Origin of the sequence: Psychrosphaera sp. 1_MG-2023, assembly GCF_030548245.1 — a bacterium.
GTDB classification, from domain to species: Bacteria; Pseudomonadota; Gammaproteobacteria; order Enterobacterales; family Alteromonadaceae; genus Psychrosphaera; species Psychrosphaera algicola.
In genome coordinates this window covers 1-166,928 of sequence record NZ_JAUORW010000012.1, presented here as the reverse complement: position 1 = coordinate 166,928, position 166,928 = coordinate 1, and the positions used below count along the sequence as shown (strand labels likewise).

The window sequence follows — 166,928 nt, the reverse complement described above, 5'->3', positions numbered from 1 at the left end:
CTGTATAGTTGTTAAGTTTTATTCCCTGAAAGTTGTTGTTTTATTCGCGAGCATTTTTTAATGCTCGCTTTTTTTTGTTCAAAATTCGTAGATTACACAAGGTATTGGTAAATGCCGATAGACGATGGATTGAAAAATTAATTTGGGTTTATTTGAACTAAATTGAATTAGCCTGTCTAACTTTATAGTTGTTAAGTTTTATTCCCTGAAAGTTGTTGTTTTATTCGCGAGCGTTTTTTAATGCTCGCTTTTTTTTGTTCAAAATTTGTAGATCACACAGAGGTTATTGGTAAATGCCGATAGACGATGGATTGAAAAATTAATTTGGGTTTATGTGAACTAAATAGAATTAGCCTGTCTAACTTTATAGTTATTAAGTTTTATTCCCTGAAAGTTGTTGTTTTATTCGCGAGCATTTTTTAATGCTCGCTTTTTTTTGTCTAAATTTAACTTCCATCGTTTTGTAGGTTAATACGTTCAGCTAATTTTTGAGCTAACATTTTTACACGGCCTGGTTCAAAAAAGCCATTGTGCGGCGTATCAATTTTAAACGACACCAGATCCGCATTTACTTCTTTATACCAACCGCCTAATAACCACTTTTGTAAGTATCGGTAAGCCGTTGATTTTAATAGAACTAACGAACCTTCATACTTAGACAATCGATAACCCTTCATCGCTTTAACTTGCATAAACAATCCCTTATCTCTAAGTGTATTGCCCAATTGAGTCGAAATAAATCGTCGATGCCGCCCTCCGTTTTCACCCAACATCTTCATTATAAGACGCCACGCCATGAGTCCGAGTTTTGGCATACGGAGCAATATTGTATCGACAATAAATAACTCATTTACTTTAATATTGTCTTTTTGAAGTAACTTTGCTGTTTCTAGCGCTGCGAGTCCCCCGACCGAAAACCCTGCAATATAGACTTCAGATTCGCCACGTTGCTTTATTTTATTTGCATAAAGTGTCGCTAATTCTTTTATTTCAATGCTTGTTTGATTTCCTGGAGGTTGCAACATATGCAGATCGCAGACACCATACATCTCCTTGGCAAGCGCTTTAAATCGCAGCATATCGCCGTTACCGGACGCACAAATATACATACTCACTTTACGAGTTGTATCACCAAGGCTGACCAACAACTGCGGTAAATTTAATTCGGCTTCGACGCACTCGGCTAATGACGATACGGTTGCGTTTTCAACCAACTGATGCAAAGACAGCCTTTTTCCTAGTAGCTTTTCTATTTCGTGGAGGGTAATTACAGCAGATAATGAATCGCCGCCACTTTCAAAGAAGTTATCAAGTACCGTTAAATTAGGTTGTTCTAGCGCGTTTTTCCAGATTTTTAATATCGACTTTTCCAACCGACCTACCGGCTCTCGGGCAGCTGACTTTTCGATCACATGACCGCTATTTATTAATTTAGGGTAGTCAATTTTACCGTTTGGTGTGTACGGCATTTGATCTAAAATGTGGATCCGATTTGGTAACATGTAGTCTGGTAAGATCCCAGATAACTTAGACCGATACGCTTCAGGTTGTGCTTCTGATCCTATAACGACCCAACTGTGAATTTGAGATTTAGATCCTTGCCCTACCAATTTTGCGGCTGCGGCCTTCACACCAGGCAAATGCAGCAGGCTATTCTCGATCTCATTTAACTCGATACGATAACCGCGAAGTTTTATCTGTCTGTCATTGCGACCACTAAAATGCAGTACCCCATCGGTATCTAACCAGCCGCTGTCACCTGTATCATAAAGCGGATGGCTCGAAATAGAATCAACTGTAATGAACTTATCCGCGTTACTGTCATCTTGACGAAGATAACCATCGCTCAGTGTCAGTCCACCAATAAACACTCGCCCCACGACACCATAGGGCATTAAAGCATGTTGTTCATCTAGTATATAAAGCTGAACGTCAGTAAGTGCGGCGCCGACTGGCATCGCTTTATGATTGTCATCGTTTAACTTAACTTGCCAACTCGAGGCAAAAATAGTTGCCTCGGTCGGGCCGTAGACATTATATAAAATGGCATTTGTTTGTTTGATAAAACGAACTGCAATTTCCTTTGACAAAATTTCGCCACCACAACAACAAACTCGTAATTTCAGTTTATCTGGCTGTTTAATGCCATCTAAGAAACGCGTTAATGTAGAGGGAACAAACGCCATCATTGTCGCGTTAAATTGAACCAAATATGCTGGTAAAGCTTCAGGTAATAGCCTGCCCGGCGGTGGAAAGGCTACACTGCCGCCCCGTATTATTGGCGTTAACAATTCGATTAATGCAGGATCAAAATTAACTTGAGTCGCATTGAGAGACCTATCAGTGGAAGTTATGCTCCATTTTTCGCATATCCACGACAATCGTAGCGATAATGCTCTATGACTTACGGCTACCCCTTTCGGTTTTCCTGTTGTACCAGATGTAAACAACACATAAGCGCATAAATCCGGTTCAACGGTTATATCGGCCAGTTGAGCTGTGGATGTTTTTTCTTTTAAAAGTGAACCAACATTTATTGTAATTTGTGTACCGTCTAACGCCTTAAAACGACTATCAATATTGTTGTTTACCAATAAGCATTTAGACTGGCTTTCACTTAATATCAATTCCAAACGGGTGATGGGTATTTCAACGTCATTAGGCAAAAACGCTGCGCCAATTTGAGTAATGGCTAACTGCGCGATGAGAACCTCTGCGCCTTTGTCCAGAACAAAAGCGACGATATCGCCTTTGCCGACCCCATTTGCCAATAGTTGCAGCGCTAACTGATTAGAGCAATGCAGTAGTTCTGAGTAAGTCAGTTTTACCTCTGCTGAAATACAGGCGTTGGATTTTGGATGTAATAATGCACGTTGTTCAAATTGCTTCACAAAAGGCAATACTGCCTGAGGGTTTTCAGCCAGACTTATACCTGCCGTCAATTGTCTGGTGCGCTCGGCTGATGAACAAATATCAAGTGAACTCACTGGCATATTAAAGTCATTAATGACTTGCTCAGCCAAGTAGATAAGTCGATTGCCAATCAAATTGGTTTCAGGTGCTGTGAAGTACTGCTCGTTACCCTCTAAAACAATTTCAGCATCGTCTCCATCCAGAAAGTCACATACCGAGATTGCTAATGGATAGCGACTAAACCCGGCGAATGTTTGATTTGTCGCACCGACTTTAGCATCACCGTATTGACTCGCAAACTCAAATTCTTCGTATGAAAATATGACGTCAAATAAACGATCTCGCCCCTGCTTTATCGCTTTTAATCGTTTAAATTGCTCACTCAAAGGATATTTTGCATGCCGGTAAGCTTGCTTTAGAAATTTCGATATTTTTTCTACGACGGTTGCTAGTGTATCGTCCTGCTCTAGCGTGACCTTTATCGGTATAACCCCAACAAACATACCGAGGGTATTCTTAAACTTGTTTCCCCCACGATTGAGACTTGGAACGCCAATTATAAACTCACTACGGTTTTGACTTTTAAATATATAAATCGCCAACAGCGCCAAAAACCCATGAAAAATAGTATGTTTATTGGCAGTACATAAGGTTTTTAACTGGTCTATTAGTGCTCGTTGAATTTTGCAGTTTTCGACATAGGCCCGAGACACTCCGGAAATGATAGGCGCATTGTACCGTGCTTCAAATACCGGCTCAGGAAGTTGCGGTATTGCTAAGTTCCAATAATCGACATCTTTTTGAAATTGCTTACCTGACTTATAACTATTCGAGTCAACTATAAAGTCTTGATAGTCTCGGCTTTCCGCAATCAATGAGGGGTCATTTGTTAATAATGAAGTGTAATGTTGCCCAAGCTTTTGCACTGCATTAGATAAACTCCAGCCATCCATAGCAATGTGCAAACTCTGAATTACCACATAATGTAATTGAGGGGTGGCAGTCACCAAAGCAAAACGTATTGTTGGCTGCTTGCCTATTTCAAACGGCTCCGACATCCATCGTTGTTGCCATAACGTTGCTAAATCTTCACCATTTGGTTGATCTGTAAAATTTTTAATGACTAGCGGATAACGGTAGGTATCGAGTAATATTTGATTGCCTTCACTTGTCGGCACTAGCCTCAATGCATCTTCCGCTGCCGTTAAATTGTCTAACGCTTGCTGAAATAAAGCGGCATCAATTTCTCCTACAATCCGAGAGAAACCACCAATATTTAGATGACAACTATTTGACCAAGCTAAAATCTCAGTCCATATGTCTTTTTGACTTAGTGATAAGGGAATAGTTGCCATTGCCGTCCTTGCTATATGTTTACTGAATACTCGATTTAATCACGTTTATTTGTTGCATCGCATATTCATACCCAACTTCAATTATCTCTTCAGCTTTTTTATAGTCCATTATGCTGAAGTTACTTAACGGCGGCTCAAAATAAATGTCCGCTGCATGTTTTGTCTGCTGACGCTGAGCCAACCCACCGATATGTGCGACTTGCATGAGAATGTCGACTATGCCCGGTAAGTTATCATGGGCTTTTTCAAAATGAGATTTAAGCTTATTCCATGAGGATAAATCCGTGACATTTTTATTAACTTCAAACGCATCTTTAACATCAACATCAATAGCAATTACCGCACCATTGCCTCGACGACGCTCAAGTGGCGTCGATAGACGTTGACGCATTGCTTGCACTGGTACATTTTCAAGTATTGCACCGTCCACCAATAATTGCCCATCAACCACTACTGGCGGAAACAACCCGGCTGGTGAATTACTTGCCAATACCGCTTGCCAAAGTGGCCCTTCTTCAAGTACCAAGGTTTCTGCTGTTGTTAAATTACACGCGGCTGCAAAATAAGGCGTCCAAATTCTTTGAATATCTAAATTGCCTAGGGCTTCTTGAAACGCACCTTTTAGGTTTTTATTCGACATAAGTGCGACAAGTGGGAAAGTAAGTTTCATTCCCCCCTTTGAATACCTCAATATTTCTTTATGGATAGACTCTCGAGGCATTCCCGAAACATAACAAGCACCAATAAGTGCTCCCATACTGTTGCCGCCAATGAGATCAATGGGGATATTTGACTCTTCAAATGCTCGTAATACACCTAAATGAGCAAAACCACGTGCGCCCCCGCCACCTAAAACAACACCGATGGCTTTGCCAAGTAAAAATCGAACTAACCGCCCAAAGTCATCACTACTTGCCAATTTAATTGGGTAGACACGCTCGGTTTTTCGTTCTTTATTCCACTCAGCCCGGTCACCACAACTCACTTCAGATTCTGGATAAACTAGCGCTAAATGACTACGGATCAGGGCTATATCAAAACGTGATCGAAGTGACTCTTCTAATTTTGTTAATGACGAACTTTTGGTGCCGTCAGCGACAAATATTACCTGATCAGCATGTTCAAACGTTTCATTTAATTGTTCATCAAGATTTAATTCACCCTGATAAATTATATAATCGAAATCCGCTTCTAATTTATCAAGATTAAGGTAACCGTCATCCCCAACTGTGCGTTCAGCATCAATTAAACTAACGGGCACAACCTCGGTTGAACCATACTTGGTCAAGTTCAACTTCATTTGAGAAGTGAATACCGACATATCTATCGTTTCGTGGATTGGGATTAAGAAAAAGCTTTGTGCTCTGCGACGTTCTGCGACTCTACGGTCATGTCTGAGATGACGATAAATAGCCTGAGAAAACGCTCTGTTTAACTCCGATGGATGTTTCGCTATAAGTTCTTCATAGGCTTTATCAGAAAGGACAGCAAGTTGCGACTCCCGCATAGACGTAATGTCTGCCGTTCTCGCTTGGCGTAAAATCATTCCCGTTTCGCCAACACAATCACCTGGCAAAACTTCGTTGTATAACAAACGTTGGCCATTTTTATCGGTTCGAGAAACCCTAAGACGACCACTAACCAAAATAAACATTGAATCAGATTCAGCGCCTTCCCGAATAACTTCTGCACCGCCGGCAACCGTAATAACTTCAAGCGCTTCCGCAAGTCCGATCATGGCACCTTCTGACAGTTGATTAAAGTCAGAGCTCGCTTTTAGCAACTCAATTAAATATTCCGTTGATACGTTCATTTTCTGTTCAAATTATTACTTTAAGTTCCAATCTATAAGTTAAGAATCATACCAGTAAAAGTAAAAACAAACACAATGTAAAATAAAGTTAAAACAACTTTTAGATAATTTAAGCGGATATTATGACAAAAATGTGAGGTTTAGCGACGATATAAGAGCAAATGTAGAAGGTTTGGATAAAAAAGTTAGGGCGCCCTTAATCAGAGTGCCCTAAATAGAATGCCTAATATTTATTGAGGCTCTACATTTTGGTTTATTTGCCCAAAAATAGATTGACCCGATCTATCGAACATTTCAATTTGGATGTTATCGCCAAACTGCATAAATGGAGTTGTTGGTGCACCATTTTGGATTGTTTCAATCATTCGAATCTCAGCAATACAACTATAACCAACACCACCTTCAGCAACTGGTTTACCAGGGCCGTCATTTAATTTATTAGAAACCGTACCCGAACCGATTACCGTACCGGCGCACAGCGGTCTTGTTTTAGCGGCGTGCGCCACTAACTGTCCAAAATGGAATGTCATATCTATTCCAGCTTCAGGCTTGCCAAATAGTGTGCCGTTGTAATGTGACATTAAAGGCAATGATAACTTTCCACCTTGCCACGCGTCACCTAACATATCAGGCGTTACACACACAGGGCTAAATGCGCTGCTTGGTTTAGACTGGAAAAAACCAAACCCTTTTGCAAGCTCTCCTGGAATAAGTCCACGTAATGAAACGTCATTTACAATCATAATAAGTTTAATATGTTGTAATGCATCTTCTGGGTTGACCCCCATAGGTACGTCATTTGTTATTACTGCGACTTCTGCTTCAAAATCAACACCAAACCCGTCAGTTTGAGGCATTACAATATTGTCACGCGGTGCTAAAAAGCTATCAGATCCGCCTTGATACATCAGTGGATCAGTCCAAAACGTGGCTGGCATTTCAGCATTTCGAGCCTTGCGAACTAACTCCACATGATTGACATAAGCACTGCCATCGGCCCATTGATAAGCCCGAGGAAGTGGCGATTCGCATTTTGTTTGATCAAAATCTTCTGCCTCTACTTGGCCGTTTTCCAGTTGCTGAAAACGAACTTTAAGTTGTGGTTCAATTTCTTGCCATTGGTCTAGTGCTGCTTGCATGGTCGGCGCGATGTCTGTTACACGCGTCATTTTAGTGAGTGCCGAATTAACAACAACTAATTGACCATCACGACCTGACTTTAAACTTGCTAATTTCATCTTATTTCCCCGGAAAATCTTCACCCGAATGCAGCCAAGCTGCATGCTGAGGTGCTTTTTTTGTTTTGTCCCACTCGTCTAACATCGCAGGCGCTACGCGCTTTAACTCTTCCAGCATACCTGGTTTAGCAGTATTTGCTGCAAGTTCAATTCGATGCCCGTTAGGATCAAAAAAGTATATTGATTTAAAAATAGTATGATCTGTTGGACCTAAAACACTGATCCCCGCATCTTCTAAACGAGTTTTCGCTTCAGTTAATTCATCTATTGTATCGACTTCAAATGCAATGTGTTGAACCCAAAGTGGCGTATTATTATCGCGGTCCATATCAGGAGCATTAGGTATTTCAAAAAATGCCAATACGTTGCCCTGTCCTGCGTCAAGAAAGACATGCATGTACGGATCTGGCTCTTTAGTTGACGGCACTTCATCTTCAGCAATCGCTAACATGAATTCCATGTCCAAAAGGTCACGGTAAAACGCTACCGTTTCTTTCGCATTTTTACAGCGATATGCAACGTGATGTATTCGATTAATTTTCATAACCACTCCTAACGACGACTATTTGTCGTCGCCTATAATGCCACGGGCCATTTGATCACGTTCGATTGATTCAAACAATGCTTTGAAGTTTCCTTCACCAAATCCATCATCTTCTTTACGCTGTATAAACTCAAAAAATACCGGACCAAGCGTTGCTTCAGAGAATATTTGTAACAATAAACGAGGTGTTTCACCTTCGGTTGTTCCGTCTAACAAAATACCACGAGCTTGTAATTCATCTACAGGTTCGCCGTGTCCGGTTAAACGCTCTTCCAACATGTCGTAATAGGTGCTTGGTGGTGCGGTCATAAACTTAACACCGTTAGCTTTTAAGCGATCCCAACATGCCAATAAATCATCGCAGGAGAAGGCAATATGCTGAATACCTTCACCATTATATTGCATCAAAAACTCTTCGATTTGACCGCCGCCACCAGCCGCTTCCTCATTTAACGGAATACGAATTTTGCCGTCTGGTGCCGTCATTGCTTTTGACAACAATCCGGTATATTCGCCTTTAATGTCAAAATAACGAATTTCACGAAAGTTAAATAGGCTTTCATAATATTTAGCCCAATAATCCATACGGCCACGGTAAACATTATGGGTTAAATGGTCCAACGTGTGGAAGCCGCATCCTTCAGGATGACGGTCAACGCCTTCAATCCAATTGAAGTCGATGTCATAAATTGTATTACTGCCTTGATAACGGTCTATTAGATATAAGTTCGCACCTCCGATGCCTTTAATCGCTGGTAAACGCAATTCCATAGGACCCGTTTCAACTTTAACGGGTTGGGCACCACGTTTTTGAACTTCAGCATAAGCTAGCTGTGCATCTTTAACTCGAAACGCTAGGCCACAAGCAGATGGACCATGTTCTTCAGCATAATAAAAGGCGTGGCTGTTTTTTTCGTAGTTAGTAATAAAATTAATATCACCTTGACGCCACAGTTCAACGTCTTTTGATTTATGTCGCGCAACTAAGGTAAAGCCCATCACTTCAAAAGCAGCTTCTAATATACCTTTTTCAGGGGCACAGAATTCTACATATTCAAAGCCATCTAACCCAATTGGATTTTCAAATAAATCTGCCACCGCATTTTCCTCATTTCAGCTTACGCTATTGATTATTAACTATAGTAAGAATTACTACTTTATTTTGCGCCATCATACCCAGCTAACACTTCTTTCCAAAGCCTTTAAAAATAAGGGCTACAGCGAATTGGGAAAGTATTGTTTACATCAATGAAGTGGCGGTTTGATTGGCTTACAGGGGATGTTTTACGGGGTGTATAGAATTAGATACAGCAATAAAACAAGAGCTTGTGTTTTTATCGTGAAGTGAGCAGAACCTAAAGTGCGGATACAAAAAAGCCAGCTTACGCTGGCTAAATTTTAATATGAGAATAACTTAGGCAAATTGCGGTACAATGTCGCCAATTGCTTCTGGCTTTTTATCACCAAAGGTTACGTATTCCCAACAATCTTGATTTTTCATCAATTCTACTAAGACCTTGTTGTTCAAGTCATGTCCTGACTTAAATGCCACAAATTCTGCCAACAATGGTTTGCTTCCCATATATAGGTCGCCAACAGCGTCTAGAATTTTGTGCTTAACAAATTCATCTTCGTAACGTAATCCATCTGGGTTTAATACCCTAAACTCGTCCAATACAATTGCATTGTCCATGTTGCCGCCAAGGGCTAAATTATTGTTACGTAAATATTCGATGTCACGCATAAAACCAAATGTACGTGCACGACTTATTTGTTTTAAAAACGATTCAGCAGTGATATCTAAAGAGACACGTTGTTTAGACTGAGAAATAATTGGGTGGTTAAACTCAATTTCAAAATCAATTTTAAACCCGTCATATGGACGTAATTCAGCCCATTTGTCGTCAATCTCTACGCGAACCGGTTTCGTGATCTTTATATAGCGACGTAATGCGTCTTGCTCGATTATTTCAGCTTGCTGTAACAAATAGATAAATGGTAGCGAGCTGCCATCCATAATTGGGATCTCAGCTGCGTCCACCTCTACAATCAAGTTATCGATTGCTAAGCTAGCAAGCGCCGCCATCAAATGTTCTGTCGTAGACAAACGTTGACCGTCGGCATTAATCAAACACGTACACATCTGTGTATCGCCAACAAGCTCTGGGCTTGACGGAAATTCAGCAATAGGCGACAAGTCCACACGTCGAAATACAATACCTGTATTTTCGGCTGCTGGACGAAGAGTAAGGGTGACCTTCTCGCCTTTGTGCAATCCAATCCCAGTAGTTGTAATCTGTGATTTGATAGTGCGTTGTTTAATCATTTAAGCTGTTTTCTCTCTATTTGTATATCAATCATAAAAAGCGGCAGACATTTTACTACATATCAGACCAGCTAACAAGTGGTTATTTTTTAGTCAGCCTGTTTTCTCAAAAATGCAGGAATATCAAAGTAGTTTTCTTCTTCCTTTTTCTCTTCAGCTTCAATCAACGGTTGTTGTTCTGGCTGAGCATGAGAACGTGGTTGCCTTGCCGCAGAAGAACCGCCCATTGACCCCATAGTCCCCGTCGCAGTCGCTGCTGATGGCGTTGCTGGTACAAGAGAAATATCCGCACGTTTGTCACCGCCGATGCCTGTAGCAACTACAGTAACTCGCAATTCGTCCTGCATATCCATATCAATAACAGTACCAATTACTACCGTCGCATTTTCAGATGCAAATGCTTTAACTGTGTTACCGATGGTATCGAACTCTTCAATTGTTAAGTCCATACCTGCAGTAACATTAACCAAAATACCTTTAGCGCCTGCCAAGTCGATGTCTTCTAATAGTGGAGAAGAAATCGCAGCTTCCGCCGCTTCTTGTGCACGGTCAGAACCAGACGATGCGCCAGTTCCCATCATTGCATTGCCCATTTCAGACATCACCGTTTTTACGTCGGCGAAGTCAACGTTAATCAAACCAGATCGGGTGATTAACTCAGCAATACCTTGAACCGCACCAAGTAATACATTATTTGCTTCTTTAAAAGCGTCAAGTAAGCTGGTTTTAGGACCAAGTACTTTTAATAATTTATCGTTTGGAACTGTAATCAAAGAATCAACAGAATTCGCTAATTGTGCAATACCTTGTTCGGCATAGCTCAAACGCTTTTTGCCTTCAAAGTTAAACGGTTTAGTTACAACAGCAACCGTTAAAATGCCTAGCTCTTTTGCAATTTCAGCAACAACTGGAGCCGCACCTGTACCTGTACCGCCGCCCATTCCGGCTGCGATAAAGATCATGTCTGCACCTTGCATTGCGGCAGAAATTGTTTCTCTGTCTTCGATAGCTGCCTGACGTCCAATTTCTGGATTCGCCCCAGCACCTAACCCTTTAGTTACTTCTGAACCTAATTGTAAAGTCGTACCCGCTTCTGATTTACGTAATGCTTGAGCATCCGTATTCGCAGCAATAAACTCTACACCTTCAATCGAAGCGCTCACCATGTGATCAACAGCGTTACCGCCACCACCACCTACACCAAATACCTTGATGACAGCTTCTTCGTTATGATCGTCCATCAACTCAAACATTGTCATACTCTCCGTCTAAAAACCTTTTAAAATTCACCTTTGAACCAACTTGCAATTCTCTGCCACCAATTCTGTTGTTTTTCTTCATCATTGCCTTGCTGTTTTTCCATACCGTATAACAACAAACCAACTGCTGTGGCGTAACTGGGGTCTTGCACGTATTCTGTTAGTCCTTTTACACCGACTGGGGTGCCAACTCGAACAGGCATTTGAAATACCAGCTCTGCATATTCTACGGCGCCCGTCATTTTTGCGGTGCCACCTGTTAGTACTATGCCAGCTGCAATTTGATCTTCCAAACCTGATTTTCGAATTTCATCTAAAATCAATTCATATATCTCTTGATAGCGAGGCTCAATTACCTCAGCTAACGTGTGTCGTGACATAATTCGCGCAGGGCGGCCTCCGACACTCGGTACTTCTATATTGTCTTCGGCACTGGCTAAATTACTGTAAGCCGCACCATATTTAACTTTTATATCTTCCGCATGACTTATAGGCGTACGGAAAATTTTAGCTATGTCGTTGGTTACCTGATTACCTGCAATAGGTAATACAGCTGAGTGACGGATGGCCCCATTTGCATAAATAGCAATGTCCAACGTACCGCCGCCCATATCAACAACACATACACCAAGCTCCTTTTCGTCTTCTGTTAAAACAGAATAACTGGAGGCCAGTGCACTAAAAATCAATTGGTCTTCTTTAAGTTCGCAACGTTCTACACATTTAACGATGTTTTTTGCCATGTCATTGGCACACGTCACTATGTGAACTTTTGCTTCCATTCGAACGCCTGACATACCCACTGGGCTTTTAATTCCCTCTTGCATATCAACCGAAAACTCTTGAGGTAAAACATGTAACATTTTACGCTCTGCGGCCATTGGTACTGCTTTGGCTGCATGAATAACATTTTCTACATCTTCGTTTGTCACTTCAGCGTCGTGAATTGGCACCATGCCACTCTCATTCTGACATGAAATATGTTTACCGCTTATCGCTAAGTAAACCGAAGAAATACGGCAATCCGCCATTAATTCTGCTTCGTTAATCGCGCTTTGTACCGAACCAATGACTAGATTTAAATCGTTTACGCCGCCTTTATCCATTCCATGACTGGTATGGTGACCAACACCAACAATACTAATTTGTTGGTCTGGTGTAATTTCGCCGACGACCGCCACCACTTTAGATGTGCCAACATCAAGTCCAACGATTAGATTTCTTTCAACGGCTTTTGCACCTGGGTTCATATTTTATATTACGCACTTAACTTTCATTATTATGTTTATCTCGCCACGCTACCGCTAGACCTATGTCGTAACGTAAATCAACGCGCGCGATGTCCTTGTCGCCATACTCAGATAAAATAGGGTACAAATCAACAAATCGTTGTACTCTTTTCATCTTATCTGAGCGGCCTAAATTTAAATGTATGCCGACTTCTAGCCAGAGTTGCCAAGCATATCGCTCCGACAACACAGCTTCTTTAATTTTAAACTTATGCAGGTCAAGTAAATGCTGCATTTTAACGTACCCTTTAAGTACGTCCTTTTCATTTCCTTCCGGTCCAAATAGGCGCGGTAGAGACTCATCCACTGCAACTCCGTCGGCATAAAACACATCGCCAAACTTATTGAGTAATAAGTCGTTATTCCAAACACCAAATACATCTTGTTCTACAACAAAGACATGTATTTTTTGCGGCCATTCTTTACGAATTGATGCGGCATAAACCCAAGGGTTTTCTTCTATTTGGCCACGTAACCAATCAACATCAAGCGTGAAAAAGCTACCATCTAATTTTTGCTGAATTCCAGACGTTAACTCGTCTCTATCAATATAAATAAAGTCGCCGTGAATAACGACTTCATTAATCGGCGCATCGTTTTTATCCTGAGCCCAATTCAGCAGTCCATTATACCCCCATATCAGTAATAAAATAACCGTTAAAAAGAAAACAATTCCAACTATAAAACTGGATTGTTTGATCTTTTGTACGGCTTCACTACTCATGCAAGTGTTCCACGCAAAATATTGACTACTAATTGTTCAAAACTAATGCCTTCGGCTTTTGCCGCTTTTGGCACTAGAGACGTAGTTGTCATCCCTGGGACGGTATTTACCTCTAACAATTTAGGCTGTTCATTAGCGTCAATTAACAAATCAACTCGCCCCCACCCCTTACAGCCAAGTAACGCAAATGCTTCAACGGCAAGATGCTTTATTTTATCGGTTAATTCTTGAGCTAGTGGTGCTGGACATAAGTATACCGTTGAATCACTTTTATATTTAGCGTCGTAATCATAAAACTGGTGTGGAGTTCTCATTTCAATAATGGGTAAGGCCTCGCCATTTAATATCGAAACAGTGACTTCTTGGCCCGTGATCCATTGTTCTATGAGCACTTCATGATCGTATTGGTACGCATTTTCCAAAGCTTTTTCTAATTCTTCCGCCGAGTTAGCCTGAGACATGCCGATACTCGACCCTTCATTAGCGGGTTTTACCATTACTTTGTCACCGAGTGACTTCATAATGGCCTCAGCATCAAAAGGTTTGCCTTCAGTGGCGACAGCAAACGGGGCAGTAGATAAATTGGCACCAACAAATAAATATTTACTTCTAACTTTATCCATCGCCAATGCGGAGCCTTGCTGGCCACTACCGGTATACGGTATGCCAAACAAATCGAGTGCGCCTTGCAAACTGCCGTCTTCGCCTCCGCGACCATGTAAAACGATAAATACTCGGTCGAATTCACCGGCAATTAAATCGGTTATAGGCTGATCTTTTGGATCAAACTTATGGGCATCTATCCCTTGAGAAACCAACGCATTTAGTACCGCTTGACCAGAGTTCAACGACACTTCACGCTCTGCTGATTTGCCGCCAAACATGACGGCGACTTTACCAAATTGTTGAGATAACGTACTGCTCATCTTAATTTGCCTCCGCCATTAAGGAGATATCCATCTTATAATCGGTCAACGTTTTAATAATCGAGTTAATGTTGCCAGCACCTTGTGTAATAACAATATCACCGTCTTGGATGATGTTTGCCAATTCAGCTGGAATATCTTCAGGCAGCGCCACATAAATCGGATCGACTAGGTTTCGTTGGCGAATTGAATGCGCCAAACTGCGTCCGTCGGCACCGTTAATCGGCTTTTCACCCGCCGGGTAAACTTCTAACAATAATAAACAGTCTACCTGCGACAATACTCTTGTGAAATCGTCATATAAATCACGCGTACGACTGTATCTATGTGGTTGATAACACATTACGATCCGCTGTTCAGGCCATGCGGCACGAACCGCTTTAATGGTCGCCAAAACTTCAGTTGGATGATGGCCATAGTCATCCATCAATCTCACTTTGCCATTACCGGTTTCAAATTCACCATATTGTTGAAAACGACGGCCAATGCCTTCAAATTTTTCCAAGGCTTGAATAATATGTTGATTATCTATGCCTTCTTCATGTGCAACTGCAATCGCGGCTGTCGCATTTAACGCGTTATGAACCCCGGGTAAGTTCAGGGTTAACTCAAACGATGTTTGATTGTGGCTTACAGTAAAATGGCTCTGCGTGCCCTTTTGAACAAAGTTAGTGATCACATAATCATTCGAATCTTCAAAACCATAGGTCACAACTCGGCGACCTAAGGTCGGAATAAGCTCACGAATAACAGGGTCATCACCACACATTGTCGCTAAACCATAAAACGGTAAATTATGTAAAAATTCAACGTAGGTTTTTTTCATTACCTCAAAGTCACCGTCATAGGTTTCCATATGATCGGCTTCGATGTTAGTTACAACCGATATCATTGGCTGTAAATGCAAAAATGACGCGTCACTCTCGTCCGCTTCCGCAATTAAATAACGACTTTTTCCTAGTCGTGCATTGGTCCCTGCACTATTTAACAAACCACCGATGATAAACGTTGGATCTAATTCCGCTTCGGCAAAAATACTGGCGACTAAACTTGTTGTGGTCGTTTTACCATGTGTGCCCGCGACTGCGATACCAAAGCGAAATCGCATAAGTTCAGCTAACATTTCTGCTCGGCGAACAATAGGAATACGGTGCTCTCGTGCAGACATGATTTCGACATTGTTTTCATCTATCGCACTAGAAACAACGACAACACTAGCGTCTAATACATTTTCAGCACGGTGCCCGATGTATATTTTTGCACCTAATCGAGTCAATCGCTCGCATACGACATTTTGATTTATATCTGAACCAGTGACTTGGTAACCATCATTTAATAATACTTCCGCAATGCCACCCATACCCGCACCACCGATGCCGATAAAATGAATTGCCTGTAACTTTCTCATCGCTGGATTTACGATATTATCTTGAATACTCAATTGCTTATTTCCAATTTTTGACACAAAGAATACAACTCTTGCGTTGCGTCATTACGTGCAACCTTGTTTGCACGACTTTGCATTTCATTAATTTTATTTGGGTTAAGGGCAAGTTCAGTCAACACAGAAGTTAACTTGCCTAAATTTGCCTGAGGCACTAGTAACCCTGCGCTCTGCTCTACTAACCACATTGCATTAGCGGTCTGATGATCGTCTACCGCATGTGGCAATGGCACAAAAATTCCGGCATTTCCCGACGCCGCGAGTTCCGACACAGTCAATGCGCCTGCTCTGCATACTACCAAATCACACCAACTAAGTGCACTAGTCATATCGTGAATAAATTCATCTACCTCGACAAGTAATTGACCATCGTCCATTGCCAACTGCGTATAGCCGGCTAGCACTGCAGTTTTGTTGTCTTTACCGCACTGATGTCGAATTTCGACACTATGCGCTTGCGCAAATTTGCCAAATAGTGCGGGCAATTCCTCGTTAAATACTTTTGCGCCTAAGCTACCGCCTATCACTAAGATCCTAAAATGACTTTCCGGCGTTAGGGTCCGCTTTGGTAATTTACCTAACTCAACGATTTCGTGTCGAACAGGATTACCAATCACTTCTGCATTAGGTAATTTAGTCCCGCCTGAAAGTTCAAACGCCAGACAGGTATGGGCAGAAAATTTACTTAGCCATTTATTGGTCATGCCCAAAACCGCATTTTGTTCATGCACAATTAGCGGGATATTTAAGGCTTTCACCGCCAATCCACCGGGGCCTGAAGCATAACCCCCAAAACCAATCACAACATCTGGCTTCATGTTACTAATGATCTTTTTAGCTTGTAAAAACGCTTTTAAAATCGAAAAAGGAAAACCTAATTTTCGCAGCAAACCATTGCCACGCAGGCCCTTAATTTCGATAAAATGGATAGGAATATTATGTTTCGGAACTAGGTCGGCTTCCAGTCTGTCTGCCGTTCCCATCCATTCCACATTCCAACCATGTTGAATTAACTTTTCAGCTAACGCCAGTCCAGGGAAAATATGGCCACCGGTACCACCAGCCATTATCAAAGCGGTTTTAGACTTCATTAGCCGCACCTTTTTCTGTCGAACTGGAGTTCCGTTCGTGTATGCGTAATTCGTAATCAATTCGCACGACAACTGCCGTGGCGACGGCAAACACAATAAGGCTACTACCACCGTAGGAGATAAATGGTAAAGTCAGTCCCTTAGTAGGCAACATACCCGCGCTTGCGCCGATATTTACAAACACTTGAAACGCAATCCAAATACCTATTGCATAGGCAAAAAATCCTTCAAAGTGATGTTCTTTTTCCATCGCGATTTGACCAATTTTTAGAATTCTTAAAACCAATAAGCCCATAACTAAGACGACAATGCTCAGACCAATAAAACCAAGTTCTTCAGCGATAACGGCCGCAATAAAGTCTGTATGTGCCTCTGGTAGGTAATCTAATTTTTGAATACTGTTACCTAAGCCCAAACCAAACCAATTGCCTCGACCATATGCCATTAAAGACTGTGTTAGCTGATAGCCGCTGCCGAATGGGTCGTCCCAAGGTGCGAGAAACGACGTGACTCTGCGCATCCGATAGGGCTCTAGAATAATTAAGCTTATAACGGCAAATGCGCCAACACCTATCAAGGCAAAAAATTGCCAAAGTTTTGCGCCTGCTAAAAATAACAAAGCAACTGTCGTGACAAACATCACGATTACTGTGCCTAAATCAGGCTGCATTAATAACAATACTGCGAGAACAAAAAAGATGACTAAGGGTTTAGCAAAACCAAATACATTTTCTCTAAGTTGTTCATGTTGTCTTACCAAATAACCCGCTAAAAAACTGAAGAAAAACAACTTCGCGACTTCCGCGGCTTGTAGGTTAAATATGCCCAATGGCAACCAACGCCGACTACCATTAACGGTTGAACCTACAGCTAATACGGCTATCAACAACACTAGAGCAACAAACAGCAATGCCATATTGTATTTTTTCCACCAACTCATTGGGAAAAACATCACGGCCAACATCGCAACAGACGCGATAACAATAAATACTGCATGTTTAATGGAAATATAAAATTCGTTTACATAAAGCTTTTCCGAAACAGGCATTGACGCTGAGGTCACCATTACCCAACCAAAACACATCAAACTCAAAACCAAAAATAGCAAATGGCGGTCGTACATAGGTTCAACCATTGCTTCAGGTTCTTTATTTCGTGCAGTTAAGCTAACTAAGCCAAATCCGATACGACTCATTTTACTGTCTCAATTCCTTTACTAGAGATTGAAACATCAAACCGCGTTGCTGATAATTTTTAAACATATCAATACTGGCACACGCGGGTGACAATAAAACGCAATCACCACTAACAGAGACTTTACCTGCTTGTTCCACCGCCTGTTTAAGATCATCTACAATACTCAATTTTTCGGCTGGTACAAATGATTCAAATTGCTGTTTGTCCTTGCCTAACGCCACCACAAATTTCACATCACGGTCTATTGCATCAGCAAGTTCAGCTAAGTCTGCACCTTTCGCATCGCCGCCTGCGATTAAGATAATATTTTTGTCATTCGCTAAACCATTTAATGCAGCTAAGGTAGACGCTACATTTGTCGCTTTGGAATCATCAATATAACGAACACCATTAGCGTCAAGGGCCAACTGGCATCTATGAGGTAATCCTGCAAAAGATTTAAATACCGCTAAGGTAGAATCTAGTTCAACATCGACCCCAATTGCCTGTGCCATCGCCAGTACCACTAAACCATTCAGGCCATTGTGATTCCCACTAATATTAAAATCGTCTAAACATGCGATCTCGCGACCATTTTTAAGTAACAATTTATTTATAACATCATACTGCCAACAAGTTTGTTCACAGCATTCATCAAAAGAACCAAATGAAACGACATTATCATGGCTGATAAGGGGTTTTGTTTGAAAGTCATCTTGATTGTAAATACAAAGATCGGCATGTCGATAGATCTTGTTTTTGGCTTTACTGTAGTCTTCAAAGGAATCATATCTGTCCATATGATCCTCTGACACATTAAGCACAACGGCTGCCGCGCATTCTAAGCTTTGCACCGACTCTAACTGAAAACTTGACAGTTCAATAACAAAAACATCGACGTCTTTATCAATGACATCGAGTACCGGAACGCCATAATTTCCGCAGGCAGCGGCTTTAATTCCCAACCCGTTTAACGCATGTTCCAACCAACCAACCGCAGTGGATTTACCGTTAGAACCGGTAATCGCTAAAACAGGTTTAGTATTAATTCGCGCAAACAACTCAACATCACAAAATACGTTCTCGTTGTGTCTTAAAGCATTAGCTAATGCTGGTGTTTTTAGCGTGATCCCTGGGCTAACAATGACATAAGTGTAATCTAAAAATTCGTTGTCACTGAATACGCCAAAAGACTGTTTTAATGATTTGTACTTTTCTTCAATTGCATCTTTATTTGGTGGTGTAATTCGCGAATCGAATAGGTCTGGTGAGATCCCATTACGAAGCAAGTAGTCCACAGTAGAAATGCCAGACAAACCAAGTCCAACAACGGCAACTTTACCGTTTTTCATATCTTTAAGCGTATCGAACATTGAATTCATGGTTTGGCCTTAACGGATCTTTAAGGTCGCAATACCGACCAAAACTAACACGAGAGAAATGATCCAAAAACGAACAATAACCCTAGGTTCAGGCCAACCACTTAGTTCGTAATGATGATGAATAGGAGCCATTTTAAACACCCGTTCACCACGTAATTTGTAAGAACCCACTTGTAAAATCACCGACAACGTTTCAACTACAAAGACACCACCCATAATGATTAGAACAAGTTCTTGTCGAACCAAAATAGCAATAATCCCCAGCGCGCCACCCAATGCCAACGACCCAACATCGCCCATAAAGACTTGAGCTGGATACGTATTAAACCAAAGAAAGCCTAGTCCTGCGCCGACGATAGCGGTACATACCACAGTTAATTCGTCAGCTAATGGCAGGTATGGAATATGTAAATAGGCTGAAAAGTTCACATTACTCGTTACATACGCAAACAAGGCTAATGCCCCCGCAACCATAATAGTAGGCACAATTGCCAACCCATCCAAACCGTCAGTGAGGTTAACCGCATTACTTGTACCAACAACCGTAAAGTAAACAACGGCTAAATACATCAAACCTAATTGCGGCATAACGTCTTTGAAAAATGGCACTAACAATTGAGTTTCTTCAGGTTGTTGCGCTGTACTATAGAGATAAACTGCAACTCCAATCGCAATCACCGACTGCCAAAAATATTTCCATTTGGCGATAAGGCCAGCACTGTCTTTGCGGATCACTTTTCGGTAATCGTCTATAAACCCTATGGTGCCGTAACCTGCAACGACTGCCATAACAACCCACACGTATTTGTTGGTGAGATCTGCCCACAATAAAGTAGAGACAATAATGGACGCCAGAATTAGAATCCCGCCCATAGTCGGTGTTCCGGCTTTGGAAAAATGGCTCTCAGGGCCGTCATTGCGAACGGTTTGACCAATCTGCATTTGTTGTAATTTTCTGATCAATTTAGGACCAAAATAAAGTGACAAACACATTGCTGTCAAAACACTAAGAATTGCCCGTAACGTAAGATACGAAAAGACATTAAAGCCACTATGAAATTGAGTTAAATACTCTGCCAGCCAAACTAACATGATGCTGTACCTTTACTGTTTTTGTTATTATTTTTATCGTTGTCATCATTAACGCTGAATTCGATTTGCTTGATTAACTCCTCAACCACCAATTCCATTTTGGCACTGCGTGAACCTTTAACTAATACGACTACTGGCTGTTTATTGACTTCGTTACCCGCGCTGGCTATAACCAAGTGAATATCTTTAATCAACTGTGCCTGGGAAGAATAATGTGCTCCATTACGTTCAAACTCAGTCGATGTGTTTTGGCTTAACACACCAAAACTAAACAGTTTATCTATGCCTTGTTGAACGCCATAAACCCCAACTTCTTGATGCAGTCGCCTTGCATCTGCACCAAGTTCTGCCATATCACCTAGGACTAAAATTCGTAAACCTTGATAACTTTGCAACAGATCTATTGCTGCTTTAACCGATTGCACATTGGCATTATACGTATCGTCTATGATCAAAACTTGGTCATTTACCGGGTGTAAATTGACACGCCCCTTAACCGACTTTGCTGCATTTAATCCAGCGGCGATCTGCTGCAATGTCGCCCCAATTTGATAACAAGCGGCGGCAGCGGCTAGTGCATTCGCCACATTATGTTTACCCGGTACATTGAGGGTTATCGCTAACTTGTGTTGTTCGAAATGCATGACAAATTTGGCACAGCCACGTTCATCTAATGTAATATCCGACGCAGAAAATTGATTTTCCTCGGCCGTTTCGTCATTCGCATTAAATTCAACCACTTGCCCTGAAGTTTCAGCAAACTGCTGTTCTAACTTGCTTAACCATTGTGAACGATAATCTGAATGACGATCAAAAACAGCAGTTCCGCCTGATTTAAGCCCCTCAAATATTTCACTTTTAGCGGTTGCAACCCCGTTCAAATCTCCAAAGCCTTCTAGGTGAGCTTCAGCAACATTATTGAGTATTGCGACATCTGGCGAGGCCAATCTTGTGGTATATGCGATTTCACCTAAATGATTCGCGCCTAATTCAACAACTGCAAATTGGTGCTTTGGCTCAAGTCTAAGCAAAGTCAATGGCACGCCAATTTCATTGTTAAAATTACCGGCGGTCGCGAGTACTTCACCTTTTTGCTTTAGAATCTCTGCGCACATTTCCTTCACAGAGGTTTTACCCACACTACCTGTAATCGCAATAGTTTTTGCGTTAACGGTTTTGGCGACAGCGGCCCCCAAAAGACCTAATGCACGTAGCGTATTTGGGACCACAATTTGAGGTAAATCCACTGTAGTATCTGCTTGTTCAACAACCGCGGCAATCGCCCCTTTAGTTTTAACTTCAGCAATAAACTTATGGGCATCAAAATTAGGGCCTTTCAGCGCCAAAAATACTTCGCCACTTACAATGTTGCGGCTATCCGTGGTGATACCAACCACCTGTTGTTCCATATCAACAGTTCGTCCTGCTGATCCGTGGTTCTCAAATGGGCGATTTAATACGTCAGAAACCCATTTCAACGTTGCGGCTATCATAAACCCGCCTTTATTTTTTCTAATTCCAAACGAATATCTTTACCATCCGCAAGTGCTTGCAATATTTGATTGGTAAATGCTCTTTCATCGTATTCATGGGACACAGGTCCAATGATTTGATAAGTCTCGTGGCCTTTGCCTGCGATTAAAATTGTGTCTTCTGCTTTGGCCCGCAATAACGTATCGACGATGGCTTCTTTTCGATCGTAGATCACTTTATGTTGGCCGGTTAAACCGGTAAGTATGTCAGCGACAATACGTTCCTGCGATTCAGTTCTTGGATTGTCATTGGTAATTATGACATGGTCAGATAAACGTTCCGCAATTTCGGCCATGACCCGTCGTTTGCTTCGATCTCTGTCTCCACCACAACCAAATATCGTGTATATTTCGCCAGAACAATGTTGCCTTAACGACTGAATAGACTGCTCTAAAGCGTCTGGTGTATGGGCGTAATCTACGACCGCAATAGGAAGCTTTGGTTGCACATACATTTCCAATCGCCCTGGAACCGACTTGAGAAAACTAAAATGGGTCGCTTGAACTGACCAACCCAATAGAATCGAAGTGGCAAATACTGCTGCGATATTAAAACCATTAAATTCACCAAAGATTGGTAATTGCAGTTCGATAAAATCTCGATGCCCACCAATTTGCCAATCGAGCGACAAAATGATGCCCTGAGCATGACATTCAGAATCAACAATATGAACATAATCTGAATATGCTTTAACTTGTTTTGAGCGACCTACAGCCACTGCTAACGCATACTCAGGTAACATATCCAACAATCGCTGACCAAACTCATCATCAATATTAATCACAGCACGTTTAGTGGCATATTCAGTGAATAACTTAGCTTTAGCAGCAAAGTATTGTTCCATTGAACCGTGATAGTCCAAATGATCTAATGTTAGATTGGTAAAGATCCCGACATCAAAGGAAATGCCTTTTACGCGACTTTGGTGTAGCGCGTGAGAAGAAACTTCCATCGCGACGCCACTATAATTTGTCTTAGAGTCTCGACTAAACTGTTGAATAAGTTGATAAACTTCCGTCACACCCGGTGTGGTATTTTCTGCTGGAACCAATTGATCAATACGGCCTGTGCCCATTGTCCCTATTACCGCTAGGTGCTGGGAGTTGGCCAGTTCACTTAATTGCGCGAGGAAATGACTAATTGACGTTTTGCCGTTTGTGCCGGTAATGCCAACGATCGGCATTCTGTTTTGTTCAAACTCATAAAACTCTCTGGCGATTGATGGCAGATTAGTTTCCAAATCTTCAATAACCAACAAAGGTGCCCCTTGAGCACCTCTGTTTTGATAATGAACTTCGTCACAATTGGACGATACCAAAATCAAGCTCGCACCACTGTGAATGGCTTTATCAACGAACCGAGAGCCGTCTGTTAAATAGCCAACTAAGGCAACAAATACGTCACCCGGCTTTAACTTCCGGCTATCTTGCACCATTTGTGCTGTTGCCGGTAATTTGAAGTTGCTTCTGAGCAACTGTTCTTTAATCTGTGCCCAATTAGTTAACATTGCTCGAGCCTCGTTTTATTTCGGCTAACTGGATTTGTTGGTCGGCAGCATCTGGTGGCACATTAAGTAACCTGAGGGTTTGCTGCATGATTTTACCAAACGTTGGTGCTGCGGTTTCGCCACCGTAATAATAATCCCCTTTTGGATCATTAATAACGACAACGGTGACAATACGAGGATTTGAAACAGGTCCAATTCCGGCAAATGTATTGACATAATCGTGGCCATAACCACCCGCGGTCGCCTTTTGACTTGTGCCAGTTTTACCGGCTAGTCGATAACCTTTAACAATCGCATTTTTACCCGAACCTTCTGTGCTTATCACGCTTTCCATCATACTCAGTACGTCACGGGCAACGTCTTCTGACACGACTTTATCTGCTGGTTTTTCGAAGTCAGTTTTAACAATCGACAATGGTCTACTTATACCACCAGCGCCAATCGTGGTATACATCCTAGCGAGTTGCGCCGCAGTTACCGATATTCCGTAGCCAAACGACAAACTTGCGATTTCTGAATCAGACCAACGTCGTTGTTCATTAAACAAACCAGCGCTTTCACCTACTAAATCAACTCCGCTTGAGTCCACTAATCCCATTCTGTAAAACAAACTTAAAAATGAATCTTTTGGCGTCGACAACGCAAGTTTGGTTGAACCCACATTTGATGAATATTTCAAAACATCGGCCAAACTTAACATGCCACGGTTTTTAGGATCAGGGATCCGACGGCCACCAATACGCACAAAACCAGGTGAAGTATCGACTAAATCTAACGTCCCGTATGAGCCGTAATCCAAGGCGTTCATTACCGCCAAAGGTTTCATTGTCGACCCCGGTTCAAACGTATCGGTAATGGCTCGATTTCGGTATCGATGAATGGGCACATTAACGCGATTATTAGGATTGAACGATGGGCTGTTCACCATAGCAAGAACTTCCGCTGTTTCGATATCTACAACAATTGCACTGCCTGAGGCCGCTTCGTAAGTTTGTACCGCTTTTTTTAATTCTTGATAGACAACAGATTGAATACGCTGATCAATAGTTAAACGAATGTTTTGTGGCAACGAGCCCTTTTCTTCTTCGAGGACTTCAATTTCACGGCCTTTGGCATCTTTAATGACCGTACGTTTGCCCGGTGTGCCAACCATTCTGTCGTTATGTCGTAACTCAATGCCTTCAATACCTTTACCGTCAATATTAGTAAAACCGACAACATGGGCTGTAATTTCGCCCGCAGGATAATAACGTTTGGATTCTTCTCTTAGACGTACACCTGGGATCTGCAGTTGTTCAACATAATCGGCAACGGCGGGATTTGTTTTACGCTTTAGATAGATAAACCGTTTGGTGTGATTTGTCGTAATCTTTGAAATTAATTCTTGTTCTTCAACCTGTAATACTTTTGCCAGCGCTTTCCAACGAACGTCGGTTTCAAATTCAGGATATTCAAGAACACGTTTTGGGTCAGCCCAAATGGTTTGTACCGGCACACTTACCGCCAGTTCAACACCATTACGGTCAGTGATCATGCCACGTTGAACCGTAGAACGTTTAATCCGTACCGTGCGGTTGTCGCCCTCTTTGATCAGTCTTTCGGGTTGAATGATTTGCAGAAATGCCGCGCGAAACACAACCGTACTAAAAATCACAACCAAACTGACAACCACAAACTGAAATCGCCATCGGTTAAACGATGGCTTCGCGATTTGTTTTGCTTGTTTGCCTTTAGGCAATGATGAACTCGAGCGTGTTGAACGCCTTGCTTTTGACTTCTTTGTCAGCTTCGAGTTTAACCAGTCATTCACGGCAAGGTTACCACCACTTCAGCTTCAGTAGTTGGTCTGTCCATAGCCAGTCGCTCTCTTGCGATTTGTTCGACTCGGCTGTGTTCGGCTAATGCTCGTTGTTCCAACAACAAATGGCGCCATCGCAAGTCTATGTCATCACGTTGTTGTAATAACACATCTTGTTGGATAACCATTTGCCTATTTAACTGAGCCCAATGCACCACAGCTAACGCCAGGATAACATTGAGTAACAGAAGCCCCATTGTAAGTTTGTACTTACTTAAGTCTTGAAAAATATACTTCGCAAGATCGGCTTCAATGTTTATTTTAGTTATCATTGTTGAGCCTTTCTGCAATTCTCAAAACAGAGCTGCGCGCACGACTATTAATCGTTATTTCCTCGTCAGTAGGCTTTATCGCCTTACCAACGGATTTTAATTTGATCCCTAGGTTCAATTCCGCTTCGGTAATTGGCAACCCTCTTGGGACTTGCTTACCTTGGCTTTCTTTACGAATAAACTGTTTTACAATTCTATCTTCCAACGAATGAAAACTGATCACCGACAATCGTCCATTTGGAGCAAGAACCTCTAATGAACTTTCAAGGGCTTTTTCAATTTCAACCAATTCACTATTGATGTAAATTCGAATACCTTGGAATGTGCGAGTTGCTGGATGTTTTTTCTCCGCCTTACTTTTAGGCACACAGCTCGCCACTAATTTTGCGAGTTCGTCCGTTGTGGTAAACGGCGTTTCATCACGCTGTTCTAGAATTTTTCTGGCAATGCGTTTGGCAAATTTTTCTTCACCGTAGGTTTTTAACGCAAAAACGATGTCCGCTTCTTCAGCTTTAGCCAACCAATCGGCAGCAGAAATGCCGCGCGTATAGTCCATACGCATATCCAAAGGGCCTGGTTTCATAAAACTAAAACCACGGTCTGCTTCATCTAATTGTGGTGAAGACACACCTAAGTCCATTAAAATACCGTCTACTTTACCGACAACACCGTGCTTTTTAGCAACGTCGAGAATTTCAGAAAATGGGCTATGTTCAATAATAAATGAAGGGTTATCTTCGAATTTTTTAGCGGCTTCTATTGCGCTAGGATCGCGGTCAATTGCGATTAATCGACCGTCAGAATTTAATAATTTTAGTATCTCGCCAGAATGCCCGCCGCGACCAAAGGTGCAGTCGATGTAAATGCCATCTGGCTTAATAGCCAAGGCATCAATTGACTCCTTGAGTAACACTGAAACGTGCGCTTGCGTCATGATTCTACCGTTTAGTTATTTTGTTAAAACGAAAAGTCTTTCAGTCTTTCGGTTAACTCAAAGTCACCCGTCAGCTCTGTTTCGATATCTTCAGCCATCTGTTCAATCCATCGAGACTCAGACCAAATTTCAAATTTGTTTAATTGCCCCACAAGCCGGATCTCTTTTTCCAATCCAGCATGCTGACGTAATTGATTAGGCAACAACACACGACCGCTTTTATCCATATCGATTTCATGTGCGTTACCAAGTAATACACGTTGTACTCGACGTTCTTGCGGGTTCATCGACGACAACCCGCGCAATTTATATTCAACGTCTTCCCATTCGATAAGTGGATACAACAATAAACACGGCTGATGTAAATCCACAGTGCAAACTAATCGTCCTTCAGATTCAGACAGCAAAATATCCCGGTGACGTGTCGGGATCGACAACCGGCCTTTGCTATCTATTGAAAGAGGATTCGCACCGCGAAACATGTTTACTCCATTTTATGGTTATTATTTCCACTAAAAACGTAAATATGGGAACAAGATCCAAAAAATTCCACTTTTTCCCACAAATTAGAGTTTAGGCTCTCACTGTCAACAATGTCAAGAGGTAGGATCATCCAATTTAACTTATAAGATCCTTTAAAAAATAAGGTCTTTGATTAGAAAAGAGATTTGGTGGTAATTTGTGGGAAATTAATTTTTATTTACCTGAAAATAGGTTGACTTTGTGTCGGATCCAGTTCCATTGTGTTGTTTTTAGTTCAGCTTTGAACTTTGTCCGGTTATATTGAACTGGATGGATTGTATTCTTAATTTTGGGTGGTGGAGAAAATTAGTTATCGCCTCTTAAGCGATATGCCACTACAAACCAAGTGATTCGAACCCTCTTTGATTCTTAAAGAAATCTAACATTTTCCTTAGCTTTGTCGAACTACTCATTTGGGACATTAGTAAACAAGCTTCCTGAGGGCCGACAAACATCAAATCAAGCAACTCATTGGCTCCAACTAACCAACTTTCAGCAGGGCCTAGCCCGTTAACAAGTTCCTTGTGGCTTTTCGCATTTGAAATGTTAGAGAATAATGATAAAACTAGAACTAACAGAACAAATTTAGGTCTATGAAAAACAAAACATTTTTGGTTCATTCTATCTTCCCACTTTCTCTTTCCATTCTTCAAAAAGCTTAATGAAGTTCTGATCTGCGCTTGATTCAATCTGTTCCAAATCAGCGGTAGCATCTACCTCATAGTGCTCTCCAACTACACCACTGTTTATTGTCACAAAATGTCCTATCTCAGCTTTGAAGGATTTGTAGCCGTACTCTTCGACCATGCTGCCCTCTTCCAATAAATAAATACCATCAACCCAATTAGCAAATACTGCCTGGTTACTTTTATTGTCAGGGACTGACTCGCTTAAAGGTAATTCAGTCGCTTCGGCTTTATAGATGTTTGAGCCTGTTAGGATTTGTACCTTTTCAATATAAAGGCGATTGTCTTTGTCTATGTACCAGCGACAGTTAGGTGCACCATTTTTAGCTTCATTATTCCAATTGAAAGGCCAGTTTAAGTGGTCATTTTCGTACAATTCAAGAAGTGGACTCATGCCTGAAGTAGAGTTTAATTTTAACGTTTTGCCATTCCAATTGACTTCATCTTTAGTGCTCAAGCGAAAATAATAGTCGGTATAACGTTGATAAAGCTCTGTTATTGCTAAGCTTTGTAGTGATGCTCCTTTAGCCTCTCCACTATATTTATGTTCTAGGTCATCTCTTGTTAGACGAACAGATTCCAAAACCTTCCCATGTTTAACATTAAAATAATACTGAGCCACAAAGATTCGTTCGCTATCGGTATACTTCAATTCCGTAGCTTGCAATACTCCACTAAACCAATCCGCGGAAAGCGAACCATTTGAAGAATGCTTTTGACCTAACCCCGTGCCTATTTCAGTTGGGGCAATTACCTCTCCTTTGGCCTCAATTTGATTTAGATAGAAGTAATCATTTTCGATGAGCCAAGTTGCAATATGTCCACGATAAAGACCTGTACTTGTGCCTTTAAATGGTGAAACCTTTCCTGACTGCTTATAGTAAGTTTCTAGGGGAGATGGATAGGCCCAACTAGCCTCAAGTCTTAGCTCTTTTCCATTGTGTAGTAAGATATCAGGCGCTTGTTGAGTAGCAAGGGCCTTCATTGGCATTAATAGCAATAATATAATTTGTAAGATACGCACTGATACTTCCTTGAATTTCTAAAACCAGTTCTAACGGCTTTTTTCCATTGGGATTTTTTTTAGATATAGCTGCAATTTTCCCCTTTCAAGAGGCGGGTTTTCATTCTCGCTATCTCGATCGTAATAATATTCAGAGCCTTCATAGCTTAAATCTGCCAGATTAAACCTAAGCTCAAACTTCTCATAATCACAGCAGCTACTATATGACTTGCCTTCGTATATCAGCGTATCCCCGTCAATTGAAAGGCTATTTGAGTCATTGGATGTGAACGTCGGTAATTGATAAACAACCAACTCTTTTTCCGTAGGGAAAGCTAAGTATGGCGTGTAATAAGTCCGGTTTCCTGAATCATGGCCTGTCGCCAAATATACATCGCGTTTGTCGTAATCGACTTTGTATAAGTAACTGCCTATCGCCGCATATCCACTGCCATCAATTGGGCCAAAGGTCGCAATGCCATATTTGTTGCTCTGATAACTCAAAAAATAGCTGCCTGGTAAATACGAATAATGCCAACCCGACATTGCGAAAACCGTACTGTTGTTGCTATTCATTTCATAATTAATGTCAGCTTTGTAGACCTGCTTTATCAATGCAGACTTATGAACATAAGCATCTTGGCTTGCATAACTGCCATCTCCGCGAAAATTAATTCTTGCCCAATCAGAGTCAGTTAGAAATTCCGCACGAATTGATTTTCCACCTTGCAACAAGCCTAGTTTCTTGCCATCGGTAGAAGGCTTAGACCGAATATTTACATTAGATTGGACTATGGCAGGTAAGAAACCACTCGCCTCTTTGATTTCAATGAGAGCATCAGATTTTAGATCTTCCCAAGAAGCCACAGTATTCGGCGCAAAAGAGAAAAGTAGTAATGAACAAACGCCCACAAAAGCAGAGCAGTTAAAACGCGACATCAACAATCCTTATTAAATTCTTGGCAGTAAAGCAGACGCAATAATTTTCGCTGTCAGTTTTAACACATTCCAGTTTAAAACGCACCGTAACCACATGTTTTAGTGAACAATTTCAACATTACCGCATCATTGCAAATAGCTACTCCCCTTATTTTGCTGAATATCCGTTAAACCCGACTAAGATTTACCTCAGGAAGGTATATTTTGCTTTGCCTAGATCTACTTATAACTATCGATTCATCATGCGAAAAAGTAGAATTCATAGTTTATCTGGACTTTATGGGCATAATTCAGGATTTAACTGGAACAGCCCAGATCATCGAATTGGATTCTGCTTCTCACTTCAAATCGTTAGATAAAAATTTTTCAAACTTGAACTGGAAACAACAATTGTGTAGTTGATAAATTCAGAGCAATAAATCCAATTTTGAGCAGCGATGAAATGAACTTGCTGATACCTACAAATTTGGCTGATAACATTGAGGTGAGCGCGTAAAAAAAGATAGGACTTCATTTACGCTAGGCTCAACTAAAAGTTGACCTAAATAGTATTATCGGAGAAGTTCTAATAGCTTAAGTTATGGTTTATATAGGCTAATAAAGACAGGTAGAGGGTAAATGAATGGGATGTCAAACTTCTTAGTAGAATGCAGAGGAAGCCGTTCGTCTGAGAATAACTTTGTAAGGGAAGTTTACCGCTAGCAATCGGCTTTGATTATTGCTTTTAATGTACGCTTTATATTTTCTGGTAATGGTTCATCCATCACCTGTACCGCAGCGGCTGATGGATGATATTCTGAACTTTGTCCCTGCATAACGAGTGCCGCGTTAAGCGTATCATCAAGATAAGGTTGAACTAACAGCACAACGTCGTTCCAAGTTACATCTTCACATGACACAACAGGGATACGATTAGGTACAACGCTGTAAGTTAAAATCACAATGAATATGATAAACAAAGCACCAAAAAAATTTCTCTTCGTTTTATCTGAAACCGTCAAAATAAACCCCAGCTTGCCCGTCTAATAACACATATTGTGCGTTACGTTCCCAGATTAAATGAGTTGTGTTAACCAAATCAAACTTTGTTTTCAACGACACTCTCTGGGGCTTCTTTATTTTTAATTGCTAGAACAAACAAATACACTAAGTTTAAAGGTGGCGTAATGCATAATAAAACTCCCACTAATGTTACAATTTTAGGATTGTTTGTTTTTCGTTTGCCTAAGTAATAACTCAATCCACCTACGATAAACATCGAATAGAAAATGAGTTCGCCATAAAACGTTACGTTAATATTCAATTTTAGGTCTCCTTATATAAAACAAGACATGAAGCAGCTAAGACCGCATTTCTCTGATAAATCGGAACGAAACAGCACTAAACAGGATATCCGCAATTTCTTGCCTATTTGAATGTTTTGCTAGTTGCTGGCCACCAGTTTGGCGTTTCTCGCGCGGTGTAGTTAAATTTAGCGGCTAAAGCTTCAACATCACTTGCTTTGCCCGATATTTCACCTTCACGCCAATTATCCCACTCAAACTTAAGTTTACGACCTTCATTTGACAACTTAACTTTGCCGTAATCGATCCAAGCATCAAAACCATCGTATTCGTAAGTTTTGATCCAGCCATTTTTAAGATGAAATTCCAATATACGATTAAAGTTGTCAGTTGGAATATCCTGAATTATTTTTAAACCAAATGCTTTAAACTTTAAATCGACAGATTTTCTACCTAATGTGACGACTGGATTCATAGAGCACCTAAGGCCACATAAAAATGCGGCTATCTAGTTGATTGAGTAGTAGCGGCACAGGAGTCACAACCAACTGATATTTTTCCTGATTAATTGCTTGTATGGATGATACGGTAAGCAATTATTTATTTGAGTTTTTGGCAGAAGCCCAGAAAGCAACTGCCATAGCAATTCCAATACTAATACCGAAAGTAGCACTGTTTAATGCAACACCTATACTTGCGCCAATAGCAACTCCCATTGCTATACCAAAAAGCACAGGTTTCTTTAATTTGTTAGAATTATTCCACTTATTCATAGTTATTCCTTTACCTGCTAACAACCTAATGACAGGAAACCGACTCTCTTTTTTACGATAACCATATTTGTATCAAAATTATTGGACCTTTACTACTAACTCTCTGTTGCAAACAATTGGTCTTTGATTTAGCTAAAAGGCGAAACCTGCAATGCAAATCATGAACTTCCTCTGCACTCGGTTGGAGATCCTGAATATCGCTAAGGCTCTTTTAGGATGACGTTTTTTGTTCTGAAATTACGAGCCAATTTGGGGCAAATTATGAACTTCCTCTGCACTTGGTTGGAGGTTCCAAATATCGCTAATGCTCTTTTGGAATGACGTTTTTTCTGTTGATTTTGAATGACGGAATGTTGAGTTTAGTTGTGCTTAATTCTGCTTAGTTCTGCTTAGTTCTGCTTAACTGGGACTTCTCTATTTGCCAACTGTTCGGCTTTTGACAAAGCCCACCAGCCAATAATAATACTCATAACAATTCGTGTCGGAAAATATAATAAGGCGGGTAAATTAAACAACCACAAAACGATGTTTTCAGGCAGCACATAAAACGCGATACTTTTAACCCAATATATAAAAGGCACGTAGTCTTTTAAAAATTCATTAATTGAAAAATCTAATAGCGTCCAATCGTTCAAAAAATTAATCCACAGCGCGTAAAGGCCAAGTGCACCATCGCCAAAGCTACCAACAACCGAGGACCAGCCTATAAAAAGTAAAAAATATCTCACAACCGCGCCATAGTGCAAACTCTCTATTTTTATCGCCCTAAAATAAACGTTTTTAAACCGTAATTTCTCGTTCGTAAATCTGAAAGTAAGAAAATAAAATATATTTCAACCTTAGGTGACTCTAATACGATTTACCGGAGTAAGCTAGAAGATCGTTAGATCAGCCTAAAGTCAATTTTCGATAATTCTTGGTCATCTAAAAGTGACTTAATATGAGATTCAATATCTTGCCGTGAGCCGCATAATTGAAAGTCAAATCCATTGCCATTACCGTCGATGATTATTGAAAGCCAGTTTTTACCTATGCTTGCAACCGATATACGGTTAACGTCAATATTCTCAACGCGAGACGGATTAACAAATAGCAACGTTTTAACAGAAGAAAATTGAATGCTTTCGCCATTTCTCGTTATTAATTGTTCCACTGCGTTCTTAGTTCTATAGTGGCTTGAAAATTTATACGAATAAAACGCTGAAAATATTGCGAACACAATAAAGAAACTGTTCGCGTCACCTTTTGTAAATAACTCGCCTAAATAAAAAGCAAATAACCCTGTCGATAACGCGGCAAATAAATATTTCACAAAATTGTCTGAAAACTGCATTCCTAACTCATCCTTACTGCATTTTTATGAGAATACGACCGAGTGAGGTTTCTAGTAGAAATAACCAACTCAAGTTTATATTAATCAAAAAGGTTTTAACCTTTATCTTTCATGATGTTAGCCTTTATATTATATATTTACCACTGATTACTTTTGTATTTCTTGGCCAAAACAAGGGCTTTTTGATAATAACTTAACGCAGATTTAACAGCACTTTCAGTGCCGATTGTTGCGAAAGTAAATGACCTTATTCGTCATGAGGTCCAATATTCCAGACTCTCCGTGGTAAACATAATCGCCACCTAACTGATAAACAACCGGGTAAGTTGCCGCAGAATTGGCGTCATATCGCACTAATAAGCGAGTTTAATTTTTACATTCCATTGCGAATTATATATTCTGCAAATACAACAATATGGAAATTGATAATTGTAAAATTGTTATCTGGATAATGAAGTTTGGATCAGTTAGGCAACGTTTCATAGGTGCGGCTTTATCACGTTTTATTGATCTCTTAAAAAGCCACCTCAACTGCCCAAACTTGCATCAGCACATATTCTAAGGAATCTTAGTGGTACAAAAATACGTAATCGGTATCGACGGTGGTGGCACAAAAACCATAGGTCGAATTGAAAAGCTTTCTACCGGTGAAAGTCACACCTTGCAAGCTGGCGCTTCGTCATTAAGCAACGACTTTGCAAATGCCCAAATTGTTTTAAAAGAATTAATCGAGAAACTGCTACTTAAATTTCAAGCCTCCGCGTTAAACGTGCACGTTCTTATCGGTGTTGCAGGCGGCGGAGTGGCAAATCAAGCGAATCAACTAAAAGATGAACTCCCCTTTGCTTTTGCCTCATTAGACGTTGTTAATGATGCAAAAACATCGCTATATGGTGCAAACAATGGCGAGCCTATCGCTGTGGTTGCACTGGGCACAGGATCGGTTGGTGCTCGGTTAGATAAAAATGGCAAAGAGCATTATGTTGGTGGTTGGGGATTTCCAATCGGTGACGAAGCCAGTGGCGCAAAACTTGGTTTTAACGCGGTTCAAAAGCTACTAGCTGACATTAACTGGCATAACCAAGCTGTCTCAGTCACCACAAAAAAACTCGCCGAAAAACTAGGTACAGATAAACAGCAAATCGCAAATTGGTTGGCGCAATCTCAAGCTAAAGATTATGCAACATTAAGCACCGATGTATTTTCTCTTCACAATGCTTGTCCTGTGGCCAACAGTTTAATTGAACAACATGTGTTAGACACAGAACAACTTATTCAACAAACTCGATTAGACAGCAAAGTCGATGTGGTAATTATGGGCGGCCTAGCCGAAGTCACATTACCTTTGCTAAACGACCGAATTAAGTCTTATTGCAAACTCACCGGCGGCAGTTCGTTAGATGGCGCGTGCTTCTTAGCAAAAATTCAACTAGGCAGTAACTCAAGCGATGTGATAGATCGCAGTAAAAGCAGTAAATACGATAACAATGAACGCGATAGTCTGCTCGCACAGCTAGACAATATGGTTTCGGAGACTCGAAACCCAGATACTTTAGATCTTGATTTAGTTGATACCGAACAACTATTAACCAAAATAAATCAAGCGGATGCCATTGTTCCCAACGCAATAAAAGCCTGTATTCCAGAAATAGGGAAAGCGGTTGAAGAGATTGTGAACGCGTTTAATAAAGGTGGTCGACTTATCTATATTGGTGCTGGTACCAGTGGCCGTTTAGGTGTTCTCGACGCCGTTGAATGTCCGCCAACCTTTAGCGTTTCGAGTAAACAAGTTGTTGGCATTATTGCCGGAGGCAGCCAGGCGATTTATAAGGCCGTTGAAGGTGCTGAAGACTCGTTTGAACTCGGTAAAAATGATCTTATCAATATCAATTATGGTGAAAACGACATCCTTGTGGGGATTGCTGCAAGTGGTCGTACACCCTACGTAATTGGCGCAATTGATTATGCCAAAAGCATAGGTACAAAAACCATTTCCATCAGCTGTAACCCGAGCAGTCTGTTAGCCAGTTATTGTGACATTAATATTTGCGCTGTAGTTGGCCCGGAAGTATTAACAGGTTCGACAAGAATGAAGTCGGGAACGGCACAAAAGCTCATTCTAAATATGTTGAGTACTGCCAGTATGATCCGCATTGGTAAGGTTTATGAAAATCTTATGGTTGACGTAAACGCCAGCAACAAGAAGCTGTATGTCAGAGCAATCCGAATTGTGATACAGGCTACAGGATGCGACGCCCATACGGCGCAAGTCGCCCTCGACTTAACGCACTACAATGCCAAACTGGCGATTGTTCATATTTTGACGAATGAAAATATCCAAGATATCCAACAAGAATTGGTTCGTAATGGTGGTTTTTTACGGCATGCCTTACAAAGCGTAAAACAGGCAACAGAGTAAAATGATAAAACAAATAATTAGGTAACTAACCGGCTATTAACGTAGCCACAATGCCGTACATAAAGAGTAAATCATGTGGATTAGAATATTTTTGACAGTGTTGATATTACTCGCCGCTTCAACGTTTTCTGTTATTGCTCAACATGCTCAACCACCAACTAATAATGATGTGGTGGTTGGCGCCGCTCAATTAAAAAAATACTTACCATTACTAAAAAACAAATCCGTTGGGTTAGTCGTTAATCAAACCTCTATGGTGGGCGACCAACACCTTGTTGATATTTTATTAAGCCATGATGTCAACATTACATATATCTTTGCCCCGGAACATGGATTTAGAGGCGATCATGGCGCAGGTGAAAAGGTCAGTTCAGGCAAAGATCCTGTCACTGGCCTAGACATCGTTTCGATATATGGCAAAAACAAAAAGCCTTCAGCGCAGATAATGGACTCGATTGATGTCATGCTTTTTGATATTCAAGATGTCGGCACGCGTTTTTACACCTATATCAGCTCTATGCATTATGTAATGCAAGCCGCCGCTGAATCTAGTGTTACGTTTATCGTCTTAGATCGACCTAATCCCAATATTATGCATGTAGATGGACCTGTGCTGGAACCAGCGTTTCGCTCTTTTGTTGGTATACACCCTATTCCGCTATTACATGGTTTAACGGTAGGAGAATTGGCCCAAATGATTATTGGTGAAAACTGGTTGTCGATTGAGCACTCAAATACATCAAGCACAACTACCCAAAGTGAGTTGCCCACATTAGATCTAAGGGTTATTCCGGTAGCGAACTACAACAGAACAACACCTTATATTTTGCCCATACCACCAAGCCCCAACTTGCCTAATGAGATTGCGGTCCGCTTATATCCATCACTATGTTTTTTTGAAGCAACACCCGCGAGCATTGGTCGGGGCACCCCATTTCCATTTCAAGTTGTCGGTCATGACCTTGTAAGTAATAACTTTTTGGCCAAGGTTAAATTCCAGTTCACGCCACAACCCATTGCTCATGCCGCTCCTTTTCCTAAGCTCAAAGGCAAACTATTAACCGGTGAGTCGTTATCCTCATCAAAGATCCAAGGATTAGATCTGGCCATTTTTATAAAATGGTACCAAATGTTTAAAGAAAATGATCTTGAGTTTTTTGAACGGCCAGAGTTTATGGACAAATTAGCGGGGACTGACAAAGTAAGAAAAAGCATATTGGCGGGCCATAGCATTGAGCAAATTAAACAACAATGGCAACCGGGTTTACAAAAGTTTCTAGCAGATAGAAAACCCTACCTTATCTATCTATAACGGAACGAGTTTTCACTGGCAGATCTCCGCAAATTTTCCAGATGTCAGCTTCGCCAAATCATTTGGGCACAACTCTATTTCTAGTCCTCTCCGCCCAGCGCTGACAAAGATGGTTTCATAATCTAGGGCAGCACTATGGATTATGGTTTTGAGTCGTTTTTTTTGACCTAGCGGACTGACGCCACCTAATACATAGCCCGTAGAACGTTCTACATCAGACTTATCCGCCATCACTGCTTTTTTCACACCAACAGCCTTAGCTATCAGCTTCATGCTCAATTTGCTTGATACAGGAATAATTGAGACGACCAATTCTTTATTATCAGTTGCGACCACTAAGGTCTTAAATACCTGCCCCTGTGGTATGCCAAGCTTTTCAGACGCCTCTAAACCATATGAACTGGCCGATTCATCATGTGTGTATTCGTGTATCGTATGTGCAATTTTGTTCTTCTTTGCGACATTAATTCCAGGCGTCATCTAAACCTCCTTTTCCGACTTAGGCGACGTGGTATTTTCGCCAAAGCCGACAATAGCCTTATTTTTTTGTGCAAAATAAAATATTACAACAACGCTAATAAGTAGAACAATAATATTAATAATTGAATCTTCTGGTCCAAATTCACCGCCAGTTAACAGTAGAGGTCCATTATAAATACTTTCAAAAGGGGCAACTGCACGCCAATCTTCATTTCCAGACAAGGGGATACCCGTAGAGAAAATTGAGAAGTTCCAAGCCGCATGGTTAAGCCCCACAACCCATATATTGCGCGTTAATACATAAATCCCTCCCCAAAAAACACCGAGTAGGGTTACAGAAAATGCGGTTACAACGGTCGTATTTTCATTAAAGAGGTGAAGCAGACCAAACAGGGTTGCAACAAAAGACAACGAGAAAAGTGTCCCAACATGCGCTTCAATTACACGGAATAGTACACCTCTAAACAAAAACTCTTCTAACATTGCAGCGACTAATATCGTACTCCCTACAATCGGTATGCCCTCTAATCCCTGAAACGACACAACTTCATAATAGCCCAAATAAAAGAGCAATAAGCTAGTTACCGAGATCAAAGCCGCACCGGAAACTGCGCCGTAAAAGAGGTGACTCGCTCTAAACGTTAGCTCGTCAGGCCTGCGCTTTTCATAATATTTAACATATAAGTAATATCCCAAGCCGATAAACATGAGCGTTGTAAACTGCTCTACTACTTTCAACTGACCACTTTGCATGTTAAAAATAAAATAGACGGCTGGAAACAACAAAAACTTAACCGCGAATATCCCTGCAAATATCGCCAGACAAGCTAATACAATTTTAATCATTATTGTCATTAAAGTGCGGAGTATTATCATTAGCTTGCCTTGTTTTGCAATTGCATAATATTTCTATTTCAACCTAACTATATTACTAAAACTAAAAATCGATATGGGTCTAAACAGAAAAAAGAATTAAACACTTTACACGCTACAAAATATGGATTGTCATATTTTATTGGCGAAATATTCCATAATTTCAGCCTTTGTCATTTCTTTGGTTTGGTTAGAAAAACAATAATAAGCTGGCCGTTGGTCGCTAAAATATTGCATATCCATGGTTAAGTCAGTCAAATCTTGGAAGAGGCCGACTGGCATATTATATTCACCGCTTGTTTTAAGTTTATAAAACAGATGCGTACCGCATTGTGCACAAAAACCACGCGACGCCCAACTCGATGAATCAAACATAGTGATGTTATTCTCACCCTCAAATTCGACATTTGTGCCACACTGCACCGCGAAAAATGGCGCACCGCCCCACACTCGACAGGAATCACAATGACAAACCGTGAATTTAGGATTTATTTCATTGGCGGTAATCTTAACGTTACCGCACAGACAACTCGCTTTCGCATTTAACATTTCTAATTTCCATTTACCGTTATCAATACAAGTAATCACTTTCCTTCAATATATCCATCAAATTTAAGTTGATGTTACTTACACCAAATTCTAATGTACTGAAGATATAGATTTAAGCAAGGCGTTGCATAACAACCTTTGATTATATTAATCGCTGCTTTCAAGGTAAGTCGTCACCACTTGGCTAATAAATTTAATTCGATTTGCCATTATGGAATGTCGATTAGTGCACAGGAATAAACTTTCGGCTACAGGCTTGGCGAGTTGATGAATGTAAATCTTGTCTTGTTGATAAAATGCCTTGGCTGCATAAAGTGGTAAAATGGTAAAGCCGAATCCTTTGCTAACCGGTTCTAAAATAAGACTTATTTGATTAGAAAACCCCTTGATTTGAAACTGTTCTATGGTTTCGAATTGTTCAAAATTTTTACTGAGGAGAAGTCGGCCATGATGCGCTGCATCTGGATGTGATATAAACCCAAGCTCGATTAATACCCCCCAATCTATTGATTTGACATCACTTGCTGTTACTAAAACCAACGGTTCATTTGCGATTTTTTTACTCACTAACCGTCTTGAATCGCTGAGTTCGGTCAGCAGGCCTAAATCGATTTTTCGCTCTAATAAGTTTTGCTCAATGTTTTTATTCGGCGCAAACGTATAGTCCATTACCAACTTTGGATGTACTTGCTGAATGTTGAGCAAATGGGGGTATAGCTTTAGACCAATGCTACCCGGCGATGAAATTTTAACTTTACCTTCGTATTGCTCGTCAAATTTGATCACCCCCTCTAATTCTTGGAAAGAATTAAGTAATTCTCTTCCGCGTTTATGAAGTTGCTCTCCGGCATTCGTTAGCGAAAATGACTTGCCATGCCTAATTAACAAAGCTACACCAAGTTGGTTTTCTAATTTTTTTATATGCTGGCTAACACCAGACTGGGTCATAAAAAGATTCTCTGCCGTTTTGGTAAAGTGCCCTACCTCAACCAATGTGCAAAACGTATTTAACCAAGTTTGATTAATCATTACAAAGTGTACTCATAAATATAACAATCGATAATTTTTTATACTTTAACACTGGCGGTATAGTTTAACCATCAAATGAATAAAGGAAAAAAACATGACTAAACCTTATCCAAGAACGTTTTCACACATTGGAATTTCAGTACCTAATTTAGAGCAAGCCGTTAAATTTTATACCGACGTTTTAGGTTGGTATCTCATTATGGAGCCGACTGAAATAACGGAAGACAAAAGTCCAATTGGTGAAATGTGTACTGATGTATTTGGTGCCAATTGGCAAAAATTTAAAATAGCGCACCTATCTACTGGCGACCGCATTGGCGTAGAATTGTTTGAGTTTGTTAATCAACAACAACCAGAAGACAATTTTGAGTATTGGAAAACAGGCGTATTCCATTTTTGTGTGCAAGATCCTAATTTAGAAGAACTTGTTGAAAAAATTGTCGACGCTGGCGGAAAAAAACGAATGGCAGCGCCGCGCTATTATTACCCAGATGAAAAGCCATACCGAATGATCTATATGGAAGACCCGTTTGGCAATATTCTTGAAATATATAGCCACAGTTATGAGTTGACATACGCAGCTGGCGCTTATTAAACCCTCGACGTATTGAGCTGTTGAGACAGTTTGGTTGCCTTGAATAATGTTAGTTTGATCAATAAATCCAATGCTGAATTTGATTCTCAGTTAAAAAAGCTTTCGCAGAATTCCCCTTCAGCATTGCTATCGTAGCCGCGATGCCGGCTTCGATACATGTTGGCGCGGCGACCGTTACTGAACTCGGTCCCCCAGCAACCGGCCAGCCAGTCTTTGGATTTAATATATGACAGTAACGTTGACCATCTTTTACTAGATATCGATTGGCATCACCACTTGTGGCGATTGCTCCTGTAGTTAGTTCAATTGTCGTTAAATCTGATGTTTGTTTATCGCCCAGTTCAATAGCGATATGCCAAGGGTGAGCCGTTTTTACCCTATTTATTGTTTTATTTTGATATAATTGCTGTTGCGGTGCTGGGTCAAACTTCGGTTGATTTGTAACGGCAATATCACCACCAAAATTAACTAAAGCAGAGTACGGTGTTTCGGCTCTGAGTAACTGAACGGCTACATCTACAGCGTATTCTTTGCCAATGCCACCTAAATCTATTTCCATATTGTTAGGCAAAGTAATCGACGACTCATCCCACTTTACATGCTGCCAACCAATACTTTTTAGCAACCGATTAACGTCCGATTTTTTAGGGATTCTATCACTGCCATCAAAAGTCCAAACTTGTCGTAAAATTCCGGAAGTGATGTCAAACAAACCACCACTTATCTGAAAACATGAATGGGAAAACTGTAATAACCTGTAGGTTTCAGGGTCTATTGCTACAGGTTTGTTGTTTGAGTTATTAATCTTGCTAACAATACTTAATGGGTTATATCGACTGAATTTATCTTCAATTTGCCACGTACGTTCGCATATTAATTTAGCAATACGGCCTGTTTCATTAAAATCGTCAGTTTCTATTAACACCTCGCAGGGGCTAGCCATTGCGTTGAACAATATGGCTAAACCGTTTGGCCGCTGGCTTATTTTAAATGTACGTTTATCGATTTTTTGGTCTTTCATGTTGCTTGTAAATATGGCTTTTAACCATTCGCTCAAAACGAATAATTGGTTTGAAAAATGACCGCGTCTACATCCGGAAAAATATCAAGTTGATTAATGACGCCAATGTTATTCACTCCTGGATCTGTTACTTTTTGGCGATATAACTCTGCACGAAAAGAGATCTCATGACCGTTATTTAACGGAAATCCATAGCTGAGCCCTAATGTTAGACCTGTCAGTTTGCCAATGCGATAATCGGCACTGACATTAGAATCAACCTCAGGTTGCCGTGTCACAAAAGGTTGATAGAAATCAGCTTCGTCTTGTTGATAATAACGAATGTGTGGCTCTAAATACCCCTTGCCCATAGGCATCCAATATTTAGCGTCGATTGAATTTGATTTTATTCCCCAGTCATCCCAAAAATAACGATAAGACACGTCAACAACTGACTTACTTAGGTGATATTTTCCTTGAGCATACACACTGTTTTTTTGACGTTTATCAGGTCGAGATTCGTAGATATTATTGAGGGCTACACCGTTTTCGTCGACGACACTCACGACTTTAAATGGGTCCGTTTGGTAACCATCAACATTAGAATAAGAGTAATTAAATTGGGTAATAAATCGTCTATTTATCACCTGAGTTACCCCAAACAATAGATCGACAATTTGCTTAGAATCTGAACTACGATCGCGACTCGCGTCAAAGTCACTACTCGAGCCCTCGGTATTATTTGGCTGACCATTTGGCGAGTTAATATAATGAGGCATTTCATAAAGTGGAATTGGCAACCCACCTTCCGGCGTTATCGTGTCTTGACCTAAAGACAGGCCTGCCGATACCGTCGTATTTTTTTGATTAAATTCTCGTGCTAATCCAGCATTTATCCCCAATGACAAATAATCATATTCTTTTGATAAATGAGCGCCAGTGCTTAATGTATACTCTCCTTTAAGTGGCTGTGTCCACTGAGCATTAAGTTGCACACGTGTATCTTTGAACGTATCGTCCAGAGGCGTTTCATTTGCCGAAACTGTGTATCTTCCATTACCGGATGGCCGCGTAAAGGACTGAATATTGGGTTGCGCCACCGCGCCGGTTGCCGATGCGCCAGTTAGCGTATCGAAGGTAAATTTCAGATCCAAAAAGTGACCGTCTTCAAATTCTTTTTTACCACCAACAATAACTTCGACCGCTTGAACTCGGTCGGTTTCTCCGTAATACATTACAGCTGAGTCGAGTTTCCAAGCATTGCTTTCTTCTGCCTTAACTGACGTTACTGGCGCAACTAATAATGCGCTAGCCGCCGCTGATAAAGCGGCAGAAAAACTTAAGGATTTATTCAATTGCATCCGCAACCACCACCGGCAAATCCACGACCGCCACTCGATGCCTCTTTACTAAAATAAATATGATCATCCAGAGCCGCATTAATCGGTGACGATGTTAACGCCATTTGCTTTTTAGCTAATAGGTTTCGCTCCCAAGGTTTAACACCTAACGAACTGCACGCAGAAACATGCAATACCACTATAACCAGTAGTAATTTACGAACTTGAAACGACAATGTGTTCACTCCTTTCGATTCTTTTTCTCAAACCACGGTTGAGTTTTCTAATTTATTGCTAGGCGTTCTATTCAGTTAACAATTGCTTAATTTGCAATTCATATTGGTCTTGTTTATTGCTAAAAAAACCAGTGTGAGCAAAACGAAATTGACCCGTTTTGTCGATAATGAAACTGCTTGGCATGCCTAAAATTTTATACTGCTCTGCGATGCTGCCCGTTGGATTAAAAACTACAGCAAAGTTAGCGGTGTTTTGAAGTAGAAACTCGTCGGCAAGTTGACGTTCTTCGTCGAGGTTAACACTGATAACTGTAAATGACTCAGCACCAAAATCTGATTTAATTTGATTCATCCAAGGAAAAGAGCGTCGACAAGGAATACACCACGACGCCCAGAAGTCGAGATAAATAACTTTCCCTTTATTTTGCTCTAACAGTTGTTGCAGTTGAGCCTGCGGATCATTCAACGCTTTAGGTTGCTCCAAAGCAGTTACTGCTAAACTAAATATCAATAAAAATAACGTGGAACAACTTAGTAAAGATTTAGTCATAACGGTCCAAAACATAAACGTCTAATTTAACTCTAGCGGGTTTTATCAGTTTAGGGTGCTTAATTATTAAATTAATACTATTACTTTCGCATTTCCCTAGACACATACTACTCCTGACTTCATCTAATGGCTTCAAAAAATAACTTGCAATATACTTGATTTATCAAGTATATTGCAATTAAATACAAACACACATTGCTAAGAGGTTAAAATATGAACTCTAAAAAAATCGTTACCTTAATGTTAGAACAAGGCTATGTAAGCACGCTGCTAAATAAACGGCTCGATGGTGGATTAAGCGTTCATGGTATAAGTACGACAGAATTTGTTATCATGCATAAGCTTGCATCCTCAGCAACGGGTAACATGAGCAGAATCGCCCTCGCTGATGCGGTAGGCCTTACGGCTTCCGGTGTCACTCGCCTACTCGCGCCAATGGAAAAAAATAATATAACGGAAAAGTTGGCAAATCCACGTGATGCTCGTCAAAGTTTAGTTGGACTTTCCGATGTCGGTCGCACCTTATATAACGACGCTTATGTTACTTTTGTCCACAGTTGTACATCGGCTTTTTCGTTACTTGATGAGTCAGAAATAGATATGTTGTTACATTTATTAAACAAAATTAAATGTTAGTTTTCATCAAAGGGGCGCACTATTCGATTCTGTTGGTAAAAATCAGTTTATAAAAATAACCTACTGAATTACGGTTACGAAGAAACCAACAAAAAATAGAATGTGGTAATAAAAACAAGCACAGTAACTTTGTTAAAGTCATTGCCCCTTTTTAATAAGAACTATTTATCATTGATCACTACGTTAAAGCAGGAATATGTGAAAAATTCAGTTGAACAAATTAAGCGGGAATTCGGTGCAAAGTTATTGTATTGGAATAATCTAAAAAGCCGCAGAGTTAAATTCTTAATCATTATTTCCACAATTGGACTTATCGCGCTTAAAGTATTTACAACCGTTTTAACTTTCGACTGGCTCGTAGCGCTCTTTTAAGTGCCCAATTTAGAAACACAACCTAGTAGCAACACAAACCATGTCTGCTTTATTACCGGCTAAGTGTATGCTCGCTTTCCTGCGGCCAGAGCATTTTATATTTGCAATTAAATGAACCCAGATCTTATCTTTCAACTTTCAACTTTCAACTTTCAACTTTCAACTTTCAACTTTCAACTTTCAAAAGATCGCCCCTTAACGACCACGAAATTCCATAACACTTTAATATTTAAATGTTTTAATAAATTAAAACCACCTCAGTTTGTATAAATATAAATGAACACTATTTTTGTATTATTGCGTAGTTTTTTAAGACATTACCCCAAAGATATTTAGGGTAAGAGCATATTTTTGGCTTTTAAAAGTAATCATCTGCGTAATCGTTTGAAAAATATCGTATTCTAAAGGTACTGCTATTCAAGTAATGAGAGAACGATACCATGGCTAAGCAAAACTACGCTTACGAAAAGCGCCAAAAAGAACTCGCTAAAAAGAAAAAGAAAGAAGAAAAACGTCTACTAAAAGCAAAGGCAAAAGAAGAACCTCAAGATGAAATTAGTCAAGATGATACAACACCAGGTGGCAATGTAGAGAGCGAATAGCTGTTTGGCTTGAGTTAAAACAACGTTAACATTTTAATTGGTATAGCTGTGCTATTCACTTATCGATATTTAATGCAATTGTTGTGTTGCTTGCGCTTTTTCAACTGCGTCGGTGATCACGAATTATTTTTATAACCTCCATCACTCAGGAGTATGTCTGTGATTTTAGTCGCATCAATTATTTTGATTTTAATTGCTTTTGTACATTCATACCTTGGTGAAAAATACATTCTAATGAGGTTGTTTAAACGCGATAATATCCCACACCTTTTTGGCAGTGATCAATTCACAAAAGGTACGCTACGTTTTTGTTGGCATATTATGTCGGTCGCCGCACTGGGATTTGCGGCTATTTTACATAACGCTTCTACAAGTGACGTTTTTACCCTCAAGGTCATTGGTGTTGTGTTTCTACTCAGTGCCTTACTCGCAATTTGGTTCACGAAAGGCAAACATTTATCTTGGATCGCTTTTTTAATAGTGAGTACAATATGTTTTATCAAAGCGTATTTAGCATAGCCTTATCAACCAAGAGATCACTTATTACTCTTTTCAAACCATCTACATGGTTGAAATGATGACCCTTAAATCGATGCCGGTAATGACATCGACTACTTCTCAATTCTCTTAAATTGGAGCAACTTTAAATGATAGATTTTATTGCCGTATTTATTACATTTTTTGCTGTTATCGACCCCATCGGAACCATCCCAGTATTTATTGCGGTCACCGAACAATACGATCAAAAGACCAGACGCCGTGTCGCTTTGCTTGCCACTATCGTTTCCGCCTGTGTCCTTATGTTCTTTCTAATGGTGGGTGAAATTGTACTAACCGCCTTAGCCATACCACTTCCTGCTTTTCAAATCTCAGGGGGAATTGTTTTGTTTTTATTCGCATTAAATATGATCTTTGGCGACAGCAAACCCGATGAAGAAATAAAACTACTACAGGACTCCCACAAAGAAACGGCAATATTCCCATTAGCTGTGCCATCGATAGCCAGTCCAGGGGCAATGTTAGCAGCTGTGTTACTAACTAAAAATTCGGTTTATTCGATTTGGGAACAAACGCAAACTGCAATGGTTATGTTGTCGGTTTTACTTATCACTTACATTTTTATGTTACTTGCAGGGTTTATAAACAAGGTTGTTGGCAAGAGTGGCGCAAGCGTTATTAGCCGAGTTATGGGGCTAATATTATCTTCGATTGCAACAACTAACATCCTCGCGGGCCTCGGCGAATATTATTAATACTTCTCAATTACTAATCATAAAAAACAGCGGCGATTGGTTTAAAACCAAGGCTGTCGCTGTTCACACTAAACGCATTTAGCCAGTTGTAATTTTTGCCGTAACCGCTTTGAATTTGTTTGAATTGGTTAGAAAGGAAAGTTGGCGTCCCCACCGCGACTCGAACGCAGATCTAAAACTTAGGAGGTTCTTGTTTTATCCAGTTAAACTATGGGGACGTTGTGGGGAATTATATCCAAATATGACTTGAGTAAAAGGCTTTTGTTAAAAATATAAGTTGATGTTTTAGTTTGCTTTATCATTCACGTTGCAAAATTGTCGGATATTGGTTTATCGGTAACCAATCTGCAGAAAAAAGGAGATGACACGCTATTGGTTTACCATTCCCATGTAATAAACTTGGGAGAATAATTTGTCATCACTCTTATTCTAAAAAGTAGCATCACGCTTCGTATAACTCTAAAGGCAGTTTGTCTGGATCTTGGAAGAAGGTAAACCTTTTGCCCGTAAACTCGTCAACCCGTATTGCTTCAACTGGTATGCCTTTGTCTTCCAGTTCTTGTACAACAGCATCTAAATCATCAACAACAAAAGCCAGATGACGCAAACCTTGAGCCTCTGGAAAACTTGGACGTTCAGGTCGATTTGGAAACGAAAACAATTCAATTTGCCCCCCATCTGGCAACGCTAAATCTAGTTTGTAAGATTGTCGTTCTTCTCGATAGTTTTCAGCAATGATATCCAATCCTAAAACTTTATTATAAAAGGTCTTGGACTTGTCGTAGTCACTGCAAATAATGGCAACATGGTGGATACGCTTTAACATTTTTAAACTCTTTGATATTTAGATTTACGAAATAAACATTAATATTTACTATCGTAGTAGGTGAGTGGGTGCTAACTATCTCAAATTGTTTTAAAGTCCATCTAAGACCATTTTTTTTATGATCCGAGCTTTCACAAAGTGATCAAGTTTATGGGTTTGGATCCACCAAGTTGCAGCTTCCATTAACAATTCTGGGTTGTCATTTTTATTAGCAAAAAACGCGTAGAATGATAACCCCACGTTGTCGCCCTTTTGGCTAATTTTAGTATCACAAACATCGATTATTTTGGCTCTTAGGGTTTCGTTCATATACTGCTTTGGCCCTTTTATTAATTGTTTTATTTTTATGTTCAGACGAATTGAGAATAATTGCAATTACCTATTTGTGATAATACTTATCGCGTAATACGACTCAATAGCGTCATTGGCATGCAATTCTATTTTGCATATTTACTTTTGAATAACCAAGTTACTTTTATTAGGTAAATCATCCCGGCCGTCAAATATAGACTGATTTGGGCTATATCCCTTAGTTAAATAGACTACCCAATATTCCACGTGCGGCGAGTGCCATTCGCGAATAAAGCCAACACCAATCTCGTCTTGCTCTAGATAAAACTCATGTTCACCTAATAAATGACTTCGGTGGGCCGATGAATTTTTAAATGCTTCCCAAACTTGCGCCGCGGTTTCGTATCCACCGGCTACAGCCTCTACCTGATTTGCATGGAACTGCACGCCGTAATAGTCCGGCAGTTGATAACCGCCATTGGATAAATGTGCGTTTGGGCTGCCACCAAGATTATGCTGAACAAGTCCAAATTCCTGCATCTTTTTCGCTTTTTCCATCGCCAATCTGGTAAGAAGTGGATTACAACGAATACGAGTTCTGTTTTGATCCTTGTCATTTACAATCAGGGTATAGAGTTGTTGCGCTTTTTCATTGTTACCACAATCTTCAACCGGTTTAGATTGAAGTTGAAGACTAGTAATAAACGTCAAGAAAAGTAAAACTTGAGTTATTAACCGAACGGGCTTGGACAATGCGGTGAGCCAGCTTAGGATTGCTCTATTAAAACGATTAGTTGTATTAAATAATTGACCTAAAAACACGGTTCTTCACCCGATAACCTAGACGCCAACCACTTGTTATTTATCATTTGAATGTATTCCATCTTCAGCAGGCTTTGTTGGCAAGTCATTACACAATTCACAGTGCACACCTTTTCGCGTGTAATACAGCCGAGTTCCAATAAAAATTGCCGTGGAGACCGCCCCCCATGTTAACGCAAAAAGTATTGCCTGCTCAAAAACATGCCCTTTAGCTAGTTCGACCAATAACAGCAACATCGACACAATACTAAAAACCATTGCCGCACGTTTAAACCAAAATTTTATTCCCATAATATATTCTTTAATCACTTAATTTATTTAATATGAACTCGTCGTAAACGACTTAGCTGACACGGTTTGATACATCACCAATTGGTAATCCACTCGCCCAGCCTTTAGCCATCCCTTGAGCTACTGCGTTATAATCAGTTTGTTTACTCACAAGGTTACGTTGCTGACAATAAGCCTCATTAGGGTTAAATATAGACCTAGCGAGTTGACGACCGGTTTCAATTATCCCCGCCGTTTTTGTTCTACGAATATCGTTATACTGCCTAAACGCAAAAGTTATGTCGTTTGGGGAAGCCTTCAAGCATTGAGTTAAATGCCAAACGTCTTCTAAAGCCTGGCAAGCACCTTGTCCAGATGTTGGTAAAGGTGCATGAGCCGCATCACCTAACAGTACCACATTTGTTTTGTACCAAGTCGATATAGGATCGTGATCATGCACATAAATTTTGTTAATACTTGTTACAGACGTTTCGTTTATCAAGGTTAAAATTGGCTTCGGCCAATCACTAAAATGATTGGTAAGCTCTTGCTTGAATAACTCTGGCTCTGTTTTTATATTTCTAAGGTCACTTACAAATGCGCCACCAGCCCAATAGGCGGACTTATCATTAATAGGCACGATACCAAAGCGCTGGCCGCAGCCCCAAAAATCAAGAACCTGCATTTGGTCAAATAGAGGCTGACTTCCCCTATAAACGCCAATCCAATTGATAAACTTTTGAAATACCGGCGTATTGTTTCCTGTCACAAATTGCCTAGCCGGAGAGTTCATTCGCCCTTCAGCGCCTATAATAAGGTCGGGCTTTATGACCATGCCATTATCAAAGGTAATTTGAGTTTTAAAGCCACTGGGCTGACTTGCAATTGCTGTAACTTGGTGGGCATATCGAATTGATATGTTAAGTTCTTGCGCACGCTCGGTGAGAATTAACATTAAATCACGACGCAAAATTGAATAACTTGGCAATGTCATGTGTTTATTAAGCTGGCTAACATCCAAGCTACCAAGCGGTTCGCCTGATGAAGAAAAACGAGACATTGCGGTTATCTTGCCGCCAAACATTTCAATCTTTTGTAAAACTCCCAGTGTTTCTAAAACAAAGATCGCGTTTGGCCAACAGACTATGCCAGCCCCCATTTCAGAAATGCTTTGGTGACGTTCATATATTGTCGGATTAAACCCGGCTTGTTTGAGCGAAATTGCAGCACTAATTCCACCGATACCTCCGCCTAAAATTGCGATATCCATTTCATTCCTCGGCATAAATTATTCTACTGAAATTGAGAGCAAACAACGCGCTTATTTGTATTGTTTATCCCCGTCATAATAGCTGTCATTCGGGGTATAACAAGCCTTAGCAATAAATCGTTACAAGTTAAGTTTTTGACATTGTCTTAATTGCGGGAATAGTTGGATTTGTGGGACTTTTAAGTATGGATACTTTAGACAAATGGCAATTGTGCGGAAACCTAAAATACAAAAGCCCAATCAAATAAGATTGGGCTAGTCACAACAGCATACGAAGAATGTGTTTAACAAGGCTCTGTTGCCACCTTAGGCTTATTCGACTGGCTTAGGTGATATGACAGTTGCTTCATCGTTTTGAGCACAGCGGCTTCCATAGCGTCATGTAAAGAATCACCAATGTTTTGTTCTTCTATCACATTAAGCGCTTCTCGAGTTGTCCCTCCTGGCGAGGCAACCATATCCTTTAGATAACTTGCATCAAATGCTTGTTCTGCCAATAAGGTAAGCGTGCCGCGTGTCGTTTGCCTCACGACTTCACTTACGTTTACATTAGTTAAGGCGTAGTGTTTAGCGGCCTGCTCTATTGCCTCCACCATAGCGTAATAATAAGCAGGTGCACTGCCTGCAATCCCAACCATATAAGCGAGTTCAACTTCACTTTCGACTTGATAAACTTTTCCAAGTTTTGACAACAACTGGGTTACTTCGGTCAAAAAATGTTGTTTTATCTTGCTGCCATAAAGTGCTATAGCCCCTTCATTAACAGAGACAGGGAGGTTTGGCATCATAGTAAATGTCGTTGGAAGGTTTTGTAGCCAATCACTAACTAAAACCCTAGGTACACCAGCGGCAGCAGAAATCACGATTTTGGTCTGTAGCTCTTGATACGTTAATCCCGCAACAATGTCATCACATGCGTTTTGTACGTTCGTTGGTTTTACGCAAATAAAGATAACATCAGATAGGCTCGCTACTTCGTTATTACACGTGGTAGCAGCTATCCCAAATTCTTTTTCGACTCGCACTTTAGACTCAACCGTGCGGGTCGAAGCAATAATTTGATTGGCAACGACACCTGACTTTAGAAAGCCTTGGATCATTGCTTTTGCCATTTTTCCGGCTCCGATAAACCCTATGCGTTTGGTCGCGAAGTTTCTATCAAATACCATACTAAACGCCAGTACCTCGCACTTGACCTTCGCCAGAAACAACAAACTTTTGGGTCACTAGAGATTCTATCCCCATCGGGCCATAAGCATGGAGTTTAGTGGTTGCAATACCAATTTCTGCACCTAAACCTAACTGACTGCCATCGGAAAAACGCGATGACGCATTAACCATACAGACTGACGCATCTACTGTTTTAATAAACGTATTAGCGCGGTCTTTATCTTCGGTAATGATCACTTCTGTGTGGTTACTGCCGAATTGGTCAATGTGCGTGATAGCTTCAATTAACGACGGTACGGTACGTATGGCGATTTCTTTACGCAAGTATTCTTGGCCAAAGCTGTCTGGCGTTAACAAAGTTGGGCTCAAAAAGAACTTATGAGCACTTTCACAGGTATTTACTTTTACGCCATGTGATTCTAAAACTCGGGCTGCAACAGGTAAAAAGTCGTCTGCAATGTCTTTATGAACCAATAAACATTCAAGGGCATTACACACCCCTGTGCGCTGGGTTTTACCATTAATCAGAATGTTAATCGCTTTATCAAAGTCAGCATATTTGTCGACATATAAATGGCACACACCTTTGAAATGTTGAATAACAGGGATTAGGCTATGTTCGGACACAAACTTAACTAAGCCTTCGCCACCACGAGGGATAACCAAATCGATTGAATCTTTTTGTTTCATCAATGTTAACAGGTCTTCGCGGTCCGTGGACTCAACCAAAGTAACAAGGTTCTCTGGTAGTGCAAACTCAGCGAGTGTTAAACGAATGATCCCAGCAAATGCTAAATTGGTGTTCTTGGCTTCTTTGCCACCTTTCAAGATAGCGGCATTACCCGCTTTTAAACACATTAACGCGGCTTCTACGGTAACATTAGGACGTGCTTCGTAAATCATACAGATCACACCAAGCGGCACGCTCATCTTTGTCACTTCAAGCCCGTTTGGACGAGTAGAAAAGTGTTCAGTTTTACCGACTGGATCGTCCAGTTTAGTTAGCGTAACTAGATTACTGCATAGCTCATCTAGGCGATCTTCGGTTAGTGTCAGCCGGTCGATAAATGCATCATCAACGCCTTTTTCTTTAGCGCCAATAACATCGACAAAGTTGGCTTGTAAAATCATGTCTTTATTACTGCTAATTCTTGCCGCCACTTCCAAAATAAGACGATTTTTTACGTCTTCTGGCGTCAACATTAATACTTTTGATGCGCGTTTAGCGTTTCGAGCCATAGTCTCTATATTGTTCATTAAACTTCCTTAAGCAGTGTCATTTGGTCGCTTTCATATACAGAATCTAAATGGTTTAGCGACGACGAATCCTCCTGTTCTGTTAGGTAGGACATTAAACAACTACTGCAATTTGTGATTGCTTTCGCGAGAGATTTTCCATCTTCAGATTTAATAACAACAGTATCACCGGTATTAAAGTCACCATTTACTTCAAGCAATTGCTCGCTTGATAAACTAAGTAAACCGTCGATTACTGTTTTTTCACCAGCCTTATTTACAACAAGCTCGCCCTGGGCGCGTGTGGTGTATCTGAGCCAATGATCTTTGTCGTTGATTGGACTTTTTGATGGAAAGAAGATTGTTCCAGGGTTTTCGTTCCGTAACAGTGCAGGAAATGAATCCGCTTGTTCACCGTGAATAATGTAAGTCGCAATGCCGTTTGCAATGGCTTTCTCTGCCGCTTGAACTTTTGTTGCCATACCACCAGTACCAACTGAGTTAGTCGTACGCATATCTAAATTGCGTAAACTGTCAGTGATAGAACGGACCTCTGGGATGTGTTTGGCATCTGGGTTGTCTTTTGGATTTGCGGAATATAAACCGTCAACGTCGGTACATAAGATTAGTGCATCTGCGCCAACCGCCGCTGAAACCATAGCCGCTAAGTTATCGTTGTCGCCAACTTTTAGCTTATCAGTGGTAATAGTATCGTTCTCATTTACGATTGGTAAAATACCGTGTTTTAGGGTTTCGTCGATGGTTGACGACACACTTGCATAACGTTCAGGGTCTCGTAAGTCACCATGCGTCAGCAGAATTTGACAAGTCGCAAAATCAAACAACTTATCCCACGTTGAAACCATTTCAGCTTGACCCGCTGCGGCCATTGCTTTTTTCATTGTGATAGACACATCAGCACTATCAATTTTAGGAAAATGTCGTTTTCCTGCCGCAATAGACCCAGAGGAAACTAAAACAACCTCTATGCCTCGTTGGCGACAATCAATTATAAACTGAGCGATAGGAAATAATTTGTGAGGGCTACATCCACTTCCACTCGGCGCTATCAATGCACTACCCACTTTCAATACAACTCGTTTAAAACTAGAAAACAAAACAAAACTCCAAAAATATATTTAGTGAACTTATGTTTAGTATACTAACTATTAATTTTTAATCAACCTGAAATTACTTTTAGCACCTTGTCTATAGCCCCCTAAAAGCTCCGAAAACAAGGCTATATAATGTTATGGCGGTTTATTTTCATTCGATATATATATTTCGTAAACTAATATTATAAACAAGAAACACTGGTGTTTACGCTTTTACAGGAAACATTTTATCTTCCACTACAACCCTGATGAGCCAATCCATTTCGTTTTTGCAGTTTGGACGTATTAAACAACAGAATATGTTTTAGGTAAGGTCGCGATATTTAAGCTTAGGATAAAGATGATAGCTACTGGGCATTGCAGTCAGCGGAAAGAGTATTGCTAAAACCATGCTGGTTTCTTGCGCTTAGCAAAACTAATTGATTGTAGTAAAATTATGTGCCTAACCCCGCCTCAACTAATATTGAGTACAGTTGCTGTGACGACTCGAGTAACCGACATTAATGGGTAAATACAAAAAAACCGCTCTAGTTAGAGCGGTTTTGTTCTTTAATACTGCAATGCAATCAATCTTTAGGTGCGTGAATTTCACCTAGATTAAGAATTGGTGCTGCATCGAGTTCACCTGCGTTCATCATACTTGCAACTCGCTGAACGCTTGATAACAACAATGTCTGCTCCCAAGGCTCAATGTTTTCAAACTTTTCAATAAACGTATCTTCCATTGCACGTGGCGCATCTTTTAATGTTTCCACGCCCAGGTCGGTCAAATATAAAGAAACTTTTCGGCGGTCTTCACTATCGCGTTTACGCACCAATAACTCCTTTGACTCTAAACGGTCTAAAATACTCGTTACCGTTGCTTGAGATAAGTTAATGCTGTCCGATACCTGCTTTGATGTCAGTCCTGGTAAAGCCGAAACTTCCTGCAAAACCAACAGTTGTGGGCCGGTGATCCCAACTGCTTTACTTAACTTCTTAGAACGCAAATCAATTGCGCGGATAATTTGCCGAATTGCGACTAACAACTCTTCATATTTTTCCAATGTACACCCGCCGTAATCTTAAAAATGCCGAACTCTACTCTGCTTCACAAATGTTGGCAACATAGAATCCACTAGCAATTATTTATTATTCAAATTATTTGACCACTAACTTAATGAATTTTTAGTTAGCTCAAATAACTCAGTTGTCTTTTCACATGGTACTTGTGTGCGTTTACTTACAATCACAATAACCAAGGAACTTATTAAAAATGCTGGTAACAGTTCATAAAACTCAGAGCTCAATGTTAGTCCATTTGGTAACAATGGAATATAACCCCAAATAAATACAGTAATAGCACCTGCTAATACGCCTGCAATTGCGCCTTGTTCAGTTAATTGCTTCCACCATAAACTGAATAGAATAACTGGACCAAATGCGGCACCAAAACCTGCCCAAGCACTAGAGACCAATTTAAGTACACCGCCTAATTCAGCAAGTGCAATAAGTGACGCTAAAGCAGCAACAACCACTACACAAGCACGGCTGATAATTAGTGATTTTTCAGGACTTACGTTTTCTGAAAAGTAAACTTTATAAAGATCTTCAACAAGCGAACTGGATGACACTAAAAGCTGTGAGGAAATCGTACTCATAATCGCCGCTAAAATTGCTGCTAATAACCAGCCAGCAACTAAAGGATGAAACAAAATTTGCGACAAATGAATGAATATCGTTTCAGGGTCACTCAATTGTGTACCAACAGATTTAATATACGCAGCACCGACAATACCGGTTAATAACGCCCCGATAATAGATACGATCATCCAATTTATACCAACTCTTCGAGCCTGTGGTAATTTTTTGTGACTGCTTATCGCCATAAATCGAACGATAATGTGTGGTTGCCCAAAGTAACCAAGCCCCCAGGTAAATAAACTAATGGAGGCAACAATTTCGAAATTGGCCTCTTTGGTTAACAACTCCCAAAACTGAGAACCAAAACTCGTTGACTGTGCCACTGTATCAATTGAGATAAATGCAACGTATGGCACTGCAATGAGGGCAATGAGCATAATAACCCCCTGTACAAAGTCGGTTAAGCTCACAGCCAAAAATCCGCCCATAACAGTATATGCGACTACAATTCCTACCGTTGCAAAAACCCCAAATGAATAAGATGTCGCAAATGCTGAGGAGAATAACTTGCCGCCGGCAACAAGGCCAGACGCCGTATATACGGTAAAGAATAGGATGATAACAACGCTCGCGATAAGTCGCAGGTGACTTTTGTCTTTCATAAATCGACGAGACATAAATTCAGGAATGGTTAAAGAATCATTAGCAAGCTCAGTGTAAACCCGCAGTTTTGGTGCAACAATGAGATAATTAACATAAGCACCTATCACCAAACCAATAGCCAACCAAATACTGCCAATGCCAGTGGTGTAAGCTGCGCCAGGTAATCCTAACAACATCCAGCCACTCATATCAGACGCACCTGCGGACAAAGCAGTGACGTTCGGGCCAACTTGTCTGCCCCCTAATAAATATTCACTGTTATTAGATGTGGATTGACGCATGGCATAAAAGCCTATTGCGATTAATAATACAAAATATAAAACTATAGAAACAACTGAATAATCTATCGACATAATCAACTTCATCGTGTGTTAAATACAAAGAAAGAATGTATAAACATTCTCTCTGGCGCAATCAATAATTAATTCGTCTACGAATTAATTTAACCATATAACCACTTTTGTGTAAGCCTGTCCAAATAATTGACAGCACTGCACAAACCTCTAAAAGCCATAGTGGGCACCACATAAACACCTATAATCAACCAAAAACAAAGATACCCAATATAATCCGGTGCTCTACTTAATCGCTTACCAGTAAACATGATTCCACCTCTAACTATTAGAACACTAAGTATTCTGGGCGAAATTAGTAATTATTTCAAGGTTACATAGACATTTAGTTAATTAGTAAGCTAATCAGTTCGGAAAAAACATATGAAAAAGGCAACAAAGATAAGGGTATTTAAGAGAACCAAGCGATGAGTTCGGTAGGGAATAGTAGAAAACAAATTATGATGAAGAGAGGTGTAGCACGATGAATTGTAAAATAATGCTTACTAAACGAAAGGTTTTCGAGGGGACAATCTCACGAACGACAATTCTATTCCAAATAAAATTGTCGAACGTGATGCTATGACTATAAAGATAAATTAAGCTGATTCAGCGGCTTTTTCTTGCTCACATAACTTACGCTGCTTTTCAACTTGTGGGCATTGCCAATCGTCTCCTGGATTAGGAACCCGCATCCATTTTGCAAATACCCAAATTGTCCAGTAGACCATAAACCCAGCCAAGATGGAGTCACTTAAGAAGTGACCTCCCTGCACAACTCGTATCATGCCAACGGCCGCGCCTATACCTAAACCGATGTAGAACCACTTACGTGAACCTAGTAACCACCCTAAGATCATAAAGTAGAAGCCCATTGCAGCATGACCACTGACAAATGAACAATTACGTTCACATTGGTCCGAGATTACCCACGCAGGAGAAAACGTCTTGTCACCACCAAACTCGACAACCGTTCTTGGACGAGCTCGGTCCCAATGATCTTTAAATACATTGTGGACAATTATACCTGGGCCAACTAATAAAGTGACTAAAGCAAATAAACACAAATGCCGACGGATTTTGCAATACACGTTTTTAATACTTAAAAGTAAAAATATAAACATGACTGGTAGCAATAACTTAGGCATATGCTTAAAGATATCGTAGGTTATTTGAACTAATTGGGTTTCATTCCAATAAAATCCATTTTGTTCATCGTAAAATTTACTTGAAACCCACAAGTCTACTTGCGGGAATAAATAGAAAAACAACGAAACTAAAACAAACGCCGCAAGTCCAAACCATGTTGATTTTGTTATTGTTTTTCTCGGTTCAACACATTCAGTTGCCGATTCCATCTGTTCACTCATAATGCACCTTTAGACAAAAAATCGCCTCTATTCTAAGGCGGAATTGCAAAGCTTCAAGTTATATATTTATGAAAAGTTCGAATATAGGGAAAACCCTTTTCCACTTCTGATCAAATTTCTGTATAATCCCGCGTCTTCATTTCTTGTACAAAATTTGTTCAAGTTGATATTTAATTGCAAAGCTCGGGTACATCTATTTATGCAATCTCAATCTACTGTTGCGACAAAAGCAGTCAAACCACCACAGGCCACCGTCCATAGTGACCAAATGTTGTGGGACTACCCAAAATTTTGGGCGGAATGTTTTGGTCCAGCGCCATTTTTACCAACAACTCGTGAAGAAATGGATTTACTAGGATGGGATTCCTGCGATGTAATTATTGTTACGGGTGACGCGTATGTCGACCATCCAAGTTTTGGTATGGCGGTTATCGGCCGAATGCTGGAATCTCAAGGGTTTCGCGTTGGGATCATCGACCAGCCAGACTGGACAAGTAAAAATGATTTCCAACGACTCGGTAAACCAAATCTGTATTTTGGGGTTACCGCCGGTAACATGGACTCAATGATCAACCGATATACATCGGACCGTAAATTACGCCATGATGATGCTTACACGCCAGACAATATAGGTGGTAAACGCCCAGACCGTGCAGTAACGGTTTATTCACAACGTTGTCGCGAAGCCTTCAAAGGTGTCCCGGTCATTGTTGGTGGAATAGAAGCAAGCTTACGCCGCATTAGTCACTACGATTATTGGTCAGACAAAGTACGCCGAAGTGTCATTTTTGATTCCAAAGCCGACATGTTGGTTTTTGGTAATGCTGAACGCCCGCTTGTTGAAGTCACGCATCGTTTATCTCGTGGTGAAGATATAAAAGATATTAGAGACGTTCGTGGCACCGCAATTATAACTAAAGATGCGTTACCAGATTGGCAAGGCATTGATTCGACACAAATCGACAAACCAGGGATCATCGACCCTCTCTATAGCCCTTATCAAGATTACGAGCCAAATACTTGTGGCAATAAAGATCAAGCCATAGAAGAAAGCGCAGTAGATAAAGACGCCAGCCAAGCGATTGTTGTACAACCATACGACAAGAAAAAAACCAAAGCGCAGTTAAGACGTCCATGGGATCGTGTTTACATTAAACTGCCAGCGTTTGAAGTTGTGTCACAAAATCAAACTCTATATGCACATACCAACCGAATTTTGCATCAGGAAACCAATCCTGGTTGTGCTAAAGCGTTATTCCAACGTCACGGTGACCGGAGTGTTTGGATCAATCCACCAGCGTTTCCTTTAGAAACGGAAGAGATGGATTATGTTTTTGGAATGCCATTTGCGCGTATCCCTCATCCAAAGTATGAAGGTAAAAAAATTCCAGCCTACGAAATGATAAAAACCTCAGTTAATATCATGCGTGGTTGTTACGGTGGTTGTACTTTCTGTTCAATTACCGAACATGAAGGTCGTATTATTCAAAGTCGTTCAGAAGATTCAATCATCAATGAAATTGAACAAATTCGAGATACGGTTCCAGGCTTTACTGGTGTCATCTCTGATTTAGGAGGCCCAACGGCCAACATGTATATGTTGCGTTGTAAAAGCGCTAAAGCCGAAGCAACATGTCGCCGTGCATCCTGTGTCTACCCCGATATTTGTAAGCACATGGACACCGACCACGAACCTACGATTAAATTGTATCAGCGAGCGCGTGAATTGCCGGGTGTGAAGAAAATTCTTATCGCCTCTGGTGTGCGTTATGACTTAGCGATCCAAGACCCACGTTACGTCAAGGAACTCGTTACTCATCACGTTGGTGGTTATCTAAAAATTGCGCCTGAACATACCGAAGAAGGTCCATTGTCTAAGATGATGAAACCGGGTATGGGCACCTACGACAAATTTAAAGAGTTGTTTGAAAAGTACTCGAAAGAGGCAGGAAAAGAGCAGTACCTTATTCCTTACTTTATCGCTGCGCATCCTGGTACAACTATTGACGATATGATCAACTTAGCCCTTTGGTTAAAAGAAAACAGATTCAGACTCGATCAAGTGCAAAACTTCTACCCATCGCCAATGGCGACGGCGACAACTATGTATCACACTGAAATTGATACACTGCATAAAGTTAAACGTCAAAACGATCTTGTTGCGATCCCTCGTGGCGAAAAAGAACGTCGTTTACATAAGGCTATTTTGCGTTATCACGATCCAAAAAACTGGAAAATGATCCGCCATGCCTTAAAAGACATGGGCCTGACTAAGTTAATCGGTCACGGTAAACAACACTTAGTGCCACCAGCATCCGCAGATGAAGAACGTATGTCTGCTAGCAAAGGTGGTCGTGGACAAAAAGCATTGTCTCGTCATACAGGGCTTGGCCAATTTAAACATGGCAAAAAACCAGCTCCTGCGTCATCGAGCCGCAATAATAGTGGTTCAACATCGACGTCGACAAAAAAAACAAAATCAAATACTAAAAACCGTACCCGGTAAGGAATCAATATGTCTGACGTAACTGCAGAATTTTTTAAAGAAGTAAAAGCCACCCAAATGTTATGGGGTTTACACGACAAAGCGAATGACGGATGGGTTGTTGCCGATTCTTCAAATTTTGAAAACGCAGAAACAATGCCGTTATGGTCTACAGAGTCTATGGCACAAAAATGTTGTGTTGATGAATGGTCTGATTTTGTCCCAACTCAAATTTCTGTTGCTGAATGGTTAGAGTTTTGGTTTGAGGAACTAAAAGAAGACGACATTTTAATCGGCTTAGACTGGGAAGATAATGGCCCATGCGAAGAATTAGAAGTTGTCGACTTTACGCAGGAAGTTGCTGAAATTGAAGCGCTATAAAATTGTTTAATATTTAAACAGTTAACACATTTGGTTTGGGTTAAATTTTCGTTTAACCCTGCCAAATTATCGCTTGTTTACTGCTGCTGATTTATTCAGCCACTCCTGTGCAAAACCTCTACAACCCTAGTCAAAATTAGCCATTGCCTCCACATTTTTAGCATTAACTATTTACTTTTTTCAAAAAATCTCTACAATGCGCGACTGTTTAAAAAATGTTCTTTAGTAATCTGTTCTGATGTTTGATGTAGAGCTCAAAGCGAAAGCTTGTATAAGACTCTGCGGCGTTGCCGTGTCTTCGAATATTCAGAATACTTACGTTCTTTCTACAAATAGGTGATTGTAAATGCAACCGATGTTAAACATCGCAGTCCGTGCTGCGCGTAATGCTGGTAAAATTATCGCTCGTGCGTTCGAGCAACTTGATATGGTTAAAGCTGAACTAAAAGGCTCTAATGACTTTGTAACTAATGTTGACAAGGAAGCAGAAGAAGCAATCATCCAAACTATCAAAGCCTCTTTCCCAGATCACTCATTCATTGCTGAAGAGAGTGGAATTACTGCAGGCGACGAAAAATATCAGTGGATCATCGACCCATTAGATGGCACAACAAACTTCATTAAAGGCATCCCTCACTTTGCCGTTTCTATTGCCCTTAAGGTTGATGGAAAATTAGAACAGGCCGTAATTTTAGATCCTATTCGTGGTGAAATGTTCACTGCATCGAAAGGTGCTGGCGCTCAATTAGACGGCAAACGCATTCGTGTTTCTAAAGCACGTGACCTTTCAGGTACGTTAATTGGAACAGGCTTTCCGTTCAAACAAAAACACCAACTTGATGCTTATCAAAACATCTTTGCTGACCTATTCCCACAAGTAGCGGATATGCGTCGTGCCGGTTCAGCTGCATTAGATTTGGCTTATGTCGCTGCAGGTCGTATGGAAGGTTTTTGGGAAATGGGCTTAAAGCCTTGGGATACAGCTGCCGGCCAATTAATCGCCATTGAAGCGGGTGCGGTAGTATCTGACTTTGAAGGTGGTAACAACTTCGACAAATCTGGCAATATCGTTGTCGCAACACCAAAAGTATTGGGCTCAATTTTAAAAACGATTCGTCCACACTTAAACGACGGTTTACGTTCTAAGTAATTACCGCTAATCCAAAACTCAAACGTTTTGGTTTAACTTATCAAGCCCGTTCAATGTAACGGGCTTTTTTATATCTGCATTTCGCTATCTTATACCAATCCTCCAACACAGATAAATCTCGCTAAAATTCGATACTAAAGAAAAAAACCTATATGGTTAAATTTTTTGTAACCTTTTGAACGATCCCATTGTCTTTAGATAAAACTCGAAATTTATGGATGTTATGCCTTTAAATACGGAATTTAACCAACTTGTCTCAAACGAGATACTAGAGCGCGCAAAAGTTGGTGATGAAGCTGCATTTAAAGCAATTTACGAACAATACAGCGGTATAGGTTATGGTATTGCACTGCGAATGGTAAAGCATCACGAGTTGGCTCAGGATGTTTTACAGGATGCATTTATCAATGTATTTCGCCATATAAAGCAATACCAAGGTGAACAGGTTTTTGTTGCATGGTTAAAAAGAATTGTGATTAACCAAGCAATTAACAAGCTTAAAGTACAAAACAAATTTAATTGCGAACTCCCCGAAGAGGATATTATCGAAACGACAAGTCTGTTTAACGAGAATTGGCTTAGTGCGGTTCGAGATATAAATTCTCTGTTAATGCGGGTTAATGACGAATACAGAACCGTTTTTATCCTTCACGAAATTGAAGGGTATAAACATAAAGAGATTGCTGAGTTATTGGATAAGTCAGTGAGTTACTCAAAAGTTGTCTTGATGCGTTGTTATCAGCAACTAAAAGTATTGGCAGAACAATGAAACATTTAACCGATTTACAACTTTTAGGATCCACAGGTGACGAGCCACATATTATGCAATGTGAGGAGTGTCTGTCTCGATTCAATAATTTGACTGCAATACGAAGTTCGTTTGCCAATTTGAACATGCAAACCGAGTTAACAACAAATATCGAAAATAAGCGCGCACCTAGTTGGGACGATTTTCAACGGGCCCAAAATCCAACTTCAAATGTCACTAAATTAAAATTACAACCCAAATGGTTTGCCATGGCCGCGAGCATTTTATTTGCAACTTCAGTATATTTTTTGATGCCCGAAAATAACACGATAGACAGAGAGACAAGCCTTTTGATAGATCAAAATACTGAATTACAAAAGCAAATGGCAAGGCAGTATGATTATAGTGAAACCGCTCAGATTAATCATAATTTGATGTTATTAGACAGTCAGATCCAAAACGCATATTTAAGTCAAAGTAATAAAGTTGTTATTCACGATTTGTGGCGTCAACGAAAATCTGAAATCGAAAGGATTTTAGCTAAAACCACTTCGCCTGCCACAATGAAGATATAGGGATTGTTATGTCTTATGTAAAAGTTATTTTATTTATCTCAGCACTTATCTCAAGTGGCTCGCTACTAGCGAATAAAAATGTTGAAGGACAGCCATTCAGTGATGACGAAACAAATTCATTATCACCTGAGTCAGCAAAATTATTAGCGCAATTAAAGCAAACCACAACTGAAACTATTTTACGGGTTAAAAACATTGAGGCGCAAAGAGGTAATTCATTAAGTGATTTTGAACAGTTATTGTCTTCAGAACCCACACGTATTAGTGATCTAGGCTTAGTGCTCGATGTTCAAAGTAACGACAACTACTTTCATATAGTCGGTATCACCCCAGGTAGCGTAGCGGAAAAATTGGGACTCAATTCCGGCGATAAACTATTTTTCCTCGATGATATTCCAGCCCATAGAAGCCAACTTACTGCCTTCTCTTCTTTTGTTCGTAGTTTCACCGACAAACAAAGTATCAAATTAGACGTACAGCAAGGTGGCGAGCGAAAAACCTTAACAGCCGTGTTAAGTGTCACTGATATTCCTGGCTTCACCCTAAAATTAGACAACTTAGAAGATCAATGTGGGCGTATATACACGATCCCAAAAGCCAGAAGCGACAGAACGTTTTTTCCGTTAGAACTGCGCCGTATCGATGGTAAAACGACCCAAAACTTCAGCGGTCAAATCGTTTCCACTATGGGTATTATTTCAAAGCAAAACGGGGCCCTAAACTCTGTAAGACTAAAAGCTGGCCGTCATAAACTTCTATTTAAATCTGAACCCGCAGCAAGATATACAAAAAAGCGTCCGATGTTTAAAACCCTTCATGAAAAAAAGGAATTCACGCTTGATGTTCTACCAAACAAAAATTATCTGCTCGCGGCTGAAATGATTAACGATAATAAAGAATGGCAAATTAGTGTATTAGAAGTCTCGGATGCAAATTGCGAACTAAAGTGGCATGACGATTAACAGAACTGACACATCGTATTTAACGTAATGAATGCAAGTAAATAAACAAGGAGCTTGAAATGAAAAAATTATTTATCGTTTTTTTGATTTTTTTTAATCCAACAATCTTTGCCAATCAAATGGAAGAATGTCTTGATGCTGAGTGTGTGACTTACTTTAAAGAGTTTAGGCAGTATGCTAAACGTGGTTACGCTGATGCAATGTACGCCTTAGGAGATATGTATTGGGTAGGATACGGCACGAAAAAAGATCCCTCCAGCGCGATAAAAACTTATCGTCGGGCTGCAAAATTTGGTTCGTCCTTAGCGCAGTTCAAACTTGGTTATATCTACCTTACCGACAAAGAAAATTTTGATTACGATGAGTCTTTAAAATACTTTAAAAAGGCAGCCCGCAATGGCAGTGGGCAATCTTCATTTATCCTCGGTGTTATTTACTATCGTGGCCAATTAGGTGAAAAATCACTTTCAGATGCTGACAAATGGCTAACTAAAGCCTATGAACAGAATAACAAGCAGGTTAGGGAATTTATCGAGCATATCTATTTAAAAGGGGAAGTTAATGCCGACAACTTACCTGATGTATACGAGATCATCACAAATTTAGCTAAGGAAACAGAAGCCAATACGGAGCAACAAGTCGTTGCGAAAAAATCGAATGGCGCCATTCAAAATAAGACATCTGACAGCATCGAAACTCAGCAGGCTCCAAACTCAAAAGCCAAGAGAAAATCTACGTTTCGTTGGCCTGAAGACGATGGCACAGAGGTCATAACCGTTCGCGCACCATCGTTAATTGAAATATTTGATTATGAGATTCAGCGCTTTTCTCATATCTCACCTGAAAAATATCGAGTTAATACCGGCTCTAAAATATTTAGCCAAACCTGTGAACGAAATTTAACTTGCACAGGTATGAGTATTAGCCAATACCAAATATTGGCAGGCGAACTCAATGATATCGCTTTGTCCGCTATTATGGGCAGCGGTGGATAACCTTTTATCATATTTATTTGTAACCAATAACCGTCGAGTATTGTCTTTAATAATGAAGTTAACAATAAACATTGGCTGTTAGGGAAAGTGTTGACAGCCCTTATTTGAAAATTCTAGTTCGTCATTTTTATGAATAAGAGGAATACACATGAAACACATCATAATCGCAACATGCCTAATAGCAGCTGGAGCGTCTTTCTCTGGCACAGTTTTGGCTGACCAACAATGTGGTCAAATTACGGTAAAAAACATTACGAAAGAATCACAATCCATCTACCCTGCTTTTATTTACAAAGTCGATGGTAAAAATATTATGGGCCAAAGACAAACAATGAACTTACCTGTCGGGACTCATGAAATCGAACTGAAGGAAATGATAGATGATCAAACGGTTCGACGTTTTAGACAACTCAATGGCACGAGCGAAGCGAAAACATTAACCTTAAATGTGAGCGCGGATAAAAAATATGCCTTAGCCTCAAAGTTTAACCGGGATGCAAAATCACAGATAAGAACGGGACAACACTGGACACCTGTTGTTTGGAAGGAATATGACAAGTCATGTGAATTTAGTTGGCATGACAGTAAAGCTTAACCCATAGCTTGATCACTTCTTACCCTAACAAAGCGACAATACAAAAGGGCTGTATTAATAATACAGCCCTTTTAAATTTATAATGGAGCGCTAAAACGCTGTTCAATTATCTAGATCAATCTGCAATACGTCTGGTGAAACAAGGTTCATTTGGCTTAGACAAGTCCGCGTTATATTCATAACCATCCATGTCAAACTTAAGTAAATTTTCAAGGTCTTTAATTTGGTTTTTAATCAAATACTGAACCATCATGCCCCGGGCTTTTTTAGCAAAAAAGCTGATCATTTTATACTGACCATTTTTCCAATCTTTAAACATTGGCGTTACTAATGGCACACTTAGTTGTTTCTTTTTCACCGATTTGAAGTATTCGGTAGACGCCAGGTTCACCACAAAATTAGAATCAGTTACCGCAATTTGTTCATTAATTTTGTTGGTGATTATCTCGCCCCAAAATTCATACAAGTTTTTACCGCGAGGATTTGCTAAGCGGGTCCCCATTTCAAGTCGGTAAGGTTGCATTAGGTCAAGCGGTCTTAAGATCCCGTAAAGGCCAGATAAGATGCGTAAATGCGACTGGGCATAGTCAAATTCTTGTTGATTAAATTTAGTTGCCTCAAGGCCACTATAAACGTCACCGTTAAACGCTAAAACGGCTTGTTTCGCATTCTCAGTGGTAAAATCTGGGTGCCATTGTGTAAACCGAGCTGCATTTAACCCAGCCAATTTGTCACTGATGTGCATAAGCGAGCTCAAATCCTGTGGCGTTAATTTAACACAGACTTTTGCTAACTCTTGAGCGTCATCCATCAACTCGGGTAAAGTGAACTCTGCAATAGCAGGTGGTGTTTCATAATCTAAATTTTTAGCGGGGGAAATTAAATACAACATATCTCAACATCAATTACTGCAATAAACTGCAACTAGTTTACCAAATTAACGCCCACGCACTAACATAAAAAAGCGATGACGTTGATTTGTCCCTACGATGACATTGTTAACCCACTTTGAGGACCTTTAAATATGCTTAGGCAATTGTCATCCAAACGGACATATGTGTTATCGCGACAACCATAGTTACACCAGCCCGGAGACTTGCATACCACTGTGGATAACTTTTCACTAATTGGGTTTTATTTTCTATTTGCCAAATGACTAAAAACAGCAACGCTGAAACAAAAATTGCCACTTTAGGCAGTAAAAACAAAGTTCCCCAACCGGCAAGTGCAATCATTATGCTGCCCCATAACAGTCCAGATCTAACCACTTGCCGTTTATCAGTCGAAAGATCTGCGATAAAACCCAAAGGCCATAATGCCCCAGCCATAAAACTTAAAATAACGATGCTATAAAAGCGGAAAATAACCAAGGCATCAATTTTAAATGGATTCAGTTGTGGAAACCAAACACAAAAGGTAAAGAAAACAAAAGGGAGTACCCCTGCAAAGGTGATAATGCGCACTTGAGAGTTCAGGCTATTTTGACTATTTTGTTGTAATGATTCGGTCATATTTGTTCAATATTCTAATTGCAAGGAATTTCAGCGGTTACCTTAATAGAATTCCGTTATTTCACAAGAAAAATCATAATAACAGAATTACCTGTTGTACTTGTACAATAGCGTCACAGTTTGTAATTTACCTACAGGTAAATGTGAATTCCACTTGATGAAAGACTGTTTTTTGTAATAAAGTTACAGAACTACAAAATCCAATCTGCAATTAGATAAACACCAAATATTCAGTTAATTTTAGGAGCCAAAAATGGCAAGTGTATTACAGCAATTAAGAGAAATGACAACTGTCGTCGCAGATACGGGTGAAATCGAAGCGATAAAAAAATTCCAACCAGTCGACGCCACGACAAACCCTTCTTTATTGTTAAAAGCGGCTCAGATCCCAGAGTACGTGAGTTATTTAGATGAAGCAGTAAGCTATGCAAAAAGCCAATCTAATGATCCTAAGCAACAGTTAGATGATGCGGGTGACAAGCTAGCCGTATTAATCGGTAAAGAAATCAGTGCCGTTATCCCAGGTCGTATATCAACTGAAGTAGATGCTCGTCTTTCATTTGACACTGCAGCGACTATTGCTAAAGCACACAAGTTAATTAAATTATACGAAGAGTCTGGCATTTCTAAAGACCGCGTACTAATTAAAGTAGCGTCAACATGGGAAGGTATTAAAGCTGCTGAGCAATTAGAGCAGGAAGGCATTCAATGTAACCTAACATTATTGTTTAGTTTTGCCCAAGCTCGTGCGTGTGCAGAAGCTGGCGTTTACTTAATTTCACCATTTGTTGGCCGTATCTTAGATTGGTATAAAGCCAACACGGACCAAAAAGAATACACCGGTGAAACTGATCCAGGTGTTATTTCAGTTCGTTCAATTTATCAATATTACAAACAACACGGTTATCAAACTGTCGTTATGGGCGCGAGTTTCCGTAACACCGATGAAATCAAAGCACTTGCTGGTTGTGACCGTCTAACAATCGCACCTGCATTACTTGACGAACTTGAACAAGAAATTCAACCATTAGAAAGAAAACTAACGTTTTCTGGTGAAGTTCAAGCTAAACCTGAAAAACTAACAGAGGCGCAATTCCGTTGGGATCATAACGAAGATCCAATGGCTACGCTAAAATTAGCTGAAGGCATAAGCAACTTCGCCAAAGACCAAGTTAAGCTTGAAGCATTATTACAAGCTAAACTATAAAATTAAACGCGACCTTTTAGGTCGCGTTTCTACTACACTTTACGTTTAATAAATTCGATGATATTGAGTTAATGTTGTGGGAGACGTTAATGCTATAAATCGATTTGTTTTATTTTCGTAAATATCGTTGTAATACTTATTACAACGTCAATCAAAGAGCTTTTAGAGGACCAATTAATGAGCAATCAAGCATGGCAAAATGTCGAGCAAGAATATAACCGCATGAAACCGAGCCATATGCGTGATTTGTTTGCAGCCGATCAAAATCGAGCAGCAACATTCACCACAAAAGCGTGCGGATTTACATTAGATTACTCAAAAAACCGAATAGACCAGCAAAGTTTGAACGCCCTGCTTTCACTTGCCCGTGACTCAGGTGTTGAATCAAAACGTGACGCTATGTTTGCCGGAGAAGTTATCAACTTATCTGAACAACGCGCAGTTTTACATACCGCATTGCGCAGAGCCAAAGGCGATTCGGTATTAGTAGATGGCGAAAACGTAGTTGATGAAGTTCACGCTACGCTTGCCAAGATCAAACAATTTGTCGCAGAAGTTCACAACGGCACTCGCCAAGGGTACACCGGAAAAACATTTACTGACGTTGTTGCCATTGGGATAGGCGGTTCATTTTTAGGTCCTAAAATTGTTACTGAGGCGTTAAAACCTTATCAACAAAAAGCAATCAAAGTACATTTTGTTGCTAATGTTGATGGTCATCATATAACTGACGTTTTGGCTAAATTAAACGCTGAAACAACGCTAATTGTAATGAGTTCTAAGTCCTTCACGACCCAAGAAACCTTGCAAAATACGTTAACAACCCGTGAGTGGTTTTTGGCGTCTGGTGCGAAATTTACTGATATCGCAAAACATTTTATGTGTGTTTCGAGCAATATTGCCAAAGCAACAGAATTTGGCATTGCTGAAGAAAATATCTTCCCAATGTGGGATTGGGTTGGTGGTCGTTATTCACTTTGGTCAGCGATTGGCCTACCTATTGCCCTTGCCGTTGGTTACGACAATTTTTCCGCGGTACTTGACGGTGCTCGTGATATGGATGATCATTTCCAAAATACACCTTTAGCCGAAAATTTACCTGTAATCTTGGGCGTACTTGGTGTTTGGTATAGCAACTTTTTTGGCTGCCAAAGCCACGTATTGTTACCATACTCGCATTATCTGCGCGGATTCCCAGCATACGTCCAACAACTGGATATGGAATCAAACGGTAAACGTACGAGCCACGAGGATGAAGAAATTGAATACTCAACTGGTCCTATTATTTGGGGCGGCGAAGGCACAAATGGCCAACATGCCTTCCACCAACTAATGCATCAAGGCAATACCGTTGTTCCAGCGGATTTCATTTTGCCAGTAAAACCGGCACATGACGAAATTGAACATCACCAAATGTTAGCGTCAAACTGTTTTGCGCAGACTCAAGCGTTAATGCAAGGTGAAACAAGAGAAGAAATCAAGGCTGCCTTACTTGCAAAAGGCGTTGATGCTGACGAAGCGGAAAAACTGGCTAAACATAAGTTTATGCCTGGTAACCGCCCGTCAAATACCCTGTTGATGGATGAATTATCTCCAAAACAACTCGGTTCTCTAATCGCCTTGTATGAGCATAAAGTATTTGTTCAAGGTGTTATTTGGAATATCAATAGCTTTGACCAATGGGGTGTTGAACTAGGGAAAGTGTTAGGTAACCGAGTGCTAGACGCATTACAAGATAAAGCGCAACCGGAACTCGACTCGTCTACTCAGCAGTTAGTTGACATGTTTAGAGCGGTCATCAAGTAACTCATTGTCAAATATAGTGTTATAATTCGCCTCCTTAGTGAGGCGTTTTTTTTGCCTGACAGTTAATTTTTATAGTTGAGTACAACGTGGCCGCGAAACATTTTGTCGAATTACTTATTTTATCCGCTCTTTGGGGGGCGTCGTTTTTATTCATGCGTGTTGCGGCTCCTGAGTTAGGCGCAACAAATTTAGCGTCCCTTAGGATCATCATTGCGGCGCTCACACTCAGTCCCTTGCTGTACTTAACGGCCACAAAATTTAGCAAACAGAAATCAATTAAACCTTTCATTAAACCCATAATATTCGTTGGAATAGGCAACTCAGTTCTGCCATTTATGTTGTTTGGCTATGCAGCAATGAATATCGATGCGGGTTTGTCCTCGATAATTAATGGGGTCACCCCTTTATGGGGCGCAGTGTTTAGCTTTATAATTTTGTCGGTAACGTTAAGTAAAAGCGCTTGGTTTGGTTTGTTTGTTGGCTTTGCGGGGGTTGTTGTACTGTCATCTCATAAGCTCACTCACGGTGTTAATGCCGAAGTCTTTGCAATATTAGCCGTTGTTACAGCAACGTGTTTATACGGTATATCTGCAAACTACTCTAAACGCTTTCTACAAGGCGTACCGCCACTTTTAGTTGCATCGAGTACAATGGCATGCAGCGCTATCATTATGCTCCCAGTGCTCCTCAGCAGCTCTTTAGAATGGTCTTCAGTCTCAAGCAACGCTTGGCTTGCTATAACTTGTCTTGGTGTTTTCAGTACGGGTATTGCTTATGTGTTATTTTATCGATTGATTGAAAATACCGGCCCAACAAAAGCCATGATGGTAACCTACCTTATTCCGATATTTGGTGTGGTATTTGGCAACGTCTTCTTAGATGAGCAACTATTTATCAATATGTTGTTTGGTGGTCTGCTTATTTTATTAGGCGTTATGTTGACTACAGGCCTTATAAAACCTAGGAAATAGCTTACTTTCCCGACAAATTGTTCAAATTAGTTTCATAAACTGGTCATATTTTTTTCACAAAAGTATTTTACTTTTAACGGCGTTATGGTAAATGTTGCGTTAAGCATTATTCAGGCATCGAAAAATGTACTGAGTATTCCTTATAACAATAAAAATTTTAATACGACGTTAAGGGGGCCATTATGGAAGGTCTAGCTGAGTTATTCGAAAGTGCTGTACAAAATAACAAACCGTCTTCAAAACGAGCATCAAAGCGTAAGTGGCGCGAAATAGAGTCGATAAAAGAAAAGTATCGTCTTCGCGACGAACTTAAAGATATCGACCCATCAATGGAATATGATTTAGCAGAATTAGATTTTTAAAAAAAGCCCAACTTTAACCAGTTGGGCTTTTTTGCTTTAAGTCGACTATACCGTTCAGCTTAAGCTTAATGGCGGTTGCCAGTTTATGGCAACCATATTCTGCTTTACTAAAATATCATTGGTTTTGATGAAATGATCACAACCAAAAAATCCTCTTCTGGCCGACAGCGGAGATGGGTGTGGCGCGGTTAAAATATGATGACGTTCTGGGTCGATTAGGTTTTGCTTTTTCTGTGCAAACGCGCCCCACAATAAAAACACGATGCCACTTCTGTGTTGATTTAATGCCGCTATCATATTGTCAGTGAAGATATCCCAACCCCATTTTTGATGAGAATTAGGTTCACCTGCTCGAACCGTCAAGACACTGTTGATCAACAACACACCTTGGTCCGCCCAAGATTGCAAAAAACCGTGCGTCGGGATCTCAAAATTTGGATACTCTAACGCCAATTCTTTATACATGTTACGTAATGAGGGGGGAATTTTGATACCTGGCAAAACGGAAAAACTCATACCATGTGCCTGATTGGGTCCATGGTATGGGTCTTGGCCTAGAATTACGACTTTGACTTGGTCAAACTGGGTATTATCAAACGCAGAAAAAATGTCTTTCTGAGGCGGATAAACGGTTGCACCACTTTCCACCTCGGCAGCTAATTTAGCTTCAATCTGTTGAAAATACGTTAGCTGCTTTTGTTGCTCAATTAAGGTTTGCCAATTCAAAGATAACCTTGCCTATTGATTTGTTAAGTAGGCTCGTAGTTTAGCAAATTCAGGCGCCATCTCACTAGACAATAGTGTTTTCCCAGCGACGTCTGCTAGTTCTTTAGGCAATGAAATTAATTCACCCAAAATGTTTTCAACGCTTTCTTTAAATTTAGCTGGATGAGCGGTACCTAAAAAGATCCCAACTTCGCCTTCTTTAATTTCGTGTTTTAACGCTTTATACGCTATCGCACCATGGGGCTCTGACAAGTAGTCCATTTGATAAAGTTCTTTAACACCCATTTGCGTTAAGTCTTCGTCAATCATGTAGCTTGATAACAAGCTTTTATCAAACCAACCTTGCTCAATCATAAATTCTACGCGTGGCCAGTTGTTTGGTTGGCTCACATCCATAGCGTTTGATAAGGTCGCGACTGTCGTTTTTGGTTTCCATTCGCCCGTAGCTAGGTAACGTGGAACGGTATCATTGGCGTTAGTAGCGGCAATAAAGCGTTTAATTGGTAAGCCTAATACTTTAGCGATAATACCAGCTGTTAAGTTACCGAAATTACCACTTGGTACTGAAATTACCGCTTTATCTTGTTGCTCTGCTGGCAATTGTGAAATTGCTTCAAAGTAGTAACAAACCTGTGCAAATAGACGGCTGATATTAATTGAATTTGCCGAGTTCAACCCAATTTCTTGGCGTAATTCTTGGTCTTCAAAAGACGCTTTAACTAATGCTTGGCAATCATCAAAGTCGCCTTCAACTGCGATTGTTTCAATGTTACCACCCAATGTGCAGAACATCTTTTCCTGCAACAAGCTTATCTTGCCTTTAGGGTACAAAATAACAACACGAATGTTGTCAATGCCGTGAAAAGCATGTGCCACCGCCGCACCAGTATCACCTGATGTTGCTGTAAGAATCGTTAGCTTGCCATCCTGGGAAAAACGACTTAGACACTGAGCCATAAATCGCGCGCCAAAGTCTTTAAATGCTAACGTTGGACCATGAAACAACTCTAAGTTATAGATATTACCAGTAACATTGGCTAAAGGTGCTGGGAACTCAAAGGCATTTTTAATCATAGCTGTTGCATCAGCTACATTGATTTCACCGTTTAATAAATGAGAAATAATTATTCCACTACGTTCAACAAACGGCATTGCCAGTAGTTCACTCAAGTTTTCAAGCGGAGTAATTTTTTGTGGGAAAAATAGACCTTGATCACGACCTAAGCCAATTTTTACTGCTTGCTCAAACGTTACCTGTTGGTCGTTATGTTTTATATTGGCTAACAACATTGAAATCCTCGTTACTTCTTACTTTATTCCAGTATTTACTGGGTTAATCTAGATGTTTTGCACCCTGCGGGGCAATTCTACATATATGGGCAAAACCATTCTCCGATTGAAGGTAATGCTCATTCAAATATTGTTCGTAGTTTTTGGCTTCTGCTAACTCAGTGGTTACAGCAAACAATGTTGGTCCTGCCCCACTAATTCCAACCGCTAAAGCCCCTTGTTCCACTAATGCGTTACGCGCACTAACAAAACCTTTGATTAATTCGCCTCTAAAAGGTTCAGCCACGACATCTTTAATTGCCTGGGCCGCTTTAACTTGTTGCCCCTTAAATAACTGCGTAATAAACACAGATAGATTTTGAGCATTGGCAATAACATCATGTTTGTCGTACTGTTTTGGCAATACTTCTCGAGCTTGTTTGGTCGGGAAAGCAAAGCCAGGAAACGCGACAACAACATACCATTGATCTGGTATTGGTAAATCTAGCACCGGCTCATCCGTTGACGGTGACATTAATTGTAGTCCGCCAAAATAACTAGGCGCGACATTGTCATAATGCAAGTCACCGCTAGCTGCGGCTTCAATTTCACCCATCATCAGTAACATGTCATTGTCGCTAAAATAATGACCAAACAATCGATTCAAGGCGGTTAAACTTGCAACCACAGAGCAGGCACTAGAACCTAATCCACTGCCCACTGGCAACGATTTTACCAGTTCCATTTTTACTTTTGGAAAACTATCATTTGCTAATTTACTGCGAAACAGGCGGTAAGCTTGCCACGCTAGATTTTGCTCAGCATCATCTGGACACACATGGGCATATTCACCCGAATTTGTCAGCTCGTCCTGCTCTGCAAATTCAACATTAACACGGTCACCAAGTTCGCCACCATCAATACGAAGAAGCGCAGCGCCAAGCAAATCAAACCCGACGCTAACGTTGCCAGAACTTGCTGGCGCAAACGCTGAAGCGCGTTGTCCTATCTGACTCACAGCATCACCTCTTGTTGCCAACTCAATGTACGCATTACATCGCCAAACACACCCGCTGCTGTGACAGCGGCACCAGCGCCATATCCGCGTAAAACAAACGGAATTGGTTGATAATAACGACTATGAATCGCTAATGCATTTTCGCCATTTTTAACGGCAAATAATGGATTGTCAGCGCCGACTGAAACGATCTTAACTTTACATTTTCCGTCTTTAATTTCACCAACATATCGTAGTACTTCGTCGCTTGATTTGGCGTTATCAATCAAGGCAGCAAACGTTGGATCTAAACTCGGTAATTTTGCGATAAATTCATCAACACTGCCAGTGGCGTCAAAGTCGTTGCCCAATACAGATTCAACTTCGATGTCTGATAATTCAAGGTTTAATCCAGCTTCACGCGCCATGATTAATAACTTACGCGCCACGTCCATACCACTTAAGTCATCACGTGGGTCTGGTTCGGTATAACCTAAATTACGCGCTTCGATTGTTGCTTCAGAAATGGTTTTTCCTTCGTCTAATTTGCCAAAGATATAAGACAAAGAACCCGACAAGATCCCTTCAAATGCAACTAATTCATCACCGGCATTGAACAACCCCTGCAATGTATCGATAACTGGTAAGCCAGCACCAACGGTGGTTTCATATAAGAATCGACGCATTGTTGACTGTGCGGTATCACGTAACTCGTTGTAATACGCCATGCTGCCCGTATTAGCCTTTTTATTTGGCGTAACGATATGGAAACCTGCAGCTAAAAATTCTACGTATTGACTTGCAACACTTTCAGAAGACGTACAGTCGACAAGTACGGGGTTTACTAAATGATTGTCTTGAACAAACTGCGTCACGTTTAACAGGCTGAAATTGTTTTCAGAGTCCGCTAGTGTCGATTGCCAGTCAGACGCCAAGTCGATACCTTCTGCGTCAAGCAACAATTTACGACTATTTGCGATGCCATAAACATTGAGTTTAATATTGCGTTGATGTAGCCACGTTTGCTGACGTTTAATTTGTTCTACCAACTCACCACCAACAACGCCACATCCTAAGATGAACACATCGATTGACGGAACTTTAGTAAAGAAGTTTTCGTGACAGACTTTAATCGCATCGGCGCATTTTTTAGACTCAAGTACTGCAGAGATTGACGATTCTGTACTGTCCTGAGCAATCGCAAGAATATTCACACGGGCTTGTGCTAAAGACGTAAAGAATTTGGCAGCAATCCCTTTGTGTTGTCTCATTCCTTCGCCAATCATCGACACAATAGCGACTTCGTTATCTACTTTAGGGTGAGCCAATAAACCGGCTTTAATTTCTAATTCAAATTCACGTAACAACGCAGCAACAGCGTCTTTTTCACGTTCTGTTGGGATACAAAAGCTGATGCTAAATTCAGAGGAAGACTGAGTAATAAGTACAACCGATATTTCACGGTCGGCCATTGCCTTAAACGTGCGACTCGCCATACCAACAACACCTTTCATGCCTGGGCCTGAAACGGTTAGCATGCTTACATCTTCTAAAGATGAAATTGCCTTAATCGGCGACGTATTTGCGGCGGCTTCTTCAGCAATCAACGTGCCTTCTGCATTTGGATTTAACGTATTTTTAATAACACATGGAATTTGGTGCTGCGCCAAAGGGCCGATTGTTTTTGGATGTAAAACACTGGCGCCAAAATAAGACAACTCCATTGCTTCACCATATGACAGCTTTTCAACTAACATAGCACCGCGAACTTGACGTGGGTCTGCGCTATAAACACCATCAACGTCTGTCCATATTTCACAAACAGCAGCATGTAAACACGCTGCAACAATTGCCGCAGAATAATCTGAACCATTGCGACCTAACGTTGTTAACTCACCATTTTCGTTGGCGGCGGTAAATCCTGGTAATAAGTAAACTTTTTTACCGTTTTCCATATGTGACAATAACGCCGCGCGTGATAATTCGATATCCGCAACGCCATTTAAATAATCGTCAGAACTAACAATCGATTTGGTAGGGTCTAATACCTGCGATTCAAACCCTTTTACTTTTAGATATTGCTGCATTAAATGCACACTAAACACTTCGCCACGACAAATAATGAACGCACGGATATGATCAGGGCAATGTTGTAATAACTTCACGCCTTGAAGTCTTTGACTTAGTTCAGAAATAGTTTGTTCTATTTTTGATACTAATTCAGCTGTTTGACTAAAACCGGCTTGCTCGGCGATATTAAGAAAATGTTTCTCTAAACCATCAAGTTCGCCTTGGTAGTCTTCACCTGCTTCACTGATATCACACAACTTCACCAATCTATTGGTAACGCCTTTTGGCGCTGAAAGTACCGCGGTAATTGTGCTAGAGGTCGCCTGCTCGCTAATAATAGCCGCAACCGATTGAAATCTAAAATCATCGGCCAAAGAACTTCCACCAAACTTAACTACTCTCATACTAAACTACCTTTCCAAGTCTAAAGACAAAAAAACCCGTGATTTTGGTCACGGGTTTAACAAAATTTTGTTGCACTCGTTCGACCACTAGCCCGTATGGGTAATGTTGGTGGTCGTAATAATAGTGCGGATTATGCGTAAATTCATAGGTGCTAAATTTGACGGAATGGGCCAAAAAGTCAAGTGCTAATTATTACAGCTAATGTTGCATTAATTGCAACTAAACATAATCCGGTTACAATTCTACGCAATTTATTGTTAATGTTACCAATAAATTTATTGTAGATTTAGATTTTAGATAACCACTAACATTAAGAAATTAAATTGAATAACGTCATTTTTGGGTTATCCTCACTATAATACTGGATTTTCACAGAAAAATAGCCAAACTGTAAGTCTACAGCTATTGATTCTTTAAACCGATTAGGAATATGTTGGAATGCTGGCAACCAAGAGTATCTCGCGTCGACTACTTGTAAGTGTATTATCTGTCTACTTTGTCCTAACATTTGCAGTGACTTGTATTCAAGTTGTGGCCGAATATACCACGACCAAAAATTACATTAGTGACGAGCTAAGGACATTAGAAAATACATTCAGTGCCAGTTTAACCCGCGCTATTTGGGAACTTAATACCCCACAAGTTGTATCCATTTCTGAAGGTTTATTGGCGATCCCAATGATTGAAGGTGTATTGATCCGAGATGATCAAAGCGAATTGCTGACCCAAATGGGTCAAGTCTCAGAATTTGAGAACTCTAGAAGCAACACCTCAACAGGACATGGCAATGTCATCCATGGTGCCGATGGTTTATTTGGCTATACCTTTCCTCTCGTTTTCGAATTTTCTGGCCGTTCGACCCATGTAGGCGATGTCACCCTTTTCTCAAGTCACCATGTTGTCATCGATAGAATCATTGTCAGTATTTACTTTATGCTCGGCAGCGCAGCGACAAAAACGGCATTTCTAATTGGTCTATTTTTACTCGCATTTAGAAAACATCTTACCAAGCCACTTGGCGATTTGGTTGACCAAATTGAACGAATTGATCTCGATAACTTAGGAACAGCACAACTGCAAGTGACCGAACTTGAAGAAAGCGAATTGAGCGTTATCCAACTGTCCTTTAATAATCTCATTGGAAAAGTCTCGAGTTCCCAAGACGAATTGAAGCAAGCTCAAAAACAATTGCTAAAAACCAACGATATGCTCGACCAACAAAATTTGATGTTGGAGCAAGAAGTCGCGAAAAAAACCGCCAATCTCAGCCAAGCTATGATGGATTTGCAAAAACAGAAATATCAATTGGAAACTCAGCAAAAAAATCTTAAAGAAGAAATTGAAACTCGACGCGAAACGGAAAAAGAACTGGTTGAAAAAACCAATCAACTTGAAAACACCATCGAAAACTTAAGCCTTGCGCACGGTAAACTAGTTGAATCTGAAAAACTCGCTGCACTTGGTGGTCTCGTGGCCGGCATTACTCACGATGTAAACACACCAATTGGTGTAGGTGTAACTGCAACTAGCTTTTTAGCTGACCGCCTGAATCACATAAGCAAAAAATTTGACGACAAATCTTTAAGTGCATCTGACATGAAATGCTTTGTATCTGAAAGCAGACAGAGCATAGACTTACTCAACAACAACTTGTCACGCGCCAGCGAACTTATTGCAAGCTTCAAGCAAATTGCAGTAGACCAAACAAGTGAAGCTGTTCGTACGATCAATATTAAACAATACCTCAATGAAGTGATCACATCGTTAAAACCAAAACTGAAAAAGTCAAAACACGATATTTTTATTAATTGCCCAGACGACTTGGATATGAAAGTTCCTGCTGGTGCGGTTTCTCAAATTTTTACCAACTTCTTATTGAATAGTGTGATCCATGGCTTTGACGGTCGAGATGAAGGCCGTATCGATATCGACGTAAAGCTCGATGGCGAATATGTAGACATTATATATAAAGATAATGGCAATGGTGTCTCAGAAGAACAACTTGCGATGTTATTTGACCCATTTTATACCACCAAGCGAGAAGCTGGCGGGTCTGGGCTGGGTACAAATATCGCTTATAACTTAGTGAAGCAGACCCTCGAGGGCGACATTGAAGCCAGTTCTAAAGAAGGTGAAGGCCTAACCTATCATTTGCGAATTCCAAAATCATTGGAAAACGCCTTACCTCAGACTCACAGATAAAATGTCGATAAATTGGCTGTGATTTGAACAGCCAATTTAACATTACTCTGGTATTATCTTTGGCTCATCAAAGTTAGGGTCAAGATCATGTGGTTTAACAACGCTCATATTTACAAATTTACAAAACCGTTTACGACTAGCGAAGCAGAGTTAGTTGATTCATTTCAAGCGCACCTATTTCGCCCGTGTGGAAGCCAAGATCAACAAACTCAAGGTTGGGTTTCACCAATTCCTGGAACTGAAGGTTTAAGCCACAGCGCCAATAACAACATTTTAGTTTGTCTTAAAACCGAAGAAAAAATTCTTCCTTCGTCTGTCATTAAAGAAGCATTAGATGAAAAAGTTCAGCTGATTGAAGCAGAACGTGGACAGAAAGTCGGTAAAAAAGAAAAACAAACAATCAAAGAAGAGATCACTCAGCAATTATTGCCAAAAGCGTTTTCTCGCAATAGTCGTCTTTACGCCTATATCAATGTGACTGACCAGTTTATTGTGGTCAATTCTTCAAGCGCAAATAAAGCTGAAAACCTATTATCTTTCATGCGCCAATGTTTAGGGACTTTACCTGTTTTGCCATTCAAACCAGAGGGTGATCTAATGGCAACCATGACGTTGTGGGTTCAAAAAGATCAATTACCTGCTCCTTTCGAATTTGCCCAGGATATTGAACTAAAAGCATTAGACGAAGAAGCCGCTGTCGCAAAACTAAAAAATCACAATGTCACCGAAGAAGAAGTGCAACTGCATATTTCAAACGGTAAATTTGTCACAAAATTAGGTTTAGTTTGGTCTGAAAAATCTAAGTTTGTATTAAATGAAGAAGCCGTCATTAAACAAATTAAGTTTTTGGATATCGTAAAAGAGCAAACTGAAGATGTGCCAAATGAAGACAAATTGGCGAAGTTTGACGCCGATTACGCCATCATGACAGGCGAATTGAACCAGCTCATTTTAGAACTGGAAAAAGTCATCGTATAACAAAACATGGTCAACATACTGGGTCTATTACTGACCCTTATATGTTGACCATGCATCCCCTTAAGAAAGCGGGTAGTCCTCACCGTTTTTATCAGTAAACGCTTTTGGTACGTCAACACAACGACACAATTGTTTGCCCTTTGCGTCATAAACCATTTCATCGTCATTTCTAATCATACTGAACCAATGACGTGTTTTTTGTTCTGTTGTTTCGTCATTAGCCGCATTTTCGCCACCAAAGTTTAGCTTGTTGGTTTCTACTTGAATGTCATCGATACCGGCAATATCTTTTATTCCACGAGTCCCATTTTTATTGAAAATAAGCTCAACATGAAAACCGTCATTTTTTAACACAATCGAGGTTGGTTCGCTTTTGTGACCTGATAAAGCGACAAACTGTTTGGGATGGCTTAAGCCACTTTTGCTGCCGTCTGGGAAGAACGCCAATAAATGCGTGTAATAAATTACATAGCTACTCACATCACGATGTGAACCCGACTCCAAAGGGAAAACCTTATCTAAGAAACTTTTAGAGTACGTCATAATTTCAAGTACGCGTTTCTCGTTTAATTCAGCCAAAATGGATACTTCTTCATTTATGAACTGATCAAAACCAGACGTAGCATTAAATTCATTTTGTGAAGTGTTTGTCATATTCATTGTTCAATCCTCGTTATATGTCGGGTATTTTTAGTGCAATTCTTTTTTGTGTAGTATTTGTCCGAATTGCTTGATAAGCAGTCTAGATGAATTTACACTAAAATTTCACAATAAAAATTTCACACTGTAAATTTTACAAAATAGGAACCAAAATGCGACCGAATAAAAGCCTGTTACGTAAGTCCCATTTCCTTGGCACAAAGATACGAAATTTACGAAAGAGAAATAATTTAACCATTGAAGATTTGTCCGCACGTTGTATTCGGATTGACCCTGAATATGCACCCTCAGTTTCATATTTATCGATGATTGAACGTGGTAAAAGAGTGCCAAGTATTGATATGTTAGAGGTGGTGGCCAGTGTTTTTCAAAAGCCCACAGAGTGGTTTTTAGATGATACCCCAGAACATCAGGATATTGTGCCAGACAAAGGTAATCGAGGCGGCATAAACGGCATGCCACTTGAGCCTAGTTTTTTGTTTTCGCAAGATATTTTACAAATCGCAATACCCGAAATGCTGTCACAAACAGGTATATCCGGACGTCAATTTGCTCATTTGCTAATTCGAGCGCATCAAGAAAACAACCAAAACCATTTTCCCGATTTAGAACGCGCAGCTGAAGAAGTAGGATTAAAACGCATGCCGCTGACCATCGATGAATTATTTGCCATCGTTAAACAGGTTGGGCTTAAAATATTTTGGTTTGACGAAGCACCAAAAGAAGCGCGTGATGAATTAGGGGTCACGTCAAAAAACCTAATCACATCCTATTTTGAACCCGCCAATAAACTGTACTTAAACCGACGCCTAAAACAATACCCTCGCCGTTTGAAATATGAACTCGCGGTTTACATTGGCCATTGCATTTTACATAACAAAGAAAGTCTACGCAGTGCTCAGTCCGTTGGCAGTCAAAACAATACATCTAGTAACAGACCAACCGCGCACTCAGGCGTCGACCCACAGGATATCCTCCATGCATGGCATGACTTCGAGTCGAGCTTTTTTGCCGGCGCTCTGTTGTGCCCCAAAGTGCCTTTTAGGCAACTACTCGATCGAAACGGGTATGAAATTTCGAGTCACCAGATGGCTGATGTATCGGCCTCAGTCGCGATGCGTCGCATGACCGCGGTATCACCATATCGTCACTGGCATTATTTCGATGCATACTCTCCTGGTAAGCTTAAAGCTGTTTATCGAGGTAATGGCATCCCGCTTCCCTGGGGAAATATGACAAAAGTAGACGATCCTTGTCAGCATTGGGCTGTTTTTAATATGATTTCAGAACCAACTGAAGGCACGTCAGCGCAACTTTCAATAATGAACGTCGATGGCCAATCGAGATTGTATATTTGTGAATCCATCAAGGTTCAAGATATGGCGACTAACCACCACGTACTTTGCGCGGGTATCGATTTAACACCAGCCATTCAAGCGCAGGGAAAAGACGCAGATTCTATCACTTATGAAATCCAACAAAGTTGTGTTAAAAATGGCGGCAGTGCCGTGCTCACGCCAAAACTAAAATCCAACCTGTTGAGCGTTGCAAAAATATTAAATATTAACTGGATAGAACGGGCGATGGATAAGCAAGCTAAACTCATTTGTTCGAGGGGTAATGTGTGCCCTCGCCAACCGAGTTGCTACAACCCATGTTCGTCATAACTTTAGCGGGACTTAAATGAGTACATTATATATCACGGGCGCCGGTGTCAGTGCTGAAAGTGGCATTCCTACATTTCGAGGAGAAGATGGATTTTGGACCATAGGCAGTCAAAATTACACTCCCCAGCAAATGGCTACTCGTGAGATGTATAAAACAAATCCGAGTGAGTTTTTGACCTGGTATTACAAGCGTTTTGTTACATATCGGAACTGTGGGCCGAATGACGTCCACCATTGGTTGGCAAACAAGGATGTTGTAACTCAAAACATTGATGGCTTAGATGGTAAGGCAGGGAATACCGATTATATTCCAATTCACGGTCGTATCGACCACGTTACTTTGTTTCATACTCAAGGCCAAGATATTGATTGTTTAGCCGCGCCTTGGGATCAGGTAGACGAATCAAATTTAACCGAGTCGTTGTTATCCATTTTCAAAATTCCAGCAACCGGCCCCGAGAAATATGTATCGTTAAAGCCGTTTGTATTGCTATTTGATGAATTTTATACCGACTTGTACCGGGTATCAGCGGCTCAGAATAAAATGAAAAACGCGGCGAAAATAGTCTTTATGGGGACGTCTTTTAGCGTCAATATCACTCAAATGGCACTCGATATCGCGCGCCAGAATAGAATCCCAATTGAAGTTGTAGACCCATCACCAAGTCATGTATTACATCCGGATGTCACTTACCACGCGATGACGGCACTAGAGTACATTTCCAAGCAGGATTAGTACTCCTCTTCTGGCAATTTGTATTTCTGCAGTATTTCTATACGTTTGGTTTCAAGTGAGTCTAGCGTCTGCTGAAATTTATTTATGATCAGGTCTGGGGTTTCTTTACTAAACGCAAAATAATTACCAATTTTATTAACTTGCCAGACTATTTTATAGCGGTTTCTCAACTCGTGAAGTTCCATCAATACGTGATGTAAGCCGTGAATAGACAGCATAACCAAATCAACTCTTTCATTTTTAAGCATTAAAAAGGCTTGTTTTACATTCGACAACTTTGCTAATTTTTGATCTGGAAAGCCAATTTTGCGCAGTGACTTTTCGGAAATATCCGCTCTAACTGTGGCGACACTATATTTAAAGATGTCTTTAGTTTCTTTTATATCGATGACTGTTTTTTGTTTTGCAACTAGCACATGAGTCGATGAAAATACCGGACCAACCCACTTAAATAAGTCTTCTCTCTCCTTGGTCCGCGACATAGTAAACAGTACAGTATTAGGTGTATTTTCTAGCTGTCGATAGCCTCGCACCCATGGCACGACCAAAACGTCTTTTTTGGGTAAGGAGAGTGTCGACCAAATTTCGTGAAGCAAGTCGATGGAAACGCCCTGCAGTAAATTATCTTTATAAAAGTTTGCCGGTGGATAATTTTCTGCCACATAGTTCGTTTGATTGTGAAGTTTGAAGAGTTCAACCCACTCATCATCAGCGACCGCGGCCTGACTGAACGTAAATGACAATATCACCAATACAAGTTTAACTAAGTAACTAAATAATTTAGACATTTCCCAATATCAATCCCTGTAACTATGGATACTTTAAGTGTAACCTTCGATTACGGTTTAGCCAGTTTATTTACGATAAAATTACTGTCGCCATCGCATAATTTTGCTCATCTGAAATCGAAAGCAAAGCGCTTTTTACACCGAGGTCATCTGCTCTTTGTTTTGCAGCTAATGTTAAAGTCAATTTTGGGGCTCCCAGATCATTGTTTCGAATTTCAAAATGTTGAAATGAAATTCCACGTCCAATGCCTGTTCCCAGGGCCTTTGCGGCTGCTTCTTTAGCAGCCCAACGCTTGGCTAAATATCGGCTTGGTTCATTATCTTGCTGGAATAAGCCCATTTCATAATCTGTTAACACTCGACGAGCCAGTCTATCTGACCCTGCACACGCTTGCGTTATCCGAGCAATTTCAACAATATCTGTTCCCAAACCAATGACTGACATGGCTATATTCCCTGCCGAGCTTCATTCATTAATATTTTCATGTCACGTACCGCTTTGTCTAAACCGTCCATCGCCGCTCGGGCAATAATTGCGTGACCAATATTTAATTCATAAATTTCGGAAATTTCCGCGATAGGTTTTACATTATGATAATGTAAGCCGTGCCCAGCGTTAACAATTAATCCTTTGCTAGTCGCGTATTTAACGCCTTCAATGATTTTTTGGAGTTCTGCTAATTGCGCTTGTTCTGTTGTTGCATCAGCATAGTGACCTGTATGGATCTCAATATAAGGCGCTTTAGTCGCAACAGCTGCGTCTATCTGCGCTTGGTCGGCATCAATAAACAAAGAAACTTTTGTACCAATAGCATCAAGTCGAGTCACCGCATCGGTAATTTTGGTTAATTGACCGCAAACATCCAAACCGCCTTCGGTGGTCAACTCTTCACGTTTTTCAGGCACTAAACACACAAACTCAGGATTGACTTCCTCTGCAATACGGATCATTTCATCCGTTACCGCCATTTCTAAATTCATGCGTGTTTGTAGCGTTTTTGCCAAAACATATACGTCTCTATCTTGAATATGGCGACGGTCTTCACGAAGGTGAATAGTAATACCACTCGCCCCAGCATGCTCGGCTACAGCAGCAGCATGAACGGGATCCGGATACGTTGTACCACGGGCTTGTCTAAGTGTTGCGATGTGGTCAATATTGACGCCTAAGTGGATTTCGCTCATACAGTCTCCAAAAAAGAATTAAGCGGTTCTAAATAATTCACGGGATTTTAACGGTTTATCCCCTAAATGGCGATGCAAACATGTTTGCATAATCAATTTTAATTGTCGAAACAGTGGCTGGTGCTGACGAAATTGGTCAATTGTGATGTCTTCAAAAGGGATTTCTAATAAACTCGACATTAAACTAAGATCTTCTCCGATAAATGTATCAGGCGCAGAAATCGACCGGTTAGACAACACAAATCCACTGGCGTCAAATAACTCATATACATCGTTAAATACAATGTCATCCCCTGTCATCATGTCAGTTTCAAAGTTTAGTCCATAGCCAAGTTGCAGCAATAACTGCAATTCAAACCGGCGCAACAATAACGCCATCTGCACTGAAAAATGCGCTGCGGTGTTATCCAGTTTTGACAATGAAATAAGGGTGGATTGATATATTGAAAAAAGTTCGGGGAAAAACGCATCTGATGCACACAGACGGCAAATGATTTCATTTAAATAGAAGCCACAAAAAAGGCTTTTACCCTTTAGTGCTAACAAATGTTTAGATTGTTCTAAGTCGGCATCAATTTGTTTTAACTTTCTGAGGCCTGAAGTCCCTTGAATACCGACATTCAAGGGTCTAAAAGGTTGGAGCAGTGCAGAGCGCTGAGAGTTTTTCTTGCTCCCTTTATAGGTCACAATAGACACTCTTCCTTCATCTTCGAGTAGAACCTCTACAATAGCTTGGTTCTCTTTATAACTTCGAGAATGAAGGATAAAAGCAGATTTTATCTCTACATCAGGTGTCATTAATTAATCTTCGCCATACCCCAATGAACGCAGTGCACGTTCGTCGTCAGCCCAGCCACTTTTGACTTTAACCCAAAGCTCAAGGAAGACTTTTTCGTCGAGTAACAATTCAAGATCTTGACGTGCGTCACGGCCGATAATTTTTAGCTTTTCGCCTTTTTTACCGATAACCATTTTCTTCTGACCTTCACGTTCAACTAAGATCAAGGCATTGATGCGCCAGATTTTTTCATCCCATTTAAACTGTTCAATCTCAACAGTTACACTGTAAGGTAATTCTTCACCTAAAAATCGCATTAGCTTTTCACGAACAATTTCCGCGGCCATAAAACGAGAAGTTCTATCTGTGACATTATCTTCTGGAAAAAAGAATGGGTTCTCAGGTAAAAATTTAAGTACAGTTTCTTTTATCGGCTCAATGTTTGTCGACTTTTCTGCTGAAATTGGAATGATTTCTTCAAACTTATGTTTGGCACCTATTTCTTGCAAAAATGGCATCAATTCTTCTTTGTTTTTGATGTTGTCGACTTTATTAATAAGAAGAATACATGGCTGTTTTGAACGTTTTATTTTGTTCAATACCATTTCATCGTCTTCATGCCATTTCATGGCTTCAACAACAAACAACACCATTTCAACATCACCAAGAGCACTTGACGCGGCTTTGTTCATTAGCTTATTAATCGCGCGCTTTTCTTCTTTATGCAGACCCGGCGTGTCAACGTAAATGACCTGATCATTACCTTCCGTATGAATACCTAAAATACGGTGACGTGTCGTTTGTGGTTTTTTAGACGTGATCGAAATCTTTTGCCCTAAAATTTGGTTCATCAAGGTTGATTTACCTACATTTGGACGCCCAACAATCGCAATTAATCCGCACCGTTTAGGGTCAGATAAATCTGCACGATTGTTAAGGTTTGCCAACAAGGCGTCTAATTCTTGTTGATTATTTTCTGAATTACTCACTTTTAATTACCTCTAAAGCTAGTCGTGCTGCACCCTGTTCCGCTTTCCTGCGACTCGTGCCTGATGCCAAAACGACTTCACCATTGTCTAAAGTACATGAGACTTTAAACTTTTGATTATGTGCTTGCCCTAATACTTCTTCAACTTCATATATAGGTAAAGCGCGTTTTCTTGATTGCAGCCACTCTTGTAACTGCGTTTTTGGATCTTTTAATGCTGAATTTGGATCAACATTTTTTAATTGTTTGTCGACTAAATTAAGGACAAATGTTTTACATTCTTCCAGACCCGAATCTAAATAGACCGCACCTATAATCGCCTCAATTGCATCTTCTAGTATTGACTCGCGGCGACAACCGCCGCTTTTCATTTCGCCTGGACCTAAACGCAACCACTCGCTTAACTCGAGGTCTTTACCTACAATTGCCAAGGTTTGACCTTTAACGACTTGTGAACGCATTCGAGTCAATTCACCTTCTGTTGCTTTAGGAAAGGAAAAATACAGTTTTTCCGCAACAAACATTCCTAATAACGAATCGCCAATAAACTCTAAACGTTCATTGTGACTGCCTTTAAAACTTCGATGCGTTAGCGCCTGTACCAATAGCGACTCATCGTTAAATTGGTAACCAAGTTTTTTACATAATTGCTTATAATCTTTTTTGATCAATTTTTTTCGCCCAAAAAACAATAAGGCCAACTCGAATTAACTCTAGCAGAGCAAATTCGAGTTGGCCTGTCTTTCTTAAAGTTACTGTACTGTGCCGAGACGTGAGAAACGGATATCTACTGGAACCCAATTTGGTAACCAACTCACTTGGCCATCGTTGTAAACAAAACTCATCCAAATGAATACCGCTTTACCTACTAACTGCTCTTCGTCAACAAAACCCCAAAAACGACTGTCTGTACTATTATCTCTATTATCGCCCATCATGAAGTATTTGCCGTCAGGGACAATCCATTCACTGGCACGCGTTCCAGGTTGTTGATAAAAGCGATCTGCCATGTCTGGAATAGCTGGGTTAACTAATATTTCATGATTTACGTCACCTAATTGCTCAATGGCCGTAATCAATGGCATGCCCATATGAACAAAGGCCCCCTGCTCTTTAGCTTCCAATTCAACCGGCATCAGTTTTTTACAATTTTCTGGTTCACGGTCACAACTTGGTTGAATCGCCAATTGTTTATTACGATAAACAATGCGGTCACCTGGTAACCCAATAACACGTTTTATGTAATCAAGACGTTCATCTAAAGGGTACTTGAATACCGCAATATCTCCGCGTTTTGGTTCACCCGTAGCAACCAGTTCAGAGCGCCAAACAGGATCGTGGACACCATACGAGTATTTTTGAACCAAAATAAAATCACCCACCAACATCGTTGGCATCATCGAACCCGACGGGATTTGAAACGGTTCAAACAAAAACGAACGGAAAATAGTAATCGCCGCCAAAATTGGAAAAATGGACTGTGCTGTTTCTGCAATTGCTGGTTGCGGTGCAATTTTATCTAGCTCTTCCTGAGGAAGTTCAACACCAGAAGCTACAGCGGTTGCAACTCTTTCTCTTCTAGAAGGCGCAAACACCTTTGCATCAATGAGCCAGATCAGGCCACTCAACAAAGTGATAACCACCAGAAATACTGCGAAATATCCTGCCATACCAATAATTTCCTATTTTAGATTTACTTGCCAATTTTCAAAATGGCTAAGAATGCATCTTGTGGTAATTCAACATTACCCACTTGCTTCATTCGTTTTTTACCGTCTTTTTGCTTCTGCAATAGCTTTTTCTTACGAGAGATGTCGCCACCGTAACATTTCGCTATTACGTTTTTACGAAGCTGTTTAACCGTTGTACGCGCAATAATATGTGCACCAATTACCGCTTGAATCGCAATATCAAACATTTGGCGTGGAATAAGCTCACGTAACTTGTCAGCTAATTCTCTGCCACGACTTTGTGAAAAGTCACGGTGACAAATCATTGATAACGCGTCGACGCGTTCACCGTTAAGTAAAATATCAACACGTACCATGTCCGCAGGAGCAAAACGAGTAAAGTTATAATCTAGCGACGCAAACCCACGACTAGTCGATTTTAATCTGTCGAAGAAATCCATCACAACTTCCGCCATTGGTAAGTCATAACTTACTGCAACTTGCTTACCATGGTAGCTCATGGCGGTTTGCGTTCCGCGTTTCTCAATACACAAAGTAATCACATTTCCGAGATACTCTTGTGGTACTAAGATGTCGGCTTTACAAATTGGTTCCCGAACTTCTTCAATTTCACCTACAGAAGGAAGTTCAGACGGGCTGTCGATTTTAATTATTCCGCCGTCTTTTTTAAGAATTTCGTAGTTTACCGTTGGTGCTGTGGTGATCAAATCCAAGTCATATTCACGCTCTAAACGCTCTTGGATAATTTCCATATGCAACATACCAAGGAAACCAATACGGAATCCAAGTCCAAGTGCTGTCGAACTTTCTGGCTCATAGAACAAAGAAGCATCATTTAGGCTTAGCTTTGACAAAGCATCACGAAACGCTTCGTAATCGTCAGAGCTCACCGGAAATAAACCAGCATATACTTGTGGCTTTATTTTTTGAAAACCAGGTAACGGCTCTGGCGATGGGTTGTCTTTTAACGTTAACGTATCACCTACTGGTGCGCCCAAAATATCTTTAATACCTGCGATAATAAAGCCAACTTCACCGGTCCCTAACGTACCAGTGTCTGTTTGTTTAGGCGTGAAAATACCAACTTTATCAACGATATGAGAAGCGCCAGTCGACATGACTTTAATTTTATCGCCTTTTTTCAATTTGCCGTGTTTAATTCGAACTAACGACACAACACCTTGATAAGCATCAAACCACGAATCAATTATAAGCGCTTGAAGCGGGGCTTCAGGATCACCGACCGGTGGCGGGATATTTAATACTATATCTTCAAGTACATCTTCAATACCGATACCCGTTTTAGCAGAACATTGCACGGCGTCGAGAGCATCAATACCAACAATGTCTTCAATTTCTTCAGAAACTCGGTCAGGATCAGCTTGCGGTAAATCGATTTTATTCAAGATAGGACGTACTTCTAGGTCCATCTCAATGGCGGTATAACAGTTGGCAACCGTTTGCGCTTCAACACCCTGACCGGCGTCAACAACGAGCAAGGCACCTTCACAGGCCGCTAACGAACGAGAAACTTCATAAGTAAAATCAACGTGTCCAGGCGTGTCGATGAAGTTCAATTGATAACTTTCACCATTTTTAGCGTTATAATTTAGCGTTACGCTTTGTGCTTTTATCGTAATCCCACGCTCACGTTCAATATCCATCGAATCTAGTACTTGCGCTTTCATTTCACGATTGGTTAGTCCTTCGCAATGCTGAATTAGGCGATCTGATAATGTGGATTTACCGTGGTCTATGTGGGCAATTATTGAGAAATTCCGGATGTTCTTCATATATTTAGTGATATACCTTCGCCATGATACTGACGTAATAACAAAAACTGATCTACGCTCGACATTTTCAAGCGTATAAAAAGGGCGCAATTTTACACTGAAATGACGTTGTACTCCACTGTTAAATAACTCAGCGGGTTTTTAAACCAATAACTTCTGAGATAAAATTGTGACATAAAAAAACCAGCTCAATGCTGGTTTTTGGTAACAAAATATTTAAACCGCTTAAGTACGACTGTTTTCCGTTTTATCTAACGTCGAATTATTCGCTACAACCTCCGCCTGGACGCTGTTTGGTTTATTTTCACTATGCTGGCTCTGATTTACTTGGATCTGCTCAGCCCCTTGATTTACCGAGTTTTGTAGCAATGGCGAATTACCTGAAACTAAGTCATTTAATGTTCCACTTTCACCATCAACCATATTTAGCTCTCTTAACATGGCATCAACAAGCGGCGCATTTGCTCGATAATTAAGTGCTGCACTTGTTACCTGCTCTGAAAAACCACCACCATTGGTGCCATTGCTTTCAGTTCCCCCCTGGCTTTGACCTGCGCCATAACCCTGTAAAATCTTAATACCATCAATGTTTTGTAGAGGTTTAACGGCTTCTGCAACCACTTGAGGTAAGGCTTGTAGCATTGCCAACGCTTTTTGCAGCTCGACTTGTTCGGCGCTCAATACGTTATCAGCCTCATGCAAGGCACGTTTACCGGCGGCTTCGACTTCGAATTTTTTCTCGTCAGCTTTAGCCAATAACACAGCTGACTCTGCTTCAGCATGTGCTTTAATCTGAATAGATTCAGCATAGTCTGTTGCGGCTTGTTTTTCTGCTTCGGCTTTAACTGTGACACCGACAGCTTCACGTTCAGCTATTTTCTTCGCATCGATAACTTCAATTTGTTTTTGTCTTTCTGCTGTGGCGACTTGCTTTGCTGTTACAACCGCCTCTTCCTTTTCTACTTTCAGCTTCTCAGATTCAGCCGCTTTAGCACGTGCCGCCGACTCTTCTTCCGATTTCACAGCTACAGCAATTTGCTTTTCTTGTTGAGCGACTTCGATATCCCGCTGCTGTTGAATTTTAGCTTGTTCAATCGCATTGTTTTTTTCAATATTCCGACGTTCAATTTCTTTTTGTTTTTCGATTTCTGACGATTCAATCGCTTGTTCTTTTTCAATTTCAGCTTGTCGTTCTTCACGCATTTTTGATTCACGTGTTTTTACGATTTCTGCATTTTGCTCTGCTCGTAAAAATGCCAGCGATTTTTCTTGCTCAAGTTTAGCTTGTTGTTCATCTTTACTAATATCTAGTGATTCACGCGACGCGTCTAAATTACGGCGTTCAACTGCAATCCGGTTGGTTTGCTCAACGTCATTTGTTTCTTTTTTCTTTTCTTCAATAATACGTGCCAGTTTTGCACGACCTTCTGCATCAAACGCGTTGTTTTCATTGAAATATTGCAAATCGGTTTGGTCAAAGCCGGTGAGAGAAACCGTCTCCAGTTCAAGACCATTTTTTTCTAAGTCGTTAGCGACATTCACTTGCACTTTCTGTACAAATTCAGAACGTTGTTCATGCATTTCTGTCATTGACATTTCAGCGGCCACTGCACGTAAAACGTCAACAAACTTAGATTCCATTAACGCTTTAAGTTCCTCAACACGTGTCGTACGAATGCCGAGAGTTTGTGCTGCCATAGCGATCGATTCTTGATTTGGCGCAACGCGTAAATAAAAGTCGGCTTTAACGTCGACCCGCAATCGATCTTTGGTGATAAGGGCTTCAGATTTCGTTTTTTCCACTTCAATTCGTAGCGTGTTCATGTTTACTGGGATTGTATCGTGCAAAACTGGCAACACTAATGCGCCACCATCTTTTACGACTTTCTCACCACCAAAGCCGGTACGAACAAAGGAAACTTCTTTTGTTGCTCTGACATACAATTTAGCGAAAATCAGCCCTATTGTAAGTAAACCGACCACCACTGCTACTGCAATAATTAATATAAGTTTCATATCCGTTGTAATACTTTCCATATCCATCTCCATTTTGTAAGAGTTAACTTTTGTTGATTTATTTGACTTACTTTTTGTATTTGGGAGGCGCTGACACGCCATCCATTTAGAATAAACTTATTGAGTTAAACAAGATTAATCAAACCGTGTTACCAACCACCGAGAACCTTCTTTAACTACAAGAACAACGTTTTCGCCTTGGCTAAATTCGTCTTCTTCAATAGGTTCTACTAACACATAGTGTTTTTGATTAAATTCGTCTCTAATCATGGCTTCTGCAGGTTGACCTAGCTTCGCCGTGCCAACTGTGATGTTTGCAAGTAAACCGGCAAAGGATTCTTTCGATACTGCTGAGGATTCTTCTTTTGGCATAATCTCTGCCAATTTAGTACAGACTTTGCTATTTAAGAAGAGCGAGATAACAAGTGTAATGCCACCAGCTAAAAGTTTTGCTATTGAAACATCGAGTACAAAAAAGACAATATAACTCAAGCAATAGCCAACAATGGCAAAGACTGTTAAAAAGCTCACGAGCCAAATTAACAAGGGTAATTTTTTTAGACCTAACCAGCCCAAAATATCCAATGACACTGATGCGCTGCCAGAAAGACTCGCTGTCGTGTCAATATCTGCACCACTGTCGAATAGATGAGAAAAGGAAAAGCCAACCAGTTGACCGGCAAGTTCGATAAACAACAATATTAATACGATTGATAAAGCGATGGTGTAGTAACTGTTAAATGATGCAAATAGAAATTCACTCATTGGTTATTCTCCCTATAACGTGCGCTTATAAATTACAAACGTAACCTATGAGACACAAAAAATCCATTATTAATTAGTTTTTTCTTTTAGTTCAGTTGTTTAATTTCAATTGATTGTGGAATAATTTTCAATAATTGCGGTAGCAGAGCAGTGTCCGACAAATTACTCAGTTTTAACTTGGCCAAATAGAAACCCAATGCGCCACCTGCAAAGGTAAAAAGTATTACCATAGGTTCGGTCACTTCAATCAAATTTGCCAACCAATACTGTGCCGAAAAGGCAAAAAACATTGCAGTTATAAGTGGCAGAATATACATATAAAACGCACCACTAACTATCGTATCTTCTGCAATACCAATTTCAACAACGGCTCCGTTTTCAGCATTTAAATGATTTACCACTTTATTGACAACTGACTTACCGGCTACAGCGCTTGCAATAGCACTTGTGCCACAATTCGACTTGGCCGCACAACTTGAGCAGGTTGACTTGATTGACGTTTCAACCCATGCAAATTCACCTTCGAGTTGGACAACAACCCCCTGCTCTTTAATCATTATGGTTGTTGAACCGCTTTCACTGAGCTGGCAATTTTTACGGCGATTTCTTCTGGCACTTTACCAACAACGGTCACGTCAAACCCATTAGCGTGCACCATTGCAAACGATGTTGCACCATCTCGTAACACTAAAGGTCCATTAAAACTCTCCAGTGGTCTTTGAACGTAGATAGATACTTCAACCAAGCCATCGCTATATAGATAATAATCAGAAACTTCACGACTTATAGAGACATGATGACGGTCACTTTTGATCAACTTAAAGCCGTTTGGTAACCATGACATATTCCAATTATTCGTTTCCTGACGCTGGGCGATCAATGCCTCTGTAGCCGGTGGTGTTGAGAATTCAAAAAGTTTTGTAATCTCTGGTGCCGGCTCTTTGTGCAACGTTAAGTGAGTCATAAGAACTTGTTCTTTAACATCGCCTACTTCGTCGACAAAGGCTAAACGTAGCGGTAAACCGCTTAATACGTCGATCCAAATCCAGTAGTTATAGGCATGTTTGCTTACCGATTCAATACGGATAAGTTGCGCAGAACGGCCTGCGATTTGACTTTTACTCACCAACACAAACTGATAGCTATTAATGAGTTGTGCTGCATTTTTATAAAAAACTGGCGGGATAAAACTTCGAATGCTTGTACTTTTAACAGAATACGGTTCTTTGTTAGGCTCCACAAATGTCACAGTATCGCCTTTACGAATCGTCATAACGCCGCCACCAATAAGGGGGGATACTCGCTCTACTTCTGTACCAGTGCTTTCTTCAACACCATGGACCCATTGAAAAGATTCGGTTTTTTCACCTTTTAAAGTGACAATGCCCGCCTCAAAGTTGGTTTGAGTTAATGCCATTCGTAATTTAGATAACCAGAAGGCCGCATTAACTTTTTCAGTCGTCGCTGCAATATCGGTAGGAATAGCGGGAGAGGCAAATGCTGTGCTGGTAAACAGCAAAAACAAACAAATAATGGAAGACTTAGCTGCCACAAAAATACGATTAAAATAAGTAGTGAAGCTAAACGAAAACAAAGGGACCACGGGATTTCCTTATAAACAAGAACGCCCGTAATTCTATCGAGTTACAGGCGTTTTTACACTAATTGATTTTAACTTTACATCATTAGACAAATTGAATTTAGTTATCGTTCTCTTCTTTGTCTTTATCTAGCTCTTCATCTTCAGCAACTCGAAGTTGTTGATTATGGTCAGCCATCAACGCATTAATGCGAGTTTGGGTCACTTGGTTGGCTGAAGGTTTAGCTTTTAAGCCATCCGTCGACACCGGTGAAATACCATCAATAAGCGGTGTTGTATTTAATACCGGAGAAGGCATTAGATTATTTTGTGGTGCCATGTTGCTCACCCCAAATACCGCAACAAGTGCAACTGACGCGGCAATTGCCATTTGGCCCATGCCTTTACCAGTAGAGCTAGACGTGAAACTCTTAACCTTACCAGTAATACGCTGATGCCATTTAGGATGCGTATTTATTGCAACAACAGAATCTGAAGCAACGCTCGATTCTAATCCGGCATCCTGTTCCAAACCTTCTATTGCGGCTTGAATACTCATGGAAAACGCATTGTCTGTAACCAACTGTTGTTCGTTACGTAATACATCGCCAATCAATCCATAACGCCCAAACGTTGCCGTTTGCTCATCACCTAGAACATCCATTGTCTGTTCTATTTCAGATTGATTTACTTCATCATCCAGTAATGCGGAAAGAGATTCTAAATTATTGTTAGTCATAAATACGACCGACTCCAGTTATTACTGTATTGCTTTTAGTAAAACCTAAATGCTCACCAAAACAAAACAATTATCAAATAATTAGGTGCTAGTTAAAACACCTAGCAATTTTTAAACCTGTTTTAACGATTATCTAACAACGGTTGCAATTTAATATCAATTGCATCCCTTGCTCGAAATATCCTAGACCTTACGGTCCCAATCGGACATCCCATCGCTGCTGCTATATCTTCGTAACTCATGCCATCTATTTCCCTTAATTGAATCGCTACTCTCAGCTCTTCAGGGAGGCTTTCCATGGTGTCAAAAATTACATGTTTAATTTCTTCTGTTAATGCCAACCGTTCAGGTGATGCGTTTTCTCTAAGGGCATCACTTGTTTCGTAATATTCGGCGTCTTCTGCATCAACGTCTACGTTTGTGGGTCTGCGCCCCTTGGCCATTAAATAGTTTTTTGCACTATTTACAGCGATTCTGTACAACCAAGTGTAAAAAGCCGCTTCTCCACGAAATCCAGGTAATGCGGTATATGCCTTGATAAATGCGTCCTGCGCAACATCTTGTACATCCCCGTTATGCCCCAAATATCTAGAAACTAAGCTAATGATTTTGTTCTGGTATTTTCTAACCAATAAATCAAAGGCCTTTTTATCACCAGCTTGCGCTCGCCTTACCAGTCCTAAATCTTTGCTTTGCTCGCTCATTCGAGCTACTACTCCCAGTTTATTAGAGTTGATAATCTGATATCATCCCTATCTGTTACAACTATGACCTGCTGAATTTAAAAAAGTTCGAATATATTTACTTTTTTTTGTAAAAAACTCGAAATCTCTTATTTTTCAAGATCTCATAGCGGGATTATAGTGGTTTGAGCCATGCCATTCCATTTAATTATACGGTTACTAAGTGACTAAATAGTAATATGGGATAACACTCCACCACTTATGAATTTTAATTTAACTGGCCAATTACAGATGAATGACAAAATCCAACATAAAATAGATTGTTTAATTATCGGCAGTGGTGCCGCTGGATTGACTTTAGCGCTAAGTATAGCCGATAAAGCATCAGTCATTATATTGAGTAAGTCCGAACTGAAAGAAGGTTCGACGCTATATGCCCAAGGTGGTATAGCCGCCGTTTTTGACGAGAATGACAGTATTGAATCTCATGTTCAAGATACATTAATTGCCGGTGCAGGCTTATGTAATGAAGAAGCAGTGCGATTTACAGCAACCAATGCAAAAACGTCAATGCAATGGCTAATTGACCAAGGCGTACCATTTGATCAAATTATTGCCCAGGATGGTTCAACTCGATTTCATCTAACCCGCGAGGGCGGTCATAGTCATCGCAGAATATTGCATGCCGCAGATGCGACAGGTAAAGCAGTACAAACCACTTTGCTTGACCGAGTACGAGCCCACCCAAACATTTTTCTATTTGAACGTTTCAATGCGCTTGATTTGGTCACAAGCAAAAAACTTGGTAAAAAAGACAAGCGGGTGCACGGCGCTTATGTTTGGAATAGATCAAAAGAGCGGGTCGAAACCATTGAAGCTAAGTTCGTTGCGGTTGCGACAGGTGGTGCCAGTAAAGTTTATCAATATACGTCAAACCCCGATATTGCCAGCGGCGATGGTATTGCAATGGCATGGCGTGCCGGTTGTCGTGTCGCCAATATGGAGTTTAATCAATTTCATCCAACAAGTTTATACAATGATAAAGCACAAAATTTCCTTATTACTGAGGCAATGCGTGGTGAAGGGGCCTATCTAAAACGTCCTGATGGCACTCGTTTTATGCCTGACTTTGACGAACGTGAAGAACTCGCACCTCGAGATATCGTGGCACGGGCAATCGACTTTGAAATGAAACGCCTTGGTGCTGACTGCATGTACCTTGATATAAGTCATAAAGATGAAACTTTTATCTTGGAACATTTTCCTACGATTTACGCCACATGCCTAAAAGTAGGTATTGATATTACTAAAGAACAAATTCCAATTGTCCCTGCAGCACATTATACCTGTGGCGGTGTTGTTACTGACTTAAACGGCAAAACAGACTTAGACAACTTGTTTGCTATCGGTGAAGTGGCCTACACAGGGTTGCACGGCGCAAATCGCATGGCCAGCAACAGCTTGCTGGAATGTATTGTATTTGCCCATGGCGCGGCGAGTTCAATTCTGGCTGAAATAAACAATATCAGTGAACCCGATCCAATTTCGATGTGGGATGAAAGTCGCGTAACCATCTCAGAAGAAAACATTTTTATCAGTCACAACTGGCACGAACTCAGATTACTAATGTGGGATTTTGTCGGTATTGTCCGTTCCAATCGCCGCTTACATAAAGCGATTACTCGGATCGAATTGATAAAACAGGAAGTAGACGAGTTTTACGCTAATTTCAAAGTGAGTAATAACTTGCTTGAGTTACGTAATTTGGCACAAGTAGCGCAACTTATTGTGCTGTGTGCTTTGGAACGAAAAGAAAGTCGTGGGTTACATTTTAACAAGGATTATCCTGATACCTTAGACATCGCAACTCCAACGTTTTTATCACCGGACAAAGATGCCTAGTTTAACCAAACGATTTATGTCGTAATTAAACTTACTAAAATATTGACCACTAAACGCGCCAATTTAGGTTAGCTTATTGGCGCTGGTCGATTACATCTAAGGCAAATCCGCCTTAACCGACACCAATCACTTGCCATTATTTGATCAGAATAAAGCGTTAGCCAAGTAATTTGAGCCGACAATCTATTTTGTAATTTGATATGCAAACAACCAAATAACACCCAACTCCCCGACTGTATTTGCATGTCTTGCGACAATTCATAAGTGCTAGGCATAGAATCAATTTTCAATGGTTTGGCGGCAGTTGTCATTGCTGGCCTATTGCTATGTCGCGCAATAAATACAAGGTTTACTTGGCCTTTTTCAGTTAGTAGGAGAAGATGTGGTGTCGGACGTTTTGAAAACACCAAAAAGATGAATAGGCCAGATAGCGCAATCAGCAAACTACTTAGTGATAACAATAGAGTATTTAAATGCGGTGTTATTAAGACACTAACTACAACTAAGAAATAAAGCGCAAAATACAACCTGTGTCGCACTTTATTGGTTGTTGCAACGGCTACCCTAAAGTAAGACGAATCATCCATGATCCTATTCTCGTTAACTCACTTTAACTCTATTTAATATGAGCTCAACCATGCCGCGTAATTCCTCGTCTGGACAAATTTCATGTCCCATAAACCAGGCAAACAACTCTGGATCTTCACTCGCCAATAACCGCTGAAAAGTATATCGCTGCTTTTCGTTTAACGCGTCATATGCATCGTCAACAAACGGTTCAAACAATACATCGAGTTCTAACATACCGCGTCGGCATGCCCATTTAAGTTTTGGCTTGGAATCTAATTGAAATTTTGTGCCGCTCTCATCTACATATACGACTTGTGCTTTTTTTTCCGTCATCAACCGTCTCGATTATCATTTTGAAGGCCTATGATACCAAAAGTTTGAGTTTAAAATATAGCTGGACTTCAGCTTATATTCTTTTTGTCCAAATCAACTTGGCATTTAATCATGTTTTACGACAACCCCCATTTCTCAGCTCTGATAGACTAATTAACAAAATCAATTGGAATTTGTAAATTCATCCCCATAGAAGTAGGCAATTCGTAAAAATTGGACTAAACCATGTCAATGACCGTTTCCTTAACTCAATACAGTGTGATTAAACTCTCTGGGGTGGACGCCACCTCGTTTTTACAAGGTCAAGTTTCTTGTGACGTCACAAAGTTGACGGACGCAAATTGGCTTGCCGGTAGTCACTGCAATGCCAAAGGCAAAATGTGGTCGACCTTTATCGCTAAAAAAATTGACGATGCACTTTATCTAATCGCGACCAAAGACAGTGCTGCAGCATCATTAGCTGAACTAAACAAATACGGTGTTTTTGCAAAAGCGGATATCGTAGACGACACCGCTAACTGGCACGTTTATGGTTCAGACCACGTCAATGCCCAAGGTTTTAACTTTGAATTGGCACCTGGACATGTCTTAATTTTAAGTAAAGATGAAATCGAAACCAGCGGTGATGCCGCCCAATGGTGGCATCAAGAAGTCCTAAGCGGACGCGCACATCTGTACGCCAAGACAATTGGTGAATACGTACCTCAAATGCTGAACCTCCAAGCGTTAGACTATATTTCGTTTAACAAAGGTTGCTATATGGGACAAGAAACTGTCGCCAGAATGCGCTACTTGGGCAAAAACAAACGTGCATTATTTGTCGCTTCAATTGACCAACCTGTTGAATTTGAAATTGGCCAAGACGTGTACGTTGCGTTAAATGGCAATCGCAGAGCGCAGGGTAAAGTGATAAACTTCTCTAACTATCAAGGTGAAACCGCCGTGCAACTCGTGTTGCCAAAGGACATCGAACAGCAACCTATTTATATAAACCAAGATGATGATACGGCACTAAGTTTACTTGAATTGCCCTACTCTCTTGCAGAAAACTAAGGCTAAAAATGAAAATTACAAATAACTCCGTTGTTAAAATGCATTACGCGGTAAAAGATAGCGAAGATACTCTAATTGACAGTTCTTATGACTCACAACCAATCGAGTTTATTTTAGGGACAAAATTTTTAATCGAAGGATTAGAAAAAGAGTTAATTGACCATGTTGTCGGCGATACATTTGAAGTTAAAGTTGCCGCTGAAGATGCATATGGCGAACGTTTTGACGGTCTAGTACAAAAACTTGGTAAAGAGTTGTTTGCAGACTTTGAAGTTGAAGTTGGCATGCAATTGCGCGCTGGGACAGACAATGGTGAGCAAACGGTTATCGTTGTCGCAAAAGACGACGAGAGTGTAACTGTTGACGGTAACCACCCTCTTGCGGGAATCGACTTAGCATTTGACGTTGAAATACTAGAGGTGCGTGAAGCAACTCAAGATGAACTTGCCCACGGTCATGTTCATAGTGCAGGCGGATGTGGCCACTCTCACTAGGCGCATCAACTGTTTGGGTTAATGTTGCAAAGTGTGACATTAGCTCAAAATTTACAGTTAGTATTTATCTGTTCATTCTTGTCTTCAAAATAATATCTCCAATAACAATAGTTGATTCGCATAACTGTTAATCACCATAGGCTAGGCCATTATTAACGTGCAGCTGATTTTCCTTATTTTATTTGCGCTCTTTGCTTTTGCTGGCAATTCTATTTTTGGCCGTTTAGCGTTAGGTGATAACCACATCGACCCCATAACGTTCACCAACATTAGACTAATATCTGGTGCTATTGCATTAGCTATTTTCCTTTTTGCAAAGAGACAAAAATTGGCATTGAATCGGAAGTCGAATTGGCTTTCTTCATTATGGTTAATGGTTTATGCCTTTTGCTTTTCACTTGCCTATGTCTCACTAGATACTGGCACAGGGGCACTAATATTATTTGGCGCTGTACAGATAACCATGTTTATTGCTTCTGCATTGCAGGGAAAATCGACATTAGCCATTGAGAAGTTTGGCGTAGGATTAGCCTTTTTGGGGCTCGTAGTTTTGGTGTTTCCGGAGTTAACATCACCGAGTATTGTTGGGTTTATCCTAATGGCCCTGTCAGGTATGGCCTGGGCAGTTTATACGATTCGTGGAAAAGCTGGCTCTGATCCAAGCATTGATACTAGCTTTAACTTTATTTACGCCGTACCAATCTGCCTGCTTGTTGCGCTTTTTAATTTAGACACAACTATTATCAATCAGACAGGGGTTTTGCTTGCGATCGCATCTGGTGTATTAGCAAGTGCGGCTGGCTACACGGTCTGGTACATCATATTAAAACATATCAACGTACTACAGGCCGGCGTTATACAACTTGCCGTTCCGATTATTGCAGCGGTTGGTGGCTTAATATGGGCTGATGAAGCAATAACGTTGCGGCTCGTTGGTGCATCCGTATTGGTTATTGGCGGTATTTTTCTTGTATTAGCGAAACCATTTAGCCAAAAAAGTTCGAGTGTAAGAAACAACTAAAGTCGAATATGGCTGTACCTGTGCGGAATATTCTCCGCTTAACGTCTTGCTATTTATGTTTGGAATGACGAACAACTTCAGCTAAACATTCATACAATTTTTCGACATCAATTGGCTTCGAAAGATGTGCGGAAAAGCCAAAATCCTGTGCCTTGGACTTACTTAATACGTCCACATCAGCAGTTAAGGCAATTATTCGCATATTGTTTAAATCTGGTGTCATTAAAATCTGTTTTGTCGCCTCATAACCATCCAGCACAGGCATCTGGCAATCCATGAGTATTGCATCAAAGGGTTCGCGTTTTGCTGCCTCAACAGCCAATGCACCGTTTTCTACAACAGTTGGTGTAATAGCAAATTCTTCAAGTACCTTAGTCACAAGCAGTTGGTTAATTTTATTGTCTTCTGCAACCAATATTTTTAAATGGCTAATATCTACCGTTGGTACAGATTGCTGTGTTTTAAGTTTCTCATGTCCATGTTTAGTTGATATTTTCAACGGGCACGATAGTTCAAAATACGTCCCTTTTGATATTTGACTTTTAGCAGTAAGCTGTCCTCCCATCAATTCACTCAATTGTTTAGATATGGCTAATCCCAATCCTGTGCCACCGTATTTTCTTGAGGTTGTATCGTCTGCCTGAGTGAATGGCGTGAAAATGTGCCTAAGTTGGCTCGGGGTCATGCCTATTCCTGTGTCCGTTATGCCAATCTTTACTTCCGCAACCCCGTTCCTTTGCATTTTAGCATCGGCACTTAAGGTAATACTGCCGCTATCGGTAAATTTAATAGCATTACTGCACAAATTCATAATAATTTGTTGCAACCTTGTTTTGTCAGCTTTATACAACACCCCGTCGGGTAAGTTGTCATTAATCAACCAGTTTATGGATTTTTGCTCTGCTTGAGCTTTAAATATCACAGATACCTTTTGCAAAATTATTTTTAAATCAAAATCCTCTTCGCTTAGTTTCAATTTCTCGGATTCAATTTTGGCAATATCTAAGATATCGTCGACGACATTCATCATAATATCTGACGAAATTTCGATTTTATTAACAAACGACTTAATCTCATCGATATCATCAGATTTATTCGCAAGTCGAGAAAAACCAACAACAGAGTTCATTGGTGTTCGAATTTCATGACTCATATTCGCCAAAAACCGGCTTTTGGCTTCATTTGCATGTTTGGCTTCCTTCACCGCCAAACTGAGCGACTTGGTCTTTTGTAAAACGAGGCGGTCTAATACAACTTGTCGATTATTCATCATTAAAATTAAGCTTATAAAAATAACCACTAAAGTAAATTGCAGGATAAACAACACTAAATACGAACGATTTTTAAATAGTATGAGATTTGCTTCATTGACAAATATTTTCATCTTCCAAATCTGGTTCAACATATTTAGATTTAAAATTGCGCTAGTCTTTAGTGTATTAACGTCCTGAAAATTTTTGCTGGTTAAAAATGGGTGTTCTTCGCCAAATTCAAATAACTCGTACTCAAATAAATGTCGTTGCTCTTTAGTTAAGGCCATTTCGATTATTTTAGAAACCGAAAAAACACCTGTAGCAAATCCAGTGATGTGATTTTTGGTGGGGTCATCGATGTCGTGACCAGGCTTTAGAACTGGATAAAACACCAAAAAAGATGGATCAAAAAAGTCGTTTTGAACCAACTGTAAAATTTGCGTCGCTGCGGGTTGATAGGTATTTAAAATTGAATCAATAGTAAGCTTTCTCAAAGGATTTGAATAGACGTTAAAGCCAACGGCTTGCTTATTACCTTCAATTGGATTGATATATTGCACATAAACAATAGGGTCATCCTCACTTAAAGGGTCACCTTTAATATGCTCACCATCACTATATTCTCTTGCCAGAAGTTGTTGTGCAGCATCCAGTTTGTCTTGTGAAATTAAGGGGTTCCAGGACAATGCCTTAATCGAATTATCAATGGCCAAAAAATCATCAGACAACATTAAAAAATCAGATTTTTTTAAGTCATCCTGCAATTGAATTGAATGACTCAATTGCTGAAGTTTAGCGACATTGGTTGTTATTTTTCTGTAAATCGCATTTTCAATGGTTTTAATATTTGAATCAATATGCGAATCCGCATTTTGATTAGAGTCCTCTACGAATAACCAAGTCATCATAACAATTGCTACAAACAAGATACTAACCGAATTCACAACCATATATTTCGGTTGACTTGAGTCCTGCTGTTCATCATTAACTGTGTAAAGACTGAGTAAAAATGGTGTCATGATCAATACACCCGATGAGTCTCCCAACCACCAGTACATCATATTAAGTAGGTAAGCGTCCCAGCTAAAAAGATCATTCAGTAAAGTCAGTGACAAAGTACCAATATTTGACGAAATTAAATTAACAAATAGGCCCACAAAAAAAATGAAACTGATGGTTTTTTTACTTTCTGCTTGTTTTATAGGATTACCAATCCAACGATTAAGAATGTATGCACCGACAAAGGTCTGCAACGTCGCACCGGAGGCGATTAGGATATTTTGAAAGCCGAGTTCAGACAATATTTGAGAAACTTCAAAATTGGGCAAAACTGAAAAATTGAAAATGATTGATGCGACAAATACCGCGGGTAATAGCTTGTATCCCCATAGGTATACAGCGCTAAGCGCGATACCCGCAGGTAACCAAACTGGCACAATTTGACTGTTAAAAGAAATATTAGAAAGGATATAACCGGTACCAAAATAGCCAAGTAACAAAAATGCATACCGCTGCGCTAGAAGCGAGTTATTAGTCAATTCAAATACCCTTTTTAAAATATGTAACCTTAGTATAAGTCCAATTAAAGATTCTGCATTTCCAAATAAAGCTATTGATTTATTTATTAATAATTTAGGCTTGAATCAGTCCAACTCGAATTGCAAAACGAACCAACCCAGGGATATCACGTATAGCGAGTCTATCCATTATATTAGAACGATGAGCTTCAATGGTTTTTACACTCAGGAAAAGTTTTTCCGCTATATCTTTAGTAGAATGACCTTCTGCAATTAATTGTAGAATATTACGCTGCCGTGCAGTTAACAATTCTAATGCGTCATTCAGTCCATTAGGGCTATTATTCAACTTTGCGATAATATTCTGATCGATATCCGGACTGATATACAATTTGTCATGTAGCACATTTAATAAACCTTGCTCCAATTCGCTTACCGCAGCGTCTTTTAACATATAACCATCGGCACCAGCTTTTAAGGCTCTTAACACGTAAGGTTCGTTATTGTAATGAGACAATATAAGCACCTTCACTTCCGGAAACTGACTTTTAATGAGTTGGGTCGCTTCAAGTCCGTTCATCTGTGGCATAGAAACGTCCATAACAACAACATCAGGATGCGCACGTTTAACGATAGCGATGGCCTCTAGGCCATTACTTGCCTGTAATATGTTGTCACTATCAATAAAGGCAAAGTGTCTGACTAAGCTGATGATCCCCTGTCTTATCAAGGTATGATCATCTGCAAATAATATGGTGTATTTCTCCATTAACTATCACCTATTTTAGTTTTTGTTTGCCTGCTCTTGCACTTTAATCGCTGCAATCTTCTTTTCCAGAGCATGATTAATTCTAACCAGATTATTTTGCTCACGTCGCAACTCACTTTCATCTCGCAAATTCGTTACTATTCGTTTTGCTTCTCCGTTAGACGCACGTTCGATGACGCACCCCCTTTCAACAATCCATCGCCAATCGCCATTGTTATCAGAAAATCGGTACATCAATTGAAATCGATTGTGGCCAGCTGCCAATATAGCTTGATATTGCGTTTGAAACATTGATTTATCGTCGGGGTGGATCTGATTTAAGTAGCTGTCAGATAAAAATGTAATTCCATCCAGATCAAAAAACAGCTTACTGTCTGTGATTTTTTCGACAAAATTTTGTTCTAAATCACAATCTAATACAATGTCACCTGTCACCCAGAAACACAAATCCATTAATCGTTTCTGTTGCCTCAACGTAGTCATATATTGTTTATCTTTAAGGCTTGAATCGCGCTGCAAAATAAATAGTGCAATACAAAGTAATATCCCTACGATAACAATAAAAATGCCATGCCAGCTTGGGTTTTCTGAAACATGGTTAAACGATAAAACAGGTTTTGGAAAATCAAAATTAGCAAGTTTAAGTTTTTCAACTGTTACAGAGTCAACTCTAACAATATATTGCCCGTCTACTTTCCATGTCCCATTATCGGTAACTAAAAATAGCTGATTATCGGCGCTGGTAATGACCTTATAAACCACATTAAAATTGGCCTGTTCGTTAGCATTTGCACTAAATGCCAATACCAGCAACACAACGACTATATATTTAATACATTTCAAACTACGTTACCTCTGCCAACAAAAGGCACCACCAGTTTAATCGATGTCCCAGTTTCAGGACTGGAATTTAACTGCAATTTTCCATTAATAGTAAAAGCACGCTCTCTAATACTTACCAGTCCTAAACTTTGACTCTTGATTGCAAAATTTAACTTAGAGCCTACATCAAAACCAATGCCGTCGTCGATTACTGATAATGTAATTGTATTATCAACAAAGGTGAACTCGAGCTTAACTTTTGTCGCTTTAGCGTATTTATGAATATTGGTAAACGCTTCCTGTGCAATCCGAAAAATAGAAATCTCCAATTTTTCGGACATCCTCGGAACATCAGTTTGGATCTTAGTCTCAACATTTAATGTACTGAATTTAACCTGTCGTTCTGCTAGCCAGCCTAATGCAACAGATACCCCCATATCGTCCAAAATCGAAGGTCTTAAATTAAGTGATAGATTACGAACCGATTCCAATAACTCGTTTAGCACATGATTAATTAGTTCAATATCCGGTTCAGGTAATTGATGCTGAATTTTAAGAAGCGTCAAACCTTGGCCAATTTCGTCGTGAAGTTCTTTAGCAAAATATCGTCTTTCTTCTTCCTGCTTTTCCATCAAGTTTTTTGACAATTGAGCGAGTTTTTCAAGTGCATCATCACGATTTTTTTGGATTTCGATTCGAGATTCCAAATCGGTAAAAGACGCTTGGTACCAATCGTTTTCTGGATGCAATGGTTTAATATGTAACGACACCGTATGCGGGGCTAAGTTATTTCGATTGATTACTGTTTCCGCTTTATAAAAACCTTTTGTACAAAATTTTTCTTTAATTTCTGGCCAAAGGGGGTGTTCCAACAAAACATTATGTAACTCTTTGGTGTTGCTATCAATTTTCTCGCCAACAAGGCGTTTGTATGCTTGATTAGCAAACAAGATACGGCCATTTAGGCTACCACAAAAGTAGGGAGTTAAATTCGTATCTAAGCCTTGTTGATACATATTCATCACGCGAGCTACTGACTGATTTATTCTAACAATTGTGACAACCAACAAATAAAATAGAAATACATGGACTATTACCGCTCCCCACCAGACAACGAACCCTTCCCGACCAAATATTTCAAATAAAGAAATAATAGCCATGACCAAAGGTACAGAATGCATTTCACGTTGCGAACTATGGGGATGACTCAACAGCAGTAATGAAGACAAAATTAAACACGAGGCTGAAAACGTAACCAGTATGACAAGCAACAAACTGAATTCATCAATATGATTAAAATTCACATTTAATGTAAATGCATAAACACAGCTAAAAATTAACCCCGTACCAATTAGAATATTAATCAGCCATTCTTTTTTGATTTTTTTTATCTGAGATACAACATAAAATAGCGTAACAACGGCGGAAATAATTAATGTAATACAGCTAATGACAACCCAGTATGCGGGATTATCAACATACCCATAAAATGTTGATTCAATGCCGTGTGCTACCAATATAGTCGGTATATGCCATTTAAAACGATCCCAACGTAATACACTGCCCAAATAACTTTTTGTTAAAAATGAAAGATAAAATAGCGCAGACAAACACAGTACTGCCTTGAAGCTTTTAACTTTTACAAAAAAATCATAGTTTAGAAACATGGCTGTTTGCATTTGCGACATAAAAATAATCACAACAAACGAAGCAAAAAATGCCAACGTGGCCACGACAAAATGACGAGGTGAATTTGTACTATTTAACATTCGTTATTCATTCCTGAATAAAATCAATCCATTTATCAATTAGATAAATAAGATCGTCTTTACCGCACCTCAAAATATGGTCACCTAGAAATACATCGTATTCGCTTTCATCTTCTGTTTTTTCCTGACTCATATCCTCATCTTCGTCACGTTCAGTAACCAGATTTTCTAAATGCTCAGCATAATTATTGTGATAAATAGTGAGTTCTTCTGCTTCAATATTGACCGACCACTCTTGCCCGAGCAATACCCCAGAATTTTTTAGCAATTGCTCGCGTAAAGTTTGCAGCACTGAAATACTCATACCAGCTGGCGCTAACTCGTCGTTAAATAAATTAGCGACAACAGTGTACTCACCGCCAAGTTCTAAAAAATGTCGTTTTAGACGTCGATCGTAAACAAACTGAAAGTCCAAGTTAAGTCCTTTGTTGTAATTGCGTATACCGCTCGCATTACGCTAGTGTCATATTAACTTATAGTAGTTGTTTTAAACAAAAAGCCTTAATGAATAATCTGCGGATATTAAAAATAAGTGGGAATTCTTGTTAAGTAGCTTAAGCGCTGCAACTAGATTAGGAATAACCAATTGAAGCATTTCCGTAAAATTCGCGTCAAAATTCGCGTTAGAAGTTGTTTAGAAACGATAAATAATTCACTAAAAGTACCTAAAGACTTTCCTTTCATCATATCCAAACAAATTCTTACTACAAGAAAATAACTAACCGTTACGCTTTAATAATAAGTCATCCTCTTGCTTATTGATAATTATCGACCACATTGATCCTAGGACATTGGCAACAGGAGTTTTAAATAAGCTAGCATTTCCGTAATTACTATCAACCTGCATTGCTTGAGTGTCGTTATTAAAAGAAAATATTGGACTAAACTCACCATCACGTAAAGTACTCTAGTATATAAAGGGTTGACCCGGCAGACCATTACAGTTAACTAAAAATTCATTTTGAATGGCGGATACCAAGTTACGTTATGGGCAAAAGCGTATACCGCCTGAAAACTTGTAAGATATATCTCACAGTACCCTAAGACCTTTCTGAATATAGACGACTAAACCATAGAACAAAACACCATAAACACTTGTTTAATAAGGAAAATAACAATAAAAACACAATGTGACTACTTTTATATTTAGAAACCATAATATTTTCATAGTTCCCCATTTTTCGTTTGTCTCTAATATGAACTCAACGAAACGACGAGAGTGTTAAATGAATTAACACACAGGGATAGGAAACGCTGGAAGCGAATAAGGAAATATTGTAGGAAAGCAGGAGCTTAAACACAAGGAAATGGATAGGGATAGATGGGAAGCTAATTGGACTATTAGGGATGGAAACGTAGGATGCGTTAACGGACTAATATGGACGCACGGAGCGAACAATACGGAAATCAGTCGGTATGGAAATTGGAATCATAAGGACATGAACGCAAGGTAGCGCAAAGGAATATGGGACCAAATGGATGGGAACTCAATGGAATTGAGGGCAAGGAGCAAACAGGGAAGACGATACTAACGGAATTAGTTGAGCAGGACGCTTAAAGAGTCTATGAAAAAAGCAGCTTAGCGCTGCTTTTTTTATGACTGTAGATCACCGCTTATCGACATTCTATTGTGTAATTACGTCATTTTAAGTTATTCATACGACTAACATTCAAACTGAACTTCGCACCTAGAGCTTTTATCATCAAGCTTTGTCAAATAAACCCAGACATGCACACACAGCTACTGAATCATATGGATTTCAGCTTTTTATTCTACTATTTCTCACCTATTTTTTACTCCATTAAAAGTGATCAAAATTAGTCCCTCAACATTTTATTTACTGTCTATAATCTAATTAAGAGTCGATTTTAATTTTTACCGCTAGAGCATTTCTTGCGTAATTGAAGGTACATGTATAAACGAAGCGGTGGGGATATTTACAACTTACTTGGGTAAAAACATATTGTTAATAAGCAATATCAATAAACTTGCGATGTAACTTGCTCGCTTATAACAGACAACTGCAATGAGTAAAATTGATGCTGACGGTTCGCAAGCTATTTTTACACGATAGGCGGAAATAAATGGACGTAATCAATTACTCGGTACACTTATTATGAAAATTGCTGATTTACCTAAAAATGAAAAAGAACGTCTGAAGACCTTATTTTCCTATGGGATACTTGATACAGAACATGAAAAAGCTTTTGATGACTTAACAATATTGGCGTCTGAAATATGTGAATGCCCAATTGCAATGATTAGCTTAGTAGATGCAAAGCGACAATGGTATAAATCTCGGATTGGTGTCGATATAGACTGCACAAGTCGTGACGTAGCGTTTTGTGCCCATGCAATTTTACAAGATGAAATATTTGAAGTTCGTGACACTATGTTAGACGAACGGTTTGCTGACAACCCACTCGTGACCAATTCTCCACACATTCGATTTTATGCAGGAGCGCCCCTTAAATCCCCATCAGGTCTAAATATAGGCACGATTTGCGTTGCCAGTGACCGACCTAAAACATTGAGTTCAAAGCAAAGTAAATCATTGCTTACTTTGGCAACGTCCGTGATGTCTCAACTAGAATTAAAATTACAAAGTACCAAGCTCATTTTAGCAAACAGCTACAAAGAATCGTTTTTGTCTAATATTTCCCATGACGTGCGAACCCCTCTGAATGCAATCATTGGCCTTTCCGACTTGTTGACGAAAAATGTCGAACTCGCAGTGCAATTTCCCGCCGTCACTGAAAACTTGTCGCAAATAGACTCAAGCGGCAAGCAAATGTTAAAAACACTTAATGCCTTATTGGAGGTCGGTAAAATTGATGCTGGTGTGTTAAATCTAGAAATTACGCATTCTGACCCTTCTGACTATATCAAATTTGTCGTAAATAACTTAATGATCAAGGCCAACGAAAAAAGCATTAAAGTTGATGTCCAAATAGCCAATGATATTCCTAAAACAGTGGCAATTGATGAAGCTAAATTTGGTTGTGTTTTATCTAATATAATAAACAATGCCATCAAGTTTAGTCATTCAAACTCCAAGGTCATTGTGAGTGCATCAGTGCTTAATGAGACACTGATATTAAAAGTCGTCGATAGCGGTATTGGAATTCAAACTGAAAAGATCCCTTACCTATTTAATCAGTTTGCGCAAATTACGGGGCAATCACAAAACAATGAAGGTTCGGGCTTAGGGCTATCGATTACTAAGGGCTTAGTCGAACTCATGCATGGTCATATCGATGTACAAAGTAAAAACAAAGTCGGCACAACAGTAACGGTGTCTCTGCCTTATAAGAATGTACCGACGCCCTCGTCCAGCAATATACAAACAAAGAACATCCCAGACACGACAAACATACTTGTTGTTGAAGATAATAAAGTCAATCAAATGGTTATTGCAGCCTTGTTAGGCGCAATACCGGTGCAGTTTAAAATCGTAGGGACTGGCGAAGAGGCTGTAACCTTTGGTACAAATGCTGATTTTGACTTAGTTTTGATGGATATTCATTTACCGGGAATAAGTGGGATAGAAGCCACTCGCCGACTGAGAGCGAACAAAGTCAAAATTCCGATCCTAGCACTTACCGCAGATGTGTATAGGTCAAGTAGAGAGAAAGCCTTATTTGATAGCTTTCTCACTAAACCAATTGCTCTTGACCAATTAGTCGACGCGATTAGTCAAAATTTACTAATCCAAGCGACTACCTAAAACGTAGATCGTAAAATATCGACTAGTCTCTGAAATTGTTAAATTGTAGCGGTTGCCCCAGCTCTGCGCTTCGTAGCACTTGCATAGCTTGTTGCAGATCGTCACGCTTTTTACCCGTCACTCTGACTTTATCACCTTGGATAGACGCCTGAACTTTAAGTTTGTCTTCTTTGATCAACTTAACGATCTTTTTAGCCATGTCTTGTTCAATGCCCTCTTTAAAACCAATAACTCGTGTATAGGTTTTACCTGTGATATCGACTTTCCCTTCGGTGTCCATCGATGCCGGATCTAATCCGCGCTTGGTGCATTTATTTCTCAAAATATCTAACATTTGCTTTAACTGAAAATCGCCTTCACCAACCATTTTCACGGTGCCGTCTTTATATTCAAAGCTGGCCTCAACCCCACGAAAATCGAATCGTGTTGACACTTCTCGAGTTGCATTTTCAGTAGCGTGACGCACTTCATTTACATCAATTTCTGACACAATATCGAAACTAGGCATAATAATCTCCAAAAAAGAACGGTAAGCCTAAGCTTACCGTTTATCAAAATACAAATTTACGCGGACTTTGTTAAGGCATTAACTGGTCTTGATCAGCACCTTCTTTTTCAACTTCTGTTGGCATCATGTCTTCTTTACTGATCCCTAAAGCAAGCGCGATAGAGCTCGCAACATAAATTGATGAATATGTACCAATTACAACACCAAACAATAACGCAGTGGCAAAGCCTTTAATTAGCTCACCGCCAACAAACAACAAGGCCAACAACACTAGAGCTGTCGTAAATGATGTAACCATAGTACGGTTAAGCGTTTGCGTTAACGAGATATTGATAATTTCTTCTGCTTCACCTTGACGTATCTTTCGAAAGTTTTCTCGGATTCGATCGGATACAACAATAGTATCGTTAAGTGAATAACCGATAACGGCCAACACAGCAGCTAATACCGTTAGGTCAAATTCAATACCTAGGGCACTAAATAAACCAACCGTAATAATAACGTCATGTCCTAACGCGGATACCGAGCCTAACGCAAATCGCCATTCAAAACGAAGAGCAACATAGATTAGGATACATAATAACGCCGTTAACATGGCTAAACCGCCCTGTTCTCTAAGTTCACCGCCCACGCTCGGGCCAACAAACTCGATTCGACGCATTGTCGCTGTATCGTCCATAGCAGTTAACGCTGACATGATCGTATCTCCGATCATTTTAGAGTCAATTTTTTCACCTACTGATTCGCCCTCAGCATGTAATCTTGGTGCAATTCGGATTAATACATCACGACTTGAGCCAAAGTTTTGTACCGTAGCGTCACCAAAGCCGTTTTCATCCATAACTTGACGGACTTTTGTTAAGTCAGCACTTTGCTCAAAAGAAACTTCGATTAAGCTACCACCGGTGAAATCAAGTCCCCAGTTTAAACCTTTTGTTGCAAATGACGCGATTGAAGCGACAATTAATAAGATTGAAAACGCCGACGTTATGCGGCGAAGCGACATAAAATTAACTGTTTCTGATAAATTTAAAAGTTGCATATTAATAATCTCGCCGAGTTATATCGAAAGTTTTTCGATTCGTTTACCACCCCATGTTGCGTTCACGATTGCACGTGTCCCAACAATGGCAGTAAACATGGAAGTAGCAATACCAATGGCTAACGTAATCGCAAAGCCTTTAATTGGTCCAGTACCTATAGCAAACAATATAACCGCAGCAATAAACGTTGTGATATTGGCATCGGCAATTGTCGAGAAAGCACTGTCATAACCATGATGAATCGCCTGTTGAGGGCTACGGTTATCTTTCAACTCTTCTCTTATTCTTTCAAATATAAGTACATTGGCGTCAACTGCCATACCAACGGTTAATACGATACCCGCAATACCAGGAAGGGTTAGTGTTGCGCCTGGGATCATAGACATTACACCGATGATCATAACTAAGTTTGCAGCTAGTGCGACGTTTGCAACAAGACCAAACTTTTTGTAATAAACCAGCATAAACAGTAAAACTAAGCCAAAGCCTAACATTACGGCATTAAAACCAGCATCGATATTTTCTTGACCTAAACTTGGACCAACCGTACGTTCTTCAACAATTTGAATTGGCGCAATTAGCGCACCCGCACGTAACATCAAGGCAAGGTTATGTGCTTCTGATGACGAATCCAAACCGGTAATAACGAAGTTACGACCTAAACGCGCTTGAATCGTTGCAACACTAATAACTTCTTCATATTTTTTAAGAATCGAAACGCCATTTTTGTCTTTTACTTCAGTTGGCTTGTATTCGATGAACACAACAGCCATTGGGTTACCAATGTTGTCTTTTGTCATCGCCGACATTTTATTGCCGCCTTTTGTATCTAATGAAATACTTACCTGCGGCATTCCGTATTGATCAAATGAACTTTGTGCGTCAACTATGTGGTCACCCGTAAGTCTTACTTTTTTCTCAAGTAAAACAGGTCCCTGTTTCTTACTGTCATATAGTTTAGCTTTTGGTGGAACACGGCCGTTCATAGCAGCGCCAATATCACCGTCTTGATAAACCATTTTAAATTCTAATGTCGCAGTGGCGCCTAAAATTTCTTTCGCACGTGCAGTGTCTTGTACACCTGGTAATTGCACAACAATTCGTTCTTGCCCTTGACGTTGAACTAAAGGTTCAGCTACGCCGAGTTCGTTTACACGATTACGAATAATAGTAATGTTTTGGTCAACCGCGTAATTACGCGTTTCTTTGATTTTTTGTTCCGTCATTGAAACTAACAAGTCAGGTTCACTTGTTTTGCTATCTTCAATAACGACAAGATCCGGATATTTTTTCTCGATAAAGCGACGGGCGTCGTCTAATTCTTCAGCTTTTCGAATTTGAACTCGGACAGCTTCACCAGAACCGGTTTGCGCTATACGACGATAATAAATTTTCTCTTCACGAAGGTCAGCTTTAAAGTCTTCTTCCATTTCAGTGAATTTTTTATTCATGGCTTCTTTCATGTCCACTTCCATAAGGAAATGCACACCACCACGTAAGTCAAGACCAAGCTTAAGTGGACCAGCACCAAAGGCCTGTAACCATCCAGGTGTTGCAGGAGCAAGGTTTAACGCTACTACAAAGCCGTCGCCTAAACTATCGCCAATCGCTTCTTTTGCTTTTAATTGATCATCTTCACGCTTAAGTCGAACTAAAATACGACCTTCAGCCAATTCTGATTTTTTATATTCTATTTTGGCTTCATCTAACTTAGCCACAACAGTGTCTAATACTAACGCATTAACTTCAGCGCCACGGACGCCAGATACTTGGATGGCGGGATCTTCGCCGTAGAGATTTGGTGCAGAATACAACCCGCCGATAAGCAGTACCAACACCACCATGACGTATTTCCAGAGTGGATACTTATTTAACACGTTAAGACCCTTTTATAATTATTATCGTTAAATGAAAAAGCCCGGCTAAGCCGGACTTAACAACTACTAAATTGATTTTATTGTGCCTTTAGGCAAAACAGAATTAATTGAGCCTTTTTGAACCATTACTTCAATACCTTCCGCAAGTTCAACACGAACGAAGTCTTTATCGTCAGCAACTTTAGTGATTTTACCAATCATGCCGCCAGCCGTTAAAACTTCATCGCCTTTTGCAAGTGACGATACTAGGTTTTTATGTTCTTTTACGCGTTTAGCCTGTGGACGGTAGATCATGAAATAAAAGATCACACCGAAAATTAACAACATGATCAACATGTCAGGTCCTGCAGCTGCAGCTGGAGCGCCGCCTTCGGCATATGCGTTAGAAATGAATAAACTCATGGATTTCCCTTAATCTCTTTAATAATTTTTACAATGAAATTCTATATAAGGACGAAACAGCGTTTATACAATGCCTCGTCCACTAATTTTAAGCTATTTGTTTAACCCTTCATCCGACATTGGCGGAACAGGTAAATCACGTAATGCGTAAAACTCAGCAACATATTCATCTAGTCGATCGTTTTGAATTGCATCACGTAAGCCTTGCATTAATCGTTGGTAATAACGAAGGTTGTGGATCGTATTTAAACGAGCGCCCAAAATTTCGTTACATTTGTCTAAGTGATGTAAATAAGCACGGGAATAATTACCACAGGTATAACAATCACATCCAGCATCAAGTGTGCCCGTATCGTCTTTATGACGTGCATTACGGATCTTAACAACACCGTCAGTAACAAATAAATGACCATTGCGAGCATTTCGAGTTGGCATTACGCAGTCGAACATATCAATACCACGTCTTACCGCTTCAACGATATCTTCAGGCTTTCCAACCCCCATTAAATAACGAGGCTTTTGTTCTGGTAATTTGTAAGCCGTAGTATCTAAGATATTTATCATATCTTCTTTAGGCTCACCAACCGACAATCCACCAATGGCGTAACCGTCAAAACCTATTTCTTCTAGACCCGCTAGTGAAACTTCACGTAAGTCTGGGTACATGCCACCTTGCACGATACCAAACAATGCCGCTTTGCTGTCACCGTGTTCTTCTTTAGAACGTTGTGCCCATCGTAATGACAATTCCATTGACGTTTTAGCTTCTTCAACTGTCGCTGGATATGGCGTACATTCGTCAAAAATCATCACAACGTCAGCGCCTAAATCGCGTTGAACTTCAATTGAACGTTCTGGCGTTAACATAATCTTTTCACCGTTAATTGGTGAACGGAATTCCACACCGGCTTCAGTTATCTTGCGCAAATCGCCTAAACTAAATACCTGAAAACCACCCGAGTCTGTCAGAATTGGTTTTTGCCAATTCATGAAGTCGTGTAAATCGCCGTGTTTACGAATAATTTCAGTGCCTGGACGTAACATCAAATGGAACGTATTGCCTAAACAAATATGAGCACCGGTTTCTAATAATTCGTCGGGTGTCATCCCTTTAACCGTACCGTAAGTACCGACCGGCATAAACGCAGGAGTTTCTACCTCTCCGCGATCAAACTTTAATTTACCACGGCGAGCTTTGCCGTCGGTGTTGATCAATTCAAATTTCATCGTTGGTCTCTAAAATGACAAGCACTATTTAGCTTGATTAAGTCTTCTAAAATTGCGCGCATTATATCTGAGTTCTTAGTAAAAATCCCTATTGAATAATCAACTAGGTGAATTACAATGGCAACTTCTGCCAAATGGAAGTCAGCGCACGCTGCATGGGCATGTCTCCAAGGAACCGCGCCAGGTTATTTTAATCTGTATAGAGATTTAGGAGTCATAATGTCTACCTCAATAATTGCCGACATCATTGGTATGTGCGGCACTTTTTCGATTGTTCTTGCCTATTTCATGATCCAATTGGATAAAATGGATCCCAAAGGCGTGATCTACAATATGCTTAATTTGGTTGGCGCAATCTTGCTGCTGATTAGCCTTTGCATTAATTTTAACTTAGCGAGTTTTGTCATTGAACTGTTTTGGATAGCAGCGTCTTTGGTTGGATTGTATAAATATTTTAGAAAAGGCCGAGTGCAAGTCTAAATGGTAAAGCGGTTTTCCGCTCTACCATTTTCTTTCATCAGCTATGGAACCGTTTTTTTAGTTAAGAACATCGCGTCACCGTAACTAAAAAATCGGTATTCATTTTCAACCGCTAAGTTATAGCCATTCAAAATATGTTGTTGACCAGCAAAAGCAGACACCAACATGATCAAGGTTGACTCAGGTAAATGAAAATTAGTGACCATCGCATCAACTATTTTAAATTCATATCCAGGATAAATAAAAATATCGGTTTCGCCAGTTAGAGGTTTTAATTGCGAATATTGACCCGTTTGCATCTCTGACTTCCAAGCCGCCGATTCAATTGATCTCACCGACGTTGTCCCGACCGCAATGACTCGTTTTCCATTCGCTTTAGTTTTTTGAATTGCTTCAACAACCTCTGCCGACACATCTGCATATTCAGCATGCATTTTATGGTCGGTCACCGTATCAACACGAATCGACTGGAACGTTCCAGCGCCTACATGTAAAGTAACAAACTCAGTTTGCACACCTTTTGCGGCTAATTCCGCTAATAACCCTTCAGTAAAATGCAAACCAGCCGTTGGTGCAGCAACCGCACCTGGCTTTTCGTTATAAACCGTCTGATAACGTTCTCTATCAGATTCTGTGTCCGGACGGTCAATATATGGTGGCAGTGGCATATGCCCTTTTTGTTCTAAAACCTCAAGAACTGTGGAGTCTGTAAGAAACCGCAATTCAAATAAATCATCGTGGCGCTGGATCATTTCTGCCCGAACGTCCTCTTCTAGAATAAGAATCGTCCCGGGCTTTGGCGCTTTACTGGCTCTGACATGCGCTAAGACAGAAGCTTCGTCAATCAATCGTTCAACTAAAATTTCAACTTTTCCGCCAGATTCTTTTTTGCCATACATCCGGGCTGGAATAACACGAGTATTGTTAAAGATAAGTAAATCACCAGGTTCTACCAACGACACGATATCAGAAAATACCCTGTGGTTAACCTCCCCCGTATTGCCATCTAACACCATTAGTTTGCTACTACTGCGTTCACTTTTAGGTGCTTTGGCAATTAACTGCTCGGGTAAATCAAAATGGAAATCGGCGACTTGCACATCTAACCTCAAATAGTTGGTAAAATTCGCGATATTCTACCAGTCTTTAATAGAAATCCCCAACTTGTGGTACTTATCTTATTCACGACTTGTTTAAATTCTCGTTTCTTTATAGAGTAAAGGTCTTTTTAGGCACAGATGCGTTAAATGAACGCGTAATATAAAGGTTGTAATTTCGTGGATCGCAAACTTCCCCTACTACTCATTACATCTGATCCTAAGAATCGTGTACAACTAAGTAATCGAATTAGAAGTTTACAACTGTTTGATATCCATACTGTTGAAAACAGCAGAAGTGCAATTGAAAAGTTAAAAAATAATAATTTTCACTTTATCATTTCAGATATTGATATCGGTGATGTTGATGGTTGGTGTCTATCAAGTTTAATTCGATCGGACATTTATGTATGCGACCGTAAAATTCCTATCGTATTGTTGACCGACACTCACAGTGAACGTATTGCCGAAGCCACAGCTAAAGCATTTGGTATAAACGCGGTATTAACTAAAAGTGAAACATCTAAAGTAAACGAAATCTTAGCCGACGCGTTTTCTCTCTCATTACCGATCAGTAGTAAAATGACCGCCTTAAATGTTATGGCGGACAAAAGCTTAGCGTCGGAAATCGAATTACTTATTGATTCAAAATTTGAGACCTTCACCGTTCCAAATGCCAAAGATGGCTTGGCTATTCTCCGCCAACAAAACATTGACTTTCTAATCGTTGATAATGCACTGCCGGACAACACAGCGTCAGAATTAATCAAAGCTGTACATCAAGAACTGCCCGAAATCCCATGTGTCGTTATCGTTCCTAGGAACGATATTGAAGTTGCCGAATATTACATGATCCATGGCGCAAGTGACTTTATCTACCGCCCTTTAAATCCTTCCCGAGTTCTTAATATTTGTGAACGGGCTGCGCGACGCAATGACTTTATGATCAGCAATAATCAATTTGCGCAAAAAGTATCGCAGCTAGAACAAAGTGAACGGAAATTTCGCGACCTTTTTGACGAGCATACAACCCTTCTAGAGAACTTGAGTTCTGTTGTCATTGAATTAGATAAAGACGGTAAAATAAAATTCCTGAACAAAACCTGGCGCAGTTTAACTGGGTTTTCGATTGAACGATGTATTGGCAAAAACTTACTCGAGTTTATTGAAGTTGATGAATTAGGCGCTGTCAGATTCACCGCCAAAATCAACAGCATGTTGAAGTTGAATCAAACATCCTCTACCGAAGAGGTCAAAATTAGAACGGCTTACAATTACGATTTGTGGGTTGAGATTAAGCTGCATAAAATAATTAAAAATGGCGTAACGTCAGGTTTAAGTGCGACAGTTGATAATATTCATGATCGTAAAAAAGCAGAAGAAAAATTAAGTCACCTTGCATTACACGACACGTTAACTGGTCTCTATAATCGATATTACTTTGATACGCAACTGAGTCGGTTGACACTCCTTGCGTCACGCGGAGATGACAGCCACTGTTTGCTCTACATCGACCTTGACCACTTTAAAGTAATTAATGATACAGAAGGTCATCAAACGGGTGATATGGTCCTTCGAGAAGTGTCTCAGATACTTTCGCAACGCCTTAGACAGTCAGATATTTTATGCCGAGTTGGTGGTGATGAATTTGTTATCCTGTTGTCCAGTACAACAATGGAAAACGCAAAAACGATTGGCAATAATATTTGTAAGCAAATATCCGATACCCATTTTCAATTTTCCAACAACACCTATAAAATCAGCGCCAGTATTGGTCTGTCAGAAATAGACGGCCACAGCACAGCGCCTGAATACCTCCGACAAGCTGATATCGCTTTGTATGTGGCCAAGAATAAAGGCCGAAATCAAATTCATTGTTTTGCAGAAGATGACGTTGAATCGACAATGCAATTCGACAATATGAAATGGGTACACCGGCTACAAGATGCTGTTATTAATGACAATTTAATACTGCACTTCCAGCCAGTTTGGGATCTTGAAGAAAACAAAGTGGCCTACTTTGAAGCGTTGGTCAGACTGCAACATGGCGATACGTTAACTTATCCAAACGAGTTTATTCCTGCGCTTGAACGTGCAGAGGACATTAGTTTTCTCGATCATCAAGTGATTAACCAAGCATTAAAATCCCTGAGTAGTAACCCTGAATTACACCGTGTGGCCATTAACCTTTCTGCACATGCTTTTTCAGATGAACGCTTAGCGCCACTTATTGAATCAAAACTAAAAAAATACAATGTCGATGGTCATCGAATTATATTCGAACTCACTGAATCAGCCAGCTTAACTAATGTAAGTGGCACAAGGCGGATGATTGAGACCATAAGCGCACTAGGTTGTGAGTTTTCCATAGACGATTTTGGTACGGGCTTTAGTACCTTTGCTTATTTGAAAGAACTGCCGGCACACTCTGTTAAAATTGACGGTAGTTTTGTTAAAGACATGAACAATAATTCGGTTGATAAAACTCTTGTAAGTGCTATTGCAGAAGTCGCAACCGCGTTAGGTAAGACATCCGTCGCGGAGTTTGTTGAAAACGCCGATATCTTTGACGAGTTGTTGAAAATGGGGGTTCGATATGCACAAGGATATTACATCGGCCGACCATTACAACTTGATGACGTTAAAGACTTTCAATTCGCACACAATAAAAAAGCCACTTAATAAAGTGGCTTTTTTTATCCAAATAATTTTTAAATTATCTGTCTTTAATTGCTTTGGCTATCTCTGAATCTCCGTGACCATTGGCATTTGCCCAATCTAAATCACCTGAATCAGCAAAATGTGATGCTGGCATACGTTTAACGATAAACTCGCCCGCGCCTTGAGCATTTTTTGTCATTGCGTAACGAACCAAGTTCTCTCCGCCACAAGTTATGCCGTCATAGATATGGCGTAGTTTTACGCCGGCTTCTTTTAACTTCTTACGGACACGTGATTTGTTATCAGTTGCAACGTTATCGCAAAATCCTGCAAGCACTGAAGCCATATCTGCAGACTTGGCTGGAGTTGAAAACGCAATTCCACCTAAAATCAAAGAAACAGACAATAGTGTTGTTACAAACTTCATAAACATTCTCGCTTTTTTATTATTATTAAGGACATTACCACAGAATTATTGTTATTCAAGTCTATGTTTTGTCAATTTAAGGAAAACCCCTAATCCTTTACAAGAGTAACAAACTGATAAGGATAGCTATTCTTCTCGTCAGGGAGGTGGCTTTCTTTGTCCACTTCCGTCCAACTACCGACGGTTTCCCAATCTGGGAATTGTGTATCACCATCATTAATCGTTATATCGATCAAAGTTAGATACAAGGTCGACGCTAATAATAAATAGTGTTGGTATATTTTACCACCCCCAATGATCATTACTTCAGCTTCTTTTTCAACCAAAGTGAGCGCATCTTCAGGTGAATGTACAACATCGACCCCTTCATGCGTCCAATCTTTATTACTAGTGACGACAATATTTTGTCTACCCGGCAGTGGTCGGCCAATTGAATCAAATGTCCGACGCCCCATAATGACCGGTTTACCAAGCGTTACCGATTTAAAATGCTTTAAATCGGCAGGCATATGCCAAGGCATGTCATTATCTCTGCCTATTACCCTATCGTGGGCCATCGCGGCAATTAATGAAATCTTAGTCACGCGGCTTTCCTAATCTCAATTATGGCTTGTAGATGACTTCAACATCGTAGTCATCTTCGTTCCAATCTTCATCGTCTTCGTCATCTGCATCACCTGCAGCCGCTTCCAACGCTTCTTCATGGTAACTATGCCACTGGAATTCAACTTTCTCATCTTCATCCGTAACAATTTCTCTCGGCATATCTTCTAACGCGTCTGACAAATCGTTGCATAAATCTTTTGTATTTTGACCGGTGGAAGCTGAAATCTGGTAAACAGGCCCATCCCACTCCAAGCGTTCAACGATAGATTTACAAAGCTCGTTTGCTTCTTCTTCTGACATCAAGTCAATCTTGTTAAAGACTAACCAACGCGGTTTGCCTGCAAGTTTTTCGCTGTACTGTTCTAATTCACCAACGATAACTCGTGCATTGTCGACTGGATCAGAACCATCAACAGGTAAAATATCGACTAAATGCAACAGTACGCGACAACGTTCTAAATGGCGGAGGAATCGGATCCCTAAGCCAGCGCCATCTGCAGCACCTTCAATTAGGCCAGGTATATCCGCAACAACAAACGAGTTACCCGCACGGACAACACCTAAATTTGGAATAAGTGTGGTAAATGGATAATCAGCGACTTTCGGTTTAGCTGCTGAAACTGACCGGATGAAAGTCGATTTACCAGCGTTTGGTAAACCTAACATACCTACGTCAGCTAATAACAACAGTTCCATTTGTAGGTTTCTAACTTCACCTGGCGTACCATTGGTTTTTTGTCGAGGTGCACGATTAACGCTACTTTTAAAGCGCGTATTACCTAATCCGTGGAATCCACCTTTGGCCACCAATAACTTTTGACCGTGTTTGGTCAAGTCACCAATGATTTCGTCTGTGTCTAAGTCTCGAGCGCGAGTACCGATTGGTACTGACAATATGCAATCTTCACCACGTGAACCTGTGCAATTTCTACCCATGCCATTTTGGCCACGCTGGGCTTTATGAAAACGCTCAAAACGATAATCTACAAGGGTATTGAGTCCTTCATCTGCGAGTAAAAACACATCGCCACCATCGCCACCATCGCCGCCGTCTGGACCACCATTAGGTACATATTTTTCACGACGGAACGAGATCGCGCCGTTACCGCCATCACCAGCGTCGACTTTGATTTCTACTTCATCTACAAATTTCATTTCGCAATTAACTCTTGTTGTTCTAAAGCGCCTACCTATCACTATATCTCGGGATGGGTAAAGCTGCCACTATTCTAGTATGTATGCATTAGAAATAAAAAACCCCGCATAAGCGGGGTTTTAAAATACTTTACAGTTACTGATATTATTCAGCAACAATGCTCACGTATTTACGGTTAAGTGGACCTTTAACGTCAAACTTAACTTTACCTTCTGCAGTAGCAAACAATGTGTGGTCGCGGCCCATACTAACGTTTGTGCCAGCGTGGAATTTAGTACCACGTTGACGAACGATAATATTACCGGCTAATACTGTTTCTCCACCAAAACGCTTAACACCTAAACGTTTGCTTTCTGAATCACGACCGTTACGAGTACTACCACCAGCCTTTTTATGTGCCATTTTATAGTTCCTCTACTAATTAAGCGTTAATGCTTGTAATTTTCACTTCTGTAAACCACTGACGATGGCCAGCTTGTTTACGTGAATGTTTACGACGCTTAAATTTAACAATTTTTATTTTCTCACCACGACCGTGAGAGACAACTTCAGCTGTGATTTTACCACCAGATACTAATGGCGCACCAACCTTTACATCGTCGCCGTTAGCAACTAACAACACTTGATCAAACTCGACTGCAGAACCAGTTTCTACGTCTAGTTTCTCAAGACGAATGGTTTGGCCTTCAGCAACACGGTGTTGTTTACCACCACTTTGGAATACCGCGTACATATTACTCCGTCTCCTGTGCGTTCTTCGCACAATTTTAATCTGTAAAACAGGGCGCGAATTCTAAATGAGATGCAAAATAGACGCAAGCACTAATTACGTTTAAATGAATAAAAAACGACATTTAATTACTAAATCAGATAAAAGCGGTAGATTGCCCATTTAAGTTTACTTATTTTATGATGATTTAGATTTCTTAATCTATTTTGTATTTAGATAATGTGTGTACTCAGGTACACTTTGCCGCAAGTTGAATTAAAATTTTAAAGCAGTTGATGGAAATTCAGAAAATCATCGAACTTGCCAGTCCCGACATGCAAGCCGTAAATCAGTGTATCGCGTCTCAATTAAAGTCAGATGTCGCGTTAGTTAACCAATTAGGTGTTTATATCGTTAATAGTGGCGGTAAACGCATTCGCCCTATGTTAACCGTATTAGCCTCGCGAGCGCTGGGTTATGAAGGTGATAACCATTCTACTTTAGCGGCCATAATTGAATTCATCCATACCGCAACATTACTCCATGATGATGTTGTCGATGAATCTACGATGCGCCGTGGCAAAGAGACCGCCAATGAAGTGTTTGGTAACCAAGCAAGTGTACTTGTGGGTGACTTTCTTTATACCCGCTCGTTTCAAATGATGGTTAGCTTAAAATCCATGCGTATTATGGATATTTTAGCCAATGCGACCAATGAAATTTCAGAGGGCGAGGTTTTGCAGTTAATGAACTGTAATGATCCAGACACCACTGAACAAAGTTATTTTGAGGTCATTTATGGTAAAACCGCACGATTATTTGAAGCGGCAACGCAACTCTCGGCTATTATTGCAGGTGCAGATGAGGCAACTGAACAAGCGATGCAAAAATATGGCATGCATTTAGGTACGGCATTTCAGCTAATTGACGATGTAATGGATTACACTTCAGAAGCCGGCGACATGGGTAAAAATACCGGTGATGACCTAGCAGAAGGGAAACCGACTTTGCCTCTGCTATACGCCATGTGGAATAGCACAGGTGCACAGTCTGAACAAATTCGTCTTGCGATTCAAAACGGTGATGGCCTTCCCCACCTCTCAGACATCATAGCAACGATGGAACAAACCGGTGCCTTAGAATATACGAGAATAAAAGCCGAGAAAGAAGCAGACAAAGCGATAGAGCAATTAACCTGTTTAGAAGAGTCTGAATTTAAGCAAGCGCTTGTTTCTTTAGCACATATCTCCGTTCATCGAACGAATTAACTTCTTACCATTAGTTCCACTTTAAGTTTACGTGGCCAATTTATTTAGTAAATTGGTCACGTAGTAATAAAGCAATATCACATAAATAAACTTTGCTTAGGTATGACTTAGGCATAAACGGTGGACTGAACCCGTATCAAAGCAGTAATTTTACCGCCTACTGAATAATAAAAAACCGCTTAAGGGCTAAGCCCCAAAGCGGTTTTTTGACGATATTTTAAGTTTAATTACGCGTTAACGAAATCTTCACCTAGTTTAATATCACCACGTAAGCCTTCAATCATTTCAGCTTTACATTTTTCTTCATATTCACTTAATTCGCCATAATGAAGAATTTCTTGAACACCGTTTTTACCAATTAATACTGGCTGTGCGAAGAAACGAGCATCAGAACCGTCACCTTCAACATATGTGTATTCAAATACGTCTTCTTCGCCGTTAAGCGCGTCTACTAAGCTTAGTGCAAAACGTGCTGCTGCTAGACCCATAGACAAAGTAGCAGAACCGCCACCCGCTTTGGCTTCAACAACTTCTGTTCCTGCATTTTGAATACGGTGAGTTAATTGCTCAATTTCTTCTTGAGAGAACTCTACGCCTTCAACTTGAGAAAGAAGAGGTAAAATTGTTGTACCAGAGTGACCACCAATAACAGGCACTACAATATCTTCACAATCCAAACCTTTAACTGCAGCAACAAACGTTTCTGCACGAATAACGTCTAGTGTCGTAACACCAAACAATTTCGCTGGGTTGTATTTACCTTTTGCTTTTAACGTTTCAGCAGCAATTGCAACTGTCGTATTAACAGGGTTAGTGATAATTCCGATACATGCTTCTGGTGCATGGTCAGCAATACCTTCAACCAAGTTTTTAACGATACCTGCATTGATGTTGAACAAGTCAGAACGATCCATACCCGGTTTACGTGGAACACCAGCTGGGATCAATACAATGTCTGCACCCGTTAACGCCTTATCAAGGTCGTCTGCCCCAAACCCTTCAACTTTTACAGAAGTTGGGATGTGGCTCAAGTCAACAGCAACACCTGGAACAACCGGTGCTACGTCGTACAATGCTAATTCAGAACCTTGTGGTAACTGAGTTTTTAGTAATAAAGATAGAGCCTGACCGATACCACCAGCGGCACCTAAAACTGCAACTTTCATGTATTTCTCCAGTTTAATTGGTTATAGAGTACGATTTCCGGCAAACCATACTTAAATATGAGTAAAAACTCAAATAGCAATTAGTATTATAGCGACAAATGAATTATTATTTATTTGTTAAATGTGGGGGAAAATATTTACATGAGTCAAACCAAACAAGAAGAGCTAATAAAAGCGTTCAAAGCATTACTAAAAGAAGAACGTTTCGGATCGCAAGGCGATATCGTTGACGCCCTAAAAGCTCAAGGATTTGACAATGTAAGTCAATCTAAAGTCTCAAGGATGCTGACTCGATTTGGCGCTGTTAGAACCCGTAATGCCAAACAAGAAATGGTCTACTGCTTGCCTGCAGAGCTTGGTATGCCTACCGCTAAGAGCCCTCTTAGACAATTAGTGCTCGATGTAGAACACAACGAGTCTATGGTTATAATCCGAACCAGTCCTGGCGCTGCGCAGCTCATTGCTCGCTTACTCGATTCAGTTGGAAAAGCCGAAGGTGTGCTTGGAACAATCGCCGGCGACGATACTATTTTCATCGCACCATTGAAGGTAAGTGAGATTGAACATACCCTAACAAACGTGAAACAATTGTTTGAAACTGTCTAGATAACTAGCCAAAAATAAAAAAATCCGCATATTTTCATGCGGATTTTTTATAAGTAATTACTTTAAACTAATCTTCGTTTATAGATCCGATCTTATGAATCGAAAGATCTGCACCAACAAATTCGTCTTCATCTGTCATTCTTAGAGCAGAGAATTTGTTAACCAAACCGTAAACAATTCCACCACCGACTAACGCAATTGTAATACCAGCAAGTGTCCCGATAATTTGAGCTGTCAATGATACGCCACCTAAACCACCGAGCGCTTCACTACCAAATATGCCACAGGCAATACCGCCCCATGCACCGCAAACGCCATGCAATGGCCACACACCTAATACATCATCAAACTTAAACTTGTTCTGTACATAGGTAAACAACCAAACAAATAAGCCACCAGCAATCAAACCGACAAACAATGAACCGATTGGATGCATGACATCAGAGCCTGCACAAACCGCCACCAAGCCCGCTAATGGACCATTGTGAATAAAACCAGGGTCATTTTTACCAAAATACAAAGCAGCTAAAATACCACCGACCATCGCCATTAATGAGTTAACCGCCACAAGGCCTGAAATACCATCCAGTGTTTGTGCTGACATCACGTTGAAGCCAAACCAGCCGATACTTAATATCCAAGCACCTAACGCTAAAAATGGAATGTTAGATGGTGCAAATGCCACAAGTTTACCGCCACGTATTCGGCCTTGTCGCATTCCCAACATTATAACAGCGACAAAGGCTAACCAACCACCTACACCATGGACGACCACAGAACCTGCAAAGTCATGAAACTGAGCGCCGGTTAACGCTTCTAACCAAGCCTGAAAGCCCCAATTGCCATTCCAAATAATCCCTTCAAACGTTGGATATACCACACCAACTATCAACGCGGATGCGATTAAAAATGGATAAAAACGACCACGTTCCGCAATACCGCCCGACACGATAGCTGGAATTGCTGCCGCAAACGTCATTAAAAAGAAGAACTTAACTAAATCATAACCATGGTTTTCTGATAACGTCTGAGCACTCGCAAAAAAGGTCGTATCGTACGCTAACCAATAACCAACAAAAAAGTAAGCTACGCATGATACGCCAAAATCAGCCATGATCTTAACCAACGCATTAACTTGGTTTTTGTGTCTAACCGTACCAACTTCTAAAAAGGCGAATCCGGCATGCATGGCAAAAACCATTATAGCGCCGAGTAATATAAATAACGTGTTAGAGCTTTGGACTAATGTCTCTACTGCACTATTAATTTCTTGCATTTTGTCTAACCCTATATCGCTTCGTTGTTTTCTTCACCAGTACGGATCCGCACGACACGGTCGACATCAATTACAAAAATTTTGCCATCGCCAACTTTGCCAGTTCTGGCTGTATTGGTAATGACATCAATGCAGCGCTCCACATCGTCACTGTTGACAATCATTTCAATTTTTACTTTTGGTAAAAAATCGACCTGATATTCAGCGCCTCGATACATTTCCGTATGCCCTTTTTGGCGTCCAAACCCTTTTACTTCTGTAATCGTCATGCCGACGACTCCTACTTCTTGCAGCGCAAGACGAACGTCTTCTAAACGGAACGGCTTTATGATTGCTTCAATCTTTTTCATTTTTACACCATGTTGATTGCATATTTATTTTGAAAAAGAGCCTAAATATTCACAGTTAAATATGCAATAGTTACAGGTGAGTATTGGTCACTTATATGGATGAAATCTTTTCACCCATATAAAAGCCGAATGATAGTGTCTAGGGTGACTGGCGTGAAAGACTAGATTTAGAGAGAGCCTTGGTTTACCAAAAAGTCCACTGAAGGTGCAAAAAAGGCTGCCCCCGTTTCTGCAGTTGTATAATTTAACAAGTGGTCATAGTCCCCATCATCATTACCGACGACCATATTTGATAAGATCGCAGAAAACGCATCAGGATCAGCGCAATACGAGATAAACAATAATCCCTGATGGCTTAAATCACCATAGGGCATACTTTGTCTCATCAACTCTCGCGTTTTTCCTTCTGCATTTTTGACATTTGATCTTTTCACATGCGCGGTTAACGGCATATCTTCCGCTGAAAATTCTTTGTCATCCATTTTTGTCCGACCAATGATCAACTCTTGCTCCTGGGTTGGTAATTTATCCCAGCGATTAAGGTGGTGGCGATAGCGTTGAACATGAACAAAGCTGCCAGCAGTGAACTTGCCGGCATCTGCTAGTAATGCAATTTCACGACGTTTTCTGCCTTTTGGATTTTCGGTACCATCTACAAAGCCTGTTAAATCACGACCGTCTAGATAGCGAAAACATGGCACCTGTTCGATTAGTTCTATGGTTTCACCAAATAAAGTTAAAATACGGCGACTCGCAATATAGTTCACATCTTGGCGGTCAGAACGAAGTTGAATAAACAAATCCATTGGCGACGCCGGCATTTGTCTGTCGTCTTGCCCCATTGCCGGAAATGGTTTTAAACCAGGGGGGATATCATCTGGGTAAAGTTCTTGCCAAAAACTTGCACCAATCGCAATAACTCCACTGAACATACCTTCGGAAAACTGTTCAGAAATTTCGTCAAAGATTTTCGGTAGTTGGCTTAGCGCTTCTCTAATTACGGGCTCGTAACCTTCATGTGCATTAAAAAACAAATGCAATCCATGTAAATTTGCTTCAGTACAAATGCCCCATTGTTCTCTCGCCATTATTCACCTCTTCATTTGTATTAACGCATTCTACTCTGAAATACACTTAAGCTTAATAAAAACAATAACCTTATGTCCTAAATTTCAACTATAGATAACTCTCTTTTATTATATAACCACAAATTTGCCTTTTTAAATTGAAAAACACCTTAGCCGCCCTTATTATTTACAAACCGACCGGTCTGTACTTTGAATGGAATAGTTAGAAAACAATTAATGCCCAAATTTATTATCATAGTTACTCTCATCTTCAGTTTGTTTTTTAGCCACTCAGGTCACGCTGTGGAGAAATTTGTTGAATTGCAAACAGGCTCATTAATGGGAATGGCACATATTTCGTTTGGTCTAACGCTCCACAAGAATCACAATTTTTCCATTGGCATTGGTTTTGTACCAGAGCTAGACAGCCACGAAGAAATGACGCTAACGAGTTTAAAATATCGCTATGAAGGTGATACTCGTATTGAAAGCGAATTGTTTGGTACGTCTATAACAATTAGTCCATTTAACTTTGGTTTGGCAAGTCTAATTGGTCACCAAGACGAAATATATAAGAAAAGCCCAGATTACCTGCCCGATGGCTATTATTTCCCTACGGCAAAACGCGTTATTTTTAACTATCAGACAGTTGTTTCTTTCAATTCAGACCTGCAAGTTTATATGGATTGGAGTGTGCTAGATGTTGGCCTGATAAATTACGTTAGAAATTTTGAATTTTATAATGACAATTACGACGCCTTTGGTTTGGAAGGCATCGTAAGTTATGGCTTTGGTATAAGGAAACGATTTTGAATTCAATTATGAATATTGTCGCCTCAAACGGCTATAATTATCTTCGTACAGCCTTAATTGCTGTAGCAACAACACTCATTTTGGTGGGCTGTGATTACGAACTTTCGCCATGGCAAACCGACGTCTATTGCCCGGGTCAATCCGTTGATGAAAACCTTGCGTTGATTAAACAGATTGAACAAACCAAACAAATCGGCGATTCATTTAAAGTTGCATTATTGGGCGACCCACAACAATTTCCAGAAGATTTTGACGAAACGATAAAATTGTTAAACACCTATGCAGAAGTCGATTTTATTATTCTATTAGGTGACTTAGTCGAAACTGGATTAAAACAGGAGTTTGAGTGGACATGTAAAGCCATGAATCATTCAAACAAACCTATTATTCCAGTAATCGGTAACCACGACTCATTATCTTATGGGGTCGATATTTGGCTTCAAACGTTTGGTGAGTACGATTTTACATTTTCATATTTAGGGACGAAGTTTGTTGCCTACAACGACAACCAATACGAATTTGAAGACGTGCCAGATCTAGACTGGTTAGAGCAAGCTTCAGCAATTTCTGACGACGAAACACGGCTACACACCATTGGTATGTCACACATCGAACCTTGGGGAAGAGCCCCAGATCTAAGCCAGTTCTTGGCTAAAAATGGGTTTGATCAAATGCTTCATGCCCACAAACACAAATTTGCTTATTACCAGCGAGAAGAAGTGGGCTTGCCTCACTTTATAACCGCCGATACTCAAGATGTTAAATTTGCCATCATGACGGTTACACCAGATACAATTACAATTGAACAATGCGATCCTGTCTGTTTACCGGCCGAAATTGAAATTAGGTAGGTTTTTCTCTATCTCACTAAAAATTAATAAAAAAGTCACATCTTAGAAACAAAACAGAAATAAAAATGAAATATTTTATTCACATTGAAATATTTCTGTAACATTTGTGCTATTTAATACCGTCAAATATTTCAAGACGCCGATTTTGCGTCTAGGATTAAGTTAAACAACTTCCTTGATATAGGTATTAAAATGAAAATATTGCGACCAATCATCGCCGTTGCTGCCCTAAGTGCACTGACAAACAGCGCATTTGCTGCTCAATTTACGACTGACGTTTACGGTAAAGTTAACGTTACCGTACAAAACTCAGATGGTGAAACTGAATTAAAAAGCAACTCATCTCGTTTTGGCCTAAAGGGCTCTGAAAAGCTTAAAGGCGGCTTGGAAGTGTTTTACAAATACGAAATTCAAGTTGATGTGGCAGATGAATCTACAACAGAAAACTTAAAATCACGTAACCAATATATTGGTCTTAAAGGCTCGTTTGGTGAGGTTATTTTAGGCCGTAACGATACTGTCTTAAAGCAGTCTCAAGGAAAATTTGACCTATTCTCTGACTTAACTGCCGATATAAAAAATGTAGGCTGGAAAGGTGAAAATCGCATTAACGATTCAATAACCTATAAAACGCCTAAAGTTAATGGCTTCCAGTTTGGTGCAAGTTATTACATCGATGAAGAGAACGACGATTCTGCGACATCGCTTTCGGTGACTTACGGTGACAGCGCCCTGAAAAAAGGCAAGTACTATGCAGCCGTTGCGATGGACAATGAACTAAATGGCTACAACGTAACTCGACTAACGGGCGGAACTAAAGTCGGTTCAGTTAAACTTGGTGCTATGTTCCAGACTCAGGAAAGTGTTGATACCGGCATCGAAAAAGATGGCTTTATGGTCAGTGCTGAGTATCTAATGGGAGCCTATAACTTAAAAGGTCAATACCAAACCTTAGAAGATGATTCTGGCTTTACCGTCGGTGCGGATCGTAAATTAGGTAAAAATACCAAAGCATTTGCGTTTTATACGACATTTGGTTCAGATGATGATGCCTCTGGTAGCAACAAAAATTACTTAGGTTTAGGTCTAGAACAAAAGTTCTAACTTGCCTCGATGATAAAAGCTTCAGCAACCCTTTTATACGATTTGCTTATGCTTTAATTAGAAATTCAAAAACCGCGGTTAACCCTGCGGTTTTTTTTGTTTATGTCATTAGCTAAACAAAGCTAGTGATCTTGTCTCTATTTAAGAACCGAGTTTATCGCAGCAATCAAGTTATCAGGATCATCTGTACCTAAGCTAATTGTAGTGCCATCTTTTAGTTTTAGCGCAATCGCCTGTGTCCCTGATACCGTATATAACCAGCCCGTTGGAATGTATCTGATCCCTAAACCGTAGTACCATTTAGTTGTGATCAAACTTACTGAATCCACTGCTTCTAACGGCAATGACTTACGCCAAAAGCCAGGGCCAAAAGACCACCTAATAACGTCAGAATCTACGTTGATATTAAGAGAGTGGAACAGAAAAGCGACAGGCGCTAGCACCAAAAACACTGGCCAACCTATATCTGCGTTTTTTTCAATCGCCATAAAAAAGACAAAACCGAAAATCCCTGCCATTACAACCAACAATGCCGTACCGATTTGTTTATGTTGATAGTGCATTTAACATCCTCACCGTTTATTTATCACCCATAAGGTTATTGTACTGTATAGCAAACACACCAATTTGCTTATCTAAAATTCAACCAATAAAACAAGCTTTACCGCAAATATCTACATTTTTTTGCTAAGGTGCGTTATCACCTAATCCGCCATCTTATCGCCCGTAAGGAAAATATGAATGTTTGACACGTTACTTCGATTCCGTTGGCTAAGTCTTATCGGTCTGCTCGCGTTGTGCTTACCGTTTGCACTTTTTGCCCACGGTGTTGATGAGAGTACCCGGGCATTCTTGCAACAACATTCGGGAGTGCAGTTTATCCCGTTTTTGTATATCGGCGCTAAACACATGGTAACAGGCTATGACCACTTATTATTTCTAGTTGGTGTACTATTTTTCATCCATAAAAGTCGCGATGTATTATTGTATGTCAGCATGTTTACACTTGGGCATAGTTTAACTTTGCTCTTTGGCGTTCTAAATGACATTCAAATAAACGCCTATTTAATCGACGCGATTATTGGCTTGTCAGTTTTATATAAGGGCTTTGATAATTTAGGCGGCTTTAACGCGTTATTTGGAAAATCTCCTAATCCTCAACTGGTCGTTCTCATCTTTGGCTTATTTCATGGTTTTGGATTAGCCACCAAACTGCAGGAATTCCAACTACAGGATGAAGGTTTAGTGATCAATTTGTTAGCGTTCAACCTAGGTGTTGAATTGGGTCAATTTACCGCATTAGCGTTTATCTTATTGATAATTAATACGTGGCGAACACATCCGAGTTTTATCCGATTTGCCAAATATACAAATGGGTTATTGATGAGCGCTGGCTTTATGCTCTTCGGCTTACAGTTAACTGGATACTTTATTTAGTTGGGCTTAAAAGTGTAACAATAATTATTAATTCAATAATGCCATATTGAAAAAAGAGAGTTAAATATGCAACAAACAGTTTTATTATCAACGCCAGCTTTAATTAAATACACATTGTTAAGCTTTATTTTTGCAGCGGCTGTATTACTGATCATTATTCTTCCTGCAGAATATAATATTGACCCAACCGGGCTAGGTGAAAAATTAGGGCTAACGGTATTTACTCAAACTTCGACAAATGCCATTAACACAAACTTAAAACAACCTGTCCAGAACGCAACAAATAAACCGCCGGTCACCATAGAAGTAATTGTGCCAGCTGGACGTGGCGTTGAATACAAGTTTGTAATGACGCAATATCAAAAACTAAACTACGAATGGCAAACCAACGGCTCTTTACTGTACTTCGATTTGCACGGCGAACCCAAAGGCGATACTACGGGCTATTTTGAAAGTTACGCGATTGCGACATTAGAAACGATGAAAGGCAGTTTTACCGCCCCTTTTTCCGGTTCACATGGTTGGTATTGGAAAAATACCACTGATAAGCCCGTCATTGTGACCCTGATTGTTGAAGGCCAATACATATCACATCGCCTAAAATAGTCATTTAGTTTCATCCAAAAAGTTCTAAGTTATTAAATGACATAACAATTTTATGATTGTTTCTATTTAATGATCGTTTAATGTCATTTTTTTATTACCCCTAAGTCTTTTGTCATATTATTGTCATATACTTATTTGATACTGTATTCACAGTAATTATTCCAATTTTATGAATAGAAAATGACAAATAAAATATTAGTAATTGAAGACGAAGCACCAATTAGAGAAATGTTAGCTTTTGTACTTGAACAAAATGGCTATGAAGCACTTCAAGCCGAAAGTTTTGAGGAAGCCCAAAAGTATTTAATAGACCCTTCACCTGTGCTTATTTTACTCGATTGGATGTTACCCGGCGCCAGCGGCATTCAAATTGCTAAAACGCTCAAACAGCAGGACTACACCAAAGACATTCCAATTATAATGTTAACAGCCCGCGGCGAAGAAGAAGATAAAATCCGAGGTCTAGAAGTAGGCGCGGACGATTACATGACAAAGCCATTTTCACCAAAAGAACTGATGGCCCGTATTAAGGCGGTGTTACGCCGTGTTTCACCGACTTCAATTGAAGATTCAGTGCAGGCTAATGGACTGGTTTTAGACCCAGTTTCACACCGTGTAACGGTAAACGATGAACGAATTGAGCTTGGCCCAACAGAATTTAAATTACTGCATTTTTTCATGACGCACCCAGAACGGGTTTACAGCAGGGAACAATTATTAGATCATGTCTGGGGTACAAACGTTTATGTTGAAGATCGTACAGTTGATGTACAAATACGACGTTTGAGAAAAGCCATGGGCGACGTTAATCATATGATCCAAACGGTTCGAGGCTCAGGATATCGGTTTTCAGCTAACAACTAAGGATTTAAATGATACAACTGCCAAAAATTAGGGATATTGTTGTAAAGGTAGCGTTAATATTGTTGCCTTTTATCCTAATCGGAATGGCCTTCGGGTATGTCTACCAAGCCATAGCTATTGGTTTATTGTCGATTATTATTTGGCATTACTTTCATCTTCTAAAAGCCATTCATTGGCTGTGGTACGACAATAATTCTGCCCCGTATAATGCCAAAGGCGCTTGGGCGCTACTTTTTGATGGCCTGTTTCAGTTACAACGTAAGCACAAACAAAAACGCAAAGAGTTAGGGCTGCTGATCAAACGGTTTCGCAAAGGCGCGGAATCATTGCCAGATGCCGTTGTTGTTTTTACCACTGATAGAACCATAGTTTGGTGTAATACGTTAGCCCAAATAATGATGGGCTTCAAAATGCCAAGTGATATTGGCAATCGTCTAGATAATTTTCTTCGTCATCCTGAGTTTATTCACTATCTAGAACAAAAAGAATACGACGAACCATTTGAGTTCTCTTCACCGCTAAATGAACACATCACACTCGAATGCAGAATCGCCCCGTTTGAAAAAAACCAGTGGACGTTAATTGCTCGCGACGTCACTCAGCTTAGACTCATGGAACAAATGCGGAAAGACTTTATCGCCAATGTGTCGCATGAACTCCGAACACCATTAACGGTTATGCGCGGCTATTTAGAAATGTTACCTAATGACGAAGCGCCATCGATGGGAATTTGGCCACAAGCACACAAGATGATGAGTGAACAGTCCCAACGAATGGAAGCATTGGTTGAGCAGCTAATGACATTAACACGTTTGGAAAACGCCCAGCCAACACAATATGCCAAACCCACCGACGTCCCTGCACTGTTGGAAAAAATACAGTCTGACGCAATTGCGCTATCGAACAACCAACATGAAATCACCTTAAATATCGACAAATCATTGTGGATGTTAACTGACAAAGAGCAACTCCGTAGTGCCTTTTCTAATTTGATATTTAATGCCGTAAAGTACACACCTGCCGGCGGAAAAATAGAAATAGAATGGCTCAGTGACGACAAAGGCGGTGCTAAATTTTGTTGTAAAGACAATGGACAGGGAATTGCACCGGAACATATTTCAAGACTAACAGAACGTTTTTATCGAATTGACGAAGCGCGTACACGAGATAGTGGAGGTTCAGGTTTAGGCTTGTCTATCGTCAATCGTATATTAAAAATTCATGACAGCAAACTTACCATTACGAGTCGTCGACAAGTTGGTAGTCAATTTGGCTTTGTCATTAATAAAAAATTCATCTGCCCGCCTGAAAGCCAATAACGATAGGAGATTTCATGCCCAAACGGCTATATGAAATCTCTTTCAAACCCGCAAAAACCAGTTTATTACAAATTAAAGACACTTTATTTAAAACGTCGTTTGCCAAGCGTTAATAGATCATTTGGCACGTTATTTTCTAACAATAACGAATTTTACAAAATAAATACTCAATACATTTCAGAAGCTTAGACCTCATTAGCATTTAATTACCAGAATAAATGACACATGTAATAAAGATGTCACATTTCATCTCTACTATGGCCAACATTGAAAAGTAAAACATAACCTTTCGGGTAAAAACTTATCCAACGTCAGGTAAAACAGATTATTTAATCGGAGCAAAAAATGAAACTTAAAGCACTTGTTGGCGCACTTGGTTTTACGTTAGCCACGTTAGTCTCGACCTCTGCGGTAGCCGTAGACAAAGACATCCCTACTTACCAAAAAACCAGTGGTATATCTGGCAATTTATCTACTGTTGGTTCTGATACATTAGCTAACATGATGACCTTTTGGGCTGAAGAATTTAAGCGTTTATACCCGAACGTTAACATTCAAATTCAAGCAGCTGGTTCATCAACAGCGCCACCAGCGTTAACGGAAGGTACGTCAAACTTCGGTCCAATGAGCCGTAAAATGAAGTCTAAAGAAATAGAAGCATTTGAAAAACGTTTCGGTTATAAACCAACACCTATTCCAGTTGCAATCGACGCGTTAGCGGTATTTGTACATAAAGACAACCCGATTAAAGGGCTTAAAATATCTGATGTCGACGCAATATTTTCATCAACACGTAAATGTGGCGCACCACAAAATATCGACCGCTGGGGCGATTTAGGCCTGACAGGTCAATGGGCTGCAAAAGACGTTCAGTTATTTGGTCGTAATTCAGTTTCTGGAACTTACGGTTACTTTAAGAAAAAAGCGCTATGTAAAGGCGATTTTAAAAACAACGTGAATGAACAACCTGGTTCAGCATCTGTCGTCCAGTCAGTATCATCTTCGCTTAACGGTATTGGTTATTCAGGTATCGGTTATAAAACGTCTGGTGTACGTGCTGTTGCACTTGCTAAGAAAGGCACAAACTATGTAGATGCGAACATGGAAAATGCGGTTAACGGTAAGTACCCACTATCTCGCTTCTTGTTTGTTTACGTAAACAAGCACCCAAACAAGCCTCTTTCTCCAATGGAAACTGAGTTTGTAAAAATGGTGTTATCTCAAACAGGCCAAGAGATTGTTGAAAAAGACGGTTACATCCCTCTTCCAGCAAAAGTTATCGAGAAACAGCTTAAAGTACTTGGTCTTAACTAAACGTCATAAATGTTAGATAGATAGTTTCCAAAACAAAAAAAGAGCACTTAATGTGCTCTTTTTTGATCGCATTACAATAATCTATTTGTAATCAAACCTTAACTTGCCAACTCCAAATCCACCACGATATCTGTGGCTAATTCTTCAAGCGCTTCTGCGATCACATCTGCGTCCAAACCTACCGGAAGTTCGACTTTTGCGACTGCATGAAACAAGCCTCCGCCCCAGTTAGGAGCACTTTGGCGACTCGACGTAAAGTTCACAATGCTGGCACCTTTATGCTGAATTATTTCAGATAATTCGCGAACAATTCCTTTACGATCATTACCCGTGATCACAAACTCAATTTGTTGGTTTTGGTCACTTTCACTACCCGTACCGTCGTGAACATCTATTTTTAGATCGTCCATTTGTGACAATGCAGAAGTTAAATCACTTATAAACTCTTCAGCAACTTCAACTTCAACAACACCAGCAAAATAGCCCGATAAATGAGACAAGTTACTCGCAAGCCAATTGCCATGGTTCTCTACTAAAACATTTGATAGGTTCTGTACTAACCCAACTTTATCTTTACCGATTACTGTTAACACAAGCTTCTTCATATCTTAGCCACTTATTTTCTTATTATTTGGGATGAGTATTGTCAACAAATCAAAAAAAATCCAGCACAATGCCCAGATAAAGTGCAATCAATTTGTCTAATGTATATTATTTAATCATATTTATTTCTCTAACATGACCCCCGTTTCCGTCCCATGTCACATAACTGTAACAATAACGAAATATAATACGCAGCAACTAATCTAGGGCAGGTAATTAGTATGTCTCAAATTTCGAGTAACGGATTGAAAACAGATTCAAAACGTTTATTCAAAGATCAATTCGCAAAGTACGGTGTAATGACGGGCGGTGTTTTAGTCCTTTGTGCACTACTTTTGATTTTCTTTTATTTATTGTACGTGGTGAAACCCGTATTTAATGCAGCTCATATTGAACCTCGCAGTTCAGTTAGCACTATGGCTAATAAATACGTCGCCGTTGGGATAGAAGAACAAACCGAAATTGCGTTTGGCTTAACTGACAAAGGTATGGTTGACTTTTATAACGTCAAAGGTTCGGGCACAGGTAAGCTAATTACTAGCGTTGATGCCAACATCGATGACAATATAATCGCATTTTCCTCAAGTGCGCCTCATCAAGGACAATATGCATATCTAAACGAACACGGTGAAATTACTGTAATCAAACCGTCATTTAGAGTGGCGTTTCCTAATGATGTACGCACGTTAACTCCGGTTATTACTTACCCTTTTGGTGAGCAACCTACACCGGCGCTAGACCTCCCAGCAGGAGAAGCGAGAAATATTTTATCTCGCGGTGAAAAGACCAACTTTGCTTTTGCAACTGACGAAAACGCCATTGGCATCGTTTACAAAACAGCCAATGATGACGTTATCTTCTCACGTTTAGAAAGTGAAGAAGATATGTTCACTGACGAACTCAGCTGGACGTCTTATCAATCGGATTTAAACTTTGTTACAGGAACAATACAACAGCTTCTAATTTCCCCAGATGCATCAAGGCTCTTTGTTGTCACCGACAAACATATCTATGTCGCAAATAGCCGAGATGCTGAAGATGTTCAATTGTTGTATACAGTTGATGTTGGCAGAAACGCCGCGACAATTACTACAGCAAAGTTACTGGCCGGCGCAAACTCCCTGATGGTTGGCTACAGTGATGGTTACATTGGTCAGTGGTTTGAAACAAATAGTGCGGATGGACGAGCGTTTATTCAATCTCGTCATTTCCAAATGGCAGTAGACACCGAAGATAAAGCAGTTGTTGCTATTTACCCTGAATTTTATCGCAGAACATTTACCGCGGTAACTAAAAGCGGTGAAGCAAATATATTCCATACCACTTCTGAAGCGGAATTATGGCAAGGGCAATTAGTGGACCAGGCAATACTCGATTTTGAATTTTCGCCGCGCTCTAACGCCATTGTGATTTATTCTGCAAAAGGCTTGAGTGTGTTTAAAATTGAAAACGAACACCCTGAAGTTAGTTGGTCGGGACTATGGCAAGAAGTATGGTACGAAGGTTACCCAGAAGCCGACTACATTTGGCAATCATCTTCTGCAAGTGACGATTTTGAATCTAAATTTAGCCTAGTACCAATTTCGTTTGGCACCCTAAAAGCAGCGATGTATGCAATGATGTTCGCCGTACCAATTGGTTTAGCGGCAGCGGTTTACACCGCATACTTTATGGCCCCAAGCGTTCGTAAGATAGTAAAACCAACGGTTGAAATTATGGAAGCATTACCTACGGTTATCTTAGGATTTTTAGCTGGCCTATGGCTTGCCCCCGTCATCGAAGAACATCTTCCTGGTGTTGTATTGTTACTCATATTGTTGCCACTTTCGGTTTTTATAACTGCATTTATTTGGCACAACTTACCGACCAAAGTACGTAATAAAGTACCTGCCGGATGGGATTCAATTATTTTACTACCAATTGTTGTTATTGTTGGCTGGACATCGTTTGCGTTAAGTCCGCTAGTTGAACTGTGGTTATTTGATGGTAATACACGTCTATTTATCACCAACGACTTAGGCATAACATTCGACCAACGAAACTCGTTAATTGTTGGTATCGCAATGGGCTTTGCAGTTATCCCAACCATATTCTCAATTGCGGAAGATGCGGTATTTAGTGTACCAAAAACCTTATCATCTGGTTCATTAGCACTAGGCGCAACGCAGTGGCAAACCTTAGTAAAAGTGGTTTTGTTAACAGCAAGCCCAGGTATCTTTTCTGCTGTAATGATGGGACTAGGCCGCGCAGTTGGCGAAACAATGATTGTATTGATGGCCACAGGTAACACACCAATTATGGACTGGAGCATATTTGAAGGAATGCGCACATTGTCAGCAAATATCGCTGTTGAGATGCCAGAGTCGGAAGTCGGCAGTTCGCACTACCGTATCTTGTTCTTAGCCGCATTTGTATTGTTTATATTCACCTTCTTTTTTAACACGATTGCGGAATTCGTTCGCCAACGTTTACGTGAAAAGTACAGCTCACTTTAATGCGCACCTACTTAAGATTTTGGAGAATTTAGAATGAAGTCATGGTTTAAATCAGGTGCCCCTTGGATCTGGATGACAGCTGGTGCAGTTAGCATCAGCTTGATATCTGTAATCGGGTTACTATTATTAATTGCAAGTCGCGGCCTTTCGTATTTTTGGCCGTCAGATATTCATCAGTTTAGCGTGAATACCCAAACGGGTCAGAGCTACACTGTTATCGGTGAAATTTATGACCGCGAATTGGTTCCAACACAACGCCTTATCGAAGCTGGGATCAAGTTTGATAACATTCAAGGCGAAGAAGTTGAACGCCTATTAGTGAAAACCGGTAACCGCGAATTTGTTGAACTGGATTTTCAGTGGATATTAAGTCCTGAAATTACACAAAGCGACACACCTAGTGGTCTCGCTGTATTTGAACGCAGCAAAAATGGTAACTTTTACGGTTTTGTTGAAGCGGTAATAGCCGACGGCAAACGTATCGTTGAAAACAAAGAAGCCGCATTAGAACAAGCTATTGAACGCGCTGTTGAACTCAATGAATTGGCATTAGATTTACAAAACGATGAAATCGGTGCAATAAACTACGAACTAGAACGACTTAGATTAAAACAACGAAAGTATGAATTAGAAGGCACGTTAACCGCTGAAAAAGTTCAAGGGCTATATGACCGACGCGCCGAACTTAATTTAGAATATCGCGAATACGAAAAGCAACTATTTGCTTATCGTAACCAAGCGAAACGTGACGAAGTTATAGTAAAAGACATGCGCGGTGAATTAGTATCATTGCCAATGAATTACATCTTGGATGTCGCCTTTCCAAACGACATGAACTTTTTTGGCAAGGTTGCACGATACGGAAAACAAATATCGAAATTTATATTTGATGACCCGCGTGAAGCCAATACCGAAGGTGGGGTGTTCCCAGCCATATTTGGTACGGTCTTTATGGTAATGTTAATGGCTGTTATTGTTACACCATTTGGGGTTATCGCTGCAATTTACCTTCATGAATATGCAGGGAACAGTGCAGTAACCAAAATCATCCGTATCGCGGTTATCAATTTGGCCGGTGTCCCATCTATTGTCTATGGTGTATTTGGTCTAGGGTTCTTCGTATATATGTTTGGTGGTTCACTCGACCAATTGTTTTACCCTGAAGCTTTACCAGGACCTACGTTTGGTACCCCAGGTGTAATGTGGTCGGCACTAACATTAGCGATATTAACTTTACCTGTTGTTATTGTATCAACAGAAGAAGGCCTATCTCGTATTCCAGGTTCGTTACGTCAAGGTTCATTAGCATTAGGGGCAACAAAAGCAGAAACACTATGGCGTATCGTGATCCCTATGGCCAGCCCAGCAATTATGACGGGTCTGATCTTAGCCGTTGCCCGCGCAGCAGGTGAAGTCGCACCATTAATGTTAGTTGGTGTCGTTAAGATGGCACCTACATTACCTATCGACGGAAACTTTCCGTTTGTACACTTAGATCGCAAGTTTATGCACTTAGGTTTTCATATTTACGATGTGGGCTTCCAAAGTCCAAACGTAGAAGCCGCAAGACCTTTGGTTTATGCAACATCGTTTTTATTAGTGACGGTTATCGTTGCGCTAAATATTACAGCGATTGGCATTCGTAACCATTTACGCGAAAAATATAAAGCGCTAGAGCACTAAACCGGTCCCTAGCTAAATAGAATTTTAAAGATTAAAGAAAGTAAGAGAGTGTGAGATGATTTCTGTAGCACCAGATATGAGCAACAAAACGTCGTCAGTAATAGATTTAAACAACCTAAGAGATGAGCAGATTGCCCTTAGGATAAAAGAGTTAGATCTTTATTACGCAGAAAAACAAGCGTTAGAAAACATTACGATGAATATCCCAAAAGGCCAAGTGACTGCTTTTATCGGTCCATCTGGTTGCGGTAAATCAACATTACTTCGTTGTATTAATCGAATGAACGACTTAGTTGATACTTGTCGTATTGAAGGCGAAATATTATTACATAACCAAAACATCTACGATAAGTCAGTTGATGTTGCGTCACTTCGTCGTGCCGTAGGTATGGTATTTCAACGCCCTAACCCATTTCCAAAAACCATTTATGAAAATGTGGTTTACGGGCTGCGTTTACAAGGCATAAAAGACCGACGCATTTTAGATGAAGTAGTTGAACGTTCTCTTCGAAACGCAGCACTTTGGAATGAAGTGAAAGACCGCTTGCACGACAGTGCATTAGGCCTATCTGGTGGTCAACAACAACGACTTGTGATTGCCCGAGCAATCGCCATTGAACCGGAAGTTTTGTTGCTCGATGAACCAACTTCAGCACTAGATCCAATTTCAACATTAACTATTGAAGAATTGATCACTGAGCTTAAAGACAAATACACTGTTGTTATTGTTACGCATAACATGCAACAAGCCGCTCGTGTTTCTGACCAAACCGCCTTTATGTATATGGGGCAACTAATCGAGCACGCCGATACAAATACGCTATTTACTACACCAAAAATGAAAAAGACTGAAGACTACATTACGGGTCGTTACGGTTAACAGCCAAGTCTTAGTAGTAACGGGTTAAATAGCGACTTAGGGGGAAACATGGAATTAAATTTAAACAAACACATCTCAGGCCAATTTAATGAAGAATTGGAGCAGATCAGAAATGACGTATTAAAAATGGGCGGCCTTGTTGAACAGCAGTTAACCAATGCGTTAAATGCCGTTAACAATTCAGACCAAGCCTTAGCAAAACGTGTATTGGAAACCGATTATTTGATCAACCGGATGGAAGTTCAAATCGATCAGGAATGCACACGTATCATTGCCAAACGTCAACCAGCGGCGTCAGATTTACGTTTAGTACTTGCAATTGTCAAAACCATAACTGATTTAGAGCGCATTGGAGATGAAGCAGAACGAATTGCTAAAGTCGCATTGGAATCGTTTAATAAGACACAACAGGAGTTTTTGGTGTCGATGGACAACATGGGCCGCAAAGCGATCCATATGTTGAACCAAGTATTAGATGCATTTGCGCGAATGGACGTTGACGCGGCATTTGAAGTACATAAGTCAGATAAAATTTTGGACAAAGAGTACGAAGCTATTACGCGCCAATTAATGACCTACATGATGGAAGATCCACGTTCTATTCCAAAGGTTATGGATGTCTTTTGGTCAGTGCGCTCGTTAGAACGCATTGGTGACCGATGCCAAAACATCTCTGAATACGTTATCTATTTTGTTAAAGGCACCGATGTACGCCATACTTCTGAAAAGGACATTCAAAATAACGTGCTTTCCTAAATATTATGCGTAAGCTTGTCAACAGTAAAAAAACCGCTTAAATAAGCGGTTTTTTCACACCTGCGGCAATTTTATGGTTAAAATACCGCGCGAAGTCATTTCTGTCATAATAATGTAATAAAAGTGACATAAACTGCGTTCCGCTCAACCTAGGTCTATATTTTACAACTACACTATAGAACTAGGAATTTAGTTGTTGTGTTAACGCAGAATTTTACAACACAACAAATTTGCTGTTTACCAAATAAATAAAGGTATAAATATGGCCGCTCATTCAATATTAGGCGTATTTGCAAAGTCTCCTCTAAAACCTTTAGAAGAGCACATCAATCAGGTTCAAGAAGCAGTTGAACTATTGTTGCCATTTTTTGACGCTGTTTTTGCAGAAGATTGGCAAGAAGCCGCCAAGATCCGCGCTCAAATTTCCCACGCTGAAAAACAAGCCGACGTGCTAAAACGTGAAATACGTATGAATTTACCTCGTGGTTTATTCCTTCCTGTTGAACGTACAGACTTGTTAGAGTTAATTACCCAACAAGATAAAATTGCTAACCGCGCAAAAGATATTTCTGGTCGCTTCCTTGGCCGTGAGTTGACTATCCCATTGTCGATTCAAACTGAATTTAAAGCATTTATCCAACGTAATGTCGATGCTACCGAACAAGCACGTAAAGCTATCAACGAATTTGACGAGTTATTAGAAACTGGTTTCAGAGGACGTGAAGTTGAACTTGTTGCTCGTATTATCACTGAATTGGACAAAATCGAAGATGATACGGACACGATGCAGATCAATATCCGCATGGCTTATAAAAAGTTAGAAAACGAATTAAACCCGATTGATGTCATGGTGACCTATCGTATGCTCGAATGGATTGGTGATTTGGCAGATGTTGCCGAACGAGTTGGTTCACGCCTTGAGCTTATGCTCGCGCGATAATTAATGTTAATAAAAAAATAGTTAGGTATTTCAATGGACATTATTTCAACTTACGGCGTAATGCTGATCGTTCTTGCGGCAGTAGTCGGTTTTTTCATGGCCTGGGGTATTGGGGCAAATGACGTTGCCAATGCAATGGGAACATCAGTTGGCTCTAAAGCGCTAACAATTAAACAAGCCATCATAATTGCGATGATCTTTGAATTTGCTGGTGCTTATTTAGCAGGTGGGGAAGTAACTTCTACCATTCGTAAAGGCATTATCGATTCTACTCCTTTTATCGCCAACCCTGAATATCTTGTAATTGGTATGATTTCGGCACTATTTGCCGCTGCTATATGGCTAGCTGTTGCGTCATACTTAGGTTGGCCTGTATCAACGACCCATTCAATTGTCGGAGCCATTGTTGGTTTTGCGGCTGTTGGTGTTGGTGTTGATGCCGTTAATTGGGCAAAAGTTGGTGGCATAGTCGGCAGTTGGATTGTAACCCCCGCCCTCTCCGGAACCTTAGCCTACTTTATATTTATGTCGGCACAGCGGCTGATCTTTGATACTAAAGATCCTTTAGCTAATGCCAAAAAGTACGTTCCGTTTTATATGTTTCTTGCTGGATTTGTTATGGCCTTGGTCACGATCAAAAAAGGTCTTAAACATGTCATGAAATCAGGCGAGTTTTCAATTTCAACCACTGAGTCTTATGTTTATGCGATTATCATCGGTATTGCTATTGCATTGATTGGTAAGTACTTCATAAGCAAAATTGAGATTGACCCTAAAGCTGACAAAGAAATGCATTTCAACAATGTTGAAAAAATATTTGCAGTGTTGATGGTTGTTACCGCATGTTGTATGGCATTTGCCCACGGTTCGAATGACGTTGCTAACGCAATTGGTCCTTTGGCTGCGGTTGTGTCTATTGTACAAAATGATGGTGAAATCGCTGCTAAAGCTGCACTTGCTTGGTGGATATTACCACTTGGTGGATTTGGTATCGTTGCAGGTTTAGCCCTTTTCGGTCATCGTGTAATTGCGACAATTGGTAATGGCATTACGCATTTAACCCCTAGTCGTGGTTTTGCTGCTGAACTTGCTGCAGCATCAACCGTTATTATCGCTTCAGGTACAGGCTTGCCAATTTCAACAACACAAACCTTAGTAGGGGCCGTGTTAGGTGTAGGTCTTGCTCGTGGTATTGCTGCGTTAAATATGGGTGTTGTACGTAACATCGTGATTTCGTGGGTAATTACCCTACCAATCGGCGCCGGAATATCGATTGTTATGTTCTTCATTCTAAAAGCTGTCTTTGGGGTAGCTTAATAGCCCTTTGATGTATTTTAAATGAATGCATATTTCGTCCGTTTGTTTTTATTATCATAAACAAACGGACATAAAAAAAGCCGCTTTTTATAAGCGGCTTTTTTATATCTAAAATTTACGCTAAATATGAAGCGTGTTTACTCTTAGTATTTATGCTGCTTCAGCGGCTGCTAATACTTTAGCTTGGCGTTGGATCAGGTTGGTTACTTGATGCATAGAGCCTAAATGAGCAAAAATCGGTCCAAGGAAACCACGGTTACGGATCTCTAAGAAGTCTTCATCAGACAACGCATTCAGTTTCTTTTCATCAACAATATTTAAACCGTTTAATACGTATTCTTTACCTTGAACTTTTACACTGATGTTCTGTGCGCTAAGTAGGTCGTGTTTAACAAGAAGTTCAACAAACGCTTTTGTCATTTGCTCATTCTCTACGTAGCTCATTAAAGACGCTTTACGTTTGTCCAAATACTCAGACTCTGAACCATCTTCGTTAAACAAAGCGTCACCTTCAGAATCGCTCACAACTTCGCTGTCGACGTCGATTGCAATACCGTATAGATTCTTATCATCTGGGTTAGGGATAACGCTAAATGGTTTATGAGTGTAACGTGCAGGCATGTACATGCCATCCCATTTGTTTTCTTCGCTAACAAACAAGTTTTTACCTTGTTCTAATCCCAAAATGGCGACCGGAAAGAAACTTTCGCTTTTATCTTTAACAAATGCAATCGGGTATTGATTACCAGCAAGTGCAAACTCTTGAACAACAACACCTAGTGCATGTTGTCCCGCAAGATCTTCAACATTAGAAATTGTTTTGATTTTGACATTCTTGTGCGTTTCTTTATTTAACGGCTGAAAATTAGTTGCCATTGTTATTCTCCTTGGGTTCCGAGGCCTTTAAGACCCTTTATTATGTGTCCAATTTAACATCGGTACAACCAGCGGCACAGAAAAGGTGTAGGCCAGTCTCAATCGTTTCTACTTTTAACGGTTTTTTACATTTGAGACAAGGTACAGACTTTCCAGCCAATACTTGTTTAATCATGTTCTTTTGCTGATGAAATGAATCAGATGACGATTTGTTAATACCGGAAAAGTCCATGATGTTTAAATTCGACTATTTATGTTTGTAAACTACATGTGGACAATATCCACAAATAAAAGGGGGAAACAACTAAAAGATTGAAATAATCGAACAGGCGAATGAAAATCCACCGTAGTTAGGCAATATTGTAAGGACTTTTGGTATTTATATACCCATTTGTGATAACCGGTCGATTATTTCTCTCGTCAACCGTTCTAGAGTTGGGTGCTCAACAGCAAACTGTGTCTCCATTGCCAACAGTTGTTCTGTAAGCGACTCTTCGGCTTTAAGTTCGTTAGACTTAATCATTTGATGCATTTGTGCATCTAATTCTCGCGCCTGTTCCAATAATGCATCGTCCACATTTGGCATCGTTTCTAACGCCGTATGTAATTCAACGACCGAATCCAACAATTGTCTTGATTGCATATCTTTCTCCAGTTTTCTCACTCTTCAAATATAGTTGAGGTGTTAAAAATAGCAAAGTTGCAAGGAATTCAATTGGCGCAGATATCAACAACTAACTGAGTTTTACTTTTGGCTGATCAGTAGGCACAAAAAAGCCGCTTTACGCGGCTTTTGAAGATTTAGCTATTGTTTGTCAATCTACAATTAGAAAGATTTACCAAGGCTAAATACTAATGATTCATTATCATCAAGGTCTGAACCAGAAACGATAAGAGAAACACCTAGGTCAAATTCGCCTACAGTTGTTCCGTAACCCGCTTCAACATAACTACCTTCCCAATCGCCGCCAAATACGCCAACTGTTCCGTATACGCCGTTATCAGCAGAGTACGTAGCACCTAAGAATGTGTAGCTTGCGTCGCCATCGTCAGCACCGTCTTCGTGAGTACCAAATGTTAATTCAACGCTTAATGCGCCTTTACCAGCTGATAAGTTTAATTCGTTGTAAGACGTGTCAAAATCACCAGTGTATTGGTAAGTTGTAACACCAACACTTAATGCAAAACCGCTTTCAGTTTCAAGACCGTATGCACCGTAAAGGTCAATTTCAAGTCCGTCAAAAACGTCTGCAGCCCAAACACCAGCTGACAAGTTGCCTTTTTCATAATCGATACCAGCGCTACCAGAACCGAATGCTGTTTGTTGTACACCACGGAAGTGATACTGAGAAACATATCCTGCGTTTGCAGACCATTCAGCCTGTGCTGCTACTGGTGCAAGGATTGTTGCGCTTAATAATGCTGTTAAAAGTGTTTTTTTCATGTGAAAGTTCCCTAGATTTTTGTATTTTATAAATATAATTATTATTGATTTGTGGTTTACTAGGTTAATTCAACTACCAAGCCAACTTTTAACATATTGTTTTTATTGAGTATTTTTTATACTCATTTAAAAAAAAGCGATTATATCCCTATTATGGTGCGAACAAATTCACCATTTAAGGGCGGTTTTATCAGTTATTAAGAGATATATATGAAAAATTCAGCGGTTATTGCCCCATCTATTTTGTCAGCCAATTTTGCCAAACTTGGTGCTGAGGTTGATGAAGTGCTTACAGCCGGTTGCCAATGGGTGCATTTTGATGTGATGGACAATCATTACGTCCCAAACCTGACATTCGGTCCAATGATATGTAAAGCGTTAAAAGACTACGGTATTACAGCCCCAATCGATGTGCATCTTATGGTTGAACCTGTTGATGAGATGATTAAATCGTTTGCCGCTGCAGGTGCCGATTATATTAGTTTTCATCCAGAGGCAACAAAACATCTTCATCGCTCGGTTCACCTTGTAAAAGAGTTAGGGTGTAAAGTTGGCCTTGTATTAAACCCTGCAACCCCAATTAATTTGATTAAAGATGTATTGGAAGATCTCGACATCATCCTAATTATGTCAGTTAATCCAGGATTTGGTGGGCAAAGCTTTATTCCAAAAACACTAGATAAAATCCGTGCGGTGCGTCGTTTGATTGACGAACATAATTTAGATATCAGGCTGTCTGTTGATGGCGGCGTTAAGCCAGACAACATTAAGCAAATCTTTGATGCAGGGGCAGATACGTTTGTCATGGGCTCGGCGATATTTGCAAGTGAAGATCGGGCAGCCACAATTAAACAGACTTTAGCGCAGGTTAACTAATTTAAAATTAACCATGCCCAAAATTTGCAAAGACAATCTGACGGTCAACTTTACACTTTAAAGATAGTCGATTACCTAAGTGGGTAATTATTGTAAAAATCAGCCTAAGTCGATTGCACCAATAAAAATAGCCGCTACAATAGCGGCTTCCAGCAAGTTTCGACACTTTTACTCTGACAGGACAGTTATGACACAATCAGTTTTAAGCGGTATCCAGCCAACGGGCGGTATGACAATAGGTAACTATATCGGCGCAATCAACCAATGGCGTACGTTACAAAACGATCATGATTGTTATTTTATGCTGGTTGATATGCACGCGATTACTATTCGCCAAGAACCAGACGTACTGAAAAGTCGTGTCTTAGACGGTATTGCCTTGTACGCTGCCTGCGGAATTGACCCAGATCGTTCTTCGTTATTTGTGCAATCACATGTAAAAGAACATGCACAACTTGCTTGGGTACTAAATTGTTACGCCCAAATGGGTGAGTTAAATCGCATGACTCAGTTTAAAGACAAGTCGTCAAAACATAACAACAATATCAATGTTGGTTTGTTTAGCTACCCAGTTTTACAAGCAGCTGACATCTTGTTATATCAGGCTGACAAAGTGCCTGTAGGTGAAGACCAAAAGCAACATTTGGAACTGACTCGCGATATCGCAACGCGATTCAACAATGTTTATGGCGACGTATTTACCGTTCCAGAACCGTATATCCCAGAGTTTGGTGCACGTGTAATGAGTCTACAAGACCCGACGAAAAAAATGTCGAAGTCCGATGACAACCCAAATGGCTACATCATGTTGCTAGATGAACCTAAGAAAATTGAGAAAAAGCTCAAAAAATCGGTTACTGATTCTGACGAGCAAGCCCGTATCTATTTTGACACCGCTGAGAAACCTGGCGTTTCAAATCTCTTAACCTTGTTAAGCGTTGCAACTAATCAGTCAATAGCAGATTTAGTACCTCAATATGAAGACAAAATGTATGGGCACTTGAAAAAAGATACCGCCGACGCAGTTGTTTCAATGTTAGAGCCAATTCAAGCGCGATTTAAAGAAATCCGAGGCGACCAAACTTTATTGAACGACATAATGAAAAAAGGGGCAGACAAAGCATCTGTTAAAGCTGAGAAAACACTCACAGCAGTTTACGATGCAATCGGTTTTATCCCGCGTCCATAAAGATTAAAGGCGGCAAAGGCAATTAACCTCGCCGCCTTATTTTCCTCAGCGAGCATTCCTCTATGTTGTTAATGATAGATAACTACGACTCTTTTACGTATACGTTAGTGCAATATTTTCAATCGCTAGATCAAGACGTAAAAGTGGTTCGCAACGACGAACTTTCTATCGCTGCAATAAAGTCATTAAATCCCGAACATATAGTAATTTCGCCAGGTCCCTGCTCTCCGAATGAAGCAGGTTTGTCACTTGAGATCATAAAGCAGTTTTATCAAACCACGCCTATTTTTGGAGTTTGCTTAGGTCACCAAAGCATAGCGCAGGCTTTTGGAGCAGACGTCATTAAAGCTAAAAAAGTAATGCATGGTAAAACCAGCTTAATTACGCATTCAGAAAATGGCTTGTTTAGTCGTGCAGAAAATCCATTACAAGTAACACGATATCACTCACTGATTGTTGATCATAATACGCTACCGGACTTTATCCAGCCTACCGCTTGGGGATTGGAAAAAAATAATGTAAAAGATGAATTGATGGCGTTGCAGTTAAAAGATTATCCCGTTGCTGGGGTACAATTTCATCCTGAATCTGTGTTAACGCATCAAGGTATGTTAATTCTAGACAATTTTTTGAAATTCTAGCTACAATACTAAATTGCAAAAAAACAACCTTAAATCATAGTGTAACAGTCAGTGTAACAGTCAGGGCAGCAGTAAAGTTATGAGCGTATCGCAGCAGGAAAAAACCACATCATTTATCCAGTCTCGATTTTTTGATCTTATGTTGTCAGAAAAAATCGCTTTAACCCGTTTGGGTGTTTATGCCGACAGAAAACAATTGGGTACTGCTCGAGAGTTACTGCACATTGAAGAGAAAGCGCTTGAACGTAAGGTGAAACAACAAGCCACTGAAACAGAATTCAAAGAATATGTGAACGAATACTTCCACGAAGCCCTATTCGAATATTTAGACGTATACTCAAATGATAAGAACTATTTATTCTCCCAAATATTAACTATTGACCCAAATATCCCTGATGTTTTAGACGCCTGCGTAAAAAGGGCCACGACGGCGACGCAGTTGGATACCTTAATATCAAAAGTCACATTCTTAACTCGTGACATTTTAAAAATGGTAAATAACCCGCCCTTCCGAGCAGAAAACTCAAACAAGGCGCATGTGGATAAAATTGGCTTAGCCGTGAGATATATTGGTGTTGATAATGTCAGGTTTGCGCTATTAAGTTACATTGGTAAAAATTGGCTGCCACACAGCACAGAGCCTTATAACGATTTTAAAGAAAAGTTTTGGCAATATTCTATCGCAACGGCCAATTGTGCCCGCACTTTGGCTAAATACTACAAAATAGATGAATCCGTCGCATTTTTGTTAGGGCTGCTCCATGGCATAGGTATGTCTATGTCGCTTCGACTCTATTTACGTGCCTTTGATACAGTGCGGGTAATACAAATGAAAGCGTTAACCAAAGCCAATCGCAAAGACATTGTCAAATTAGTCGACACATTAACGCTAGATAATAGCTTTGTTAGTGAAGCTTTACGACGATTTACCCCCACAGTTTCCCATCATGTTATTGAACGACTTGGACTCAAATTTGCGCCAATACTGCCAACAATGGAAGAGTTGCGAGAGAACGTACCGTTTAAACAATCAAGTCCAATGACCCGGCTATTAAAACAATCACAAACATTTGTGCAGTACAAAATGTTGCAAAAATCACGACTAATTGAGTTAGATGACGCTAAGGTTTTTTTGACTCAAGCAAATATCAATAACGACATTATTACCATTTTAAATAAAGTTGATTTGCTCAAGATTGACATTCGACCGCAAGAATAAGTCCTTTATTCGTCGTTTTCAGTCAGAAAATAAGATCCCGTGAAAATTATTTGTACTTTTTTTTCTGACATTCTATGCAACCGACATTTTGCATATTATTAAGTGGATCCAATTTGCGCTATAAATCCAGTCCGTGAATACATAAGGGAATAGTTTATACGTATTTAATTATTGGCAAACTTCGACTTGTGGGTAATTATTCACTTTTTCTTTATATATTCGTTTATTGCTTGATTTTAAAGGCGTTGCCACGATTTTGATGGCAAGACATATCAAAAAAATTCTGCAATAATCGATTCATATTCCTACTAATTAGACTAAATTTACTAGTCTACTGTTTTAATTGAGGTTGGCGACAATGAATATTACCCGCGATATTTTTGATGATGTAATGGTACCGAACTACGCACCTTCTGCTGTGATCCCAGTTCGAGGAAAAGGGTCGCGAGTTTGGGACCAAAAAGACAATGAGTACATCGATTTCGCCGGTGGCATTGCAGTTAACTGTTTAGGTCATTGCCATCCAGCATTAGTAGAAGCGCTAAATGAGCAAGGCCAAAAAATATGGCATTTGAGCAATGTTATGACCAACGAACCGGCTTTACGTTTAGCCAAAAAATTGGTTGATGCTACATTCGCTGACAAAGTATATTTCGCCAACTCTGGTGCAGAAGCAAATGAAGCGGCGTTAAAACTTGCTCGTCGTTGGGCTCTGGAAAACTTTGGTGAGCAAAAATCACAAATCATTTCATTCAAGCAAGGTTTCCACGGTAGAACTTTCTTCACGGTAACGGTTGGCGGCCAAGCAGCTTATTCTGATGGCTTTGGGCCAAAACCTGGTGCAATCGAACATGCGATATACAACGACCTTGCCAGCTTAGAAGCGTTAATTTCTGACAATACCTGTGCCGTAATGCTTGAACCGATTCAAGGTGAAGGCGGAATAATTGCCCCTACTGATGAGTTTATCAAAGGCGTTCGTGCACTATGTGATAAACACAATGCATTGATGATCTTCGACGAAGTGCAATCTGGCGTTGGCCGTACTGGTCATTTATATGCCTACATGGGCCTGGGTGTTACACCTGATATTCTGACAACCGCAAAAGCACTTGGTGGCGGTTTCCCAATTGGTGCCATGTTAACGACGACAGACATTGCAAAACATCTGAAAGTGGGTACACACGGTTCAACCTATGGTGGTAACCCGCTCGCTTGTGCCGTTGCTGAAGCTGCATTTGATACCGTAAATACACCTGAGGTGCTATCCGGTGTTGCACAAAGAGAAGCCTTGTTTAAAACAAAGCTTACTGAAATTAATGCCAAGCACAATGTTTTTAGTGATATTCGTGGTCTTGGTTTATTGGTTGGTGCTGAATTAAACGAAACATATACAGGCCGCGCTAAAGACTTTTTGAATGCCTCTATGGAACAAGGTCTTATGACACTTGTTGCTGGCGCCAGTGTTATTCGTTTTGCACCATCTCTTGTCATTCCATTAGCTGACATAGAAGCCGGTTTAGAACGATTTGAAAAAGCTGTCGCAGCAATCGTAAACGCTTAATATCACACAAATTATACCTATCTTAAAGGCACCAACTGGTGCCTTTGTTAAAGAGGATGACGCATGTTTGTAATTCGTCCAATTGAAAAAAATGACTATTCTGAGTTGCTCAAAATCGCGGAAGAGTCTGGCCATGGATTTACATCATTACCTGTTAATGGTGAATTACTGGCCTCTAAAATTCAACGCGCGGAAACCGCTTTTAACTCTGATGAATCAGAGATCCCAACCGAACAAGGCTACTTGTTTGTTATGGAAGACGTCGAAACTGGCGCGATCATGGGAACCAGCGGAATAGAAGGTGCGGTTGGACTCGACGACGCTTTTTATCACTACCATTTAAGTAAAGTGGTTCATAACAGTCGCGAATTAAACATTTATAAATCAGCCGAAATTTTAACGCTGTGTAATGATTACACTGGCGCAACTGAGTTATGCACGCTGTTTCTTCGCGATGACCATCGGAAAAGCATTAATGGTCGCGCATTAAGTAAGTTTAGATTTTTATTTATTGCCGAACACAGACGTCGTTTCGCCAATACAGTAATTGCCGAAATGCGCGGGGTTTCTGACGACGATGGCAAATCACCTTTTTGGCAATGGTTAGAAGATCATTTTTTCTCTATCGATTTTCCTACCGCCGATTACTTAACAGGTATAGGTCAAAAAGTCTTTATCGCAGAACTTATGCCTAAATACCCTGTGTATGTAAACTTGCTATCGAAAGAAGCACAAAAAGTCATCGGTAAAGTACACAATAAAACCCAACCAGCACTTCGATTATTAAAGTCTGAAGGTTTCAGCTGGAAACGTTACGTCGATATCTTTGATGCTGGGCCTACGGTTGAGGCTGACGTGAGTCAAATTAGAACCGTTCGTGATAGTGACAACTACACGGTCGAAATATCTGAACAAGCAAGCGGCACTGAATTTATAATTGTCGCTAACCTAGCGGTCAAAAACTTTAGAGCAACAGCGTTAAAAACAACGTTAGATCATAAAAATTTAGTGATCCAGTTGCCGGCTAAAGTCGCCGCTAATTTACACGTGGCGGCCGGTGACAAGGTCCGTGCGTCAAAACTGATATAGAGTAAATATTATGACTAAAAGTGAAAATCTGTTTATCAACGGACAATTTATTAACGGCCAATGGCTAGCGGGCGAAGGCGAAGCATTTGAGTCTTTAAATCCAGCAACAGATGAGCCAATTTGGGCTGCCCAAAGCGCTTCCCCAGCGCAGGTAAATAATGCGGTTGTTGCAGCTAGAGCGGCATTTTATCCTTGGGCTGATCTAACAGTTGAAGCGCGTCTTGAAATCGTTAAACGTTTCGCTGAACTGCTTGGAGAATACAAAGATAAAATCGCCTACGCTATTGCAATGGAAACTGGCAAACCACTTTGGGAAACAAAAACTGAAGTAGGCGCTATGATTGGCAAAGTCGCAATTTCTGAAAAAGCGTACTTTGAACGTACTGGCACCAAAGAAAACCCAATGCCACAGGGCAAAGCCATATTACGTCACCGTCCACACGGCGTAGTAGCGGTTTATGGCCCTTACAATTTCCCAGGACATTTACCAAATGGACACATAGTTCCTGCGTTAATCGCCGGTAATACGATTGTGTTTAAACCAAGTGAACTGACACCAATGGTTGCTCAGATCATGGTAGAGCTATGGCAAAAAGCAGGATTACCAAACGGCGTACTAAACCTTGTACAAGGTGAAGTTGAAACCGGCAAAGCACTAGCAAGTCATCCGCAAATTGACGGACTGTTTTTTACAGGTAGTTCAAATACCGGTCACGTATTGCATCAACAATATGCTGCACAACCAGGTAAAATTCTGGCATTAGAAATGGGTGGCAATAACCCACTAATCGTAACGGAAGCTGAAAACACAGAAGCCGTTGTGCACGATATAATTCAGTCGGCATTCATTTCTAGCGGTCAACGCTGTACGTGTGCCAGAAAACTATTGTTACCTGAAGGCCCTGAAGGTGATGCGATATTAGCCAAATTAATTGACGCGACAAAAGCGATAGTTGTTGGCGATTCTCTCGTAGAAGGCAATGAAACACCATTTATGGGATCGATGATATCGGTGCAAGCTGCAGAAGGCATGGTTGAAGCTCAAAATCAATTAGTTGAACTTGGCGGCGAAATTTTAGTTGAGTTAACTCACTTAAAAGAAGAAACCGGATTTGTTTCTCCTGGGATTATTGAATGTACTAATATCGCAAACTTCCCAGATGTTGAACACTTTGGTCCTTTACTGAAAGTCTTCCGTTTCTCAGATTTTGATCAAGCAATCGAGATTGCAAACAATACAACATACGGCCTATCTGCTGGCTTACTTAGTGACAATGAACATTTATACCAACGTTTCCTAAGTCGTATTAGAGCCGGTATCGTTAACTGGAATAGACCAATTACTGGCGCGAGCAGTGCAGCGCCGTTTGGTGGTGTAGGCCAAAGTGGTAATCACCGTGCAAGCGCTTATTACGCGGCTGACTACTGTGCTTACCCAGTCGCCTCTGTTGAACTAGATAAAGTCGAATTACCCGCCACATTAAGCCCAGGTATTACGATCTAATCTAAACAACCTATTAGAAAAACCTCTTAGTTATAAGAGGTTTTTTTTGGCCCATTACTTAGCGCGTTTTTAGTGAAAAATAACATTGCCGTTGATCAGCTTCAAAAATACACTAATAACCGCAACTAATTTTGAATACTGACCAATTAAGAGTTAAATTAAGGCACATTAACAAAGCGCATATTGAAACCGACTTTCAACAAGCGTTACCTAACCAAATATTAAATGTGATGAGGGCAAAATGGTTATCGACAAACCCGCTTACGTAGAATTAATCGATTATCTGACATCCAACTTAGATGTGTTTCGCCACGGTTCGGCTTCTGAACAGTCGAGCAATAAAATAATTGAAGACCTCGTCGAACAGGAAATTGGCAACCAGATTATCATTCTTTGTACGCAACACGACGAACTTGAAACAAACCACCGCTCGATAATTGTTCGAGAAGTTGATGGTATTGTGTATGACATTCAGCAAGTTCTTGGTGTTTTTTGGGGTCAAAAAGCAACAGATGAGCAAAAAGAATTTCTCGAAGAGTTTGTTGGGCTAATTAAAAATGTATTTGATACAGCAATTGCCAACCTGCTCGATTAGGTTTTTCAATTAACCACCCCTATTAACAAATCAAAGAAGTAAATAAAATGAAAGCAACGGTAAAATGGTTAGACGCGATGACATTTGTAGGCCATTCAGAAACTGGCCACAAAATTGTTATGGATGGCGATCGAGAAGGTGGCGCACCCACGCCTATGGAAATGGTACTAATGTCCGCAGGAACCTGCAGTGCTATTGACGTTGTGGGTATCTTAGAAAAAGCACGTCAAAAAATTGTGGATGTCGAAGTCGAGCTTAGTGGCGAACGCGCCGACAGTATTCCTAAAGTTTTCACTTCTATTCATTTGAATTTTGTCGTTACCGGACATGACATTCAGGCAAAACATGTTGAACGTGCCGTTAGCTTATCTGCAGAAAAATATTGCTCTGTTGCCAAAATGTTAGAAAACACAGCAACCATAACCCACAGTTTTGAAATTAAAGCCGCTTAGTCCTCAACACTTTTTGATATAAGGGCGGGCGATTAACTACTTTAAAAATTATTGTCTAAAATAGTAAAACACCATTATCATACGCAAAATTTTTAAGAGGGTGCTGCGTTGAACAGTAAAATTAAACTACATGGCTTTAATAACCTAACCAAAAGCCTAGGGTTTTGCATATATGACGTGTGTTATGCAAAAACAGAATTGCAACGTAAAGAATATATCGAGTATATCGATGAACAATACAATGCAGACCGTTTGACCGATATTTTGACCGAAGTTTGCGACATTATTGGTGCAAACATCTTAAACATTGCGCGCCAAGACTATGAACCACAAGGTGCTTCAGTAACGATTTTAGTAAGCGAAGAAGAAATAAAATCGCCTGACGAAGTCGACCAAACTGAAACACCGGGTCCGGTTCCAGATGTACCAGAGGTAATTGCTGCGCACTTAGATAAAAGTCATATCTGTGTTCATACCTACCCTGAGATTCATCCACACGATGGTATTTGTACATTTCGAGCCGATATTGAAGTGTCTACTTGTGGGGTCATTTCACCACTTAAAGCGTTAAACTACTTAATCCATGCGTTAGAATCAGACATTGTTACGTTAGATTATCGTGTACGCGGGTTTACACGAGATACCGACGGCCGAAAACACTATATTGATCACAATATAAACTCTATCCAAAACTTCATCGGTGATGACATTTTAGAGCTTTATGAAATGATCGACGTGAATGTGTATCAGGAAAATATGTTCCACACCAAAATGATGATCAAAGATAATGATCTGAACAACTATTTGTTTGGGATCACTAAAGCTGATTTGGAAAAAGACGAAGAAGATGAAATCCGACTAAAACTGCGAAAAGAAATGCAGGAAATTTTCTACGGTAGAAACATGCCTGACTAGGTGTGTTTCTAACTCATTAGGGCAATTATGTTAACAATTAGTCTACAACCTCGATTTTCAGAAACCGATGCGTTAGGTCATATCAATAACACTGTTGTCCCTGTTTGGTTTGAAACCGCCCGGGTGCCGGTGTTTGAAATTTTCAATCCGACCCAAAATTTGACAAAATGGAACTTGATCTTAGCCAAGATTGAAGTCAATTATGTAGCGCAAATGTCGTATAACGCTAATGTCGAAATTAGGACCTTTGTAAAACGAATAGGAAATTCCTCGCTTACTTTACTACAGGAAGTTTGGCAGCAAGACCAAAAAGTCGCGTTTGGTGAATGTGTGCTCGTCAAATTTGACTATGGCACTAACCAATCCTGCGCCATTTCTGAAAGTGAGCAACATTCACTCAAAAAACACATCAAATAGTCGAAATATCCGTCTTTTTGCGACGAAATAATACAATTGAATAGACACTTTAGAATTTATTAGGGCTATACTCAGGTAATTAAATTTGGCATCCAAACAAAACTGTCGCAATAAAAGATTAAAAAAGTAAAATTCGATAAAAGTAAGCGCTTTGATTAAACGACTAATTCACTGTCTTACTGTTTTAAATTAAAAGATTAACTAGCACAAATGAATGGACTTTCTGTGACAAAAGCTTTGATCATTTTATTTATTTTAAGCTTCCCCTCTTTAGCCAACGCTAATGTAAGATTTAGCGGCTTTGGGAACTTAGGCGTTGTTGCGAGTGATTCAGATTACCTCGCATATCGCAATAACACCTCTCAGGCTTTTGGCAAGTTCTCCGGCGACCTCGATTTTAGAACAAACTCTAAACTAGGCTTACAACTTGAATGGCAAGGTAACAATGACTTTGATGCTGTTGTACAAGTATTATTGCAGGAAAACAAACAAGAAGCGTTATCAGATTATTTTAGATTAGCGTTTTTACGTTACAAACCAACAGCAAATTTAGACATTCGATTAGGCCGAGTTCCTTTAGACACCTTTTTGATTACAGAGTATAGAGAAGTAGACTATGCATTCCCCTGGGCAAAAGCCCCAAATGAAGTCTACGGCATTATTCCTTTCTACTTTGTTGATGGTGTTGATGTTTCTTATACTCTACCGCTTGATGATTTTAGCTTTTTATCAAAAATATACACAGGTTCTTCACGTTCGAATATCGGTAGTTTGCAGTATGCGGACTTAATTGAGATTGCCAATATCACTGGTTTCTCTTTTGAACTGCAGAGTTTTAATTGGATGGTATCGACAAAATTTAGTCGGGGACATTTTGATGAAAACCCAATAGTCACAATGGAGTTGATTAACGGCTTAAAAACACTAGAACCTTATTGGCCTGACGTAGAACGCTTTGCCACTCAATTTGAACTAAAAGATGCTGTTGCAGATTATGTATCCATTGGTGGTCGGTACGATTTAGACAACCTGACTTTTTATGGTGAACTCGCTGAAGTTTCCAGTCAAGAAAGAGCGATAGCGGATTTGTCGAGTGGTTACTTCTCTGCAACCTATAGAATTGATAACTTTCAGATATTTACCAGCCTAGGATTTACTAATTCAGGGCGATACAGTTTTTCAGAAGATGGAGACACAGGCCTTCAATTAAAATCATTACCTGCCCAGGCATTTTATCAACTGAGCCTTTTAAGAGAAGGTACTGAGTCTGTAGCAAATTATTATGCGTCGAGTCAGCGTACTGTGTCTATTGGTGGCCGATGGGATATCAGCGACAGTATGGCGTTAAAACTGCAGTTAGACCGAACGGATGTTGAGCAAGGCGGCGATACGTTATGGCTCAACAACCCTGATAAATCTCTAGACAAAGATCATATTGTTCACGCTTTGTTTCTTAATCTGAGTTTTATATTCTGATGAAATTACTGCTTAGAAGTTTCAAATTACTCGTCATGTTAACGGTGTTTAATAGCAACGCGTTGGAACAATCGCTCGTTGTTGTGGTAAATACTGACAACCCGACGGAACAACTAAGCAAACGACAACTAATCGATTTATATATGGGAAAATATGTCGCATTTCCCAATGGTGAAAAAGCGCAACCAATTGATGGCCCAAGCGCAATGCGACATAAATTTTATTATACTTTGGTCAATAAAAACCTATCACAAATTAACTCTTATTGGTCGAGAGTGCGCTTTACTGGCAAAGCTACGCCGCCGATTGGATATAATTCAATGGAATTTATTCAGGACTATATTGCAAACAATAAAAATGCGATAGCCTATATAGAATCCAGTTATGTAACGGAAAACATGAAAGTGGTATATCGATTTGAATAAAAGTGGATTATTAATTCGTCTCGCCTTAATCATCATATTTGCTGCATTAGCAATAGGCTTTCTCTCGGCCCAAATTTTTTATCGGATCACCTACTTAGATACTGTTCAAGATACTAAAAACGAAATTAGCCAGTTGTATTCAACCGTTTCAGCTACCGCATCTGTGGCGGCTTATCTCGAAGACACTGAAATGGCCAACGACGTACTAAAAGGGTTAGTGAGCAACAATGTTGTTCTTGCGGCCGAATTTAAAACGAGTAATTTGAAATTAATTGATGGGGTTCTTGCGCAATCGGATAACGCCAAAAGTGAATTTGATATCCCATCGCCATTTATAAAAGAAGACACCGTCGGCAAACTTATTCTTTACCACGACGAAAAATACATTCAGCAACACGCACAACAAATCGGTCAGAACAATGCCACCGCCCTAGTAACTCAGGCGATATTTGTTACGTTAATTACAATCTTTATTGCCTATGTCTTAATCACTAAACCAATCCTTTCTGTAGGAAGCGCACTAGGTAAGGTGAAGCCCGGTACAGAGGATAGGTTAAGTTACCCTGTTTTTCATACCAGCAGTGAAATAGGAGTACTCGTCGACGACGTCAATTTCCTACTTGATAAAGCATATAACTCATTTCAAGAAGAAACCAAACTAAGGCAAGACATTGAATTTCTCGAAAAACGATTCCGAATGTTATTCGAAAACTCGATTTCACCAATAATTTTGACCGAACCGTCGGGCAATATCATATTGTTTAACAAAGCATTTGAAGTGTTGTTAAGTAAACTTGGTAAACATTTTAAAAAGAACTTTGGGGTTTTGTTAGAAGAAATATTTGTCGACCGCGAACAACTAAAAGATGTAGTTGAACTCGCGATATCAAGTGATGAAATCGCCACCGGCGAATTTAAACTTGTTTCTGAAGACCCTTCAAGCGATACCGTTTGGGTACAAATCGTTGTCACAACAATTGTCTCGGAAGACTTAAAAGAGTATTACCAATTAACGCTACATGATATTTCAAAACGTCGAAAACAGCTTGAAAAACTCAGTGAACTTGCCGACTACGATCAACTTACTAATATACTTAACCGCCATGGCGCAGAAGTTCAAATCAAGCAACTCATTGCCGATCAAATACCATTTGCCTTTATCTTGCTAGACTTAAATGGCTTTAAACAAGTTAATGACATCTATGGTCATGACGCAGGGGATGAAATACTGCGCCATGTTGCAAAACAATTATTGATAAGTTTACGTAAGCGTGACATTGCATGTCGATGGGGTGGAGATGAGTTTGTCGTGGTTTTACCGGGTATCAGTAAAGAAGACTTAGTGAAATTGTCAGAAAAAATATACGATAAAATTGCCAAACCCTATTACCTTAATAATCAAGACATGCAAGTTGCCGTTGGATCAAGTATGGGCGTAACCTTTTATCCTGACGACCATACCGATCTTAAGTCGTTAGTGAAGTTAGCTGACCAAGCGATGTACCGAGCCAAAAGAAATAAACAAACTGCGCCAAGTGAATACATTAAATTTGCTTTCGACCAGGACAGTTCCGGAGGCGTAAAATGATTGATGAGAACGTCATTGTAAAAGGAAATCCAATATCGAATTCCGAACGTTTTCAACTTCAAAATAAAACAAACCGTACCCGCCAACTATTAATCGTTTTAATGGTCGTAGTGACAATTGTATTGATTAACGATTCAATATTTTTGAACATGAGTAACCTCTACGAACACGCCAGTACACTCATTTTAATGGGCTTTTTCTACAAATTTCTGAGCGACGATACGACTAACGAAATTGTCAGTTTACTCATGTGGACATTAGTCATTTTAGCGTCTTATTTTTGTTGGAAAAACGATGGATTATACGACACCGCTATCCTCATCTATCCCTGTATTCTAATTGGCACTTCGCTGTTAAGTGGCTCAATATTACTATTTAGCCTATTGGCTTATATGGTGTGTTCATTGTACGGATTAGCTTGGGTGACTGAGCTAGGGGTTATTGACGCAATTTCCGTTACTGATAATTCCATCTGGGCAAAAGCCAACAACCTCGCACTGGTTTTATTTTTCTATACCATTTCTTTGAGATTTTTGACCAATGAGAATCTAAAATTAATTACTCGCCTTGTCACCGAAAACGAAAAAACCCAAGAAGCGCAGGCAAAGGCTAAGGTCGCATTTGATTTAAACCCCCTAACAAATTTACCTAATGAACACATTTTTGCGGTCAAAACTAATGCCGCTATCGAAAAAAATACTAATGGCCCCACGTTAATCGCGTTAATAACCATTGACCAAAAAAACCTAAAGTGGATAAATTCAACTTTAGGTTATGAAGTAGGCAATAAGTATATACAAGCTTTATCAGAGCGACTTCAGATTTTAGTCGGTAAAAAAGCCAGTCTATTTCATCTTTCTGGCAACGAATTTTCATTTTTATTAGAAGCAAACGGATACGACGAGATCTCTCAGTTTGTTCAAGACATTGTATCGATTAATCGCCAACCGATTTTAATCGATGACAATGAACTTGAAATTCAAAATTCAATTGGCATCGCCCTGTTCCCATTTGACGGCAAAAGTTATGAGATCCTGCGCACCCGCTCGCTAATTGCTTTATCCCATGCCCATTCGCTTGAAAGTCGAGAATTTAACTTTTTTGAAATGGAAATGGAAAGCCAGTTGAAAAAGCGCAGTCATCTTTCTCACGCCCTCAAAAGCGCCATAGAAAACGAAGAATTTGAGCTTTACTACCAGCCTAAAATTCATTTGGAGTCTAATGAAATCGTTGGTGCTGAAGCACTGCTGAGATGGAAAACTAAAACCGGTGAGTTTATTACTCCAAATGACTTTATCCCTATTGCCGAATCCTCTGGGCTAATATCACCAATAGGTAAGCAAGTTTTAATGCAGGCCTGTCGTGATTGTAAAGAGTGGCACTCAAAAACAGGCCAGCAAATTCAAGTTTCAGTGAATATTTCACCGTACCAGTTCCGCCGTGGAAACTTACCTAATATTGTTCATTTAGCCCTAAATAAAAGTGAATTAGCACCACGATTTTTGGAATTAGAAATCACCGAATCCATTGTCTTTGACGATACAGACTCCGTTAAAGATCAATTACATACCATTACCAAACGAGGTGCTTCAATTGCTATTGACGACTTCGGTACAGGTTATTCGAACCTAAGTTATATAAGTCAGTTTAACGCATCGACTTTAAAGATAGATATGTCTTTTGTACTCGACATTATGGACTCGCCCCTTAATAAACACTTAGTTAATGCGATACTGCAAATGAGTAAGAGTTTAGACATAGAAAATGTTGCTGAGGGCATCGAGAACAAACAAACCAGCTTATTGTTAAAAGAACTTGGTTGCACATACGGCCAAGGTTTTTACTGGTCAAAGCCCATTCCGCAGCAAGAGTTCATTCAATTTTTAATTAATTACAAGGCTCAAGGGAACGGCAACGTTACACCGATAAGACAGGCAAACTAATAACGCTTGACAAAGCAACTCAGTGGCAGGCTAATAAAGTGTTTTTAAATCGGGTAAATTACCAAGTGAGTCTTGTTCTAATGCATTTTGCCGTTCTTCTTCGGTTAAGATACCAACAAAAGGTGTTCTGCGTCTGAGCTTACGCATACGCGGTGAATCTTCTACTATTGCAGCGACAAACACATCGGGTTGATCAATCAATTCCATAATTGACCACCACGTTAGAAAAGCCCCATATCCCATTCGGCCTTCGTCGCGACGTTGTTCAAGGACAGCAAGTACTTGTTTAATGTACGCGTCATCCCCTTTTAAGTTGGCACTTACCAACTTTAACGCAATGGCACTATGGATGACGGTGATCTGGCGATCGATATTTTCATCCTTCACGCCCGTTTTCCTGACTTGGTAAGACCGTTTTCGGCCAGACTGTTGTCGGTTAAACATAGTCCTATTCCTCAAGTATTCTAAAGAGCACTACATTACCTAAGATTTTGTTTTTATAACAAACAAACAGCAGAGATTAAATATTTACTACGCCGTTAAATTTTTTACATAAATAGTAGAGCAACCAAATATTAATACCGCCAAATACAGCCAACAACTTAATTAACAGCTCAAAACCCGGTGCCTGTGCATATAAAAAACCTACCGCAAAAAAAGACATAGCGACCAACAAGAACGCTAAGATCATAACCAGCTTAAAATTGTAGTTCTTTTCTTGAGTTTCAATTTTATCCATTACATTTGACATGATTTTCCCAAATTGACATTTTTAACACGAGCCATCTTTTAAATTAAAGTGTCTCGAAAATAGACAAAACAACATTAGTTAGGGTGAGAAACAAAGGAGCAAAAGAACAAAGGCGAACTGTTTAGTGTCCGAGTTTTGTGATTTATACGCCGTCCCACTCCATAAACTCTCGATTTAAAATTTGTGGCTTAGATAACTTAGAATTGCTGTTAGGCATAAATATTTCGCGCGCACCAGCGCCAAATGCCGCCTCTCTAAAAGCTCTGATTTCTACGTTTGTGTAACCACCTTCAACTGACTCTAACAAGTGAACAACCGCTGTAGGGTCTTGCAGTAAGAAACGTCGAGGAGCTAATTCCTTAGCAATGCTTTTGAAGCAGTCTTCAATCTCCATAAAATTACCCATTAACGTTCTTGGGTGATTTAAAGCACTACAAGATTTAGTTATTGATTTGTCACCTTCAACAAAAGTTACCGTAACTTGACCTCTTTTGACTTGATAATATAAATGACGCTTAATCCAGAACACGAAACTTCCTTTTTATATGTATGAAACCTTGTTATCGAACCGAAGTGCGGAGCAGTTGACAAATTTATTAGGCAATTTTTTGCGCCACTAAGTAGGTGTGTAACTCCGGGTACTGATCAAACTCTAAATGTTTGATAGTACAACCATTATCGAGAAACACTTGTATAAAGCCATTTGTTCCAAGAGATGAGTAATACATCATGGGCCCCATAGTATCATCGGTATGATCTCCCGGTTCGTTAACCCCGCCAAATGAAAATATCATGATGCCGTCGGGGTTTAACGCATTTGCCAGTTTTGAAATCACACTAACTTGCTTATCCAATGGTATATGCCAAATGCTATCCCAAGCAGTTATGAAGTCATATTTTTCTGATAACGGATAAGAGCAGATATCTTCTTGATAGAAATTCCATTCTGGATTGCGGCTTCGAGCTAGCGCTATCATCTTCTCTGAGATATCTAAGCCTTCAGGCTTAAAGCCTTCTTTGGCTAGCAAATCCATTATTCTCCCAGTTCTTCCGCAACCAACATCAAGTGCCTTGCCTTTCAACTTTACAAAGGATATTGCTTTTTTATGTTGATCGATTCCGTTTTTCATATTGAATCGATCATCAGACCAACGATCTGTAATTGTGTCGTAGTTTTTGCCTATTTGTGCTGGATTCATAGGGTTTTGCCTAACCCCCATTAAACGGGAAATTATAGTTGGCTAAAATAAGCGACGAAGGAAAAAAAACCAACTGTTATTTATCCTGCTTGAGTAGATTGTTAGCCATACTTGACTCTAACTCTATCCATGCACCTGCAAAGTTATCATTATTAAACCAAAGCAAATTTTCTATTGAGAAATTAGAAACCACTACTTTCGTATTTGACGTCCACACAACTTTTAAATTGTCGGGTTTTCCATCCAACCCAAACAAGCCTCGGTATACTTTACCGGTTTTCACATCAACGATGTTTAAGCCTGATTGCCAATTTGTTGTTGCACCACAATCAGAATAACCAAGTTTTGCAATTTTTTTACCGTTTGGCGAAGGAAACTCTGCTACGTCTGTATGCTTACATATTGAAGAAACGTCAACATTTAACAAATCCATTCCATAGCCTATGGCTTTAAACCCAAGCCAAATAAAAAATAAAATTGCTCCAAGATCCCAGACTGTTTTCTTAATATTGGTGACAATGCTCATGCAGATCCTTAAGTATGGTTATTGCCGAATCAAGCGGCGTAAAATAGCTTGGCTAAAATGAGAGAGAAAGGCGTAAAAGCTAACTGTATTTGTATTGTCCTTATTGAGTTTCTTATAGTTGCTCCGTTCCACTAATTAATCTGTTTACCTAGCTCATTAATAAGCGGAATATGCTTCTGTTGCTTACG

162 protein-coding genes, 1 tRNA gene and 1 pseudogene are annotated in these 166,928 nt (G+C 40.1%); 62 read left to right on the top strand and 102 right to left on the bottom strand.

Features of this window, described 5'->3' with window-relative positions:
* Positions 1-446: 446 nt before the first annotated feature.
* The 29 genes from Q4575_RS13045 to Q4575_RS12905 form a co-directional block, all read right to left on the bottom strand.
* Positions 447-4,268 carry an amino acid adenylation domain-containing protein gene (locus tag Q4575_RS13045; protein ID WP_303523152.1) on the bottom strand — a complete coding sequence of 1,274 codons (3,822 nt, stop codon included), beginning with the start codon at positions 4,266-4,268 and terminating at the stop codon, positions 447-449.
* 19 nt (positions 4,269-4,287) lie between these two features.
* Entirely contained in the window at positions 4,288-6,081 is a 1,794-nt protein-coding gene (locus Q4575_RS13040; RefSeq protein ID WP_303523151.1) for a cyclic nucleotide-binding and patatin-like phospholipase domain-containing protein, read from the bottom strand.
* A 230-nt stretch (positions 6,082-6,311) separates the two neighbouring features.
* Positions 6,312-7,319: a fumarylacetoacetate hydrolase family protein gene (locus tag Q4575_RS13035; RefSeq protein ID WP_303523150.1), complete on the bottom strand. Its 1,008-nt coding sequence runs from the start codon at positions 7,317-7,319 to the stop codon at positions 6,312-6,314.
* 1 nt (position 7,320) lies between these two features.
* On the bottom strand, positions 7,321-7,863 hold the full coding sequence (locus tag Q4575_RS13030; RefSeq protein ID WP_215965389.1) for a VOC family protein: 543 nt from the start codon (positions 7,861-7,863) through the stop codon (positions 7,321-7,323).
* 18 nt (positions 7,864-7,881) lie between these two features.
* On the bottom strand, positions 7,882-8,961 hold the full coding sequence (hppD, locus tag Q4575_RS13025) for a 4-hydroxyphenylpyruvate dioxygenase (RefSeq protein ID WP_272181798.1): 1,080 nt from the start codon (positions 8,959-8,961) through the stop codon (positions 7,882-7,884).
* Positions 8,962-9,277: 316 nt separating this feature from the next.
* Complete coding sequence (gene lpxC, locus Q4575_RS13020; RefSeq protein ID WP_215965387.1) at positions 9,278-10,189, bottom strand: UDP-3-O-acyl-N-acetylglucosamine deacetylase; 912 nt, start codon at positions 10,187-10,189, stop codon at positions 9,278-9,280.
* Between the two features lie 89 nt (positions 10,190-10,278).
* Entirely contained in the window at positions 10,279-11,442 is a 1,164-nt protein-coding gene (ftsZ, locus tag Q4575_RS13015) for a cell division protein FtsZ (RefSeq protein ID WP_303523147.1), read from the bottom strand.
* A gap of 26 nt (positions 11,443-11,468) precedes the next feature.
* The gene (ftsA, locus tag Q4575_RS13010; RefSeq protein ID WP_215965385.1) at positions 11,469-12,698 is read right to left on the bottom strand and encodes a cell division protein FtsA; all 1,230 of its coding nucleotides are present in this window, start codon (positions 12,696-12,698) and stop codon (positions 11,469-11,471) included.
* Positions 12,699-12,714: 16 nt separating this feature from the next.
* Positions 12,715-13,461: a cell division protein FtsQ/DivIB gene (locus Q4575_RS13005; RefSeq protein WP_215965384.1), complete on the bottom strand. Its 747-nt coding sequence runs from the start codon at positions 13,459-13,461 to the stop codon at positions 12,715-12,717.
* Positions 13,458-14,387, bottom strand: coding sequence for a D-alanine--D-alanine ligase (locus tag Q4575_RS13000; RefSeq protein ID WP_215965383.1), 930 nt, complete (start codon positions 14,385-14,387; stop codon positions 13,458-13,460). Before Q4575_RS13000 ends, Q4575_RS13005 begins: the two co-directional genes overlap by 4 nt.
* 1 nt (position 14,388) lies before the next feature.
* The gene (gene murC / locus Q4575_RS12995) at positions 14,389-15,795 is read right to left on the bottom strand and encodes a UDP-N-acetylmuramate--L-alanine ligase (protein WP_215965511.1); all 1,407 of its coding nucleotides are present in this window, start codon (positions 15,793-15,795) and stop codon (positions 14,389-14,391) included.
* 29 nt (positions 15,796-15,824) lie between these two features.
* Complete coding sequence (gene murG / locus Q4575_RS12990) at positions 15,825-16,922, bottom strand: undecaprenyldiphospho-muramoylpentapeptide beta-N-acetylglucosaminyltransferase (protein WP_303523146.1); 1,098 nt, start codon at positions 16,920-16,922, stop codon at positions 15,825-15,827.
* Complete coding sequence (ftsW, locus tag Q4575_RS12985; protein ID WP_303523145.1) at positions 16,912-18,117, bottom strand: cell division protein FtsW; 1,206 nt, start codon at positions 18,115-18,117, stop codon at positions 16,912-16,914. Before ftsW ends, murG begins: the two co-directional genes overlap by 11 nt.
* 1 nt (position 18,118) lies before the next feature.
* The gene (gene murD / locus Q4575_RS12980; protein ID WP_215965380.1) at positions 18,119-19,480 is read right to left on the bottom strand and encodes a UDP-N-acetylmuramoyl-L-alanine--D-glutamate ligase; all 1,362 of its coding nucleotides are present in this window, start codon (positions 19,478-19,480) and stop codon (positions 18,119-18,121) included.
* A gap of 9 nt (positions 19,481-19,489) precedes the next feature.
* Positions 19,490-20,572 carry a phospho-N-acetylmuramoyl-pentapeptide-transferase gene (gene mraY, locus Q4575_RS12975; protein WP_272181793.1) on the bottom strand — a complete coding sequence of 361 codons (1,083 nt, stop codon included), beginning with the start codon at positions 20,570-20,572 and terminating at the stop codon, positions 19,490-19,492.
* Positions 20,566-22,065 carry a UDP-N-acetylmuramoyl-tripeptide--D-alanyl-D-alanine ligase gene (murF, locus tag Q4575_RS12970; protein WP_303523144.1) on the bottom strand — a complete coding sequence of 500 codons (1,500 nt, stop codon included), beginning with the start codon at positions 22,063-22,065 and terminating at the stop codon, positions 20,566-20,568. Before murF ends, mraY begins: the two co-directional genes overlap by 7 nt.
* Positions 22,062-23,612, bottom strand: a complete 1,551-nt coding sequence (locus Q4575_RS12965) for a UDP-N-acetylmuramoyl-L-alanyl-D-glutamate--2,6-diaminopimelate ligase (protein WP_303523143.1) — start codon at positions 23,610-23,612, stop codon at positions 22,062-22,064. The genes murF and Q4575_RS12965 overlap by 4 nt, the downstream gene beginning before the upstream one ends.
* Positions 23,602-25,422 (bottom strand): penicillin-binding transpeptidase domain-containing protein, encoded by a 1,821-nt coding sequence (locus Q4575_RS12960; RefSeq protein ID WP_303523142.1) that lies wholly within the window; start codon positions 25,420-25,422, stop codon positions 23,602-23,604. The genes Q4575_RS12965 and Q4575_RS12960 overlap by 11 nt, the downstream gene beginning before the upstream one ends.
* Positions 25,419-25,742: a cell division protein FtsL gene (gene ftsL / locus Q4575_RS12955; protein ID WP_272181788.1), complete on the bottom strand. Its 324-nt coding sequence runs from the start codon at positions 25,740-25,742 to the stop codon at positions 25,419-25,421. Before ftsL ends, Q4575_RS12960 begins: the two co-directional genes overlap by 4 nt.
* Positions 25,732-26,676: a 16S rRNA (cytosine(1402)-N(4))-methyltransferase RsmH gene (gene rsmH / locus Q4575_RS12950; protein WP_215965375.1), complete on the bottom strand. Its 945-nt coding sequence runs from the start codon at positions 26,674-26,676 to the stop codon at positions 25,732-25,734. The genes ftsL and rsmH overlap by 11 nt, the downstream gene beginning before the upstream one ends.
* A gap of 23 nt (positions 26,677-26,699) precedes the next feature.
* Complete coding sequence (mraZ, locus tag Q4575_RS12945; RefSeq protein ID WP_215965374.1) at positions 26,700-27,158, bottom strand: division/cell wall cluster transcriptional repressor MraZ; 459 nt, start codon at positions 27,156-27,158, stop codon at positions 26,700-26,702.
* Positions 27,159-27,819: 661 nt separating this feature from the next.
* Entirely contained in the window at positions 27,820-28,908 is a 1,089-nt protein-coding gene (locus Q4575_RS12940) for a hypothetical protein (RefSeq protein WP_215965373.1), read from the bottom strand.
* Positions 28,909-28,938: 30 nt separating this feature from the next.
* Positions 28,939-29,826 (bottom strand): SH3 domain-containing protein, encoded by an 888-nt coding sequence (locus Q4575_RS12935; protein WP_215965372.1) that lies wholly within the window; start codon positions 29,824-29,826, stop codon positions 28,939-28,941.
* Positions 29,827-30,524: 698 nt separating this feature from the next.
* On the bottom strand, positions 30,525-30,827 hold the full coding sequence (locus tag Q4575_RS12930) for a hypothetical protein (protein WP_303523141.1): 303 nt from the start codon (positions 30,825-30,827) through the stop codon (positions 30,525-30,527).
* A gap of 77 nt (positions 30,828-30,904) precedes the next feature.
* Positions 30,905-31,129 carry a hypothetical protein gene (locus tag Q4575_RS12925; protein WP_215965370.1) on the bottom strand — a complete coding sequence of 75 codons (225 nt, stop codon included), beginning with the start codon at positions 31,127-31,129 and terminating at the stop codon, positions 30,905-30,907.
* A gap of 104 nt (positions 31,130-31,233) precedes the next feature.
* Positions 31,234-31,584: a hypothetical protein gene (locus Q4575_RS12920; RefSeq protein WP_303523140.1), complete on the bottom strand. Its 351-nt coding sequence runs from the start codon at positions 31,582-31,584 to the stop codon at positions 31,234-31,236.
* Positions 31,585-31,705: 121 nt separating this feature from the next.
* On the bottom strand, positions 31,706-31,882 hold the full coding sequence (locus Q4575_RS12915) for a hypothetical protein (RefSeq protein ID WP_215965368.1): 177 nt from the start codon (positions 31,880-31,882) through the stop codon (positions 31,706-31,708).
* A 389-nt stretch (positions 31,883-32,271) separates the two neighbouring features.
* Entirely contained in the window at positions 32,272-32,610 is a 339-nt protein-coding gene (locus Q4575_RS12910) for a hypothetical protein (RefSeq protein ID WP_303523139.1), read from the bottom strand.
* A gap of 155 nt (positions 32,611-32,765) precedes the next feature.
* Positions 32,766-33,215, bottom strand: coding sequence for a hypothetical protein (locus Q4575_RS12905; protein WP_272181785.1), 450 nt, complete (start codon positions 33,213-33,215; stop codon positions 32,766-32,768).
* Positions 33,216-33,786: 571 nt separating this feature from the next.
* Here Q4575_RS12905 and Q4575_RS19820 point away from each other — a divergent pair.
* The 3 genes and pseudogenes from Q4575_RS19820 to Q4575_RS12890 form a co-directional block, all read left to right on the top strand.
* A pseudogene (locus tag Q4575_RS19820) lies at positions 33,787-34,539 on the top strand (BadF/BadG/BcrA/BcrD ATPase family protein); the annotation flags it as partial.
* 129 nt (positions 34,540-34,668) lie between these two features.
* The gene (murQ, locus tag Q4575_RS12895) at positions 34,669-35,634 is read left to right on the top strand and encodes an N-acetylmuramic acid 6-phosphate etherase (protein ID WP_303523154.1); all 966 of its coding nucleotides are present in this window, start codon (positions 34,669-34,671) and stop codon (positions 35,632-35,634) included.
* Positions 35,635-35,707: 73 nt separating this feature from the next.
* Positions 35,708-36,946, top strand: coding sequence for a DUF1343 domain-containing protein (locus Q4575_RS12890; RefSeq protein ID WP_303523138.1), 1,239 nt, complete (start codon positions 35,708-35,710; stop codon positions 36,944-36,946).
* Between the two features lie 12 nt (positions 36,947-36,958).
* Here Q4575_RS12890 and ybaK read toward each other — a convergent pair whose 3' ends face one another.
* The 4 genes from ybaK to Q4575_RS12870 form a co-directional block, all read right to left on the bottom strand.
* The gene (ybaK, locus tag Q4575_RS12885) at positions 36,959-37,426 is read right to left on the bottom strand and encodes a Cys-tRNA(Pro) deacylase (RefSeq protein ID WP_215965363.1); all 468 of its coding nucleotides are present in this window, start codon (positions 37,424-37,426) and stop codon (positions 36,959-36,961) included.
* Complete coding sequence (locus Q4575_RS12880; RefSeq protein WP_303523137.1) at positions 37,427-38,302, bottom strand: CPBP family intramembrane glutamic endopeptidase; 876 nt, start codon at positions 38,300-38,302, stop codon at positions 37,427-37,429.
* 129 nt (positions 38,303-38,431) lie between these two features.
* Complete coding sequence (locus Q4575_RS12875; RefSeq protein ID WP_303523136.1) at positions 38,432-38,848, bottom strand: GFA family protein; 417 nt, start codon at positions 38,846-38,848, stop codon at positions 38,432-38,434.
* Between the two features lie 147 nt (positions 38,849-38,995).
* Entirely contained in the window at positions 38,996-39,877 is an 882-nt protein-coding gene (locus Q4575_RS12870) for a LysR family transcriptional regulator (protein WP_303523135.1), read from the bottom strand.
* Between the two features lie 94 nt (positions 39,878-39,971).
* Here Q4575_RS12870 and Q4575_RS12865 point away from each other — a divergent pair, with 94 nt between their 5' ends.
* Positions 39,972-40,472, top strand: coding sequence for a lactoylglutathione lyase family protein (locus Q4575_RS12865; protein ID WP_215965359.1), 501 nt, complete (start codon positions 39,972-39,974; stop codon positions 40,470-40,472).
* Between the two features lie 58 nt (positions 40,473-40,530).
* On the opposite strand, the gene Q4575_RS12860 is transcribed toward Q4575_RS12865, so the two are convergent.
* The 4 genes from Q4575_RS12860 to Q4575_RS12845 form a co-directional block, all read right to left on the bottom strand.
* Positions 40,531-41,493, bottom strand: a complete 963-nt coding sequence (locus Q4575_RS12860) for an FAD:protein FMN transferase (RefSeq protein ID WP_303523134.1) — start codon at positions 41,491-41,493, stop codon at positions 40,531-40,533.
* A 32-nt stretch (positions 41,494-41,525) separates the two neighbouring features.
* A complete protein-coding gene (locus tag Q4575_RS12855; RefSeq protein ID WP_303523133.1) occupies positions 41,526-42,833 on the bottom strand; it encodes a DUF3570 domain-containing protein in 1,308 nt (435 codons plus the stop codon).
* Positions 42,824-43,048, bottom strand: coding sequence for a DUF4266 domain-containing protein (locus tag Q4575_RS12850; RefSeq protein ID WP_215965356.1), 225 nt, complete (start codon positions 43,046-43,048; stop codon positions 42,824-42,826). Before Q4575_RS12850 ends, Q4575_RS12855 begins: the two co-directional genes overlap by 10 nt.
* A 67-nt stretch (positions 43,049-43,115) precedes the next feature.
* Positions 43,116-43,598, bottom strand: coding sequence for a TlpA disulfide reductase family protein (locus tag Q4575_RS12845; protein ID WP_215965355.1), 483 nt, complete (start codon positions 43,596-43,598; stop codon positions 43,116-43,118).
* Positions 43,599-43,811: 213 nt separating this feature from the next.
* Here Q4575_RS12845 and Q4575_RS12840 point away from each other — a divergent pair, with 213 nt between their 5' ends.
* The 4 genes from Q4575_RS12840 (at position 43,812) to Q4575_RS12825 (ending at position 46,461) form a co-directional block, all read left to right on the top strand.
* Positions 43,812-44,234, top strand: coding sequence for a MarR family winged helix-turn-helix transcriptional regulator (locus Q4575_RS12840; RefSeq protein WP_215965354.1), 423 nt, complete (start codon positions 43,812-43,814; stop codon positions 44,232-44,234).
* An 812-nt stretch (positions 44,235-45,046) separates the two neighbouring features.
* Positions 45,047-45,208, top strand: a complete 162-nt coding sequence (locus Q4575_RS12835) for a hypothetical protein (protein WP_215965353.1) — start codon at positions 45,047-45,049, stop codon at positions 45,206-45,208.
* Between the two features lie 153 nt (positions 45,209-45,361).
* Positions 45,362-45,727 (top strand): hypothetical protein, encoded by a 366-nt coding sequence (locus Q4575_RS12830; RefSeq protein ID WP_303523132.1) that lies wholly within the window; start codon positions 45,362-45,364, stop codon positions 45,725-45,727.
* A 128-nt stretch (positions 45,728-45,855) separates the two neighbouring features.
* Entirely contained in the window at positions 45,856-46,461 is a 606-nt protein-coding gene (locus Q4575_RS12825) for a MarC family protein (protein WP_303523131.1), read from the top strand.
* Positions 46,462-46,603: 142 nt separating this feature from the next.
* On the opposite strand, the gene Q4575_RS12820 is transcribed toward Q4575_RS12825, so the two are convergent.
* From Q4575_RS12820 to Q4575_RS12765, 12 genes are all read right to left on the bottom strand, one after another.
* A tRNA-Arg gene (locus Q4575_RS12820) sits at positions 46,604-46,679 on the bottom strand.
* Positions 46,680-46,903: 224 nt separating this feature from the next.
* Positions 46,904-47,287, bottom strand: a complete 384-nt coding sequence (locus Q4575_RS12815) for a VOC family protein (protein ID WP_272181777.1) — start codon at positions 47,285-47,287, stop codon at positions 46,904-46,906.
* A gap of 90 nt (positions 47,288-47,377) precedes the next feature.
* The gene (locus tag Q4575_RS12810) at positions 47,378-47,596 is read right to left on the bottom strand and encodes a DUF6500 family protein (protein WP_215965341.1); all 219 of its coding nucleotides are present in this window, start codon (positions 47,594-47,596) and stop codon (positions 47,378-47,380) included.
* Between the two features lie 141 nt (positions 47,597-47,737).
* Positions 47,738-48,289: a CAP domain-containing protein gene (locus Q4575_RS12805; protein WP_272181776.1), complete on the bottom strand. Its 552-nt coding sequence runs from the start codon at positions 48,287-48,289 to the stop codon at positions 47,738-47,740.
* Positions 48,290-48,436: 147 nt separating this feature from the next.
* A complete protein-coding gene (locus Q4575_RS12800) occupies positions 48,437-48,691 on the bottom strand; it encodes a hypothetical protein (protein ID WP_303523130.1) in 255 nt (84 codons plus the stop codon).
* Between the two features lie 52 nt (positions 48,692-48,743).
* Positions 48,744-49,940 (bottom strand): FAD-dependent monooxygenase, encoded by a 1,197-nt coding sequence (locus tag Q4575_RS12795; protein ID WP_303523129.1) that lies wholly within the window; start codon positions 49,938-49,940, stop codon positions 48,744-48,746.
* Positions 49,941-50,224: 284 nt separating this feature from the next.
* The gene (locus tag Q4575_RS12790; protein ID WP_215965337.1) at positions 50,225-51,109 is read right to left on the bottom strand and encodes a pyrroline-5-carboxylate reductase; all 885 of its coding nucleotides are present in this window, start codon (positions 51,107-51,109) and stop codon (positions 50,225-50,227) included.
* 1 nt (position 51,110) lies between these two features.
* On the bottom strand, positions 51,111-52,367 hold the full coding sequence (locus Q4575_RS12785; protein ID WP_215965336.1) for a glutamate-5-semialdehyde dehydrogenase: 1,257 nt from the start codon (positions 52,365-52,367) through the stop codon (positions 51,111-51,113).
* Complete coding sequence (gene proB / locus Q4575_RS12780; protein ID WP_215965335.1) at positions 52,367-53,464, bottom strand: glutamate 5-kinase; 1,098 nt, start codon at positions 53,462-53,464, stop codon at positions 52,367-52,369. Before proB ends, Q4575_RS12785 begins: the two co-directional genes overlap by 1 nt.
* A gap of 563 nt (positions 53,465-54,027) precedes the next feature.
* The gene (locus tag Q4575_RS12775; RefSeq protein WP_215965334.1) at positions 54,028-54,507 is read right to left on the bottom strand and encodes a MarR family winged helix-turn-helix transcriptional regulator; all 480 of its coding nucleotides are present in this window, start codon (positions 54,505-54,507) and stop codon (positions 54,028-54,030) included.
* Positions 54,508-54,612: 105 nt separating this feature from the next.
* Complete coding sequence (putP, locus tag Q4575_RS12770) at positions 54,613-56,100, bottom strand: sodium/proline symporter PutP (protein WP_215965333.1); 1,488 nt, start codon at positions 56,098-56,100, stop codon at positions 54,613-54,615.
* Positions 56,101-56,678: 578 nt separating this feature from the next.
* The gene (locus tag Q4575_RS12765; protein WP_303523128.1) at positions 56,679-57,449 is read right to left on the bottom strand and encodes a phosphatase PAP2 family protein; all 771 of its coding nucleotides are present in this window, start codon (positions 57,447-57,449) and stop codon (positions 56,679-56,681) included.
* Between the two features lie 199 nt (positions 57,450-57,648).
* On the opposite strand from Q4575_RS12765, the gene Q4575_RS12760 reads away from it, so the two are divergent.
* From Q4575_RS12760 to Q4575_RS12725, 8 genes are all read left to right on the top strand, one after another.
* A complete protein-coding gene (locus tag Q4575_RS12760) occupies positions 57,649-59,955 on the top strand; it encodes a YgiQ family radical SAM protein (protein ID WP_303523127.1) in 2,307 nt (768 codons plus the stop codon).
* A gap of 9 nt (positions 59,956-59,964) precedes the next feature.
* Positions 59,965-60,315 carry a DUF2750 domain-containing protein gene (locus Q4575_RS12755; RefSeq protein WP_215965330.1) on the top strand — a complete coding sequence of 117 codons (351 nt, stop codon included), beginning with the start codon at positions 59,965-59,967 and terminating at the stop codon, positions 60,313-60,315.
* A 346-nt stretch (positions 60,316-60,661) separates the two neighbouring features.
* The gene (gene suhB, locus Q4575_RS12750) at positions 60,662-61,465 is read left to right on the top strand and encodes an inositol-1-monophosphatase (RefSeq protein ID WP_215965329.1); all 804 of its coding nucleotides are present in this window, start codon (positions 60,662-60,664) and stop codon (positions 61,463-61,465) included.
* A 223-nt stretch (positions 61,466-61,688) separates the two neighbouring features.
* A complete protein-coding gene (locus tag Q4575_RS12745) occupies positions 61,689-62,234 on the top strand; it encodes an RNA polymerase sigma factor (protein ID WP_215965328.1) in 546 nt (181 codons plus the stop codon).
* Positions 62,231-62,788 (top strand): hypothetical protein, encoded by a 558-nt coding sequence (locus tag Q4575_RS12740; RefSeq protein ID WP_215965327.1) that lies wholly within the window; start codon positions 62,231-62,233, stop codon positions 62,786-62,788. The genes Q4575_RS12745 and Q4575_RS12740 overlap by 4 nt, the downstream gene beginning before the upstream one ends.
* Positions 62,789-62,796: 8 nt before the next feature.
* The gene (locus Q4575_RS12735; protein ID WP_215965326.1) at positions 62,797-63,750 is read left to right on the top strand and encodes a hypothetical protein; all 954 of its coding nucleotides are present in this window, start codon (positions 62,797-62,799) and stop codon (positions 63,748-63,750) included.
* 59 nt (positions 63,751-63,809) lie between these two features.
* The gene (locus Q4575_RS12730) at positions 63,810-64,745 is read left to right on the top strand and encodes a tetratricopeptide repeat protein (protein WP_215965325.1); all 936 of its coding nucleotides are present in this window, start codon (positions 63,810-63,812) and stop codon (positions 64,743-64,745) included.
* Positions 64,746-64,893: 148 nt separating this feature from the next.
* Positions 64,894-65,340 carry a hypothetical protein gene (locus Q4575_RS12725; RefSeq protein ID WP_272181759.1) on the top strand — a complete coding sequence of 149 codons (447 nt, stop codon included), beginning with the start codon at positions 64,894-64,896 and terminating at the stop codon, positions 65,338-65,340.
* 115 nt (positions 65,341-65,455) lie between these two features.
* Here Q4575_RS12725 and yaaA read toward each other — a convergent pair whose 3' ends face one another.
* Both yaaA and Q4575_RS12715 read right to left on the bottom strand, forming a co-directional pair.
* Positions 65,456-66,232: a peroxide stress protein YaaA gene (gene yaaA, locus Q4575_RS12720; protein WP_303523126.1), complete on the bottom strand. Its 777-nt coding sequence runs from the start codon at positions 66,230-66,232 to the stop codon at positions 65,456-65,458.
* Positions 66,233-66,368: 136 nt separating this feature from the next.
* Positions 66,369-66,851 carry a DUF3429 domain-containing protein gene (locus Q4575_RS12715; RefSeq protein ID WP_303523125.1) on the bottom strand — a complete coding sequence of 161 codons (483 nt, stop codon included), beginning with the start codon at positions 66,849-66,851 and terminating at the stop codon, positions 66,369-66,371.
* Between the two features lie 253 nt (positions 66,852-67,104).
* On the opposite strand from Q4575_RS12715, the gene tal reads away from it, so the two are divergent.
* From tal to Q4575_RS12695, 4 genes are all read left to right on the top strand, one after another.
* Positions 67,105-68,058 (top strand): transaldolase, encoded by a 954-nt coding sequence (gene tal / locus Q4575_RS12710; RefSeq protein ID WP_215965321.1) that lies wholly within the window; start codon positions 67,105-67,107, stop codon positions 68,056-68,058.
* 177 nt (positions 68,059-68,235) lie between these two features.
* On the top strand, positions 68,236-69,864 hold the full coding sequence (pgi, locus tag Q4575_RS12705) for a glucose-6-phosphate isomerase (RefSeq protein ID WP_215965320.1): 1,629 nt from the start codon (positions 68,236-68,238) through the stop codon (positions 69,862-69,864).
* An 86-nt stretch (positions 69,865-69,950) separates the two neighbouring features.
* Positions 69,951-70,835 carry a DMT family transporter gene (locus Q4575_RS12700; RefSeq protein ID WP_215965319.1) on the top strand — a complete coding sequence of 295 codons (885 nt, stop codon included), beginning with the start codon at positions 69,951-69,953 and terminating at the stop codon, positions 70,833-70,835.
* A 182-nt stretch (positions 70,836-71,017) separates the two neighbouring features.
* On the top strand, positions 71,018-71,197 hold the full coding sequence (locus Q4575_RS12695) for a DUF3545 family protein (RefSeq protein ID WP_215965318.1): 180 nt from the start codon (positions 71,018-71,020) through the stop codon (positions 71,195-71,197).
* Positions 71,198-71,251: 54 nt separating this feature from the next.
* Here the strand turns inward: Q4575_RS12695 and ung are convergent, their stop codons facing one another.
* From ung to thrA, 4 genes are read right to left on the bottom strand one after another with little or no spacing between them, the layout of a single operon-like run.
* Entirely contained in the window at positions 71,252-71,923 is a 672-nt protein-coding gene (ung, locus tag Q4575_RS12690; RefSeq protein WP_215965317.1) for a uracil-DNA glycosylase, read from the bottom strand.
* A gap of 12 nt (positions 71,924-71,935) precedes the next feature.
* Positions 71,936-73,213: a threonine synthase gene (thrC, locus tag Q4575_RS12685; RefSeq protein WP_215965316.1), complete on the bottom strand. Its 1,278-nt coding sequence runs from the start codon at positions 73,211-73,213 to the stop codon at positions 71,936-71,938.
* A gap of 43 nt (positions 73,214-73,256) precedes the next feature.
* Positions 73,257-74,210 carry a homoserine kinase gene (thrB, locus tag Q4575_RS12680; protein WP_303523124.1) on the bottom strand — a complete coding sequence of 318 codons (954 nt, stop codon included), beginning with the start codon at positions 74,208-74,210 and terminating at the stop codon, positions 73,257-73,259.
* On the bottom strand, positions 74,207-76,663 hold the full coding sequence (gene thrA, locus Q4575_RS12675; RefSeq protein WP_215965314.1) for a bifunctional aspartate kinase/homoserine dehydrogenase I: 2,457 nt from the start codon (positions 76,661-76,663) through the stop codon (positions 74,207-74,209). The genes thrB and thrA overlap by 4 nt, the downstream gene beginning before the upstream one ends.
* Before the next feature lie 442 nt (positions 76,664-77,105).
* Here thrA and Q4575_RS12670 point away from each other — a divergent pair, with 442 nt between their 5' ends.
* Together Q4575_RS12670 and rdgC are read left to right on the top strand one after the other, a co-directional pair.
* On the top strand, positions 77,106-78,866 hold the full coding sequence (locus Q4575_RS12670; protein ID WP_303523153.1) for an ATP-binding protein: 1,761 nt from the start codon (positions 77,106-77,108) through the stop codon (positions 78,864-78,866).
* Positions 78,867-78,953: 87 nt separating this feature from the next.
* Positions 78,954-79,844, top strand: coding sequence for a recombination-associated protein RdgC (gene rdgC, locus Q4575_RS12665; RefSeq protein ID WP_215965313.1), 891 nt, complete (start codon positions 78,954-78,956; stop codon positions 79,842-79,844).
* 60 nt (positions 79,845-79,904) lie between these two features.
* On the opposite strand, the gene Q4575_RS12660 is transcribed toward rdgC, so the two are convergent.
* Positions 79,905-80,504: a malate synthase gene (locus Q4575_RS12660; protein WP_252736770.1), complete on the bottom strand. Its 600-nt coding sequence runs from the start codon at positions 80,502-80,504 to the stop codon at positions 79,905-79,907.
* A 152-nt stretch (positions 80,505-80,656) separates the two neighbouring features.
* Here Q4575_RS12660 and Q4575_RS12655 point away from each other — a divergent pair, with 152 nt between their 5' ends.
* Positions 80,657-82,171 carry a DUF3612 domain-containing protein gene (locus Q4575_RS12655; protein WP_215965312.1) on the top strand — a complete coding sequence of 505 codons (1,515 nt, stop codon included), beginning with the start codon at positions 80,657-80,659 and terminating at the stop codon, positions 82,169-82,171.
* Positions 82,172-82,187: 16 nt separating this feature from the next.
* Positions 82,188-82,907, top strand: coding sequence for a Sir2 family NAD-dependent protein deacetylase (locus tag Q4575_RS12650; RefSeq protein ID WP_303523123.1), 720 nt, complete (start codon positions 82,188-82,190; stop codon positions 82,905-82,907).
* On the opposite strand, the gene Q4575_RS12645 is transcribed toward Q4575_RS12650, so the two are convergent.
* The 14 genes from Q4575_RS12645 to rpoE all read right to left on the bottom strand — a co-directional run bounded on the left by Q4575_RS12645 (position 82,904) and on the right by rpoE (position 95,933).
* A complete protein-coding gene (locus Q4575_RS12645) occupies positions 82,904-83,695 on the bottom strand; it encodes an ABC transporter substrate-binding protein (RefSeq protein ID WP_303523122.1) in 792 nt (263 codons plus the stop codon). The two genes, Q4575_RS12650 and Q4575_RS12645, sit on opposite strands and share 4 nt — an antisense overlap.
* Positions 83,696-83,765: 70 nt before the next feature.
* A complete protein-coding gene (acpS, locus tag Q4575_RS12640) occupies positions 83,766-84,140 on the bottom strand; it encodes a holo-ACP synthase (protein WP_215965309.1) in 375 nt (124 codons plus the stop codon).
* A 2-nt stretch (positions 84,141-84,142) separates the two neighbouring features.
* Entirely contained in the window at positions 84,143-84,880 is a 738-nt protein-coding gene (gene pdxJ / locus Q4575_RS12635) for a pyridoxine 5'-phosphate synthase (protein WP_215965308.1), read from the bottom strand.
* An 18-nt stretch (positions 84,881-84,898) separates the two neighbouring features.
* Entirely contained in the window at positions 84,899-85,678 is a 780-nt protein-coding gene (recO, locus tag Q4575_RS12630; RefSeq protein ID WP_215965307.1) for a DNA repair protein RecO, read from the bottom strand.
* 3 nt (positions 85,679-85,681) lie between these two features.
* Positions 85,682-86,608 carry a GTPase Era gene (era, locus tag Q4575_RS12625; RefSeq protein WP_252736776.1) on the bottom strand — a complete coding sequence of 309 codons (927 nt, stop codon included), beginning with the start codon at positions 86,606-86,608 and terminating at the stop codon, positions 85,682-85,684.
* Between the two features lie 31 nt (positions 86,609-86,639).
* Positions 86,640-87,314, bottom strand: a complete 675-nt coding sequence (gene rnc, locus Q4575_RS12620; protein ID WP_272182659.1) for a ribonuclease III — start codon at positions 87,312-87,314, stop codon at positions 86,640-86,642.
* 84 nt (positions 87,315-87,398) lie between these two features.
* Positions 87,399-88,316 (bottom strand): signal peptidase I, encoded by a 918-nt coding sequence (gene lepB, locus Q4575_RS12615; RefSeq protein ID WP_303523121.1) that lies wholly within the window; start codon positions 88,314-88,316, stop codon positions 87,399-87,401.
* 23 nt (positions 88,317-88,339) lie between these two features.
* A complete protein-coding gene (gene lepA / locus Q4575_RS12610; protein ID WP_303523120.1) occupies positions 88,340-90,130 on the bottom strand; it encodes a translation elongation factor 4 in 1,791 nt (596 codons plus the stop codon).
* Positions 90,131-90,355: 225 nt separating this feature from the next.
* A complete protein-coding gene (locus Q4575_RS12605; RefSeq protein WP_215965303.1) occupies positions 90,356-92,167 on the bottom strand; it encodes a flotillin family protein in 1,812 nt (603 codons plus the stop codon).
* A gap of 114 nt (positions 92,168-92,281) precedes the next feature.
* Positions 92,282-92,911 carry an OB-fold-containig protein gene (locus Q4575_RS12600; RefSeq protein ID WP_303523119.1) on the bottom strand — a complete coding sequence of 210 codons (630 nt, stop codon included), beginning with the start codon at positions 92,909-92,911 and terminating at the stop codon, positions 92,282-92,284.
* 86 nt (positions 92,912-92,997) lie between these two features.
* Positions 92,998-93,468, bottom strand: a complete 471-nt coding sequence (locus tag Q4575_RS12595) for a SoxR reducing system RseC family protein (protein ID WP_215965301.1) — start codon at positions 93,466-93,468, stop codon at positions 92,998-93,000.
* Positions 93,468-94,514, bottom strand: coding sequence for a MucB/RseB C-terminal domain-containing protein (locus Q4575_RS12590; protein ID WP_303523118.1), 1,047 nt, complete (start codon positions 94,512-94,514; stop codon positions 93,468-93,470). Before Q4575_RS12590 ends, Q4575_RS12595 begins: the two co-directional genes overlap by 1 nt.
* A 97-nt stretch (positions 94,515-94,611) precedes the next feature.
* Positions 94,612-95,229 (bottom strand): sigma-E factor negative regulatory protein, encoded by a 618-nt coding sequence (locus Q4575_RS12585; RefSeq protein WP_272181748.1) that lies wholly within the window; start codon positions 95,227-95,229, stop codon positions 94,612-94,614.
* A gap of 122 nt (positions 95,230-95,351) precedes the next feature.
* Positions 95,352-95,933 carry an RNA polymerase sigma factor RpoE gene (gene rpoE, locus Q4575_RS12580; protein ID WP_215965298.1) on the bottom strand — a complete coding sequence of 194 codons (582 nt, stop codon included), beginning with the start codon at positions 95,931-95,933 and terminating at the stop codon, positions 95,352-95,354.
* A gap of 270 nt (positions 95,934-96,203) precedes the next feature.
* On the opposite strand from rpoE, the gene nadB reads away from it, so the two are divergent.
* A complete protein-coding gene (gene nadB / locus Q4575_RS12575) occupies positions 96,204-97,814 on the top strand; it encodes an L-aspartate oxidase (protein ID WP_215965297.1) in 1,611 nt (536 codons plus the stop codon).
* 68 nt (positions 97,815-97,882) lie between these two features.
* On the opposite strand, the gene Q4575_RS12570 is transcribed toward nadB, so the two are convergent.
* Positions 97,883-98,401, bottom strand: a complete 519-nt coding sequence (locus Q4575_RS12570) for a hypothetical protein (protein ID WP_303523117.1) — start codon at positions 98,399-98,401, stop codon at positions 97,883-97,885.
* 13 nt (positions 98,402-98,414) lie between these two features.
* Positions 98,415-98,717 carry a succinate dehydrogenase assembly factor 2 gene (locus Q4575_RS12565; protein WP_215965295.1) on the bottom strand — a complete coding sequence of 101 codons (303 nt, stop codon included), beginning with the start codon at positions 98,715-98,717 and terminating at the stop codon, positions 98,415-98,417.
* 225 nt (positions 98,718-98,942) lie between these two features.
* Here Q4575_RS12565 and Q4575_RS12560 point away from each other — a divergent pair, with 225 nt between their 5' ends.
* The 3 genes from Q4575_RS12560 (at position 98,943) to Q4575_RS12550 (ending at position 101,285) form a co-directional block, all read left to right on the top strand.
* A complete protein-coding gene (locus Q4575_RS12560) occupies positions 98,943-99,770 on the top strand; it encodes a folate-binding protein YgfZ (protein ID WP_215965294.1) in 828 nt (275 codons plus the stop codon).
* Positions 99,771-99,778: 8 nt separating this feature from the next.
* A complete protein-coding gene (locus Q4575_RS12555) occupies positions 99,779-100,264 on the top strand; it encodes a peptidylprolyl isomerase (RefSeq protein ID WP_215965293.1) in 486 nt (161 codons plus the stop codon).
* A 157-nt stretch (positions 100,265-100,421) separates the two neighbouring features.
* Positions 100,422-101,285, top strand: a complete 864-nt coding sequence (locus Q4575_RS12550) for a DMT family transporter (RefSeq protein WP_215965292.1) — start codon at positions 100,422-100,424, stop codon at positions 101,283-101,285.
* A 49-nt stretch (positions 101,286-101,334) separates the two neighbouring features.
* Here Q4575_RS12550 and Q4575_RS12545 read toward each other — a convergent pair whose 3' ends face one another.
* The 5 genes from Q4575_RS12545 to Q4575_RS12525 form a co-directional block, all read right to left on the bottom strand.
* Positions 101,335-104,076, bottom strand: a complete 2,742-nt coding sequence (locus tag Q4575_RS12545; protein ID WP_303523116.1) for an ATP-binding protein — start codon at positions 104,074-104,076, stop codon at positions 101,335-101,337.
* A gap of 94 nt (positions 104,077-104,170) precedes the next feature.
* Positions 104,171-104,824: a response regulator transcription factor gene (locus tag Q4575_RS12540; protein WP_215965290.1), complete on the bottom strand. Its 654-nt coding sequence runs from the start codon at positions 104,822-104,824 to the stop codon at positions 104,171-104,173.
* Positions 104,825-104,839: 15 nt separating this feature from the next.
* Complete coding sequence (locus tag Q4575_RS12535; protein ID WP_303523115.1) at positions 104,840-105,667, bottom strand: PAS domain-containing protein; 828 nt, start codon at positions 105,665-105,667, stop codon at positions 104,840-104,842.
* On the bottom strand, positions 105,664-107,415 hold the full coding sequence (locus Q4575_RS12530) for an ATP-binding protein (RefSeq protein WP_303523114.1): 1,752 nt from the start codon (positions 107,413-107,415) through the stop codon (positions 105,664-105,666). The genes Q4575_RS12535 and Q4575_RS12530 overlap by 4 nt, the downstream gene beginning before the upstream one ends.
* A 7-nt stretch (positions 107,416-107,422) precedes the next feature.
* Entirely contained in the window at positions 107,423-107,830 is a 408-nt protein-coding gene (locus tag Q4575_RS12525) for a YacL family protein (RefSeq protein WP_303523113.1), read from the bottom strand.
* 1,702 nt (positions 107,831-109,532) lie between these two features.
* Between Q4575_RS12525 and Q4575_RS12520 the strand changes: the two genes are divergently transcribed.
* Positions 109,533-111,143, top strand: coding sequence for an ATP-binding protein (locus Q4575_RS12520; RefSeq protein WP_303523112.1), 1,611 nt, complete (start codon positions 109,533-109,535; stop codon positions 111,141-111,143).
* A gap of 22 nt (positions 111,144-111,165) precedes the next feature.
* Here Q4575_RS12520 and Q4575_RS12515 read toward each other — a convergent pair whose 3' ends face one another.
* From Q4575_RS12515 to tgt, 5 genes are all read right to left on the bottom strand, one after another.
* A complete protein-coding gene (locus tag Q4575_RS12515) occupies positions 111,166-111,651 on the bottom strand; it encodes a YajQ family cyclic di-GMP-binding protein (RefSeq protein ID WP_272181734.1) in 486 nt (161 codons plus the stop codon).
* A gap of 70 nt (positions 111,652-111,721) precedes the next feature.
* The gene (gene secF / locus Q4575_RS12510) at positions 111,722-112,693 is read right to left on the bottom strand and encodes a protein translocase subunit SecF (protein ID WP_215965284.1); all 972 of its coding nucleotides are present in this window, start codon (positions 112,691-112,693) and stop codon (positions 111,722-111,724) included.
* A gap of 18 nt (positions 112,694-112,711) precedes the next feature.
* Complete coding sequence (gene secD / locus Q4575_RS12505) at positions 112,712-114,571, bottom strand: protein translocase subunit SecD (RefSeq protein ID WP_215965283.1); 1,860 nt, start codon at positions 114,569-114,571, stop codon at positions 112,712-112,714.
* Between the two features lie 66 nt (positions 114,572-114,637).
* On the bottom strand, positions 114,638-114,973 hold the full coding sequence (yajC, locus tag Q4575_RS12500; RefSeq protein WP_215965282.1) for a preprotein translocase subunit YajC: 336 nt from the start codon (positions 114,971-114,973) through the stop codon (positions 114,638-114,640).
* 93 nt (positions 114,974-115,066) lie between these two features.
* The gene (tgt, locus tag Q4575_RS12495) at positions 115,067-116,200 is read right to left on the bottom strand and encodes a tRNA guanosine(34) transglycosylase Tgt (RefSeq protein WP_303523111.1); all 1,134 of its coding nucleotides are present in this window, start codon (positions 116,198-116,200) and stop codon (positions 115,067-115,069) included.
* Between the two features lie 219 nt (positions 116,201-116,419).
* Here tgt and Q4575_RS12490 point away from each other — a divergent pair, with 219 nt between their 5' ends.
* Positions 116,420-116,680: a hypothetical protein gene (locus Q4575_RS12490; protein WP_303523110.1), complete on the top strand. Its 261-nt coding sequence runs from the start codon at positions 116,420-116,422 to the stop codon at positions 116,678-116,680.
* Between the two features lie 41 nt (positions 116,681-116,721).
* Here the strand turns inward: Q4575_RS12490 and queA are convergent, their stop codons facing one another.
* On the bottom strand, positions 116,722-117,780 hold the full coding sequence (gene queA, locus Q4575_RS12485) for a tRNA preQ1(34) S-adenosylmethionine ribosyltransferase-isomerase QueA (RefSeq protein WP_215965279.1): 1,059 nt from the start codon (positions 117,778-117,780) through the stop codon (positions 116,722-116,724).
* 177 nt (positions 117,781-117,957) lie between these two features.
* On the opposite strand from queA, the gene Q4575_RS12480 reads away from it, so the two are divergent.
* Positions 117,958-120,459 carry an EAL domain-containing protein gene (locus tag Q4575_RS12480; RefSeq protein ID WP_303523109.1) on the top strand — a complete coding sequence of 834 codons (2,502 nt, stop codon included), beginning with the start codon at positions 117,958-117,960 and terminating at the stop codon, positions 120,457-120,459.
* 34 nt (positions 120,460-120,493) lie between these two features.
* On the opposite strand, the gene Q4575_RS12475 is transcribed toward Q4575_RS12480, so the two are convergent.
* From Q4575_RS12475 to rplU, 5 genes are all read right to left on the bottom strand, one after another.
* Complete coding sequence (locus tag Q4575_RS12475) at positions 120,494-120,865, bottom strand: DUF3718 domain-containing protein (RefSeq protein WP_215965277.1); 372 nt, start codon at positions 120,863-120,865, stop codon at positions 120,494-120,496.
* A gap of 89 nt (positions 120,866-120,954) precedes the next feature.
* Positions 120,955-121,449: a type 3 dihydrofolate reductase gene (folA, locus tag Q4575_RS12470; RefSeq protein ID WP_303523108.1), complete on the bottom strand. Its 495-nt coding sequence runs from the start codon at positions 121,447-121,449 to the stop codon at positions 120,955-120,957.
* A 19-nt stretch (positions 121,450-121,468) separates the two neighbouring features.
* Complete coding sequence (gene cgtA, locus Q4575_RS12465; protein ID WP_215965276.1) at positions 121,469-122,626, bottom strand: Obg family GTPase CgtA; 1,158 nt, start codon at positions 122,624-122,626, stop codon at positions 121,469-121,471.
* A gap of 145 nt (positions 122,627-122,771) precedes the next feature.
* Positions 122,772-123,029, bottom strand: coding sequence for a 50S ribosomal protein L27 (gene rpmA, locus Q4575_RS12460; protein WP_215965275.1), 258 nt, complete (start codon positions 123,027-123,029; stop codon positions 122,772-122,774).
* Positions 123,030-123,048: 19 nt separating this feature from the next.
* Positions 123,049-123,360 (bottom strand): 50S ribosomal protein L21, encoded by a 312-nt coding sequence (gene rplU, locus Q4575_RS12455; RefSeq protein WP_215965274.1) that lies wholly within the window; start codon positions 123,358-123,360, stop codon positions 123,049-123,051.
* Between the two features lie 272 nt (positions 123,361-123,632).
* Here rplU and ispB point away from each other — a divergent pair, with 272 nt between their 5' ends.
* Positions 123,633-124,604, top strand: a complete 972-nt coding sequence (gene ispB / locus Q4575_RS12450; protein ID WP_303523107.1) for an octaprenyl diphosphate synthase — start codon at positions 123,633-123,635, stop codon at positions 124,602-124,604.
* A gap of 227 nt (positions 124,605-124,831) precedes the next feature.
* Here ispB and mdh read toward each other — a convergent pair whose 3' ends face one another.
* The gene (gene mdh / locus Q4575_RS12445) at positions 124,832-125,770 is read right to left on the bottom strand and encodes a malate dehydrogenase (protein WP_303523106.1); all 939 of its coding nucleotides are present in this window, start codon (positions 125,768-125,770) and stop codon (positions 124,832-124,834) included.
* Positions 125,771-125,911: 141 nt separating this feature from the next.
* On the opposite strand from mdh, the gene argR reads away from it, so the two are divergent.
* A complete protein-coding gene (argR, locus tag Q4575_RS12440; RefSeq protein WP_215965271.1) occupies positions 125,912-126,376 on the top strand; it encodes a transcriptional regulator ArgR in 465 nt (154 codons plus the stop codon).
* 67 nt (positions 126,377-126,443) lie between these two features.
* Here the strand turns inward: argR and Q4575_RS12435 are convergent, their stop codons facing one another.
* The 3 genes from Q4575_RS12435 to Q4575_RS12425 form a co-directional block, all read right to left on the bottom strand.
* The gene (locus Q4575_RS12435; RefSeq protein ID WP_215965270.1) at positions 126,444-127,652 is read right to left on the bottom strand and encodes an ammonium transporter; all 1,209 of its coding nucleotides are present in this window, start codon (positions 127,650-127,652) and stop codon (positions 126,444-126,446) included.
* A gap of 11 nt (positions 127,653-127,663) precedes the next feature.
* Positions 127,664-128,002 carry a P-II family nitrogen regulator gene (locus Q4575_RS12430; protein WP_215965269.1) on the bottom strand — a complete coding sequence of 113 codons (339 nt, stop codon included), beginning with the start codon at positions 128,000-128,002 and terminating at the stop codon, positions 127,664-127,666.
* A gap of 167 nt (positions 128,003-128,169) precedes the next feature.
* A complete protein-coding gene (locus Q4575_RS12425) occupies positions 128,170-129,090 on the bottom strand; it encodes a Dyp-type peroxidase (protein ID WP_215965268.1) in 921 nt (306 codons plus the stop codon).
* 216 nt (positions 129,091-129,306) lie between these two features.
* On the opposite strand from Q4575_RS12425, the gene Q4575_RS12420 reads away from it, so the two are divergent.
* The 3 genes from Q4575_RS12420 to Q4575_RS12410 all read left to right on the top strand — a co-directional run bounded on the left by Q4575_RS12420 (position 129,307) and on the right by Q4575_RS12410 (position 131,837).
* Positions 129,307-129,882 carry a hypothetical protein gene (locus tag Q4575_RS12420; RefSeq protein ID WP_303523105.1) on the top strand — a complete coding sequence of 192 codons (576 nt, stop codon included), beginning with the start codon at positions 129,307-129,309 and terminating at the stop codon, positions 129,880-129,882.
* A complete protein-coding gene (locus Q4575_RS12415; protein ID WP_215965266.1) occupies positions 129,879-130,733 on the top strand; it encodes a metallophosphoesterase in 855 nt (284 codons plus the stop codon). Before Q4575_RS12420 ends, Q4575_RS12415 begins: the two co-directional genes overlap by 4 nt.
* Positions 130,734-130,925: 192 nt before the next feature.
* On the top strand, positions 130,926-131,837 hold the full coding sequence (locus Q4575_RS12410; protein ID WP_303523104.1) for a porin: 912 nt from the start codon (positions 130,926-130,928) through the stop codon (positions 131,835-131,837).
* A gap of 137 nt (positions 131,838-131,974) precedes the next feature.
* Here the strand turns inward: Q4575_RS12410 and Q4575_RS12405 are convergent, their stop codons facing one another.
* On the bottom strand, positions 131,975-132,400 hold the full coding sequence (locus Q4575_RS12405) for a hypothetical protein (RefSeq protein ID WP_303523103.1): 426 nt from the start codon (positions 132,398-132,400) through the stop codon (positions 131,975-131,977).
* Positions 132,401-132,578: 178 nt separating this feature from the next.
* Here Q4575_RS12405 and Q4575_RS12400 point away from each other — a divergent pair, with 178 nt between their 5' ends.
* The 5 genes from Q4575_RS12400 to Q4575_RS12380 all read left to right on the top strand — a co-directional run bounded on the left by Q4575_RS12400 (position 132,579) and on the right by Q4575_RS12380 (position 137,377).
* Positions 132,579-133,274 (top strand): HupE/UreJ family protein, encoded by a 696-nt coding sequence (locus tag Q4575_RS12400; protein ID WP_215965263.1) that lies wholly within the window; start codon positions 132,579-132,581, stop codon positions 133,272-133,274.
* 66 nt (positions 133,275-133,340) lie between these two features.
* Positions 133,341-133,880 (top strand): hypothetical protein, encoded by a 540-nt coding sequence (locus Q4575_RS12395; protein ID WP_215965262.1) that lies wholly within the window; start codon positions 133,341-133,343, stop codon positions 133,878-133,880.
* A 180-nt stretch (positions 133,881-134,060) separates the two neighbouring features.
* Positions 134,061-134,744 carry a phosphate regulon transcriptional regulator PhoB gene (gene phoB / locus Q4575_RS12390; RefSeq protein WP_215965261.1) on the top strand — a complete coding sequence of 228 codons (684 nt, stop codon included), beginning with the start codon at positions 134,061-134,063 and terminating at the stop codon, positions 134,742-134,744.
* Positions 134,745-134,752: 8 nt separating this feature from the next.
* Positions 134,753-136,063 (top strand): phosphate regulon sensor histidine kinase PhoR, encoded by a 1,311-nt coding sequence (gene phoR / locus Q4575_RS12385; RefSeq protein WP_215965260.1) that lies wholly within the window; start codon positions 134,753-134,755, stop codon positions 136,061-136,063.
* Between the two features lie 345 nt (positions 136,064-136,408).
* Positions 136,409-137,377 carry a PstS family phosphate ABC transporter substrate-binding protein gene (locus tag Q4575_RS12380; protein WP_215965259.1) on the top strand — a complete coding sequence of 323 codons (969 nt, stop codon included), beginning with the start codon at positions 136,409-136,411 and terminating at the stop codon, positions 137,375-137,377.
* A 98-nt stretch (positions 137,378-137,475) separates the two neighbouring features.
* On the opposite strand, the gene Q4575_RS12375 is transcribed toward Q4575_RS12380, so the two are convergent.
* Positions 137,476-137,982 carry a glycine cleavage system protein R gene (locus Q4575_RS12375; protein ID WP_303523102.1) on the bottom strand — a complete coding sequence of 169 codons (507 nt, stop codon included), beginning with the start codon at positions 137,980-137,982 and terminating at the stop codon, positions 137,476-137,478.
* A 219-nt stretch (positions 137,983-138,201) separates the two neighbouring features.
* Here Q4575_RS12375 and Q4575_RS12370 point away from each other — a divergent pair, with 219 nt between their 5' ends.
* The 6 genes from Q4575_RS12370 to Q4575_RS12345 all read left to right on the top strand — a co-directional run bounded on the left by Q4575_RS12370 (position 138,202) and on the right by Q4575_RS12345 (position 146,051).
* Complete coding sequence (locus Q4575_RS12370; protein ID WP_303523101.1) at positions 138,202-140,475, top strand: ABC transporter permease subunit; 2,274 nt, start codon at positions 138,202-138,204, stop codon at positions 140,473-140,475.
* Positions 140,476-140,508: 33 nt separating this feature from the next.
* Positions 140,509-142,158 carry a phosphate ABC transporter permease PstA gene (gene pstA, locus Q4575_RS12365; protein ID WP_303523100.1) on the top strand — a complete coding sequence of 550 codons (1,650 nt, stop codon included), beginning with the start codon at positions 140,509-140,511 and terminating at the stop codon, positions 142,156-142,158.
* A gap of 55 nt (positions 142,159-142,213) precedes the next feature.
* Positions 142,214-143,038, top strand: coding sequence for a phosphate ABC transporter ATP-binding protein PstB (gene pstB / locus Q4575_RS12360; protein WP_215965255.1), 825 nt, complete (start codon positions 142,214-142,216; stop codon positions 143,036-143,038).
* A 48-nt stretch (positions 143,039-143,086) separates the two neighbouring features.
* Positions 143,087-143,794, top strand: coding sequence for a phosphate signaling complex protein PhoU (phoU, locus tag Q4575_RS12355; RefSeq protein WP_215965254.1), 708 nt, complete (start codon positions 143,087-143,089; stop codon positions 143,792-143,794).
* A gap of 262 nt (positions 143,795-144,056) precedes the next feature.
* Complete coding sequence (locus tag Q4575_RS12350) at positions 144,057-144,734, top strand: TIGR00153 family protein (protein ID WP_215965253.1); 678 nt, start codon at positions 144,057-144,059, stop codon at positions 144,732-144,734.
* Positions 144,735-144,767: 33 nt separating this feature from the next.
* Positions 144,768-146,051, top strand: a complete 1,284-nt coding sequence (locus tag Q4575_RS12345) for an inorganic phosphate transporter (protein WP_215965252.1) — start codon at positions 144,768-144,770, stop codon at positions 146,049-146,051.
* A 150-nt stretch (positions 146,052-146,201) separates the two neighbouring features.
* Here Q4575_RS12345 and Q4575_RS12340 read toward each other — a convergent pair whose 3' ends face one another.
* The 3 genes from Q4575_RS12340 to Q4575_RS12330 all read right to left on the bottom strand — a co-directional run bounded on the left by Q4575_RS12340 (position 146,202) and on the right by Q4575_RS12330 (position 148,371).
* The gene (locus Q4575_RS12340) at positions 146,202-146,927 is read right to left on the bottom strand and encodes a SapC family protein (RefSeq protein ID WP_215965251.1); all 726 of its coding nucleotides are present in this window, start codon (positions 146,925-146,927) and stop codon (positions 146,202-146,204) included.
* A gap of 379 nt (positions 146,928-147,306) precedes the next feature.
* Positions 147,307-147,570 carry a DUF4404 family protein gene (locus Q4575_RS12335; RefSeq protein ID WP_215965250.1) on the bottom strand — a complete coding sequence of 88 codons (264 nt, stop codon included), beginning with the start codon at positions 147,568-147,570 and terminating at the stop codon, positions 147,307-147,309.
* Between the two features lie 183 nt (positions 147,571-147,753).
* On the bottom strand, positions 147,754-148,371 hold the full coding sequence (locus Q4575_RS12330) for a TorF family putative porin (protein ID WP_215965249.1): 618 nt from the start codon (positions 148,369-148,371) through the stop codon (positions 147,754-147,756).
* 210 nt (positions 148,372-148,581) lie between these two features.
* Between Q4575_RS12330 and rpe the strand changes: the two genes are divergently transcribed.
* The 15 genes from rpe (at position 148,582) to Q4575_RS12255 (ending at position 164,264) form a co-directional block, all read left to right on the top strand.
* Positions 148,582-149,247 (top strand): ribulose-phosphate 3-epimerase, encoded by a 666-nt coding sequence (rpe, locus tag Q4575_RS12325; RefSeq protein ID WP_272181721.1) that lies wholly within the window; start codon positions 148,582-148,584, stop codon positions 149,245-149,247.
* A 187-nt stretch (positions 149,248-149,434) separates the two neighbouring features.
* Entirely contained in the window at positions 149,435-150,436 is a 1,002-nt protein-coding gene (trpS, locus tag Q4575_RS12320) for a tryptophan--tRNA ligase (protein ID WP_215965247.1), read from the top strand.
* Between the two features lie 62 nt (positions 150,437-150,498).
* Complete coding sequence (locus Q4575_RS12315) at positions 150,499-151,077, top strand: aminodeoxychorismate/anthranilate synthase component II (RefSeq protein ID WP_215965246.1); 579 nt, start codon at positions 150,499-150,501, stop codon at positions 151,075-151,077.
* A 79-nt stretch (positions 151,078-151,156) separates the two neighbouring features.
* Complete coding sequence (locus Q4575_RS12310) at positions 151,157-152,296, top strand: HDOD domain-containing protein (RefSeq protein WP_215965245.1); 1,140 nt, start codon at positions 151,157-151,159, stop codon at positions 152,294-152,296.
* A 358-nt stretch (positions 152,297-152,654) separates the two neighbouring features.
* Positions 152,655-153,860 (top strand): aspartate aminotransferase family protein, encoded by a 1,206-nt coding sequence (locus Q4575_RS12305; protein WP_303523099.1) that lies wholly within the window; start codon positions 152,655-152,657, stop codon positions 153,858-153,860.
* Between the two features lie 63 nt (positions 153,861-153,923).
* Positions 153,924-154,949, top strand: a complete 1,026-nt coding sequence (astA, locus tag Q4575_RS12300; protein ID WP_215965243.1) for an arginine N-succinyltransferase — start codon at positions 153,924-153,926, stop codon at positions 154,947-154,949.
* A 10-nt stretch (positions 154,950-154,959) separates the two neighbouring features.
* Entirely contained in the window at positions 154,960-156,453 is a 1,494-nt protein-coding gene (gene astD / locus Q4575_RS12295; protein WP_303523098.1) for a succinylglutamate-semialdehyde dehydrogenase, read from the top strand.
* A gap of 241 nt (positions 156,454-156,694) precedes the next feature.
* On the top strand, positions 156,695-157,048 hold the full coding sequence (locus Q4575_RS12290) for a DUF3802 family protein (protein WP_303523097.1): 354 nt from the start codon (positions 156,695-156,697) through the stop codon (positions 157,046-157,048).
* 47 nt (positions 157,049-157,095) lie between these two features.
* Positions 157,096-157,500, top strand: coding sequence for an OsmC family protein (locus tag Q4575_RS12285; protein ID WP_215965240.1), 405 nt, complete (start codon positions 157,096-157,098; stop codon positions 157,498-157,500).
* Between the two features lie 108 nt (positions 157,501-157,608).
* Complete coding sequence (gene speD / locus Q4575_RS12280; RefSeq protein ID WP_215965239.1) at positions 157,609-158,415, top strand: adenosylmethionine decarboxylase; 807 nt, start codon at positions 157,609-157,611, stop codon at positions 158,413-158,415.
* Between the two features lie 27 nt (positions 158,416-158,442).
* The gene (locus Q4575_RS12275) at positions 158,443-158,832 is read left to right on the top strand and encodes a thioesterase family protein (protein ID WP_303523096.1); all 390 of its coding nucleotides are present in this window, start codon (positions 158,443-158,445) and stop codon (positions 158,830-158,832) included.
* Between the two features lie 225 nt (positions 158,833-159,057).
* A complete protein-coding gene (locus Q4575_RS12270) occupies positions 159,058-160,308 on the top strand; it encodes a hypothetical protein (protein ID WP_303523095.1) in 1,251 nt (416 codons plus the stop codon).
* Positions 160,308-160,733: a hypothetical protein gene (locus tag Q4575_RS12265; RefSeq protein ID WP_252736768.1), complete on the top strand. Its 426-nt coding sequence runs from the start codon at positions 160,308-160,310 to the stop codon at positions 160,731-160,733. The genes Q4575_RS12270 and Q4575_RS12265 overlap by 1 nt, the downstream gene beginning before the upstream one ends.
* Entirely contained in the window at positions 160,726-162,321 is a 1,596-nt protein-coding gene (locus Q4575_RS12260) for a sensor domain-containing diguanylate cyclase (RefSeq protein ID WP_215965236.1), read from the top strand. Before Q4575_RS12265 ends, Q4575_RS12260 begins: the two co-directional genes overlap by 8 nt.
* Positions 162,318-164,264, top strand: a complete 1,947-nt coding sequence (locus Q4575_RS12255; protein ID WP_303523094.1) for a bifunctional diguanylate cyclase/phosphodiesterase — start codon at positions 162,318-162,320, stop codon at positions 164,262-164,264. Before Q4575_RS12260 ends, Q4575_RS12255 begins: the two co-directional genes overlap by 4 nt.
* 30 nt (positions 164,265-164,294) lie before the next feature.
* Here the strand turns inward: Q4575_RS12255 and Q4575_RS12250 are convergent, their stop codons facing one another.
* From Q4575_RS12250 to Q4575_RS12230, 5 genes are all read right to left on the bottom strand, one after another.
* Entirely contained in the window at positions 164,295-164,708 is a 414-nt protein-coding gene (locus Q4575_RS12250; protein ID WP_272181712.1) for a hypothetical protein, read from the bottom strand.
* 76 nt (positions 164,709-164,784) lie between these two features.
* Complete coding sequence (locus Q4575_RS12245; RefSeq protein WP_303523093.1) at positions 164,785-165,015, bottom strand: hypothetical protein; 231 nt, start codon at positions 165,013-165,015, stop codon at positions 164,785-164,787.
* A gap of 142 nt (positions 165,016-165,157) precedes the next feature.
* A complete protein-coding gene (locus Q4575_RS12240) occupies positions 165,158-165,544 on the bottom strand; it encodes a hypothetical protein (RefSeq protein ID WP_303523092.1) in 387 nt (128 codons plus the stop codon).
* A 67-nt stretch (positions 165,545-165,611) separates the two neighbouring features.
* Positions 165,612-166,214 carry a bifunctional 2-polyprenyl-6-hydroxyphenol methylase/3-demethylubiquinol 3-O-methyltransferase UbiG gene (locus Q4575_RS12235; RefSeq protein WP_303523091.1) on the bottom strand — a complete coding sequence of 201 codons (603 nt, stop codon included), beginning with the start codon at positions 166,212-166,214 and terminating at the stop codon, positions 165,612-165,614.
* Between the two features lie 76 nt (positions 166,215-166,290).
* Entirely contained in the window at positions 166,291-166,740 is a 450-nt protein-coding gene (locus Q4575_RS12230; protein ID WP_303523090.1) for a hypothetical protein, read from the bottom strand.
* Between the last annotated feature and the right edge of the window lie 188 nt (positions 166,741-166,928).

Excerpts from the sequence above, each read along its gene's own strand:
- Q4575_RS12555 (WP_215965293.1), top strand. The coding sequence starts at position 99,779 with ATGAAAATTACAAATAACTCCGTTGTTAAAATGCATTACGCGGTAAAA.
- yajC (WP_215965282.1), bottom strand. The coding sequence starts at position 114,973 with ATGAGTTTATTCATTTCTAACGCATATGCCGAAGGCGGCGCTCCAGCT.
- Q4575_RS12245 (WP_303523093.1), bottom strand. The coding sequence starts at position 165,015 with ATGTCAAATGTAATGGATAAAATTGAAACTCAAGAAAAGAACTACAAT.
- lepA (WP_303523120.1), bottom strand. The coding sequence starts at position 90,130 with ATGAAGAACATCCGGAATTTCTCAATAATTGCCCACATAGACCACGGT.
- Q4575_RS12380 (WP_215965259.1), top strand. The coding sequence starts at position 136,409 with ATGAAACTTAAAGCACTTGTTGGCGCACTTGGTTTTACGTTAGCCACG.
- Q4575_RS12655 (WP_215965312.1), top strand. The coding sequence starts at position 80,657 with ATGCGACCGAATAAAAGCCTGTTACGTAAGTCCCATTTCCTTGGCACA.
- Q4575_RS12845 (WP_215965355.1), bottom strand. The coding sequence starts at position 43,598 with ATGACTAAATCTTTACTAAGTTGTTCCACGTTATTTTTATTGATATTT.
- Q4575_RS12905 (WP_272181785.1), bottom strand. The coding sequence starts at position 33,215 with ATGCAGTTTTCAGACAATTTTGTGAAATATTTATTTGCCGCGTTATCG.
- Q4575_RS12695 (WP_215965318.1), top strand. The coding sequence starts at position 71,018 with ATGGAAGGTCTAGCTGAGTTATTCGAAAGTGCTGTACAAAATAACAAA.
- rpmA (WP_215965275.1), bottom strand. The coding sequence starts at position 123,029 with ATGGCACATAAAAAGGCTGGTGGTAGTACTCGTAACGGTCGTGATTCA.
- pdxJ (WP_215965308.1), bottom strand. The coding sequence starts at position 84,880 with ATGAGCGAAATCCACTTAGGCGTCAATATTGACCACATCGCAACACTT.
- thrC (WP_215965316.1), bottom strand. The coding sequence starts at position 73,213 with ATGTTGTTAGCCAATATAAAACATAACGACCAACAGGTAACGTTTGAG.
- Q4575_RS12825 (WP_303523131.1), top strand. The coding sequence starts at position 45,856 with ATGATAGATTTTATTGCCGTATTTATTACATTTTTTGCTGTTATCGAC.
- Q4575_RS12735 (WP_215965326.1), top strand. The coding sequence starts at position 62,797 with ATGTCTTATGTAAAAGTTATTTTATTTATCTCAGCACTTATCTCAAGT.
- Q4575_RS12350 (WP_215965253.1), top strand. The coding sequence starts at position 144,057 with ATGGCCGCTCATTCAATATTAGGCGTATTTGCAAAGTCTCCTCTAAAA.
- Q4575_RS12795 (WP_303523129.1), bottom strand. The coding sequence starts at position 49,940 with ATGGATATCGCAATTTTAGGCGGAGGTATCGGTGGAATTAGTGCTGCA.
- Q4575_RS12915 (WP_215965368.1), bottom strand. The coding sequence starts at position 31,882 with ATGAATAAGTGGAATAATTCTAACAAATTAAAGAAACCTGTGCTTTTT.
- Q4575_RS12410 (WP_303523104.1), top strand. The coding sequence starts at position 130,926 with ATGAAAATATTGCGACCAATCATCGCCGTTGCTGCCCTAAGTGCACTG.
- Q4575_RS13000 (WP_215965383.1), bottom strand. The coding sequence starts at position 14,387 with ATGAGCAGTACGTTATCTCAACAATTTGGTAAAGTCGCCGTCATGTTT.
- argR (WP_215965271.1), top strand. The coding sequence starts at position 125,912 with ATGAGTCAAACCAAACAAGAAGAGCTAATAAAAGCGTTCAAAGCATTA.
- Q4575_RS12475 (WP_215965277.1), bottom strand. The coding sequence starts at position 120,865 with ATGAAGTTTGTAACAACACTATTGTCTGTTTCTTTGATTTTAGGTGGA.
- Q4575_RS12255 (WP_303523094.1), top strand. The coding sequence starts at position 162,318 with ATGATTGATGAGAACGTCATTGTAAAAGGAAATCCAATATCGAATTCC.
- rpe (WP_272181721.1), top strand. The coding sequence starts at position 148,582 with ATGAAAAATTCAGCGGTTATTGCCCCATCTATTTTGTCAGCCAATTTT.
- Q4575_RS12860 (WP_303523134.1), bottom strand. The coding sequence starts at position 41,493 with ATGAAAGACCAAAAAATCGATAAACGTACATTTAAAATAAGCCAGCGG.
- ftsA (WP_215965385.1), bottom strand. The coding sequence starts at position 12,698 with ATGAACCCAGGTGCAAAAGCCGTTGAAAGAAATCTAATCGTTGGACTT.
- rplU (WP_215965274.1), bottom strand. The coding sequence starts at position 123,360 with ATGTACGCGGTATTCCAAAGTGGTGGTAAACAACACCGTGTTGCTGAA.
- astD (WP_303523098.1), top strand. The coding sequence starts at position 154,960 with ATGACTAAAAGTGAAAATCTGTTTATCAACGGACAATTTATTAACGGC.
- Q4575_RS12265 (WP_252736768.1), top strand. The coding sequence starts at position 160,308 with ATGAAATTACTGCTTAGAAGTTTCAAATTACTCGTCATGTTAACGGTG.
- Q4575_RS12730 (WP_215965325.1), top strand. The coding sequence starts at position 63,810 with ATGAAAAAATTATTTATCGTTTTTTTGATTTTTTTTAATCCAACAATC.
- thrA (WP_215965314.1), bottom strand. The coding sequence starts at position 76,663 with ATGAGAGTAGTTAAGTTTGGTGGAAGTTCTTTGGCCGATGATTTTAGA.
- Q4575_RS13035 (WP_303523150.1), bottom strand. The coding sequence starts at position 7,319 with ATGAAATTAGCAAGTTTAAAGTCAGGTCGTGATGGTCAATTAGTTGTT.
- Q4575_RS12235 (WP_303523091.1), bottom strand. The coding sequence starts at position 166,214 with ATGAATCCAGCACAAATAGGCAAAAACTACGACACAATTACAGATCGT.
- Q4575_RS12430 (WP_215965269.1), bottom strand. The coding sequence starts at position 128,002 with ATGAAAAAGATTGAAGCAATCATAAAGCCGTTCCGTTTAGAAGACGTT.
- ybaK (WP_215965363.1), bottom strand. The coding sequence starts at position 37,426 with ATGACGCCTGGAATTAATGTCGCAAAGAAGAACAAAATTGCACATACG.
- Q4575_RS12815 (WP_272181777.1), bottom strand. The coding sequence starts at position 47,287 with ATGTTAAAGCGTATCCACCATGTTGCCATTATTTGCAGTGACTACGAC.
- Q4575_RS12965 (WP_303523143.1), bottom strand. The coding sequence starts at position 23,612 with ATGTTAACTAATTGGGCACAGATTAAAGAACAGTTGCTCAGAAGCAAC.
- Q4575_RS12435 (WP_215965270.1), bottom strand. The coding sequence starts at position 127,652 with ATGCAAGAAATTAATAGTGCAGTAGAGACATTAGTCCAAAGCTCTAAC.
- Q4575_RS12400 (WP_215965263.1), top strand. The coding sequence starts at position 132,579 with ATGTTTGACACGTTACTTCGATTCCGTTGGCTAAGTCTTATCGGTCTG.
- murD (WP_215965380.1), bottom strand. The coding sequence starts at position 19,480 with ATGAATTCAATGTTCGATACGCTTAAAGATATGAAAAACGGTAAAGTT.
- Q4575_RS12715 (WP_303523125.1), bottom strand. The coding sequence starts at position 66,851 with ATGACCGAATCATTACAACAAAATAGTCAAAATAGCCTGAACTCTCAA.
- rdgC (WP_215965313.1), top strand. The coding sequence starts at position 78,954 with ATGTGGTTTAACAACGCTCATATTTACAAATTTACAAAACCGTTTACG.
- Q4575_RS12230 (WP_303523090.1), bottom strand. The coding sequence starts at position 166,740 with ATGAGCATTGTCACCAATATTAAGAAAACAGTCTGGGATCTTGGAGCA.
- Q4575_RS12520 (WP_303523112.1), top strand. The coding sequence starts at position 109,533 with ATGAAAATTGCTGATTTACCTAAAAATGAAAAAGAACGTCTGAAGACC.
- Q4575_RS12540 (WP_215965290.1), bottom strand. The coding sequence starts at position 104,824 with ATGGAGAAATACACCATATTATTTGCAGATGATCATACCTTGATAAGA.
- Q4575_RS12250 (WP_272181712.1), bottom strand. The coding sequence starts at position 164,708 with ATGTTTAACCGACAACAGTCTGGCCGAAAACGGTCTTACCAAGTCAGG.
- Q4575_RS12345 (WP_215965252.1), top strand. The coding sequence starts at position 144,768 with ATGGACATTATTTCAACTTACGGCGTAATGCTGATCGTTCTTGCGGCA.
- ftsZ (WP_303523147.1), bottom strand. The coding sequence starts at position 11,442 with ATGTTTGAGTTGATGGACGATCATAACGAAGAAGCTGTCATCAAGGTA.
- Q4575_RS12370 (WP_303523101.1), top strand. The coding sequence starts at position 138,202 with ATGTCTCAAATTTCGAGTAACGGATTGAAAACAGATTCAAAACGTTTA.
- Q4575_RS12570 (WP_303523117.1), bottom strand. The coding sequence starts at position 98,401 with ATGGATGATTCGTCTTACTTTAGGGTAGCCGTTGCAACAACCAATAAA.
- Q4575_RS12560 (WP_215965294.1), top strand. The coding sequence starts at position 98,943 with ATGTCAATGACCGTTTCCTTAACTCAATACAGTGTGATTAAACTCTCT.
- nadB (WP_215965297.1), top strand. The coding sequence starts at position 96,204 with ATGAATGACAAAATCCAACATAAAATAGATTGTTTAATTATCGGCAGT.
- astA (WP_215965243.1), top strand. The coding sequence starts at position 153,924 with ATGTTTGTAATTCGTCCAATTGAAAAAAATGACTATTCTGAGTTGCTC.
- Q4575_RS12375 (WP_303523102.1), bottom strand. The coding sequence starts at position 137,982 with ATGAAGAAGCTTGTGTTAACAGTAATCGGTAAAGATAAAGTTGGGTTA.
- lpxC (WP_215965387.1), bottom strand. The coding sequence starts at position 10,189 with ATGATTAAACAACGCACTATCAAATCACAGATTACAACTACTGGGATT.
- Q4575_RS12880 (WP_303523137.1), bottom strand. The coding sequence starts at position 38,302 with ATGATAATACTCCGCACTTTAATGACAATAATGATTAAAATTGTATTA.
- recO (WP_215965307.1), bottom strand. The coding sequence starts at position 85,678 with ATGACACCTGATGTAGAGATAAAATCTGCTTTTATCCTTCATTCTCGA.
- Q4575_RS12420 (WP_303523105.1), top strand. The coding sequence starts at position 129,307 with ATGCCCAAATTTATTATCATAGTTACTCTCATCTTCAGTTTGTTTTTT.
- acpS (WP_215965309.1), bottom strand. The coding sequence starts at position 84,140 with ATGTCAGTCATTGGTTTGGGAACAGATATTGTTGAAATTGCTCGGATA.
- murG (WP_303523146.1), bottom strand. The coding sequence starts at position 16,922 with ATGAAGTCTAAAACCGCTTTGATAATGGCTGGTGGTACCGGTGGCCAT.
- Q4575_RS13030 (WP_215965389.1), bottom strand. The coding sequence starts at position 7,863 with ATGAAAATTAATCGAATACATCACGTTGCATATCGCTGTAAAAATGCG.
- Q4575_RS12275 (WP_303523096.1), top strand. The coding sequence starts at position 158,443 with ATGTTAACAATTAGTCTACAACCTCGATTTTCAGAAACCGATGCGTTA.
- Q4575_RS12835 (WP_215965353.1), top strand. The coding sequence starts at position 45,047 with ATGGCTAAGCAAAACTACGCTTACGAAAAGCGCCAAAAAGAACTCGCT.
- trpS (WP_215965247.1), top strand. The coding sequence starts at position 149,435 with ATGACACAATCAGTTTTAAGCGGTATCCAGCCAACGGGCGGTATGACA.
- Q4575_RS12425 (WP_215965268.1), bottom strand. The coding sequence starts at position 129,090 with ATGGCGAGAGAACAATGGGGCATTTGTACTGAAGCAAATTTACATGGA.
- Q4575_RS12920 (WP_303523140.1), bottom strand. The coding sequence starts at position 31,584 with ATGAATCCAGTCGTCACATTAGGTAGAAAATCTGTCGATTTAAAGTTT.
- Q4575_RS13040 (WP_303523151.1), bottom strand. The coding sequence starts at position 6,081 with ATGAACGTATCAACGGAATATTTAATTGAGTTGCTAAAAGCGAGCTCT.
- Q4575_RS12740 (WP_215965327.1), top strand. The coding sequence starts at position 62,231 with ATGAAACATTTAACCGATTTACAACTTTTAGGATCCACAGGTGACGAG.
- Q4575_RS12650 (WP_303523123.1), top strand. The coding sequence starts at position 82,188 with ATGAGTACATTATATATCACGGGCGCCGGTGTCAGTGCTGAAAGTGGC.
- Q4575_RS12565 (WP_215965295.1), bottom strand. The coding sequence starts at position 98,717 with ATGACGGAAAAAAAAGCACAAGTCGTATATGTAGATGAGAGCGGCACA.
- Q4575_RS12605 (WP_215965303.1), bottom strand. The coding sequence starts at position 92,167 with ATGGAAAGTATTACAACGGATATGAAACTTATATTAATTATTGCAGTA.
- secF (WP_215965284.1), bottom strand. The coding sequence starts at position 112,693 with ATGCAACTTTTAAATTTATCAGAAACAGTTAATTTTATGTCGCTTCGC.
- Q4575_RS12290 (WP_303523097.1), top strand. The coding sequence starts at position 156,695 with ATGGTTATCGACAAACCCGCTTACGTAGAATTAATCGATTATCTGACA.
- Q4575_RS12830 (WP_303523132.1), top strand. The coding sequence starts at position 45,362 with ATGTCTGTGATTTTAGTCGCATCAATTATTTTGATTTTAATTGCTTTT.
- Q4575_RS12800 (WP_303523130.1), bottom strand. The coding sequence starts at position 48,691 with ATGGGAATAAAATTTTGGTTTAAACGTGCGGCAATGGTTTTTAGTATT.
- Q4575_RS12725 (WP_272181759.1), top strand. The coding sequence starts at position 64,894 with ATGAAACACATCATAATCGCAACATGCCTAATAGCAGCTGGAGCGTCT.
- putP (WP_215965333.1), bottom strand. The coding sequence starts at position 56,100 with ATGTCGATAGATTATTCAGTTGTTTCTATAGTTTTATATTTTGTATTA.
- Q4575_RS12890 (WP_303523138.1), top strand. The coding sequence starts at position 35,708 with ATGTGGATTAGAATATTTTTGACAGTGTTGATATTACTCGCCGCTTCA.
- Q4575_RS13005 (WP_215965384.1), bottom strand. The coding sequence starts at position 13,461 with ATGAGTAGTGAAGCCGTACAAAAGATCAAACAATCCAGTTTTATAGTT.
- Q4575_RS12865 (WP_215965359.1), top strand. The coding sequence starts at position 39,972 with ATGACTAAACCTTATCCAAGAACGTTTTCACACATTGGAATTTCAGTA.
- ispB (WP_303523107.1), top strand. The coding sequence starts at position 123,633 with ATGGAAATTCAGAAAATCATCGAACTTGCCAGTCCCGACATGCAAGCC.
- phoR (WP_215965260.1), top strand. The coding sequence starts at position 134,753 with ATGATACAACTGCCAAAAATTAGGGATATTGTTGTAAAGGTAGCGTTA.
- Q4575_RS12405 (WP_303523103.1), bottom strand. The coding sequence starts at position 132,400 with ATGCACTATCAACATAAACAAATCGGTACGGCATTGTTGGTTGTAATG.
- Q4575_RS12875 (WP_303523136.1), bottom strand. The coding sequence starts at position 38,848 with ATGTTAAATGCGAAAGCGAGTTGTCTGTGCGGTAACGTTAAGATTACC.
- pgi (WP_215965320.1), top strand. The coding sequence starts at position 68,236 with ATGAGCAATCAAGCATGGCAAAATGTCGAGCAAGAATATAACCGCATG.
- pstB (WP_215965255.1), top strand. The coding sequence starts at position 142,214 with ATGATTTCTGTAGCACCAGATATGAGCAACAAAACGTCGTCAGTAATA.
- Q4575_RS12745 (WP_215965328.1), top strand. The coding sequence starts at position 61,689 with ATGCCTTTAAATACGGAATTTAACCAACTTGTCTCAAACGAGATACTA.
- Q4575_RS12600 (WP_303523119.1), bottom strand. The coding sequence starts at position 92,911 with ATGAGTGAATTTCTATTTGCATCATTTAACAGTTACTACACCATCGCT.
- lepB (WP_303523121.1), bottom strand. The coding sequence starts at position 88,316 with ATGGCAGGATATTTCGCAGTATTTCTGGTGGTTATCACTTTGTTGAGT.
- murF (WP_303523144.1), bottom strand. The coding sequence starts at position 22,065 with ATGATAGCCGCAACGTTGAAATGGGTTTCTGACGTATTAAATCGCCCA.
- Q4575_RS12660 (WP_252736770.1), bottom strand. The coding sequence starts at position 80,504 with ATGAATATGACAAACACTTCACAAAATGAATTTAATGCTACGTCTGGT.
- Q4575_RS12755 (WP_215965330.1), top strand. The coding sequence starts at position 59,965 with ATGTCTGACGTAACTGCAGAATTTTTTAAAGAAGTAAAAGCCACCCAA.
- mraZ (WP_215965374.1), bottom strand. The coding sequence starts at position 27,158 with ATGTTTCGCGGTGCGAATCCTCTTTCAATAGATAGCAAAGGCCGGTTG.
- phoU (WP_215965254.1), top strand. The coding sequence starts at position 143,087 with ATGGAATTAAATTTAAACAAACACATCTCAGGCCAATTTAATGAAGAA.
- cgtA (WP_215965276.1), bottom strand. The coding sequence starts at position 122,626 with ATGAAATTTGTAGATGAAGTAGAAATCAAAGTCGACGCTGGTGATGGC.
- Q4575_RS12645 (WP_303523122.1), bottom strand. The coding sequence starts at position 83,695 with ATGTCTAAATTATTTAGTTACTTAGTTAAACTTGTATTGGTGATATTG.
- Q4575_RS13045 (WP_303523152.1), bottom strand. The coding sequence starts at position 4,268 with ATGGCAACTATTCCCTTATCACTAAGTCAAAAAGACATATGGACTGAG.
- Q4575_RS12490 (WP_303523110.1), top strand. The coding sequence starts at position 116,420 with ATGTCTACCTCAATAATTGCCGACATCATTGGTATGTGCGGCACTTTT.
- Q4575_RS12760 (WP_303523127.1), top strand. The coding sequence starts at position 57,649 with ATGCAATCTCAATCTACTGTTGCGACAAAAGCAGTCAAACCACCACAG.
- Q4575_RS12765 (WP_303523128.1), bottom strand. The coding sequence starts at position 57,449 with ATGAGTGAACAGATGGAATCGGCAACTGAATGTGTTGAACCGAGAAAA.
- Q4575_RS12855 (WP_303523133.1), bottom strand. The coding sequence starts at position 42,833 with ATGCAATTGAATAAATCCTTAAGTTTTTCTGCCGCTTTATCAGCGGCG.
- Q4575_RS12530 (WP_303523114.1), bottom strand. The coding sequence starts at position 107,415 with ATGTTAAATAGTACAAATTCACCTCGTCATTTTGTCGTGGCCACGTTG.
- Q4575_RS12810 (WP_215965341.1), bottom strand. The coding sequence starts at position 47,596 with ATGAACGAAACCCTAAGAGCCAAAATAATCGATGTTTGTGATACTAAA.
- Q4575_RS12285 (WP_215965240.1), top strand. The coding sequence starts at position 157,096 with ATGAAAGCAACGGTAAAATGGTTAGACGCGATGACATTTGTAGGCCAT.
- mraY (WP_272181793.1), bottom strand. The coding sequence starts at position 20,572 with ATGTTAGTTTGGCTGGCAGAGTATTTAACTCAATTTCATAGTGGCTTT.
- tgt (WP_303523111.1), bottom strand. The coding sequence starts at position 116,200 with ATGAAATTTGAATTGATCAACACCGACGGCAAAGCTCGCCGTGGTAAA.
- murC (WP_215965511.1), bottom strand. The coding sequence starts at position 15,795 with ATGAGAAAGTTACAGGCAATTCATTTTATCGGCATCGGTGGTGCGGGT.
- suhB (WP_215965329.1), top strand. The coding sequence starts at position 60,662 with ATGCAACCGATGTTAAACATCGCAGTCCGTGCTGCGCGTAATGCTGGT.
- Q4575_RS12595 (WP_215965301.1), bottom strand. The coding sequence starts at position 93,468 with ATGATTAAAGAGCAGGGGGTTGTTGTCCAACTCGAAGGTGAATTTGCA.
- Q4575_RS12395 (WP_215965262.1), top strand. The coding sequence starts at position 133,341 with ATGCAACAAACAGTTTTATTATCAACGCCAGCTTTAATTAAATACACA.
- Q4575_RS12790 (WP_215965337.1), bottom strand. The coding sequence starts at position 51,109 with ATGGTATTTGATAGAAACTTCGCGACCAAACGCATAGGGTTTATCGGA.
- Q4575_RS12315 (WP_215965246.1), top strand. The coding sequence starts at position 150,499 with ATGTTGTTAATGATAGATAACTACGACTCTTTTACGTATACGTTAGTG.
- rpoE (WP_215965298.1), bottom strand. The coding sequence starts at position 95,933 with ATGAGCGAGCAAAGCAAAGATTTAGGACTGGTAAGGCGAGCGCAAGCT.
- Q4575_RS12935 (WP_215965372.1), bottom strand. The coding sequence starts at position 29,826 with ATGTCGCGTTTTAACTGCTCTGCTTTTGTGGGCGTTTGTTCATTACTA.
- pstA (WP_303523100.1), top strand. The coding sequence starts at position 140,509 with ATGAAGTCATGGTTTAAATCAGGTGCCCCTTGGATCTGGATGACAGCT.
- Q4575_RS12340 (WP_215965251.1), bottom strand. The coding sequence starts at position 146,927 with ATGGCAACTAATTTTCAGCCGTTAAATAAAGAAACGCACAAGAATGTC.
- Q4575_RS12585 (WP_272181748.1), bottom strand. The coding sequence starts at position 95,229 with ATGACTAACAATAATTTAGAATCTCTTTCCGCATTACTGGATGATGAA.
- ftsL (WP_272181788.1), bottom strand. The coding sequence starts at position 25,742 with ATGATAACTAAAATAAACATTGAAGCCGATCTTGCGAAGTATATTTTT.
- ftsW (WP_303523145.1), bottom strand. The coding sequence starts at position 18,117 with ATGAGTCGTATCGGATTTGGCTTAGTTAGCTTAACTGCACGAAATAAA.
- Q4575_RS12840 (WP_215965354.1), top strand. The coding sequence starts at position 43,812 with ATGAACTCTAAAAAAATCGTTACCTTAATGTTAGAACAAGGCTATGTA.
- Q4575_RS12310 (WP_215965245.1), top strand. The coding sequence starts at position 151,157 with ATGAGCGTATCGCAGCAGGAAAAAACCACATCATTTATCCAGTCTCGA.
- Q4575_RS12305 (WP_303523099.1), top strand. The coding sequence starts at position 152,655 with ATGAATATTACCCGCGATATTTTTGATGATGTAATGGTACCGAACTAC.
- mdh (WP_303523106.1), bottom strand. The coding sequence starts at position 125,770 with ATGAAAGTTGCAGTTTTAGGTGCCGCTGGTGGTATCGGTCAGGCTCTA.
- tal (WP_215965321.1), top strand. The coding sequence starts at position 67,105 with ATGGCAAGTGTATTACAGCAATTAAGAGAAATGACAACTGTCGTCGCA.
- Q4575_RS12515 (WP_272181734.1), bottom strand. The coding sequence starts at position 111,651 with ATGCCTAGTTTCGATATTGTGTCAGAAATTGATGTAAATGAAGTGCGT.
- Q4575_RS12330 (WP_215965249.1), bottom strand. The coding sequence starts at position 148,371 with ATGAAAAAAACACTTTTAACAGCATTATTAAGCGCAACAATCCTTGCA.
- Q4575_RS12335 (WP_215965250.1), bottom strand. The coding sequence starts at position 147,570 with ATGCAATCAAGACAATTGTTGGATTCGGTCGTTGAATTACATACGGCG.
- Q4575_RS12785 (WP_215965336.1), bottom strand. The coding sequence starts at position 52,367 with ATGAACAATATAGAGACTATGGCTCGAAACGCTAAACGCGCATCAAAA.
- phoB (WP_215965261.1), top strand. The coding sequence starts at position 134,061 with ATGACAAATAAAATATTAGTAATTGAAGACGAAGCACCAATTAGAGAA.
- yaaA (WP_303523126.1), bottom strand. The coding sequence starts at position 66,232 with ATGTTGTATTTAATTTCCCCCGCTAAAAATTTAGATTATGAAACACCA.
- rsmH (WP_215965375.1), bottom strand. The coding sequence starts at position 26,676 with ATGACGCAAGCGCACGTTTCAGTGTTACTCAAGGAGTCAATTGATGCC.
- Q4575_RS12870 (WP_303523135.1), bottom strand. The coding sequence starts at position 39,877 with ATGATTAATCAAACTTGGTTAAATACGTTTTGCACATTGGTTGAGGTA.